This is a genomic window from Salinicola halophyticus (assembly GCF_003206695.1).
GTDB lineage: Bacteria > Pseudomonadota > Gammaproteobacteria > Pseudomonadales > Halomonadaceae > Salinicola > Salinicola halophyticus.
The window spans coordinates 1-230686 of record NZ_PZJN01000006.1; the positions used below are offsets into that span (position 1 = coordinate 1).

Consider the following 230686-nt stretch of genomic DNA (forward strand, 5'->3'; position numbering starts at 1 on the left):
CCCTTTTCTCGCAATTAAGCCCGTGTTGGCTTTCTCGGCTCGCGGCTCGCGGCTCGCGGCTTCAGGCCATCGTGTCGACGATCCCACCTTCGACCCGCATCGCCGCGCCGGTGGTGGCGCTGGCCTGAGGTGAAGCCAGGTAGACGCTGAGGTTGGCGACTTCCTCGACCTCGGCGACTCGCTGGATGATCGACGACGGCCGGTTCTCCTTGACGAAGTTGGCTTCCGCCTCGGCCTCGCTGATGCCTTGCTGCTGGGCGATGTCGGCAATCATCTTGCCCACCCCTTCGGACTTGGTCGGCCCGGGAAGCACCGCGTTGACCGTGACCTGGGTGCCCGCCAGAACCTTGGCCAGTCCGCGCGAGATCGACTGCACCGCGCTCTTGGTCATGCCGTAGTGAACCATCTCCGCCGGGATGTTGAGCGCGGACTCGCTCGACAGAAACTGGATTCGACCCCAGTCGCGCTGCTTCATGCCCTGGGCATAGTGGCGCGACAGCCGCACCGCGCTCATCACGTTGACGTCGAAGAACTGCTGCCACTCGTCATCGGGAATCTCGAAGAAGTCCTTGGGCCCGAAGATACCGACGTTGTTGATCAGAATATCGCAGTCCGGCTTCTGCTCGATCAACGCCTGGCAACCCTCGGCCGTGCCCAGATCGGCGGCCACGCCGTCGAGGGTGGCGGCCGGGAGCGCCTGCTTGAGGGTGGCGATGGCGTCGTCGACGCGCGCCTGGGTCCGGCCGGTGACGGTCACGGCGGCACCGGCGCCGGCCAGGCCCTTGGCGATGGCCAGCCCGATGCCGGCGGTGGACCCGGTGACGATGGCGGTCTTGCCTGTCAGATCGATTTTCATCAGATGTCTTCCTTAGCGGTTTTGGCTTAGCAGTTTTAACTTAGCGGTTGCGGCTTTGCTGTTTTGGCCTGCGCCTCGCCGGCCGTGAGTCTGCGGCGATGGTGATCGGCGAGGGGATGGCTCCCACGAAAGTGGCAGAGGTACACTCCGACATCGGGGCAGTCGTCGCGAACACAACCCGTGCGATGACGCTCGACGACTTTTCAGACAAACCCAAAAGCTTTTATCCGGTATCCGGTATCCGGTATCCGGTATCCGGTATCCGGTAGCCGGTCAGTGGCAGCTAGTCAGTGGCGGCACTTCAATGACAGGGTCAATGACGGCCCTCGTGGCAACGGGGCGCTTTTCGCAATTTGCCGTCCCATCGCTGAAAGCCGCGAGGCCGTCGCCTCCTTATACTCATTCGACATACTTATTCGACACCCCCTAACCTCCAGGGAGAAAGACATGGCCGCGAGCCCGACACGTGACGATTTCGACAGCTATATGACCCCCAACTATTCGCCGCAGCAGGCGATTCCGGTGCGCGGCGAAGGCAGCCGACTGTGGGATCAGGCGGAGAAGGAGTACATCGATTTCGCCGGTGGCATCGCGGTCAATGCGCTGGGGCACTGTCATCCGGCCTTGGTCAATGCGCTGACCACCCAGGCCAACAAGCTGTGGCATCTCTCCAACGTCTATACCAACGAGCCGGCGCTGGCGCTGGCCAAGCAGATGGTCGAGCGGACCTTCGCCGACAAGGCGTACTTCTGCTCTTCCGGCGGCGAAGCCAACGAAGCGGCCTTCAAGCTGGCGCGTCGCTGGGCGTTCGACAACTTCGGCGAGAAGAAGCACAAGATCATCTCGTTCAAGCAGGCGTTTCACGGCCGCACCCTGTTCACCGTCAGCGTCGGCGGTCAGCCGAAGTATTCCGAAGGTTTCGGCCCGATCCCGGGCGGCATCGTCCACGCCGAGTTCAACGATCTCGACAGCGTGCGCGCGCTGATCGACGACGAGACCTGCGCCATCGTGGTCGAGCCGATCCAGGGCGAAGGCGGCGTGACACCGGCAACGCCGGAATTCATGCAGGGCCTGCGCGAGCTGTGCGATCAGCATCAGGCGCTGCTGGTAGTCGACGAAGTGCAATCCGGCGTCGGCCGTACCGGTAAGCTCTATGCCTACATGCACTATGACGTGACGCCGGACATCCTGACCACGGCCAAGGCCCTGGGCGGCGGCTTCCCGATCGGCGCGATGCTGACCACCGATCGGGTCGCGCCGTCGCTGGCGGTGGGTACGCACGGTTCCACCTACGGCGGCAACGCGCTGGCCTGTGCCGTGGGTCTGGCGGCGCTGACCACCATCGACACGCCGGAGGTTCTGGAAGGCGTCGAACGTCGTCACGCGCTGTTCCGCGAGCATCTCGAGGTGATCAATCGCAAGTACGGCGTGTTCAAGGAGATCCGCGGCATGGGCCTGCTGATCGGCGCCGAGATGAGCGACGACTTCCACGGCAAGGCACGGGATATTCTGCCGCTGGCCCTCGAACAGGGGCTGATGATTCTGGTCGCCGGTCCCAACGTGCTGCGTATGGCGCCGTCGCTGGTGATTCCGGAAGCGGATCTTCAGGAGGGCATGGCGCGGCTCGAGATCGCCATCGGGCAGCTCGTCAACCCATCATGATCGCCTCCGATATCGTTTCCAGTGGCATGGATGATCCCGCGGCACGCAGTGTGGGTAACCTGCTGGTTCGCCCGGCGCAGTCGGGCGATCTGGCCGCGATCGAGCGGCTTGCCGGTGGCGCCACGCCCCGGCTGACCAATCTTCCCGCGCATCGTGACCGGCTCGAGGAGCGGATTGCCCGCTCCTCGCGCGCGCTGGCCCACAACGTCGACTTCCCTGGCGACGAGCTCTACACCTTCGTGCTCGAGGATCGGGACCTGGGCGAGATCGTCGGCACCGCCAGCATCCGGGCGCAGGCGGGGGCGCAGGACGCCTACTACACCTATCGTCAGGAAACCCTGATCCACGCCTCGCAGCAGCTCAATCTGCGCCACGAGGTGCAGACGCTGTCGCTCTCCCACGAGATGTCGGAAGTCTCGCTACTGTGCGCGCTGTCGCTGGATTCGCGCTACCGCGGCACCAGCGCGGCCACGTTGCTGCGCCGCGCCCGGCTGATGTTCATCGCCCAGTATCCCGAGCGCTTCGCGCAGACGCTGGGCGTCGCCTTTCCGGGCTATCTCGACGAGGAGGGCAGGTCGCCTTTCTGGGACAGTGTCGGCCATCACTTCTTCGAGCAGGGCTATCACGAGATCAACCTGCTAGCGGGTGTACGCTCGAAGAGCTTCATCGCCGAGGTGATGCCGCAGTTTCCGCTTTATCTGCCGCTGCTGACGCCCCAGGCCCGCGCGGCGATCGGACGTGAACACCCGGATCATGAACAGGCGCTGCAGGAAATGCTCGCCGAAGGTTTCGTGCGCTCGCGCCACGTCGATATCTTCGACGCCGGACCCGTGGTGAGAGGCGAGCGTCAGCGCCTGCGCACGTTGACCCACTGCGGCTGGCATCCGGTACGGATTCGCCCGGCGGCCTCGTTGCCGGATGCCGAACCGGCGATGGTCGCTAATCAGCAACTGGCCGATTTCCGCTGCACTGTTGCGCGCTATGCGCTCACGCCGACCGGTCAACTGATGCTGTCGGAAGAGCAGGCCGCGCTGCTTGGCGTCGAAGAGGGTCGTGCCGTACTGGTCGCGCCGCTGGCGCTACCCAATGTCGAAGACGCGCTGGACGAGGGAGAACTGTAATGCGCCTGCGACCCATTGGGCATCACGATATCGACGAACTGCAGGCGTTGGCGCAGGAGACCGGTGTCGGTTTCACCTCGCTGCCCAACAGCCGCGAATTTCTGAGTGCCAAGATCGACAACGCGGTGGCGGCCTTCGAAGGCCGCGTCCCCGAGCAGGAGCGGCTCTATTTCTTCGTGCTCGAGGACGAGCAGAGCGGTGAACTGGCGGGCTGCTGCGCAATCGAGGCCGAGGTCGGCCGCGAGACGCCGTTCTATCACTACCGCGTCGGCAAACTGGCGCACTCGTCGGTCCAGCTCGATCTGCACCGCACTATCGATACGCTGTTTCTGAGTTCCGACCATACCGGCGATGCCGAAGTTGCCTCGCTGTTTCTGCGTCCGGCCTATCGCCGCGATCGCAACGGCACGCTGCTCTCCAAGGCGCGCTGGCTGTTCATGGCGGAGTTCCGCGAATGTTTTCCGGCCAAGGTGCTGGCGGAGATGCGCGGCGTGTTCAGCCCCGACGGCGTCAGCCCGTTCTGGGACAGTCTCGGCAGCCACTTCTTTCCGATGGAATTCAAGCAGGCCGACCAGCTCACCGGGCTGGGTCAGAAGAGTTTCATCGGCGAGCTGATGCCGAAATACCCGATCTATACGCCGTTTCTGCCGCAGGCGGCGCGAGAGTGTATCGGCCAGGTCCACGAGCACACCCGGCCCGCGCTGGAGATGCTGAAGAAGGAAGGGCTGCGCTGGGAAGGCTATATCGACATCTTCGATGGCGGGCCCACGGTCGAGGCCTATATCGACGACGTTCGCGCGATCCGCCACTCGTCCTGCGTCACGGTCGAGGTCAGTAGCGAGCGACTGGAACAGTCCGAACGCCCCGGCTGGATGGCGGCCACCACCGGAATGAGTGATTTCCGCTGCAGCTGGATCGGCCGCGGCCCCAGCGAGGACGGAGTGATCACTCTGACCACGGCGGAAGCCGAGCGGTTGAACGTGGCCAGTGGCGATGCCTTGCGGGTGCTCGAGTCCTGAGTGCCGACGAACGGCCGACGCAATTTCCAGAACAACTAGGAGTGATGTATGCACGCCAAGCAACAACTGCTGATCGACGGTCATTGGATCGATGGCGCCGCTGCGCGGTTCGACAAGCGCGACCCCATCACGGGCGACACGTTATGGCAGGCCGCAGCGGCCTCCCCCGAGCAGGTCGACGAAGCGATCGCAGCGGCACGGCGTGCGTTCCCTAGCTGGGGGCGGCGGCCGTTCGCCGAGCGTCAGGCCGTGGTCGAACGCTTTCGGGACGAGCTGGAAGCCAATCGCGAACCGCTCGCCCTTAGTATCGCCCATGAGACCGGCAAGCCGATCTGGGAAGCGCGCACCGAAGTGGGCGCGATGATCGCCAAGGTGGCGGTCTCGCTCACCGCCTACCACGAACGCACCGGCGAGCGCGCCCGCGATGCCGGCGGCACACGGGCGGTATTACGGCACCGCCCGCATGGCGTGCTGGCGGTTTTCGGCCCCTACAACTTCCCGGGGCATCTGCCCAACGGCCATATCGTGCCGTCGCTGCTGGCCGGCAACTGCGTGGTGTTCAAGCCCAGCGAACAGACCCCGATGACCGCTGACCTGACCCTGCAGTGCTGGGAGCGGGCGGGCCTGCCTGCCGGAGTGATCAACCTGGTCCAGGGCGCGGCGGAAGTGGGGCAGGCATTGGCGGGCAACGCCGATATCGACGGCCTGCTGTTCACCGGCAGCGCCAAGGTCGGCGGGCTGCTGCATCGTCAGTTCGGCGGTCAGGTCGGCAAGATTCTGGCGCTGGAACTGGGCGGCAACAACCCGCTGGTGGTCAAGGATGTGCGCGATCTCGACGCCGCCGTGCTGACCATCATCCAGTCGGCGTTTCTCTCCGGCGGTCAGCGCTGTACCTGTGCACGTCGTCTGATCGTGCCGCAGGGAGAATCCGGCGATCGACTGCTCGAGAAGCTGGCGCGGACACTGGCCGAACTGCATGTGGCCGAGCCCTTCAGCGAACCGGCGCCGTTCTATGCCGGACTGGTCAGCCCGCAGGCGGCGGAAGGTCTGCTCGAGGCCCAGCGCGACCTCGAAGCCCGCGGTGGCAGGGTGCTGGTGCGGATGCAGTCGCTGCAGGCCGGCACGAGTCTGCTGTCGCCGGGGCTGGTCGATGTCACCGGCTGCGACGTGCCCGATGAAGAGCACTTCGGCCCGCTGCTCAAGGTCGATCGTTACCGGAGCTGGGACGAGGCGATCGAGCTGGCCAACGCTACCCGCTACGGACTTTCGGCCGGACTTATCGGCGGGGACCAGCCAGATTGGGACGACTTCCTGCTGCGGATTCGGGCCGGCATCGTCAACTGGAATCGTCAGACCACCGGGGCCTCCAGCGATGCGCCGTTTGGCGGGATCGGCGACAGCGGCAACCATCGCCCGAGCGCCTATTACGCGGCGGACTACTGCGCCTACCCGGTCGCCTCGATGGAGGCCGATACGCTGACCCTGCCTGCGGAGTTGCCGCCCGGCATTCGGCTATGAGCGATTCCGTCAGCAATCCCATTAGCCAAGACATCAGCTACGCCACCAGTCAGGCCACAAGTGGAGTCACGCGATGAGCGACACGACGAACGCTTCCGCGCCGGACGTGCGTGAAGTCAATTTCGACGGCCTGGTCGGCCCGACGCACAATTACGCCGGGCTGGCCCACGGCAACGTGGCCTCGATGCGCCACGGCGGATTGGCCTCCAACCCGCGCGAGGCGGCGCTGCAGGGCCTGGCCAAGATGAAGTCGCTGATGGACTCAGGCTACGCCCAGGGCGTATTGCCGCCGCAGCAGCGCCCGGATCTGGGTGCGCTGCGTGCCCTGGGGTTTGGCGGCAGCAACACCGAGATACTCGCGCGAGCCGCGCAGGAAGCGCCGCAGCTGCTGCGCGCGGTGTGTTCGGCCTCCTCGATGTGGACCGCCAACGCCGCCACCATCACGCCGGGTTTCGATGCTCCGGACGGTCGCGTGCACTTCACGCCGGCCAATCTGCAGTCGAGCTTCCATCGCTATCTCGAACCGGAAACCACCGGCCGCGTACTGGCGTCGATTTTCCGTGACGAGCGCCACTTCGCCCACCACAGCGTGCTGCCGGCGACGCCGGCGTTCTCCGACGAGGGTGCGGCCAATCACACCCGCCTGTGTGGCGAGTACGACGAGGCCGGCGTGCATCTGTTCGTCTACGGCCGACAGGCCTTCGGCGGTGAGCGCGCCCCCCAGCGCTATCCGGCACGACAGACGCTGGAAGCGAGCCAGGCGATCGCGCGCCAGCACGGGCTCGAGGATTCCCAGACCGTCTTTGCCCAGCAGCATCCGGATGCCATCGACGCCGGCGTCTTCCACAACGACGTGATTGCGGTGGGCAACGGGCCGGTACTGCTCTATCACGAGATGGCATTTCTCGACGAGGAGAAGACGCTGGAGGCGCTGCGCGCCCGAATGGCTTCGCCGTTGATCCCGGTGCGGGTACCGAGCGAGGCGATCAGCCTCGAGGACGCGGTCTCGACCTACCTGTTCAACTCGCAGCTGCTGTCGAATCCGGATGGCAGCATGACGCTGGTGGTGCCGGGGGAGTGTCAGGAGAACGAGGCGGTGTGGAGAACGATTCAGGATCTGCTGCTGGCGGGTTACAACCCGATCAGCGAAGTCACGGTCAAGGACGTCAAGCAGAGCATGCGCAACGGCGGCGGCCCGGCTTGCCTGCGTCTGCGGGTGGTGCTTTCGGCGGCCGAGCGCCAGGCGCTGAGCGGACGGGTGCTGCTGAACGATGCGCTATATGCCGACCTGGTGGGCTGGGTCGAGCGTCACTACCGTGACAGCCTGACCCCGGACGAGCTGGCCGATCCCCGGCTCGCCGACGAGACGCTAACCGCGCTCGACGAACTGACCCGGCTGCTGGGAATCGGCAACGTCTATCCGTTTCAGATGGGGTCGTAGACCGGCCGGTCAGCCCTGGCCGGCGGCGCCGCCGACCATGCCGCTGCGCAGGTCGGCGCCACTCGGGCGGTTTTTGACATGCTGGCCCACGACATCTTCCGGTGAACCGGCCATTTCCCGGAACATCCCCATGCTGCCCAGCAGGGCGGAAGACTCGTAAGGCACGAACACGCGCTCGCCATCCTTGGCCATGGTCGGTAGCGCCTTGATGTAGCTCTGGCCCAGCAGATAACCCACCACGGTGCGTTTGTTCTCCTCCGTCTCGCCGATGGCATTGAGCACCAGCTTGATCGATTCCTGCTCGCCCTGGGCGCGCAGGATGGCGGACTGCTTGTCGCCTTCGGCATTGAGAATCGACGATTCGCGCTGACCCTGCGCCATGGCGATGGCAGCGGATTTCTCACCCTCGGCTTCGGTCACCGTCGCGCGGCGTTTACGCTCGGCGGCCATCTGCAGGCGCATGGCGCTCTCGACCTCTTCCGGCATGGCGATGTCCTGCACCTCGACCCGGGAGATCTTCACGCCCCACTTGGACGCCGGCTCTTCCATGGCGGACTGGATCGCGTTGTTGACCTCGGCGCGGGATTCGAACAGCTTGTCGAGCTCCATCTTGCCCACCACCGAACGCAGCGTGGTCTTGGCCAGCACCTCGACGGCCTGACTCATATTGGCGACTTCATAGACCGCCCGCTTGGGATCGATGATCTGATAGTAGAGGGCGCCGTTGATGGTGACCGTCACGTTGTCGGTGGTGACCACCGGCTGTCCGGGGAAATCCATGACCGTCTCGCGGCGGTCGATACGGATCTCGTCGGTGGCGATCGGGTAGTACTCTTCGCCCTGCTTGCGATAGCGAATCATGCTGATGGCGCGGGGCTGTTCGATGAACGGAATGATGAAGTTGATCCCGCTTTCGAGCAGCCGGTTGAAAGAGCCCAGACGCTCCACGACCATCACCTCCGACTGGCGAACGATCACCAGCCCCTTGACGATGAGCAGCACGCCGATAGCGACGATGATCAGGCTGAGAATCAGCCCCGGGCTGGCAAAGAGATCCATATGCGTTACTCCGTTGGGCTTTTCAGCGTCACGATGGCCTCGGTGCCGTCGAAATGCTGAAAGATGACCGGGCTGCCCAGCGGCAGTTCGGTCGTGTCGGTGTCGGCGACTCGCAGTCGGTAGAAATCGCCGTTGATCTTGAGTCCGGTCGCGCCGTCGAAATCGCGCTTGAGGGTACGATATTCATGGCCTTTCTCGACCCCGGTGCCGGTCGTGCCGTAATCCACACCCGGTGGCGAGAACCACGGCCGGATCACCTTGATGACCAGCGGTAGCAGCACCCCGGCGACGATCCCCAGACCCAGCAGTTGCCAGGTCATCGACGCCCCCAGCCAGGCCAGCAGCGCCGCCACGGCGGCCGCGATCGCCAGCGCCAGCAGCACCAGCGCGCCGGAGGCCAGCTCCGCCAGGCCCAGCAGCAGCGCAATGCCCAGCCACACATAAGCCACGTTCCAGTCCATATCGGTCCTCGGTGATCGAGTCGGGAGGAAACTTCTCGAGGTCGGCGCTCGATGCCGGCCGGCGCCCGGGGCTCGTCAGCCTCGCTGAAAAGCAGTCCAGAACGTTGCCCGCGTCGGACAGAACAGCGTATCAGAGATCGTTACGCCAAAGAGGGTAGTGATCACCCTCGATGCGCATGCGAGAAATAATGCGAAGACCACGGCGTGCTCGGCGGGGCAATTCAGTCGTCACCCAGCTTGACCATCTTCGGCCGGCCGATCAGCACGCCGGCGACGCTCTGGGCGGCGAGCAGCACGATCAGGAAGATCAGCGACAGCTGCCAGTCGCCGCTCAGGCCGTGCAACGTGCCGAACAGCAGCGGACCGCTGGCGCCCATCAGGTAGCCGATGCTCTGGGACATGCCCGAGAGCATTGCGGCGTGCTGCGGCTGTCGGGTGCGCAGCACGATCATGGTCAGCGCGAAGGCGAAGCAGCCGCCCTGACCGGCACCCAGCAGCAGCGCCCACAGCAGCGGCGAGGCGGTCGGGGCCAGCAGCAGGCCGAACAGCGCCAGCGCCACCAGCGAACAGAGCCCGAGCACCAGCAGGCTGTGATGGGTCAGCCGCGAGGCCAGTCTGGCGACGACGTAGCTGCCCGGGATGCTGGTGAGGTTGATCAGCGACAGCATGATCCCGGCGGTCGCCACCGGAACGCCGGCCTGAATCGCCACCGCCGGTACCCATGTCTGCAGCGTATAGAAGCTCAGCGACTGAGCACCCATGAACAGCGTCAATGTCCACGCTACCGGGCTTCGGAACAGCCGCGACATCGGTGGCCGACGGCTCGATGCCTGTTCGACCGGGGCCAGCGAGAGCGCCACCCGCCACCACACGATGGCGGAGCCGATGCCGAAGGCGGCCCACAGCCAGATTGGCGTGGACCAGCTTCCCGACAGATTCATCAGCGGAATGGCGCTGCCGGCGCTGATCGTGGCGCCGACGCCCATCATCACCGTATAGAGCCCCATGGTGCGGCCGAGTCGATCACCGCGATCACGTTTGACCAGACTCGGCATGAACACGTTGCCGAAGGCGATGCCCATCCCCGCGCACAGGGTGCCCAGCAGCATGATCGTCAGACTCTCAACACCGCGCAGCACGCCGCCGATGGCGATCAGCGTGATCGCGCAGGCGATGGCCCGGTCGAGGCCGACGCGATCGGCGAAGCCCGGCGCCAGCGGTGACAGCAGTCCGAAACAGAGAATCATCCCGGTGGTGAAGAGGCTTGCCGTCCCCGCGCCGATGGAGAGCGTCGACATGATCGGATCGAGTACCGGTCCGATGACGACGATCGGCGCACGCAGATTGATCGCTGCCAGACCGAAAGCGACGAGCCATAGCCAGGCGGGTAACGGGGGACGAGAGAGCGAGGCTGACGGCACGAGCGATCACCGAGTCATGAGCGGGCCGGCATCTTATCATCGTTGATCGGCGCATCGATGCTTGTACATGTAAAGTGATCGTTTTACACTCAGTGCATGGACATTCGCACACGACTCATTTCGACCGCCGAGCAGCTCTTCGATCGCCACGGCTTTACCGCCACCGGGATGGACCGGCTGACCCAGGCCGCCGGCATCTCGAGCCGCACGCTCTACAAGCACTTCGGCAGCAAGAACGGCCTGATGGCCGCGGTCCTGAACGAGCGCGACCGTCGCTTCCATCGGCGGATCAACGCCGACAGCGTCGATGCGCTGTTCGGCGCGCTGGAGGCCTGGTTCGCCGAGGAGGGCGCGCGGGGCTGCCTATTCCTGCGGGCCTGGGGCGAGACCGGGGGCGGCGTGCCGGAGATCGCCGAGGTGATGGCCCGGCACAAGGAGCGCCTGCGGCAACGCATCGACGACATCGTCGTGGCGGAGATCGGACACCGCGACGACGAGCTGGCCGAGGCGATTCTGCTGCTGTTCGAAGGCGCGACCCACGCCGCGACCTATCGTGGCGGAGCGGCCGTGGATGGTGCTCGCCGGGCAGCACGGCGGTTGATCGCAGGCGCGCGCACTTAGGGAAGCACTGCATAAATGCCTACGCGGGCGAATCGCTGCGTTGCGCGGTGCTCGAAGGCTCTCCTGACCCTATGTTATGTCTCGTCTTCTGTGCTCCGTGCTCCGTGCTCCTTGCGCTTCATCCCGCTCGCCGATTGATTCAGCGCTTCTTTAGCGGATTCCGCTCGGGAAAGCCTTGGCAGTCTGGCTAACAATCCCTTGATGGTCTGACAACACCATGGCGCCATTCTCCGGTTCAAGGCCGGCGGATTCGTTACGACCGTAAGGAAAACGATCATTTTACATCACGACTGTCGTCTGGACGTTTCGGTAGCGTCCAGCACTTCAGCAAGGAGGATTCCGATATGAACCGCCAGGAACTTCGACTCATCGTTGCCGGCACAGCGCTGATTGGCGTGAGCTACGGTTTGGCGCGCTTTGCCTACGGGCTGTTTCTGCCCAGCATGCGCGAGGACGTCGGGCTGAGTTCGGCCATGGCCGGGGCGATCGGCAGCGGTGCCTACGTTGGCTATTGTCTCGCCATCGTGGCCAGTGCCGTGCTGGTGGAGCGTTTCGGTGCCCGGCTGATGGCCGTCGCCGCCGCCCTGATCGCGGCGGCCGGCATGGCGGTCGTTTCGATCAGCGAGAGCCCGCTGTTGCTGGCCGGTGCCATTCTGCTGGCGGGAACGAGTACCGGATTGGCCTCGCCACCCATGGCCCAGGCCGTCGCGCGCGAGATCCCGGAAGCCCGCCAGAGCCGGGCCAACACCATCATCAACGCCGGGACCAGTCTCGGCGTTGCGATCTCGGGCCCGGTGGCATTTCTCGCCACCGGCCAATGGCGAGTCGCCTACGCCGCGTTCGCGATCACCGCATTGGTGAACGCCGTGCTATTGCTCCTAAGCGTACCGCGACCCCCGGCCACCGAGACGCGTGTCAACGCCGCGCCCAAGGCAGGCAAGGATTCTTCCCAGCAAGAAGGTCGTCAGAATCGAGGCGGTTTATGGCGGGCGCCGGCGTGGCGAGTGATGTTGGCCGCGGCGGGCACGGGAATCGCCAGTGCCGCCTACTGGACGTTCTCGAGCGAAGCGGTCGTCACGCAGGGGAATTTCGACCAGACAGTGGCCAATATCGTCTGGATTCTGATCGGCGTTGCAGGTCTGGTCGGAGGGCTGGCGGGGGATCTCGTCAAACGTTTCGGCCTCGACGCCGCTAATCGCGGGTCGCTCGGCGCACTGGCGCTCTCGCTCTGCCTGCTGGCACTGATGCCTGCCAGCCTCCCAGCGATGCTCGTTTCGGCGGCGCTTTTCGGTGGCGCTTACATCATGCTTACCGGGGTCTATCTGGTCTGGGGGATCCGGCTCTACGCGGACCGGCCCGCCATTGGTCTTGGCCTGCCGTTTCTGATGATCGCCGTGGGCCAGATCGTCGGCTCGCCGCTGGCCGGCTATCTGATCGGCAGCCGGGGATACGCCTTCTGCTTTATCGTCTTTGCGCTGATTGCCGTGGCGACGATGCTGGTTGGATACCGGGCGGACGGACCGCGGAGCGACGCGGCAACGGATCGAGGCGATCGTGCCCGGCGAGATGAGCCACGAGCCCAGCAGCCTTCGATCCCTCGCTTCTACATGCCGGCCATGCCGCCGCTGGGGTTGATCGAAAAGATCGGTCGGAGGTTCAGCGGCGGGCTCGGCTCGGGCTCCGGCTCCGGTACCGACAGACCTTGAAGCCGTCGAGGGGCGGCTCCGAGCGGATCAGTCTCCCAACATCGCTTCGACGACACTCGCGTGCTGCAACAGCACCGCATCGTCGCCCTGAGGCCGCGACAGCATCAGGCCGATCGGCAGGTCGGCACCGACCGGGAAGTAGGGCAGCGAGATCGAAGCCGCGTCGAGATAGTTGAAGACGCTGGTATTACGCAGCGCCAGCCGGTTCGCCCGCTGGAACGCGGCGGCATCGTTTTCGAGTTCGGCTCGCTTTGGCGGCAACGTCGCTACCGTCGGCAGCAGTACGGCGTCGAAGCCGGCCATCTCGGCCGCAAAGCGCCGCTGCCAGCCGGCTCTCGGCCATAGACGCTGGAGGTAATCCGCGGCGCTGATATCCCGACCGCCGTTCAGACGCTCGGCGATCAGCGGATCGTAGTCCGCCTCGGCTTGCGCGAGCTGCTCACGATGCAGTGCCGCCGCTTCGGGCACCACCAGGCCGCCTTGCTGATTGATCGCCAGCGCGCCGTCGACGGCCTCGAAGCTCAGGCGTTCGATGTGACATCCCTTGGCTTCGAGCGCGGCCACGGCCGCTTCGAAGCCGTCGCGGACGGCGTCGTCCAGCTCGCTCAGCAGCCCGCCATCGGCAATCGCCAGGCGTAGCGGCCGCGGGGCCGAATCCAGCGCCGGCATCGGCCGATCGGCCAGCACCGACCACAGCCGCGCGCAGCAGTCGACACTGGGTGCGATGGGGCCGACGCAATCCAGGCTCGGCGCGAGCGGGTAGGCACCTTCGCCGGGCACGGTTTGCTGGCTGGGCTTGAAGCCGGTCAGCCCGCAGAACGCGGCCGGTATCCGCAGCGAGCCGCCGGTGTCGCTACCCAGCGTTGCCGCCGCCAGACCAAAGGCGACCGAAGCCGCGCCGCCGGAGGTCGAGCCACCGGTGATACGCTCGGCGTCGAACGGGTTGGGCGGGGTGCCGAAATTTTGATTGAGCCCGAGCCCCGAAAACGCGAACTCGCTCATGGTGGTACGTCCGGTCAACAGCGCGCCGGCGCGCCGGAGGCGGGCAACCGAGGGCGCGTCCGCCGTGGCTGGTGCGCTATTACCCAACACCCGGGAAGCCGCCTGGGTCACCTCGCCGTGGACATCGAACAGATCCTTGATGCTGATCGGAATGCCGCCCAACGACTCGTTCGGATCGATCCGCGTTAGCCGGTCACGCAGCTTGTCGGCATCGAATTCGATGAAGGCCGTGGCAATGACGTCGGGCATCGTCTTCGCCCGTTCGATCAACGCCTCGAGTGCGTCTGCCGGCGTGAAGTCGCCGGCGTCTAACGCTGCCTGCCAGTCCGCCAGCCGCCGTCGACGCGGCGGCCGAGCCCAGAACGCTGTCGCGGCATCCTGCGGCGTCTCTGATGAGCTCATTGCGCCACCTCGAGTTCGATGACGGTATAGACATGACTGAGGCGGCGATCCAGCACCGGGTCGTTGAGCGTCATCGAGAAGCAGGCGCTGGGGCGGATGCCGCCGATCGCCGGCACCGTTCCGCACAGCAGCAGCGTGTTGGGCGCGAGGAATTCGCCCTGCTTGAGGGCGGTGGGCAGTTTGGCCAGCAGCGTATCGACGTCGAGCAGCTCGGCGAGCGTGCCTTGTTGATAGGTGACGGTGTGACCGTTCTCCTCGATCTCGCTCGAAAGCTCCAGCGAGTCCCAGTGCTCGCGGATCTCTTCCAGCGCCCACGCCTGCGTGGCGACCGGCTTGGCACAGAGCTGCTTGGACTCGGCCACGCCCACGGCTTCCAGCTTGCGGTCGGTGTGATCGGAGGCCAGCGTCACCCACAGCCGACCTTCGCTATCGCTGACCAGACAGACCTCGGCTTCGCCGGAGCCTTCGCCGCCGAGCATCTCGACGTCCGGCGCCTGGGTCAGCAGCTGGGCGCTGGCACGATAGAACAGCGGCACGCTAGACGGCGGCTTGACGCCGAGCTCGGCCAGCTCCTCGATATGGTGCTGCACGCCGGCCTGATCGCGGCCGGCCCAGCCGGCGATGGCCAGGCGCTGAGGTGAGAGAGTGAAAGTGCCCTGCGGGGTTTCGAAAGTCAGCATGAGATCGTTTTCCTGTTCAAGGGTGCGTCATTGAGCGCGTCAGTCAGGGCGTCAATGAATGAGAATCATAGCGAGTCGGGTAGCCACAGCGCGATGCTCGGGAATATCACCAGCAGCGCGGCCATCAATAGCATGGCGACGATGAATGGCAGGGTGCCGACGATCACGTCCGAGAACGGCTTGCCGCGCCGGGCGGCCTGAACGATATAGAGATTGAGGCCCACCGGCGGGGTGATCAGTGCCATTTCGACGAACAGGATCATGATGATGCCGAACCACACCTTGTCGAAGCCGGCGGCCGCGATCAGCGGCGTGACGATGGGAATGGTGATCACCATCAGCGACAGCGTCTCGATGAAGAAACCCAGCACGATGAACAGCGCGATGACCGCCAGCAGCAGGCCGTAGGGCGAGAGATCGTAGGTGTTCAGCAGCGTGGTCAGTTTCTGGACCAGCCCTGACGAGGTCAGCGCGAAGTTCAGAAACGAGGCGGCCAGAATGATGAACAGCAGCATCGAGGTCGTCTTGACCGTACCGTCTAGCGCGGCCATCAGCATCGGGCGATCCAGGCGCCGATTGGCGGCGGCCAGCCCCAACGAGACGATGACGCCGACGGCGGCCGCTTCGGTGGGAGTCGCCCAGCCGAGATAGATCGAGCCGACGATTACCGCGAACAGGATCAGCAGCGGCGCGAGAAACGCCAGGCTCCGGAAACGCGCGTTCCAGCTGGCGACGTTACGCGGGCCGCCGAGGCTCGGCTTCCACCAGCACAGTACCAGCGCCACGGCCATGAACAGCAGCGACAGGCCTAGGCCGGGGATCAGCCCCGCCATGAACAGCTTGGGAATCGACGTTTCGGTCAGGAAGCCGTAGACGATCAGGTTGATCGATGGCGGAATCAGAATCCCCAGCGTACCGCCGGCCGCGATGCTGCCGCAGAACAGGCGAGGATCGTAGTTGAGCCTGTCGCCCTGAGGCAGCGCCACGGTGGAGATCGTCGCGGCGGTGGCGACCGACGAGCCCGAGGTCGCCGAGAACAGCGCCGCGGTGGTGATGTTGGCGTGAATCAGGCCGCCCGGCAGCCATGAGAGCCAGTGATCCATGGCGCGGTAGGCCTTCTCGGCGATACCGGCGCGCACAATGATCTCGCCCATCAGCACGAACAGAGGAATCGCGATCAGCAGGAACGAGTCCGCCGCCGACCACAGGTTCTGCCCGAGCGCCTTGGTCAGCGGAAAGAACGAGAAGAACTGGTCGATGCCGAAAGCGAGCAGAAACAGCGTGACCGCCACCGGAATGCCGGCCAGCAGTAACACCATGATGCCGACAGAGAGAAATCCGAGCATCAGCGTGACTCCTTCGTCAGCGGCGCTTCGGCCAGTTCGCCGTTATCCATGCCGATCAGCGCATCGAGAGTGGGCGCGTCCCGCTGGCACAGCGCGGCCAGCACCCTCAAGCCGATGACGCTGGTGGTGAAGGCGAACCAGCAGTAGCCGGCGGCCCACAGCAGTTGGGGAATCCACAGCGGCGTGGCCAGCGGTGTGTTGGCGGTCGAGCCGTTGGCGAGCGATTTGACCAGTACCGGGTAGGCGTTCAGTGCGATCGTCCACGCCACCAGATTGAGCGCCAGCAGCGACACGATATTCAGCGCGTGCTGCGACAGTGGCGGCAGGCGGCCATGGACGACGTCGATACGGATATGCGCCCGTTCGAGCAGGGTGTGGGAAATCCCCCAGGCCGATAGCACGGCGAGCACGTAGCCCGAGTATTCGTGGACACCGGAAAGCGAGTGACCGGCCAGCTTGCGCAGCAGGATCTCAACGCCGATGAAGATAACGACGGCTAGCAGGGCGAGTCCGATCACGCGCGCAGCGAGCCGGGACAGGCCGCGGGTGAAGCGCACCAGCCCGTCCAGGCTCTGGATCAATGGTGACATGAGAGGGTCCTGTCCAGCGGTGATGGGAACCGCGCGTGCCGGCCGTGGCCGACACGCGCGCGCTAACGGTGGTCAGGGCGCCTTGGCCTGCAGGTCGACGATCTTGCCGACGCCGGCGTTCCACTGCTTGAGGGTGTCGGCATCGACGCGGCCGGCCCAGGCGGGCAGCACCACGTCTTCGAGGGCCTTGTGGGCGCGATCGACATCGGCCTGGGTCGGCTTGACCAGCGTCATGCCGGCCGGCTTGCCGGCCGGACAATCACCCTTGCCCGTCAGGCAGGCGATACCGCGCTGAGTTTCGGTCTTGGCGTTCGTCCACACCGGTGCGGTGAACTGCTTGTCGACCTGTGCCTGAATCAGCTGCTGCTCGTCGGCGCTCAGGCTGCTCCACTTGTCCTGGTTGATGGCGGTAATCACGTAGTCCCAACCGCCGATGGGCAGCGGCAGCATGTGGCTTGATACGTCGTACCAGCCGGCGCTGTAGCCGGACATCGATCCGGTCACGGCGCAGTCGATCACGCCGCGCTCGAGGGATCCGGGGACCTCGTTGAAGGCGATGTTGAGGCTCTGCGCGCCGAGAGCCTCGAGGAACTCGCCGGTCGAACGGCCGCTGCCGCGAACCTTCTTGCCCTCGAGATCGGCAAGACCCGAGATTGGCGTGTTGCAGAACAGCACCTGGGCGGGGTAGGGAACGATCGCCAGCACATGGCTGTTGAAGCGCTCGTTCATGGCTTTTTCGGCGATCGGGCGGAAGGCGTCCGCCACCGCGCGGGCCTTGTCGGTATCGGTCGTCATCATCGGCAGATCGAGACCTTCAAGCTCCGGCGCATCGCTGACGGTGTAGTCGCCCACCGTCATGCCGACGTCGAACAGACCGTCGCCGAGATAGCGAAAGACGTCGCCGCTGGCGATCCCCATCTGATCGAAGCTGGTGACCTGGGTAGTGATATCGCCATCGCTGGCTTTCGGTAGCGTCTCGCCCCAGAACGGCTGCTCGAATTTCTGGTGCAGTTCGAGACTGCCCCAGCTGCCGACGACGTTAAGGGATGTCTCGGCCGATGCCGTAGTCGTGACGCCGGCACCGAGTGCGGTGGCGATCAGCGCTGCCGCGATACGGGTTCGACGGGTGGATTTTGTGTGTTTGCAGATCATGGTGGTAAGCCTCGTTGTTGGCGTTCGTTATTGATGTTGTGTCGCGCTATCCATGTTGTGTCGCTCTAACGGCGTTGCGTCGAGGATCGCCCGCTTGGCCCGGGCTATAGCCGTGCTTCTAGTTCCAGCCAGTACTTCTGGTTCCAGCCAATACTTCTGGTTCCAGCCAGTACTTCAAGTTCTAGCCGAACTTCAGTCGATGATTGGGAATATCGGTGATCAGCATGTGCCCCGGACTGTGAGTGATCGCCAAAGGCAGACCTGCGGCTTCCAGGGCGGCCTGGGGGGTCACGCCGCAGGCCCAGAAAACCGCCAGCTCGTCGTCGTGGATGACCGGCGCGTCGCCGAAATCCGGCCGGGCCAGATCGGCGATGCCCAGCGACGTCGGCAGGCCGATATGCACCGGCGCGCCGTGAACCCGTGGCATATCGGTGGTGATCTGGATGGCGCGGATGGCGTCGGCCGGCTTGAACGGACGCATCGAGACGACCAGATTGCCGCCGAACGGGCCGCTGGGTTCGAGCGGAACCTGCGTGCGGTACATCGGCACGTTGCGACCGAGCTGGATGTGGCGGACTTCGAGGCCGTCGGCGATCAGGGCGTCCTCGAACGAGAACGAGCAGCCGATCGAGAAGGTGACGAAATCGTCCTGCCACATCTCGGCGATATGGGTGGGCTCCGCGCTAGAGATGCCGTTCCGGTAGACACGGTATCGCGGCACGTCATGGCGCAGATCGATATCGGTACCCAGCGAGCGCGGATGCGGATCGCCGGGATCGGTTACGTCCAGCAACGGGCAGGCGCGGGGATTGCGCTGACAGAAACGCAGGAAGTCTTCGGCGTAGCGGACGGGGAGAATAACCAGGTTGGCCTGGGCATAGCCCGGCGCGAGTCCGCTGGTGTGTCGCTGCCATTGGCCATGGCGGATGGCCTGTCGGGCGGCGAGCGGTCGTGAGAGATCGGTCAGGGCGTCGGCGGTCATGTCGATGACTCGGTTGTGATTATCGTTCGACAATAAAAAGCCGCTGCTGATAAGGCAAATCGATTTTTCTGATATCAATCGATCGGAATAATCTTTCAGTCGCTGTTGGCTACCCCTTCCACAGCCGGCGTGTTGTGCTGCTGATCGAGTCGGGCGATCTCGATCGCCAGCTCGGTGACGCCTTCGGCCAGCGACTTGTCCAGATGCTGAGGCCAGGAAGCGGTGAACTCGAGCTCGGGCAGTTCAATTGGCAATGCGATCAGCTTGCCCTCGGCCAGCTCGTCCTGCACCAGGCGTGGAGGAATGGCGCCGAGCCCCAGGCCATCCAGCGTCATCCGCACGATCGTCCACAGCGAACTGGAGCAGTGCAGCTTGAGGTGTTCGAGTTTGTGCTGATGAAGCAGTGAGCCGAGCTCGCGGTAGGGGCGGCTATCCCGGGCAAAAGTGATCAGCGGCAGACCGCGCAGCCGGTGCAGCGAGAAATGCGCCGGGTCGAGCCCGAGTCGGGGGCTCGCGATCAGCCCCATGGTGTAGTGGCAGAGAAATCGATTGAACACTTCCTGAACGTTGACCGGCCCCATCAGAAACGCCATGTCGATATCGTGGTTGTGCAATTTGGTGGCCAGGCCGGGCGAGCTATCCACTTCGAGTTCCAGCGTCATTTCCGGAAAGCGGCGCGACAGCTCGGCCAGGAACTGGGGCAGCCAGCTATGGGCGATCGACTCGACGACGCCCAGACGCAACGTGCCCTGGAAGGGCGTTGCCAGCTCCAGCATGGCCATGGCTTCCTCGCGGGCCTCCATCAGCCGCAGTGCGTGACGGTAGAACTGACGGCCTTTCGGGGTCGGCTTGATCGGCCGCTGAGTCCGTTCCAGCAAGGATTCGCCGACGATCGATTCGAGCCTGGCGATACGGTCGGACACCGACGGCTGCGTCAGGTGCAGATGGCGCGCGGCAAGGCGAAACGACCCCAGCCGCACGATCCAGACGAAGGCTTCGATTTCCTTGAAGTCGAACATGGCAGGCTCGCTCGGGTCGCGGTGGGAGTGAAGGCTAGGCCGGATCAGGCGCCCGCCAGTATTGCATATTCGGGTTGGCTGACGGCGAGGCGCGTTTTCCGCCATGGTCGGATGTCCGCACGCGCTCCGGGCGGCTACAATGGGCCACCCTTTTTCTGCACGGGGCGTGGTTGAGCCACCTCGAAAGAGTCGCTTTACGCTTCACAAGAGCCCTCACGACCGTGCATTGTCATCTGACCGTGGCACCCATGATGCATGCCGACCGTCATCTTTTGCCGCATCACCCAGCCGGCATGTATCGCTCAAATTTTGCCCGTTGAGGCAGCCAGTTGCCCGCGGGGCGTACAGACGAAAAACAGGAGCGCTCGATGAGCCAGGATTTTCCGGACGACAATTTCCCTGCCAATACGGATCACCGCCGTCGCCATTCCGCCAAGGTGGTCGATGGTCCCGGCAAGGCCGCCAGTCGCGCGATGCTGCGTGCGGTCGGCTTCACCGACGGGGATTTCAAGAAGCCGCAGGTGGGTATCGCTTCGACTTGGAGCCGGGTGACACCCTGCAATAGCCATATCAACGTGCTGGCGGAAGCGGCCAGTGAGGGCGCCGACGCCGCCGGCGGCAAGGGCGTGATCTTCAACACCATCACCATCTCCGACGGGATCGCCAACGGCACCGAGGGCATGAAGTATTCGATGGCCTCGCGCGAGATCATCGCCGACTCCATCGAGGCCGTCTCCGGCTGCGAAGGCTTCGACGGCGTGGTCGCCATCGGCGGCTGCGACAAGAACATGCCGGGCTGCATGATCGGCCTGGCGCGCCTCGATCGTCCCAGCATCTTCGTCTACGGCGGTACCATCCAGCCCGGCGCCGGCCATACCGATATCGTTTCGGTGTTCGAGGCGATGGGGGCTTATTCCCAGGGCAACAAGTCGCTGATCGAGGTCAAGCAGATCGAGGAGACCGCGATTCCCGGGCCGGGTTCCTGCGGTGGCATGTATACCGCCAACACCATGGCCTCGGCGATCGAGGCGATGGGCATGAGTCTGCCCAACTCCTCGGCCCAGGAAGCGGTCTCGCAGACCAAGAACGACGACAGCCGCGCCGCTGGCGAAGCCGTACTCAAACTGCTGGAGCTGGACCTCAAGCCCTCCGACATCATGACCCGCAAGGCGTTCGAGAACGCCATCACCGTGGTCATCGCCCTCGGCGGCTCCACCAACGCGGTGCTGCATCTGCTGGCCATCGCCAACACCATCGGCGTGGACTTGACGCTCGACGACTTCACCGAGATCGGCAAGCGCGTACCGGTACTGGCGGACGTGCGTCCCAGCGGCCACTACATGATGAGCGAGCTGGTCGCGATCGGCGGTATTCAGCCGATGATGAAGATCCTGCTCGACGCAGGCCTGCTCCACGGCGACTGCGTCACTGTGACCGGCAAGACGCTGGCCGAGAATCTGGCTGGCGTGAAGCCGTACCCGATGGATCAGGCGATCATCAAGCCGCTGGACAATCCGATCAAGACGAGCAGTCACCTGCGCATTCTCTACGGCAACCTGGCACCGGAAGGCGCGGTGGCCAAGATCACCGGCAAGGAAGGCACGCGCTTTACCGGTCACGCGCGGGTGTTCAACTCCGAGGAAGAAGCGCAGGCGCGGATCAACGATCTCACCGTGGTCGCCGGCGACGTCGTCGTCATCCGCTACGAAGGGCCCAAGGGCGGGCCGGGCATGCGCGAGATGCTGACGCCGACCTCTGCGATCACCGGGCGCGGCCTGGGCGACAAGGTGGCGCTGATCACCGACGGGCGCTTCTCCGGCGGTAGCCACGGCTTCGTGGTCGGCCACATCACGCCGGAAGCCTTCGTCGGCGGCCCTATCGGTCTGATTGAGGATGGTGACGAGATCACCATCGACGCCGAAAATGATGTGATGACGCTGCATATCGACGACGCGGAAATGGAGCGTCGCCGTGCGGCCTGGAAGCGCCCGGCGCCGCGCTATACCCGCGGTACCCTGGCCAAGTACGCCAAGACGGTCAGTTCCGCTTCCCTGGGCGCGGTCACCGACCTGCCCAAAGCGCTGGAAGACTGATTCGACGCTGGAGGAGTGATCGACTGGTGATCGACGCCGAATGATCGAATCGTCGGTCGCTGTCAGTCACGGCGATTGAGCCCAGCGAACGCCTCGAGGCCAACACCTCGGGGCGTTTTTTATGGCATGCAGATCTCCTTCGCGGCAAACCTGAGCTCGATTCATGATCAAGCTGCATAACTTTCATGGGCTACCGGCTCCGGAGGGGGAATGCCTTGGGTATCCTTGGCGGCACCGTTTTCTGCCGGCTCGCCGCAGCCGGATCAGACCATTGCGCCGGCAAACGCGCTGGCGAACGCACCAATCACCGCCCATCCGATTCACCGAGGAAACACCATGAAGACCAGTCGCGATCGCATCATCACCACCCATACCGGCAGCCTGCCGCGAACCCTCGAGCTGTCGAAGATGCTGGTCATGCGTGAGCAGGGCAAGACGGTCGACACCGCGGTATTCGATCGCGAGGTCGCCGACTGTCTGAATGGCGTCATCGCCGCGCAGCTGGACGCCGGGCTCGACAGCATTAACAACGGCGAAGCGCCGCGGGTGGGGTTCTCGACCTACGTCACCGAGCGCATGACCGGCTTCGGTGGCGAAGGACGGCGCAAGCCGACGCTGGATATTCAGCGCTTCCCCGGCTATGCCGCACACATGGCGCGCCAGATCGGTGTTTCCGAGGATCTGGCCAAGGTCTGGAACACGCCGCTGGCCCAGCGTGCGGTGCAGTACGATCCGACCCTTTCGGGGGTGAAGGCCGAGCTCGCGTCTTTTTCCACGGCGCTCGCCCAGGGACGGGCACCGCTGGAGACCTTCATGACGGCGGCTTCTCCCGGCGTCGTGACCACCACCATGCTGCGGGCCGAGAACAATCCCGATTACCCGACCGACCGCGACTACGTGCTGGCCGTGGCGCGGGAGATGAAGCAGGAGTACGAAGCGATCGTGGCGGCCGGCCATATCCTCCAGCTCGACGCGCCGGATCTGGCCATGGAGCGAGTCATCATGTTCGGCGACGCCGACCTCGGCACGTTTCTCGAACGGGTCGAGCTGCATGTCGAGGCGATCAATCTGGCACTCGAGAACATACCGGCTGACAAGGTGCGTCTGCACGTCTGCTGGGGCAACTGGCAGGGCCCGCATCAGGACGACGTGCCCGTGGCCGATCTGCTGCCGATCCTCTACCGCGCCAAGGTCGGTGCGTTGAGCATTCCGCTGGGCAATCCGCGTCACGAGCACGAGACCGTCTCGTTCAAGACGCATCCGTTGCCGGATCACATGCTGCTGATACCCGGCGTGATCGACGTCACCACCAACTATCTGGAACACCCCGAAGTCGTCGCCAACCGAATCTGCGCCTCGGTCGATGCCATCGGTGATCGCGAGCGTGTCATCGCGGGCACCGACTGTGGCTTCGGCACCTTCGCCAGCTACGAGTTCGTCGCCCAGGACGTCGCCTGGGCCAAGCTCAAGGCGCTGAGTGACGGTGCGGCCATTGCCAGCCGTCGGCTGTGGGGCTGAGCGTTACGCCAAAGCGATTTTCGTGCAGTGATCCAGCCCTCTCCTATACTGCGAGGGCAAATGGCACAACAGGGAGAGGTGCAAATGTCGTCTAAATGGATAATGAATGCCGGTATGGGCCTGGCACTGAGCGTGATGCTGGCCTCCGGCGGAGCGATGGCTCAGGACAAGACCAGTGATGAACCGACCTTGGACAAGCAGTCCGGCGATCAGACCAACGCGCAGGAAAATGCCCACGAGACAGACGTTCAGGAGAAGGGTGCTCCCAAACTGGCCAGAGAATGCCGGGATCTCGCTGTGCAGAAGGATGACGACGGCAAGGAGTTCGACGGCAATTCCATCTATGACTCCAACGCCAAGGATTACAAGGCCAGCGAATTGGAGAAGGGCGATACCTTCGAGTTGCTGGTCGATCTGCTCGGCGAGGGTAACGCCAAGTACAACCTGACCTGCCAGGTCGATGCTCAGGGCAACTTGAGCTACGAGAGCATGGAAAAAACCTCCAAGGTCAAATCCAACCCGGGCGGCGCCTGAAGCCGAGTCTTGCATAAAGAAGACGCCCCTGTGAAAGCGGCCCCAATGGGGCCGTTTTCCGTTGGGTTCGCGCCATCGACAGCCGGAAACGGTTCGGGAGCGTGCATGACATGACGGTACTTACGGAAACGTTCGAGATCGACGCCCCCGTCGGCGTCATCTCGGACACTCACGGCCTGCTGCGCGATGAGGCACTGGCGCTGCTGACGGGCTGCCCTTTGCTGATTCATCTCGGCGACGTCGGCGATCCCGCCATTCTCGAGCGTCTGTCCGAACTCGCTCCGGTGCTCGCCGTCAGAGGCAATATCGATCGCGAGGGCGAATGCGCGGCCTTGCCTTCGCATCGCCGGCTCGTGATCAACGGCAGAGCGCTGCAGCTGGTACACGACATCTCGGATATCGATGCCGGGATGAACTGTGAGGCCATTCTCCATGGGCATTCACACAAGCCGCGTAACGAGTGGCGCGACACCGACGCCGGTCGGCAGCTGTGGTTCAATCCCGGCGCGGCGGGCAAGCGGCGCTTTCGCTTGCCGATCACGCTGGGCAAGTTATGGATCGATGCCGACGGTATCCGGAGCGCCGTCATTCATCTGCCGCTTTGAGCCGGGATCCTTCGCTTCACCTCACTCGTTCTCGGGTGTGATCCGGATCAGCGCACCGTCACGGGAATCGGTCAGCACCCACAGCGCACCGTCGGCACTCTCCGCCACGTCGCGGACCCGACCGAGAGACGATGCCAGGCGCTGCTCGCCGGTCACCCGTTCACCGTCGAGCGTCAGCCGGACCAGACCGCCGGGGGAGAGCGAGGCGATGATCAGATTGCCTTGCCAGTCGGGAAAGCGCTCTCCCCGATAAAAGGTCATGTCGCCCGGGGCGATGACCGGATCCCAGTAGTAGATCGGCTGCTCCATCCCTTCCTTGGCGGTCAGCCCATCGCCGATCGGTGCGCCGCTGTAATCCTCGCCATAGGTGATCACCGGCCAGCCGTAGTTCTTGCCGGCCTGGGGGACGTTGAGTTCGTCGCCTCCCTTGGGGCCATGTTCGATCGTCCACAGCTTGCCGCTGTTCGATTCCCACGCCGCCCCCTGAACGTTGCGATGACCGTAGGACCAGATCTCGGCCAGCCCGTCTCTTTCGACACCTGCATCGTGGCCACCGGCAAACGGGTTGTCATCGGGAATCGAACCGTCCGCGTCGATCCGCACCACCTTGCCCAGATGCGTATTTAGATCCTGGGCCAGTTGACGCGGCTCTGGCAAAGAGCGCTCTCCCAGCGTCACGTAGAGCCGGCCTTGGTCGTCCCATGCCAGGGCAGAGCCAAAATGCTTGGTGGAGTCCCACGCCGGGGTCTGACGAAAGATCACTTCGACATCGGTCAGCCGGCTGTGGTCCTGGCTGAGGACGCCGCGAGCGACGCTGGTGCCATTTTCGCCGTCGCCTCTGGGTTCGGCGTAGCTGAAGTAGATTCGACGGTTGCTGGCAAAGTCGGGGTCGAGGCTCACATCGAACAGACCGCCCTGTCCGCGGGTGTCGATCTCCGGCAGGCCCTCGATGGGCGGAGAAAGCGTACCGGCCTGCAGGTCGACGGCGCGCAGGCGCCCGGCTCGTTCGGTCACCAGCGCCATGTCGTTGTCGACAAAGGCCAGCCCCCAAGGATGCTCGAGGCCCTTGGCGATCGTCTTCACCGACAGGTCGATATCGTCCTCGAGTGCGGGAGCGCGAGTCTGTCCGTCGAACGCCGGAGTTTGATCCGGTGCATTGGGCGGGCCGCTCTGGACCGGCGCCTGGGCGAACGATTCGCCACTCAGCGATAACAGCAAGGCAGCACTGGATGAGGTCAGGAGGTTACGTAGCATGTCGGTCTCCACGGGGTGGGGATGGCATCGCGTTGCTCTCTGACTGTAGCAGCCTTCCAAGGGAGCGACGTAACGGCGGCTGATCTTCGACGAGCCGGTATCGATAGCCCAATAATGGATGCGAGGATTGTCGACAAACGCTGCCCGAATTCGTTCGAACTTGATACCATTAGCCTTTTACCGGAGTTCGACCTTGCCCGCTGATTCTCCTGCGCCTCGCTCGCATCCACCTCGCATGTCTCCTCCGACGTGGGTCCGTTGGCTGTTGCTCGTCATCGGGTGTGTCATCGCCAACCGTCTGCTCAACGCGGTACACATGCCGGCTGGCGGATTCATCGGCCCCATGGCGGTGTCGATCACCTACGGCGTGATGATCGGCGGCCTGAAACTGCCGCGCATCGGCTTCAAGCTCAGCCAGGGCGTCATCGGCGTGTTGATCGCGCAGACGCTGACGATGTCGGTGCTGTTCAAGATTCTCGATTCATGGCCGGTGATGCTGATCGCGACCGCCATCACGCTGCTGCTGAGCCTGATCGTGGGCATCGGGCTGGTGCGCTATGGCGGGTTGCCGGGCTCGACCGCTGCCTGGGGCACGACGCCTGGCGCGGCTGCCGCGATGGTGGCGATGGCGGAAGAGAGCGATGCGGATCCGCGGATCGTGGCGGCGATGCAGTACGTGCGAGTGGTCTGCGTCGTGCTGGTGGGAGCGCTGGTCAGCCACTATCTCGGGGTGACGGATAACAGTGGTGGCGGCCATGCTGCCAATCTGCCGGCCAGCCTGGGGGCGTTGGGAAGCTTTGCGGCGACGCTCGGGGTCGTGGTCATCGGCGTGTGGGTCTTCGATCGGCGACTGCCGGCCGGTGCGTTGCTGGGCCCTGTCGTGTTGGGAAGCGTCCTACACCTGACCGGTGTGATCACCATCGTGCTGCCGCAGCCGCTGCTCGAGGTGGCGTATGGCATCATCGGCACCTATGTCGGCTTGCGCTTCGATCGCGAGACCGTGCACAACATCGCGCGCGCCCTCGGCAAGATGATCTTCGCCTCGCTGGTGCTGATCGCGCTGTGCGCGCTGTCAGCCTGGCTGATGACGCTATTGATGCACACCCAGTTCATTACCGCCTATCTGGGCACCAGCCCCGGCGGTCTCGACTCGATGACGATCATTGCCATCGATACCCATGCCGACGTGGGCCTGGTGGTGGCGTTGCAGACCCTGAGGTTATTTACCGTCGTTCTGGTCGGGCCGGGCATGGCGCGGCTGGTCGCCCGTTTTGCGCGGCCGTCACCGGCCTAGATCTGACGCCAGACTCGTTTCGGGCGCAGGCGCGCAGGCGCCGACGTTGACTCGAAATCATGTCTTGAACGGGGGCTTCAGGTAAGGCTTTTCGGTTCCGGCCGCGGGGCCCATGGTGCTGCAGGCGCCACCTCGCTGTGCCGCAGCTGCCACTGCCAGCGCTTCTGGGCAGGCGGCGTCGGGGTATGGCTGCGGACTCGGCTGACCCAGGCCCGACGGGCTTCCCAGCGGATCAGATAGACGGTCTCGCCGTCGCGCAGGGGAGGGTTGGCCGGATCGATCAAGACGGCTTCGAACCAGCGCGAAAGATGGAATATCTGAAGTTTGCCACTGACCGGGTGCGCGGCTACCTGAACGGCCACCTCCGCGCCGCGGCCGCCGGGCGGCATCGAGGTGGCGAGCCAGGCCGGCAGACGCTGCTCAAGCACCATGGTGAAGACGGCCAATAGCGTGGCGAGCGTGACCGCCAGAGCAACGACCGTCGTGGTGATACCCGTCGCGGTAAACGGCCACTCGATCCACTGCGTCGACCAGATAACGAGGGTAGCGAGCACTAGGGTGCGGGAAAGATATCGATAGACCATGGCGAGCGAACACAGGCTCAGGCCCAGCGCTATCGCTTCCGGTGTTGGATTGAGCCATTGTTCCATGAGTCCCCCTGCGACGTGACGCGATAGCCTCTGCGGGCAATTCGTCTTTTTATACGATGCCTTGAAAAGCGTCTTCTGTTGCCGACCGGCTGAGCGTTGCCTGCAGAATACGGATCGCCAGATCGGCTCTCCACCTCAGAACGGTAAACAATTGCTGTCTTACGTAGCGGTCGACAGAGACAGGTAGTGCGAATTTTTGCCTCGTTCGGCGGTGTCTCCATCGCCGACGTTAACGTCGCTCTGTTCTTCGTTCTCGGGGCCGTCGGCATCAGAAAATGCCCGCGAGCCGCGCGGTTGGCACCGACATCGCCCTCTTCGAGGACGCGTTTACCACAATGTCGAAGACCTGTAGCGGCCCTGAAACGCAAAACCCCGATCCTGGGATCGGGGTTTCGAAACATCAGAACGACAGAACATCGAAGCTGTAAAACTTTGAAACTCCGAAACCTCCAGGGCGAATGAAAGCGAACCCTGGAGGCGGTTACTGCCGGGTCTTGAAGCGCTTGCTCTCAAACCGGCAGCATTTACTGCTGGGTCTTGAAGTACTTGTCGTAGATCTTGTCGTAGGTGCCGTTGTCCTTCAGCGTGGCCAGAGCATCGTCGAAACGCTGGGCGAGCTCCTTGTCGCGCGGACGGAAAGCCATCCCGAAACCTTCGCCGAAATATTTCTCCGGCTCGCTGATCATGTCGCCGACGCTGACGTAGTCGCCGTCCTTGCTGTCCAGCAGCGTGGACTTGCCGACCGGGAAGTCGAGGAAGGCGATATCGACGCGTCCGGCGTCCATGTCCAGCACCAGATCATCGGCAGTGGTGTAGCGGCTGATGTTGGCATCGTCGCCGTACATGTCGGTCACGTAGTTATCCTGCAGCGTGCCGCGCTGGACGCCGATGGTCTTGCCTTTCAACGTTTCGGGGTAGACCGAATCGATACCGCTGTCGGCGGCGGCGAACCATGCGGAGGGCGGCTTGATGTACGGATCGGAGAACAGCACCGTCTGGCGACGCTCGTCGTTGATCGTCATCGAGGACATGATGGCGTCGTACTTGCGGGCCAGCAGCCCCGGGATGATGCCGTCCCACGCTTGCACGACCCACTCGCAATCGGCCTTGATCTGTTTGCACATGGCGTTGCCGAGTTCGATATCGAAACCGGTCAGCTCGCCATCCGGGGTGCGATATTCCATCGGCTCGTAAGGCACATCGACACCGATACGTAGCTGTTCGGTATCCTGAGCCTGGGCGACACCCGCGATCAGCGCGGCGCCGAGCAGGCTGGTAGTCAGCAGTTTTTTCATGGATCGCTTCTCTGTTGGGATGCGTGTGTTGTTGTGGATTGCGACTTGGCCCCCGGTTCGTTCGCGGCTATCCCGATGGAGGAAGGCCCGCGATATCCAGTGGACGACAACCGCAGCATAACGAAAGCTTACACGGTTGAATATCATACTAGTCAACGCCTGATTCACGGCGCCAGCAGGTAGCCGCTGCGGTGACTCTGATGGCCGGCGATATCGGCGACGATCATCCCGGCGGTAGCCATGCGACGCTGGCTGCGCGCGTAGAACATGCCGGCCTGCGGCGCGTGGACCGGCTCGACGCGATCGCTGATCGGATCGATGATCTCGGCGATCAGCTGCCCGGCTTCGACCGCAGCCCCCGGCTCGGCATGAAACACCAGCAGCCCGCCGATCGGTGCATGCAGGAAGTCCATTGCCGCCAATTCGGTGGCCGGGTAGGCCAGCTCGGGCAGAGGCGGCGCCTCGCCGGCCACCAGGCCCAGATGTCGCAGCCAATCGATGATCGCCTGGGCATCGTGATCGGCAAGCTGATGATCGACGTCGCGCTGGCCGCGCAGCTCCAGCGTCACCGACTGGCAGCCGTAATCGATCGGGAAGCGCTCGCCGAAGGTCTGCTGCAGCTGTTCCCATACCAGCGTGAAGCACTCGTCGAACGACTGCCCGCCGGAATCGGTGGCCAGCATGCTGGCCTTGGAGCCGAAGTAGCGTGCCAGCGGTTCGAACACCGGCCATGCTGCCGGGGTGGTGTAAAGATGCTCCACGGCGTCGAAATCGCAGTGCAGATCGAGCACGAAATCGGCGCGACAGGCCAGGCGCTGCAGAGTCAGCCGCATCGACTCCAGCGTGGTGAGCGACCCGGTTTCGGTGAGCGCTGCGCCCAATGCGGCGTCGAAGCGGTCACGAATCACGTCACGATTGTGGGCGAGGTCGTCGTTCAGCGCCGCGTCCAGCCCCCCGGCGATCTCGGCGGCGACGTTGATGTAGCGGCGATTGAAGTTGGTGAGACTCTCGAAATCGTAGCGGCCGAGCGGTGTATCCATCAGCTGCTGATCCAGCCCCACCGGATTGGCGACCGGTACCAGTGTCACCCGGCAGGCCAGCTGGCCCAGGGTTTCTAGTTCGGCCAGACGCTGCTTCAGGGTCCAGGCGACCAGCATGCCGGGCAGTTCGTCGGCATGCAGCGCGCCTTGCACGTAGATGTGTCGCTCGGCATCCGCAGGGCCGAAATGAAAGCTGTCGATATGGCGCTCGGTGCCGGGCACCGGGCTGATCAAGGCATGCTTCTGATGTTCCACGACGCTTCCTTGGCTCGAAGATCGAAAAGCCCGGCCGCTGGCATGACGGCCTGCGTGCCGGGCGGGTGATGGTGATTTACTTGGCGCAGTCCTTCTCGCTCGGACGCACCGACAGGTCGTAGTCGAAGTACTGTTCCATCAGCTTGTCGAAAGTGCCGTCGGCATAGACTTCACAGATCGCCTTGTCGAACTTGGCCGCCAGATCCTTGTCGCGCTGGCGGAACGCCATGGCCGCGCCTTTGCCGAAGATCGACGTCGGCGTCTTGATGCTGTCGCCGAGCTGCTTGTAGGGGCTGTCGTCTTTACGGAAGTCGATGGCGTCGTTGGCGATCGGGAAGTCTTCGAAGGTCAGATCGAGGCGGCCGGACTTGAGGTCGTTGACCACGTCCTGCGAGGAGCCGTAGCGATGGATGTCGAGCACGTCGCCATACTCCTGGGTGACGTAGACGTCGCGGATGGTGCCGCGCTGCACGCCGACGGAGAGACCCTTGAGGGAATCCTTGTCGTCGATGTCGATATCGCGATCGCGAGCGGTGATCCAGACGCTCGGCGTGTTGTAGTAGGGCAGCGAGAACATCACCTGGCGTTCGCGCTCCGGCGTGATCGCCATCGACGATAGAATGGCGTCGTACTTGCGCGCCAGCAGGCCGGGGATGATGCCGTCCCAACTCTGCTCGACCCAACTGCAGTCGAGGTTGGCGCGGGCGCAGAGCTCGTTGCCGAGATCGATTTCGAAGCCTTCGAGCTGGCCGTCGGCATCGCGCATGACGAAGGGCTCGTAAGGCACGTCGATACCCAGACGAATGGCGTCATGTTTATCGCCGTCCTGGGCAACGGCCTGGCTCGAGACCTGGCTGGCGAGAAGGCCGCCGACGATCAGCGCGCTGGTGATCCACTTGTTCATGAGGAATTCTCTCTTGTGATTGGTGACTTTCGATCAGTGACTTGGGACGAATGGCAGAGCGTCGGGCGGTGACCTCTTTGAAGATCAGTCGTTCGCGGTCAGCCCCCAAGCGGGCGCAGATGCGCCAGCAGTCTTTTCTCCAGCTTGCGGAACACGAACATGATACTGAAGGTCAGGCAGAGATAGATCAGCGCGACGAAGATGAAAGCCTGAAACGGCGCGTAGAAGCGAGCGTAGACATAGTAGGCCGCGCCGGTCAGGTCCATGATCGTGACCACGCTTGCTACCGCGCTGGCATGCAGCATGAAGATCACTTCATTGCCGTAGGCCGGCAGGGCGCGCCGGAAGGCGCTGGGCAGGATGATGCGTCGCATCATCAGCTTGCGCGACATGCCGTAGGCGCGGGCCGCCTCGATCTCGCCCTTGGCGGTATTCTTGATCGCGCCGTGAAAGATCTCGGTGGTGTAGGCCGCCGTGTTGAGGGTGAACGCGATCAGCGCCGGGAAGAACGCCTGCTTGAACACCACCCAGAAGATGCTGTCCTGAATGCCGTCGAAGAAGACGACGCCGTAGTACACCAAGTAGAGCTGGATCAGCAGCGGCGTGCCACGAAAGACATAGGTGTAGGCGTAGATCGGCAACTTGATCCAGCGGCGTTTCGAACCCCGGCCGATGGCCAGCGGTACCGCCAGGACGAGACCCAGCAGCAGGCACAGAAAGACCAGCTGCACGGTGGTGACCAGGCCGTCCCAGTAGAAACTCAGCGTATTGGCCGTGAAGATCAGGTTGCCGGATAGCAGTTCGGTGAACCAGCCGCTCAATTGTTCCATTCGCTGGACTCCCCGAAGCCTGTGTTATAGCGCTTGGTCAACCTGGCGAAGCCCCACTCGGAAAGCGTGGCGATCAGCAGATAGACCATCGCGACCGGAATCATGAACATGAACGGTTCGTGGGTCGCCTTGGTCGCTTCGGCAGCGACACGGACCATGTCGGTCAGGCCGATGATCGAGACCAGTGCGGTGGTCTTGAGCAATACCATCCAGTTATTGCCGATCCCCGGCAGCGCATGGCGCATCATTAGCGGGAAGCGTACGTGTCGAAAAGCGAGCAGGGGGCTCATGCCGTAGGCGCGTGCGGCTTCCATCTGCCCCTCTTCGACCGCCTGAAAGGCGCCGCGGAAGGTCTCCCCCATGTAGGCCCCGAAGATCAGGCCGATGGTGATCACGCCCGCGACGAAGGCGTTGACGTTGATGAAGATATCGATATCGAAGGCGTAGTAGAGCTGGTCGGTGAGCATGTTGATGCCGATCTGGCCGCCGTAGAACAGCAGCATCATCAGCACCAGATCCGGCACGCCACGCACCAGCGTGGTGTAGAGCGTGCCGAGCGCGTGGATCAGTCGATTGCGCGACAGCTTGGCGCTGGCAGTCAACAGCCCCAGGATGACTGCCAGTATCAGCGATAGCACCGCCAGTTCGACGGTGACCAGAGCCCCCTCGAGCAAGCGCGGGCCGTAGCCTTGCAGGTCGATCATGATGGAATCCGCCTCAGTGCTTGGGCGCCAGGAATTGGCGCAGGCGCTCGGAGCGCGGGTTGTCGAGAACATCGGCCGGCGTGCCGGTCTCTTCCACCACGCCCTGATGCAGGTAGATCACCTGACTGGAAACGTCGCGGGCAAAGGCGATCTCGTGGGTGACCAGAATCATGGTGCGGCCCTCGTCGGCGAGATCGCGCATGACCTTGAGCACATCGCCGACCAGCTCCGGGTCGAGTGCGGAGGTCGGTTCGTCGAACAGCATCACTTCCGGATCCATCGCCAGCGCCCGGGCGATCGCGCCACGCTGCTGCTGGCCGCCGGACATCTGGGTCGGAAAGTAGTCGGCGCGATCGAGCAGGCCGACGCGATCGAGCAGAGCACGGGCCTCTTCGATCGCCTGTTTCCTGGGCTTGCCGAGCACGTGGACGGGCGCTTCGATGACGTTCTCGAGCAGCGTCATGTGCGACCAGAGATTGAAGTTCTGGAATACCATCGAGAGCTTGGCGCGGATTCGTTCTACCTGCTTCCAGTCTGTCGGTTCACGGCCCTTCTTGGTGGTACGAAAGTTGATCTTTTCGTTGTGGACGATCAATTCACCTTCGTCGGGCTGCTCCAGCAGATTCATGCAGCGAAGAAAGGTGCTCTTCCCGGAGCCGGACGCGCCGATCATCGTGATGACGTCGCCCTTGTGAGCCTGGAGAGAGATCCCCTTGAGTACCTCGACGTCGCCGAAGCGCTTCTTGATGCCCTGTGCTTCCAGGGGGATGGGGGTCGCGGCCATGATGTTGTCCACCGAGTGGGTTGGCTGGCGGGAAGCGGCGCGGCGTCTGATGGCCCGTCTTGCTGTCGAGGGTGCCATCTTTCGATGATGCTGGCGACGCCGACTCCCCGGCGAAAAATCCGGCGATTCTAGCAGTTTCGCCGTTAGGTTCCAGACAACGCCGGATTCGAGCGGCGGCGTGGTGGGACGGATGCGCGGTAATCAGACGGTAACTTATTGTTCATGTTGAGAAACTCCTGAGCGTGTTGTCGTTGTTGGAAATGTCGTGAATCGCTAGTGCGGGTCTGGCGGCGGGCATGGGCGGACCAGCAGTGCCGCCCGCGCATTCAGCTCGACGTTTGCATTGGGGAAGACCACCGAGAGCGGTGCGTCCTGCACGATGAAGGGCCCGCTTTCTTGATCGTCGGCGAGCGTTTCGCCGACGGCAAACTCGGTAAAGTTGGCGACGTCGTCGGCAAAGGCGAGGCGGAAGGTGTCGCTCGTGCGCATCAGTTCGTGAGTGACCCGGAAGAAGCGAAGATCGTCCAGCTTCTCCTCTGCGGACGGACGCCCTTCGGCGAGGGCGGCGAGCCACGTTCGCATGCCGTTCAAGGCGTCGAGATCGTTGTCACCGAAAGGCCGCACCTTGCCCAGCTCGAGAGTATAGGCTTCGGCCGCATGGTAATGGCGCGAATAGTGGGAGAAGGTCCAGCTGTGTTGATGCTGGAACAATACGGCCTGCATACCCGCGGCCGCCAGCGATTGCCAACTCGACGAAGGCTGTATCTCTGACCGCGTCTCAGCCGGTTTCTCGACACGGGGCACCGTTTCGGTAAAGGGAACGACGGCAAAGCGCGGATAACGGCTGTCACGAATGGCGGTGTGCATGTCGAGATGCAGCCGGTGATCGGGATATCTCGCAAAGAAATCGTCGACCGCCCGCATCAGCTCGCGCGCTCGTTCCGGCTCATCGCCTGTCTGATCGCCCGTTTGATCACAATCCTGCCGGAACAGACGGTTGAGGTTGGTGGTGACGAAACGGCTCTGCGCGAGGATCGAAGGGATGTTGCCGAGGATGATCAGCAGCGGCGCGCCCAGCTTGAGGCGTCCGATCTCGAGCGCCGCGAGCAGCTCGCCGACCAGCTCGATGGGGGCGGTCTCGTTGCCATGGATACCGGCGGAGATCACCACGCTACGCGCGTCTGCGGCAACGACGTCCGGCGTCAGTTCGAGGATGCCCTCGCCGTGGATCCGATAACGGCCGCCGGATAGACGACCCTCGTCTGAATTCTCCGGGCGGGAGTGGCTCGATGGATCATCGCTTGAGGCCGATGCGTCGTCCAGTGTCGCCGTGAGCCACTTATCCAGCATGGTGCGCTCGTAGCGTCGGAAACGCTCGAATGACGAACGAGGACAAGGAGAACGGTGAGTTCGACACGGTAGACTCTCGCCAGTTTTCGGCTGCTATCAAGGAGCAGCCAGCTTACCCCGTTAGCAGTCTCCGGCAAGCTGCCTCGTCGATACGCTGAAAAAAAGCGGTCCGATCTTGAAACCCAGGTGGTGAAACCCAGGTGATGAAAGCCCGGCTCTCGACATTGTGGGCTGTGAAGTCTTCGTTCTTGTCTCCCGCTACGGAAAGGCGTCTTGCGGTGTTTGATCCGACAGGCCCGCGCGTCTTGCTGGCTTGCCAGCGTCATGCACGACACGCTCAGGTGTCCGTCAGGCTTCAAGCAAGCCCGCGAGTTCCGGTATAGAGGGTGTAGATCGAACGACTGGCGGTCATCAGCAGCCGGTTGCGATGCTCGCCGACGAAACACAGGTTGGCGCACACCTCCGGCAGCAGGATGCGGCCGATGCGGTCCCCGTTCGGCGCAAAGATCGAGACGCCGTCATGACCCTCGCCGCCGGATGTCGCCGCCCATAGGTTGTCGTCCTGATCCAGGGTGATGCCGTCGTAGGTTTCGCTGTCCTGGCTCGACACCACGGTTTCGCGGTTGCTGAGTGACTGGCCGTCCTGGGAGAGCGCCCAGCGTGACACCGTGGCCGGCCGATCCGGAAAATGGGAAGGCGCGGTATCGCTGACGTAGAGCCGACGCTTGTCGCCGGACAGTGCGATGCCGTTGGGCTTGCCTAGTTCGTCGGACAGCAGCTTCGGCGCTTCCAGCGTGTCGTCGACGTAGTAGATCGCCGGCTTGACCTCCAGCGGGCGCTTCTCGCCTTCATAATCGACATGGGCGCCGTAGCCGGGATCGGTGAAGATCACGCCGTCGTTGGGCAGGATCACCAGGTCGTTGGGGGCATTCAATGGTTTGCCCTGAAAGCGACTGGCGAGAACAGTGGTGGTGCCATCCCACTCGTAGCGTACGACCCGCGCCGGTGAATGCTCGCAGGCGACCAGACGGCCATGATGGTCGAAGGCGTTGCCGTTGGAGTGTCCGATGCCTTCGCGCAGCACGCTGACCTGACCGGTCATCTCGTCCCAGCGCATCTGCCGAGCGCGGGGAATATCGCTGAACACGGCGTATCGCCCGACGGCGTTCCAGGCAGGTCCTTCCAGCCACAGCCCCTCCGACCAGTGGCGCTCGAGCGGCGTATTGAAGACATAGTAGGGTTTGAAGCGATCATCCAGCACCTGCCACGCCTCGTCCGGATAGCGAGCGGGAGGCTCGGTTGCCGTCTGGGCCAGCAGGCTGGGCGAAAAGGCGACGGAGGCGCCGATCAAGGCAGAGTTGCGCAGTAGCTGTCGACGATCGAGAGTCATTGGGCGGCTCCAGGCTCAGGGTGCTGTTTGCACTATAGAACGCCTGTCAGGGAGTGCGAGATAGGAGCCTTGAACGTCGACCAAAGCATGAGCATCGGGGCCGGGCCGCAGAGACATTCTTTGCGGCTATCGACTTCAGGTTCGGCCGGACACCTCTCCAAGATTACCGGATCGCTGGCAATCGTCCGGATCCTGGGAGACCTGAACCAGTTCATCGACCGGGAACTCGAGTTCGCGGGCCTGGGAGATCAGAGCCGCATACGTGGGTTCGTCCAACGTCGGATCACGTGACAGTATCCACAGGTAGTCTCGATCCGGCCCCGCGACGAGCGCATGCCGATAACTGTCATCCAGCGACAGCACGCTGTAGCCGGCGTAGAAAGGACCGAAGAAGCTCACCTTGAGATGGCCGACATTGGGGTCTCCGGCGAAGCTGGCGCGCCCTTCGGCGCTTTCCCAGCGCTGTTCGACCGGGTCGTAACCACGGTTGATCACGCGAATGTCGCCGTCGTCACGGCGGCTGTACTCCGCCGTGACGCACTCGAGCCCTTCCTCGAAACCGTGGTCGAGACGGGCAATCTCGTACCATTGGCCCAGATACTGATCGATCTGGAAGTCGTCGACGGGCTGCGTTCCCTCGGGAACGCCCGTGCAGCCGGCCAATAACGTGAACGGCGCGAGCCAGGTCAGACGGGGATAACGCGGGAGTTGGGTCGGCAACAGCATGAATATCTTTCCTTTTACGGCTGTTGCTGAGACTTCCGCGATGAGAAAAAGTTGCATTCGCTACCCATTCGGCAACTTCTCAGGCGTACGTGTCGTCATGCATCGTCACGCGGTGGCGTCGGCCTAATCAGGATCTCGTTGACATCGACCCGTTCCGGTTGGCTCAAGGCGTAGATCACGGCGTTGGCAATATCCTGCTCTTCGAGCGCCTGTTCGGGCGGCGAATCGAAAAACGGCGTGTCTACCATGCCGGGTTCGATCAGCGTGACGCGAATCCCCGAGCCGCGCAGCTCTTCTCTGAGATTGTGGCCGATACCGGTGACCGCCCATTTGGTGGCGCTGTACATCGAGCCCGCGATGGTGGTGCGCCCGGCGGCCGAGCCTGTCAGCAGTACGTGGCCGTGGCTCTCGCGCAGCGCCGGCAGCGCGGCCTGGATAGAAAGACCGACGCCGTAGACGTTAGTCAGGATCATCGATTTCCAAACCTCGGCATCGGCGCCGCTGAAACCGCCGGGCGTTCCGCCCATGCCGGCGTTGGCAAAAAGCCCGTCGAGACGCCCGAAACGGGAGAGAGTCTGCGCCACGACCCGGTGCTGATCCTCGGCGGAGGTCACGTCGCAACTGAGCGCCAGCGCGCGTTCTTCGCCGAGTGAAGCCACCAGGGCGTCGAGCTTGTCCGTGTTGCGAGCGGCCAGGGCAACGCGGTAGCCCGCCTCGACCGCGAGCTTTGCGGTTGCCGCGCCAATGCCGCTCGAAGCGCCCGTGATCAAAATGACCTTGTCATGGGACATCGTCGATTCCTTTCGTCGTGAGCAATAACGACCGCCCCGAGAGGGGCGGTAAGTTCATCAACTGGCTTCCCGAGCTTCCATCTCCTGCCGATAGGTCTTGGCCAGGGAGACTTTTTCCGAGTCGCTCAGGGCGCGTCCTGCCAGCTGGAAGACTTCCTGCTCTTCTTCATCGAGGTGATGATTGACCAGATCTTGAAGCTTCTTGGCACTGGCCAGCCAGCCGGGAGAGTCGTACTCGGTCTCTTCCAGCGTCTCGATCAGCTCGTCGATCTCGTGATGCTCGGCAACGCTGTGACGCGCCTTCTCCTGCGTCATGTCGTGCTCCATCATCGGAATGTACAGCGCACGCTCTTCCGCGACGGCGTGATTTTCGAGTTCGGCGCGCACACGCTTGAACAGCTCGTCACGGCCTTCGCTGTCGCCGTGGGTCTTGACCAGAAGGTCCAGCAGGCGGCGCTGCTTGTCGTGACTTTCACGCAGGTCTTCAAAAAGCGTCATCTTCTTCATCCTTGTATCGCGGTCCTGGCTGGTGTCGGCAACGGGTCAGGGCCGCTACCACAGATAAGGTTAGGTGATATGAACAGCGGCTGCTAAATCCTTCATCACTATCCTGTCGCAAGGGCAGTACGGCTTAAGTCGGATGTCCATGGCTCTCCAATTGTGTTTACTTACGTCAATAATATTATCAATAATATTGACGACGAGGATACCATGGCAGACGAGCCTAACAACGAGCAACACGGCAATCAGCACGACAAGCCGGCTGACGAGCGACAGACCGGGCTCAATCAGGGCCTGGTGAACTACGGCGACGCCGGTTTCTCGCTCTTCTTGCGCAAGGCGTTCATCAAGGGGGCGGGTTACAGCGACGATGCGCTCAACCGTACTATCGTCGGCATCGCCAACACCGGGAGCGGGTATAACCCCTGTCATGGAAACATGCCGCAACTGATCGAGGCAGTGAAACGCGGGGTGATGCTGGAGGGGGGGCTGCCGATCGAATTTCCGACCATCTCGATCGCGGAGAGCTTTTCCACGCCCACCAGCATGTACCTGCGCAACCTGATGTCGATGGATACCGAGGAGATGATCCGCGCCCAGCCGATGGACTCGGTGGTGCTGATCGGTGGCTGCGACAAGACGGTGCCCGCCCAGTTGATGGGCGCCGCTTCGGCCAATCTCCCCATGCTCGAGCTGGTGACCGGCGCCATGCTCACCAGCGGCCACCGTGGCGTCCGCGTGGGCGCGTGTACCGACTGTCGCCGCTACTGGGGCATGTATCGCGGCCAGGAGATCGACGATCAGGAGATCGAGGAGGTCAACGCCAAACTGGTCGGCAGTGTCGGCACCTGCTCGGTTATGGGGACGGCAAGCACCATGGCGTGTATCAGCGAAGCGCTGGGCATCGCATTGCCGGGCAGCGCCTCGCCGCCGGCGGTGACCGCGGATCGCATGCGCGTCGCAGAGGCGACCGGTCGACAGGCCGTGATCAACGCGCGAGCCCGTGTGACGCCGGACAAGATTCTGACCGAGAAGGCGTTCGAGAATGCGCTGCGGGTGCTGCTGGCGATCGGCGGCTCGACCAACGGCATCATTCATCTGACGGCTATCGCGGGGCGTATGGGTATCGATATCGACCTAGCGGCTTTCGATCGGATGAGCCGCGAGACGCCGGTGCTGGTCGATCTCAAGCCGTCGGGTCAGCACTACATGGAGGATCTGCATCGTGCCGGCGGGCTGCCGACCGTGCTGCGCGAACTGAAACCGCTGCTGCACCTGGATGCCATGACCGTGACCGGGCGCCCGCTGGGGGAAGAGATCGATGCCGTGCCGGCTTTCGAACAGCAGGTGGTGCATCGCTTCGACTCGCCGCTCTATCCGGCCGGCGGGATCGCCTTCGTGCGCGGCAACCTGGCGCCCGATGGCGCGATCATCAAGCAGTCGGCCGCCGATGCCAGACTGATGGAGCACGAAGGGCGAGCGGTGGTGTTCGAAGACGCCGAGGACATGGCGGCGCGAATCGACGACCCGGAGCTGGACGTGACGGCGGAGGACGTTCTCGTGCTCAAGCGGATCGGGCCCGTTGGGGCACCGGGGATGCCCGAAGCGGGTTATCTGCCGATCCCGCGCAAGCTGGCCCGGCAAGGCGTGCGCGACATGCTGCGAATCTCAGACGGCCGCATGAGCGGCACGGCGGCGGGGTCGATCGTGCTGCACGTGACGCCCGAAGCCGCCCTGGGCGGGCCGTTGGCGCTGGTCGAGAACGGTGACAGGATTCGTCTGAGCGTGAGCGAAAGACGACTGGAGCTGCTGGTCGATGACGCGGAACTCGCCCGGCGCCGGGAAGGCTGGCGGCCGATTGCCCTGACCGCCGAGCGAGGGTATCGCAAGCTGTTTCTCGAGCAGATAACTCAGGCGGATCAAGGCTGCGATTTTACCTTCCTGCGCCCGCCGAACATCCAGCGTCGAGTACCGAAGTGACGGCGGGCCTCGAGGCCGATTATTCGTATCAGCCGCCTTCCCGGAGCCGGTAGAGATGCAGATAACGCTCTTTCGAGGGCTGAAGATGCTGGTAACAGAGGCGGTGTAGCTCGGCGCGATCCTGCTGCTTGAGCGCGTCGATCATGGCGAGGTGCTCATCGCGAGCCAGCAGGATGGCCTGGCGATCGGTGGTACCGATGAAACGAATGGCGTGGGCCTTCTGCGCGAACTCATTGACCGTATCCGCAAGGTAGTCGTTGCCGCAGGCTGCAAACAGCGTGCGATGGAAGGCGATGTTGTGATGGAACACCGCGCGCAGGTCGCCGCTCTCCACGGCCGTACTGTGCTGGGACTGGATGGCGGTCAGCGCATCGATCAACGCGGGCGGGGCCGGCATCGGGATGCGATCCGCGGCGGCCTCTTCCAGCAGCTCACGCATGACATAGATCCCCTCCACCTCTTCCGGGGTATAGGATTTGACGAAGGCGCCACGATTCTTGATCCGTTCTACAAGACCGGCGTTCTCGAGCTGAAACAGCGCCTGGCGCACCACATGGCGCTTGCCGGCGAAGCGCTGCATCAGGTCCTCCTCGACCAGTCTCTCCTTCGGGTGCACTCGATTCAGCACGATATCCTCTTCGATGGCCGAGACGATATCGGCGACGCTGACCGATTCGGCGGTCGCCTGTGCACGCTCGTCGGCGAGCCGCCGACCGCTAGCGGGGATGGTCGATTTAGCGATGTCTCGCGTTGGCATGAGCGTTTCCCATCATGATGAAGTTCCCGTCGATCGGTCGGCCATTGTCTGCAGCCGACTGGAGTGAGGCAAGTGGCGCTTCGACATGACTCCACCCGAATCACGAGCGAAACGTTCGGAATCGATTTTGCTGCGCCAATCTCCCCGTATAACGCCAATTTTTCAGCTTTCAACACCGGTTTGTAGGACGTTAGTGCTTTAGTCTCTATTGGCGTCAATATTATTGACAATCTAATCGATAAATTAATACGTTCTTCTAGTCGCGGCAAGAACCGGCACGACAAGAACCGGCACGACAAGGACAGGTACGACAACGAATAAGCACGATAACGATAACCAGACTCCGTCAGAGAGGAATCGATCATGCACGCCAAAGCCCTTCGCCACTGGCTGACGATCACCGCCGTGGCCATCAGCCTGTCTCCCCTGGCGCAAGCCGCCGATTACGTGGGAGGCGATGAAGTCACCGTACTGCAGGGATTCAAACCGGGGGGCGGCAGTGACGCCCTGGCGCAACTGGTGCAGCCGCGCCTGAGCGAGATCCTCGGCGTCGATTTCGTCAACGAATACATGCCCGGCGCAACCGGCGCCATTGCCTGGACACGACTGGCCAAGCAGTCGCCCAAGGATGGCGGCACCATCAGCATTACCAATACGCCGATGCTGATGACCAACTACATCATGAACGACGCCATTACTTACAAGACCGACGAGTTGACCCCGATCGCCAATGTGGTCACCGACCCGGGCATCGTCGTGGTCAATGCCGACAGTCCTTATCAGACCATCGAGGACCTGCTCGAGGACGCCGAGAAGAACCCGGGCACGGTTACCATTGGCAATTCCGGCGTGGGGGGAGACGATTTTTTCACCACCATTTTGCTCGAGCAGGCCAAGGGTCTGTCGTTCAAGAAGGTTCCGTTCCAGGGTGACGGCCCCTCCGCGACGGCGGCCATGGGCGGCAAAATCGATGCCAGCTTCAACAACGTGGGCAACGTCTACGGCCAGATCGAGTCCGGCAATCTCAGGGCATTGGCGGTGTTTGCCGAGAAGCGGCTGACCAGCCTGCCGGACGTGCCCACCATGAAAGAGAAGGGCGTCGACGTGGTGGCCGGTTCCTCGCGCGGTTACAGCGCACCGGCGGGTATCCCCGACGAGGCTCGTCAGCAGTTGATCGAAGCGTTCCAGACCCTGGCCAAGGATCCCGATTTCCAGGCCCAGGCGGAAAAACGGGCCATGAATCTCGACGTCGTTACCGGCGATGACTACCGCGCCATGATCGACAAGATGGAGAGCGACTACCGCGACATTTGGGAATCGGTCAAGGACGAGGTCGGCCGCTGAGCGGCTGACGAACCATCGAGGAGGAGGGCGTCATGAATGTCAGTCGTTTGCTGCTGGGTCTGTTCGGCATCGTCGTGGCCGGCGTCTTCTTCTTCGATGCCAGCCAATATCCTCGAGCCGCCGCCCAGATGCCGATGATCTATTCGGTGGCCGTGGCGCTTCTGTCGTTGGCGATGGTCGCCAGCGAGCTGCGTCTGCAGCGCCGTGCCTCGGCTTTTCGCGAGACAGAAGGCACCAAGGCGTATCAATCCGTAGCGACGGACGAAGCGAACGAAGTGCCGCCGGCGCCCAAGCGCTGGACGGCAGTCGCTGCCATTTTTCTGCTGGCGGTAGGGTACGTCGCGGTGATGACGACACTCGGCTACGTGCTGGCCACGGCGCTGTTCATGGCCTTGGCGCTGGCGATTCTGCGCACGGTGAAGTGGACCTTCGCGTTGATCGCGGGCGCGGTGCTGATCGCGATGATCTGTCTGGTGTTCGTGCAGTTCCTGGGCTTGCCGATTCCACTGCTGCCAAGCTTTTTATAAGCGCTTATCAAAGACAGCTTGTAAGCACTCGTCACAACCGGCGGCCCACCTTGCTCAAATCGAGCGCAGGAGAGTAGACGCGCATGGATTCCTCTTTGGTGATGATCGGGCTGACTAACGTGCTCAGCTTCAACAACATAGCCTGCATCCTTGGCGGAACGCTGCTGGGATTGTTCGTCGGGGCGATGCCGGGGCTGTCGGCAACGATGGCGTTGGCCTTGCTGCTGCCGCTGACATTCAGCTTCGACCCGGCGACCGGGCTGAGCATGCTGGCTTCGCTTTATGTGGGGGCGTCCTATGGCGGTTCCATCGCCGCGATTCTATTGCGCACGCCCGGTACACCGTCGGCGGCTGCCACCGTTCTCGACGGCTTTCCGCTCTCGCAGCAGGGCCGTGCCGGCGAAGCGCTGGGGGTGTCGCTGTTCGCCTCCTTCTTCGGCGGGTTGCTGAGTGGCATCGCGCTGCTGACGGCGGCGCCGCTCCTCGGCACGCTGGTGCTCGAGTTCGGCCCGGTCGAGCTGTTCGCGATCGCCGTGCTGGGCATCACGATCATCGGCTCGCTGGCCCAGGGCTCGGTCATCAGCGGTCTGCTCTCCGGCGGGTTGGGGCTGCTGCTCAGTACCGTCGGGATGGATCTGACGACGGGCACGCCACGGATGACGTTCGATCAGATCAATCTGTTCGGCGGGATCGATTTTACGGTGGCGCTGATCGGCTTGTTCTCGGTGCCCCAGGCGCTGACCCTGATCGAGAATTCGCACCAGGGTGGCAAGGTGGCGAGCCGCATCACCGATCGCTTGATGCCGCGGTGGAGCACCATCAAGCAGCTGATGCCCAATATCCTGCGCTCCAGCGGCATTGGCATCATCGTGGGGCTGATTCCAGGTACCGGTGGCGATACGGCCAGCTGGTTTGCCTATAACGAGGCCAAGCGCTTCGCCAAGGACAAGAGCCGGTTCGGCAAGGGAGAGATCGCCGGGGTCGCCGCGCCGGAGGCCGCCAACAATGCCGTGGTCGGTGGCGCATTGATTCCCACTATCGCACTCGGAATCCCGGGGAGCTCTTCCACTGCGATTCTGCTGGGGGCGTTGATGGTGCAGGGCATTCTGCCGGGTCCCAACCTGCTCACCGATTACGGCGATGTCACCTATACCCTGATCTGGGCAGTGATTCTCGCCAATATCGCGCTACTGGTGGTGGGGCTGGCGTTCACCAAGATGAGCGTGTCGGTCACCAAGATTCCCGACGGCTTCATTGCCTGCGCGATTCTTACGCTCTGCATCGTCGGCGCGTTTGCCATCAACAACAGCCTGTTCGATGTCGGACTGATGCTGGGTTTCGGTCTGTTCGGTTATTGGATGAGCAAGGCGGGCGTCTCGCCGGCGCCGATGGTGATCGGTCTGATCCTGGGGCCGGTGATGGAAACCAGCTTCCAGCAGTCGATGCTGATCGGCAATGACAGCTTCGGCGTGTTTCTGGAGAGCCCAATTGCCACCGTTCTGCTGATCCTCGCGCTGCTGTCGATCTTGCAGGCGACACCGTTCTTTCGCTGGCTGCGCGTGCCGTTCAAGCGTCGCCTGAAACACGACTGATGCCTCGGCATGCCAATCACCCGGAGAGATGACCGATGACTCGAATTACCGATGTACAGGCGCGTACGGTCAATGTCGCGCTGGACAACCCGACCAGCTTTTCCAATCGACAGGTATTCAAGCGCGACTACGCGCTGGTCAAGGTGACCGGCGACGACGGCGTCAGCGGTATCGGCTTCTGCTATGGCGGCAACAACGCCGGCCATCTGGTGACGCAGGCGGTACGCGATCTGCTCAAGCCGGTTCTGATGGGGCAGGACACCCATCGCGTCGAAGGCCTGTGGCAGGAGATGTATCAGGAAAGCTTGCTCCATGGGCGCACCGGCTCGGTGATGCGGGCGCTAAGCATCCTCGACGTGGCGCTGTGGGACCGCAATGCTCGCGCTGCCAACCTGCCGCTTTACAAGTTCCTCGGCGCCAGCGACGAAGAGAGCGTGGCGGCTTACGCAAGCGGCGGCTATTACCTCGACGGCAAGACGCCGGCCAAGCTGGCGGAGGAAATGACCGGCTATGTCGACAAGGGCTTCAAGGCGGTCAAAATGAAAGTGGGGCGCGAAGATCTGGCCGGCGAAGAGGCGCGCCTGGCGGCCGTTCGTGAGGCAATTGGCCCTGACGTGCTGTTGATGATGGACGCCAACAACGCCTGGCACGATCTGCCTTCGGCCCTGGCCTTCGCGCGGATGGCCGAGCCCTATTCGCCCTATTGGATCGAGGAGCCGTTCAGTCCCGACGACATCGACAACCATCGCCGTCTGGCCGAGCGCACGCCGATCCCGGTGGCGACGGGCGAGATTGAAGCCGGTCGCTGGCGCTTCAAGGAGCTGCTGGACAAGGAGGCGGCGATGATCCTGCAGACTGATGCGGCGGTCTGTGGCGGGATCACCGAATTCCGGCGTATCGCGGCCACGGCGGCGAGTTACGGCGTGGAAATCTGTCCGCACTGGTTTCATGATCTTCACGTGCATCTGGTCGGCTCGACGCCGAATGCGCCTTTCGTCGAATTCTTTGCCGACGATCAAGTGCTTAACTTCCGTAGACTAATCGATACGCAGCTGACCTTCAGCGACGGACGCCTGCAGCTGCCGCAGACGCCGGGGCTGGGGTTCAATTTCGACGAGGAAGCGCTGGCGCGCTATGCCGCCGAGCCGTGGTCTTGAATCAATCGATAACCTGAATCGATCGATAACCTGAATCGAGCAATAACCTGAGTCGGCCGCCAACCTGCGGCGATCGATAGTGACAACGGCGGGCCTTGGCCCGCCGTTCTGACTACCTGCCACATGTCTATTTCATTTGCCCAACTTGAGGTCTGCGCCCATGTCGCCGAATGCGCCCTGCGGTACCGTATTGTCACCGGTCATCACGCCGTTTCGCGATGATCTCTCCCCGGATGCCGCGCGCTTCGTGGATCATTGCCGCTGGCTGATGGCCAACGATGTCGGTCTGGCAATCTTCGGCACCAACTCCGAGGCCAACTCGCTGTCGGTGCCGGAGCGCCGCGAGCTGCTCGATCACCTGGTCGCGGCGGGGCTCGACACGAGCCGTTTGATGCCGGGGACCGGCTGCTGCTCGATACCCGACAGCGTGGCGCTGACAAGTCATGCCGTGGCGCAGGGCGTCGGTGGCGTGCTGATGCTGCCGCCGTTCTATTACAAGGGCGTCTCGGAGGAGGGGCTGTTCCGGTTCTACTGCGAGGTGATCGAGCGGGTCGGCGACGAGCGGCTGCGGCTCTACCTCTATCACATTCCGCCAGTCGCCCAGGTGCCCATCGGCCTGGGTCTTATCGAGCGCTTGCTGAAGCGCTATCCGGAGGTCGTGGCGGGAATCAAGGACAGCTCCGGCGACTGGGCCAATACTCAGGCCGTCATCGATGCCTTCGGATCACAAGGATTCAAGGTCTATGCCGGTAGCGAACGCTTCCTGCTGCCGACGTTGCGAGCCGGCGGCGCCGGTTGCATCAGTGCCACGGCCAACGTCAATCCCCGCGCGATCTCGGCGTTGGGCGCCAGTTGGCAGGATGAAGACGCCGATGCGCGGCAGCAGGCACTCAATGAGATTCGCGATATCTTCGAAAGCGTGCCGATGATCCCGGCGCTCAAGGCCGCCACCGCGCATTTCAGCGGTGATTCCATCTGGGACCGCTTGCGGCCGCCGCTGGTATCGCTCGATGACAGCCAGCGCGACAAATTGCTGGCCGCGTTGACGCAGCGCGGTTTCGCGATGCCAGGAGTCGCAGGGTAATCATCGCTTTCGTATCCTCGATGTCTCTCTCCTGCGATAAGGATCACCCGTGACGCGCCAACAACGCCGCTTGTCTCGCATACGTAATTTCCTGGATCTCGAGCGCGCCGGTAAGCGCCATCTTCCGCGGCCGATTTACGGATACGTCGCCAACGCAGCGGAAGATGGCAAAAGCCTGGCTGCCAACCGTGCGGCCTTCGACGACTACAGTTTCCTGCCGCGGGCGCTGACCGATGTCTCCCGCATTTCGCTTGAAACAGAACTGCTGGGCAAACGCTATGCTGCCCCGTTCGGTATCGCCCCCATGGGCATCAGTGCACTGTCCGCCTATCGGGGGGATCTGGCGCTGGCGCAAGCAGCGGCTCGGGCCAATGTGGCAATGATCATGAGCGGCTCGTCGCTGATCCCGATGGAAGAGGTGGCCGGAACCGAGGGCACTGACTGGTTCCAGGCCTATCTGCCGGGAGACAGGCCGGGCATCGAAGCGTTGATCACCCGTGTCGAGCGAGCCGGCTTCCGCAACCTCGTCATCACCGTCGACTATCCCGTTCCCCCCAACCCCGACAACAATCGGCGCAGCGGATTTTCATCGCCGATTCGTCCCAGTCTTCGCCTGGCGCTGGATGGCCTGGTCAAGCCGCGCTGGCTCTATGGCACGTTCTACAGAACGCTTCGCCACCATGGCATTCCGCATTTCGAGAATAATCACGCGACTCGGGGTATCCCGGTCATCTCTCGTCACGTCAATCGCGACTTCTCCGGCCGTACGCACCTCGACTGGGATTATCTCGCGCTGGTGCGGGAACGCTGGCCGGGTAACCTGATCGTCAAAGGCATTTTGCATCCAGAGGATGCCAGACGGGCCAAGGCGCAAGGTGCTGATGCGATCATCGTCTCCAACCATGGTGGCAGGCAGCTGGACGGTACGGTTGCTCCATTACGAATGCTTCCGGAGGTGATCGATGCGGTCGGCGATTTCCCCGTCATGATCGATAGCGGCTTCCGACGCGGCACCGATGTACTGAAGGCCCTCGCGCTGGGCGCTCGCTTCGTCTTCTTCGGCCGCCCCTTCAATTACGCGGCCGCCTACGCTGGCGAGGCCGGCGTCAGCCACGCGATTCGCTTGATGCAGGACGAGATCACGCGGGACATGGCCCTTCTCGGTATCACGGAAGTCCGGCAAATGGATATGAGTCGGCTTCGGAGAGCGCGTGACTGACCCGTTTCGCGACACGCTGCCTCCTCGACTGTCGCCAAAAGGCATCAATGACTAATATGACTGGTGGGCGAACTGCAAAGACATGAGTATGCTGTGAAATCAGCGGCCTAAAGATATCGGGTGAGCTCTGGATTGCGGGACCCAGGCAGGGTAGTAAATGGAAAAGTAGCGGTCGGGAAAAGATGTGTTACTGGAGGTTAACGCTTGCAGCTTGCGCAGCGAGATAATAGCCGTTGCTGCCTCCATTCCTGACCCGGTCGGCGTCCTGATCTGCCACCTTGCGCGATGAATTGAAGCGTCGTCGTTCGGTGTTTTCTGGGTTGAATCGATTTCGGATCGGGGTTTGTCTTTGACAATGGCAATGACAAAAGCACGCGGGTCGGGGAGTCATGACGCATGCGGCGGATGCTGACCGGGGGGCTGCTGCTGCTCGCGCTTTTTTCGTTCGGCAGTCGCGGAGACGAGCTGGCGGTCATCGTCATTGCCAATCGCACTGTGCAGCAGTCGTCTCTACCCCTGGAAACGCTCAGAGCCATCTTCGCGATGCGTCAGAGGACGCTGCCGCACGGACAGGCGGTGCACGTCTTTGTCCTGCCAGATGACCATCCGGTTCATGAAGAATTTTCCAAGAAGATTCTCGGAGTTTATCCGCATCAACTACGATTAGCCTGGGATCGCGCGGTATTTTCCGGGACGGGCCAGGCACCCAATGAGGTGGAGAACGAGGCGGAGATGCTTGAATCCGTGGCGTCCACACCAGGCAGTATCGGGTATATCAAACAATCTAGCTTGAATGATCAGGTCCGGGTGCTCGACATTGAATAGACTGAAACCTTTACTGATCGCGACTCATGCCGTGGTGCCGCTACTATGGGCTGCTAATGCCTACCCCATTGAAAGGTCGGATACCTTTCAGATTCATGGGTTCTTGAGCCAGGCACTCATCGTGACCGACGACAATAATTTTTTCGGCTCTAGCAGTGACGATAATGGTAGCCTCGAGTATACCGAGCTGGGTTTGAATGCGTCGCTCCGCCCTTACAATCATTTGCTGGTCGCGGGACAGATACTCAGCCGAAAGGCGGGAAACTACAGTGACGGCTGGCAGCCCAAGCTCGATTACGGTGTCGTCGATTACCAGCTGATCGCGGATGAAAGAAGGGTGCTTGGAGTACAGCTGGGGCGATTCAAGAACCCGTTCGGATTTTATAACCAGACGCGTGATGCACCATCCACCCGGCCCGGCATCCTGCTTCCTCAGTCCATTTATTTCGATAGAAGCCGTTCTCTAGGGCTCGCGTCCGATGGGCTAAGTCTCTATGACGAGGAACGACTTTCCAACGGCACCATCTATTTACAGGGTGGCGTGGGAATACCTCAGATCAATAGCGATGCCGAGATTTCACTTTCCCCCAGTAATCCGTCACTAGAGGGTAAGCTTTCTACCATCGGGCAGATTCTCTATTCTCACGATGGCGGTCGAATCAACGCAGCGCTGAGCATGGCCCAGGTGAGATCCGACTACCAGTCCAGACAGAATCATCAGGTGAAAGGGGAATTTGTCTTTCAGCCAATCATATTGTCTCTCCAATATAATGCCGAAAACTGGACCTTGACGACGGAATATGAATATCAAAAAAGAGAGCTGAAAGATTTCCAGGTATCCCCCTATAACGGAAAGGCAAATGGAGAGAGCCTATATGTCCAGTATCAATATCGGTTCTCCAGTCGCTGGCAAGGACTGCTGAGGTATGACTATACCGTCACCGATAGAAGTGATCCAAACGGAAGACGCTACGCGGCTGCCGGCCAAGGGGAGGATTATTCACGATTTGCCAAGGATATGACGGTGGGTGTGCAATGGAAGGCAACGCCAAACTGGAGATTCCAGGCCGAGCTCCACAATGTCAATGGCACCGCCTGGTTACCGAGACAGGATAATGAAGCTAAAGATACAGACCAGTATTGGAACATGCTGCTGTTACAGACCTCATTTAGCTTCTGATGAAAAAATCCAGCCCTCGTCCTTACCGTCTCAGCCTGAAATGGCGCGCATTTGCCTTGACCAGTTTGGTGCTGCTGGGCTTGGCTGTGCTGATTACCTGGATCAGCTACAAGAGTCTGATGGATCAGTTTCAGAATGATCAGCAGGCTAGTCAGCGGGATCAGCGTCATCAAATAGAAACTTCCTTGCAGAGTGCCTCCAACGGGTTGAAGGAACTGGCGGCTGTAGCCGCTGCCTCAGGGTCGCTCAACTTGGCTTTGTCATCGCTGGACCCGGATCAAATAGCAAAGTCGCTTCAGAATCAGTGGCCGACGCTGCAGCTGGACGCCGGTATCAACGAATTGGCTATTTTTGATCTGCAAGGTAAACCTTTGGCTTTTTACGGCGAAAGAATGAAGGGTGCCGATAGAACACCTCCTATCAGTTGGTTATTACAAGTCGTCGAGTCTGAAAAGCCGAACGATCTCCTGCTGTGTGCAACCTCCTGTCTGCAATTTGCCGCGGTTCCTATCCTGGTGCAGGGGGAAAATGCCGGAATCCTGATGGTATCTCGATCGCTAGTGGATGTGATGAGCTATTTTCAGCGGAGTTCCGGAGGGGATATCGCGCTGCTCACCCGGCGCAAAGGATCTGAGGAGCGCAACGACTCGGAACGCGAAATACATGCCTGGAACTCCTACTCTCTGGCATTGACGCACCAGAATGTCGTATTGCCTGTGATCAAGAAAATTTCTCAAAAGGTCTCGGTTGATGAATTGGCTGTCAATCCGGAGAACGTCGAATACCAGGGGCGCCAATACGAGGCAAGCATCATTCCGTTGAAGACGGGGCGTGAGAATCAAGCCAGTAGCTCGGGGTATTTCCTGTCGATTGAGGACGTGACCCAACAACTGGAAGATATTCAATCAATGACCAGGGTGGTTTTTTTGGTGGCCTTGCTGGGTTGGTTGTGTTCGGAAGTTTTCCTTCTTTTCATTCTCTGGAAACCCATTGTCCGGATTCGATTGTTAAGTCAGCACTTGCCTGGACTGGCTCGAGGTGAGTTCGAGGAGCTGAGGGCTCAGGTAGCGCGTCACTCGGAGAGCCGGGCTCAAGACGAAATCGATGTGTTGGCGGATACCGCTATTGAGCTTTCCTATCAATTGGAACGTCTGGAGAATGAAGTAAGCGCGCGTGGGCAGATGCTGAGAAAGCAGGTAGGCGAACTCGAGCGGGAAAGAGACCTGGTTAGTGGGCTGATGAATACGGCTCAGGTTCTTGTCGTCGTGCATGGTGGTGAAGACGAAATATTGATGACGAATCACTACGCCATGGAACTGCTCGACGCCTCCGAGTCGAAGCTGTTGGGTGGTGCTTTTACGGGCCACTTCCTGCCCTTTGCAAGAGAGTTCACTGACGGTCAGCAGGAGAGCGACCTGATGACTCCGAATGGGGAACGTCGAACGATTGCCTGGCATCACACGCCACTGAGTACCTGGGCTCATGGCAAGACGGCAACGATATCGGTTGGCCTGGACATCACTGATCGGAAAATCGCGGAAGTGAGGCTGGCGTGGCTGGCAAATCGGGATCCGCTGACGGCACTATATAATCGGAGATATTTTGAAGAAGTACTAACTCATGCGGTCGTCTCTGATATGCACGGTGCCATGCTTTACATGGATCTGGATCGTTTCAAAGAGGTCAACGAGTTGGGTGGTCACCAGGCCGGGGATCAATTATTGGTCATGATTTCCGAACTGTTTCAGAAGCAGTTGACCCATTCCGGTACGATCGCCAGATTGGGTGGCGATGAATTTGCCATTCTGATGGAAAATGCCTCTCCCGAACAAGCCGTCCTTCTGGCTAAAACCATTACCCAGAGTCTGGAGAAAATCAGCCTGAATGTGGATGGACAGCGACATAGAGCCATTGCGAGTATAGGGATAGCCCTTTATCCGGATCATGGCGCCACTCCCAAGGAGCTGATGGCCAGTGCTGATTTTGCCATGTATCGCGCCAAAGAGGACCCGGTGCAGCGTTGGCATCTATTGTCATCACAAACCGATAAAGGGGCGTTACAGGAACGGGTCTACTGGGAAGAGCGCATCCGACATGCGCTGGAGCACAATGGCTTTGAACTGTGGGGTCAGCCTATTGCGAACGTTGAAGGGCTCGAAGTGACGCATCATGAAGTTCTGCTACGAATGCGGCCCTCCGAGGGGGAAGGGATCATTTCGCCAGGCTCATTCATACCGGTTGCCGAGCGAAGCGGTCAAATCGTTACTATCGACCGCTGGGTTATTTCGGAAAGTCTGAAAATGATGAAATCCTGGGGCAGTACGGATCGGCGACTGGCGATTAATGTGTCAGGCCAGTCATTGCATGATGAAACGCTGACGGATTTCTTGAAAGCCTCGCTTGAAGCGAATGACGTCGCCGCGCAACGGCTCATCATCGAGGTGACGGAAACGACCGCGGTTACCGATTTTTCCACGGCACGCTGCATCCTTCAGGATATCCGGGATATGGGATGTGCGATTGCTCTGGACGATTTCGGCGTTGGTTTCAGCAGCTTTTACTATCTCGATCAATTGCCGGTGGATTACATCAAGATTGATGGCTCCTTTATTCAGGATCTGCCAGAAAACAGGCGCAGCCAGATGATCGTGAGGGCTATCGTCGAAATCGCGAAAGGCTTTGGCAAGCAGACGGTGGCCGAGTTTGTCGACCGCGAAGCAGTTTATGTTATCTTGAAAGAGTATGGTGTGAATTATATTCAAGGTTACTGGTTGGGAAAGCCGCAACCTTTTTAAACAATTTCATAATAATTGATTGTGCTGTTTTAATCATGGGGCGATTGGATGAGTCTGTACGAGCAGTTTCATCAGCAGTTCGAATTTGTGTTGGCAACGACCGAGGCTGACAGGCAGTCCGTCTATCGCCTTCGCTACCAGGTCTATACATTGGAGTTCGGCCACGCCATGCCGGGAGAACCGGTGCGGCAACTGGAATATGACGAGTTCGATCGATCTTCACTTCATTGTTTCATTCGTCATCGAAAGTCACAGGAGGCCGTCGCCTGTATCCGAGTGGTTTACCCCGGTCGTGATCTGGGTGAGTTGCCTATCGAATCGAATTCCCGTGATGAATTCTGTCATCAGGAGCTCACGCCCGATGTGCTGCCTCGGGAATTGATCTGCGAAGTATCACGCGCTGCCATTCTAGGCCGCTACCGGAAGCGGCATGCCGGGCCGGAAAGTGAAGAACTGATTTATCCGATCACGGACCATGATTACAAGGTCTCCTCGCTATTAGGCGTTTCCGTCTATTTGGCCTCGACTGTCATGATTGCATTGATACAACGCCGCCACGCGTTGGCGCTCATGGAGCCGCGGCTGGCACGGTTGCTCGGGCGGTTCGGGCTGACGTTTCTGCGTGTCGGGAATATTCAGCAGTTCAATGGAGTTCGGGCAGCCTATTATATCGATCAGCATCGAGCAGAAGAGGCGCTCAAGCCGGAGCTGAAATCGTTCTACCGCGACATTATCCGATCGCTCTCCTCGCAGTTCGAGGAATCCGTCAAGGACGCGGTTCCGCCTCGCGCGTTGGCGACCGAGTATGCCGATTCCTGAGCCTGTATCGAGAGCCTGAGCCTCTATCGAGAGCCTGATCTCTGATAGCGAAAGCATGATTCCCGCGCCCAGACATTGTAGGCCTGGTCACCCGAGACAGGCGTGAGATAGCAGGCGGCGGCGATCCAGATCGCCGCCGCCGTTCCGTCAACCGATCGCTCTGGCAATCTGCTCGCCCAGACTCCGGGTCGTGCCTTTTCCCTTCAGATCCGGCGTCAGCGCGGACTTGTCATCGCTTGCCAGCACTTCCTCGATCGCGCTGACCATCGCGTCACCGGCTTCCTTGAAGCCAAGATGCTCAAGCATCATCGCGCCGCACCAGATCTGGCCGATGGGATTGGCGATACCCTTGCCGGCAATGTCCGGGGCGCTGCCGTGGACCGGTTCGAACAGGCTGGGGAACTTGCCTTCCGGGTTGATGTTGGCCGAGGGCGCCACGCCAATGGTGCCGGTACAGGCGGGGCCCAGGTCGGAGAGAATGTCGCCGAACAGATTGCTGGCGACGACGACGTCGAACCAGTCCGGATGCAGCACGAAGTTGGCGGTCAGGATATCGATATGGAACTGGTCGACGCTGACGTCCGGGTAGTTCTTGGCCATCGCTTTTACCCGTTCATCCCAGTACGGCATGGTGATCGAGATGCCGTTGGACTTGGTCGCGGAGGTCAACTTCCGGCGCGGCCGGCTCTGGGCCAGCTCGAAGGCGTATTTCAGCACCCGATCGACGCCGGTTCGGGTCATCACGGTCTCCTGCATCACCGTTTCCCGCTCGGTGCCCTCGAAGATCTTGCCGCCGATGCTCGAGTATTCCCCTTCGGTATTTTCGCGGACCACGTAGAAATCGATGTCGCCCGGCTCACGGTCTGCCAGCGGGCTCTTGATGCCCGGCATCAGGCGACAGGGCCGCAGGTTGATGTACTGATCGAAGTGGCGCCGGAACTGCAGCAGCGAACCCCACAGCGAGATGTGGTCCGGCACCTTGTCCGGCCAGCCCACCGCGCCGTAGAAGATGGCATCGAAGCGCGAGAGGATCTCGAACCAGTCATCCGGCAGCATCTTGCCGTGTTCGAGATAGTAGTCGCAGCTGCCGAACTCGAAATGCTCGAACTCCAGCTCGATATCGAAGCGCCTGGCGGCCGCCTCCAGCGCGCGCAGACCTTCCGGAACCACCTCGATACCGATGCCGTCGCCGGCGATGACGGCAATCTTGTGGGCCTTTTTCTGGGCTTTCTGTTGAGCCATGGTCAAGTTACCTCATGAAGTCGATGAGCTGTTGGAAGACCGCATCCGGCGCTTCCTCGGGAAGATAGTGGCCGCAGGGCAGGGCACCGCCCTCGACGCTCTCACTGGAGACTGCCCGCCACTCGGCGAGCGCGTCGAAGCAGCGTTCGATGGTGCCGAATTCACCCCACCGCACGTCCAGTGGGACCGTCAGATGTCGGCCGGCATCGCGATCGGCGCGATCGTGTTCCAGGTCGATGGTGCGGGAGGCGCGATAGTCTTCACACAGGCCATGGGCCGCACCGGGAAGCGCCAGGCAACGCTGGTACTCGGCGATCGCTCTCGGATCGAACGGCGCCAGGCCGGCATGACGGCCGCCCATGATCCGGGTGACGTAATCGCCGGGCGCCGCCTCGATCCAGGATTCCGGCAGCGGCGCGGGCTGAATCAGAAAGAACCAGTGCCAGTAGGCAGTGGCGAAAGTCAGATCGGTGGCCTCGTACATCGCCAACGTCGGCGCGATATCCAGCACCATTAGTTTGATTACCCGATCGGCGTGATCCAGCGCCAGCCGATGCGCGACCCGACCGCCACGATCGTGGCCGCAGAGAAAGAATTGCTCGAACCCCAACGCCTGCATGACCGCGATCTGATCCAGCGCCATCCGACGCTTGCTGTAGGTGGAATGATGTTCTTCACCCGCTGGCTTACCAGAATCACCATAGCCGCGCAGATCGGTCGCGATCACGGTGTAGTGTTCGGCGAGCCTGAGGGCGAGAAGATGCCAGATGACATGGGTTTGCGGGTGACCGTGGAGCAGCAATAGCGGCGGGCCTTCGCCGCCGATCACGCCATGAATGGCGACGTTGTCTTCCACCTCGATATCGAATTCGCGAAATCCCTCGAACATCGGCTTGGCCTCGGCTTGGGTTTCTTTCTGCGCTGACTGCAGTGTAGCCACTGAACGGCTCGGGATAATCGGGCTAGAATCGAAGCGACTGTTTCGTTCAAGTGGAGAATCTCATGTCGGCGGTCGATGATCTGGCCTTCTTTCAGCGGGTCGCCCAGGCAGGCAGTTTGACCGGTGCGGCCCGGGAGCTGGGTCTCTCCCTGTCCGCCGTCAGCAAGCGTTTGCAGCAGCTCGAGACGCGGCTGGGCGTATCACTGGCCGCGAGGACGACGCGGCGACTGGCGCTGACGGCGGAAGGGGAGCGCTACCTCAAACGCGGCGCAATGATTCTCGATGACCTCGGCGATCTGGAAAACTCGTTGAGAGATCAGAGCGCAGCGTTGTCGGGTCGGCTGAGAATCAACGCAACGTTCGGCTTCGGCCGGCGCCACGTGGCCCCGCTGATCTCGCGTTTTGCCGCGCTTCATCCCCAACTGGAGCTGCTGCTGGAGTTGACCAGCTTCCCCGCGGGGCTCGACGAGCAGGGGTTCGATATCAACATCCGTGTCGGTGAACCGCCGGAATCGCGCTGGATAGCCAGACGCCTGCTCGCCAACCGCCGCGTTCTCTGCGCGGCGCCCAGCTATCTGGCGCAGGCGCCGAAGCTCGAGCGGCTGGAGGATCTGGCACGGCATCGCTGTCTGATCGTGCGCGAAATCGATAGTGACTATTCTTTGTGGCGGTTCGAGGCTGCCGACGAGGCGCGCACCCCGCGCACCCCGCGCGCCATTCGCGTTCAAGGCCGGCTTGCCAGCAACGATGCCGAAGCCATGACCCGGATGGCGCTGGACGGGCATGGCGTGTTGCTGCGGTCCTGGTGGGACGTTCACGAGCATCTGGAGAGGGGCGAGCTGGTGGCATTGCTGCCCCAATGGAAAGGGATCCGCGCCGACTTCCACCTGCTCTACGCCGAACGCGCAAGGGACAGCGCCCGAATCCGGCAGTTCGTCGACTTCATGGTGAACGAAATGACAGGGCGCGTGCCGCCACTGCCTTGATGGCCGAGGGCCAGCAGCGCGGAATGCCAGACCACCGGACAAAAACTTCCGGGAGAAATTTTTGAGACGTCGCGCCAGCGACGGCCCGAAGGGTGACCGCCAGGGATACGCCAGGGATAGTAGGGCACAAAAAAATGCCTACCAGGGGATGGTAGGCAAGTAAGGGATCATTCAAGGGAACACTGACTCAGAGTGCGGCCTGCTCCCTTTAGTTCCACGAGGTTTCAAAAAAATCGCCATCAATTTGTAACGGTTTTTTGCTGTCACCGTTGACGCTTCGGGCGTCGATCCTTCCGCCTCGACGTTACAGCGAGAACGCCGATTTCACCGCCGGCCATGCGGGCTGGCCATCCTGCGTCTTCACACCCTTCATCATGGCTTCGATGCGATCCGGATGGTCTTCGATCCAGGTCTTGGCGACCTCCTCCATCGATTTTTCTTCCTGGCCGTACTGCTTGATCATCCAGCTCTGTTCTTCGGCAGAGAACGAGAACTGATTGAAGAAGGTCACCAGATTCGGATTGGCATCGGCGTAGTCGCTGGCCATCAGCGTGCGCACGTCGCTGGCGCCGTTGCCCTCGCCGAACAGATTCTTGGAGTCGCTGAGATACTGCATCGGCAGTTCGAGGTTCATCCAGTGCGGCGTCCAGCCGACCCAAATGATGGGCTCCTCGTTGGCGATGTGGCTCTTGGCCGCGCTCAGCATGCCCACCGTGCTGGTATCGATCAGCGTCCAGTCGCCCAGGCCCCAGGTATCCTCATCGATCGCCTTGTTGAGAATCTCGCTGGCAGCAGAGCCGGCGCCGAAGCTATAGATTTCGCCGTTGAACTCGTCGCGATGCGCATCGAGATCGGCGAACGACTTGATGCCGCTGTCGTAGACGTAGTCGGGCACGGCCAGCGTCATCTGCGCCCCGGTCACGTTGGTCGCCAGCCGGGTGATGCTGCCGTCGTCTTCCAGCGGTTCCAGCATCGGATTCTGCGCCGGCAGCCACGCGCCCAGGAAGACATCGACATCGCCCGTGTCGAGACCCTGGTAGATCACCTGCAGGCCGATGTCCTGGGCCTTGCTCTGGTAGCCCAGCGGCGCCAGCAGCTGATGGGCAATTTCAGTCTTCACGGTAATGCCGGGCCAGGCCGGCACACCGAAGTTGATCTGCTTGTCAGCCGCCATCGCCGAGCTGGCGGTGGTCAGTGCGAAGCCGGTTCCAAGCAGCAGTCCGGTGGTCAGCGTCAGGGCGGAAATCGTCGTCGGTCGTTTCATTTATTGTCTCCTGTCGTTCCCTCAATTGGCGTATCCCATGGCGAGCGCCTGCTTTCCAGCCAACGAGCGCTGTCCGGCCTCGACGCGTGGGGGATACACGCAGAAAAGCCGCCCGGCCATGAATTCATGGCGTGGGCGGCTTGTATCAACGCCGTGCTGATCGTCGGCTCACCGAGACAGCACCCGTAGATGTGATTGCAGCATGTCCAGGTCCAGATAGGTACCCTGGAGATGACGCTTGCCGGTATTGGGGTCGAAGGCGTTGCGGCCGTGCAGTACGCGGCGATTGTCGAAGGCGATCATCTGGCCCGGCTCGAGCGTCAGTTCGACCCGACGTTCGGGGCGGCGCAGAATCTGCCAGAAGGCTCGATAGGCCTCGTACCACGCTTCGATCCGATCCGCTGGCAGGCTCAGCGTGTCGCGAATCCAGTTGTTGAACCGGATCTCGCGCGGGCGGCCGTCGCCGTCCAGGTCGATCACCGGTTCGCGCACGGCGATGTCATCGCCATCGTCCTGGAAGCGGAAGTCGATCGGCGTTTCCGACAGCACCCGGAAGGCCTCGGGGTTTTCCTCGCGCAGAATCTCGGCGACCGCGAAGCCGTCGGCAAAGCTGGACTCACCGCCTTCGGCATCGTTCTCCAGGCAGTAGAGCAGCTGGATGTCCGGCGGCTGGCGCCAGTTGGGCAGGTCGGTGTGCAGCTCGAGACCGATCGCCGTATAGGCCGCGTTGTTGGGGTTGGGAACCGAGCGCACGTCGAAGCGACCGCCGAAGTTGGTCGAACGCATCGGCCCGATGCTTTCGGCGATGCGCGATACCTCTTCCAGCTCGCAGGGGCCCTGATCGAGCATGACCAGGCCGTCGCGCAGCAGGGCGCTGGCCCAGCGGCTGCGGCCGTCGCCGTTACCGACGAAATCGGCATGGTTGATATGCGCCGGCGTGAATGCCTCGACCCATGGCGTCGCCGTGGGTAGCAAGGTCGTCAGCTCGTGACCCGGGCAGCGTTGATGCAGCCAGCCGGCGTCGAAGCGCGACACGTGGCCATCCTGCCAGGTCAGCGTCAGCGAGCGGTCATCGAACTCGAAGGATGCCAGCGCCTCGTCAGTGGCGAAGCGCTCCCAGAGAGGGTCGTCGAGTAGCTTGTAGAGACGCTCACGGGTCAACGGGTGGCGGCACTGGTCGCAGGCGCAGTGGTCGCGGAGCCACATCAACGGGAATTGACCGGTGCGGCCATCGGACCAGGCCAGCGTCAGACGTCGAACTTCCTGGACGGCGCTTTCCAGCGCAGCGTCCGTGGCGCCGTTGCCCTGGCGGTAGCGGCGCAGTTCCGCCATGTCGATGGGCGTCTCGCCATGATGATCGGTCAAAGCGTCGTTGAAGGCGTTAGCGGATGACAAAAGGGCACTTCCTCGATGGCGGGAATTACCATCTCTGTTAGTAACGTGTGTTATTGCGTGTCACTAGGATGCGGATTGCGTCGGAACATGACAAACGATTAATCTGGCTGCTAAGACCAAGCTTGGCTAATGAGCGGCTTTGTCTCTTGGACCAACGGATGATTTTGGGAGCGTCATGTCGGACTTACCGCCGGTGCTGTGGCTGCAGGCGTTCGAAGCCGCGGCGCGAACCTTGAGCTTCACCGAGGCCGGGCGCGAACTCGGCGTCACCCAGTCGGCGATCAGCCAGCGAATCCGGCTACTCGAGGATCGCGTCGGCCAGTCGCTGTTCGTGCGTTACCCACGCAGCCTGGCGCTGACGCCGGCCGGGCAGGCGTGGTTGCCCAGCGTCCAGGGCGCGTTCACCCGTCTCGCCGAGGGCACCTCGGAAGTCTTCGGCCCCAGCCCCGGCGCCCCGGTGACGTTACGCGCCACGCCGGCGATGCAGCAGACCTGGCTGGCGCCGAGGCTGATTCATTTCCAGCAGATGCACCCCGACATTACGCTACGGCTGGTCAGCGCGATCTGGGCGGACGATTTCGGCGCCGAGGGTGCCGACCTGGAAATTCGCTATGGTCATGGCGACTGGAACGACGTGACGGCGGAATGCCTGGGCGAAGAGCGACTGCTGCCGGTCTGTTCCCGAGCGCTGGCGGCGGAGCTCCACACGCCCGAGGATCTTGCCGGCAAGACGCTGCTGCATGCCGCCGGATTCGCCGCGGGCTGGCCCCGCTGGCTGGTGGAAGCGGGATTCGCCGGACTCGAGCATCGTTGCCAGGCGATGATTTGCGATACGCACGTGACCACACTGGCACTGGCTTCCTACGGTGGCGGCGTCGCGCTGTCGCATCGGCGCCTGCTCGAGGCCAGCCGAGATCTGGTCGCGCCGTTCGATCTGGATATGGCGACGGATGAAGCGTTCTGGCTGGTCCGCCCCAGCCGGCGCCAGCTGCGGCCTGCGGCGACGGCACTGTGGGATTGGCTGTCCCAGACCAGTGAATCCCCGCCGTAAGTCTCTCGAATCCCTCGCTTTTAGCCTGATTCAAGCCCTGACTCTAGCGCGCGCCCGGCGCTGCGCTACGCTGAGATGAGATATCGCCACCGGAGGTGGACCATGCAAACACGCTCTACGCGCGCCCGGCGCGGCAACCGGCTGGCAACGACCGGCTTCGCGCTGATGCTGGCCGGTTCGGTGCTGACCGGAGCGACGCTGATCAGTTTTCCTGCCGCGGCGGATGGCGTCTCGGTCGTCGATCCCCAGACGGGTCATCGCATCAGGCTGCCGGATAACGACCGCGATGGCCGCGCCGACTACGTGCCCAAGCGGTTGGATGTCCATGTCGTTCCCGGTTTGAGCTACCCGCGGGAAACGCGGCAGCAGCGGCCCAGCGGTGGCGGCTCGATCTGCCATGGCAGCGATGGCGGCTCGACCGTCTCCACCGCACGACGTGTCTGCGATCCCGGGGCAACTGCCGGGGATGGCGGCGCCGAGCGAGCACCCGGGACTTCCTCGAACTCGCGCTCGACGCCGACTCGTCCCAGCACGTCCTCTTCGACTCGGGTCGAGTGAGCCTGGCCGTCAGCGCTGGAAATACTCGCCAACGACGTCGACGACGCGGTCGATATCGGCCATCGAGACATCGCGATGGGTGACGAAGCGCGGGGCGTAGAGCGCACCGACCAGAATGTCGCGCGTCTTCAGCCAGGCATGGAGATGGTCGGGATCGAGTTCCGGCCGGGTGAATTCGACGAACACCATGTTGGTCGCCTGCGCCGTCACCGTGATGCCGTCGATATCGGCGAGCCCGGCCGCCAGGCGCTCCGCCTTGGCATGGTCGTCGACCAGCGGCGCCAGCTGATGCTCCAGCGCATATTCGCATGCCGCCGCCAGCATGCCGACCTGACGCATGCCGCCACCCACCACCTTGCGCCAGCGCCGCGCCGTCTCGATGAAATCCGCCGCCCCGACCAACACCGAACCCGCCGGCGCGCCCAATCCTTTCGAACAGCAGATCGAGACGGTATCGAACGGCTTGCACAGCGCCTTGAGGTTGGCGCCGGTCGCGGCCGCCGCATTACCGATCCGCGCGCCATCCAGATGGGTGGCCAAGCCGAAGCGCCGCGCCAGCGTCGTGGCCTCTTCGACATAACCGGCATCCAGCACCTGGCCGTGGAACGTGTTCTCCAGCGTCAGCAGTCGCGTGCGCGCAAAGTGCGGATCGATCGGTTTGACCGCCGCCTTGATCTTGTGCAGCGGCAGCGTGCCGTCCGCCTCGTTCTCGATCGGCTGCGGCTGAATTCCGCCCAGCACCGCCGCGCCGCCGCCCTCCATTCGATAGGTATGTGCCTGTTGGCCGACGATGTACTCGTCGCCGCGCTGGCAGTGGCTCAACAGCGCCACCAGATTGCTCTGGGTGCCGGAAGGGAAGAACAGCGCCGCCGCCTTGCCGGTACGTTCGGCGATATAGGCTTCCAGGTGCGCAACGCTAGGGTCGTCGCCCCAGACGTCATCGCCCAGCGGTGCATCGAACATCACCTGACGCATCGCCTCGCTGGGGCGGGTGACGGTATCGCTGCGAAGATCGATCATGGAATTTGACCTTTTCTACGTGGTGTTGGATTTGATCAGAGATTGTAGCGGCAATGGTGGCGTGTCGCGGAACAAAGGGATTGCATGGCCAATGCCGATTTGTCTCGTCGAAAGGGCTGACGCATGATGCGAATCATCTTCGAAAACGTCTGAACGACAGGAGAAGCGCATGAAACAGTACGCCGTGGTGGCTTACGACTACACCGACGACGAGGCACTCGACCGTCGACTGGCCAATCGCGATGCGCATCTGGCGGGCGTTCGTAATCTTGCCAGCCAGGGGAAATTTCTCACTGGCGGAGCGATCCTCAACGATGACGGCAAGATGATCGGCTCCAATGCTCATTTTCGATTCAGCGACCGGCAGGAGCTGGACGCCTGGCTCGAGACCGAGCCCTACATGACCGGGCGGGTCTGGGAGCGCGTCGACATTCGTGAAGTGAAGCTCTTCGACCCCAACGCCTGAGGCCCTCATGACCGATAGCGTCTCGCTACCTGCGCAGGTCCGTCAGCTTCTCGAAACAGCGCCACGGGAAAGCCTGCCACTGACCTATCAGCAACTCGCCGAGGCGTTGGGGTTACAGCCGCCGCGCACCATCCAGCGTGTCGCCCAGGCGCTGGAAACCCTGATGCGTGAAGACGCCCAGCACAACCGACCCTTCATCGCGGCACTCGTCGTCAGCCGCCGCGGGGAAGGGCTGCCAGCGCAGGGTTTCTTCGATCTGGCGGCAGAACTGGGGCAATTTTCCGCTGACCCGGCGCAGCACGCCGAGGCCTGGCGGCAGGAGTTCGAGCGCGTGGTGACAGCGATAAAGTAGGCCTTCGCGGCCAATTTCCAGCCTAAGCCGAAGCGAGGCTCATGTGCCCTTGGCGCCGATCGCCGACAGTTCCATCAGCAGTGGTCCGCCGGCCAGGGCTTGGCGCAGGCGAGTGGCGAGGAGTTCCAGGATGGCGTCGTTCTCGCTCACCAGTCGAGTCGTCACGACGTTCAGGCCGGGAGAGCTCGACATCGCTTGGGTGCAGATCTCCGCGATATCGCCGCCTTCGCCAGCGTGACGGCCCGGAGAAAGAAACAGCATGGACAGGATCACGTCACTTTCGGCCAGGGGCGGCGAGGCCAGCAATGTCTCCAGCAGTGGCTCGTTGAAGCGGTAGGCGTCGCCGTCACGGCGTTCCATGGAAGCGAAGGTGACGCAGTCGACCTCATCGGCCAGCAGCGCACTCAGTTGCCCGGCGAGATAGTTGCGCACCGCCGTGACCTCCGGGATCGGGCTGCCGTGATCGACCAGCACGACCTTGGGCCGCGATAGGCCGGCCATTCGCTCGCGCACGTTCTCGGCCAGCAGCCGGGCCAGGCGCAAGTCCGGCGGAAGCCGGCTGTCGACCAGCGGCGGGGCGACCTTCACCGAGAGCTGCGGGTAGTTGGCCTGTACCTCGGCCAACCGCTCCGGCAGGTAACGGGTCAGCGCCTGACTGGGCCCGAAGAAGAAGGGCAGGATCAGCAGCTCCGTCACGCCGTCGGCCGCATATCGTTCGACCAGTGGCCCCACGGATACAGCCTTCCGCCCGCCGAGCTGCTCGGGCGGAATCTTGAACGAGTGCAGCAGCGATGCGGCCTCGACCGCCTCGCCCGTGGCCTGGCTCAAAGCCTCGGCAAGACGACGCAGGTTGAGCGTTGCCTGAGGGCGCAGGGAGCCGTTGTCGACGAGCAGAATCTTTCGCATGGGGCCTCAAAGCTGGCGCAGATGGGTGTCAAATCAAGCCTTTCGCGGCAAAACGAGCCGACACGAAACCAGCATAACCGGGTTTCCCGATAGGGAANNTTCCCTATCGGGAAAGTGGGTAGCCTTTTGAATGATTTGATCGGGTGAAATAGCTAGTTGGTCCGCTTTCGGCCAAGAGCGGGCGTTCAGCCAAAAGTGGATATAACGTCTTGGTAAACGGTGCCATTGCGAGAGTGAAAGTGGGTGCAATGATGGCCGAAGGCCAGCACTCGTTTGAACGAAGCAATGAGCATCCGTTTTGACCAATTGTTAGGGCCATACTGCCCTGGCACCGAAATCGCGCATGTGAAAAAGCACATCGGGACCTCCAATGTCCTCATACTCAAAATGCTTTGTACTTACATTTGAAAGATCAACTCGTATGCCACCAAACTCATACACACGAGCAAAGCGTTGCTGAGTGATATTCCAACGTGGCTCTGATATATCGTGAGCAAATGCATTGCGAATTTGATAGGCCAACCCAGAAAACTGCCCAATTTCGCTTTGAATCGGGTTCTCTAAGGTTAACCCGGTTTCTTCTCTGCATCGATTTAACGTTATTGCAGCAGCACCGAACGCTATACCCAAGTTATTCTGCAGAGCCAGAATCAGATCGTCGTCTGAGTCCAGAACTTTATCCGGTAGAACAAATACCATCCTTTCTTCTTGGAAGGTGATGGGCTTATCTAGATCGGATAGATCGATTTTTCCTTCTAAACCATAGTTATAAAGCTTCCAGGCGAAGGCAAGTTGCCCAAATGCAGTATCGATATAGTTCATAGTTAACTCGTGGCCCTAACGCCCGCCATAAACGGCCGAGTGAAACGAAGTCCGACGACCGAAGGGAGCGAATTTAATGGTTTGGTTTTGCATTAGAACTCGCTAATATTATTGAAAGCAACAGACCGCAACTCTGTAATTTCATCTATCAAACGATCTGCAGACGGAAAAGTTTCACTGCGATTCTGTCTGTACTCTGACTTTTTAGCCTTGTAGATCGGAGAAAGATCTCGGATAGATGTATAGTCGTTGAGGCCAAACTCAATTCCTTTGTCAATTGATGAGCTTAGATCGTGACCAATCTGTCTCAGCTCTTGAATGCTAACTCCCTGGTTGAATAGATAGCTCTTTAGCGAGAGTTCGGCGGCATGGCCGAGAAGATAATACGTAACAATTTCATAATTCACTTTAGTTGGAGGAACGCTTTTCAGTGTCTTAGCGGCTTCCAGATACTCGCCAGATAAAGAGAATAACGTTGCTTCGTCCTCCGACCCATCCCCTTCATAGTCAAATATACTCACAAAGGTCTCCCTAATGCATAACGCCCACAGCATGGGCAAATTTGGAGCGCAGCGGAAAATTTGTCCCAATGCCTGTGCTTGTTAGCTGCGCTGGACATGTTTCGAAAGATTCGAGACAATTACTTTTAGGTAGCTTATCAACGACACAACATCATTTTCAGTGATCGACACCTTCTTCCCCAACTGTTCTGGATGGCTGCCCGTTTTCTTTATATATTCTTCATCAACTACGCCCATTTTATGCGCGAGAAGATGACGCTTTTGAAACTGATTTACGACGAACTCCCATTCGGAGCTATCGAGACCTTCAGCGATGTTAATTCCGGATTCTTCGAGTTTGTTCTTGGCTACGTAAATATTTTGAAAGGACAGCTTAGCGTATCGGTCGCGACAACGCTCTCGTGCAAACCCATCAAATGCCGAAATGCAGTCCTCCAGCCCGTTTTCAATTAGCTTGCTTTTTATATCTGCTGGTGATTCTTTAGCCAGATCGAGTATTTTATTTACCAGATCAAAGTTTGCCTCGGCTATCTGTTGGGAGTTGTGCTCAGCACAATCAGGGCAGTACCCGAATGCACCATAGATAGCGTACTGCAAGGTGCAGTTTTTGCATTCGACTTTTTCTTCAAGTTCTATTTTAGAGTAGTAGGTAATGGGAGCTGGCTTTCCCTTTACGGTTATTCCAATAGAAACAAACTGATTTCTTTTCGGTTTTCTCTCCATCTTCTTCATCGTTTTGAGAAGATCGCCAGAAACCTTGTTTAGAACAACTGACTGCGCATACTCAATCTGCTGTTTTGTCCAAAAATGGTCTTGCGGCCCAAGATGCTGGCAATAGGGGCAATAACAATCGGAGAAATCAGGGATACCAGTACCCGACTTTATCTTGAAATACTTTTCGCACTCGGGGCACTCTCTACCCAAGTAGCCTTCTTCATCTTTTTTAATATCCACAGAGTAGGTTTCCACTACTGATTCCTTTTTTCAGCTAACGCAGAGCGAAGCGGTGGCTGAAAGCCGTCCGCCTTACGCGCTTGGTTATGTGGTTTGTTCGATTAACCATCTAAGCAACGCCGATGAGCATTCAAAATTTTGCTGCTGCCCACGCAACCCATACCGCCACTTTTCGCCATGGAATAAGTTATTCCGATACCTAAAAATAACTCCCAAGCATCCAATCAACTTGACCGATTTAGAGGTGGCTTAACGAAGGAGCATATCAGTGACCTCTGGGGGATTTCCGCTTCGTTCGAGATATAGATAATCGTAATGATGAGTAAAGGTAGTTCCAGCTGTATACCTAGACCGGAAGTACTCAACAACCTTCCCATCGTTGAAGCTTTCGACAACGTCGTCGGTTAGATTGCCGACGTATTGGCGTATCTGCCTCATGTTTGCATTGTTTTCGAGGCAATTTCCCTCGAAAAAGCTCCATATCATAGAAAAATCGACAATTACTACCTTTTCATCAGCCGATAACTCGCCAAACTCTGGCACTTTCGTAGATAGCCAATTAATCGCAATCGATTCCATTTCAGTAAGTCACCATTCCACATAACGCCCGGCTCACGCGCCGGTTTGGAGCCGCGAAGCGGCGGAAAATCGGTCGCTGTGCAGCCGATTGTTAAGCATCACTCTCTAACTCATCCAGCATTTCTTGTTGAAACTCAATGTATTCTCTCCATGCATCCTTACTTAGCAAGTCAATATCAATTTCAATATACTCATCCCTTATCACGTTAAGAAGTTCGTGAAATTTGACTGCCATCAGCGATCTCGCCTTGTTTATCTCATTCCAATCCAGCTCTTGCCCTTCATTTAACGGCGCATCACCAGGGTTAGCGAATACATGGATATTTCCACCTGGAGCCGAGTGATATCTACCAGGGAAAGAAAGACAAGTTTCCCATGAGTCACAAATCGAAACGAGCAGCTCTTCTATTCTTTTGTCATAGACATGGAATAAAGGATTTCTTACGACCCCCTTAAAACTTTCCCAAAAATGAAAGACTCTATCATGCAGGTAACGTGGTAGATCTTGGATAAACTCGTTCACAGTCGGTATATGTAGGGCAGCCATAGCCCATCTTATATTTTTAACGTCCCGTTCTTTCTTTATTTCCAAAGAGGACTTGGCTTTGAGATCCGCAGGTTTTGCGGGGTTGCTGGAAATAACCGAGTTGACAGCGTCGAACACCAGGCTCTCTAGGTTTTTCACATTAGACTTATCTTGTGGCTTTTCTTTACTGATCTTATATGGCGATGCTCTATGTCTATCAATATCAAACGGCAGGTCGTTCGGGAAGTTGCCAAACTCCTGATTGAATAACATTACAACTCTCGACCATCCAACTTGGCTAACAGCATACCCAAGCTCGAAAAGTACATTAGGGTTAGGTGTTCGTCTTAAGCTCTCACCACAATCAGAGTTGATCGTCGTCAGGTCACAAACAAACAAATCGCATGTTTCTATTTTTGCAATTATTGATGCGGGAATGTTCGGGCTACCGCTTAGGTCTCTGGTTGCTTCATCCATGACAACTCTAACTTTAGATGCTTCCTCGGCTTTAGAGCTAGCAACTCTAATGGCTGACCTGATCGCTCTTCTATTTGTGGAGTCAGGCAGGTCACTTTGCCAGGAGTAAAAGATCACAAAATCTATTTCTTTCTCTTCTTGGTTCATCTAACTTTCCTAGCCAGAATGCTTAACAGGTATTAGACAGCGCGCTCGTTTATTGACTTGAACGCGCACGCGAGTTCAATAATGTTATACTGCGCACTGTTTACTCCATAACATACTGAAAAATCGACATATTAAGTATAGCTTGGCCATATAACACCAATCATAGTGCCAGCTGCATAACACCGATGAGCGTGCAGGCAGCCTTTCCAACATGGCTGCTTTGGGTCGCAAGCCGCCTTGATCTTCTGATGCCAATCCCCTAGCCGCGTTTTCTCGCCGCACCGCCTGATTGGTATCTGCGCCAATGTAAACCAATGTTTTCTCCGAGTAACGCCTCTGAGACCAATTCTCTAGTCAGGGTTGGCTTGAGCGTCAAGATCGGCAGGGCGGGATGATGGCGGGTGCTTCGCAAGGGAGGTCGAAGTTAGACCCTATGGTTGATCGACCCCAGATGGCTGACGCTGCTCAAACCGCGCCAGCGGTTCCTGGCGGAAGTAGCGGTTCAGCAGGTCGAGCAGGTCGGGGTAGGTCGCGGCGAGTTGATCCGGCGCGCTAAAGAAGAGTTCACAGCAGACGGTGAAGCATTCGCCGGGGTGGGTGGCGGCGTAGTCGTCGATGGGGGTGTCTTCACCACGTTCGATGTGGGCTTGCAGGTCGTCCCACACGGCGGTGAAAACGCGGTGCCACTCTTTCGAGGTGACGTCGCTCGCGGCGGCGAGCGGGGGGAAACCGTCGATATCCTGCGAATTGCCCAGGTCGAGCTTGTGGGCAAATTCGTGAATGATGACGTTGAAGCCGGTGTAGTCGCCGCTTTCGGCGACATCGGGAACTGCCAGCACCACCGGGCCGCGCCAGGAGGTTTCTCCGGCGCGCTCGTCGACGTATTCGTGCATCACGCCGAAGTCGTCCATCTCTTCGACGTGGCGGTGAAAGCTGTCCGGCAGCAGGATGATCTCGGTGACGTTGTCGAAGGCGGCGCTGGCGTCGCGATCCGACCAGCCGAGCGTCAGCAGCTCGGCTTGGGCGGCAATCGCCAGCATGCCGGGTTGATCGAGCTCTACATCGTCACCGGCCACCCAGCGCTTGCGCTGCAGCAGTTGCCAAGCCCGTGGGCCAAGGCGTTCGGCATCGGCGTCATCGAGATCGGCCAGCAGCGGCAGGCCGTGGCGGATTGCCCGCCACGCCTCGGGATCGAATGGCGGGCGCGAGCGTTGCCGGGCCTCGCGCCGACTATCCTTCCAATCCTGTCGCCGGGCTTTCCACCAGCCCCGCCACCCGCTCTTTTCCCCGTCTCTCCAGGCACTCATGTCACGCTCAGCTCTCTTCCTGCCGGCCCCCGGACTTCCACGACCAGTCGCGCAGGCGCAGGTCGAACAGGTCGAGACGGCGGTCCTTGAGGTTGGTCACCGCGCCTTCGGAGCGCACCAGCTTGAGCTTGGTCAGGTCGAGATCCGAGAACATCACCATTTCGGTATTGGGCGTGGTTTCCGACAGCACCGCGTCGTGGGGGAAGGCGAAGTCCGACGGCGAGAACACCGATGACTGGGCGTACTGGATGTCCAGGTTCTCGATCGAGGGCACGTTGCCCACGCTGCCGCAGACGACCACGTAGCATTCGTTTTCGATCGCGCGGGCCTGGGCGCAGTGGCGCACGCGCAGGTAGCTGTTCTTGGTGTCGGTCCAGAACGGCACGATCAGAATGTCCATGTCCTGCTCGGCCAGCAGCCGCGGCAGTTCGGGGAATTCGACGTCGTAGCAGATCAGCATGCCGACGCGCCCGGCATCGGTCTCGAACACCTGCAGCTCGTCGCCACCTTCGACTACCCAGTCACGCCGCTCCTGCGGGGTGATGTGCAGCTTGGCCTGACGGTCGATCTCGCCATCGCGGTGGCAAAGATAGGCGACGTTGTAGAGCTTGCCGTCTTCGCCCAGCTCGACCATCGAGCCGGCCACGATGTTGATGTTGTAGGAAATCGCCATGCGCGAAATTTCGGTCTTGAAGCGCTCGGTGAACCCGGCCAGGAAGTGAATCGCGGCGACCTGATCGGTCTGGTCGGTCAGCCCCATCAGCGGCGTGTTGAATAGCTCCGGGAAGACGGCGAAGTCGCTCTGGTAGTCGGAGATCGCGTCGACGTAGAACTCGACCTGCTGCAACACGGCTTCGACCGAGTCGAATTCGCGCATCTGCCACTGCACCGCGCCCACGCGAACCTGGGTGCGGCGGGTCTCGATAATCCGGCTGGCCGGCTCATAGAGGATGTTGTTCCACTCGAGCAGAGTGGCGTAGCCCATCGACTTTTCGTCTTCGGGCAGGTACTTGGTCAGCAGGCGCTTGACCAGGAAGTCGTTGGCCAGCTGGAACGACAGGATCGGGTCGTAGAATTCCTTGCGCGCCACCCGGTCGATGTACTCGGCGGCTTTCATCTCGTCGGCGTGCTGGTGATAGTTCGGGATCCGGCCGCCGGCGAGAATCGCGCGCAGGTTCATCGAGCGGCACAGATCCTTGCGCGCTTCGTAGAGACGCCGGCCGAGCCGGTAGCCGCGATAGGCCGGATCGATCAGCACGTCGAGGCCGTAGAGCGCATCGCCGTTGGCCTCGTTGAGAATGATCTCGCGATGGCCGATCAGTTCGTCGTACTTGTGCGGATTCGAAAAGCGGTCGTAGTCGACCAGCACGGTCAGCGCGACGCCGACGATCTTGCCGTCGTCCTCGATGATGATCTGGCCGTCGGCGAACTCGCCGATCAGCTTGTCGATCGTGAGTTTCGACCAGGCGCCGCCGATGTCGTCGTAGACGGCATCCATCAGTCGCTTGAGCTGCGGGTAATCCTCGGGCGTGAGGTTGCGCAGGTTAAGGTGCAGTTCTTCCAAAGACATTGAGCGCCTGACTCCATCCGATAAACAGGGAAGGGATATAGGGACAAAGTCTAACACGCCGCGGCGCTACGCCCTTGTGCCAAAAAGGGTCTGGATAACCCAACGGCTGTCGATCGACCCTTCAGAATGGAAGCGATCTGCCGACAATATCTCTGGTTATCCTAATTTTCCTTTGCGACGGCGAAGTTTCAGGGCTCCCGTCGGAGATGCGGCATGAAACGATTACTACCGGTCTGTGCGGGGCTGGCCATGGCAGTGCTGGCCTGCTCCGCCGAGGCCCGACCGCTGACGGACGACGGACGGCTGACGTTCAGCGGATTTGGTACGCTGGGGTTGATCCACAACAACCTCGACGAGGCGGATTTCACCCGCGATATCAGCCAGCCCAAGGGCGCCGGCGAAGGCTGGAGCGCGCGCACCGATTCGATGTTGGGCGCCCAAGTCGGCTACCGCTTCACCGACGAGCTGGATACGGTGGTGCAGGGGATCAGCCGCTACCATGACAGCGGCGATTTCAGTCCCGAAGTGAGCTGGGCGTATCTGCGCTATCGGCCGGACCCGGGCGTGCAGCTGCGCGTCGGCCGGCTGGGCTGGGACGTCTATCAGCTCTCCGATTCGCGCTACGTCGGCTATGCCTATCCCTGGGTGCGGCCGCCGGTGGACCATTTCGGCACCCTCCAGCTCACCTATATTGATGGCGTCGACGTCACTTTCAAGCAACCGGTCGGCAGTGATCTGGTGCTGTTGAAGCTCTATACTGGGCGCTCCGATGGCCATGTCTTCATCGGCGAGGGAATAGAAGCCGACTTCGACGTCGACAAGGTCTACGGCGGGCATGTCGATTACGAGACGGGACCCTGGCGATTCCGAGCGGGTTACACCGAAGTCGAGTCCGGTATCACGTTTTCCGGCGACGTGCCGGATCAGCTCGATGCTCAGTTCGATCAGATCCGTGCGTTCAACCCCTTCTTCGACCTGACCGCTGACGGCGTTCTCGGTGATGCGTTCGGCTTCGATCGGCTCAAGCTCTACTCGCTGGGGGCGGTCTACGATCAGGGACCCTTTCAGCTGCAGGCAATGTGGAATCGGAGCAAGACCAGCGCAGATGGTGCCGTCGATTCGGGGTTCGTCTCCGCGGGCTATCGCATCGATCGTGTCACGCCCTATCTGGTCTATTCACAGGTCGAGACGACGTCTGATGGCGAGGGCGGCAGTGAAGGGGATTTCAAGCAGAAGACCTATTCGGTGGGCGCGCGCTACGACGTCACGGCCAACATGGCCTTGAAGGCGCAGCTGGATCGCGTTCACATTCAGCGCCCGGGATTTCTGTGGCGAGACATCGACAGTGACTGGAACGGGGGTTGGGGATCGATCTTCAGCCTCGGTCTGGACTTCATTTTCTAGGGGAATGTCCATGAACCGAGTCCAAAGGCTTCTCATCGCCTCCACCCTGTCCGCGACCCTGGTCGCCGCCGTTCCTGCCAGCGCCGACATTGCGGTGGTGGTCAACGCCAATAGCGGCATCGATCATCTGACTCGCAGCGACGCGGTCAATATCTTCATGGGCCGCTACCGCAAGCTGCCCACGGGTAACGTCGCGCTGCCGGTGGATTCTGCCTCGCTCAAGGCACGCTTCTACCGCGCGCTGGTCAACAAGGATCTGGCGGAGATCAACTCCTACTGGGCCAGGCTGGTGTTTTCCGGCGAGGCGTCGCCGCCACAGCAGATCGCCTCGAGCGATGACGTGCATCAGCTCGTGCTCCAGAACATGAACGCTCTGAGTTATGTCGACAGCGCCCATGTGCCCGACGATATGCATGTCGTGCTGACGTTGGGCGAGTAAGCCATGCCTCGTTTACTGCTGCTGCTGCATACCCGACTGGCACTACGCACGACGGCGATCATCCTGCTCATCGTCACGTTGCTGGGCGTGGTCTTCCTGGCGCTGGCGGTTTATCTGCGTGCCGAGAGTGTCCAGCGGGAGCAGCAGTCGCGAATCCAGGAGCTGCTGACCACGGTCGAGCGTACCGCGCAGATCGGCTGTTTTCTGGGCGATCGTCATCTGGCCCAGGAGGTCACCGACGGTCTGCTCAGCAATAACATCGTCAGAGCCGCAAGGATCGAAGCTGCCGATGGCACGACACTCGCCAGCGGTCGAACGAATTCGGGTGACCCCGATGCCGCCACTGTCACTCGGGACGTTTTCTCGCCGTTCGAGCCGGGCACCTCGGTCTGTGAGATCACGGTCGAGCCTGATCAGGACTATATCGACGAGCTGGTGGCGCAGGCCTCGAATTTCATCGGCGGCGCGTTGCTACTGCAGCTGGTGGGGATCGGGCTCTGCGTCATACTGGTCGTGGTGAGATTCGTCACCCGTCCGATTACCGGGCTGTCGCATCGCCTGAGCGAGCTGGAAGCGGAAACCGGTCAGCAGCTGCAGGCGCCCAAGGGCAACCGCGATGACGAGATCGGCCAGCTGGTCATCAGCGTCAACGCGATGATCGACAATCTGGTCCAGAGTCTGAGCGAAGAGCGCCGGCTGCGGCTCGAGCGGGAAGTCGAGGAGCGCCGCTACCGGGCGATCTTCGATAACGTCGAAGCCGGTATCTTCGAACTCGACGGTGGCGGTTTCATTCGGTCCGCCAACCCGGCATTTCGGCGCCTGTTCGGCATGCCCGGCGAGACCAATCTGGAGCGCCATCCGGTCGCGTTCGCTTCGCTGGTCAACGAGGGTGACGGCGAGACGCAATCCTTCGTCATCGGCGATGATCAGGGCGGACATGATCGACAGTGGGAGGTGGCGCTGGAGGATGGCGACCGGAAGCGCTGGGTCAGCCTGATTCTGAGCCCGCTCGAGACGGGGCGCCTGCAAGGGGTGGCGCACGATATCACCGAGCGCAAGGAGGCAGCGGACGCGGCCGAGCGGATGGCCATGACCGATCCGTTGACCGGGCTCGGCAACCGCCGCGGCTTCGATCATCGGCTGGCGGTGATGGCGCGCCATCATCGGCTGTATCCCGAACGCTGCCACGCGTTGATTACGCTGGATTTCGATCACTTCAAGCGGATCAACGACACCTACGGCCATCAGGTTGGGGATCGTGCCTTGAACCATGTCGGGGCCATTCTGGCGGACCTGGTGCGGCAGCGCGACTACGTGGCCCGTCTCGGCGGCGACGAGTTCGTCGTGCTGCTGGAAGGGTGCAGCGAGCGTGACGAGATCGAATCGATCCTGACGCGTTTCCTCGAGCGTCTCCGCACGCCGCTGCAGGCGGACGACGGCGTCGAAGTGACCGTCGGAGTCAGTATCGGTATCGCGCTGCTGGGGGTGGATGCCGACGACCCCCAGCAGACGGTGCAGTTCTCGGATATGGCGATGTACGCTGCCAAACGCGCCGGGCGCAATACCTGGCGGTTCTACGGCGATGCCAGCGTCGCCAACGCCGACTGACGCGGGTTTCCGGAGAGCCCGGCTCCTGGCGAGATCCGGCTCCTGGTCGAGATCCGGTTCCTGGCAAAATACCGCTAGCCGGGACGGGACATCTTGAAGTTTTGATCCGGGCTGATCTCGAAGTAATCGGCAGGGCCGCCGCCGCGCAGAATCGGCCGAGCGGCGGCAGTCTGGTAGACGCCGTCGCTCAACAGCGTCGGATCGATATGCACGCCGACCACTTCCCCCAGCACCAGCCAGTTGTCGATCGTCTTGCCGTTGGCCGCTTCGAGGCGGATCGATTGCGTCAGCCGGCATTCGAAAACGACCTGCGCTTCCCCGACATGCGGTACGTCGACGACCCGAGATGGACGGGGCGTCAGGCCCGCCAGTTCGAACTCATTCACCTCCGGTTCCACTGACGCCGAGCTCTGATTCATTGCCTCGGCAAGCGCCTGTGTGGAGAGCTGCCAGCAGAACTCGCCGGTCGCTTCGATATTGCGCACGCTGTCCTTATAACCCGCGCTAGAGAAGCCGATGATCGGTGGCGTGTCGGCGAAAGCATTGAAAAAACTATAGGGCGCCAGATTCAGCCGGCCATCGCGATCCTGCGACGAGATCCAGCCGATCGGTCGGGGGCCGACGATCGCTTTGAACGGATTGTGGGGTAGCCCGTGGCCGAGGCTCGGTTCGTAGAAGTGTGCATTGTTGGGCATGCCGAAGAATTCCTGAAAGACGTGACAGAAGTCGAGACGTTATCGCGTGGAGGTTTATACGGGGTGCCTGTTTACCCAGAGCTATGTCATGCAGAGCTAGGTCATGCAGAGCTTTGTCGTGCAGGGTTTCGTCAAACAGGGCCTGCCATAGAGGACTTTGCCTTACAGAGCTTGCCATACAGGGCTTTGCCTAAGAAGGCGACGTGCAGACAGATACCAGCGAGCGACGAGGGGTGTGTCAACTGACCAGCGACAGCGAAAGAGCTGCTGGGCCATGGGAAAATCGAGAAATCAGGATGGAAAAGCGTCAGGCTCGACGGCCGGAGCCGTCGAGCCCGATAAACGCAGCGATCGTTATTTGCGAACGACGCGATAGATCACCAGCAGCACGATCGCACCGATAACCGCGATCACGAAGCTGCCGAGATTGAAACCGGACACGTCACCGAAGCCCAGCGCGGTACCGATCCAGCCGCCAATAACGGCACCCAGGATACCGATGATGATGGTGACGATGATGCCACCCGGATCTTTACCCGGCATGATCAGCTTGGCAATGGCGCCAGCGATCAGACCAAAGATGATCCATGCAAGAATTCCCATGGCGTCTGTCCCTATTTAATTCGTGGTTTGAGCATGCCTTCCTGACATGCCCTTTGGAAGTTAGTCGTAGATGGTGGAAACGACAAGCACCGAATTGGCGCTATCATCGTCTTCTCAGCCTGATATCGCCGATGACGACAGCGAGTCCCGGTCTATCATTCGACCCATGAAGGAGGGTTCATGTCATCCAGCGATGCCGAAAACAGAATCGTCGGGCGCGTATTCAGCTCGAACCGGCTGTCGATCGGATTGGCGTTGCCGGTAATGGCGAACGATCAGGCGGTGGTCGACGTCAGCGAGCAGAGACGCCTGGCAGGACTCGCCGACGCCGCCGGATTTCGCGCCTTGTGGATTCGCGACGTGCCGCTCAACAGCCGCGACTATCCCGATCCGACTGGCCATCTGGATCCGTGGAGCTGGCTGGGCGCACTGGCGGTGGAAACGCGCCAGATCGCGCTGATCAGCGGCGCCATCGTGCTGACGCTGCGGCATCCGTTGCATATCGCCAAGGCGGCGGCATCGATCGCCACGCTGTCGGAAGGTCGCTTCATTCTCGGCCTGGGCGCCGGCGATCGGCCGCCGGAATTCGCCGCCTTCGGTGAGGATGTCACCGAGCGGCGGCGACTGTTCGCGGATCACTGGCAGGTAGTGGCACAGGCGCTGAGTACGCCACAGGAGGTCGTGCCGGATCGGCGTGATACAAATTCGCCGGATTTCCAGCTGCGGCCGTTGCCGCCGGAACCGGTGCCGCTGCTGGCGGTTGGCTCGGGCGGTCAGAGCGTCAACTGGATCGCCCGCAACGCCATCGGCTGGATGACCTATCATCGCGAGCCTGCGCAGCAGCTCGATCGCTATCGGATGTGGCGCGCCGCCGTCGAACAGAGCGCGCCCGGCGAGTTCCGCGGGTTCGGCGAGGCGATTCGCCTCGATCTGGCCGCCGATGCTGGCGCACCGGCGACGCCGATCGATCTGGGTTACCGGACTGGCCGTGATGCGCTCATCCAAAGACTCGAAGCACTCAGAGAGATGGGCGTTCACCACGTCTCTCTGAATCTACGTCTCGAGGAGCGGCCAGCCGATGCCATCATCGAGGAACTGGCCGCCCACGTTCTGCCGCACTTTCACGGCTCCTGAACCCTTTCGGACTCGCGCTGAAACGATGTCACCCGTGGCGTAAAGGTCTTACTGGGCGTGGCTGGCCAGGAACGTCAGCGTGCGGCCGTGTGCCAGTGCCGAGGCGTGCTGGTTGTAGCTTGCCCGTGCCCAGCAGTTGAAGCCGTGTTCCGCACCGTCGTAGAGGTGGACTTCGATATCGTCATTGCCGGCGAAGGCCTGACGGGTCTGCTCGACGTGCTCGAGCGGAATGTGGTCGTCCTCGGCGCCAAAGTGGAACTGGGCCGGCACCTCGAGTTCATCGGCGCGCGGCAGATATTCGGTGATACCACCGGCGTAGTAGCAGATCGCCGCGTCGACGCCGGCGTCCAGGCCGCAGAGGTAGGAGAGCACGCCACCCATGCAATAGCCCACGGACGCTACCGGGCCATCGCAGACGGGGCTTGCGCGTAGCGCCTTGGTCGCCGCACGCAGATCGCTGATCGCCGTGGGGTAGTCCAGCGCCTGCTTGTGAGCCACGGCTTCTTTCCAGTCGTCACCGTCGTAGCCGAGCTCCACGCCGGGCTCATCGCGCCAGAACATGTCGGGCACGATGACGCTATAGCCATCCATCGCATACTGTTCGGCGACGCCACGCATGTGGCCGTTGACACCGAATATTTCCTGAATCAGCACGATACCGGGGCCTTTGCCCTTGTGCGGCAGCGCCTGATACGCCTTGAACGTCTTGCCGTCTTCGGCAGTGATCTCGATCCATTCGGTCTTGATATGGGTCTGGGAATCGCTATGAGACATGATTTCTCCTTGTGGGCGGTCAACGGAACTTTGAGATGTGGAAATGAAGCCCGAGACAGGAGTTTAGCAGGCAATGTAAAAGACGAGGGCGATGCCTTTCATCGATACAGCGTCAGGCGGCTTTGCTGGCGGCTGACGAAGGCTCGGTCCCTGGGGCGGCAGTCATGAGCCCGGCCCTCGAGAGCCTTCAGCGACATGTCGAGAGCCTTCAGCGAGATGTCGAGAGCCGTCAGCCGAGATCATGAACGTCGCCATGAGATCGGCGGTCTCCTCCGGGCGTTCCACCGGAAAGGCATGGCCCGCGCCTTCTATCAGCGCCGTGCGGCCGGCCTCGGGTAAACGTTCGGCAATGGCCTGACGCGCCGCTGCCGGCACCAGGGCGTCGCTGTCACCGAAAAGATGCAACTGCGGGATCTTCAGCGCCCCCAGCACTTCGCGAAGATCCAGCGCTGACAACACGCCCAGCCCGGCCAGCGCCTGGTCCAGCGGCATCGCGGCCAAGGCTTCCATCAATTGGCGACCCAACCGATGCGTATCCCGACCGCCTTGGGCGCTCAACTCGGCAAATCGTCGGAACGTCCGGGTAGGCGATGCTCGCAGGCCGCGCTGGAACTCTCCCACGGATTCCGCCGTCATCGCCTGGGGCCAGCCCGAACGCGTGACGAAACTGCCGTTGGCCCCCAGCGTGATCAAGCCTCGCGCGCGCCGGCCACGCCATTGGGCCAGCGAGGTGGCCAGCATGCCGCCGAGAGACCAGCCGGCCAGCCAGGCGTCTTGAGGTAATTGATGATCCAGCGCCGCGACCCAACTTTCGGGCCGGTGGCTGGTCAGGGCGGGATAGCGCACACACTCGACGTGATAGTCCGGTAACCGCTGGCGCAAGGCGTCTGCCAGCGGTTCCAGCGGTGCGGGCCCGAGGGCCCAGCCGGGTAACAGCAGCAGTCTTTGGGGGCTCATGCCAATATTCTCCTGGCGGACGATAGCCGACGCGCGGTCTTGAACAGCGCTCTCAACAGCCGGTCGATCTCTTCATGAGTATGGGCCTGCGAGAGCGTGAAGCGCAGTCTCGATGTCGCGGCGGGGGCGCTGGGCGGGCGTATGGCGCTACATCAGAGCCTGGCGCCTTCGAGCGCGGCGGAAAGTGTGAGCGCCGCGGCTTCCTTGCCGCCCTGCCGACTCTTCAGCCGACCGGCCTGTCTCGCGCGCCAACTCGGCCCGATCGCCAGCACGGTATCCAGCGAGTCGGCAGATGCTGCGCTCATGCCCGCGCCGTCGCGTCCGAGACCATGGCATCGATCCGAGCCCGGGTCACGCGCTGCTGGAGGGCGGCTTCGTGGGCGTCGTCGTCTACGTCTTCACGGGTCTCAGGGTGAAGGCCGAGACGCTCGAAAAGTCGTCGATCGTGCGTTGCCTGCGGGTTCTGCGCGGTCAACAGTCTCTCGCCGTAGAAGATCGAATTGGCCCCGGCAAAAAACGCCAGCGCCTGGGTTTCGTCGCTCATCAGCTCGCGCCCGGCGGCCAGACGCACGTGAGAATGTGGCATCAGAATTCGAGCGACGGCGATGGTGCGAATGAACTCGATCGGGTCGAGATCCTCGACGTGTTCGAGCGGCGTGCCCTGAATCCGGATCAGCATGTTGATCGGCACGCTTTCGGGGTGCACTGGCAGATTGGCAAGCTGCTGCAGCAAACCGGCGCGATCGTTGACGCTTTCGCCCATGCCGAGAATGCCGCCGCTGCAGATCTTCATGCCGGACTGACGCACGTGGTCGAGGGTTTCCAGGCGGTCGGCGTAGGTGCGCGTGGTGATGATCTCGCCGTAGTACTCCGGCGAGGTATCCAGGTTGTGGTTGTAGTAATCGAGCCCGGCCTCTCCCAGCTGTTCGGCCTGGTCACGACTCAGCATCCCCAGCGTCATGCAGGTTTCTAGCCCCATGGCACGCACGCTGCGGACCATCTCCAGCACCAGCGGCATGTCTTTCGCGCTCGGGTGTTTCCATGCCGCGCCCATGCAGAAACGGCTGGCACCGATGGCCTTGGCCTTGCGCGCTTCTTCGAGTACGGCTTCGAGCTGCAACAGCTTCTCGCGCTGAAGGCCGGTGTTGTAGTGGCCGGACTGCGGACAGTACTTGCAGTCCTCCGGACAGGCGCCGGTCTTGATCGAGAGCAGCGTGGAGATCTGCACCGCATTGGGATCGAAATGCTGGCGATGAACGCCTTGCGCTTCGAATAGCAGCTCGTTGAACGGACGTTCCAGCAGCGTCTGGATCTCGTCTCGCTGCCAGTCATGACGCGGCGATGCGCTAAAGGTTCGAGAAGGTCTCATGTCATGAGTCAACTTTGGCTTAAATATTGGTTGACTGGATGTTGTCACGATGGCCTGTGAACTTCAAATAAGCTTTACGTTGACAGGTCCATCGTGACCGAGACGACATCGAGATAAGGGAACGGCTTGGGCTCGTCCCGGGCTCGTTCCGGGCTCGGAATAGGCGCTGGCAGTCGATGGCATTTGTAAAACGAGATGATGCGGAGGCATTGTTCACGGCCCTAATCGTCTAAGCTTGGGGACTTTCGCGCCAATCCTGGCTGGACATGAGGAGCCGCATGGACGCTTACAGCCCGACCTGGATCGCCGCTCAACTGGGTGGGTTCGTCGCTCTCGGTTTCATCATCGCGGCATTTGCCAGCCGTCAGGACGACCGGCTGCTGCTTTATCTGATATTCGCCAATGTGGCCTTCGCGGTGCATTTCCTGCTGTTCGGCGAGGCGGTCGCGGCCGGCATGTCGGGCCTGGTGGTCGTCCGGATCTGGCTGGCGCGGCGCTTTCCGCGGCGCCAGGGGATCATGTGGCTGGTGCTGGCGGCAACGGCGGCGGTCGCCATCGCGACCTGGCAGTCCTGGTACGATATTTTCCCGCTGCTTGCCGCCGTGTTCGGCACGCTGGCGATGTTTCTGTTGCGGGGCCTGCCTATGCGGGCGCTACTGGCGGGCGTCGCGCTAAGCTGGCTCGCCAACGCGCTGATCATCGGTTCGATCGGCGGCGCCATTGCCGAACTCATCGCGCTCGGCACCAATCTGATCACGATGTGGCGTATTTACCGCGCGAAGCGCCAGCTTCAGACTAGCTGACGGCGATTCTCGAATCATCTGCCTCGATGATCCTCCCTGCCGACACAAGGTAATGTATCCATGTCCACTGTTGCTCGCCGCCGTTGGGTCGGCGTATTCGCTCTGATTGTCGTATTGCTGTTGCTGGTCTTCCTCGCCGGGCCATGGGCGCTCACGAAGTGGGCGGAAAATCGTTTCACCGACTCGCTGGGGACGCCGGTCAAGATCGAGCGCGTGACTTTCAACCCGTTCACGGTCACCGCTCGATTCTCGACGCTGCGGGTCGGCGACGGCGAGACGCCCATGATCGAGATAGCCTCCGGTGAGGTCGCGTTCGAATGGTCGACGTTGTGGCAATCCGGCATTCATATCTCGGAAGTACACCTCGACTCGCCAAACCTGCATCTGGTATCGCCGCAATCCGGGCCGCTCAATCTGGCCACACTGGGCGCGGACTCGTCCTCGGGCGACGCTTCGTCCGATGACGGTTCATCGCTAACTATCGAGCGTATCGACGCGAGCGACGGCCAGATCGACTGGCAGGATCGGGGGACTGGCGAGGACGCTTCCATCGCTGAGACTGGCGTGAGCCTGACGCTGCACGATTATCAGCGCGATGGCGACTCGCCGATGCAGGGGCAAGCCTCTGGCACGGTCGGCGGTGGGAAGATCGATCTCGAGGGGCGTTTCGGGGTGATGCCGTTGACCGGCGATCTCGCGATCACGACGCAGCAGGTAGCGGCCTCCGCTATTGACCCCTGGTTGACCGCGGGGATGCCGGCGCGAATTGATCAAGGTCGGGTCGATCTCGACGGTCAGCTTCGCTTCGGTACCGCGGCGAACGCCTTGATCGCCTATCAAGGGAAGGTGTCACTCGACGATCTGGCAACGGTCGACTCACAGGATCAGCCGTTGCTTTCTCTGGATCGTGGCGTGTTCGAGGGCGTCGATTTTGCCCTCGACGACCACCTGAAGATCGATTCGTCGGTGCTCACCGCACCCAGATTGACGGCCCTGATCGATGACGACGGGCAGTTCAATCTCATGACCGCCTTTGCCCCTCAAGAGGAGGGCAATGATTTGAAAGACGCCAACCGAAACGGCGCCTCTCAAAACCGCAACGACGACGCCGGCATGGCGCTCGCTTTGAAGCGTCTCGAGGTCAAGCAAGGGAGGTTCGATTTCGAGGATCGGCACATGTCGCCGACCGTTGCGCTCGACGTCGATGGGCTGAACGGTCAGCTTTCCCAGTTGAATACGCGCAGCGATCAACCCGCGCACTATCGCTTCGATGGCATGGAGAGCGAAGGCACACCGGTGATGGTCGAGGGGAGTATCAATCTCGGCGAGCCGCTCGACGCGCGCATGCGGCTGACGACCAAACAACTCGAGCTGTCCCAGTTCGCGCCCTATATCCGGCGCTTCGGCGGCTACCGCATCGACCATGGCACCGCCGATCTTGAGCTCAACTATCATTTGCAAGGCAGCCGCTTGGACGCGCAGAACCACATCATTCTCAAGCATTTGAACCTGGGCAAGGAGATTGACCAGGACGAGACGTCGTTACCGTTGAAGCGTCTGATCGGGCTGCTGCAGGCCAAGTCAGGGGTGATCAACCTGGATATCCCCATCGAGACCACCGTTGAGGGGAACACCCAGGTGGATACGAGCGAGGTGGTGTGGCAGGCGGTCACGGAGTCATTAGGCAATATCCTGACATCGCCGGTCGACTCCCTCCAGGCGCTGATGGGCGATCACGATGGAAGCGGTGATGGGGCTAGCCGTTGATGGGGGCTAGCCGGCGATGGCTGCTCGAAGGCGTCTTCGCCGGCGGTCGTCCCCGAGCAGAACCTACGCGCGGCGATCCTCGATGACCCGCCGACCCCGAATGCAGTCGGCTTCATGCGGCTCGTCGATCCACGGCTCGGCGACGCCCTGTTCAACCCATTCGGTCACCGCGGGGTGGGTGAGCAGGCGCTCGGCGTAGGCCATGGCATCGGGGCCGAGCTCGATGCCGTAGCCGCGGATACGCACCGCCACCGGGGCGAACATGGCATCCACGGCGGTGAACGCCTCGCCGGCGAGCCAGGGCCCACCGAAAGCCTCCAATCCTTCCTGCCACAACGCTTCGAGCCGGGTTAGATCCTTCTCGAGCGCTTCGCTCGGCGTATCCAGGTCTATGGTCAACGAGCAGTTCATCGAGCACTCGTCGCGTATCGCCGCAAAGCCCGAGTGCATCTCGGCGCTGGCGCAGCGCGCCCAGGCGCGGGCGGCAAGGTTACCGGGCCACGCGGCCGGGTGATCCTCGGCAACATATTCCACAATCGCCAGTGAGTCCCACACTACCTGATCGCCATCGTGCAGGCAGGGCACCTTGGCCGTGGGTGAAAAACGCGTGAACGCCTGCTGCTTGCCGGCGCCTTCGAATGGCGTCAGCACCTCCTCGAACGGGATCTCCAGCGCGCGCAGCAGTACCCAGGGTCGCATCGACCAGGAAGAGTAGTTCTTGTTGGCGATGAAAAGTCGATAGGCCATGGTTGCCTCCGCGTCAGGAAAAATTCGAGTATGCGATGTCGGGGCGACTCCGCAAAGTTTCGCTCGACGGAAAGAACAGCGGCTGATCGTTCGATGGAATAAGGACAGCGCCGATCGGACTTTTTGATTCTGTCACCCCGCCCCAACACTCATCCGTTAACCGACTAGGCTTTAGCCAATCGATTTCGTTCAACTACGTTCAATTGCCGGTTTATCGGTTACCGGATGTGCCGAGAGGTCATGGATGGCTCCCAACTCGCTGACCGACACCAATAGCCCCCTGAGTGCCGATCAGGCCAGGCGCGTGCAGCAGGCGCTGGCGGATCTGGATGCCTCCCAGTGTCAGTGGCTGAGCGGTTATCTGGCCGGGCTCAACGCCCAGGCCGCCGGATCGCCGCAGATCGAGGATGCGCCGGAGCCGGCGGCATCTGCCCCGTTGACCGTGCTCTACGGCAGTCAGACCGGCAATGCCGAAGGGGTGGCCGAGCTGGCCGCCGAGCGTGCCCGCGCCCAGGGCTTCGACGTCACGCTGGCGAGCATGGCCGATGCCGGCAAGAAGACGTTAAAGGCGGTCGAGCGATTGCTGGTCGTCGTCAGTACCCAGGGCGACGGCGATCCGCCCGACCCGGCGCTTGAATTCCACGAGCTGATGATGGGCCGCAAGGCGCCGAAGCTCGCGGGGCTGCGCTTCGCCGTGCTGGGCCTGGGCGATGCCAGCTACGAACACTTCTGCCAGACCGGCAAGCAGTTCGACGCCCGGCTGGCCGAGCTCGGTGGCGAAGCGATCCACGAGCGGACGGATTGCGACGTGGACTATGAAGAGACGGCCGAAGCCTGGATCGACGAGGTGCTCGAATCGCTGTCCGGCGATCTCGCCACGCCGCCACCGGCTGAGGCCGTCGAAACCGACGCGTCGCAAGGCGGTCAGCCGCGCTACTCCAAGAAGCATCCGTTCCTGGCCGAGGTGCTGACCAGCCAGCCGCTCAACGGGCGCGATTCGGACAAGCAGACCCTGCATCTCGAGCTGTCGCTGGAAGATTCCGGGCTGGACTATCTGCCGGGCGATGCCGTCGGCGTGGTGCCGCAGAACGACCCTGGCCACGTCGATGAGCTGATCGAGATGCTCAAGTTCGATGCCGAATCGCCGCTGGAGGAGGGGCGCGTGCTGCGCGACGCGCTGCTGACGGATTTCGAGGTGACCACGCTGACGCGGCCGTTTTTGAAACAGTGGGCGGAGTGGTCTCGAGCGCCGGAGCTCCAGCGTCTGCTGGGTGAAGAAGCCCGGGACGAGCTGCGCGACTGGCTGCAGGGACGCCATATCGTCGACGTGGTCGAGCAGTTCCCGGTCGAGGGGATCGATGCCGCTCAGTTTTCGGCGGCGCTGCGCAAGCTGCCGCCACGGCTCTACTCGATCGCCTCGAGCCAGTCCGCGGCGTCCGACGAAGTGCATCTCACCGTCGCCGTGGTGCGTTACGAAACCCACGGCCGGGCCCGCAACGGCGTGACCACGAGTTATCTGGCGGACCGCATCGAGCCCGGCGACCGAGTGCCGATCTACATTGACCGCAACAAGCAGTTCAAGCTGCCGGACGATGACGAGGCGCCGCTGATCATGATCGGTCCCGGCACCGGCGTTGCCCCGTTTCGCGCTTTCCTGCAGGAGCGCGAGGAGCGAGGCGCTGGCGGCGACAACTGGCTGTTCTTCGGCGATCGACGCTTCCGTAGCGATTTCCTGTATCAGACGGAGTGGCTCAAGTGGCGTCAGCGGGGCTTGCTCACGCGACTCGACGTCGCGTTCTCCCGCGATCAGGCTGACAAGGTCTACGTTCAGGACCGGCTGCGCGAACAGGCCGAAACGCTTTACGCCTGGCTGGAAGCGGGGGCGTATGTCTATGTCTGTGGCGATGCCGAATTCATGGCGCCGGACGTGCATCAGGCCTTGCGCGACGTGATCCGCGAACAGGGCGGGCACGGTGAAGCCGGCGCCGACGATTATCTGCGCCAGATGCAGCAGGAGAAGCGGTATCAGCGCGACATCTATTAGGAGCCGACATGGACATCATCGCCAAACTGCGTGACGTACCCCTGGATGAGCTGCATCCCAACGAGCGGCTCAAGGTGGAGAGCGACTATCTGCGGGGGGCGCTGGAAGCGGGTCTGGCCGACCGCGCGACCGGCGCCGTCGCCGAGGACGATACCCAGCTGACCAAGTTTCACGGCTTCTATCAGCAGGACGACCGCGACCTGCGCGACGAGCGCCGGCATCAGAAGCTCGAACCGCTCTACAGCTTCATGGTGCGCTTGCGCCTGCCCGGCGGTCTGGTCACGCCGGCCCAGTGGCAGACGCTCGACGACGTCTCCTCGCGTTACGCCAACGGCACGCTGCGCATCACCACACGGCAGACTTTCCAGTATCACGGCGTGCTCAAGGAGAACCTGCGACCGCACCTGCAGACGATCCACCAGGCGATGGTGGATACCATCGCTGCCTGCGGCGACGTCAATCGCAACGTGATCTGCACCGCCAACCCGCATCGCTCCGCTGTTCATCGCCAGGTCTACGAACTGAGTCATCAAATCAGCACCCGGTTGCTGCCCAGCACCCGCGCCTATCACGAGATCTTTCTGGGTGAGGAGCGTGTCGCCGGCGGCGCCGAGGAACGCACGGATGCGCCGGCGGAAAGTGATTCGCCGGCACTCGATCCCCAGGAGCCGCTTTACACGCGCCATTATCTGCCGCGCAAGTTCAAGGTGGCGCTGGCGATTCCGCCGGAGAACGATGTCGACCTGTTTGCCCACGACGTCGGTTTCATTGCCGATGTTCAGCAGGGGGAAAATGGCGAGCCCGGCGAGCTCCGCGGCTTCACCGTCTGCATCGGCGGCGGCATGGGCATGACCCACGGCGAACCGACGACCTTCCCGCGCCTTTCCGATCCTATCGGCTACTGCACGCCGGAAGCCGTGCCCGCCGTGGCGGAAGCGATCATGCTGGTGCAGCGCGACAACGGCAATCGTCGCGACCGCAAGCAGGCACGACTGAAATATACCGTCGAGGAGATGGGGCTCGACGCGTTCAAGGCCGAGGTCGAAGGGCACCTCGGCGAAGCGCTGGCACCGGCGCGCGATTATCACTTCGACAACAACGGCGATCGGCTGGGCTGGATTCAGGGCGACGACGGCCTTTGGCACTATGGGCTGTTCGTCCAGAACGGACGCATCGCCGACTTTCCCGATGGCCCGCAGTTACGCACCGGCCTGCGCGAGATCGCCGAGCAGCACGACGGCGATCTGGTGCTCACCACCAATCAGAACGTGATCATTACCCAGGTCGACGAGTCCCGGCGCGAGGCGATCGACGCGCTGCTGGACCGTCATCGGCTGGTCGCGGAAACGTCTCCGTTGCGGCGTAACGCCATGGCCTGCGTGGCATTCCCGACCTGCGGGCTGGCCATGGCGGAAAGCGAGCGCTATCTGCCGTCGCTGATCGACAAGCTCGACGCTGTGATGCGCGAGGCAGGGCTCGCCGACGACGCCATCATCATGCGCATGACCGGCTGCCCCAACGGCTGCGCGCGGCCGTACCTGGCCGAGATCGGCTTCGTCGGCAAGGCGCCGGGGCATTACAACCTCTATCTCGGCGGCGGTTTCAGCGGCCAACGGCTGAACAAGCTCCACCGCGAGAATATCGATGAAGCGACAATCCTCGAGACACTAACGCCGTTGATCCAGCGCTACGCCGCCGAGCGCGAAGCCGACGAACCCTTCGGCGACTTCGTCATTCGCATCGGCGTGATCAACGCGACCACAGCAGGGCGGGAGTTTCACGAGGTCTGATCAAGCCGCGATTTCGTGGTTTCAGGGCCGGCCTCTTTCCGGCACCGGTCGCTTGGCCGGACCGCCGTAGGGCCACAGCCAGCCCTTGGGCATCGGGCCCTTGTTGCGCCCGCCTTGACACTGTTGCTCCCAGGCGTGGGCGAGGATGCCCACCGAGCGCGACAGGCAGAACAGGCCGCGGGCCAGCGGGGCGGGGAAGCCCAGTTCGGCGTAGATGACGGCGGTGGCACCGTCGATGTTGAGCGGAATCGGTTTGCCCTTCATGGCGATCAACTGGCGTTCGACCTCACGGGCGATGGCGACGAAATTGCCATCCACCTCGCCACGAGCGGCGGCCTCCTCGACCAGCTGCAGGAGCCTCGGCGCGCGCGGATCGACGGGATGGAAGCGGTGACCGAAGCCGGGAATGATTTTGGTTCGCTCGCGCTGCCAGGTGGCGATACCTTCCTCGACGGCGGCTTCCAGTTTGCGTCCGCCGATCTGGTTTTCGAGTATCGACTGATACAGCTCGACGGCCTGTTCGCCGGCGCCGCCGTGAACGTCATCGAGCACGTTGACGGCGGAGGCCATGGCGTTGTTGAGACTGCTGCCGCAGGTGACCGCCATCCGCGCGATGGCGATGCTGGGGGCCTGCGGGCCATGATCGACGGCGCTCATCAATGCCGCTTCCAGCAGCGCGGCCTGCGCTCGGCCAGGCAGTTCACCTCGGGTCATCAACCACACCATGTCGGTGAACCCGACGTTGCCGATCAACTCCTCGATCGGGTAGCCGCGATAGCGAATCTCGCCGGGGCGCATATCGATGATGTCGGTTTTCCACCACTGCTGGGCTTGGTATTCGGGCGTGTGAGCGTCGGTCATGAGATATCTCCGGTTCTATTCGTCGTTGGCGGCGTGAGCGGGAAGGAGGGTGGCGTTGTCCTGACCCAGGCGCGGCGGGGGGGAAGCAACACGCGGTGGCTGTTCATCGAAGCGAAAACCGCCGCTGACCACTTCCAGCGGCCGGCCGATCGAGGTGTCGTCGAATCGCTCGATCAGACCGCGGTCGCGAACCTGGGGGTGGGCCAAGGCTTCCGCGACGCTGTAGACGGGGCCGGCTGGCACGCCGGCTTCGACCAGGCGTGGCCACCAGTACTCGGTCGTTTGCTGTTTCAGCACCACCTCGATGCAGTCGCTCAGCGCCTGGCGGTTGTCCAGTCGTGCCTGGCGCTGGGCAAAGCGCGTATCCGTCAACCATTCGGGACGTTCCAGCAAATGGCAGATCGCCTCGAACTGCTCCTGCTTGTTGGCGGCGATGTTGATCAGCCCGTCAGCGGTGGCGAACGTGCCGGAAGGGCTGGCCGTGACGTTGTCGTTGCCCATCGGCTGGGGTGGCTTGCCGGCGATCAGCAGGTTGGAAACGGCCCAGCCCATGGTGGCGAGCACGGATTCGAGCATCGAGATGTCGATGAAATGCGCCTTGCGGGGGCGCTCGGCCAGCGCTGCATTGATCGCCATTGCCGCCGTCAGCCCGCCAACGGTATCCGCCAGCGGATAGCCGACCCGGTAGGGCGCGTTCTCCGGCGTGCCGGTAATGCTCATCACGCCCGCCATGCCCTGGATGATCTGGTCGTAGGCCGGGTAGTTGGCCAGAGGACCTTCCTGGCCGAAGCCAGAAATCGCGCAGTAAACCAGCTCGGGGTTGGTCTGACGCAGGGTTTCGTAGCCCAGGCCGAGGCGTTGCATGACGCCGGGACGGAAATTCTCGACCACGACATCGGCGCTCGCCACCAGCTCGAGGAAGGCTTCGCGATCGTCAGCCTGCTTGAAATCCAGAGTCACCGAACGCTTGCCGGCATTCTGGGCGAGAAAAGAGACGCCCATCAGATCGCGGTTGAGCGCCGGATCCGCGCCGAGCTGACGGGCGAGATCGCCCCCCTGGGGTCGCTCGACCTTGATCACCTCGGCACCGAGATGGGCCAGCTGATGACAGCAGAACGGGCCGGCCAGCACATTGGTCAGATCGAGTACCCGGTAACCGGTTAACGGCGATGACATCATTCCTCCTGATGAAACGAATTCTTTCAGAGAGAATATGGTTGCGCGGAGTCGGTTGCAATAGCGTTTTGCCTGTCGCAACATTCGCCATTAGTCCAAGTCAGAATTTGCATTATCGGAATGTCCATTATCGAAAGGAGCGTCATATGGCCCAACGGCGCGTCGAGGCCGTCGAGCGAGCACTGACTCTGCTCGAGGCGTTCTCCCAGGAGCGGCGAGAGTTTTCACTGACCGAGCTGGCCAATGCCACGGGTTTCTACAAGAGCACTATCCTGCGGCTGATGTCGTCGCTGGAGCATTTCGGCTATGTCACTCGTGACGAGCGCGGCATCTATCGGGTCGGTCCGGCGGTGTCGCGCCTGGCCCCGCTGGCGGGGGATGGGCCACAGCTCGAGAACCTGGTGCGGCCGATTCTGGAATCGTTGCGTGATGCCAGCGAGGAGACCGCCTCCTTCTATGTGCGTGACGGCGATAACCGCATCTGTCGGCTGCGCGAAAACGGTCGGCTGGAGGTGCGCCACCATCTCGAGGAAGGCGTAAGACTGCCGCTGGGGCGCGGCGCGGCAGGTCGTGTGCTCAATTACGAGACCCCGCGGGGTCAGGTCGCGGTATCGAGCGGCGAGCGCCAGGCCGGCCTGTCGGCGGCGGCGATCGGTATCTACAACGGCGAGGGCGAGTTGATGGGTGCACTAGCGCTGTCCGGTCCCAGCGAGCGGTTCACGACGGCGGTCAAGGATCGCCATACGCCTTTGCTGATCCAGTACGCACCCCGTCTCGAGCGGCAATGGCCTCGTGCACTACGTGCCAGCTGACGCTCGCTGCATCGCCAGTCCGTGAGGAAAGCCCACAAGGCTCGACAGGAGCCGGCGGTGGATCGAGAGAGCGCCAGAACAACGGCCGGCTCGCTGGCGAGCCGGCCGTTTTCGATCGCCGACCTTACTGGATCAGGCCGACCTCTCTGGAGATCGTTTCGATATCGGCGATCTGCTGGTGGACATAATCCTTGAAGGCATCACCACTGCGATCGAACGGAATCAACCCGTTCTGCTTCATGACATCCTTCCATTCCTGACTTTCATAGACCTTGTGCAGGGCATCTTCCCACCAGGCAACGTCTTCGTCGGAGAGCTTCGGTGGCAGGTAGAATCCGCGCCAGTTGATGCCCTCGACATCCACGCCCTGTTCCTTGGCAGTGGGGAATTCGCTGAGGGCGCCGGGCAGGCGGCCATCGGCGAGAACCGCCAGGACGCGTAGATCGCCGGATTCGACGAAACCGAGAATCTCCGAGGCGTCGCCGGAGAAGGCGTCTATATGGCCGCCGACGACCTGCGTCATCGCCTCGCCGCCGCCGTCGAACGGCAGATACTTGATCTTGTTCAACGGTTTGATGCCGTCGGCGCGAGCCATCATCAAAACCTTGAGATGGTCCCATCCGCCGCTGGCGCTGCCGCCGGCGAAACTGACGCTGGAAGGCTTCTTCTCCATCGCGTCCAGCAGGTCCTCGAGGGTCTGGTAGGGTGAGTCCTTGCTTACCGCGATCACGCCGTAGTCGGCGCCGACGGTGCCGGCCCAGTTGACCATGTCGGCGTTCATGCCGGGGAACTGATGCTGGGCCAGGCGAGTGGTGGTCGAGGTAGACGCCGAAACGATGACGTCGTTCTGGCCGGCGCGCTTGGTCACCACGTGGGAGAACGCGACCCCACCGCTGGCCCCCGGCATGTTGGTGGTCTGGACGCTGCCGTCGATGGCGCCGATTTCACTCAGCACCTGCCCCACGCTGCGACAGGTGAAATCCCAGCCGCCGCCGGGATTGGCGGGTGCGATACAGTCGATCTTCCCGCTCGGACCGGCCGCCTGGGCCGACAGGGACAGCGTTGCCAACGCGAGCGCGGCGCAGAGTGCGGATGGCTTCAAGGACAGCAATTTCATGGCGTCTCCATTATTCTCTTTTGTAGAACCTGTTTCGACAGTGAAAATTATTCCGGCGCGGGAACGGGGTCAATCTCGAAGCCCTGAATTGCGACTAAAGAATACTGTTAGAAGCTATAATGTTCTTTCAGGTAGAACTTTCTGGCTCCAGAGATGTCCGTCTGTCACGGAAGCGGCGAAGCGGGACAGGCGATAGTCGACGACGATAAAGGCGAGCCCAGGTTTTATCTCCGCGAAGGAAGCGTCAAACTAGCCTGGCGTGTAGCTGTGGTCGGAAGAGCTGGCGCTCGCTCGGTGTTTTGATAAGAACGCTGGGTCATCCCTTTTTCAGCGAGACGGTGTTTTATGGCGTTACGACAATCGACCCGTATCAACAAGTACATCAGCGAAAGCGGGATGTGCTCTCGTCGTGAAGCCGATCGCTTCGTGGAGCAGGGCAATGTGTGGATCAACGGTCGCCGAGCGACGACCGGTGACCAGGTAGTGGCGGGGGATCGGGTCAAGGTCAACGGCCAGGATATCGAGCCTCAGGAAGAGGAGGATCTGATCCTGATCGCACTGAACAAGCCGGTGGGCATCGTCAGCACCACCGAGTCCAGCGAGAAGGACAATATCGTCGAGTTCGTCAAGCATGGCGCGCGTATCTTCCCCATCGGGCGGCTCGACAAGGACTCCCAGGGGCTGATCTTCCTGACCAACAACGGCGATCTGGTCAACAAGATCCTGCGCGCCAACAATCATCACGAGAAAGAGTATCAGGTGACGGTCAACAAGCCGGTCACCGATGAATTCGTCGACGGCATGCAACGGGGCGTACCGATTCTGGGCAAGGTGACGAAGCGTTGTCAGGTACAGAAAGAATCGACGTTCGTGTTCACCATCACGCTGGTCCAGGGTCTCAACCGCCAGATACGCAGGATGTGTGAATACTTCGGCTACGAAGTCACTCAGTTGGTGCGTACCCGGATCATGAATGTCTCGCTCAAGGGCTTGGCGCTAGGGGACTGGCGGGATCTCACCCCGAAAGAGATCGACACCATTGTTGCGTTGACGGAAAGTTCTGACGCCTCACCGGAGAAGAGGCGGCCCGCCAAGCCCGACGCCGGCTCTCGCTCGGGTGCCGGCAAGACAAAGTCGCCGGCATCCAAAACCCGTCAGAAATCGGCGCAACCTGGTGCCAGAACCGGTGCAAAAGCGAATTCAGGGGCAGGGGCCAAAACCGGCGGCAAAGCCGCCGCATCCAAGCCCAATTCCAGAGGCAAGAACGCCGCCAACGGCAAAGGTCGGCCCGGCCCCAAGAACGGTGCTGCGGGCAAGCCACATCCCAAAGTCAAAGCGTCCAGCGCGGGGAAACCTGGCGCGAAAGGCAAAGCGAGCGCCAAACCCGCCGGCAAGAACCGTTCAGGCAAGCCGGGCCCCGGCAGTCGTGCCAGGAACGCGCCTTCCAAGAAGCGTTAGGAAACGATTCCGTCAGTACGCGCCAGGCGATGGTTTTAACTAATGGCTTTCACCCCAGCCTTGGCGACCTGGACGTCCTGATCCGGCTTGACCCCGGAAACGCCGACACTGCCGATCACGTGGCCATCGTGAATCACCGGAACCCCACCAGCCAACAGCGCCGTCATCGGGGCGGTCACGAAGGCGGTGCGCCCATTGTTGATCATATCCTCGAAGACCTGGGTTTCCTTGCGCCCGGTCGCCGCGTTGCGTGCCTTTTCGGTCGCCACGCCGGCGCTGAACGGCGCGGCGCCATTCATGCGGCGCAGGCCGAGCAGATGGCCGCCGTCATCGGCGACGGCGATGGTGACCGCCCAGCCCTGAGCTTCGGCTTCGGTCTGCGCGGCATCCAGAATGGCATTGACGTCGTTGAGTTCGAGTGCGGATTTAGTGAGCATCGGTCGTCCTTTCGAGAGAGTGCGTAGAGAGAGTACGCAGAGAGCGTACGTAGAAAGAGTACGCGTTGCGGGCTACCGAAAGCCGGTCGCCCTTGAGTCAGCTTGGTCTTAGGTCAGTCCGTCCTTGAATCACTGGTCTCCAGGCATTCATCCACCAGTTCGATCCAGTGACGGACCGGTGTCCGACCGGCGCCGTTGAGATGGCTCTGGCAGCCGATATTGGCGGTGACGATGGTGTCCGGCGCCTGCGCTTCCAGTGCGTCCATCTTGTTGTCGCGCAGCCGCTTGGCCAACGTCGGTTGGGTGATCGAATAGGTCCCGGCGGAACCGCAGCAGAGATGACCATCCTGCACCGGCGCCAGCGCGAATCCCAGCCGCGTGAGTACGGTTTCGACGGCACCGCCCAGTTTCTGCGCATGCTGAAGCGTGCACGGGCAGTGAAACGCCAGCCGCGCTGCCGGATGCCGTTCTCCCAGCGCTTCCAGATCCTCTTCCCGCAGGATCTCGACTAGATCCTTGGCCAGCTCGCTGACACGTTTGGCCTTGGTGGCGTACTCGGGGTCGTCGGCCAGCATTTCGCCATACTCCTTGACGAAGGCGCCACAGCCGCTGGCGGTCTGGACGATCGCTTCCACGCTGGCGGTACCCGCTTCACCCGTGCTCTTGATCAGCGGCCACCAGGCATCGATATTGGCGCGCATGCGCTCGCGCCCGGCGTCCTGGGCATTGAGATGAAAATCGATGGCGCCACAGCAGCCGGCTTCCCGGGCCGGCTTGACGCCGATACCCAGCCGGTCGAGCACCCGCGCCGTGGCGTCGTTGGTGTTCGGCGCCAGTCCCGGCTGCACGCAGCCTTCCAGGATCAGCATCTGGCGGGCGTGGCGGGCAGGGTCGGGGCGTTGGTGGCGAAGAGGTTGCCGCGGCGGCTGGCGGGCCGGAATCTTGTCGCGCAGATCGTGCGGCGCCAGCGGGCGAAACGTCTGGCCCAGGGCCAGCAGGGCCTGGAAGCGTTTGGGTTCGACCAGCGCCGTGCGAAGGCCCAGGCGCAGGGCGCGCTCGCCGGGCCGGCGGCCGACCCGGCGGTCGATTTCGGCACGCCCGATATCCAGCAGCTTATGATATTCGACGCCTGAAGGGCAGGTGGTCTCGCAGCTGCGACAGCTCAGGCAGCGGTCCAGGTGCAACTGCGTCTCCTGGGTGACCTGTTCGTCGCCGTCTTCGCTCTCCAGCAGCTCCTTGATCAGGTAGATGCGCCCGCGCGGGCCGTCGCGCTCGTCACCCAGCAGTTGGTAAGTCGGGCAGGTCGCGTTGCAGAAGCCACAGTGCACGCAGGTGCGCAGAATGCGATCGGCCTCGACGATATGCGGCTTCGCGCGGGCGGCTTCGGAGAAATGGGTCTGCATGGGATGGAAGTCTCCTCACCACTCGGCGTAAAGCCGACCGGGGTTGAAAATCGCCTGGGGGTCGAGTCGGTTCTTGAGCTGGCGGTGATATTTGGCCAGGACCGGTGCCAGCGGCGTGAAAGGCGAATCGCCGCTGGCGCCGGGGGTGTATCGTGTGGCGTGACCGCCGGCGGCGATGGCGGCCTCGTGGATGTGGATGTCGGCCCGCGGGTCGTCCTCGAAACCGCCTCCCTCGGCACTTTTCAGCCAGCGTTGGGCACCGGCCCAATCGACGAGCCAGTCGCCCTCGAGCGAAGGCGTACGGGCCAGCGCCGGCAGCGACAGACGCCACAGGGTACGCTCGGCAACGGTATCGACAGCGCCATCGAGAGCGTCATCGAAGAAAGGCAGCCGCTGCTCGCGTAGCTGCTCCCAGAACAGCGGCTCTTCCGGTTCACCGCCAAGGCGCTGACGCGTGGCCGATACCGAGCCTTCACCGCCTTCGAGGCGCACGTGCAGTGCCGTTCCATCGTGGGCGGCGCCGGTGATCGGCAAGGGTTTTCGACCCCAGGCCGTCAACCGATCGAGCGCTTCGGCCAGCGGCAGTTCGAGTCGCAGACAGGCGTGCGCCTGGGGGATGGGCAGCACCTTGAACGAGATCTCGGTCAGCACGCCGAGCGTGCCCTGGGCGCCGACCATCAACCGCGAGAGATCGTAGCCGGCAACGTTCTTCATCACCTCGCCGCCGAATCGCAGCAGCTTGCCATCAAAGGTAATGACGCGAACGCCGAGCACGAAATCGCGCACGGCACCGACCCACGGGCGACGGGGGCCGGAAAGTCCGGCGGCGACCATGCCGCCCACGGTGGCGTTGTCACCGAAGTGCGGTGGTTCGAAGGCGAGGCGCTGGCCGTTGTCGGCGAGCACCCGTTCGAGATCGCGAAGCCGAGTGCCGGCGCGCACGGTCGCCACCAGCTCCACCGGATCGTAATGCACGATGCCGTGGTGGCCGGTGGTGGAGAGCGACTGCGCGGCATCGACCTGGCGACCGTAGAACGCCTTGGTGTCACCGCCGACGATTCGCAGCGTGGCTCGCTCGGCCTGGGCGCGCGCGACCTGCTCGCAGAGCGCTTCGCTGTCGTCGTTGCCCGCCAGCGCATCCGGCCCGGGTTCGTCCGCCGAGGTGTATTCCGGCCGCTGATCCTGCAGATGAGTCATGGGCGTGATTCCTGTTTCTGAAGCGGCGTGGCGCTATGCCTCGTATCAGAGCTTAAAATCTGGGCAGCTCGGGATGCGGCAGCTCACCGTGATGCACGTGCATGGCACCGAATTCGGCGCAGCGGGCCAGCGTCGGGATATTCTTGCCGGGATTGAGCAGCCGGCGCTCGTCGAAGGCGGACTTCACCGCATGAAACAGGGTGATCTCGTCGGCGGCGAACTGGGTGCACATCTGGTTGAGCTTTTCGCGGCCGACGCCGTGCTCGCCGGTAATGGTGCCGCCCGCCTCGACGCACAGCTCGAGAATCTTGCCGCCGAATGCCTCCGTGGTCTCGAGCTCGCCTGGCTGGTTGGCGTCGAACAGGATCAGCGGGTGAAGATTGCCATCGCCGGCGTGGAAGACGTTGGCGACCCGCAGTCCGTAATGCGCGGACAGTTCGTTGATGCCCTTGAGCACGCGCGGCAGTTCACGCCGCGGAATGGTGCCGTCGATGCAGTAATAGTCCGGCGACATCCGGCCCACGGCGGGGAAGGCGGCCTTGCGTCCGGCCCAGAACAGCTGGCGTTCGGCATCGTCGCGGGCGAGCTGGATCTTAGTCGCGCCCGCGGCGTTGAGCAGCTCGCGAACCCGCTCGCAGTCGGCCTGCACGTCGACTTCGACGCCGTCCAGTTCGCACAGCAGAATCGCCTGGGCGTCGACCGGGTAGCCGGCGTGAACGAAATCTTCGGCGGCGCGAATTGCCAGGTTGTCCATCATCTCGAGTCCACCGGGAATGCAGCCGGCGGCGATGATGTCCCCGACTGCTCTGGCGGCGAGCTCGACGTCGTCGAAGCAGGCCATCAGCACTTTGGCCACTTCCGGCTTGGGCAGCAGCCGCACCGTGACCTCGGTGATTACCCCGAGCATCCCCTCCGAGCCCATGAACAGCGCCAGCAGGTCGAAGCCGGGAGTATCCAGCGACTCGCCGCCGAGGGTCATGCGTTCGCCCTCGATGGTGACGATATCCACGCTCAGCACATTGTGAACGGTGAGCCCGTATTTCAGGCAGTGCACGCCGCCGGCGTTCTCGGCGACGTTGCCGCCGATCGAGCAGGCGATCTGCGAAGAGGGATCGGGGGCGTAGTAGAGCCCGTAGGGGGCGGCCGCCTCGCTGATCGCCAGGTTGCGCACGCCGGGCTGAACGCGGGCGATGCGGGCATCGGCATCGACGCTCAGGATCTTGTTGAAGCGAGACATCACCAGCAGCACGCCTTTTTCCAGCGGCAGTGCACCGCCGGAGAGGCCGGTACCGGCGCCGCGCGTCACCACCGGCACGTGATGTTCGTAGCAGACCCGCATCAACGCCTCGACCTCGGCCAGCGTCGTGGGCATGGCCACCAGCATGGGCAGCACTCGATAGGCCGACAGTCCGTCGCATTCGAACGGGCGCAGATCTTCCTCGCGATCGAGCAGTGTCAACTGGGGGGCGACTGCCAGGATGGCCGCCATCAGCGCCGACTTGTCGACGTCGGCGATATCGCCATCGATGCGTTCGTCGTAAAGCAGTTCCATGACTTCTCCTGGAGCCGGTCGGCGGCAGGTACGGTTCGAAAGAATGGCGTTTGTGGAAGGGCTTTCCACATTGGCGATGCGATCATTCTGTGGAAGGCCGTCGTCGGGGGCTATTAGCCAAAAGCCCAACGAACGGATAAAGGGTCAGATCACGGGGCGATAAAGGTGTCGCGACGAGAGAGCGACTCCCGGCGGTGCCGGGAGTCGTGGGGAGCGGCGAGTCGGTGGCGATTCGCCGCCTTGTTCATTTTGGTTCTATCTGTACGCGGTCAGCCGCCCATGAGGGGGTCTTCAAAGCCGAACACGTAGAACGCCAGCAGCCCGATGGTCCCCGCGAACAGGCAGTAGTAGATCGTCGGCAGGATCGTCTTGCGCAGCGTCGTACCCTCGCGACCCAGCAGCCCGACGGTGGCCGAGGCCGCCACCACGTTGTGGATCGCGATCATGTTGCCGGCGGCGGCGCCCACCGCCTGCAGCGAGATCATCATCGCGGTGGAGACGCCGAGCACTTCGGCGACATTGAACTGGAACGCCGCCAGCATCAGATTGGAGACGGTGTTGGAGCCGGCAATGAACGCACCGAGCGCGCCGACTGCCGGGGCGAACAGCGGGTAGATCTGGCCCACACCATCGGCGACCAGCTGGGCCATGGCGACAGGCATCGAGACTAGATCGGACTCGTTGACACCGGAGTTGATCAGGATCCGCACCATCGGAATCGTGAACAGCAGCACGAAACCGGCGCCGAAGATGGTCTTGGAGGACTCGGCAAAAGCGGCCTTGACCTGCGGGGCGCGCATGCGATGCAGGAAGATCGTGCAGATGACGGCGATCAGGATGATGCCGCCGGGCAGATACAGCCATTCGACGCTACCGGAGACGCCCTGTTCGCCCAGAATGTTGCTCCAGCCGGTACTGATCGACGACAGCCCCGCCTTGACCGAGGGGATGGTGCGCGAGATCACCAGCAGGATGGCGACGATGACGTAGGGCATCCAGCCGCGAAGAGTCGACATCGGCGCGCGCCCGGCGACGTCATCGACCTTGATCTCGATGGTGCCGATCCACTCTGCAGGCCATTTCGAGCGCTCCGGGAAGTCCCAGGTATCCTTGGGCAGCAGGAAGCCCTTGCGCGCCGCCGGGACCACGATCGCCAGCCCTATCAGGCCGCCCAGCAGCGACGGGAATTCAGGTCCCAGGAAGACGCCGACCAGCATCGAGGGGACCACGAAGCTGACGCCGACGAACAGCGCGAACGGTGTGATCGACAAGCCTTCGGTCCAGGATCGGTTTTCGCCGAAGAAACGCACCATCACGATGACCAGGATCAGCGGCATGAAGACACCGATGATCCCGTGGGTGACGACCACCTCCGAAGTGATCAGGCGGAAATAGGTCTCCCAGGTCGAGCCGTTGGTGGTGAGCTGATCGGCGATCGCTACCTGATTCACGCCACCGGTGACGCCCACCACGATCGGGGTGCCCACGGCGCCGAACGACACCGGCGTCGACTGCAGCATCATGCCGACGACCACGGCAGCCAACGCCGGAAATCCCAGCGCCACCATCAGCGGGGCGGCTACGGCGGCCGGCGTGCCGAAGCCGGAAGCGCCCTCGATGAAGCAGCCGAACAGCCAGGCGACGATCAGCGCCTGGACGCGTCGATCAGGGCTGATCCCGGAGAAACCGTTGCGGATCGCCATGATGCCGCCCGAGTGTTTCAGCGTGTTGAGCAGCAGGATCGCGCCGAAGATGATCCACAGCAGCGATACGGTCATGATCAGCCCCTGCAGCGTCGAGGCCAGCACGCGAGTCCCGGTCATGTCCCAGGCCAGCAGGGCGATCAGTACCGCGACGACGAACACGATCGGCATCGCCGTACGCGCCGCCATGCGGAAGCCGATCAGCAGAACCCCCGCCAGCACCAGCGGCAGGAAGGCGAGCAGAGAGAGCAGCGTTTGATCCATATCGAAAGCCCCTGTGTCGTTATTATCAGCTTCGTTTATCGCCAGGATGGCATCGCCGAGAAGCGACGAAGCGCTCGATCCGCTCCGGTAGCCGGCGCAGCGATTGCCTCGGAAGATAACCACAGGCGGTCTCCCTGCCAATCGTGGTCATCGGGTCTGACCTTTAGGCGGAGAGACCTGCAAGCGCTTTCCAAGTCATTGATCGGTAAAGGGTTGGAAGCCTGTTGCAGGGGTGGAAACGGGAGCGGTTGGCGTTGGCGTTGCGACTAATGGACATCGCCGCCTCACCGGGAGGGTGAGGCGGCGATGATGTCGAGGCAGGAAAGGGCTGGCGACGGGTTCCGGGGAAACAGCCCGGCGCCAGAGCCGTCAGCCGGTGGCGAGCACGCCGGTCTCGGCTTCGACCTGCTCGGTGGACATCAACTCGAGCGTCACCGGAATCGACTTGCCGGCGATAGTGTTGCTCTGCCGATCCCGATTGGCCAGCGGAATCAGATCGTTGACTTCAGGGTAGTAGGCGCCGAGACAGTTCTCCGGCAGGTCGTAGGCGATGATCTTGAAGCCCGAGACCTGGCGTTCGATACCGTCGTCGCTCACCGCTCTCAAGGTGACCCAGTTGCCGGCTTGGAAACCGTGCTTTTCGATGTCGGCGGGGTTCATCATCAGCACCATGCGGGTGCCGTAGATATCCCGATAGCGGTCGTCATAGGAGTAGACCGTGGTATTGAACTGATCGTGCCCGCGGATCGACAGCAGCTGAAAATGGGCTGCGCCCGGTTCGGACGCATCTTCGGTGAGATGGTCGTCGGGAAACAGGAAGTTGGCCTTGCCGGAGTCGGTGTTCCAGATCCGATCGCGGGCGGCGATATCGAGATGAAATACACCCTTCGCTGCCAGACGCTGATTGAAATCGTAAAAGGTGTCCGGCTGCGTCGCCTCGATCTTGTCGCGGATGCGCGCGTAATCCTCGGCGAGCCACTCCCAGTCGACCTTGGCGTTGGGCGCCAACGTCGCCTTGCCGAGCCCGGCGACGATGGCGATCTCCGAGCGCAGATGCTCTGACGCCGGCTCCAGCGCGCCCTTGGAGCCCTGCACGTTGCACATGCCGTCTTCGATGGTGATGGTCTGCTCGACACCGGCCTGAACGTCCTTCTCGGTACGCGCCAGCGCCGGCAGCAGATAGGCCGCCTTGCCGTGAATCAGATGGCTGCGATTGAGCTTGGTGGCGATCTGGACGGTGAGCGGTATGTCGCCGACGTGGGCGGCGACGCGGGCCTGATCGGCGATCGCGCGGAAGAAGTTTCCGCCCATGCCGAGAAACGCATCGACTTCGTCACGCAGGATCGCCTCGCAGCAGAGCGACACGTCGTGACCGTGCTCGCGCAGACATTCGATCCCGAACACCTCGTCCATCTTCGACAGGAACGCCTCGCCGGACTTGTGGAAGATCCCCACGGTGCGATCGCCCTGGACGTTGGAGTGGCCGCGAACCGGGCAGGCGCCGGCGCCACGCCGACCGATATGACCGCCCATCAGCAGCAGATTGAGAATCTGGTGGACGTTGTCGCCGCCGCGAATGTGCTGGGTGATGCCCATGCCCCAGCAGCAGATCACGCGCTCGGCCCGCATCCAGGCGCGGGCGGCTTCCTCGATCGCCGCCCGTTCGAGACCGCTGTGACGCTCGATGCGCTCCCAGGGCAGGCTACGGCAATGGTCGGCAAACGCGCTGAAGCCGTCGGTATGCATCGCGATGAAGTCGTGATCGATGACACCCTTGGCGGCGCTGGCTAGCGCCTCGTCATCGACCTCGACGATGTGCTTGCACATACCCTGGATCGCGGCGATATCGCCGCCGATGCGCACCTGATGATACTGCGAGCTGATCGGCACGCCGTGGTTGGTCAGCATGTCCTTGGGCGTCTGCGGATTGGCGAATTTGACCAGCGCCCGTTCGCGCAGCGGGTTGAAGGTGATGACCTCGGCGCCGCGCAGTCGTGCCTCGTGCAGCAGCCCCATCATCCGCGGGCTGTTGGTGCCGGCATTCTGGCCGAACAGGAAGATGCAGTCGGTATGTTCGAAATCGTCCAGCACCGTGGTCGCCTTACCGACGCCAATGCTCTGGGGCAGTGCCACCGTGGTGGTCTCGTGGCACATGTTGGAGCAGTCGGGAAAGTTGTGCGTGCCGAGCATGCGACCGTACAGCTGCCACAGGAACGCCGCCTCGTTGGAGGTGCGACCCGAGGTGTAGAGTTCGACGCGTTGGGGGTCGAAGGACTTCACCCGCTCGCCGATCTCGCGAAAGGCGGTCTCCCAGTCGATCGGATCGTACTTGTCGGTCGCCGGGTTGTAGCGCAGCGGATGCGTCAGCCGGCCCTGTTTCTCCAGGGCGTGATCCGACCAGCCGTGCAGCTCGGAAACGGTGTGCTTGGCGAAGAATTCCGGCGTGGTCCGCGCAGCCGTTGCCTCCCAGGCGACCGCCTTGGCGCCGTTTTCGCAGAACTCCGCCGGGCCGGGTTTTTCCGGGTTGGGCCAGGCGCAGCTGGGGCATTCGAAGCCACCCTCGGGGTGGTTGATCTTGAACATCAGGCCGTTGCCCTTGAACGGCACCTTCTCGCGCAGGAAATGCGATTCGGTGGCCTGAATCGACTGCCAGCCGCCGCCCGGCGCATCGTGTTTGCCCTGCTTGCCATGCAACTCGTCGTCCTTGAGTCGGCGTACCATGATCTACTCCTTCGTGACCGATCTGAGGTGGTAAACCCGCCGTGCTCCCGTCTGAAAGTCCTGCCTGAAAAGGTGACTCGCAGGCTCACGGTATGACTGCTATCCGTAACAGTATGGCAACGATTTCCGATCTTCGCCGACGCGATGTGGATCGTCAGCGCGTGTTCCGGGTTTGACGGCTTACTCTCCCTTGGACATGCTGCGACCACTGCAGCGTGATAACTGTATCTGACGAGGAGTGTGACATGGGCCGCAAGATGTTCGATCTGTGCGGGCGCGACGAGCGTCTGCGATTCTCTCCCTACTGCTGGCGGGTCAAGTTTGCGCTGGCGCATAAAGGGCTCGATTGCGAATTCGTCCCGTGGAAGTTCACCGACAAGGAGGCGATCGCCTTCTCCGACCAGTCCAAAGTGCCGGTACTGGTCGATGGCGACCAGACCGTCGTCGACAGCTACGAGATATTTCGCTATCTCGATCGCGTCTATCCCGACAAGCCGCTGCTGGGCGACGAGACGGCCGAGGCACGCGCGCGGTTCTTCAAGTTCTACGCCGAGCGTTCGCTGGCGCCGGGCGTGATGCGCACCATTCTGATGGACGTCTTCAACGCCGTGCATCCCGACGACCGCGAGTATTTCCGCACCACGCGTGAAAAGGCGTTCGGGCGCACGCTCGAGGAGATGCATTCGCCGAGTCAGGGACTGTCGATGCTCGACAAGGCCCTGGAGCCGATGCGTGGCCGGCTGGAGGAATCGCCGTTCCTGGAGGGCGACGAGGCCGGCGCATCGGATTACCTGGTGGTGGGCGCGTTCATGTGGGCCCGGGTCGCCTCCGCTGCCGACCTGATCTCCAACGCCGACCCGGTCTACGCCTGGTTCCAGCGGATGCTGGATCTGCATGGCGGCACCGGCCGTAACGCCACGCGGATCGTCGATATCGACGGCGGCTATGCCAACTGATCGCGAGCTTTAGCCGGTCGCGCAGGGTTTTTTGGCCCGGCGGGCAGGGGAGGGTTGGACTCACAGCGAAGAGGCTTTTGAACGGCGCGGGGCGATGTCGGAAGACGCCGCCTCGCGCAAAGCCTATCCTGACAGCATCCGGCTTATCGCCGGGCGTCACGACAGGAGCCTGTGATGATCGATCTCTACTACTGGACGACCCCCAACGGTCACAAGATCACGCTTTTTCTCGAGGAAGCGGGTCTCGATTACCGTATTCATCCGGTCAATATCGGCAAGGGTGAGCAGTTCGCGCCTGAGTTTCTCGAGATCGCCCCCAACAACCGCATTCCCGCCATCGTCGATCGTGCACCGGCCGACGGTGGTCAGCCGCTATCGCTGTTCGAGTCCGGCGCGATACTCGAATATCTGGCCGACAAGAGCGGCAAGTTTCTGCCCAAGAGCGGGCGCCAGCGTTATCGCGTGCTGCAGTGGCTCAACTGGCAGATGGGCGGGCTGGGGCCGATGGCGGGCCAGAACCATCACTTCCGTCACTACGCACCGAAGAAGATCGATTACGCCATCGAGCGGTACATGAACGAGACCTCGCGGCTCTACCGCGTCCTCGACAAGCAGCTCGACGCCAACGATTACGTTGCCGGCGACGACTACTCCATCGCCGATATGGCGATCTGGCCGTGGATCAAGCCGTTCGAGAAGCAGGGGCAGGATCTGGAGGATTACCCCAGCCTGCAGCGCTGGTTCGAGCAGGTCGGCAACCGCGAGGCTGTCAGGACCGCCTACGCCAAGGCGGAAGAGATCAACCCGCAGAACAATGTGGAAATGACCGACGAGGCGCGCAAGCACCTGTTCGGGCGCCAGTAGCGCCGACGCCAGATTTGGCAACGTCGACGACAACCCCGGCTTCGGCCGGGGTTGTCGTTTTGCGGTCTAGCCGGCAAAAAACTCCCGGACCTGTCGAAACGCGGTCGAGAAATAGAGCTCGTAGGTGTCCTTCTCGACGAAGCCGATATGCGGTGTGGCCAGCACGCGGGGGTGGGCCTGGTAAGCGTTGGCACCCTCGGGCTCGTTCTCGTAGACATCCAGCGCCGCCGCACCCGGGCGGCCGGCGTCGAGGGCATCGAGCAGCGCACTGGGTCGGATCAGCTCGGCCCGGCTGGTATTGACCAGCAGCGCGTCGGCGCGCATGGCGGCAAGGTCCGCCGGCGTGATCATGCCGCGAGTGTCATCGCTGAGCTTGAGATGCAGGGTGATCACATCGCAGCGGGCAAGGAACGCGTGACGATCGGGCTCGAATTCGACCCCCAGTTCGAAGGCGCGCCCGGCGCTGCTTTCCCGACCATGCGCGACGATGTTCATGCCGAAAGCCTGGGCGTAACCGGCGACCAGACTGCCGATCTTGCCCAGGCCCCAGATACCCAGCGTGCGCCCATGCACGGCATGGCCCAGCGACTCCGCCTCGAGACGCTCGTTGGTGCGCTGCCAGTCGCCCTCGGCCTGTCGGGTGAGATAGCCGCCCAGCCGCCGACAGCCGGCCATGATCAGCAGCCAGCTGAGCTCCGCCGGGGCGATCGGCGAACCGCCGCCGTCGCGAACGGCGATGCCCAGTTCCTCGCAGGCCTCGACGTCGATGGCCGAGGAGAGACGCCCGGTCTGGACCACCAGCTTGAGGTTCGGCAGCTGCGCCAGCAGTTCGCGGGTCAGCGAGGTGCGTTCGCGGATCAGGATGATGGCGTCGCTCTCCGCCAGGCGCGCGGGCAGCGCCTCGTCTTCGAGATGTCGATGCTCGATGTCCAGGCGCACATCGCTGCCGTCGAGCTCGTGAGCGGCGTCGAGAAAGGCACAGCATCCCTGATAGTCGTCCAAGACCGTAACCGTTATCGACATGACAGCTCCTCGAGATGATGGCGTTTGCGCATTGTTGGCACTTTCGTCATCGGCTGTCGAGTCGCTTTCACCGTCTTCGATTGCCGGTTTTCGGTTCAGCTCTCTTCCCGCTCCAGGAACTTGCGTACCCGCTCGGTACTGGGGTTGGTGAAGAACGTCTCCGGGTCGGCCTGTTCGATGATCAGCCCCTTGTCCAGAAACACGACCTTGTCGGAAACCGCGCGGGAGAACGCCATCTCGTGGGTGACGACGATCATGGTGTATCCCTCGGCGGAGAGATCCTTGATCACCGCCAGCACCTCGCCGACCAGTTCCGGATCGAGTGCCGACGTCGGCTCGTCGAACAGCATCACTTCCGGCTGCATCGCCAGCGCCCGGGCGATCGCCACGCGCTGCTTCTGGCCGCCGGAGAGGGTGCCGGGATAGGCATCGGCCTTGGCCGACATGCCGACCTTTTCCAGCAGTTCGCGAGCGTGAGCTTCGGCCTCGGCTTTCGATTTACCCAGCACGTGGATGGGCGCTTCGGTGACGTTGTGCAGCACGTTGAGATGCGGCCAAAGGTTGAAGCTCTGGAAGACCATGCCGGTACGGGCGCGAACCCTGGCCAGCTCGCGTACCGGCATGGGACGCCCGGCATCGTTGACGCCGATGCGCTGGCCGCCGATGTGGATGCTGCCGCGGTCGGGCTGCTCCAGCCAGTTGATGCAGCGTAACAGCGTCGATTTACCGGAGCCGGAGGAGCCCAGGATCGTCACCACGTCGCCCTCGCGAACCTCCAGATCCACGTCGCGCAGGACCTCGACGCCGTCGAAACTCTTCGAGAGATGGCGGATCGAGACTGCGGCTCTCTCGCTGCGGGCTGCGCCGGTCGCGGTTTGTTCAGACCTGACTCTTTCGGATGTGTTCTTCTCAAACATTATCGAATCCCCGTTTGGCGCTGAAACGGCCGCACTGTTTGACGATGATCTCCATGACCACACTGACCGCCCAGTAGAAGCCGATGACCACGATGAAGGCCTCGGTGGGAATGAAATAGGTTCCCGACAGGCTGTTGGCGGCGGCGGTGAGCTCTCGCACGGTGATGATCACCAGAAAGGCGGTGTCCTTGAGCGCGTAGATCAGCTGGTTGCCCAGCAGCGGCCGGGTCTGCATCACGATCTGGGGCAGAATCAGGCGGAAGAACATCTTGCCCTTGGTGAAGCCGTGGGCCTTGGCGGCTTCGACCTGACCGGGCGGAAAGGTCAGCCGCGCGCCGCGGAATATCTCGGCGAAGTAGCAGCCGTGGTAGACCGCCAGTGCCCCGACGCCGGACCACCAAGCATCGAGACGAATATCGATCGCCGGCAGGCCGTAGTAGAGCAGATAGGCCAGGATCAGAAACGGCAGCATCCGCATGCCGTCGATGAACACCCGCAGCGGCACGGTCAGGCGAGGGCGGCTGCCCTCCAGCAGATAGAGCATGCCGCAGCCGATCGCGAAGGCGGCGCTGATCGACAGGCCGAAGATCTCCATCGTGCTGAAGAATCCGCTCCAGAACTGATCACGAGCGCTCCACAGAATTTCCCAGTTACTCATGGCGCCTCCGCAGCGTTTCGTTCCACCGCTTCTGTCGTCGTGGTCTCATCACACCGCCAGCCGATTGGCGCGACGTTCGGCAATTCGCTGCAACCAGACCAGACAGCCGATCGCGGCCATGTAGAGCGCACAGGCGACCAGAATCGGTGGCAGAGGTTCGTAGGTGACGGCCGAGATGCGATTGGTGACCCGGGTCAGGTCGACGATCCCGATCACCGCGATCGCCGGGCTGCCCTTGATCAGAAAGGACATCTCGTTGATCAACCCGGGGAGGCTGGTGATCATCATCTGCGGCAGCATGATGCGGCGGAACGTGACCCACGGCGTCATGCCGGCGGCCATGGCCGCCTCGCGCTGATCGCGGGAGAAGTTGCGAAAGGCGCTACGCCAGATTTCGGCGTTGAACGCCGTGGTGTTGAGCGTCAACGCCAGGATGCCGGCCACGTTGCGGTCGAGATTGATGCCGAAGGTCGGGGCGCTGAGAAAGATGAACAGCGCCAGCGTGACCAGCGGCGTGGCGCGCGCCAGGCTGATGTAGAGCACCAGGATCTGGTCGACGACGGGAATGCGGGCGAGGCGTATCAGGGCCAGCATCAGGCCGGCCGTCACCCCGATGACGATGGAGACGCCGGAAATCCAGACGGTCGTCCAGGCGCCTTCCATCAGCATGTGCCAGGCACTGGCATTCATGGGCGGCTCCCGAGGGCTTGAGAACGGGGGAGGCGCCGTGCGAACCCGCGGCGCCAAGGATGTTACGTGTCAGGCGCTGTGACGTGTCAGGCGATGCGGTATGTCGTGCGACCTGACGGTCAGGCGACCTGGATCAGTCGTCCAGCCCCGCCAGCTCGTGGAACTGCTCGACGCTTTCCAGCGGCTCGTCCGGGAGGTCGGGGAAGCTCTCGCCGAACCATTTCTCCTGCAGTTCGGCCAGACGGCCGGTCTCCTTCATGTGATCCAGGAACTTCGTCATGTAGGCGAGCAGTTCCGGGCTCGACTTGGGGATCGGCCAGGAGACGTAGCCGGCACCGGAAACCGCCGGGCCCTTGGCAAAGACATCCGGCTTGGAAGCCACCAGCGTGTTGACCGGCACCGCCGAATCAATCACGAAATCGAGACGGCCGTTGGCCAGGTCGGCGAAGGCTTCGGGGTAGGACTCGTACTGCACCACTTCACCCAGCTCGCCGCCGTCGTCCTCGAGCATCTTCTTCAGCTCCGGCAGTCGCGACAGCAGCACGCTGCCCGCCTGAACGCCCACTTTCTTGCCGCTAAGATCGTCGACGTTGTTGATGCTGTCGTCATCGGCGCGCTTGATCGCGAAGTGCTGGGCAGAGGCATAGGGCGGGGTGTAGTTGAACACCCGCAGGCGTTCATCGGAGACCGACGCGCCGGTCAGCGCCATGTCGTACTGGCCGGTGGAGACGGCCGCCAGCAGGCCGGTCCAGGGCAGGATGTCCTGGCGGATCTCGAAGTCGGCGTAATTACGCAGCTCCTCGAGCATGTCGGTGTTGAAACCCTTGGCGTTGCCATCCTCGATGAAGTTGAACGGCGCGTAGTTGTCCTCCGTCGCTACGCTCAGATAGCCGCGGCTTTCGATTTCCGGCAGGTCGGCGGCGAAGGCCGTCAGCGACAGGGTCGACAGAGAAAGTGCCATCAGCGTACCGGCCATGGCCTTGGCAGCGAGACGTGGCAGCGGGAATCTGGCGGTGGGTTTGCGGTTCGGGAAGCGCATCATGAAGTACACCCTCTCATTGTTGTTGGTGTCGGTGATTGATCGTGATGATTGGTCGTGACGATTGCGTACCGGTGATCCCACCCTAAAGAATCCGGGAGCGGTTGCTGTAGAGCCAGTTGATGAGCATCGGCTGGCCAGATCGGCGTTGCCGCCGGCAAATCAGGCGAGAGCTTTCAGCGCCGAGATCAGCGCATTGAAGGAATCGCCAGCGAGGCCGATCCCCACCAGTTGGCTGGCACCCGGGCGTGGCGCAGAAGGCGTCCATTCGGCTCTCCCGCCGCTCCACTGGAACACGTAGTTCCGGCCGTCGGCCTGAAGGAAGCCCTTGGCTCGCGCCAGGCCATCGGCATGCTCGGTGAGCAGAGACTCCAGCGTTTGCCGTGACAGCGAGGAGGGAAGCGCGATCGCGAAGCGCTGCCAGTCGGGGTCGCGATCATCGGCGGCGGGGCGAAATGTCGGCGGTCGCACGGGCGCGGGTTTCGGTGGCCTCTCGGCGCTGGAATCCACGCTGGCATCGGCGTGGGCGACCTGGGCATGGAGGTTGAGCGACTGCAGCCGACGCATTAGCCCTTCGCGTTCGGCATCGTCGAGATCGTCGCCGCGATTGAGCGAGAGCGTGTCGGCGCTGGCAATTTGGTCGGCCACCAGCTCGCCGACGCGACTGTCACCGAGGCGCTGCGCGAAACTGGCCAGATCGACCAGGGTGACGATGCGAGCCAGCCGGAAGCGGCGTGCCACGCGGATCATGTCGGCGATGCGGCGGGGCCGGGCCACGCCGCTGGTTTCGATGATCAGCGCCGCCGGTGGCTCCGGCCAACGGCCGATACGCGAGAGCTGGGTGCCCAGCTCGTCGCTCAGCGAGCAGCACAGGCAGCCGCTGCTGAGTTTGAGCAGGCGCTCCCCGGCGTAGTCGATCAGCTCGGCATCGATATTGATGGTGCCGAAGTCGTTGACCAGCACCAGCGTATCCGGCGCCACGCCGTCTCGCAGATGGGCGTTGACCCAGGTCGTCTTGCCGGCGCCGAGATAGCCGGCAATCAGTATCACCGGGATCGGATCGGCGTCGGGCTCAGCCATTGTCGAAGACGCGACCACCGACGACCGTCGCGGCGACGCCGATCGAGGCCAGCCGCGCCAGCGGCACCTCGCGCGGGTCCTCGTCGAGCACCGCCATGTCGGCGAACTTGCCCACCTCCAGGCTGCCGACGCGGTCGTCCAGCTTGAGGGTGTAGGCCGCGTCCAGCGTGATCAGGCGCAGCGCGCGTTCCACGCTCAGCGCCTCGTTGGGCCCCAGCACCTCGCCGCTGGCGGTCTGACGGGCGACGGCGCACCACGCCGTGAACAGCGGCGCCAGCGGGGTGACCGGGGCATCGCAATGCGCCGCGATGGGGATGCCCAGGCGATCCGCCGAGGCCAGCGGTTCGAGGCGCTGGCAGCGCTCGAAACCCAGCGTGCGCGAGCGATGGATGTCGCCCCAGTAGTAGAGGTGGTTGGCGAACATGTTGAGGCACACCCCCAGTCGTGCCGCGCGTTTCAACTGGGCGTGGCTGATGATCTGGCAGTGCTGCAGGGTGTGGCGATGATCGGCCCGCGGCCACAGTTCCAGCGCCGATTCGATGGCGTCCAGCATCAGCTCGACGGCCTCGTCGCCGTTGGTGTGGATATGCAGCTGCAGCCCGGCCTGATGATAGCGCTGCACGATCTCGGTCAGGCGTTCCGGCTCGGCGTTCCACATGCCGTTGGGCGAGCCGTCGTGGTAGCCCGGCCACATGAGGCGTGCGGTATAGCCCTGGATGGAGCCGTCGGTCATCAGCTTGACCAGTCCGAAATGCAGCTTGTCGCTGCTCTTGTCGCGGCAGCCCAGCACCCGCTCGATACCGTCTTCGGGCGTGTAGGTCAGCGCGCTCATCGCCGGCGCCAGCCGCATCGGCACGTCGTCCCGGTTGCAGGTGCGCTGCATGCTCTCGACGCCGGCCTCGCTCAGCGGATTGTAGAGGTCGGTCAGCGTGGTCACCCCGTGGCGCTGGCTGATGCGCGCGTAGCGCTCGAGTGTCGCTTCTTCGCTGCCGCGATCGAAGAGGTCGAGGTCGAGCGTGTCGAAGATCGCGAACATCGCTGCCATCTCGCGCAGCTCGCCGTTGGGGCGGCCGTCGTCGAAGGTCACCACGCCCTCGATATCGGCGTGAGACTCGAGTCCGGAAAGGCGCAGCATGGCGCTGTTGACGGTCATCATGTGCAGGTTGGCATGGATGACGACGATCGGCCGTTCGGCGTCGACGGCGTCGAGGTCGTTGCGATCCAGCCGGCGATCCGGGAAGTAGATCGGATCGAAGCCCCAGGCGATTAGCGGGGTTTCCGACGGGAGCTTGCCAACCTGTTCGCCGAGATGGCGCTGTAGCGCGGCGATGTCGGTCAGCCCTGGCCAGGTACGGCCGTCGGGGTCCTGTCGGGGAAAGAAGCCGGCGTAGGGATACTCCCACAGCACGCCTTCCAGCGCGTGGCTGTGGCCCTCGACGAAGCCGGGCAGAATCACCTTGTCGGCGAAGCGCTCGTCGAGTTCGAAGTCACCCAGATCCGTCAGCGTTTCCAGCGAGCCGACCCCCAGAATCCGGCCATCGCGCACCGCGATATGGGTGGCTTCCGGCTGCGAAGGGTTCATGGTCACAATGCGCCGGGCGGCGAAGATACGATGGCTCATGAGGGATTGGGCTCCTGAATCGGTGCGGTGCGGTTGCCCCGGCTGCGCTGCCATTTGAGCAGCAGCGGAATGCAGAACAGCATCAGTATCACGTAGCCGCCGAAGATCGCCAGATAGCTCCAGGCGCCGAGTGAGGGCGCAATCGGGGCGACGAAGAACAGCGTGGGAATATTGACCACGATGATCGCGATGTTGAAGAACGCCAGTTCCTTGGGCACCGAGGTGCTGAAGTCGGCATCCAGCATGCGCAGCAACAAAAGCCCAGTGCCGGTGGAGCCACAGCAGCAGCCGAAGGCGGTGACGGCGCGTTCCGGACCCAACCGACCGCTGAGCCGACCGATCGCCATCGCGCCCAGGAAGGTCACCAGCGTCACCGCGATCGCGATGAGCAGAATCGGCACCAGCAGGGCGGAGAGCACGGCGATCTGGATGCTCATCAGGGTGGCGACGACCATGAAGTCCACCGACCCGCTGGTGATGCGCTTGAGCGTGTCGTCGTCGACCTTGTGGGTCCAGCCAAAGCGGTCGATCGCCATGCGCATCAGCACGCAGACCGTCAGGCCGTGGATGAAGAACAGGTTGTAGCTGAAGAACACCGATAGCACCTGACTGCCTGCCACCAGCGGCTGCATTGCGCTCAGCCATACATAGGTAATGACATACGCCACGCCCAGCAGGCCCAGATGCCAGGCCAGCGAGTCGACGGTGCCGGAGTGCGAGACCTGCTTGCCGGCCGAAGGCTGGGTCTCGGGCGTGTGAAAGCCGCGAACGAAATCGTCGTCGAGCGTCGAATTGCGGTTGGCGTTGAGCCCCCGCTTGAGAAAGTAGCGTGCGGCCGGCACGCCGACGACGAAAGCGGCCACGAAGCCCAGCGACGCGAAGATCACGCCGACCTGCGCGGCGTTGGCGATGCCGTAATCGTTCTCCCAGATCGTGCCGTAGGTCAGTGCTTGGCCCGGCCCCTGGGTAAATCCATGGGTGACGATGGCGCCGAGCAGCGGGCTGAGATCGCTGCCAGTGACGAGGTCGTAGCCCGCCATCAGGCCGTAGCCGATCACCGCCTGAGCGCCGAGACTGGCGGTCCAGATCAGGGTCAACCACAGCCCGCCACCGACGATACCCTGACGCTGTTCACCCGCGGCCGGCTTGGGGCTACCGGTCAGACACAGCGACATGAAGCTCAGGGTGAAGAAGTGGAAGGCCAGCGCGGTGAAATCCGAAGGGCCATAGCCGGGAATCAGCCCCGCAGAGAGCCCGACGAAACCGATGATGCCCGCCACGATACTGCCGGGAATCAGGCTGGCACGCAGCCAGGGGAGGCGGCTTCGCAGCAGGCTGCCGACAACCAGCAGGGCGGCGATCAGCGCAAAGGCGATGACGCCATGGAAAGTGCTGCCCATGATGTAGTCCTCGTGATTGACGTTGTTATGGTCGGGTCATGCGAAATCGTCGAGTCATACTAAAGTTCGGGTGCGTGGCACTACAGGACAGATTTCCGATCTCGTCGAGACAGGCCTTGAGGCCGATTTTTCGGGACCTTGCCACAGACACAGACTCAGGTCTCGAACTGCGGCACCGAGAATAGCGTAGCGAGTCGGTGAAGTGGCTGGTCGACGAAAAAGGAACTGGCGCAAATCTTGCAGCGTATGGAGTTCAGCCACGGGGCGGGACTCGGCATGCTCGATCACTACTTTCATCTCGATTTCGATATTCAGCGTGGCCTGCAGGAACAGCTGCGCGAGGCGCTGCTGGATGCCATTCATACCGGAACGATTCCCGCCGAGGAGGCGCTGCCCTCGTGCCGCAAGCTGTCGCTGCAGCTGGGGATTTCGCGCAATACGGTGGCGCTCGTCTACGAAGGGCTGGTGGAAGATGGCTATCTGATCAGCCGGCCGCGCAGCGGCTACTACCTGCACGATACCTATCAGGAATCCGGCGCCTGCCACGAGTCCGATGCCCTCGAATCGGGCCGAAGAATGGGCGACGAAGTCGTGGATGCACCAAGCTGGGGCGGCCGGTTCACCCATCGGCCCAGCCATCTGCAGGGTGTCCTGCGCCCCGGCAACTGGATGAACTACGAATTTCCCTTCGTTTACGGCCAGCTCGATACCCGGCTGTTTCCCCTGGAGCAGTGGCGCGAGACATCGCGACGGCTGCTGGGCGGACGGCGCGAGCGCCATTGGCTGAGCGATCGCTACGATCAGGACGATCCCATGCTGGTCGAGCAGCTGCGAACCCGAGTGCTGCCCAAGCGCGGCATCCATGCGCGCAGCGACGAGATCCTGATCACCCTCGGCTCCCAGAACGCGCTGTTTCTGATCGCCCAGCTGCTGTTCGATGCGCGGACGCGGGTGGCGATGGAGAACCCCGGCTATCGCGAAGCCGCCAACGTCTTCCTGCGCCAGGGGGCTCAGCTCAGTTATCAGTCGATCGACGGCGAGGGCATGTGCCTGGACGCCGCGGCCGCGAAGAGCGATTACCTCTACGTCACGCCCAGCCATCAGGGACCCACCGGGGTGACCATGAGCCGGCGGCGGCGCGAGGCGTTGATCGAGCAGATCCAGCGTCGCGATCAGATTGTGCTGGAGGACGACTACGATGCCGAAGTCAATTTCGATCGCCACGCCCAGCCGGCATTGAAGGCGAGCCGGGCCGGCTCCCGCGTGATCTACATGAGTAGTCTGTCGAAGCCGCTATCGCCAGGCCTGCGGCTGGGCTACGTGGTGGCCGACGCCGAACTGATCGAGGAGCTTCGCGCACTGCGCCGGCTGATGTATCGCCACCCGCCGACCGGGCTGCAGCAGCAGCTGGCGCAGTTTCTGTCCCAGGGGCATTACGATCGCTATCTCAGGCTGTTCGCCGACGAGATGCGTCATCGCTGGGAGATCATGGATGCCGCCATCGGGCAGGATCTACCCACCTGCCGTCGAGTCGGCGGCGACCATGCCAGCGTGTTCTGGCTGGAAGCCCCCCAGTCGGTCGATACCCAACGGCTGGCGTGGCAGGCCGCGCAGCATGGCGTCCTGATCGAGCCCGGTTTCCAGCACTTCTTCGATCAGGCCCCGCCGCGTAACTTCATGCGCCTGGGGTTCGGCGCCATTGATGCCGAGCGCATTGCGCCGGGCATCAGCCGATTGGCCCGCGCTTTCGGCTAGGCAAGCCTCTTGGGCGCATTCAAGCGCCTGCGTTCATCCAGATGACGGCGACCGGCATGTCGCCGGTCGCGTGTCTGTGTCTGGTCTTATGAGACCGATCAGCCAGCCGCAAACTCGCCCAGCACCTGATCGAGAATGCCCAGACCCTCGGCGACTTCCGCTTCGCTGACGATGCACGGCGGTACGACGTGGATCCGATTCTCGACCACGAACGGCAGCAGGCCCTTGGCGATCAGCGCGTTCTTGATCGCCCCCATCTCCTTGGCCGGTAGCGGCGTGCGGGTGTGGCGATCGCTGACCAGCTCGAGGGCGTGGAAGACACCGAGGCCGCGGGTTTCGCCGACGATGGCGTGATCTTTCACGAGTTGCTGGAGCCCGGCGGCCAGCGGTCCGTTGCCAACACGGTCGGCATTTTCCACGATGCCTTCGTCGCTCATGGCATCCAGCGTGGCGACGATCGAAGCCATCGCCAGCGGATGGCCCGAATAGGTCAGGCCGCCGAAGAACATGAGATCGTCGAAATGGCGGCAGATCGCGTCGGAAATGATCACCCCGCCGGCCGGCACGTAGCCGGAATTGACGCCCTTGGCGAACACGATCAGATCCGGCTTGGCGCCGAAATGCTCGAGGGCGAACCAGCGTCCGGTGCGGCCGAAGCCGGCCATGACCTCATCGAAGATCACCAGAATGCCGTATTGATCGGCGAGCTTACGCACGCCTTCGAGGTAGCCCTTGGGCGGAATCAGCACACCGGCGGTGCCGGGAATCGACTCCAGCAGGATCGCGGCGATGGCGGTCGGCCCCTCGCACTCGATCACCCGCTTCAGATGCTGCAGCGCGCGCTGGCACTCCTCTTCTTCGTTGCCGGCCCAGAAGTCGCTGCGGTAGAGGAACGGGTTGAAGAAGTGAGCGTGTCCGCGGGCGAATTCGTTGGGAACGCGGCGCGGGTCGCCGGTGGCGACGATCGCCGCGCCGGTATTGCCATGATAGGAGCGATAGGCCGACAGGATCTTGTCGCGGCCGGTCACGCTGCGCGCCATGCGCATGGCGTTCTCGTTGGCATCCGCGCCGGCGTTGGTGAAGAACACCTTGCCGAAGCCGGAAGGCGCCCGTTCGAGAATGCGCCTGGCCGCTTCGCCGCGGGCCAGGTTGGCGTGGGCCGGGGCGACGGTGGTCAACGTCTCGGCCTGGGCCTGGATGGCGGCGATCACTTTGGGATGCTGGTGACCGATGTTGGTATTGACCAGCTGGCTGCTGAAATCCAGATACTCCTTGCCGGCGTAATCCCATAGCCGGCAACCCTTGCCCCCCGCAATCACCATCGGCGACAAATTGCCCTGCGTCGACCACGAGTGGAACACGTGCTGGCGATCGAGCTGGTGGACGTACTCATTGGACACGTCTTTGCGGGTGATGGTGTCGGTCATGGCGGAGTTCCTGCTGTTGAGGGTGGCTGACTAATATCCGGTTGCCGAAGCGTGTCGGGTTGCTGGAGTAGGTCGACGGCTAGACGACAAACAGATCAGGCGACAAGCAGATAAGGAAAAAAGGGCCGACGCCTCCGGTCGAACGCGACAGCTCTGGCGATGATTTCGATATCCTGATTCAAGACTAGGGGGCGAGGATCGAATCGCGTAGAGCCAGAATTCAGCGGCGGTCGTGACAGTCGCGTCCTGAGTCGCTCACCAGGCTATGTCGTAAGGGCGGCGCGGCGATGTCCCGCTGCGGGGAGGAAACTGGCTCTACCCCGGCGCCGGGTGGCTGGTTAGGGTTACGGCTCGCGGCGTGAAGCGCCGTGGACGCTCGAAACCCACAGACCAGCGGAGGAGTCAGCAGTATGATGTCATCGATGCCCCAGCTGTGGCCGGCCATCGGTCTGGCGTGCTTTGCCGGACTGGTCAGAGGATACTGCGGGTTCGGCTTTGCCATGCTGCTGGCTCTGGGGCTGATGTTGTTTTTGCCGCCGATCGAAGCCGTGCCGTTGGCGTTGCTGCTGGATTTGGTCACCAGTGCCGGGCTGTGGCGCCGCGCCTTTCGGCTGGCCGACTGGCGACGCCTTCAACGGCTACTTTGTGGCATGGTAGTGGCGACCGGGGTCGGCGTGAGCCTGATTGCGACGCTGCCGGCCGCGCCGATGCGGATTGCGGTCGCCCTGCTGGCGCTGGCCGGTGCGTCGGCCCTGCTGCTGCGGCGTGAACCACGCCCGGACATGGGCGAGATCGAATCGGGCCCGACCGGACGCGAAGCGAAGGGAGGCGGCTGGCCGAGCGTGATGGCCGGCGGCGTTTCCGGGCTGTGCATGACGTTGGCCTCGTCCGGCGGGCCACCGTTGATGCTCTACCTGCTGCATCAGCGCCTGCCGCCGGTGGGCCTGCGAGCCACGGCGATCCTGTTCTTCGCCGCCAGCAGCAGTGCGTCGCTGGTCGGATTGGGCCTGGCCGGCGAGTTGAGCCGTGAAACGCTGGCACGGGCTGCATGGCTCCTGATACCGGCACTGATCGGCAATCTGCTGGGGCAATGGGTGTTCGAGCGCTCGAAGCCACGCTCGCTGAAAGTGACCGTGGCGCCGCTGCTGATAGCGCTATCGGTCTGGGTGCTGGTTCGGGAAGCGCTTGCTGGTTGAAGGCGCCCGGAATCAACGCCGACGATAAATGACGGGTGCGGATAAGCACCCGTTCCATCGAAGTCTGACGAGGAGAATATCGTGAACGATGTCGTTTTCATTACCGGGGCCACCTCCGGATTCGGTCGCGCCGCTGCCCATCGGTTTGCTCGTGCCGGCTGGTCGCTGGTGCTGTCCGGGCGTCGCGGCGAGCGGCTCGATGCGCTCAAGGCCGAGCTGTCCGACAAGGTAGACGTGCACACCGTGGTGCTGGACGTGCGCGACGACGAGGCCGTGCAGCGGGCTGTCGATGCGCTGCCGGAAGCGTTCAAGCGCGTGCGTACGCTGATCAATAACGCGGGGCTGGCGCTGGCGCCGCAGCCGGCACAGAAGGTGGCGCTGAAGGACTGGCATACGATGATCGATACCAACGTCACCGGGTTGGTCAACGTCACCCATGCGCTGCTGCCGACGCTGATCGAGGTCGGTGAAGGATCGACGATCGTCAACGTCGGCTCCATCGCCGGCCAGTGGCCCTATCCGGGCAGCCATGTCTACGGCGCGTCCAAAGCGTTCGTCCAGCAGTTCAGCTACAACCTGCGCTGCGATCTGCAAGGGACCGGCGTGCGGGTAACCGATCTGGCACCGGGCATGGCCGAGACCGAGTTCACGCTGGTTCGCACCGGCGGCGATCAGACGGCTTCCGACAAGCTGTATAACGGCACCACCGCACTGACCGCCGAGGATATCGCCGAGCAGATGTTCTATATCTCGACCTTGCCGGCGCACATCAACTTCAATCGTCTGGAAGTGATGCCGACGCGTCAGGCCTGGTCGGCTTTCGCGGTCGATCGCGACGACTGATGGTGGTCCGGGAGCCGGCGCGGTAACGTGCCGGAGAGCGGGCCGGCGAGCGTGCCGGCGAGAGAACATACGCAAGAGGCCCGAGCCTNNAGGCTCGGGCCTCTTTTTTAGGCGCTTATTCCAATCGCTCTGGCATCACGGCTGGCCGAATGCCAGGCGATGAAGCTAGACGCTGGGGTTCTGCTCGATGCCCTGAACGTACCAGGGAGAGCCATCGCGCAGCGCGCGCTTCAGATGCCAGGTCTCGTTGAACTCGGTCTCTTCACCGTTCTCCTCGAGTACGCCATGGAACAGTACGGTCGCTTCGGCTTCGTCCTTGATCTCCTGCACGCTGCCCAGTTCCGCGAACAGACGCACGATCTCGGTGCGATTGTTGGCCGGCTGCGCCATGCGTTCCGCCTTCAGCAGGTTGTAGAGCTCGGGGGTCACATACTCCTGGATCTGGCTCAGATCGTTGTTGTCCCAGGCGCGCTGCAGGGTAGTGAAATGCTCCTTGGCACCGGTCAGGAAGCGTTCGCGGTCGAACCACTGCGGCTCGGTGGCGATGCCGCCGGTGCTCGTTCCGGTGGCGTTGTCGCCCATGAACGCGGACGGCTGCGACCGGGTCTCTTGCGACTGAGCTTCCTGCGACGCGTCACGCGGCTGACCGCCGTCGCGATGGCCGGCCGGGGCATGGCGTCGACGCCCCGCAATGAGCCGGAAGGCGATGAATGCCACCAGCGCGATCAGCAGCATGTCCATCATCCGTAAGCCGTCGAAGGCGCCGCCGAAGAACAGCGATGCCAGCAGGCCGCCCGCCAGCATGCCGGCCAGCGGCCCGGCGAAGCGCGACAGGCCGGCGCTCGGCTGACGCGGCGGCGCGGCAGCGTTGCTGCGGGTCGTGGTTGGCTGCTGTACCGAGCGCGAGTAGGAGCCGAAGCTCTTGCCGCCGCCCATTCGGCGGGCTTCGGCGTGATCGACCGCGGCACCGAAGCCGAGCAGGCCGACCATCAACATGACGAGCAGATGCCGCATGGCGTTCTCCTGAAAATCATCGTTATCCGGGACGAGTGCCAGCTTCTCGATTGGTATCGATCAGATGCACTCGTTACTGCGAGCATTATCGCAGACCCTCATGAATGGAAGCTGAACGAATCGGCGTCGGATCGGATTCTTTAGTCGGGGTCGTTCAGCCCCGGCCATTCAACCTCGGCCATTCAGTCACGGCTGTTTAGTCACGGCTGTTCAGTCACGGTCCTGCTCGCGCCGACGGAAGACGGGTTTGCCCGGTTTCGATTGGTCCGGCGCGTAGCGATATCCGGCGACGTCGAACCCGGTCAGTGCCGCGGGCTTGTCGATCCGTTCACGGATCAGCCAGGCCGCCATCAGCCCGCGGGCCTTCTTGGCATAGAAGCTGATGATCTTGAACTGGCCGTTCTTCTCGTCCTGGAATACCGGGGAGACGACTTCGGCCTCGAGCGTCTTGAAGTCGATCGCCTTGCTGTACTCGTTGGAGGCGAGATTGACCAGCGTTGAACTGCCGCTGGCGGCGACTGCCTTGTCCAGATCCTGGGTCAAGCGATCCTGCCAGTAGGCATACAGGTCCTTGCCGGCGGCATTCTCCAGACGGATCCCCATTTCCAGCCGGTAGGGCTGGATCAGATCCAGCGGTCGCAGCATGCCGTAGAGCCCGGACAGGATCCGCAGGTGGTCCTGAGCGAAGGCGTTGTCAGCCTTGCCGAAGCTGGCCGCTTCCAGGCCGACGTAGACGTCGCCCTGGAAGGCCTGCGCCGCGGGCTTGGCATTGTCGAGCGAAAACGGCGTCTTCCAGTCGGCATAGCGGGCGGCGTTGAGCCCGGCGAGCTTGTCGCTGATGCCCATCAGTTCCGACAGCTGCTGGGGAGAGTATCCACGCAGGATGTCGATCAGTTCCCGGCTCAGATCGAGATAGTCGGGCTGGGTGACGGCGGATGTCGTCGAGGGTGTCTCGAAGTCCAGCGTCTTGGCCGGAGAGAGGATACTGAGCATGGCGTTGCCTACCGTAGCGTGTGGAAGTCGGGAAACAGGTCTTCGGCGGATATCAGGGGCAGGGGTTGGAGATCCGCCGGTGCACGCCCTCGATCGCTTCCAGCACCTCGTCGGAGAGCTCGAGCGAGTCACTGCCGATATTGGTCTCGAGCTGCTCGAGCGTGGTCGCGCCGATGATGTTGCTGGTGACGAACGGCCGCGACGTGACGTAGGCCAGCGCCATCTGAGCCGGATCGAGGCCGTGCTCGCGGGCGATGTCGACGTACGCCTGGGTCGCCTCGTTCGCCAGTTCGGAGGTGTAGCGGGAGAAGCGTTCGAACAGCGTCAGCCTGCCCTTGGCTGGCTTCTGGCCGTCGAGATACTTGCCCGAGAGCACGCCGAACGCCAGCGGAGAGTAGGCCAGCAGGCCGACGGACTCGCGATGAGCGATTTCGGACAGGCCGATCTCGAAGCTGCGGTTGAGCAGATTGTATGGATTCTGGACGCTGGCGACCCGCGGCAGGCCTTGGGTTTCGGCCAGATGCAGGCAGCGCATGACGCCCCAGGGGGTGTCGTTGGAAAGCCCCACGGCGCGGATCTTGCCGGCATCCATGGCCTCTTTCAGCGCGCCCAGGGTCTCTTCCAGCGGTGTGGCATCGCTGTCGTCGCCGGGCAGATAGCCCAGCTGGCCGAAGCAGTTGACGTGCCGGTCCGGCCAGTGGAGCTGATAGAGATCGAGATAGTCGGTCTGCAGGCGCTTCAGACTCGCGTCCAGTGCCTGGTGGATCTGCTCGCGGGTATGGCGCGGGCCACCACGCAGATGCTCCATGCCCCGGCCGGCCCCTGCTGCCTTGCTGGCGATGATCAGATCGTCGCGCTTGCCACGTTTCTGTAGCCAGCTGCCGATATAGGCTTCGGTGCGTCCCTGAGTCTCGGGCTTCGGCGGCACCGGGTACATCTCGGCAGCGTCGATGAAATTGATGTCGGCGGCGATGGCGCGGTCGAGTTGCTCATGGGCTTCGGCTTCGGTGTTCTGCTCGCCGAAGGTCATCGTGCCGAGGCACAGGCGCGAGACCTGCATGTCGGTGTTGCCGAGAGGGCGTCGCTGCATGTTGCGCTCCAGAGGGTAAAAACGCCGGGTCGAGAGGAACCGGACCGTGACGAAAAAGGCGGTGAAAATCGTATGTTACTGGCGCCGCTGTGAGGCGGCAAACCCGGCCCGGGCGTCAGGGGTTGAGTCGCTGCCCGGGCAGGCGTATTCTTGCGGCCTTTCGCCGCTCGGCCCCGGTCGAGCGCGCCTGTGTAGAGTCGATTCCGACGCGCCATAGATTGTAAGAAGCGGCACGCTGTCCAGGCAGCGTGCGCTCATAGAGAACAAGAGGCGTCCAGATCGACACGGTAGTTCGGACCGTTAACGGATCCCAGTCTCCAGGGTCACTGTCAGTTATGCCACAGACGTTTTCTTTCTTTACGCGCTTCGAGTTTCAGCTGGCCACGCAGCTTAGCCATACGCGCTGGATGACGGGCTCGCCGGGCAAGCAGCGCTTCATGCTGCGCTGGTTCAAGCGTTGCGCCGACGCCGGTCACGTACCGGCGCGTTCGCTCTACGGTCGCGTCCTGATGCATCGCGGGATCTCGCCGCGGGACAAGTCGACCGGTGCTCGCTATGTGCTGCAGGCGGCCCAGCAGGGCGATAGTCACGCTCAGTATCAGGCCGGACGCATCTATGAGCTTGGCTGCTCGCAGTATCAGCCCAACGTGCATCACGCGGTGACCTGGTATGCGCGGTCCGGCGAGAATGGCCATCTCCAGGCGGCTCAGCGGCTGGCCGATGCGTATCGCCGCGGTGAGCTGGGCTTGCCCCATGACCCTGCGCGCGCGGACGAATGGCAACGCTGGGCGCTCAATCTCGCTGCAGACGGACCCAACGGCGAGACGCCTGCCGCGCTCGCCACGCACTGACCGCCCGCAACCGTCGGAGCACTCCGCTTGCATCCCGTCACCCTCCGGTGGCGGGATGAAGTCACGCCCCAACGCTGTCATGATGATGCCTCATCGGCGTCGCAAGATGAGACGGCATCATGGAGAGGGAGCCCGCAACGTGTTGCTGCCCACCCTGCTAGACATCGAAGCTTCCGGTTTTGGCCGTGGCAGTTATCCCATCGAGATCGGCTTGGCCCGGCCCGATGGGAGCCGCTGCGCGTTTCTGATTCAACCCGGCGAAGAGTGGACGCACTGGGATCCCAAGGCAGAGCTGCTGCATGGCATATCTCGGTCGCGACTGATGCGTGAAGGCCACCCGCCGATCGAAGTCGCTCGCTGGCTCAACGACGAACTCGCCTCCATCGGCATTGCCTACAGCGATAGCTGGGGCTACGACAACACCTGGCTGTCGCTGCTGTTCGACCAGGCCGGGATGCTGCCGCGATTTCGCCTGGAGGCGTTGCGGCGGTTGCTGAGCGAAGCGCAGACCGAGGGCTGGGCCGCGGCCAAGGAGCGGGTCATCGAAGCCCACGGCATCCGTCGCCACCGGGCCGGCGACGACGCCCGCCTGCTGCAGCTGACCTACAAGGCGACGCTGAATCTCGAATAGCACTTTTCTCGAATAACCACCTGCCTCGAACAGCGCGTCCTCGAACAGCGCCTTTCTCGAATAGCGCCTTTCTCGAATAGCGCCTCCTCGAACGGCCACTCATCGAACAGCGTGCAGGGCGGGCGGAACGTCCCGCGTCGATTGCCGCGCGCCAGGTCGCCCCATGTTCATGACCCAGGCTCATGAAGGCGCGGCGACGACTCAACCCTTGCCGCTGACGCTCAACAGGATCTTGCCGATATTGGCGTTGTCCGACAGGTGCTGCATCGCGGTTTCCGCTTCCTGCACCGGCCAGGTGCCGGCGATCAACGGTTTGATCTCGCCGCGGCTCAGTCGGGGCCAGACGTGCGCGTACAGCGCATCGAGAATCGCGCCTTTGGCCTTCGCCGAACGAGAGCGCAGGGTCGATCCGATCAGCCGTTGACGCTTCATCAACATCCGGCCCAGGTTGACCTGCGCTTCCAGTCCGCCCATCAGACCGATCAGCACCAGTCGGCCATCGGCGTTCAGAACCGCCAGATCCTGGGCGATATAGTCGCCACCCACCGGATCGAGAATCATGTCGGCACCACCCCAGTCCTTCACCGCGTCGACGAAGCTGCCGTCATGGCGATTCCAGCCGGCGTCCGCGCCCAGCCGATAGCAGGCTTCCAGCTTGTCGGCGCTGCCCGCGGTGACGAAACAGGGGTTGCCGAACGCGCGGCAGAGCTGAATCGCGGCCGTCCCGACGCCGCTGGCGGCGGCGTGCAGCAGTACGCGCTGGCCCGTCTGAACCGCCCCTTCCATGTAGAGGTTGAGCCAGGCGGTCGCGAAGACTTCGGGTAGCGCGGCGGCCTCGCGCAGCCCCAGCTCCTGAGGAATCGGCAGTACCTGCGCTTCGTTGACCACCACCTGCTCGGCGTAGCCGCCGCCGGCGAGCAGGGCGCAGACCCGGTCGCCGTGGCGAAAGCGTTCAACGTCACGGCCGGTCTCGGTAATCGTTCCGCTCACTTCCAGTCCGGGAATCTCGGACTCACCCGGCGGCGGCGGATAATTGCCGCCGCGCTGCATCAGATCGGCGCGATTGATGCCTGCCCAGGCGACATCGATGCGCACGTCGTTGGCGCCGAGCGGGCCCGGATCCTCGTGGTCGCGCCAGATCAGCCGCTGGTCGTCGATGGCAATGGCTTGCATGCGAAATCCTCCTTGATGGATACGGTGGCGTCGATGAGGTGACGGTCGCGTCACGGGCTTGGTGCTTGTCGAACCGGCGCTATCGAGAATCGACACTTTCGGCGACCGTCGCTTTCGCTAATTGTCGCTTTCGCTGACCGTCTCTTTTGAACGGCGCTCGGTTTGAACGTGGCCTTTCGATACGCCGCCGATACTAGACATTGGCACCGTCAAGTTTGGCACTTTCGGCCAGACGGTCCAGCAGGGTTTCGATATCCCCCTCGGCCAGCAGCGTGCGGCGGGTCGAAACGTTGAGGAAGCCGTGTTCGACCGTGGTGTCGAGGAAGGTCAGCAGCGGCGAGTAGAACTCGGCGACATTGAGCACGCCGAGCGGTTTGGGGTGGAGGTCCAGATAGCGCCAGGTCCAGATCTCGAACAGCTCCTCGAGCGTGCCGATACCGCCGGGCAGGGCGATGAATGCGTCGGCATGTGCCGCCATCGCGGCCTTGCGCTCGTGCATGTTGTCGACCCGGATGAGCCGGCTCAGGCCGTGATGCGAGACTTCGCGCTGCACCAGGTGCTCGGGCATCACGCCGATCACTTCACCGCCTTCGGCGAGACAGGCGTTGGCCAGTCTGCCCATCAGACCGTTGCGGGCGCCACCGTAGACCAGGCCCCAGCCGCGCCTGGCAATTGCTGCGCCTAGAGCTTCCGTCGCCTCGGCGAAACGTGGATCGTTGCCTTCGCGTGACCCCAGATAAACACAGATTTGCACGCTGTCACTCCTGAACGAAGAAAGAGGATGGGAACGGTGGCGATCAGGGAATGCTGGCAGCGACGTCGTACTCTGCGTCGAGCCAGCGACCGATGGCGTTGTCGCCGCAGAGATGATGGGCGTACTGCGTATGCAGGCAGCGCACCTGATCCCAGTTGGTGATTCCGCCGACGCCGCGTTCACGCATCAATTGCGAGTAACCGCGCTGTTCGACCGCCTCGCGTTGCGCGTCGGTCATGAAATTCCAGCGCTGGCGGACATAATCGGCGTGGCTTTGGTGATAGCTGGCGAGCCATTCGGGCTCCTGCTGCAGCCGGGCTTCCAGCTCCTTGATCACGCCGCTGGCCTCGAGCCGCGACAGCACGACCTTGAGCCGCTCGCAGGAGAGCCAGTAAAGGGTCGGGAAGGGCGCGTCATCGACGATCGGTGCCATGCGCAGCACCAGCGGGCGGCCGAGGCCATCGGTGGCGGCGACTGCCTCCAGGCCCCGGGGCGGGCGACCCAACTGCTCGGCGATCGTGGCCAGTTGCGCTTCGGTCGGTGCCTGATCAGGGTGAATCACCATGGGAAGAATCCCGTATGGCTAGATCCGTTATGGCTAGATCCGTTATGGCTAGGTCCGTTATGGCTAGGTCCGGTATGGCTAGGTCCGGTATGACTTAGTCCGTTATGGCTTGGTCCAGTATGAATTAGTCCAGCATGACCTCGGTCCAGCATGATTTCAGTCCAGTATGATCTTGTGGGAGCGAGCCACGGCGCGGTAGAAGGCCTGGCTCAGCTGCATCGGCGTGGGCGAATAGAGGTAGTCGCGCAGCAGATGATCGCGGGCACGCTCGACCAGCACGGTATGCAGCCGATTGAACGGCGCATCATAGTCGTAGGGATCCGGGCCCGGCAAACGCAGGTGCGGATAGTCGGCCAGACGCTCCAGGAAATAGTGCTCCAGCACACGCTCGATCGCACGATGGCGTTCATGATCGTCGGGATCGATCCACAGGTCGAAGTCGATCGACATGCGAGGGTTATCCGCGTCGCGCCAGATCCGCAGTACGAGCTGCGGTCAGGGCGATCAGGTCGGTGGGTGCCAGCGACAGCTCCAGGCCGCGACGACCGCCGCTGACATGGACCGTTTCCAGGTTGATGGCGCTCTCATCGATGAAGGTCGGCAGCGACTTCTTCTGGCCCAGCGGGCTGATGCCGCCGACCAGATAGCCGGTGCTGCGTTCGGCCGTGGCGATCTCGGCCATGCGCGCCTTGCGCGTGCCGGTGGCCTTGGCCAGCGCCTTGAGATCCAGCGAGGCATCGACGGGCACCAGCGCGACCACCAGACGACCATCGTCGAGCTGAGCGAGCAGCGTCTTGAACACACTGGCGGGAGTTAGCGCGAGCGCCCGAGCGGCGTCCAATCCGTAGGATTCCGAGTCATTCTCCAGCTCGTAGCTGGTGACCTGGTGGGCAATGCCGTGGGACTCCAGTAGCCGTATCGCGGGTGTCATGAGCCAACTCCTGGGCCTCGACGGCGGGCGGGAAGCCCGGACATGTTGCCAAGCTGATCACGCGATGGCGACGCCTTTGTCGTCGACGCTGCCATGGCGATGAATGGACGATGTGCCCTGGCCGATCATTATGCAAGCCGCGAGACGTGACTGTCGCATGCCGAGTTGCGGGTTCTCTCGACGATGGCCGGCTCGACGATGGCCGGCCCGATGATTGGCTGGCCCGACGATTGCCTGGCCCGAGGATTAATTGGCTTAGAGTCGGTCCGGATCCCGGGCTCGTCGCTACACCAGGCGTTGGCCGCGATAGTCCTGCCATGCTTCGGCCAACGGTGCCGCGAGACACTCTCGCAGATGGGCGGGCAGTGAATCGCGCGCCGTCTCGAACGCCTCGAATTGGCGATTGTGCAACCAGCAGTAGGCCCAGGCACAGGCCTCGTCGTCGTCCCGGGGGCGGGGCTTTCCCGGCATCTGCACCAGCAGGAACAGCGACGTTCTCGCGGCCCAGCGCGGCGGGGTAGCGTCGCCGCTCCAGTGCGTCAGCGTGGCACCGTCCGGCGTCGATTCGGGCTCCCCCAGCTTGGCGATGCGCGCCGTATCGGCCAGAATCATGGCCAGACGGTCGGGATCGGCCTGTCCCAGCAGGAGCCAGTGTCCGACCAGTTTCGAGTTGCCGGCCAACACCCGAGCGTAGAAGGGTCGAGGGGAAGCATTGTCCGCAAGGTCAGGCCGCTCGCACATGTTCGTCAATCCATTTCGATGATGAGATCACTATCGTGAACTTCGATTTTGCCACGCGTATCGATCGCCGCCAGCACCCTACCAAGAAGTGGCAGCAGTACGATGAAGATGTCCTGCCGCTGTGGGTCGCCGACATGGACTTCCGCTCACCACCGGCCGTGCTCGACGCGCTCGAGTCGCGTGTCGAGCACGGCGTATTCGGCTACGGCGGGGTGCCGGAGAGTTTAAAGCAAGCGCTGAACGACTGGAGCCGACACCATTACGACTGGACGATCGACACCGCGTGGCAGCTGTGGGTGCCCGGTGTGGTTCCGGCGCTCAATCTGGCGGCGATGGCGTTCAGCGAGCCGGGCCAGGGCGTGCTCACCGCGACTCCGATCTATCCGCCGTTTCTGAGCGTGGCCGACAATGTCGGTCGCGAGGCGCAGACATTCGAACTGGCCGAACCCGTGACAGCCGGCGGGCCCTGGCGGCTCGATCTCGAGGCGCTGGAGGCGGCGATCCAGCCCAATACTCGCGTGTTGCTATGGTGCCATCCGCATAACCCTACCGGGCGCGTGTGGAGTGCCGATGAGCTCGAGGGGCTCGCTAGACTGGCGGTGCGCCACGATCTGATCGTCGTTTCCGACGAGCTGCACTGCGATCTGATTCTCGACCCTTCGCAGCCGCACCGTCCGCTCGGCCAGCTGTGCCCCGAGCTGGCGGATCGGCTGATCACGCTATGGGCACCGTCCAAGACGTTCAATATTGCCGGGCTGTCGGCCGCCTGCGCGATCATTGCCGACGATGACCTGCGGCGGCGGTTCCAGGTCGCGGCTGCCGGCCTCATGCCCGGCGTCAACGTGCTCGGCTTGAGCGCATCGCTGGCGGCTTATACCGACTGCGAGGCGTGGCGTCAGGCGTTGCTGGGCGAGCTGCGAGACAACCTGGCCATGGTGGAAGCACATGTTTCGCGCTGGCCGGGCGTCACGATGTCGACACCGGAGGCGACCTATCTGGCATGGCTGGACTTTCGTCACAGCGCGTTGGCCGATTCGCCGCAGCAGCACCTGCTCGAGGAAGCACGGGTAGCGCTCTCCGACGGTGCCGATTTTGGCTGGCCCGGATTCGTTAGGCTCAACTTCGGCATGCCGCGGAGTTGGCTGGAGGAAGCACTGCTACGGCTGGATCGCCTGCTTTCCGATTGAGACCCAAAAGATATCCGGCGCCGAGAACGTTCGGCGCCGGCTATCGTCGGGCGTGTTCAGTAATCGGGCATGTTCAGTAAAGCATGGCGAACAGTCGGCGGCGGTAGGTGACCGTCAGCGGATGCTCGGCACCCAGGGCGTCGAAAACCCGCAGTAATGTCTTGCGGGCGGCGTCTTCGCCATAGGCGCGGTCGCGCTTCATCACCGTCAGTAGCGCCTCGAGTCCGGTCTCGTACTGGCCGTCGGCGATCTGGCGCATGGCACGCTGATACTGGGCTTCGCTGTCGTCGCGTTCACCCAGCGCATCGATCTCGGCCTGACTCAAGGCCTCCTCGCCAAATTCGATACGCGCTCGCACGCCGCGTGCCTTCGCCGCATCGCGGTGTTCCGGCGGCAGATTATCGAGAATCTGCTTGGCCTCGTCGGTCCGGCCAGCGGCCACTCGTACGCCAGCGAGATCGATCTGGTAATCGTAATGTTCCGGATACTGCTGGATCAGTTCCTGATAGATCGCCTCGGCGGTGTCGGTGTCGCCAGAGGCCAGTGCCGCTTCGGCCATCTCTTCAGGGCTCTGCGACGCTTCGGCCGGCGCCTCGAGATACTTGCCCAGCCATTCACGTATCTGCTTCTCGGGTAGCGCGCCCTGAAACTGGTCGTAGAGCTGGCCCTGGGAAATCAATTTGACGTCCGGCACCGAGCGCACGCCCAGCTGCGAGGCGATCTGGGGGAAGGCCTCGGTATCGAGGCGCGCCAGCACGAAGGCCCCGGCATACTCTTTGGCGAGTTTCTCCAGCACCGGTTTCAGCGTCTGGCACGACTCGCTCGAATTGGCCCAGCTCTGCAGCAGCACCGGATGTTGCATCGAACCATCGAGCACGACCTGCTGAAAGTTTTCCAGCGTGACGTCGACGATGACGTCTTCCGCGGCAACGGTGTTGCCGGCGCCATTCTGACGGCTTTCTTCGGGGCCGGTCAGCGGCTGTCCGGTACGTGGATCGACGATAGCCATGTGAAAAACCCTTGAAGTTCGATTCGAGATTGATGAGTGTTATGTGGGTCATGAGACGCCGATTCAACCCCCGACGTTCGACTCACCCTTTGGAATCCGCTATCTCGATGGATTTATCTCGCCTACTCAAGCGCACGCTGGTCTTCGTGCTGGCGCTCTTGCTCTTCATCGTCGTGCTGCTGTTGGGACCTGGCTACATGCTGGCTTCCCAGCAGGTACCGATGCATGCCGACTGGCAGGGCGCCGATCGTTCTTCGAGCGGATTGGCGCCGGATCCGGGAGAGGCTCGCGAGGCAGTCGTTCAGGTCTATGCGGCGCGCACCTTCGAGTGGCGCGGCGCATTCGGCGTGCATACCTGGATCGCGACCAAGGCCGAGGGTGCCAGCCGCTATCGCGTCTATCAGGTACTGAGCTGGCGTCGGCCCACGGTGGAAACGGGCTATGCGCAGCCGGATCGCCAATGGTACGGCAATCCACCGACGCTGCTGGCGGATATCCGAGGAGACCAGGCGGCGAGGGCGATCGACGGGATCGAGCGTGTGGTACCCGACTATCCTGATCCTGATCGTTACCGGATCTGGCCCGGACCCAATAGCAACACTTTCATCGCCTGGGTAGTGCGGCAGGTGCCCGAACTGTCGGTGGACTTTCCGCCCAACGCGATCGGCAAGGATTATCTCCCCGGACAGCTCGTGGCGCGAACGCCCACCGACACCGGCTACCAGCTATCGCTGGGCGGTCTGTTCGGCGTCATGCTGGCCTGGGACGAGGGCTTAGAGCTGGACCTGCTGGGGCTGACGGTCGGCGTCGACTGGCAGTCACCGGCGCTCAAGCTGCCCGGTATCGGCCGCGTTGGCATGGCGCAGCCTACCGGCAGTACCGGAGCGCGCGAAGTCGAGCAGGAGGTGCCGTAGCGCCATGTCACCGCGTTTCCGGCTCCCCTCTTTTGCCGATCATCTCTTGTTCGTCGCGCCGTGGCGCTCGTGGTCGCCGGGTCATTCGGTCGCGGCGGCCTGAGGAATCTCGTCGACCCCGGCACGGGCTTCGGCCTCGACGAAGACTCGCTTGACGCTCTCGTTTTTTTGCTTGATCTCGCTATCCAGCTTGGCAATGGTGCTTTCGATCCGCTCGGCGGGCGTGCCGCGGGCGAAACGCACGCTGAGATTGACCAGGATGAAGTTCGGACCCATGTGCATGGTCAGCACCTCATTGACCCCTTCGACACCGTCGGCTTCGGCGGCAAGCTGGCGAATGCTCTCGACGACGTGCGGATTGGCACTCTCGCCGATCAGCAGGCCTTTGGTCTCCATCGCCAGCCAGATCGCAGTACCGCCAAGGATCAGGCCGATGATCACCGAGGCGATACCGTCGAACAGCAGAATGCCCGTCCACTGGGACAACGCCACGCCAGCCAGTGCCACCAGCAGGCCGAGCAGGGCGGCGGAGTCCTCGAAGATGACCACGAACATCGAGGGATCCTTGCCCCGGTGCACGGCCTCTACGTAGCTCCACTTGCCCTTGGTCTTGCGGAATTCATTGAGTGCGAAGGCCCAGGAGGCGCCCTCGAACAGAATGCCCAGCCCGAGCACGATATAGTTGACCAGTGGCGACTCGATCGGCTCGGGGTGGAGAATATGCATCACCCCCTCGTAGAGTGAGACGCCGGAGCCGACCGCAAAGATCAGCAGGGCGACCACGAAGCTCCAGAAATAGACTTCCTTGCCATGACCGAAGGGAAATTGCGGGCTGGGTGGCTGTTTGGCCCGTTTCATCCCGAACAGCAGCAAAACCTGATTGCCGGTGTCCACCACCGAGTGGATGCCTTCGGAAAGCATGGCCGAGCTGCCGGTGATGGTGGCTGCGACGAACTTGCTGATCGCGATGAGCAAGTTGCCGCCCATGGCGGCGTAGATGACTGGTTTGGATTCCGCCATGTCATTGACTCCCTGTCAGATGGTTTGCAGTTCGGTAGGTACGCTGTGATCAGCGACCCGAATCCGGCCAGTCGATGGTGTTTTCGCGGCCGTCCGGCAGAACCTGCCAGAAGCGGTCGGGGTCGTCACCGGGTTGCCAGCCGCCGAGAGAGCAGCGTGCCTCGCAGCCCAGTTCACGCGCGGCGTCGCGGGCGCAGTCGGTATCTCGCGGCCACGGCGTGGCGTCGCAATCGAACCACAGGCTGGCATAGCGGTCTGCCGCGCGCTCGACGAGCATGACGCCGATGGCGCGTTCGGCGCCCGCTGCCCTGCCGCGCCAGATTCCCTTGCCGGCGCGGTCGAGGGTCATCTCGCCATCGCCGAGCGCCTCGCGCAGCCACCGGGTGATGGCGTCGATATCGGCGACCGCCAGGTAGATTTCGATATCAGGAAAACGCTCCATGGGTTCCTCAGGCAAATAGCCGCTCGAGTGTGGCTTCGTAGATGCGGCTCAGGGTATCGAGGTCGTCGGCACGGATGCGTTCGTTGACCTGGTGGATAGTGGCATTGACGGGACCCAACTCGATCACCTGTGTGCCCAGTGTAGCAATGAAGCGACCGTCGGACGTGCCGCCGGAAGTCGAGAGCGCCGGGCGGTGCCCGGTGATCGTCTCGCAGGCGTCCTGCGCGGCCTCGAGCAGCTCGCCCGCCGCGGTCAGGAAAGGCTCGCCGTTGAGCGTCCAGTCGAGCTGGTAGTCGAGTCCATGCGCGGCGAGCTTGTGCTCGACCCGCTCGCGCAGCTGATCCTGGGTGACTTCGCTTGAGTAGCGGAAGTTGAACGTCACTTCCAGCTCGCCGGGAACGACATTGGTGGCGCCGGTCCCCGCATAGAGGTTGGAAATCTGGAAGCTGGTCGCCGGGAAGAAGTCGTTGCCGGCATCCCACGGTTCGTTGACCAGCTCGGACAGCACTGGCAGCGCCTGGTGAATCGGATTGCGCGCCAGATGCGGATAGGCGACGTGGCCCTGAATGCCGCGCACGCGCAGCACGCCGCCCAGCGACCCGCGGCGGCCGTTCTTGATCACGTCGCCGAGCTGTCGGGTCGAGGAGGGCTCGCCGACGATGCAGTAGTCCAACGGCTCGTGGCGCTCGCGCAGACGCTCGACGACCGCGCGGGTACCATGGATCGCGGGCCCTTCCTCGTCGGCCGTGATCAGGAAGGCGATCCGGCCGTGATGATCGGGATGGGCGGCAACGAAGCGCTCGGCTGCCGTCACCATGGCCGCCAGACTGCCTTTCATGTCGGCGGCGCCGCGACCGCAGAGAAAGCCGGCGTCATCGATGACCGGCTCGAACGGCGGATGATCCCATTCGCGCTCCGGGCCGCTGGGCACCACGTCGGTATGGCCGGCGAAGGCCAGCAGCGGGCCGTGCTGGCCGCGCGTCGCCCAGAAGTTTTCGATGCCGCCGATCGTCATCCGCTCGACCTGAAAGCCGATGCGCTCCAAACGTTCGATCATCAGTGTCTGACAGCCGTGATCGTCCGGGGTCACCGACGGTCGCTCGAGCAGTTCGAGCGCCAGCGCCAGCGTGGCCGAGCGGGCGGTAGACGGTGACGCTATCGTCCGTGACGCTTGAGACATGCCTTTCTCCAGGGCGGCCGACCGGCAGGGCCGGATCAATTGTGAGCGTGAAGGGATTCGTTGAGAGCGACTGCACTCTTGTTGGTGCGGCACTCCAGGCGACCGGTCACCGAGTGTCGCATGAACAGCAGATCGTCCTGGCCCGCGAGTTCCCGGGCAGCGACCGTTTGGACCGCCTCGCCCCGATCGTCGAGCACGGTGACCTTGGCGCCGGCCGTGACGTACAGCCCGGCTTCGACGGTGCAGCGGTCGCCCAGCGGGATGCCGAGGCCGGCGTTGGCGCCGACCAGGCAGTTTTCGCCGATCTTGATCACCACGTTGCCGCCGCCCGAGAGCGTTCCCATCGTCGAGCAGCCGGCGCCCAGATCCGAGCCCTTACCGACGAACACGCCAGCGGAGATACGGCCTTCGACCATGCCCGGGCCTTCGGTGCCGGCATTGAAGTTGCAGAAACCCTCATGCATGACCGTGGTGCCTTCGCCCAGGTGCGCGCCGAGACGCACGCGGGCGGTATCGCCGATGCGGATCCCTTTGGGCACGACGTAGTCGGTCATCTTGGGGAACTTGTCGACACAGTCCACGGAGAGCGGACGTCCGGCGAGACGGGCCTTGAGACGACGTGCCGGCAGCTCTTCGACATCGATGGCGCCTTCGTTGGTCCAGGCGATGTTCTTGAGCAGACCGAACATGCCGTCGAGCTTGACGCCATGGGGCTTGACCAGTCGATGAGAGAGCAGATGCAGCTTGAGATAGACCTCCGGCACGCTGGTCGGCGCGCGATCCTCATCCAGAAAGACCGCAACCAGCGGGCGCTGCGCGTCGGCAAAGGCCTCGGCGATGTCGGCCTGATCGTCGTCACCGGCGTCGCGCAACGCCGTCGCGAGCTTGGCGGTGTGTTCCGGCAGAAAGCTGACGACGTCGGCGGCTTCGTCGGCGCCCAGCGCCTGGCGTGCGGCCGTTACGAGGTTGTCGTCGGGCTGGTGCAGCGGTGCCGGATAGTAGATTTCGAGCCAGTCGCCCTGGCTGTTCTGGGTGCCGATTCCTAGCGCGAAGCTCAGCATCGCAGGTTCCTCATGATGGTCGAAAAGTCGTCGAGATCGTCAGTGCGGGCGGCATCGCTCGGGTCTCTCTCAAGAGACCAGCATGCTCAAGAGACCAGCGCGGCGTAGCGGTCGGCGTCGAATCCGACGATCAAGGTGTCTTCGCTGCCGCTCTCGGTATGCTGCCGGTCCGTTCGTTGCAGGATCGGGCGCTTGATCAGGGTCGGGTTGGCGAGCATCAGCTCACGGGCCCGCTCGGCGTCGAGTGGCTGCTTGTCCGCGGGGTCGAGCTGGCGCCAGGTGGTGCTGCGAGTATTGAGCAGCGTCTGCCAGTCGGCGCCGGCGAGGAAGGCATCCAGTTGCCGTGGATCGAGGCCATCCTCGCGCAGATCGTGAAATCGATACGCCACGTCCATCGCATCGAGTTGGCGCCGGGCCTTGCGGCAGGTATCGCAGGTCTTGATGCCGTAAACGGTGATGGTCATGTCACGAGCCCGTTGTGCGCTTCTCAGAAAGCGGCCGATTATAGGCGCCCGCGGACGGGAGCTCAAAAAATCGTCAGAAACGACGGTTGATATGACAGCAGACGGCCCGAAGAAACGCTGCCAAGAACAGCGCCCGCCCATGGCGGCGAACAGACGGCTTCGCTGCCGCGACGGCATGCTACACGTCGAGCACCTCGTACAGGCGCGCCCGCAGACGCGCCTGGGCTTCCGGGTCGGTCAGCGGTTGCCCGCGCTTGTCGGTGATGAAGAAGACGTCTTCGACTCGCTCACCGAGGGTGGCGATCTTCGCCGTCGACAGGGCGATGTCCTGCTCCATGAAGATGCGGCCGACGCGAGCCAGCAAGCCGGGGCGGTCGGGCGCGATCAGCTCCAGCGAGGTGCGGGCGTTGGCCGGGTCCTGCTCGATGATGACTTCGACCGGGACCCGAAAATGCTTCAGCTGGCGCGGGGTGTGGCGGCTGACGATCTGGGGATAGTCGTCGGGATCGTCCAGCTCTTCCACCAGATGGCGACGAATCGTTTCCAGGCGCGCGGGATCGCGGATGGCGTCGTCGTCGTCATCCAGCAGGATGAAGGTGTTGAGCGTCCAGTCGTCGCTGGAGGTGGCGATGCGGGCATCGTGGATCGACAGGCCCAGCTGCTCGATGGCGGCAGCGGTGGCGGCAAACAGGTCGTCCGCCGAGCGGGTGTGGATGAAGAGTTTGGTGCCGCCTTCGGTCATGTCCTCGCTGGGGGCGCTGACCAGGATCAACGGCAGATGATCGTCGTGATGGGCGAGGATGCCCTGTGTCTGCCAGGCGACTTCGCTGGAGGTGTACTGCAGGAAGTAGTCTTCGCCGAAGGTTTGCCACAGCCGGGTGACGCGTGCCACGTCGGCGCCGACTGCCCGCAGCAGCCCCAGTGCTTCCTCGCGGGTTTCGCTGACCCAGCCCTGGCGATCGACGGTGTTATCGAGGCCGCGGCGCAGCACGCGGCGGGTCTCGGTGTAGAGCTGGCGCATCAGCGACGCACGCCAGCCGTTCCAGAGCGTCGGATTGGTGGCGCTGATGTCGGCGACGGTGAGTACGTAGAGGTAGTCGAGATGAGTTTCGTCGCGCACGGTGCGAGCGAAGCCATGAATCACGTCCGGGTCGGAAATGTCCCGCTTCTGGGCCGTCTTCGACATCAGCAGGTGATGTTCGACCAGCCAGGCGACCAGCCGGGTGTCCCAGTTCGATAGCGCATGACGGCGGCAGAACTCGGCGGCATCGACCGCGCCAAGCTCCGAATGGTCGCCGCCACGGCCCTTGCCAATATCGTGATAGAGCCCGGCGATCCACAGCAGCTCGAGCTTGGGCAGCTTTTGGATGACATCGATGGCAACGGTGTATTCGTCGGTGTCGCGCTCCTCGCGAAACCGTTGCAGGAAGCTGAGCAGGCGCAGGGTGTGCGCATCGACGGTGTAGATGTGAAAAAGGTCGTGCTGCATCAACCCGATCGCCTCGCCGAACTCCGGGAGGTACTTGCCCAGCACCCCGTAGCGGTTCATGCGCGTGAGCTGAGTCGGGACGTCGCCGCCGCTGCGCAGCAGTTCCATGAACAGGCTTTGGTGGCGCAGGTCATCGCGGAATGTATCGTCGATCAGATGGCGGTGATCGCGGATCTTGCGAATGGTGTCGGCGCGCACGCCCTCGATTTCCGGATGCTGGGCCATCAACAGGAACAACTCGAGCAGCGCGTCGGGCCGATGCACGAAGACGTTGGGGTGGCGATGCTGGATGTAGCCGCCTCGAATCTCGAAGCGAGCGTTGATCGGCTTGATCGCCAGTGATTCGCCGGCGTGGAGAATCACTTCGTCGAAATGCTGCAGCAGCATGTCGTTGAGGCCGGCCAGGGCGGTGACGTGCCGGTAGTAGGCTTTCATGAACTGCTCGACGGCCAGTCGCTGGGGCGTGTCGACATAGCCGAATAGCTTGGCCAGGGAACGCTGATGATCGAACAGCAGTCGATCTTCGGCACGGCCGGCGATCATGTGCAGGCCGTAGCGAACCTGCCATAGAAAGGCCTGACCCTGGCTCAGAATTCTGAGTTCGGCATCGTTCATGAAGCCCTGGGCGACTACGTCCTCGTAGCGCAGCGGCCCGAAGTGGCGCTTGGCGACCCAGCCGATCATCTGGATGTCGCGAAGTCCTCCCGGCGCGCTCTTGAGATTGGGCTCCAGGTGATACTCGGAATTGTTGTGCTTGTAGTGGCGAGTGATCTGCTCTTGCCATTTGCCTTCGAAAAACGCCGCCGACGACCACATCTGCTGGGTCGACAGGCGTGCTCTCATGGCTTCGCGCAGACTTTCCGGTCCCGCCAGGGTCCGGGTTTCCAGTAGATTGGTGATGACGGTGATGTCGCCGCGGGCCTCGCGTTCGCAGTCGGCGAGCGAGCGCACGCTCTGTCCGACCTCGAGACCGATATCCCACAGGAAGGTGATGAAGCCGGTCAGCGATTCGCGGTAGGGCGTGTCATCGTCGTGTCTCAGCAGCAACAGCAGGTCAATGTCAGAGTGGGGGTGGAGCTCGCCGCGGCCGTAACCGCCCACCGCGAGCAGGGCGACGTTGGCATCCGGCCAGTCGAAACGCTCCCAGGCGACCTGCAGCAGCCGGTCCAGGCACCAGGCGCGGCCGTAGACCAGGTCGCGCACATCGGCGCCTTTGCGGAAGCGTTCGTCCAGGCGATCGCGGATCGTCTGCAGTGCCTGCTTGAACAGCGGGATCGGGTGCCGTTCCAGCGCCAGCGCCTCGCGAAAGGCCGCTGCATCGAAAAGGGTCGTGTCCGGATGAAAGCGGTAGTGATGCAGCAGCATGCGGCGGGCGTCTCCCAGGGTGAAACGGTAGCGGGACGAAGCGGTGGCGGGGCGATCAAGCCTTCAGAAAGCTGAAGTCTTCATCGGAACGGGCGGTCAGGACTTCCACCCCGGACGCGGTCACCAGCAGGGTGTGTTCCCACTGAGCCGACAGGCTCTTGTCCTTGGTGACCGCGGTCCAGCCATCCTTCAACACCTTGGTGCGATAGCCGCCGGCGTTGAGCATCGGCTCGATGGTCAGGCACATGCCTTCGGCGAGTTCGGCATCGGCCTCTTCCGCGTAACCGTCGTAGTGCAGCACCTGGGGTTCTTCGTGAAATCCGGCGCCGATGCCATGGCCGCAGAAATCCCGGACCACCGAATAGCCGGCTTTCTCGGCATGGTCCTGGATGACTCGGGCGATGGCCGACAGCTTGGCCCCCGGGCGAACCTCGGCGATACCTTTATACAGGCTCTCCCGAGTGACACGGCAAAGGCGCTCGCCCTGGATGGTATCGCCGATCACGAACATCATGCTGCTGTCGCCGTGGTAGCCGTCCGGCGTCTTCACGGTGATGTCGATATTCATGATGTCGCCGTTCTTGAGCTTCTTGTCGGCATCGGGGATGCCGTGGCAGACGACGTGATTGATCGAGGTGCAGATCGACTTCGGAAAGCCGTGGTAATCGAGGCAGGCGGAGACCGAGCCGAGCTCCTGAACGATGAAGTCGTCGCAGAGTCTGTCCAATTCTTCGGTGGAAACGCCGGCGCGCACATGGGGCGTGATCATTTCCAGTACCGCGGCGGCCTGACGGCCGGCTTCGCGCATCTTTTCGATCTCTTCAGGCGTCTTGCGTGGAATGTTCATGCGTTCTCGCAATGGGGGGCGATGGGGAAGATGAAGAGTCGCGAAACAGGGTGGACGTCCACCGGGATGCCGGGGTTAAGACGTCTGTCGGCTTCATCTTGCGTGCGTTCTATGGTATAAATCCGCGCGCTTGACTGCAATTGCCCGTCTATCAGTCCCGAAGACTGCCTGTCTGTCAGTCCTCGAGATGAGACGGTCAGGATGGCCTGCGACAGCATTCCATCGGCACGAGCGAGTAGCGACGACGGCATTCGAGTGAGTGCTGCGTCATAAAAAACACACACGCACCGGCACATGGTCCCGGGTGCCGCGTTGGCTTAGCCAAGCGGTCGGATCCATGGGGTGTGTGGAAGCCTAACCCGATTCTTCAGGAGTCATCATGGCACAAGTCAATATGCGTGACCTGCTCAAGGCAGGCGCACACTTCGGTCACCAGACCCGTTACTGGAACCCGAAGATGGGTCAGTACATCTTCGGCGCACGTAACAAGATCCACATCATCAACCTCGAGCACACGCTGCCGGCTCTGCTGGAAGCGACCAGTGTCGTCGAGAAGATGGCGTCTTCCAGCAACAAGATCCTGTTCGTCGGCACCAAGCGTTCCGCCAGCAAGATCATCAAGCAGGAAGCCAATCGTGTGGGTCAGCCGTTCGTCAACCATCGCTGGTTGGGCGGCATGTTGACCAACTTCAAGACCATTCGTCAGTCGATCAAGCGTCTGCGCGAACTCGAAAGCATGCGCGAAGATGGCACGTTCGAGAAGCTGACCAAGAAAGAAGTTCTGATGGCGACCCGCGAGCAGGACAAGCTCGAGCGCTCCATCGGCGGTATCAAGGACATGGGCGGCCTTCCGGACGCGCTGTTCGTGATCGACGTCGACCATGAGCGCATCGCGATCAACGAAGCCAACAAGCTGGGCATCCCGGTTATCGGTGTCGTCGATACCAACTCCAATCCGGATGGCGTCGATTACGTCATCCCGGGTAACGATGACTCCATTCGCGCCATCCAGATCTACGTTCAGGCCATCGCCGATGCCTGCGGCAAGGCGAAGGAAGGCAACCCCGACGAATTCGTCGAGGTGAGCGAGACTGACGAGACCAGCGAAACCAGCGACGCCGCCGCCCAGTAAACGAGTTGGAAAACGGCGTCGAGTCTGCGCTGGGCGTGCCCTTTAAGGGTGGCAATCGTCTGGCCGATATTGGCCAGATCAACAGCGCAGACTAAAAGGGGGCCCGAGAGCCCCCTTTTTACACCCGCGACGACGCACAGCTAGCGCCGTCGCTAGATGAAACCGCGATTCTCAGGGGTAGAACATGGCAGCTATCAGCGCTTCTCTAGTCAAGGAACTGCGCGAGCGTACCGGTCTCGGCATGATGGAGTGCAAGAAAGCACTGACCGAAGCCGATGGCGACATCGAGCGTGCGATCGAAGATCTGCGCAAGAACTCCGGCCTGAAGGCCGCCAAGAAGGCAGGCCGTATCGCCGCCGAAGGCGCGATCCTGACCCAGGTTGCCGAAGACGGCAGCTACGCCGCGATGCTGGAAGTCAACTCGGAAACTGACTTCGTGTCCCGCGACGACAACTTCCGGGGCTTTGCCAACAAGGTGCTGGCCAAGGTTTTCGAGACCAAGTCCGAAGACATTGCCGCGATCATGGATGGTGAGCTGGAAGACGCTCGCAACCAGCTGGTGCAGAAGATCGGTGAAAACATCTCCGTCCGTCGTGCGGTTGTCGTCGATGCGCCGGAAGGCGGTGTCGTCGGTGCCTACGTCCATGGTGATCGTATCGGCGTTCTGACCGTGCTCACGGGCGGCAACGCGGAAGTGGCCAAGGACATCTCCATGCACGTGGCCGCGATCAACCCGGTCGTCGCGCGTCCGGACGATATGCCGCAGTCACAGCTCGACAGCGAAAAGGCGATCATCCTGGCCCAGCCGGACATGGCGGGCAAGCCAGAGCAGATCGCCGAGAAGATGGTCCAGGGCCGTCTCAAGAAATACCTGGCGGAAAACAGCCTGACCGAGCAGCCGTTCGTCAAGGATCCGAACCAGACCGTTGCCGAGTATGCCAAGACAGCGGGCGGTGAAGTGGTCGGTTTCACACGCTTCGAAGTGGGTGAAGGTATCGAGAAGGAAGAAGTCGACTTCGCCAAGGAAGTGAGGGAACAGGCTCGCCGCAGCTAAGTCCGACAGGCTGCGTCTTGCAGGGCCAAGTTTCAAGCAGTGCCCGGAGCGGGGGCGTCAGGTATCATCGCCTGGCCTCGGCTCCATCACATGGCGTGCGCGAAAGCGCACGCCATTGCGTATCCGGTAGATGAGAAGCCATCTAGCCGATTGCCGAACCGACTCGCCATCTCCAGGAGAGAGTGACATGACCGACGTCATCGACCGAACCGCCAAGCCCAGTGAGCGTGGCGATAAATCCGAGCGCGGTGATAAATCCAAGTACAAGCGCATATTGCTGAAGCTGTCGGGCGAGGCGCTGACCGGCGAGCAGGAGTTCGGTATCGATCCCAAGGTGCTCGATCGCATGGCATTGGAAATCGGGCAGCTGGTGGGTATCGGTGTCCAGGTCGGTATCGTGGTCGGTGGTGGCAATCTGTTCCGCGGCGCTGCACTGCACGCGGCGGGCATGGATCGAGTCACCGGCGATCATATGGGCATGTTGGCCACGGTGATGAACGCGCTGGCGATGCGTGACGCTCTCGAGCGCTCCAACATCCGCTCGCGGGTGATGTCGGCGATTCCCATGAGCGGTGTCGTCGAGCATTATGACCGCCGTTCCGCGATTCGCTATCTGACGTCCGGGGACGTGGTCATCTTTTCGGCGGGTACGGGTAATCCGTTTTTCACCACCGACTCGGCGGCTTGCCTGCGCGGTATCGAGATCGATGCCAACGTGGTGGTCAAGGCCACCAAGGTCGACGGTGTCTACGACAAGGATCCGGTCAAGCATCCGGATGCCGTGAAATATGAGCAACTCAGCTACGATGACGTACTGGACCAGAAGCTGGGAGTGATGGATTTGACCGCCATCTGTCTGGTGCGTGACCATGATATGCCGGTTCGTGTCTTCGACATGACCAAACCTGGCGCCCTGTTGAATCTGGTGGTCGGTGGGCGAGAAGGCACGCTGATTGATTGAGGTTTAGGACATGATCGACGATATCAAGAAAGACGCTGGCGCGCGGATGCAGAAGAGTCTGGAAGCGCTCCAGAGCAATTTCCACAAGATCCGCACGGGGCGAGCACATCCGAGCATCCTCGACGCGGTGATGGTGGAGTACTACGGCAGTCACATGCCGATCAACCAGGTCGCCAACATCATCATCGAAGACGCCCGTACTCTGGCGGTGACGCCCTGGGAACGCTCGATGGTGGGCAAGGTCGAGAAGGCGATCATGACGGCGGATCTGGGGCTGAATCCGGCCACCGCCGGCACCGTGATTCGCGTGCCGATGCCGCCACTGACCGAGGAGACTCGCCGCCACTATATCAAGCAGGCGCGTGGCGAGGCCGAGAATGCGCGAGTGGCGATTCGCAACGTTCGGCGTGACGCCAATGGCGATCTCAAGACGCTGCTCAAGGATAAAGAGATCACCGAGGACGATCAGCGTCACGGCGAAGAGGAGATCCAGAAGTTGACCGACAAGCACGTCAGCGAAATCGATCGCCTTCTGGAAACCAAGGAACACGACCTGATGCAGGTATAAGGGTCGGGGCGCCCAGGTTCGTCCGCGGGCGCCACCAACCACCTGTCTTGCGAGCTATCATGACAGACATGCAGTCGCGTGACGCTCAGGCGCTGCCGTCGATTCCACGTCACGTGGCGATCATCATGGACGGCAATAACCGCTGGGCGCGCGCTCGGGGTCTCTCCAGCGCACAGGGGCATCGTGCTGGTGTGGAATCGCTGCGCGCGGTCATCCGGCGCGCGGCGGAGCGGCGTATCGAGACCCTTACGCTATTCGCCTTTTCCAGCGAAAACTGGCGCCGACCGTCGGCCGAGGTCAGTGCGCTGATGGAGCTTTTCATGCTGGTGCTTAAGCGTGAGGTCAGAAAGCTCCACGAAAACGGCATTCGACTCACCATCATCGGCGATCGTCAGCGCTTCTCGTCATCCTTGCGAAAGCATATGGAGCGTGCCGAAGCGCTGACGCGCGACAATTTCGGGATGCACCTCGTGGTGGCCGCCAACTACGGCGGTCGATGGGATATCGCCTCTGCAGCCCAGCGCCTGGCGCGCAAGGTCGCCGATGGCACGATGAGCGCCGAAGCGATCGACGAGGCGGCGCTGGATCGGGAGATATGTCTGAGCCAGGAACCGCCGATCGACCTCTGCATTCGTACCAGTGGGGAACAACGAATCTCAAATTTCCTGTTATGGCAGCTGGCCTACGCGGAGCTCGTCTTCGCCCCTGAGCTGTGGCCCGACTTCGATGGATCGAGGTTCGACGCGGCGCTGGAGACGTACCAGCAACGTCAGCGCCGATTCGGCATGAGCCAACAGCAAGCCGAGGTTCAAGGTGCTTAGACAGCGCATACTCACGGCGCTGGTTTTGGCGCCGCTGGCTCTGGCCGGCCTGTTCGGGCTCTCGGGCGGCAGCTTCGCCGCATTTACGGCATTGGTGCTGCTGCTCGGTGCCTGGGAGTGGGCTCGGCTGGCTGGCTTCGACGAACTCAAGCCTCGGCTGATCTATACCGTGGTGCTGGGGCTGGTACTGCTGATGGCCTGGTGGGCGGACTGGGTATCGGCGCAGTGGCCACTCTGGATTGCCGCTGCCGGCTGGCTGGCCAACGCCTGGTGGGTCTCGCGTTATCCCCAGGCGAGCGATCAGTGGCAGCCGCCGTGGCGTCGTCTCGCCATGGGTGGCTGGGTGCTGGTTCCTTGCTGGGTAGGGCTCTACCAGTTGCGCCAGGACGGCAGCGAGTGGTTGCTGTTCGTGCTGCTGCTGGTCTGGGTCGCCGACATCGGCGCGTACTTTTCCGGGCGCCGCTTCGGGCGTCGCAAGCTGGCGCCGCACGTCAGCCCCGGCAAGTCCTGGGAAGGGGTCTACGGCGGCTGGGTCGCGGTTGCCGTCCTGGTTTTCCTTTATGCGCTGTGGCTTTCGCTCGATCTTCATCAGACGCTGGCGCTGCTGGTCGTTGCGTTGGTCGTGGCTTTCGTCTCCGTCATCGGCGATCTGCTCGAAAGCATGCTCAAGCGCTTTCGCGGCCTGAAAGACTCCAGTCAGCTGCTGCCGGGGCACGGCGGCATTCTTGATCGTATCGATAGCCTGACCGCTGCCGTTCCGCTCTTCGCTCTGATTCGCCCCTGGCTGGGATAGCGCACCGATGCCTTCATCTTCTACCCGCAAGGTCACCCTGCTGGGGGCGACCGGTTCCATCGGTCGCAGCACCCTGGACGTGATCGCGCAGCAACCCGATGCCTATGAGCTTTATGCGGTCACGGCCCATCGCTCGCGCGAGGCGCTGCTCGATATCTGCCTGCGCTTTGCACCGACCCGGGCGGTGATCGGCACCGAGTCCGATGCCGAGTGGCTTCGAATGCAGTTGCGCGAGGGCGGGCGCGGCGATGTTGACGTCAGTCATGGCGAGGCGGGGCTGCTGGAGGTCTCGCGCGCCGCCGAGGTCGACACCGTGATGGCGGCGATCATCGGCGCGGCAGGGCTGCTGCCGACGCTGGCGGCAGTGGAGTCGGGCAAGCGCGTGCTGCTGGCCAACAAAGAGGCGCTGGTGATGTCCGGCGGACTGTTCATGGACGCCGTGTCCCGCCATGGCGCGACACTTTTGCCCATCGATTCGGAACATAATGCCATCTACCAGTGTCTTCCTATGCAGCATCGCGGCGGGCTGTCGCGACATGGGGTGTCGCGGCTGCTGCTGACCGCGTCGGGCGGGCCGTTCTGGAAATGGCCGTTGGCGGAGCTCGAAGCCGTCACGCCGGATCAGGCGTGCGCGCATCCCAATTGGTCGATGGGCCGCAAGATTTCGGTCGACAGCGCCACGATGATGAACAAGGGCCTCGAGCTGATCGAGGCGTGCTGGCTGTTCGATGCGACGCCTGCACAGATCGAGGTGGTGGTGCATCCGCAGAGCATCGTCCACTCGATGGTCGGCTATGCCGATGGATCGGTGCTGGCGCAGATGGGCAATCCCGACATGCGCACGCCGATCGCCTACGGGCTGTCCTGGCCGTCGAGGATCGAAGCTGGCGTCGAGCCGCTCGATCTGTTCGCGATTTCGCGGCTCGATTTCGAAGCGCCGGACGAATCACGGTTCCCGTGCCTGCGGCTCGCCCGTGAAGCCATGCAGGCGGGCGGCACTGCGCCAGCGACGCTCAATGCGGCAAACGAGATCGCGGTACAGGCGTTTCTCGACGAGAAGCTCTCTTTCCTCGATATCGCCCGGCTGGTGGACGCGACGCTGGCGGCGACCGAGGTGCGCGCGGCGGATTCGCTCGACGTGGTATTGTGCGAGGATGCTCGGGCGCGACAACTGGCCGAGCGCCTGTTGCATCAACGGTCTTTCTAGAGGGGGCAGGCGTGATGGATGCGATCCAGAACGTACTGGCGGTCATTGTCGTACTCGGCCTGCTGATCACGTTTCATGAGTTCGGGCACTTCTGGGTGGCGCGGCGCTGTGGCGTCAAGGTGCTGCGGTTCTCGGTCGGGTTCGGCAAACCGCTGTGGTCGCGATTCGATCGCCAGGGTACGGAGTATGTCATCGCCGCGATTCCCCTCGGCGGCTACGTCAAGATGCTCGACGAGCGGGAAGGGCCGGTCGCGCCGCAGGAGCTGGATCGCGCGTTCAATCGCAAGAGCGTCTGGGCCCGGATCGCGATCGTGGCAGCCGGGCCCATCGCCAATCTGCTGCTGGCGCTGGTCGCCTACTGGGCGCTGTTCGTTTACGGCTCGACCACGGTGGCACCGGTCATCGGTGACGTGGCGACGGACTCGCTCGCGGCCCAGGGCGGTTTGCGCAGTGGCCAGGAGATCGTCAGCATCGACGGCCGCGAGACGCCGTCGTGGAACGAGGTCAATCTGCAGCTGATCTCGAAGATCGGTGCCGATGGCGAGCTGCAGTTCACCACGCGAGACCCTTCGGGCGGCGCGACCCGGACACACGACGTATCGGTGCACCAGTGGCTGGTGCGCCAGGATCCGCCGCAGCCGATGTCCTCGCTGGGTATCACGCCATGGCGTCCCGAGGTGCCGGCGATACTAGGCCAGGTGCTCGAGGATGGCCCGGCGAGCCGGGCCGGGCTGGAGGCGGGGGACAGGATCGTCAGCGTCGACGGCAAGCCGGTCGGCGACTGGGTCGCCTTCGTCGATGTCGTGCGCAGCCATCCCGGTGCCGATCTCTCGCTTTCGGTCGAGCGGGACGGTGCGGCTCGCAGCGTGTCGCTCACGCCGGAATCGAGGAAGGCCGAAGACGGCGAGAGCATCGGCTACGTCGGCGCAGCGTCGCAGACGGTCGAATGGCCGGAGTCCTATCGCCGCGAGATCCGCTACGGACCGGTCGCGGCGATCGGTCAGGCGCTGAGCAAGACCGGTGAAATGACCTGGCTGACCGCCGACTCGATTCGCAAGATGATCGTTGGCTGGATATCGCCCTCGAATCTGTCGGGGCCGATCACTATCGCTCGCATTGCCGGTGACTCGGCGCGTAGCGGGGTCGAGACCTTCGTCGGATTTCTGGCCTATTTGTCGATCAGTCTCGGCGTGCTCAACCTGCTGCCGATCCCGGTGCTCGACGGTGGCCACCTGGTCTATTATCTGATCGAGCTGATTCGGGGTAAGCCGGTGTCGGAAACGGCGCAAGCCATGGGGCTGCGCGTCGGGGTCGCCCTGGTGGGGTGCCTGATGGTGATGGCGCTCTACTTTGATTTGATGCGGCTGTAGTTATTGGGATGACGTGAGTGACAGCAGTGTAATGCGACGTTGGCGCAGCGGTTCGTCAGCGGTCGCCGCCGCAGTGGTGGCGCATGGAAAGACCCCGGGCATGGCGAGCAATGCGCTTGTCAGTCGTAGGGAGAAATGTATAAGGTGCCTGTTCGATACGCGGGCAGACCCCACAGAAGCGACTGATTGAATGAAACTCAAGACCATCGGATTGGCAGGACTACTGCTGGCCAGCTCTCCCGTTGCGCTGGCAGCACCTTTTGAGATTTCGGATATTCGTGTAGAGGGGCTGCAGCGCGTCTCGGCCGCATCCGTTTTCAACGCTTTCCCCGTCAGTGCCGACCAGTCGGTAGACGATCAGCAATTGGGCCAGGCGGCTCAGAAACTGTTCGATACCGGATTGTTCGATGACATTCGGCTCTCCCGTGACGGTGACGTGCTGATCGTCAACGTGGTCGAGCGGCCGTCCATCGCCGAGATCAACATCGACGGCAACTCCCAGATTTCCGATGACGATCTGCGCAAGGGTCTGACCGATGCCGGCCTCGCCGAGGGGCAGGTTCTGCAGCGCTCGACGCTCGAAGAGATGCAGCGCGAGCTGGAGCGTCTCTATCAGTCCCAGGGGCGTTACAGCTCGAACATCAAGACCTCCGTCGAGCAGCTCGAGCGCAACCGTGTCCGCGTCAATATCAATATCAACGAAGGTGAAGTCGCCAAGATTCGCCAGATCAACGTCGTCGGCAACGAGGCCTACGACGATGGCACCCTGAGCGACCTGTTCCAGCTCGAGGACAAGCCCGGCTGGTTCTTCGGCTGGTTCTCCGACGACGAATACTCCCGCGAGGCGCTTTCCGGCGATCTGGAAACGCTGCGCTCCTGGTATCTCGACCGGGGCTACGTCAACTTCGCCATCACCTCGACCCAGGTGTCGATCAGCCCGGACAAGTCACGAATCTTCGTCACCATCAACGTCGACGAGGGCAAGCGTTACAAGCTCGACAAGATCAACTTCGATGGCGATCTGAAAATCGACGAGTCGACCGCACGCTCGTTGGTGACCGCCAAGCCGGGTGAGTATTTCTCCCAGAGCAAGCTGACCGAATCCTCGGAAGCGTTGCGCCAGAAACTGGGTGCAGAGGGTTTTGCCTTCGCCGACATCAAGGCGGTGCCTACCGTCGATGACGCGGGCGATACCGTCGATATCACTTTCCGCGTCGATCCGGGTCGTCGCGCCTACGTGCGCCGGATCAACTTCGAAGGCAATACCACGACCCAGGATGAAGTGCTGCGCCGCGAAATGGTGCAGATGGAGGGCGCGCCGGCCTCTACCGACCAGATCTCCCAGTCGCGGCAGCGGCTCGAACGTCTCGGCTTCTTCAAGCAGGTCGATGTCGACACCCGCCCGGTCGCCGGTGAGCCCGACCAACTGGACGTGACCTACAACGTTCAGGAGCAGCCGTCGGGTTCGATCTCGGCCAGCGTCGGTTTCTCGCAGACCGCTGGTGTGATCTACGGGGCGGCGCTGTCCCAGAGCAACTTCCTGGGCACGGGCAACCGCGTCAATATCGGCGCGCAGCGAAGCGATACGTTCACCAATATCAACTTCGGCTTCACCGACCCGTACTGGACGCTCGACGGCATCTCGCGTGGCTACAACGTCTTCTATCGCGAGACCGATTACGAAGACTCCGATATCTCGACCTACTCGACCGATTCCTACGGCGGCAACATCAACTTCGGTTATCCGATCAACGATCTGTCACGGCTGAACTTCGGTGTCGGGCTCGAGAATCTGTCGCTCGATACCTACGACGACACGCCTTCCGAAATCGTCAAGTACACCGACGACCAGGGCGAAGACTTCTTCAACTACAAGCTGACGGCGAGCTGGACCCGCAACAACCTGAATCGCGGAATCATGCCGACGTCCGGTAGCTACCAGCGGGTCTCGCTGGAAGCGGCGCTGCCGGGGTCGGACGCGGAGTACTACAAGCTGCGCTACCGCGGTCAGAAGCTGTTCGAGCTCAACCCGGACTGGTCGCTCAAGTTCGGCAGCAATCTCGGCTATGCCGATACCCTGGGGTCCAACGATCCTTATCCGTTCTACGAGAACTTCTACTCCGGCGGTCTGGGCTCGGTGCGCGGCTACACCGGTAACACGCTGGGGCCGAAGACCACCAAGCGCGGCGATGGCGACGACGATACCCTGGGTGGCAACATCCTGGTCGAAGGATCCGCGGAGCTGATCTATCCGTTCCCGTGGATCGAGGATCGCCGTTCGCTGCAGACCAGCATTTTCCTCGACGGGGGTAATACCTTCCTCTCCGACTGCTACGAAGTGGTGCCCGGGGATGGCCCGTCCAGCTGTAACAGCGGTGTCAGTCTCGACGACCTGCGCTACAGCGTGGGCCTGGGGCTCTCCTGGCTGACGCCGGTGGGGCCGCTGACCTTCAGCGTGGCCAAGCCGTTGAACGAGGAAGATGGCGACGATCCCCAGGTGTTCCAGTTCTCGCTGGGACAGACCTTCTAGCATCAATGAATCACGGCACCTCGACGGTGCCGTGAGTTCGATCAGACGATTTCCAGACAGTCATTCAGATTCATTCCAAGGAGATGTCGCATGCGCAAGATCGCAGGAGTTCTCGGACTCGGTTTGTTGACCATGGTCTCCGTGCCAGCCATGGCCACGGAAGTGGGCGTGCTCGACTGGCGTGAAGCCTTGATGTCATCCGATTCCGCTCAGGCGTCGATGAATCAGCTGAAGAATCGTATCGGTGCGCAGCAGCAGCAGGCGCAATCGCTGAGCCAGGAGCTGCAGAAGCTTCAACAGCGGCTGCAGAAGGACGGCGACGTGATGTCCGAATCCGAGCGCAATTCGGTAACGCAGCAGTTGCGCGAAAAGGGCGGCAAGTTCCAGGAGCTGCGGGGCCAGATATCCCAGGCGCAGAAGCAGGCCGAACAGCAGTATCTGAAAGGCGCCAAGCCCCAGCTCGATCAGGCGATTCAACGCGTCGTCGACGAGCATGACCTGGACATGGTGATCGACCGTGATGCCGTGGTCTATTCCGGCGATGGCCTCGATATCACCGATGAAGTGACGAAGATATTCAACTCGCTCAAATAATGGTTCAACCCGGCGCCCGTTCATGAACAGAGATGCTGCTACCTCCTACACGCTCGGCGAGCTTGCCGAGCGTCTAGATGCGCGCGTGGTCGGTGACGCCAATGTGCGTGTCAGCGGGCTGTCTACGCTGACCGACGCCGGTTCGACGGACCTGGCGTTTCTCGCCAACCGGGCTTACCTCAAGTATCTGGCAGAAACGCACGCGGGCGCCGTACTGGTCCACCCCGCGCACGGCGAGAGCTGCCCCTGTCCGCGGCTGGAACTGGACAATCCTTACCTGGGTTACGCCAAGCTGTCGCGGCTGTTCGATCCGCTGGTCAATCAGCCCTCTCGCGGAGTGCACTCGACGGCGTCGATATCGCCGACAGCAACCCTCGGTGAGCGAGTCGAGATCGGCGCCTACTGTGTCATCGAAGACGGCGCCGAGATTGCCGACGACTGCGTCGTTGGCGCCGGCTCCTTCATCGGTGCCGATACTCGCATCGGCACGGGCTCCCGACTGCATGCCAACGTCACGCTCTATCATGGCGTGTTGGTCGGCGAGCGTGCCATTCTCCACAGTGGCTGCGTCATCGGCGGCGACGGCTTCGGCTTCGCCCATGATGGCAAGCAGTGGGAGAAGATCGCGCAGCTGGGGGGTGTCATTCTGGGCGACGATGTCGAAGTTGGCAGCTGCTCCAGCATCGACCGTGGCGCCCTGGGCGATACGTTGATCGGCAATGGCGTCAAGATCGATTCTCAGGTTCAGATTGCCCATAACGTGCAGATCGGTGATCACAGTGCGTTGGCGGGTTGCGTGGGTATCGCGGGGTCCACCAAGGTCGGCCGCCACTGCCTGCTGGGCGGCGGCGTCGGGCTTTCCGGACATCTGACCCTGACCGACGGCGTGCAGGTTACCGGCATGAGCCTGGTCACGAACTCGATTCTCGAACCCGGTATTTATTCCTCGGGGACTGGCTCGATGTCGAATAGTCAGTGGCGAAGAAACGCCGTGCGCTTCAAGCAACTCGACGAGATCGCCAAGCGTCTGACGCGTCTCGAACGCGATATTCGCGACACTTGACGGCCCTGGACGCCGTTCCCGGGCAATCTCGGTCGTGTGTCCGCAAGGCTGGCAGTCGTCAGGTGCGCCTGTATAATGCCCGCCCACACGGGTAACCCGCTTTTTCTGCCCGGTGCCTGCCCTCGGTCAGAGTCCTGCCCTTGGTCACAGTCCTGTTTTTGGCCGAGGCCCAGGGCAGGCATTTCGTTATTCTAGAGGTCGTATTGATGATAATGGACATCAACCAGGTTCGTGAGTATCTACCCCATCGTTATCCGTTTTTACTGGTAGATCGCGTGATGGAAATCACGCAGGGCGAGTCGATCGTTGCACTCAAGAACGTCAGCATCAATGAGCCTTTTTTCGATGGACACTTTCCGCACCATCCGATCATGCCCGGTGTGCTGATCATCGAAGCCCTGGCCCAGGCCTGCGGTATTTTAGGCTTCAAGACCGTCAACAAGATGCCCGCCGATGGCTACGTCTACTATCTCGTCGGCAGTGATAACGTGCGTTTCAAGCGTCCGGTCATGCCGGGCGATCAGCTGCGACTCGAAGCCAATGTCATCAAGGGCAAGCGGGGCATCTGGAAGTTTGCCTGCCGTGCCACGGTCGGCGGTGAGCTCGCCTGCGAAGCCGAAATCATCTGTGCCGAGAGGAAAATCGCTTGATTCATCCCTCCGCCATCGTCGATCCCACCGCCCGTCTGGCCGATGACGTCGAAGTCGGTCCCTTCTGCGTGATCGGCCCCGACGTCGAGATCGACACCGGCTGCGTGATCGGGCCGCACGTGGTGATCAAGGGTCCGACGCGTCTCGGCAAGCGTAACCGGATCTTCCAGTTCGCGTCGGTCGGCGAAGACTGCCAGGACAAGAAGTACGCCGGAGAGTCGACCCGGCTCGAAATGGGCGACGACAATGTCGTGCGCGAAAGCGTGACGATCCACCGCGGCACGATTCAGGATCGCGGCGTCACCACGATCGGACACCGTAATCTGTTCATGGCCTATTCTCACGTCGGCCACGACTGTCTGATCGGCAACGACTGCATTCTCGCCAACCAGGCCACCCTGGCCGGTCACGTGACGCTGGGTGATTTCGCGATCATGGGCGGGCTTTCGGCCATTCATCAGTTCGCCCACATGGGGGAACATTCCATGGCGGGCGGCGGTTCGATCATCTCGAAGGACATTCCCGCTTTCATCATGATCAACGGCAACCCGGCCGCTGCCCATGGCCTGAATTCGACCGGGCTGAGGCGCCGGGGCTTCTCGGAGGAAGCCGTGCGTGCGCTGAGCGAGAGCTATCGACTGGTCTATCGCAAGGGGCTGACGCTCGAGCAGGCCATCAACGAAATCGAGAGTCGCTTCTCGCTCGACGAAACACGTCGCTTCGTTGACTCGCTGAGATCCTCCAAGCGCGGTATCACGCGCTAGACCTCATCTGGCCGGGCCTGGCTATTATTGGCTACTAACGACTACTAGTCAGGCCTTGTCTGCGAGGTTTCGGGCCGCCGGTTATCCAATCTGACCTTTTTCACAGGAGCCGGCGTATGCGCGTCTATCTGGTGGCGGGCGAGCTCTCCGGGGACATCCTCGGTGCCGGTTTGATGCAGGCACTGAAACGGCGCCACCCGCGGATCGAGTTTCGAGGCATCGGCGGACCGCGCATGCAGGCGCAGGGGCTCGAGTCGCTCTACCCGTTGGAGACCCTGTCGGTCATGGGGTTGGTCGAGGTGCTGAAGCATCTCCCGGGACTGATCAAGATTCGCCGTCATCTCAAGCGTGACGCGCTGGCCTGGCGGCCCGATATCATGGTGGGCATCGACGCGCCGGACTTCAATCTTGGCCTCGAGCGTCAACTGCACGGTCACGGCATTCGCACCGCGCACTATGTCAGCCCGTCGGTCTGGGCCTGGCGGCAGGGCAGGGTCAAGACGATCGCCAAGGCGGTCGACGGGATGCTGACCTTCCTGCCGTTCGAAGCCGATTTCTATGCCGAGCACCGGGTGCCGGTCGCCTACGTCGGCCATCCGCTGGCCGACGAGATGCCGCTGGTCAACGATCGAGCGGCGGCCCGCGACGCGCTCGGACTTGCCCCAGAGGTGCCGACGTTGGCCGTGCTGCCGGGTTCGCGCAGCAACGAAATTCGGTTTCAGGGGGAGATGTTCCTGCGCGCGGCATCCGCGCTGCGCCAGCGTCTCGGCGCGCTGCAGGTGGCGATCCCGGCGGCATCGCCGGAACGGCACCGCGAGCTCGAGGCGTTGCTCGAACAGTTTCCGGATCTCGCTGCCGAGACGCTGATCGTCGAGGGGCGCTCGCGTGAGGTGATGACCGCCGCCGATGCGGTGCTGCTGACCTCCGGCACCGCCGCCCTGGAGACCATGCTCTGCCATCGGCCGATGGTGGTCGCCTACCGCATGTCGCCGGCGACCTACTGGCTGGCGCAGCGGCTGGTCAAGACGCGCTGGATCTCGCTGCCCAATCTGATCGCCCAGGAGACCCTGGTGCCGGAGTTGATTCAGGAGGCAGCGACTCCCGAGTCGCTGGTCGAGACACTGCTGCCCTGGTTCGAGGACGAATCTCGACGCCTGGACCTGGAGCGTCGTTTCGCGGGCCTGCACGCCGAGCTGCAGCGCGGCGCCAGCGAGCGGGCCGCGACAGCCGTTACCTCGCTGGCCGAGCACGGGACGCTGGACGTCCAACCCGAAAGCGTTTGACGAGGGAAGCCATGCCATCGAAGTCTTCGACAACCGTCTGGCCGGAGATCATCATCGAGTACGATGGACACCTGATCGCCGGTGTCGACGAGGTCGGTCGAGGGCCGCTGGTGGGATCGGTGGTAGCCGCCGCCGTGATCCTGGACCCGGCCCGCCCGATCGAGGGTCTGACCGACTCCAAATGTCTGAGTGCCGCTCGCCGCGAGGCTTTCGATCTGCAGATCCGCGAGCGCTCGCTGGCGTTCGCGATTGGCGAGGCGTCTCCGCAGGAGATCGATTCGCTCAACATCTATCACGCCACGCACCTGGCGATGCGGCGGGCGATCGACGCGCTGCCGATCCCGGCCGAATATCTGCTGATCGATGGCAATCGGTTGCCCGGCCATGGCTGTCCGGGGCAGGCCGTGATCAAGGGCGATCTGCGCCATCCGGCGATCAGTGCGGCGTCGATCGTGGCCAAGGTAGCCCGCGACGCGCAGATGATGGCGCTGGATGCGCGTCATCCGGATTATGGTTTCTGCCGCCACAAGGGCTACTCGACGCCGGAGCATCTCGATGCGCTGGCGCGGCTCGGCCCGCTGACGGAACATCGCTGCTCCTTCGCGCCGGTTCGCGAATGGCTGATGCCGGTGTAGCCGGCGGGCCTGTTAGAATCGAGCTGAGCGATTCGGCCGGTCGGCTCGCGCCGGCCGGTTCTGGCGGTCAGTCGCCCATTGTGGCCGGTGGGACGTTTAGGCATGCTGATCGTCTCGCATCGCCGGACGCTGTCGTCGTCTGTCATCCGGTGCCCGCCAGCACGCCGGAATCCTGTACCCAACGTCTGAATTCATTCGCCGCCTGACTCGAGTTCGTCATGACAACACCTTTCGTTCACCTTCGTGTCCACAGCGAATACTCCCTGGTCGATGGCCTGGTCCGCCTCAAGCCGCTGATCAAGGCCACGGCCGAGACCGGCATGCCGGCGGTGGCCGTGACCGACGACACCAACCTGTTCGGCCTGGTCAAGGTCTACAAGGCCGCCCAGGGCGCCGGGCTCAAGCCGATCATCGGTGCCGACCTGTGGCTGCACAACGCCCACGACGAGAGCCATCCCTATCGGCTGACCCTGCTGGCGATGAACGATACCGGCTACCGCAATCTGACCGAGCTGATCTCGCGCGCCTGGACCGAGGGCCAGCGCCAGAACATGGCGATCCTCGACAAGTCCTGGGTGTTCGAGCAGAGCGAAGGGCTGATTGCCCTTTCCGGCGCCCGCGAAGGCGAGATCGGACGCTTTCTGATCGCCGAGCATATCGACACCGCGCGCCAGCTGCTGGAGGAGTGGTGCCGGCACTTTCCCGGCCGTTTCTACCTGGAGCTGCAGCGCACCGGTCGCCAGTACGACGAGGAGTGCGTGCACCATTCGGTCAGGCTGGCAGGCGAGAGCGGTACGCCGGTGGTGGCGACCAACGACGTGCGCTTTCTCCAGCGTGAGGACTACTGGGCCCACGAGACGCGCGTCTCGATCGGCGAGGGCAAGGCGCTGGAAGATCCTCGGCGCGAACGACGCTACAGCGAAGAGCAGTATCTCAAGACCCCGGAAGAGATGGCCGAGCTTTTCGCCGACGTGCCCGAGGCGCTGGAAAACAGCGTCATGATCGCGGCGCGCTGCAGCGCCAGCGTGCGCCTGGGCGAGATATTCCTGCCCGAATATCCGATCCCCGAGGGGCTGACCCAGGACGAATTCTTCCGCAAGATTTCCCATGACGGCCTCACCGACCGCCTGAACACGTTGTTCGCGGGCGACACGCCGATCTATCCGGGCCGGTCGCTGGCCGAGCACGAGCCCGCCTACCGCGAGCGGCTCGACTTCGAGCTCGATATCATCCTCAAGATGGGGTTCCCCGGTTACTTCCTGATCGTGATGGACTTCATCCAGTGGGCCAAGGACAACGACATCCCGGTGGGGCCGGGACGCGGCTCCGGGGCGGGCTCGCTGGTCGCCTACGTGCTCAAGATCACCGATCTCGACCCGCTGGAATACGATCTGCTGTTCGAACGCTTCCTCAACCCCGAGCGGGTATCGATGCCCGACTTCGACGTCGATTTCTGCATGGAGAAACGCGATCGGGTCATCGACTACGTGGCCAATCGCTACGGCCGTGATGCGGTCTCGCAGATCGTCACCTTCGGTACCATGGCCGCCAAGGCGGTGGTGCGTGACGTGGCGCGTGCCCAGGGCAAGCCCTACTCGATGGGCGACAAGCTCTCCAAGTTGATCCCGTTCGAGGTCGGCATGACCCTGGCCAAGGCGATCGAACAGGAGCCGCAGCTCAAGGAGTATCTCGAGTACGACGAGGAAGCCGCCGAAATCTGGGAGATGGCACTCAAGCTCGAGGGGATCACGCGCGGCACCGGCAAGCACGCCGGCGGCGTGGTGATCGCGCCGACCAAGCTGACCGACTTCTCGCCGCTGCTGTGCGACCCGGATGGCTCCGGCCTGATGGTGCAGTTCGACAAGAACGACGTCGAGGACGCCGGGCTGGTCAAGTTCGACTTTCTCGGCCTGCGTACGCTGACGATCATCGACTGGGCGCTGGAAATGGTCGATGTAGTGCGCGCCCGCGACGATGTGGGTCCGCTCGATATCAGCACCATCCCGCTGGACGACAAGCCGACCTTCGACATGCTCAAGAAGGCCGAGACCACCGCGGTCTTCCAGCTCGAATCCCGCGGCATGAAAGAGCTGATCAAACGTCTGCAGCCGGATTCGCTGGAGGACATGATCGCGCTGGTGGCGCTGTTCCGTCCCGGTCCGCTGCAGTCGGGCATGGTGGACGACTTCATCAACCGCAAGCATGGCCGCGCCGAGCTCGCCTATCCCAGCGCCGATTATCAGCACGAACTGCTCAAGCCGGTGCTGGAGCCGACCTACGGCATCATCCTGTATCAGGAACAGGTGATGCAGATCGCCCAGGTGCTGGCCGGCTACACGCTCGGCCAGGCCGACATGCTGCGCCGCGCCATGGGCAAGAAGAAGCCGGAGGAGATGGCCAAGCAGCGCCAGGGCTTCATGGACGGCTGTGCCGACAACGGCATCGACAAGAATCTGGCCGGCAACCTGTTCGACCTGGTGGAAAAGTTCGCCGGTTACGGCTTCAACAAGTCGCACTCGGCGGCCTATGGCCTGGTGTCGTACCAGACCGCCTGGCTCAAGGCGCATTATCCCGGCCCGTTCATGGCCGCGGTGCTCTCCACCGAGATGGACAACCTCGACAAGGTCGTGCCGCTGATCGAGGAGTGCCGGCATCTCGGGCTGACGGTGACGCCGCCGAACGTCAATGTCGGTGCCTACAAATTCACCGTCGACGAGAGCGGTCAGGTCGTTTACGGGCTCGGCGCGATTCGCGGCGTCGGCGAGGGGCCGATCGGCGCTATCGTCGAAGCGCGCGAGGCGGGCGGCGAGTTCACGGACCTGTTCGACTTCTGTCGTCGCATCGACGGCAAGCGCATGAACAAGCGCACCCTCGAAGCGCTGATTCGCTCTGGCGCGGTGGATACGCTGGGCCCGTCGCGTGCGGTGCTGGCGGCTTCTCTGGAGGCCGCGATCAAGGCCGCATCGCAGAACCAGACCAACCAGAACCTGGGCATGATCGACATGTTTGGCGAGGCTTTCGCCGAGCCCGTCGACGATGGCGACATCTACGCTGACTATCGCCATGCCCGCGACTGGAGCGACAAGGAGCGTCTGGCCGGGGAGAAGGATACCCTTGGCCTCTATCTCACCGGCCACCCGATCGACGAGTACGAACACGAGCTGAAGCGCTTCGTGGCGACCCGGATCGTCGATCTCAAGCCCTCCCGCGAGCCGCAGCGCGTGGCCGGGCTGGTGGTGGCAATGCGCACCATGAAATCGAAGCGTGGCGATACCATGGCTTTCCTCACGCTGGATGACCGCACCGGGCGGATCGAGGCCTCGCTGTTCGGCGAGATGTACGATCAGGTCCGCGGGCAGCTGACGGCCGAGCAGGTGCTGATCGTTGAGGGGGAAGTGTCCAGCGACGACTACTCCGGTGGCCTGCGTCTTCGCAGCAAGGACATCACGCTGATGGCCGACGCCCGTGCCCGCTTCGGTGAAGCGGTCGAGCTCTGCGTCGACGGTGCTCAGCTCAACGGCCGGTTCTCTCGATCCCTGCACGATAGCCTCTCGCCATGGTTGAGCGACTCCGGTCTGCCGGTGCGGGTGCGCTACCGTAATGCCGAGGCCAGCGGCTGTTTCGAGCTGGCGCCGAACTGGAAGGTCTCCCCCAGCGATGAACTGATGACCGCGCTTCGCGGCGTCGAAGGTTACGAAAAAGTCGCGCTTCGCTATCGGGGTGGCTAACGTGTGGCGGTAGGGTGCCTCCTTGCGAACACGCATGAAGGTGCGATAATAGTTCGTTTCGCGGCACGCCAGTCGCCCGTGTTTCAGAAATCCGCTCTGTTTCAGAAATCGAAGCCTGCCAGGATCACAGTAGAAGCTCTATGAATCCCAACTATCTAGACTTTGAACAACCGATTGCCGAACTCCAGGCCAAGATCGAAGAACTGCGTCTGGTCGGTAACGATAGCCGCATCAGCCTGAGTGACGAGATCGGCAAGCTCGAAGAGAAGAGCCGTAAACTCACCGAGCAGATCTTTCGCGATCTGACCGCCTGGCAGGTGACGCAGCTGTCGCGGCATCCTCAGCGCCCCTATACGCTCGACTATCTCGCCAGCGTCTTTACCGATTTCGACGAGATGCATGGCGATCGTCATTTCTCCGACGACGCCGCTCTGGTCGGTGGCGTGGCACGTCTCGACGACAAGCCAGTGATGGTCATCGGCCACCAGAAGGGGCGTGACGTCAAAGAGAAAGTGCGGCGCAACTTCGGCATGCCACGGCCTGAAGGGTATCGCAAGGCGTGCCGACTGATGGAGACGGCCGAGCGCTTCAAGATGCCGGTACTGACGTTCATCGACACGCCCGGCGCCTATCCCGGTATCGATGCCGAGGAGCGGGGGCAATCCGAAGCGATCGCCTACAATCTGGCAGTGATGTCGCGGCTGAAAACGCCGATCATTGCCACCGTGATCGGCGAGGGCGGCTCCGGCGGGGCGCTTGCCATCGGCGTCTGCGACGAGCTGCAGATGCTGCAATACTCCACCTATTCGGTGATCTCGCCGGAGGGTTGCGCCTCGATCCTGTGGAAGAGCGCCGACAAGGCCTCTGAAGCGGCTCACGCGATGGGTATCACCGCCTCGCGTCTGAAAGAGCTCGGATTCGTGGATTCGCTGATCGACGAGCCGCTGGGCGGCGCGCATCGCAATCCGCGCAAGACGGCCGATCGGGTCAAGGACGCGTTGACGGGCAGTCTCGATCGGTTGCGGGCGATGGATACCGAGACGCTGCTGGAGCGCCGGTATCAGCGCCTGATGAGTTACGGCGCTCCAGCCGCTTGACGGCTCTTCCTGCGCTCGCCCACACGGCGTTGAGTCGGAGCGCAGCAAAGACAGCGGCCGAAGGCCGGCCCGGCGGGCGAGCGTAGCGAGTCATACCGGCTCGGCATGCTCATTGACACCCACGTCAACTCCGCTGCCTCGCCGGTTTTCGTCTTGTGGGGCTTCGCTTGGGGCGAGCCCTCTAGATCGTCAAGTTCCCAAGAGAATCTCGCTCTATTTTCGAGGCCTAGCATCATTGCCGCAGCACGTAGGAGTCCGCCGTGCGACCTTCCCTCGAAGATCTCATTGATAGCGCCCTGGCACGTCATGTGTCGGGGCGTGTCGTCTGGGTGGCACTCTCCGGTGGTCTCGACTCTTCTCTGCTGCTGAGCGTGGCGGCACCGCTGGCGCGCCAGCGCGGCGTCGATCTGCGGGCGATTCACGTCAATCACGATCTGCAGGCGGCGGCGGGCGACTTCGAAAGCCACTGTCGCGAGCTGTGCGATTCGCTGGCCGTATCACTGGTCGTTGCCTCGGTTACCGTCAGCCCGGCGGGGCAAGGAATCGAGGCCGCCGCCCGCGACGCGCGTTATCAGGCATTTTCCCGTCATCTCTCTACCGGTGACCGCCTCTGGCTGGCGCAGCATGCCGACGACCAGGCCGAAACGCTCCTGCTGGCGACGCTTCGTGGCAGCGGCGTACGTGGCCTGGCGGGCATGCCTGTAGTGCGTCAGTGGCGAGGCCTCGCCGTCGAGCGTCCCTGGCTGGGTCTGGCGCGATCCGAGCTGGCACGGGAGGCGGCACGCCGTGGCGTGGCATGGTGCGAAGATCCCACCAACGCCGAGGTAAGGTTCGATCGCAACTATCTGCGTCACCGCGTGCTGGCACCGTTGCGACAACGCTGGCCAGGCGCTGCCGAGGCACTGGCACGAAGCGCCGGTCATCTGCAGGAGACCGACGAGCTGCTGGGACAGCTGGCCGAGATCGACCTGGCTGAGGCGGGGGGCGATCCCGGCTGCCTGCGGCTGTCGACGCTGCGCGGGCTTGTCTCTTCGCGTCGACGCCTGCTGATTCGTCACGCGCTCAAGCGCCTGGATTTGCCGGCGCCGCCGGCGGCACGCCTGGTCGAGCTCGAACGTCAGCTGACCACGGCAGCGGCAGATCGTCTGCCATCGCTTGTCTGGGCCGGGGGCGAAGCCCGGCTGTGGCGGAATCATCTCTACTTGCTGGCGCCCCAGTCACCGATCGATCTGTCCTGGCAGACGACCTGGGATGGCGTCTCGCCGCTGGAAACCCCCTGGGGGCAATACTATTGGGTGCTACAGCCGGCTCGAGGTGGCACGACAACGTCGCTGCGGGTCGGCCTGCGCCAGGGCGGCGAACGTCTCTGTCTGGCCGGGCGTGGCAGGCGCGATCTCAAGCGCCTGCTGCAGGAAGCCGGCGTCCCGCCGTGGCAGCGGGATCGCCTGCCACTGGTGTGGTTTGGCGACGAACTGGTAGCGGCGCTCGGCGTTGCGTCAGCGCAAGGCTGGTGTCAGACGCGCTAGATCGACGTCACGGGCTGTATGTCAGCGTCAGTCCGGCACTCTGTTGAAAGGCGGCTTCCTGTTCGAGATCGTTGAGCAGCAGTGCTTGAGGTTTGGCGTCGGGCAGCCGCAAATGCAGATTGTCGCCGTCGCAGATCAGTTGGAAGTCGACGGGGGCCTGTTCCGGGCGAGCGTGATTGAGCATCACGGCCAGCCGCAAGAGCCGCGCCAGCCGCTGGTAGGTGAGCTGTACGGCATCGGGCAGCGCTTCGAGCTCCTTCTGCGCGAATTTACGCCGATGAGCGCGAACCAGAAACGCCAGCGCCTGCTGTTCGGGGCGGGAGAAACCGGTCAAATCGGAATATTCGAGCAGGTAGGCGCCATGGCGGTGGAACTGGCTATGGGAGATTGCCAGACCAATTTCGTGTACTTGGGCCGCCCAGAACAGGAACAGACGCTGCTCTTCACTCAGCGACCAGCCATCGCGGACCTGATCGAAAGCCGCCATGGCGCTCTGCGCCACGTGGTCGGCGTGGGCCGTCTCGACGCTGTAGCGTCGCATCAGGGATTCGATGCTATGGCGCCGGGAATCCTCGGGCGTGCTACGGCCGATCAGATCGAACAGCACGCCTTCGCGCAGCGCGCCATCGGAGTAGCGCATGCGCTTGAGGTCGAAGGCCTCGAATACGGCACACAGAATCGCGATGCCGGCGGGGAACACCCGCGCGCGATCTTCCTTCAGGCCGTCCATCGCGACCTTGTCCAGATTGCCGAAACCGATCAGGGTCTTGCGCAGCTTCATCAGTGCGTCGCGCTCGATCAGCGTGGCATCGCCATCGCCCCTGGCGCCGATGACGGCGGCCGCCGCCTTGATCGTACCGCTGGAACCGATCGGATCCTGCCAGCCCAGCTGGCAGTAATGTCGCTGGATATTGGCCAGTTCGGACATCGCCGCCATCTCGGCGCGCCGAAAGCGCTTCTCGCTGAGTTCGCCGTTGGCGAAAAACGTGCCGGTATAAGCGACACAGCCCATGTGAAGACTTTCCAGCGCCTGGGGCTCGAAGTCCTCGCCGATGATGAATTCGGTGGAACCGCCACCGATATCGACGATCAGGCGTCGGCCGTGAACCTCGGCCAGCGCGTGCGCCGCGCCCAGATAGATCAGGCGCGCTTCTTCACGCCCGCCGATGATCTCGATCGGATGGCCGATCAGCGCCTCGGCGCGATCGATCAGCTGGCGGGCGTTGTAGGCCGCACGCAGGGCGTTGGTACCGACGATTCGCAGGTTGGCGGCAGGGACGCCGTCGAGAAAAGGCGCGAAACGCTCCAGGCAGGCCAGGGCCCGCGCCATGGCTGCGTCGGTGAAGTTCTCGTCCGCGTCGAGGCCGGCGGCGAGCTGGACTTTCTCACCCATCTTGGCGACGACCTGAAGCTGGCCGTCCTGATAGTTGGCGACCAACAGGTGAAAGCTGTTGGAGCCGAGATCGATCGCGGCCAGGCGCCGCGTCTCGTCGTTGGCGGTCGACTTCCCGCTCATGGCGTGGCGTCCTCGAAAACGGTCATGAAATGGGTGGCTGCGGCGTGTCGTCCGATTGTGCAGCGTTCTCGGCGAACGCTGCGACAGCGCTGGATGAGCCAAGATTGCGGGGGGCGTCCGGCCTTGTCAATCGCCCGCGCGGCGGGCATGCTGGCGACAGAGGGATGTCCATCGATAGAGACACGAGTTCATGCAGCCACAGCGACGCCATCTGGATAACGAGGCTTTCGAGCGTCAACGCGAGGAACGGGCCATACCGTGGCTTGCGGTTTTCGTCGCCGACTGGTGTCAGCCCTGCGAGACCTTGCTGTCCCGCCTCTCCTCCGCGCCAGCAGGGCCGATTCGTGATCTGGCGGTGGGCGTGGTCGATGTCGATCGTGAACCGGCACTGGCCGAGCGATACGGGATCAAGGGGACGCCGACGCTGATCCTGTTCATCGAGGGCGAGCCCCGGCTCACACGGGTTGGTGCACTGTCGGAAGCACAGCTGTTGCAAATCGGCGAAGAAAGTACGCGCAATTGATCGAACCCGCTGGCGATGGCCGTGCACGGTCGCTATTGGGGGGCTTGCTTTCGGCAGATAGCTTGTCTACCATCTGGACGTTCACCTGTTCCGAATGCTTCTCGACCGCCTCGCGGTCCCCCAAGTCGTCAGTCAATCCCAGTCCCAATCATCGGCCAGTTTCGATCTTTGGACAGTGACAACGCTCCCGGATGACTCTTTCCGTGAGATTGCAGGCGAATCAAATCGCTCTCCCGGCATCCTCGCGACATGGCAAGTCGGTACCCGGCCTGTTTCGACGTAGCGCCGAGAGGCCATGCGAAATGTATGACCCCTGGGACGACTGAACGCGCCGCGCGGCGTCTGAATCGACCGCCTCTTGTCCTCCTTTTCTATCTCGGCAAAAGTCATTGCCTGCGACACGAGCCATCTTTGACGAACTCATGAATCTAACCGAACTCAAGCAAAAATCCGTTCCTGAACTGCTGGATATCGCCCGTGAAATGGGTATCGATAATCTGGCTCGCTCGCGCAAGCAGGATATCATCTTCGCCATCCTGAAGAAGCACGCCAAGAGCGGCGAAGACATCTACGGCGATGGCGTCCTGGAGATTCTGCAGGACGGTTTCGGTTTCCTGCGTAGCGCGGATTCTTCCTATCTGGCTGGCCCCGACGACATCTATGTCTCGCCGTCGCAGATTCGTCGTTTCAATCTGCGCAAGGGCGACTCGATATCCGGCAAGATCCGTCCGCCGAAAGAAGGCGAGCGCTACTTCGCGCTGTTGAAAGTCAACGAGATCAACTTCGACAAGCCGGAAAACGCCAAGCACAAGATCCTGTTCGAGAACCTGACGCCGTTGTTCCCGCAGGAACGTCTGCCGATGGAGATCGGCAATGGCTCCACCGAGGACATCACCGCCCGCGTGATCGACCTCACGTCACCGATCGGCAAGGGCCAGCGCGGCCTGATCGTGTCGCCGCCCAAGGCCGGCAAGACCTTGATGCTGCAGAACATCGCGGCCTCGATCACGCGCAACAATCCCGAATGTCACATGATCGTGCTGTTGATCGACGAGCGCCCCGAGGAAGTGACGGAAATGTCACGGACGGTGCGTGGTGAAGTCGTGGCCTCGACCTTCGACGAGCCGCCGGCACGCCACGTTCAGGTCGCCGAGATGGTCATCGAGAAGGCCAAGCGTCTGGTCGAGCACAAGAAGGACGTGGTCATTCTGCTCGACTCCATCACTCGTCTGGCGCGTGCCTACAACACCGTGGTGCCGTCTTCCGGCAAGGTGCTGACCGGTGGTGTCGACGCCCATGCGCTCGAGAAGCCCAAGCGCTTTTTCGGTGCGGCGCGTAACATCGAAGAGGGCGGCAGTCTGACCATCATCGCCACGGCGTTGGTCGATACCGGCTCGAAGATGGACGAAGTGATCTTCGAGGAGTTCAAGGGTACCGGCAACATGGAAGCCCACCTCGACCGCAAGCTGGCCGAGCGCCGCGTCTACCCGGCCTTCAACATTCGTCGTTCCGGTACGCGTCGCGAGGATCTGATCGCCTCCGAGGAAGAGATGCAGCGGATGTGGATCCTGCGCAAGCTGCTCAATCCGATGGACGATGTGGCGGCGACGGAATTCCTGATCGATCGTCTCAAGGATACCAAGACGAACTTGGAATTCTTCGAAGCCATGAAAAGACGTTGATTCTGGCTGGCTGCACTCGATGACACTGCGTTGGAAAATCGCTCAAGCTGCTCATTTACTCCAGTAAATTCAGCACTTTCGCGATTTTCCGCCTTGTCTCATCTTCGTTCGCTCAGCCAACTTTCAACGCTTCGTGAGATATTCGGGGCAAAGCAGAAAATGGAGGGCAGCATGTTATGCTGCCCTTTTTGCGTTCTTGGACAGTGGATACGGGCAACGTCATGAAATATCACGATTTGCGGGATTTCATCGCGGCGCTGGAGCAGCGTGGTGAGTTGAAGCGGGTCAGTGTCGAGGTGGACCCGTATCTGGAGATCACCGAGATCTGTGATCGCACGCTGCGCGCCGGCGGTCCCGCACTGCTGTTCGAGAACGTCAAGGGCAGCGAGATGCCGGTGCTGGGTAACCTGTTCGGGACTCCCGAACGCGTCGCTTTGGGCATGGGGCAGGAGAGCGTCGAGGCGCTGCAGGAGGTCGGCAAGCTGCTGGCTTTCCTGAAGGAGCCGGACCCGCCCAAGGGGCTCAAGGATGCCTGGGACAAGCTGCCGATCTTCAAGCAGGTCATGAGCATGGGGCCGAAGACGGTGCGTTCGGCGCCCTGCCAGCAGGTCGTGTTCGAGGGCGAGGACGTCGACCTGGATCGCCTGCCGATTCAGCACTGCTGGCCGGGCGATGTGGCACCGCTGGTGACCTGGGCGCTGGTCGTGACCAAGGGGCCGCACAAGACGCGCCAGAACCTGGGCATCTATCGCCAGCAGAAGCTCTCCCGGAATCGGCTGATCATGCGCTGGTTGAGCCACCGCGGTGGCGCGCTCGATTTCCGCGAGTGGCAGCAGGCCCACCCGGGGGAGCCGTTTCCCGTGGCGGTGGCGCTGGGCGCCGATCCGGCAACGATTCTCGGGGCGGTGACGCCGGTACCGGATACGCTTTCCGAATACGCGTTCGCCGGGCTGCTGCGCGGCTCGCGCACCGAGCTGGTCAAGTGCGGTCACGCCGATCTGGAAGTGCCGGCATCGAGCGAGATCGTGCTGGAAGGCTTCATTTATCCGGATGACATGGCGCCCGAAGGGCCCTATGGCGATCACACCGGGTATTACAATGAAGTCGAGAACTTCCCCGTGTTCACCGTCGAGCGCATCACCCATCGTCGCGATCCGATCTATCATTCGACCTACACCGGTCGCCCGCCGGATGAGCCCGCCGTGCTGGGGTTGGCGCTCAATGAAGTGTTCGTGCCGATTCTGCGCAAGCAGTTTCCCGAGATCGTCGATTTCTATCTGCCGCCGGAGGGCTGTTCCTATCGGATGGCGGTCGTGACCATGAAGAAGCAGTATCCCGGTCACGCCAAGCGAGTGATGATGGGGGTCTGGAGTTTTCTACGCCAGTTCATGTACACCAAGTTCGTGATCGTGCTGGATGACGATGTCGATGCGCGCAACTGGGAAGACGTGATCTGGGCCATCACCACGCGCATGGATCCGGCCCGCGACACGGTCTTGGTCGAGAATACGCCCATCGACTATCTTGATTTTGCCTCGCCGACCGCGGGGTTGGGCTCCAAGATGGGTCTGGATGCCACCAACAAGTGGCCGGGCGAGACCACTCGCGAGTGGGGCGAGCCCATCGTCATGGACCCGGCAGTCAAGTCGCGCGTCGATGAGCGGTGGGAGAGCTACGGTATCGATATCGCGGCGCCGTCGGCGCGAACGGGAACCTCGAGCAAAGATGGGGCGGCATGACGGCAAGTAGTGAAGTGGACATGACGATCAGGACATTGACCTGCCAGGTGGAAACGGTCGAAGACCTGACCCCCGATGTATTTCGGGTCGTACTCGAGGGGCGGGTCGAGGCGATCAGCCATGCGCCGGGCCAATATCTGGAACTAGAGTTGCATGAAGGCACCTGGGTGCCTTTTTCGATTGCCTGCGCCGACAATGGTGAGGGTCAGTTGGAACTGCATATCCAGCACTGGCCGGAGCGCACTCACTCGGCGAGACTGCGTGAGCTGCTGACCCATCGCAATCGATTGTCGGTGCGGCTGCCCAGTGGCGACTGTTTTCTGCCGGCGGGAGGCGTGCAGCCGTTGTTGCTGATCGCGGCCGGCACCGGCTTTGCCCAGCTCAAGGCGATCGTCGAAGCGGCATTGGCCGAGAACCCCGAGAGAGACATCTCGATCTGGTGGGCAGTGCGCGAGCGGCGCGACCTGTATGCCGAGTCCCTGGCGCGGCAATGGGCTCGGACGTATTCGCACGTCCATTTTCATGCGGTGGTTGAGGCGGCGGAGACCGAGTTCGAAGCGCTGCCGGGCATTCACTGGCATCGCGGGCGTATTGACGAGGCGCTGGCGGCAGCGTTCGAGACACTCACGGGCCTCGAGATCTACATCGCCGGTTCACCGGGCATGGTCTATGCCTGCGTCGACACCCTGGCGCCATTGGGTCTCGCGGAACATCAGGTGCATTCGGACGTCTTCAGCTATGCCCCACGGGTGCCCTTTCTGCCGCTGCCCGAGGGGGACCCGGCCCAGGCGCCACTGACGCCGGGCGAGGCGCACGCGACATCGGAACAGGGCGCAGCATCGAACAAGGGCACAGCATCGAACAAGGGCGCGGCATCGAAGAAGGGTGAAGCATTCAGGAAGAGAGAGCCATGAGCCAGTCCCCGATCCTGATTACCGGTGGCGCTCAGCGTTTGGGGCGTCACTGTGCCGAGCGCCTGCTCGACGACGGTCACCCGGTCATCGTCACCTATCGCCGCGAGCGCGATACGCTGGAGGCGTTACGCCAGCGAGGGGCTGTGACGCTGGCGGCGGATTTCGCCAGCGAAGCGGGTATACACGATTTTATCGCCCGGCTGCGCGAGACTACCGCCAGCCTGCGCGCCATCATTCACAATGCGAGTGAGTGGCTGTCGGATCCCGAGCCGGCGGCGGCGGGGGAGACGCTGGAGCGACTGTTTCGGGTCCACATGCAGGCGCCGTATCTGATCAACCTGCACGCCAGAGATCTGCTGGAAGCGTGTCAGGAGCCTCAGTGCGACATCGTGCATATCACCGACAGCATCGTTCGGCATGGGGCGGCGCGTGGTGCGGCGGGACAGGCGGCGTATGCTGCCACCAAGGCGGGGCTCGAGAGTCTGACCCGGTCGTTTGCGGTACAGTTTGCGCCCCGAATTCAGGTCAATGCGATAGCGCCGGGCCTGGTCATGCTCAATGGCGATGAAGGCATCGACAGCGATCAGCGGGTACCGGGGCCAGGGGTCGTTTATCAGACGCTGCGCTATCTCCTCGACAACGATTTCGTCACCGGCACCACCGTCGCGGTGGATGGCGGCCGCCACCTCGGCTGACGAGCGCGTCTCGCTGCGTCGAGATCGCGGCGGCCGTCCCGTCCCTTCACCAGACGGCCAAGGCGACCGTGCCGCTCCGCTACAGCGACACGGTGTTGCTGCGGATCTGAATCAGCTTGCCTTCGTCGATCACCGGCCCTGACGGCTTGCCGCCCGGCGCCCCGGCGCTGGGCTCCATGCTGACGGCGAAATCGGCGGTTTTCATCAAGCCCAGCATCTTGGTGGGCAGCTGCATGGTCGCTTCGCCCTGACTCGGCAGCATGCCCAGCGAAACCGGCGTGCCATTTTCCATCATCCACAGCTCGCCACCCTTGCCTTCGGGCATCGGATCCGGCGATACCGCCTGCACCATCATCTTGCCGTCGAAGGTGGCGTTGAGAATCCACGCCGTCTGGCCGCTGGGCTGATTGATCACGAACACGTACTCGCCCGGCATCATGCCCGACTCCTTCGGCGCCAATGTCAGTAAGGCCAGCGCCAGCGCCGCGGCAGTCGCGAGACCGCTGAATGCGCGCCAGAACCCGAGCCGTTGCAGCAGGCCGGTCTTGAGTCCCAGCCGCGTGGCGATACCGGACCACAGCTGCGAAGGTGGTTTGACGGGCTCCAGCTGCTGGTTGAGCAGCTGCAAGTGCTCGCGCCACGCATCCACGCTGTGCTGTAGCCCCGGGCTGACCGCCAGCAGCGCTTCGAATTCGGCGCGCTGGTCGCGATCCAGCGTGCCGAGAACGTATTCTCCGGCTGCCATCTCGCGCTCGTCGGGATCGTTCAAGCCAAACGTGTCATGCATTCCTTCAACCTCTCGAGGCCTCTCCGGACCCAGCTCTTGACGGTTCCCAGCGGTTTGGTCAGATGTGACGCCAGATCGTGGTGGGTCAGTCCTTCGAAAAACGCCAGTTCCAGCGCCTGCCGCTGTTGCGTGGTCAATTCGGTCAGGCACTGCTGCAGGGTTTCTGCCTGCTGATTGATATCGCTCTCGCTCTCGACGTCGGAGTCGCCCGGCAAGGTATCGATGATGGCGTCGCCGTCCGCCTCCTGCGGGCGCTGGCGTCTGAGCCAGTCGATTCCGATATTACGCGTGAGCGTCGATAGCCAGGTCATCGGTCGCGCCCGCGAGGCGTCATACTGCCCCGCCACCTGCCAGACACGCAGATAGACCAGTTGCAGACAGTCCTGGGCGGCGGCTTCCTGACGTACGATACGCAGCAGCTGCGCGTATAGATGCGGACTGGTCGCGCGATAGAGTTTCTCGAAAGCAAGACCATCGCCGCGGGCGCTGGCGTGGAGATTGTCGATCAGCACTTCATGAGGCGGGTAGGCCATGGAGTTCCTTGAAAGGCTTTCTTTTTCTTGTCCACCAGTCTCGCCAACGGGGTCGAACAAGTAAAGCCTGGATGGCGTTGGGATAGCCCGTCGCTTCAAAAGACTTGTCAAAACGCGTCGGAACGTTAGGATAGAGCCACGACTTACTTGAAGACTCTCTGCGAGAGAAAGTCATGACCGAACGCCACGACTCACGTTTCATCGACACCGCCCAGGCTTGCGGCGGTGCGATGGCGTTCGCGTTCTCTGGTTATGGCTATTGGTTTAGGACTGGCGTGCCCGCCGGTTGGTCACACTGACCTGAACCTGCGAGGCACGCCCGGAACCGGGCTGCCTCCTCGCAACAAGAACCCCCGGATGGCTGCCCACCCGGGGGTTCTCGCGTTTCGGGTCTGATTCTTGAACTCTATTTTGGAATGAGATCGTTATGGACGCTGCCACATCAGAACTGAAACCGGCCCCATCGACACCGGAGACATCTCCCATCGTCAGCTCGCGAGAGTTGCCGACGGCCGCCGAGCTGCGCCGACGCCTGCCGCTGAGTGCGGCGCTGGAAGCGCGGATCGGCGCGCAACGTCGCGCCATACAGGCGATTCTGGACGGTGAAGACGATCGCCTGTTGGTGGTGACCGGGCCCTGCTCGGTGCATGATCCCGTCGCGGCGCTGGAGTATGCCGAACGGCTGGCGGCGCTCAATGCGGTGGTCGGGGACCGGCTGTTGCTGGTGATGCGAGTCTACGTCGAGAAGCCACGCACGACCGTGGGCTGGAAGGGCATGGCCTACGACCCCCACCTCGACGGCAGTGACGACATGGCCGCGGGGCTGGCCATGGCACGACACCTGATGCGCGACATCGCCGAGCTGGGCCTGCCGGTGGCCACCGAGCTACTGCAGCCGATGGCCGGCGCCTATTTCGAGGATCTGCTGAGCTGGGTGGCGATTGGCGCGCGTACCACGGAATCGCAGATTCATCGCGAGCTGGCCAGCGGGCTGGCGGCGGCGGTCGGCTTCAAGAACGGGACCCAGGGCAATGTCGATGTCGCCATTGCCGCGATGCAGTCTGCCGCGCACCCGCATCGCCATTTCGGTGTCACCGCGGCCGGCAGTCCGGCGATGATCGAGACGTCGGGCAACCCCGCCACCCACCTGGTGCTGCGCGGCGGCCACGACGGCCCCAATCACGATGCCGCCAGCGTGGCTGCCAGCCGTCGCGCCATGGAGCAGGCCGGGCTCAAAGCCAATGTGATGGTGGACTGCAGCCACGCCAACTCGCGCAAGGATCATCGACGGCAGACGGAAGTGCTGTTCGATGTGCTGGAACAGCGGCTGGCGGGGGATCGGAGCCTGATCGGCGTGATGCTCGAAAGCCATCTGTTCGAAGGCAAGCAGGCGCTCAATCCATCGACGCTACGCTACGGCGTCTCGATCACCGATGCCTGCCTGGGCTGGGAAGCGACCGACAATCTGCTGACACGAGTGGCGGAGCGACTTCGCCAGGCCTGATCCGGTGGCTCTTGCAGCGTTACGTCATCGACATCATCCCGTCATATCTTCGGCTTAGCCTCGTCACGACGATCCATCCGTGATGAGTGAGAGGATATGACATGAGTCGGGAAGTCGAAGATCATCGCATTCACAACGAAAGTCATAACACGCCATTCGCAGACATTGTCGAGCGCCACCTTTCGCGCCGTCAGATCCTGCAGGGTGGCCTAGGAGTGGCAGCCGTTTCCATGATGGGGGGATTCGGCCTGGGCGGTAGCCTGCGTGCCTGGGCTCAGGACAAGTCGCCGTTGGCGCTAGGGTTCGAGTCCGTCCGCGGTTCCCGTACCGATGCCATCGTGGTCCCCGCCGGCTATCGCGCCCAGGTGCTGATTCCATGGGGAACGCCGCTCAATGGCAATGCGACCGAGTGGCAAAAGAGTCTCGCCATGACGCCGCAGCAGCAGGCGAACAGCGTGGGTATGCACCACGATGGCATGCACGCTTTTCCGCTGGATTCGAAGACCGGCTCGCGCCGCTTCCTGCTCGCGCTCAATAACGAATACATCGATCAGGATGCGCTATGGGCACCGCAAGGTGGCCCGACCCGGCCTGACGGCGTTCGACCGGCCGATGAAGTGCGCACCGAGATCAACGCCCACGGCGTCACCATCGTCGAGATCCAGCGCCAGGATGACGGCGGCTGGGCGCACGTGGTCGATTCCCCCTACAACCGCCGAATCACCACCGCCACACCGATGCCTCTGTCCGGGCCGGTGGCGGGCAGCGACTATGTCAGGACACGCTACTCCGCCGACGGGACTCGAACGCGCGGCACCAACAACAACTGCGCCAACGGCTATACCCCCTGGGGCACCTATCTGACCTGCGAGGAGAACTGGCCGGAAGTGTTCGTCAACACCGGCGAGCGTTTCAGCGACGACGCCCGGCTGGGGCTGCCGACCGACCGCGGACGCTATGGCTGGGAGACGGCGGCCGGCGACGGCGAGCAGGACGACGAATTTGCGCGATTCGACATCACGCCCGGCTCGGGGGAGGCGACCGAAGACTACCGCAACGAGGCGCGGACCTTCGGCTACGTGGTCGAGATCGATCCCTATACCCAGGCCACGGCGATGAAACGCACGGCGTTGGGGCGTTTTCGCCACGAGGGCTGCTGGCCGGGGCCGGTGCGCGCCGGAGAGCCGCTGACGTTCTACACCGGTCATGACTCGCGCAACGAGTACATCTACAAGTTCGTCAGCGCCGCCAAGTGGGACCCCGCCGATGGTCCCGAGCCGGGCAGCGAGACGGATCGTCTGACGATTGGCAGCAAGTACCTCGACGAGGGCACGCTCTATGTGGCGCGCTTCGACGAGGATGGGCGGGGCGAGTGGCTGGCGCTGACGCCAGATGCCCTGACACCTTCAGGGCGCACACTGGCCGCGGCATTGGGGCTGGAGGCGGACGACGCTGCCGGGATCATCATTCATACTTGCGACGCCGCCGATCTGATGGGGGCGACACCGATGGATCGACCGGAGTGGTCGAGTGTCGATCCCGTGTCCGGCGAGGTCTATTTCACGCTGACCAACAACTCGAAACGCACCGCGGACGGCACCGAGCCCACTTTCACCAACGACGGCGAGGCGCTCGAGGCCTCAGGGGTGGGTTATGCGACGGCGCCGACCAACGCTGCCAACCCGCGGGCCAGCAACGAGAGCGGCCATATCATTCGCTGGCGCGAGCAGCCGGACAACCGCTTTGCCTGGGAGATATTCCTGTTCGGCAGCGATGCTGATGCCCAGACGAATCGGTCCGGCCTGACACAAAGTAATCAGTTCGCGAGCCCCGATGGCCTATGGTACGACGAGCGTGGCGACGGCCAGGGCATCCTGTGGTTCCAGACCGACAACAGCGACAACGCGGTCGCCGAATACACCAACGATCAGCTGCTGGCGGTCGTGCCAGGAGCGCTGGCTATCGGTGATGGATCGGGCTCGGTCCTCGATGCGGGCAACCAGAACCAGCTCAAGCGTTTTGCCGTGGGTCCGAATGGCTGCGAGGTGACAGGCATCTTCGCCACGCCGGACCGCACCGCGTTGTTCATCAACATCCAGCATCCCGGCAACTGGCCGGCAGATGGCGACGCGCTGAGTCAGGATGCGACGAAGATTGCCGACGGCAAGGTCCGCCCGCGCGCGGCGACGGTGGCGATCTGGAAAGAGGATGGCGGCCAGGTCGGGGTCTGAGTCGGGCTGGCCCGCAAGCGACAGCCAAGAGAAGGCCGGAGGCGCTAGCCTCCGGCCTTCTCATGTCGGTTGAACACTACCCGCCAACCACCACTACCGGTCGATGACCGGGGATGCGCTCAGGTCTGGCTGGCGTAGGCGTAAAGCAGCGTCTCCTGCGCGCTGATCGGTTCGGCCTCGCCCGGATCGCGGAGATGGTACTGCCCCTCGGTGTCGAGCTCCCAGCTCTGGCAGTTGTCGAGCAGATAGGTGTCGAGATCCTTGCGTACCTGCTGCGCGACCTTCTTGTCCAGCAGCGGGAAGCAGGTCTCCACGCGATGGAACATGTTGCGTTCCATGGCGTCGGCACTGGAGCACCACACTTCGTGCTTGCCGTCGTTATTGAAATAGTAGACGCGGGTATGCTCGAGGAAGCGACCGATGATCGAGCGCACCCGGATATTGTCGGAAATACCCGGTATGCCGGGGCGCAGGCAGCACATCCCGCGAATGATCAGATCGCAGGTCACGCCTGCCTGCGAAGCGCGATAGAGCGCACGAATCAGCTTGGGCTCGGTGATCGCGTTGCACTTGATGACGAGTCTGGCCTTCTTGCCGCTCTGGGCCAGCTTGGCCTCACGATCGATCATCTCGACCAACGTCTTGTGCAGCGTGAAGGGGGCGTGCAGCAGCGTATGTATCTTGCGTGGCTTGCCCATGCCGGAGAGCTGCTGAAATACCTTATGGACGTCGTCGCATATCTCGTCGTTGGCAGTCATCAGGCTGTAGTCGGTATACAGCTTGGCGGTCTTGGCGTGGTAGTTGCCGGTGCCGAGATGGACGTAATGGCTGAGCGCGCCTTTCTCGCGGCGCACGATATGCATCATCTTGGCATGGGTCTTGTAGGCCATCACCCCGTAGATGACGATGGCGCCCGCTTCCTGCAGGCGGGAGGCCAGCGCCAGGTTGTCGGCCTCGTCGAAGCGCGCCCGCAGCTCGATGACCACGGTCACTTCCTTGCCGCCACGTGCGGCTTCCACCAGGGCGCCCACGATCGAGGAGTCAGCTCCGGTGCGATAGAGCGTCTGCTTGATCGCCATCACGTCAGGGTCGCGCGCGGCCTGACGCAGCAGATCCTCTACCGGGCTGAATGACTGAAACGGGTGATGCAGCAGGATATCGCCCTGGCGAATGGCGGTGAACAGATTGACCTCGCCGCGCACCGGCCTGGGCAGGCCAGCCGTGAACGGCCGGTAGCGAAGATCGGGGCGCTGGACATCTCCCAGCACCGCCATCATTCGTGTCAGGTTGACCGGACCATTGACCCGATAGAGATCGTCTTCGCCCAGTTCGAACTGCTTGAGCAGAAAATCGATCAGGCTGTCGGGGCAGTTGTCGGCGACCTCGAGCCGAACCCCGCTACCGTAGCGCCTCGCCAGCAGTTCGCCGCGCAGCGCCGAGGCCAGATCGGAGACCTCCTCGGGATCGACCGACAGATCGGCATTGCGGGTCAGCCGGAACTGATAGCAGCCCTCCACCTCCATGCCGGGGAAGACCTCGTGCGCGTGGGCGTGGATCATCGATGACAGGAACACGTAATCGGTGAAGCCATCTTCACATAGCGTCTCCGGCAGGCGGATCAGCCGGGGCAATGAACGCGGTGCCGGCAGGATCGCCATGCCGCCCTCGCGACCGAAGGCATCGGTGCCATCGAGCTCGACGATGAAGTTGAGGCTCTTGTTGACCAGTCGCGGAAACGGATGCGAGGGGTCGAGCCCGATCGGACTGATGACCGGCGCGATCTCCTCCTCGAAATAGTCGGCCACCCACGAGGCCTGCTCGGGAGTCCATTGAGCACGCCGGCGAAACCGGATCTTCTGCTCTTCCAGCGCGGGCACCAGCACATCGTTGAGGATCCGATACTGACGCTCGACCTGTTCGTGACCGATGCGCGAGACCTCCGCCAGCACCCGTGCGGGCGTCATGCCGTCGGCGCCGGTTTCGTCATGGAACAATGCCAGCTGATGTTTGAGCCCGGCAACCCGGATCTCGAAGAACTCATCGAGATTGGAAGAGACGATCAGCAGGAACATCAACCTGTCGAGCAGCGGATGCGACGGATCCAGGGACTGTTCGAGCACGCGAATGTTGAACTGCAGATGCGACAGTTCGCGGTTGAAGTAGAGCGTAGGGTCGTCGAGATCCGCCTGAGAGGAGGGCGTCGCCTTGGCATGAATGCCCTTGCGCGTACGATTGACGCGCAACGGCGCGGCGTTGATCTCTTCACCGCTGACCGACAGCAGCGTGTCGGCAGAAGCGTTGGGCGTGTCTGGCGTGCCTGAGTCTGTCATCACGAATCTCCGGTACCGGGGCAGACACGCCCGGCACCTCAGGTTTTGAGCAATTGCGCGGCGCGTTTGGCGAAATAGGTTAGGATGCCGTCGGCGCCGGCGCGTTTGAAGCAGGTCAGCGATTCCAGAATCACGCTGTCCGCATCCAGCCAGCCTTTCTCGAAGGCGGCCATGTGCATGGCGTACTCACCGCTGACCTGATAGGCGAAGGTGGGCACCCCGAACGACTCCTTCACCCGCTGGATCACGTCCAGATACGGCATGCCCGGCTTGACCATCACCATGTCGGCGCCTTCCTGAATGTCCAGGGCGGTTTCGTGCAGCGCCTCGTCGGTGTTGGCCGGATCCATCTGGTAGCTGAACTTGTCGGCCTTGCCCAGATTGCCGCTGGACCCGATGGCATCGCGAAACGGGCCGTAATATTTCGAGGCGTACTTGGCCGAATAGGCCATGATCTGCGTCTCGTGCAGCCCCTCGCGCTCGAAGGTGTCGCGAATCAGACCGATCCGGCCATCCATCATGTCGGAAGGCGAGATCACGTCCGCGCCGGCCTCGGCGTGGGAGAGCGCCTGCTTGATCAGCGCTTCGATGGTGCGGTCGTTGATCAGGTAGCCGTTCTCGTCGGGTACCCCGTCCTGGCCGTGGGTGGTGTAGGGGTCGAGTGCCACGTCGGTGATGATGCCGAGATCCGGGAAGCGCTCGCGCAGCGCCCGAATCGCACGCTGAATCACGCCATCCGGATTCCAGGCTTCGGCGCCATCGACGGTCTTCTTTTCCGGCGGGATGAACGGGAACAGGTCGATCGCCGGGATGCCGAGCGCGACCAGCTCTTCGGTCTCGCGCAGCAGTTCGTCGATGGACAGGCGTTCGACGCCGGGCATGGAAGCGACCGGCTCGCGCCGGTTCTCCCCCTCGAGCACGAAGACGGGAAGAATCAGATCGTCCGTCGTCAGTGCCGTTTCTCGGGCCAGACGGCGGGAAAAGTCGTTCTTGCGCAGGCGCCTCAGGCGGGTGGCCGGGTACTGACGTGACAGGGAATAACGCATGAATCTCTCCACAAAAGCGGCGAACGCGCCTTTCGACACGCTCGCGGCGCCGACAGCTACGCTATCAGCGACGAATGACAAGACGATGACAGTGGGTTTGAAGCCCCAGTATAGCAACCGCCATGGCGGGTCGTGTGGGGGCGATTGTCGCAGCGGCTGGCATGGAAATGCCGCGCAGAGGCGTCAATCCGCGGGATCGGGCTCGTCGTGCCGGCGGCGCTGGACGATGCGCCCGAAGATGATCCCGACTTCGAACAGCAGCCACATGGGCACGGCCAGCAAGCTCTGCGAAATGATGTCCGGCGGGGTGAGCAGCATGCCGATGATGAAGCAGATCAGGATCACGTAGGGCCGTTTCTTGCTCAGGCTCGCGACATCGGTGATCCCGGTCCAGATGACCAGGAAAGTGGCGATGGGAATTTCGAACGCCACGCCGAAGGCGAAGAACATCTTCAACACGAAATTGAGATAGGCGTTGATATCGGTCATCACCGTGACGTCCTGCGGCCCGGTATGCACGAAGAAGCTGAACAGCAGCGGGAACACCACGTAGTAGGCGAATGCCGCTCCGCCGTAGAACAGCAGGATACTCGAGGCGAGTAGCGGAAACGCCAACGCTTTCTCGTGCTTGTAGAGCCCCGGCGCGATGAACGCCCAGGCCTGGTAGAGAATGAACGGAATTGCCGCGAAGACGGCAACCACCATGGTCAACTTGAACGGCGCCAGAAAGGGCGAGGTGACCTCGGTGGCGATCATCTTCGACCCCACCGGCAGCAGAGCCACCAGCGGGTCGGCAACGAAACGGTAGATGTCGTTGGAAAAGGCGTAGAGACCGATGAAGATCACCACGACGATGATCACCGCCTTGAGCAGGCGCGAGCGCAACTCGATCAGATGCTCGATCAAGGGGGCCTGCGACTGCTGTTCTTCTGGCGGTGGTGTGGAGGCGTCGCTCATCGAGAAGCCGAATCCTTGTCCGCGGGAGAAGAGGTGGCGTCGTCGGGCCGGGTTTCCGGCGCCGCTGGGCGATCGTCACGCGAAGACGATGCGGCGGAATCGGGTTCCGTGCCCCGGTCATGACTATCGGGAGTGGCGGACGGCGGCGTCGAAACGGACGGCGGCGTCGAAGCGGGCGGCGGCGTCGAAGTGCGGGAATCACCGGGCTTCACGGTATCTCCAAGGCTCGCTTCGAAGCCGCGGCGTGCCTGATTGACGCCTTCGTCGAGCTTCTTCTGCTGCTCGGCCAGCTTCTGGCGCAGCTCCTCGGCTTCGAGCTGGGAGGTGATTTCCCGCTGCATTGTCGAGACGCTGCGCTTGATGCGGCCGACCCACAGGCCGGCCGTGCGTGCAGCCTTAGGAAGGCGCTCGGGTCCGAGTACCAGCAGGCCGACGATGCCGATCAGTAACAGCTCGAAGAAACCGATATCGAACATAGGGGTTACTGGCGCCCGGCCTTGTCGCTGGACGACGATTTGGTCTCGCCGGGGCGATTATCGAAGTTGACGTCGTGAGTCGTTTTCGAGTTCTCGTCCTCGGCATGGTTGATGCTGTGCTGCGTCGTGCTCTCTTTCTTGTCGTCGTCATCGATGGCTTTCTTGAAGCCTTTGACGGCGCCGCCCAGATCGCTGCCGACGTTGCGCAGTTTCTTGGTACCGAAAATCAGGATGATGATCCCGAGAACGATCAACAACTGCCAGATACTGATCCCACCCAGCATGACTTTCTCCTTACCGGTGCGCCGTGGCGCGATGTTGATTCAGGCATCCTGCCGACGCGAGGCTTTTTCGTCCAGTCCCGAAACATTGAACCGTCGCGCCAGCTCCGCGAGCACCTCGCGATGATCGATGTCGAGATGCGACAGCATGACCAGACTATGAAACCACAGATCGGCGACCTCACCGACCAGATCCTGGCGACTCCGAGCATCATCTACCTCGACATCCTTGGCGGCAAGCAGCGTTTCCGTGGCTTCTTCGCCAATCTTTTCCAGAATCTTGTTGAGGCCACGCTGATGCAGCTGCGCGACGTAGGAGCTGTCCGGGTCCGCGCTGCGACGGGCGTCGAGCACCGCCGCCAGTTGCTCGAGAGTATCACTCATCAGATGACATTCCTGCTTTAGGGCAAGTTCAACCGGGCGTAGGGCGCCCGGTGCTCATTCGGCGCCCCGGTGCTCGACGATTTCGGACATCGGGTCATGATCATACACTCAGCGCCAGGCCAGCAGCACTATCCCCAGGCCGGCCGCGACCAGTACCGGCCACGGCTGCTGTTCCGCCCACGTCAGCATCGGCTGCCACGCCAGCGCCACGGCCAGCAGAACGGCGCCGAGGCGCAGGCGTCTGGCGCGAGGCGCGGCTCGCTGGAAACGGGCTTCGAGGCCCGTCAGCGCCTCGGTCTGCTGGCGGTTGAGCCGACGCTGCTGTTCGCGATCGGAGAGCGCCTGATAAGCGAGCACCGGCAGCTCCGGAATCTGGTGAGCCAGCTCGGGGGCGTGTTTCTGCAGGGCTTTCCAGAATCCCTTGGGTCCGGCGCGCTCGCGCATCCAGCGTTCGAGATAGGGTCTGGCGGTGCTCCACAGATCCAGGTCCGGATAGAGCTGACGACCCAGGCCCTCGATATTGAGCAGCGTCTTCTGCAGCAGGACCAGCTGCGGCTGGACCTCCATGTTGAAGCGGCGAGCCGTCTGGAACAGGCCCAGCAGCACCTGGCCGAAAGAGATGTCCTTGAGCGGCTTCTCCAGAATCGGCTCGCAGACGGCACGAATCGCCGAGGCGAACTCGTTGGCGCGGGTGCCTTCGCCGACCCAGCCGGATTCGATGTGCAGCACCGCGACCTCGTAATAGTCCTGACGGAAGAAGGCCAGCAGGTTCCGCGCCAGATAGTCCTGATCCTCGCGGGTCAGGCTGCCGACGATGCCGCAGTCGATGGCGATGTAGCGGGGCTCGGTGGGGTTTTCCCGCGAGACGAAGATATTGCCGGGGTGCATGTCGGCATGGAAGAAGTTGTCGCGGAAGACCTGGGTGAAGAAGATCTCCACGCCGCGCTCGGCCAGCTTCTTGAGATCGGTACCCTGGGCGCGCAGGGCGTCGATATCGGCCACGGGAATGCCGTTGATGCGCTCCTGGACCATCACCTGACGGTGGGTCAGCGACCAGTGAATGGCCGGCACGTAGAGCAGCGGCGAACTCAGGAAGTTGCGCTTGAGCTGCGAGGTGTTGGCGGCTTCCTTGTTGAGATCGAGCTCGTCGAACAGGGTCGCCTCGTAGTCCTTGATCACCTCGACCGGACGCAGGCGGCGCGCCTCGGGGATTCTGCGCATCAGACGCGCGAAGGTGTACAGCAGCCCGATGTCTTCGCGCATGATGCGGTCGATGCCGGGGCGGATGATCTTGACCACCACCTGCTCGCCGCTATGCAGCTCGGCGGCGTGGACCTGGGCGATCGATGCCGAAGCCATGGGCTCGGTCTCGAACGCGGCGAAGGCTTCTTCGACGGTCTTGCCGAGCTCGACCTCGACCATGGCGCGGGCGGTCTCGCCGGGGAAAGGCGGCACCTGATCCTGAAGCCGCTTGAGTTCGTCGGCGATATCCGGTGGCAGCAGATCGCGGCGGGTCGACAGCATCTGGCCGAACTTGACGAAGATAGGCCCGAGTGACTCCAGTGCCAGGCGCAATCGCTTGCCACGGGAGTGGTCGCCGATCGGAATCAGACGGACGGGCGCGAAGCGCCATAGCCAGCGGATGACAGGCGGCAGCTTCTCCTGGGGAACCAGACTGTCGAGACGATAGCGCGAGATGGTCCAGGCAATGCGAAATAGCCGCAGGCTCATGAACGAGACTCCTGGCGGCGTTGCAATCGAGCGATTCGGGCGCCGAGGCGATCGACGTTCTGCTGGAGCTCGGTCAAGTGGTCGCGGGCAACGGCGAGCTGGTCGCGCCCGGTCAGCCAGCGCCGCTCCTCGAACAGATAGTCGCGCATGTCCTGGTGCCACTCGCTGGCCATGAAGCGGGTCTGCCGATCCAGATGATGAATGCCCGCGGCGACACCGTGTGCGGTATGGCTACCCAGCCCCTTGGCCAGCGCACCTTCCCAGTCGAGATCGAGATCCATGAACAGGGCCTGGATGGTCGGGAGGAGCGCTGTCTGGCCGGTGACCGGCAGCTGCCCGCTGAACAGTAGGCGCTCGAGCGAGTCGCCCGCCATCAGGCGCGTCATGGCGTGTCGGTTCAGGGTAATCTCGAGATCGTCCGTGTCCTGCCACTGCTGTGCCCGGCTCAAGGTGAGGCCCTCGGCATGGAATCCCACCCGCAACCCGAGGCGAGCGTCGGCAAGATTCAGCCGCAGGGTTTTACCGGCCAGCGCCGCCAGTCGTGCGGGTGCCGCCGGGTCGCGGCGTAACAACGTCGTCAGCGAACGCTCGAGGGCGACCAGGGCAAAGGTATCCAACATATGACGCCAGCCCTCAGAGCTTGATGCCGCGATGCAGCGCGACGATGCCGCCGGTCATGTTGGTATATTCGACACGTTCCAGCCCGGCCGCCTGCATCATGCCTTTCAGGGTTTCCTGATCGGGATGCATGCGGATCGATTCGGCCAGATAGCGGTAGCTGTCGGCGTCGTTGGCCACCAGCCGACCCATCTGCGGCAGCAGTCGAAACGAATACTGATCGTAGGCTTTCGACAGCAGGCCGTTGACCGGCTTGGAGAATTCCAGCACCAGCAGGCGTCCGCCCGGCTTGAGGACGCGAGTCATCGAGCGCAGCGCAGCGTCCTTGTCGGTGACATTGCGCAAACCGAAGGCGATGGTGATGCAGTGGAAGCTGTTATCGGGGAACGGCAGGCTTTCCGCATTGGCCTGCACGTATTTGACGTTGTCACCGACGCCGTGGTCGATCAGCTTGTCGCGGCCCACACGCAGCATCGACTCATTGATATCGGCCAGGACGACACGGCCCTGCGGTCCGACACGCTTGGCGAACTGACGCGTCAGGTCGCCGGTGCCGCCGGCGATATCGAGCACGCTGTGGCCGGGACGGACACCGCTGCGCTCGAGCGCGAGCTGTTTCCAGAAGCGATGGATGCCGAATGACATCAGGTCGTTCATGACGTCGTAGCGCGCGGCCACCGAATGAAAGACGTCGGCCACGCGGGCGGCCTTCTCGTCGACCGCGACCTTCTCATAGCCAAAGTCGGTCGTGCGCTTGTCCATGTGCTTTTCTCCGAGATGACGCGAGCGGCGATCGTTGCGCTTTATAAGCAATCGCTACGCTGTCGAGAGGATGTGCCGAGCGGTTCGAGTCGAGACCACTGTCGTCGATACCACTGCCGAACGGTTCGAGCCAGTGCCTAGCGATTCAAACCAGTGCCGCGCTCGAGACCGAAAAAACGATATGAGTCGACCGAGCCGAGCATCTTGGCGTCTGGCATTGTAGCGTCTGGTCGCAAACTTGTCTTTGCACATCACTGCCGGTCGTCGCGGAGAGCCAGCCGAGGCTCGACGATCCTAGAGCTCGCTTCAGACCTGATGAATCTGGATCACGCTGGCATCGCGCGAGGCGCCGGCGCGCTCCAGTCGGGCGAGATAATCGTCCCACCAGGCCTGGCGGTGAATTGCCATGTCGTAGAGATATTCCCAGGTGTAGAGCCCGGTATCGTGACCGTCGTCGAAGTGCAGCTTCAGCGCATAACGGCCGGTCTGAGAAATGTCGAGCAGCCCCACATGGCGCTTGCCGGTCTGCAGCACGGCTTCGCTGGGATGATGGCCCTGGACTTCCGCCGACGGCGAGTAGACGCGCAACAGCTCGATCGGCAGACGATAGGTCTGGCCGTCGGGATAGCCCAGTTCGAGCTCGCGCTCGCCCTTGTGATAGTGGACTCGGTTGGGAGTCGGCGCGGGCATGGAGAATTCTCCTGGATTCGACCGCGCCGGAGTCGGGGCGCGATAGAGAGCGGCTTCGAGCGCCACTTGCACTAGCAGCAAGTGGCGATCATCGTTGGCTCGCGGCTTAAAGAATATACCGCGACAGATCTTCGTCCACGGCCAGCTCGCCCAGTTTGTCGTTGACGTAGTCCGCATCGACGACCAGCGGGCTCTCGAAATCGCCACCCTGGAAGGAGGCTTCCTCGAGCAGGCGCTCCATCACCGTATGCAGACGGCGGGCGCCGATGTTCTCGGTGCCGTCGTTGACCTGCCAGGCGATCTCGGCGATCCGCGAGATACCGTCTTCGGTGAACTGCACCTCCAGCCCTTCGGTGCCGAGCAGCGCCTGATACTGCTTAGTCAGCGCCGCCGACGGCTCGGTCAGGATACGCTTGAAATCGTCCGGGCTTAGTGCGGTCAGCTCGACCCGGATCGGCAGGCGGCCCTGCAGTTCCGGAATCAGATCCGACGGCTTGGCGAGGTGGAAGGCGCCGGAGGCGATGAACAGGATGTGATCGGTACGCACCATGCCGTGCTTGGTGGAGACGGTGGAGCCCTCGATCAGCGGCAGCAGGTCGCGCTGCACGCCTTCGCGGGAGACGTCGCCACCGCTGCCGGACTCACCGCGCTTGGCGACCTTGTCGATCTCGTCGAGGAACACGATACCGTTCTGCTCGACCGCTTCCAGCGCGCGCTGCTTGATCTCTTCCTCGTTGACCAGCTTGGCGGCTTCCTCGTCCTGCAAGAGCTTCCAGGCATCCTTGACCGTCACGCGGCGGTTTTCGGACTTCTGCTTGCCCATGTTGGCGAACAGGCTCTGGAGCTGGTTGGTCATCTCCTCCATGCCCGGCGGGGTCATGATGTCGACGCCCTGGCTGGCCGGCGTCACCTCGATGTCGATCTCCTTGTCATCGAGCTGGCCTTCGCGCAGCTTCTTGCGAAACACCTGACGCGCCGATGAATCATCGCGGCCGGCGTCATATTCGCTGCCTCGAGGACGCGGCAGCAGCGCATCGAGGATTCGATCCTCGGCAGCGTCCTCGGCCTTGTGACGAACTTCGACCTTGGCCTGCTCGCGGACCATCTTGATCGCCATTTCCATCAGATCGCGAATGATCGATTCGACGTCGCGGCCGACGTAGCCCACCTCGGTGAACTTGGTAGCTTCGACCTTGAGGAACGGCGCGCCGGCGAGCTTGGCCAGACGCCGCGCGATCTCGGTCTTGCCGACGCCGGTCGGGCCGATCATCAGGATGTTCTTGGGCACGATCTCGCCGCGCATGTCCTCGTCGAGGCGCATCCGGCGCCAGCGGTTGCGCAGCGCCACGGCCACGGCACGCTTGGCATCGTGCTGGCCGATGATGTACTGGTCGAGCGAATGCACGATCTCGCGTGGGGTCATCGAAGACTGGGTCAGTGCCGGTGCGGCGCCGGCGCTTTCCTGACCGGCACCGTTCTGAGAAGGACTCTGGGACGGGGTGTTCGCAGATGTAGTGTTCGCAGACATGGAATCGGCCTCTTTACAGCTCTTCGAGCGTGATCTGGTGATTGGTGAAGACGCAGATGTCGGCGGCGATAGCGAGCGACTTCTCGGTGATCTCGCGGGCGCCGAGCTCGGTGTTCTCGAGCAGTGCCCGCGCCGAGGCCTGGGCGAAGTGACCGCCGGAGCCGATGGCGATGATGCCGCGCTCGGGTTCGACCACGTCGCCGTTACCGGTAATGATCAGCGACGCCGTCTTGTCGGCCACGGCCAGCATGGCTTCGAGACGACGCAGGGCACGGTCGGTGCGCCACTCTTTCGCCAGTTCGACAGCGGCCTTGGTCAGATGGCCCTGGTATTTTTCCAGCTGCGCTTCGAAGCGTTCGAACAGGGTAAAGGCATCGGCGGTACCTCCAGCGAAACCGGCCAGAACCTGACCGCGGTAGAGGCGGCGGACCTTGCTGGCGTTGCCTTTCATCACCGTGTTGCCCAGCGATACCTGGCCATCGCCAGCCAGGGCGACCTGATCGCCACGGCGCACGGATACGATTGTGGTCATGCAATTCACTCCCAATGGCGCGCCGCCAAACCTCATTGGCGGCGCCGAAAACGGGTGCGATCGCGGCGGCCGACAGGCTCTGGAGAGCGTGATCGGGACGAGGCGATGCAGCATGAACCATCAAGTGTGGGCGAGATGCGGGGAAATCAAGCCGATGACGAACGCCGACGGCCTCGAATGGGCGGCCGGCAAGGCGTGCCGGCCGTCGTGGTGTCCTGTGGCCACGCCTGATGGCGGGCCCGTCGGCCGAGCGAGCTATCGGCCAACGAGGCTGCAGGTATCGATGTTACCGCTGCCGTGCGGCAGGCGGATTTTTTGCCGACGTCGTGCTGAAGCGTCATCCCTGCAGGCGTTGAGTTTTGCAGGCGTGAGCTTTGCGGGCTTCAGTTCTGCAGGCGCAGCAGTAGCGGCTCGATGCCCTGGGTCACCATCAGGTCCTGAGCGCGTGACAGTTCGCGCTTGTCTTCGTAGGGGCCGACCTGAACACGGTGCCATAGCTGATCGCCATTGGCGCGCACGTCGGTGATCTTGGCCAGCAGGCCGAAGTCCTTGAGCCGGTTGGCAAGGCGTTCGGCATCGCCGAGATCGCGGAACGAGGCCGCCTGCAGGACGTAGCGGCCGCCGCTGGGCGTCGGCTGCTTGGTCTGATTCGCGGCATCGTCGGCCGCGGCTTCCTGGGTCGCCTTGGCCGATGGCTCCGGAGAGGCACTATCGCTGTTGGGGGCGATGACCTCGGTTTCCGGCAGCAGGGTGTAGAACTCGAACGTGGGCGTCGCCGGCTGCTGGGCGCCGCCGTCACCACTGTCAGTACCACCGCCTTCGGCGCTACCGGCGTTCTGGTCGCCACCACTGCTGGCTGTCTGATTGGACGTGGGCCGAGGCACGACCGCGGCCACCGGTTCGGGCGAAGAGCGATCCAGATACTGCGACAGGACGAAACCGGCGATCAGGCCGACAATGGCCCATAGCCACCCCGGGATTCCTCCGAGGCCACCGCCGCTTGACGGGCGTGATCGAGATTTCGTCGTCGCGCCTTTGGGGGGCGGACGGCTGGCGGTCGAGCGGCTGTTCTGAGCGGGTCGGCGTGCCATGTTCTACATCTCCTCCGGGGCGCTGACGCCGAGCAGCGCCAATCCATTACCGATGACCTGGCGAGTCGCCAGACCCAGGGCCAGGCGGGCGTTGCGCAGCTCGCCATCATCGACCATGACTTTCTGGGCGTTGTAGCAGGTGTGGAAATCGCTGGCGAGATCGGTCAGATACTGCGCGATCTGGTGCGGTTCGCGAGCGCGGGCGGCACGCTCGACAGTCTCCGGGTAGCGTGCCAGCCGGTTCATCAGCGCCTTCTCCTGGGGGGCGTCAAGACGCTCCAGATTGGCCATGGCGATCGCATGATCGAACGCCAGGCTGTCGCTTTCGGCCTTGCGCAGCACGCTGCAGACGCGGGCATGGGCGTACTGGATGTAGTAGACCGGGTTGTCGTTGGTCTGCGAACGCGCCAGATCGATATCGAACGTCATCTGGGAATCGGCGCGACGGGCGGCCAGAAAATAGCGCGTGGCGTCGCGGCCGACTTCGTCGATCAGATCACGCAGGGTGACGTAGCTGCCGGCGCGTTTGGAGAGCTTGACCTCGACGCCAGAGCGGGTCACCAGCACCATCTGGTGCAGCACGTAGTCCGGCCAGCCCTGGGGAATCCCGACTTCGAGGGCCTGCAGACCGGCCCGAACACGGGTTACGGTCGAATGGTGATCGGCCCCCTGTTCGTCGATGACGGTGGTGAAGCCGCGTTGCCACTTGTTGAAATGGTAGGCGACGTCGGGCACGAAATAGGTGTAGTCGCCGTCGCTCTTGCGCATCACGCGGTCTTTGTCGTCGCCGAAATCGGTGGTGCGAAGCCACAGTGCGCCGTCCGATTCGTAGGTGTGTCCGCCGGCGATGAGCGCCTCGACGGTCTCTTCGACCCGGCCCTCGGCATACAGCGAGGATTCGAGGAAGTAGACGTGGAATTCGACTCCGAATGCCTTGAGGTCGAGATCCTGCTCGCGACGCAGATAGGCCACGGCGAAGGCGCGAATGGCGTCGCCATCCTCCGGGTCGGCCTTGGCAGTGACCTCGCGGTCGTCGGCGGTAACGGTCTCTCCGGCCAGATAGGCCTTGGCGACATCGCCGATGTAGTCGCCACGATAGCCGTTCTCCGGCCAGCCTGCGTCGTCCGGCGTCAGACCCTGGACTCGAGCCTGGACCGAAAGCATCAGGTTGTTGATCTGGGCGCCGGCATCGTTGTAGTAGAACTCGCTGGTGACATCAAAGCCGGTCGCTTCCAGCAGGCGGCAGAGGCAGTCGCCGATGGCGGCGCCGCGGCCATGGCCGACATGGAGCGGCCCGGTGGGGTTGGCGGAGACGAACTCGACCTGAACTTTCTCCCCGGCGCCGATCATGCTGCGGCCGAAGGTGTCGCCCGCATCCAGGATCTGGCTGACGATGCCGGCGATGGCATCGGTGGCGGCGAAGAAATTGATGAACCCCGGGCCGGCGATTTCGGTCCGGCGGATGACGTCGTTGGCGGGCAGCGCCGCGACCAGCTTGTCGGCCAGGTCGCGGGGCTTGCCGCCGGCCGGCTTGGCGAGGACCAGTGCCAGATTGGTGGCGTAGTCGCCGTGGGCCTTGTCGCGGGTCGGGTCGACCTTGATCGAGGGACGCACGTCCGCCGGAAGATCGCCGGCCTGTTGCAGGGTGGCGACGGCGGCGTCGAGCAGTTGGGTAATCGTCTCTTTCATGGGCTACTTCGTCGTCGTGGGGCCAGGCGTGGGGCTCGCAGCCCGACCCGGCGCGGGGTTCCGCGGATCTGAACGCCGTGAACCTGCCGCCACGACGCTGGAAAAAGGCGGCCATTATCAGTGATTGCGCCAACGCTTTAAACCCTAACCAGCGAGCTTCGAGCTTCCAGCGTCGAGGTTGCAGAAAGAGATTGCGAACTTTCTGAGTTGGCGAGGATTGCTTTTGCGGCTGCGGCGTCAGCTCAAGGTCATCGGATCGATATCCAGCGACCAGCGAACCTTGCGTGATTTGCTGCTCTCCAGCCAGCCGACCAGCCAGGCGCCGGCTTCATGCAGGGCGCTGCGTTTTTCCGACGACAGCATCAGCTGCAGATGGTAACGGTTCTGACGTCGCTCCATCGGAGCGGGTACCGGGCCCAGGCAGTGTACGGAAGACCGTCGTTCGCCGAGCCACTCCCGCAGCGCCTCGCCGGCGGCCTCCGCGGCTTCGAGGGCGTCCTCCTCGCGGGTCGCCTCGAAGCGCGTCAGCGCCAAGTAACGGTAGGGCGGCAGGCCGGCCAGGCGTCGCTCCTCCAGCATCTGGTAGGCCAGGGCGTCGTAACCGCTATCGGCCAGCAGGCGCAGATTCGGATCATCGGGATGCAGCGTCTGAACCAGCACGCGGCCCGCGCGATCGGCGCGTCCGGCGCGTCCGGCGACCTGGACCAGCAACTGGGCGCTCTGCTCGAGGGCGCGAAAGTCGCTGGCGTAGAGGCCTGCATCGGCATTGACCACGACGACCAGCGTCACATGAGGTAGATGGTGGCCCTTGGCCAGCATCTGGGTGCCCACCAGTAGGCTCGGTTCGCCGCGCCGAATCTCGGTCAGAATCTGGTCGAACGCTTCCTTGCGCCGCGTGCTGTCGCGATCGATACGGTAGACCGGAATATCGGGGAACAGCGTGGTCAGGGTCTCTTCGCTGCGCTCGGTGCCGGCGCCGAGTGGCCTCAGGTCGGCACTGCCGCAGCCGGGGCAGGCGTCCGGCTGCGGGGTCTGGTGTTCGCAGTGATGACAGACCAGACGCGGGGGCTGGCGGTGCAGCGTCATGCGCGAATCGCAGTGGCGGCATTCGGCGATCCAGCCGCACTGGTGGCAGGCGAGCGAAGGCGAAAAACCGCGCCGGTTGATGAATACCAGCACCTGGCCTTCGGCTTTCAGCGCCTGGCGAATGGCATCGATAGCCGGTGGAACCAGGCCGCCCTGACGCAGGCGTCCGCGCAGGTCCACCAGCTCCAGTTTGGCCGGCGCGTGGCGGCTAGGGCGCTGGGTCAGTCGCAGGTGCCGATAGCGGCCGCTGCGGGCCTGGGCCAGCGTTTCGAGCGACGGTGTGGCGCTGCCCAGCAGAATCGGTACGCCATCGTGATGGGCCCTTGCGATGGCCAGGTCGCGGGCGTGATAGCGCAGCCCATCCTGCTGCTTGAACGAGCCGTCATGTTCCTCGTCGACGATGATCGCGCCGGGGCGCGCCAGCGGCGTGAAAATGGCCGAACGCGTACCGATGACGATCGGCGCGCGGCCGCTGCGGGCGGCTTCCCAGGCGTCGAGGCGTTCCATGTCGGTCAAGCCGGAGTGGAGCGCCACCACCGGCGCCCGAAAGCGCTTGCGGAAGCGCGACAGCGTCTGCGGCGTCAGGCCGATCTCCGGGACCAGAACCAGGGCCTGACGCCCTTGGCCGAGTACGCCCTCGATCAGTTGCAGGTAGACCTCCGTCTTGCCGCTGCCGGTAACCCCATGTAGCAGGCACGGATGAAAGCGGTCCAGACCTTCGTGCAGGGCGGCCAGCGCTGTGGCCTGTTCCCGGTTGAGCGGCAGCGACGGTTCGGCCAGCAGCGCGCCGGACCAGCCCTCGCTGGCGGTCAGGGGTTCCTCCGTGCGGATGATCAGTGCCTTGTCGAGCAGGCCTTGCAACTGAGCGCGCGTGTACCCCTGAGCCATGATGGCAGCGCTGACCATGCCGTGGCGATGCTGGGCCAGCAGCTGGATCAGTTCACGCTGGCGCGGTGCGCGTGCCAGCGCGTCCAGAGCGCTGGATTCGGTGGTGTTCAATTGCCAGCGCTCGCGAATTCTGGCTTCGCGTGGCCGCCCCTGGCGCAGCGGTCCGGGGAGCGCGTGATGCAGCGTATCGCCCAGCGAGTGCTGATAGTAGCGGGCGGTGAACTGGCACAGCCATAGCCAGTCCGAGGGTAGCGGCTCGTCGTCGAGGCGAGCGCTGATCGGTTTCAGCTGGTGTGCGGGCAGCTCGCTGTGCGCCGCGCACTCCATCACGATGCCGACCAGATGGCGTCGGCCAAACGGCACCTTGACGCGAATGCCGGCTCGCCAGCCCCCCGCGGGCGGCTGACCGGCGGGGCGATAGTCGAACAGGCGCCGAAGCGGAGTGGGAACGGCAACGCGAAGCACTTTGGGCGCCGGTGGCGGTGCTGTGCGGTCATCGGCGGGCATCGGGGAAGGGGCGGTCTGGGAAGAGCCTGCCTTGGAATCAGCCAATTGGCCTCCATGAAGAGTTCTGCTAAAATACGCCGCCTTCCGACGTAGGGCGCGTCTTTTATCCGGGGTGTCATCGTCTTCGAACGGTGTACTTCGGGATTCCAGGCGTTCCGGTCGCGCGGGAGTGAACCGCGATTCCCTATCCGTGTACGGTGCCTGGCGAGAGATCAGGTGGCGGTACACCGCAAAGCGAGGCTTCACGATGAAACAGTCTATTCATCCCGAATACAAGACAGTCACGGCGACCTGTTCCTGTGGCGCGACCCATTCGATCGGCACGACAGCGAGTGAAGATTTTCACGTCGACGTCTGCTCCGAGTGCCACCCGTTCTACACCGGCAAGCAGAAGCAGGCGACGACCGGTGGCCGCGTCGAGCGTTTCAACAAGCGCTTCGGTGCTGCTGTGCGACCGACCAAGAGCTCGTAATATCGGCATCGATCGGTTATCGGAAAGGCTCGCCATTATGGCGGGCTTTTTTGTGCCTGCTCGGCGGTTTTTAGCGTTAAAAGAAGTGGGGCGCATGACTTGGGTCGCTCCGGCCGCAGTGAGCGATAAGCAATGTTTTATGGCTGAAGGCTTAGGTATAAGTGTCGGCAAATGCATCGAAGTGGTTCAAACAGGCGCTTAAAATTCGTGAAAGTTTAAAAAGTGGTATAAGTTGTGTGGCCGATTGTTTTTCGATAATCTGATCCGACTTCGCGGCGAACGATGCCGAAAATACCCTCATTGCCTTTGGATAAGCCTTCATGAATGACGAGAAGAGACAGGCAGCGCTCGATTATCACGCCAAGCCCATTCCGGGCAAGTTGTCGGTCGAACTGACCAAGCCCACCGAGACTGCCAAGCATCTGGCCCTGGCCTACAGTCCCGGCGTAGCGGAACCGTGCCGGGAGATCGCTCGGGATCCCGAAAATGCCTATCTCTATACCGGCAAGGGCAATCTGGTGGCAGTGATTTCCGATGGCAGTGCCATTCTCGGCCTGGGTAACCTGGGGCCTTTGGCCAGCAAGCCGGTCATGGAAGGCAAGGGCGTGCTGTTCAAGCGTTTTGCCGGCATCAACTCCGTCGATATCGAAGTCGAGGCTGACTCTGCCCAGGCGTTCATCGATACCGTGGCCAGCATTGCCAACACCTGGGGCGGTATCAATCTGGAGGATATCAAGGCGCCGGAGTGCTTCGAGATCGAGGCCGCCCTCAAGACGCGTTGCAACATTCCGGTGTTCCATGACGATCAGCATGGCACGGCGATCGTGACCGCGGCCGGTCTGCTCAACGCGCTGGAGATCGCCGGCAAGACGTTGGAAAGCGCACGCATCGTCTGTCTTGGCGCCGGATCCGCCGCCATCGCCTGCATGAAACTGCTGATCGAATGCGGAGCCAGGGCCGAAAACGTCTTCATGCTGGATCGTAACGGCGTGATTCATAGCGGTCGCAGCGACCTCAACCCGTACAAGGCGCAGTTCGCCACCGAAACGCCGTTGCGTACGCTGGACGACGCGATCGAAGGCGCCGACGTTTTCGTGGGACTGTCCGGGCCGGATCTGTTCAAGCCCGAACAGCTCATGAAGATGGCCGCCAATCCGGTGGTCTTCGCCTGCTCCAATCCGGATCCGGAGATTCATCCCGACCTGGCGCGGGAAACCCGTAGCGACGTGATCATGGGAACGGGGCGTTCCGATTACCCCAACCAGGTCAACAACGTGCTCGGCTTCCCGTTCATCTTTCGCGGTGCCCTCGATGTCCGGGCCACGGCCATCAACGAGCGGATGAAAATCGCCGCCGTTCACGCGTTGAAGGATCTGGCCCGTGAGCCGGTGACGAAAGAGGTGCTGGATGCCTACGAGATCGATTCGCTGACGTTCGGCCGCGATTACATCCTTCCGACCCCGGTGGATTCGCGCCTGCTCGACAGGATTCCGGCGGCGGTGGCGCAGGCTGCGGTGGAGTCCGGGGTGGCCGGGAAGCCGTATCCCGCGCACTACCCGCTGAAGAGCGTCAAGGAGATCTACGGCAAGTAATCGCCGGTCTGACGGGTCAAGACGATGCTGCCCTCGGGGCGGCATCGTGCTTTTCAGCGGGCGTTATGTGGCGACCCGAAGCCGGCTTTTTACAGCGACCCGAAGCCGTCTTTTTATAGCGACCCGAAGCCGTCGCCCGATAGTCTTTTACCGCGACCCGAAGCCGGCTCTTTACAGCGACCCGAAGCCGTCGCCCGATAGTCTTTTACCGCGACCCCGGCCCGTCTCTTTACCGCGACCCGAAGCCGTCGCTCGATAGTCTTTTATAGCGACCCGGGGCCGGCTTCTTGCAGCGACTCGAGGTCGTCGCCGGGGCTACCAGCCGTAGAGAATCGAGACCGAGGTCGTGGTGTCGGTGCGTGCTTCTGCGCCCGGCGGCGGATGGGTGTTGCTTCTGACGTCGTAGGAGACGCGCAGAGCAAGGTGCGAGTTCAGCTGCGACGTGATCGACGAGAGTGAACGGGTGGTGACACTGATGTGAGTCGCTTCCGCCGACAGCTCCTGATCGAAGGAGATGTCGTCGCTGAAGTTGTAGGTGTAGTCCAGCGCCGCGTAGGCCAGCGCCAGATCGTCGCTGCTGCCGCCTTCGTAAGCGTCGTCATCGTCATCGTCACTGTCGTCGGCATAGACGTCATGACGATAGCCGGGGCCGGTTTCGGCCGAGAGCGTATGCGTCGGTCCGGTCAGGATCTGGCGGCCGTAACCCGCGATGGTGGTGAACTGCGAGTCATAGCCGCTGAAACGGTCGCGTTCCCAGCGCGCGAATCCGAACAGATAGTTGTTGTCCGCGAGCTCATAGCGTTCACGAGCGCCGATCAAGTAGCGTTCCGAGGTGGTGTTGTCATTGTCCTGGACACTGCGGGTCTCGGCCCGAAACGTATGCGTATTGCGCCCGGTCAGCCAGGTCAGCCGAGCCTTGGCGAGCAGGGTCTGGGTATTGGTGTTGCCGGTCAGCTTGGTATAGCCCAGCTCGACGTTGCCGCTGAAATTGGGCGCGTTTGCATCCGGCGCCGGTGGCGCATAGAAAAGCTCCGCGTGGGACGGTGACGCCATCAGGCAGGTGGTCAGTAGCCACCATCGGCAACTGGGCAGGGGCATGACTTTTCTCTCAGCGTCGCTGCGACGTCCTGTTGCGGTGAAGAGTGGATCCGAAGCCTCAAAGCCCTTGAATGAGCCCTGGCGCGAGTCCTGGGACGAAACAGTCGGGGCACGAACCCCGACTGGCTAGGTCTCGATCAACCAGATTTCGACCAATGTATCAGAAGATGGCTTCGTAGGTACCGGTGCCCTGAGACCCACTCTCGTCCTCGAGTTCCTGTTTGACGCCGCGCGGCTGATATTCGGGCAGATGATCCTTGCGGAAGATCTCGCTGATACCGCCGGACTGGTCGTCGTGTAGCCGTTTACCGGTATCCGGATCGATACGTACGGTCACGATGTCGTCCGGCGCTTCCGGAATCACTTCCGGTGTCCCTTTCAGGGCCGGACCCATGAACGCCTTCCAGATCGGCAGTGCCGCCTGGGCGCCGTATTCGGCCGTGGTGGTGTTGTCGTCCTTGCCGACCCACACGGTGGTCACGATCGAGTTGTTGAAGCCCGAGAACCAGGCATCGCGCTGATCGTTGGTGGTACCGGTCTTGCCGACGATGTCGCTGCGGTTGAGCGATAGCGCCCCGCGCCCGGTGCCATGCTCGATGACATCACGCAGGATGCTGCGCAGGATGTACAGCGCATCCGGTTCCACCACGCGAGGCGCGATGCGCCGCGGTTCGCCGTCGACTTCGGTCTGGGTGGCCCCGGGCGCGCAGTCGCGGCAGGCCACCAGCGGGTTGGCTTCCTCTACGACGGTGTTGTGGCTGCCCTGAGTGACCTTTTCGATATACCAGGGCGAGACCTGGAAGCCGCCGTTCGCCAGCACCGCGTAGGCATTGGCGATCTCCAGCGGTGTCAGCGAGGCGCTGCCCAGTGCCAACGAGAGGCCGTGGGGCAGGCGATCCCGCGAGAACCCGAAACGCTCGAGGAAGTTGAGCGCGTTGTCGAGCCCGAGTGATTGCAGCACGCGAATAGTCACAAGGTTACGCGAGGTGTAGAGCCCGACGCGGAGGCGAGTCGGCCCCTGGAACTGGCGCTCGGCGTTTTCCGGGCGCCAGTCGTCGCCGCTGAACTGCGACATCACCACCGGGGCGTCGTTGATGACGGTCGCCGCGGTCATGTCGCCTTCCTGGAGCGCCGCCAGATAGATGAAGGGCTTGAAGTTGGAGCCGACCTGGCGCTGGGCCTGGATCGCCCGATTGAACTTGCTGGCGGCGAAGCTGAACCCGCCCTGCAGCGCGTCGATCGCGCCGGTCTGCGGGTCGAGCACGACGATTGCCCCTTCCGCGCCAGGGCGTTGCGACAGACGCCAGTGGTCACCGTCTTTCATGATACGGACCAGATCGCCGCGGTCGGCGATGGCGGCGGCATTGGCGGGTTCGCCGCCGCGCCACTTCGCGCTCTTGTACTCGCGTGCCCATTTCAGGCCGTCCCATTCGAGGTCGATGATCTTGCCATCGGCGTCGAGCACCTGCATCTGCTTGCCATCAGTAGCGGTGACGATGGCGGGTTTGAGCGGGCCGTAGGCTGGCGTACGTTCGAGAACCTTGAGCCAGTTGCTGACATCGCCGTCGACGCCATCGATCTTGGCCTCGCTGCTCTGGGCTGCCTGACGGGCGGTCTCGATGACTTCGGGAGACTCAGACAGCTCCTCTTCCAGGCCTTGGCGTTCGGTACGATCCTGCGCCTCGACGAGACTTGGCGGAACGTCCTTCTCTTCCGGTCCGCGCCAGCCGTGACGGGTGTCATAGTCGATCAGCCCGTCGACCAGGGCGTCGCGCGCCTCGGCCTGCAGGCGGCTGTCGAGCGAAGTGGTGATGCGGATATTGTCGGTATAGGCCTTGTCGCCGAAGCGCTCGACCGCATAGGCGCGTGCCATCTCCGCGACATAGGGCGCATCGACTTCCGCCTGGGCGATGTGTCGGCTGGCGGTGATCGGCGCCTTGACGGCCTCATCGTAGGCGGCCTGATCGATCGAGCCGAGCTGGCGCATCCGGTAGAGAATCCAGTTGCGGCGGATCAGCGCCCGTTCCGGATTGGCCAGCGGGTTGAAGCTCGAAGGTGCCTTGGGTAGACCGGCGATCATCGCGTACTGGGGCAGGGTCAGGTCGGCCAGCGGCTTGCCATAATAGGTGTTGGCCGCGGCGGCGATGCCGTAGGAGCGATGACCCAGATAGATCTTGTTGACGTAGAGCTCGAGAATCTCTGGTTTGCTCAGAATCTGTTCCATCTGCAACGCCAGCAGAATTTCACGGATCTTGCGGGTGAAGGTCTGATCCAGTGTCAGCAGATAGTTCCTGGCAACCTGCATGGTGATCGTGCTGCCCCCGGACTGGATGTCGCCCGAAGAGGCGAGCTCGACCGCGGCGCGTAGAAGGCCTTTGGGATCGACGCCCGGGTGGTTGTAGAAATTGGCATCCTCGGCGGCCAGTAGCGCGTCGATCAGGGGCTTGGGAATTTCGTCGTAGCTGACCGGCATGCGGCGTTCCTCGCCGTACTCGCCGATCAGCTTGTCGTCTTTGGTATAGATGCGCAGCGGCGTCTGAAGCTCGTAGTTCTGGAGCTGACGCACGTCCGGCAGACCGGGGGCAAAGTAGAGCCCCGCGCCGACGACTGCCATTACCACGCTGGCGCAGACCGCCAGCAGTAGCCAGAACGCGGACGTCAGTAGGCGAGTAAAGAGCTTCATATAAAGGGATGATCCTTGACTGGTGGCGGTCCGGCCGCGTGCGTGCTCGCTATCCCTAGCGTCGGACATGATTCAGCATCGGGGCATTATATGGATGCGACAGAGCCGGGGCCAGTTTCGTCCGCGTCACTTCCTGCAAGCAAGACGAATTAGTGTAACGAAATGTCTCAAGTTGGTCGTCGGGCCGCCGTTAACTTCGATTAGGATTTTCGAGTTCCGGCGAGGTGAGACAGTGTTGCGCTTGAAAAGATCCTCTCAAGGATTGGTGGGAGTGGACATCACGTCCGCCACCGTCAAGTTGCTGGAGTTGGGGCGTCACGCCGGCGGCTTGAGAATCGACAGCTATGCGGTACGGCCGCTACGCGAAGGGGCTGTCGTCGAGCGGCGGATCCGCGACAAGAGCGAAGTCGTCGACGCATTGCAGCGGGCGGTAGAGCACGCGCAGCTGCGGTCTCGGCGTGCGGTGGTGGCCGTGCCCAACTCGGCCGCCATCACTCGGGTCGTGTCGTTTCCGGCATCGCTCAGTGACGATGACATCGAAGCGCGGATTCAGATGGAGTCCGACAAGCATATCCCGTTTCCGCTTAATGAAGTCGCCTTCGACTTTCAGCGCCTGGGGCGCCACCCTCGTTACGACGATCAGCAGGAGATCATGCTGGTCGCCTGCCGCCTGCAGGATATCGACACCCTGACCTCGACGCTGGACGCCGTGGGCCTAGAGGTGGTGGCGGTGGATGTCGAGGGTTTCGCGCTGGAGCGGGTCTGTCGGGCGCTGCAGGCTTCCCAGGACGACGAGGACGGCGGCAGTACCGCGCTGGTCGACATCGGCGCCAATCTTTGCGCGTTTCACGTGCTCAAGGGCGGACGGATCGTCTATAGCCGCGACAGTCTCTGCGGTGGGCGCCAGCTCACCGACGCCATCAGCCGGCACTACGACATGAGTTTCGATGAAGCCGGCCGAGCCAAGCGGCGCGGCGGGCTGCCCGACGACTATCGCCAGGCCGTGCTGTTGCCGTTCGTCGATACCCTGATCCAGCATATCGGCCGCTCGCTGCAGCTCTATTACACCTCGGCAGGCCAGCAGCAGGTCCGGCGGCTGATCCTGGCCGGCGGGTCGAGCGCATTGCCGGGCTTTGCCGAACGGCTGCGTGCTCAGAGTGGCCTGGAAGCCACGCTGGCCAACCCCTTTACTCATATGCGAATCGATTCCCGGTTGAACGTCGGTGCACTGGCCGCTGATGCGCCGGCGATGCTCACGGCCTGCGGCCTGGCGATGCGGGCGCTGTCATGACGATCGAGATCAACCTGCTGCCATGGCGAGAGCAGCGTCGTTTCCGCAGTACTCGGCGTTTCAAGCAGGGCCTGCTGCTGACGTTGCTGGTGGGGCTATTGGTCGGGTGGGGCATCGCCGAGTACGAGAAGTCTCAGGTGCGGGCGGGGCAGGCGCGTCTGGCGATGATCCAGCGCGACACGGAATCGCTGACCCGCGACATCCAGGCGATGCGCAATTATCGCGAGCTGCGAGAGCGGATGCTGAAACAGATCGATGTGATCGGCGAGCTGCAGTCGAGCCGTCCCTTGACCATCCGCGTTCTCGATCAGCTGACGGCGACCCTGGTCGATGGCGTTCACTACACCGAGCTGGACCGCAAGGGGAATCGGCTCGAGCTGAGTGGCATTGCGGCCTCGAATCGGCAGGTGTCCGATCAGATGCGAGCGCTGGACAACAGTGCCTCGTTCGAGGTCCCGCTGCTCTCGGACGTCCAGTCCGCCGAAGGGGGCGTCGTCGCCAAGCGCTTCCATCTGAGCGTCGACGAGCATCCGCTCGACCCGCCGAAGCCGGAGGCCGGGACATGAGCCGCCCGGTGCAGGCCCGCCTGCGTCCGAGCAACGTTCGAAACGCTGCCAGGGATCAATGGCGTCAGCTGCGCGAGCTGCAGTGGCGGGAACTCGACGTCAGGGAAGCGGGTACCTGGCCGGTCGGTCTGCAGGTGGTGATTGCCCTGCTGGTGCTGGTGGTATCGATCTGGATCGCGCAATGGCTGTTGGCGTCCACGCCACGGGAGACCCATCAGCGCTTGGCGGTGCAGGAGCAGCAAGCGCTGCAGCGCTACGAGACGCTGTCCTATCAGGCCGTCAATCTGCCGGCGATGAAAGCGCAGATGGGGGAGCTTCAGGCACGCATGCAGAGCGCACTCGAAATGTTGCCGAGCGATGCCGAAGTGCCGGCACTGCTGGACGCCATCAGCGACGCCGCGCGGGAGCAGCAGCTCGATATCGACAGCATCACTCTGCGTCCGGCAGTGACGCAGGATTTCTACATCGAACAGCCCTTCGATATTCAGGTGCGGGGTGATTTCCATCGGATCGCCGCGTTCCTGGCACGCGTGGCCGCGATGCCTCGCATCGTCACGCTCCACGATTTCACGTTGACGCCGGTGGAGGATCATCTTCGCCTGGCCATGCTGGCCAAGACCTATCGCTACCGTGAGGAATCCGATCCGGAAGGCGATCCCAAGAAGGGAGGGGGCAAACCGTGAGATCGAAATATTCGCGTCTCGCCGGCCTGATGGTCGGATTGTTCATCGGCGGTGGTCTGGCCGGTTGCGAGAGTGCCGATCTGGCGTCGCTGCAGGCCCATCTCGATACGCTGCGCCACAAGCCGCAGGGGCAGATTGCCTCGCTACCGGAAATGCCGGGGTATCTGAGCGCAAGCTACGACCAGGGCAGTCAACGGAGTCCGTTCGTGGCCGAGCAGGTCGCCGAGCCCGGGCCCGAGGAGACCGCGCCGCTGCCGGATGCCGAGCGTCCCCGCCAGCCGCTGGAAGCCTTCGAGCTCGACAGCCTGAGCCTGGTCGGCACGCTCACCGTGGGCAAGACCCCCTCGGCTCTGGTTGCCGCGCCGGATGGGCGAGTTCATCGGCTCTTCCGGGGAAATTATCTGGGTCGCGACTACGGCCGCATCGTCAGCGTCGAGCCACGGGGTCTGACTCTGGTCGAGACCGTGCGCGATTCCGCAGGAGGCTGGACCGAACGTCGCCAGCAGCTGGAAATGGCCAAACAGGAATCCGACGGTGCCAGCCGACGGCAAAGTAACAGGGGAACATGATGACTCGTCGAGGGCGTTTCGCCGCGTGCGTGGCACTACTGACATTGTGGGGGCTGGCGCTCTCTGCCGGGGCGGCACTGGCGCAGACGCAAGCATTGGCGACGCCGACGCTGACGGCGATGACGTTTACCGACCGCGGCGCCGGACGTCTGGATGTCGGGCTGAATTTCGTCGGGGGGTTGCCGGAGATTCGCGGTTATCGCACCGACTCCCCGCCGCGATTGGCGCTGGATCTGCTGCAGGCTCAGAGTGGTCTGTCGCAGTCGACGTTTGCCGTCGGCAGTGGTGGCGTCGATTCCGTGCGAGTGCTGGGCGCGGGCGGGCGCACACGGCTGGTGTTCGATCTGACCTCGCCCACCGGCTATCGGCTCGAGCAGCGCGACGGCAAGATCGTCGTCCATCTGGGCGATGACGCCGACATCGCCACGGGTACCGTCGGTGAGACGCGCCCGGACGGCGCGGCCAACGGGGGAGCTTCGGCGACGAGCGCTGCCGAACCCGAAGTGACCTCGATCGACTTCCGTCGGGGCACGAATGGCGGCGGGCAGTTGCAGCTGGCGCTCAATCGCGCCGGCGTGGCGGCCGAAGTCTCAGGCCAGGGGCGTCAGGTGTCGGTCACGCTGCCCGGTGTTTCGTTGCCCGACGATCAATATCAGACGCTGGATGTCGGCGATTTCGGTACCGCCGTGCAGCGCATCGTGCCTCGTCGCGGGTCGGATGGCATCACCTTCGATATCACCGCCTCCGAGGCGGTGGAACCGCTGGTGACCCAGAATGGACGCCGTTTCACCGTCGAGTTGGCTCCCGCCGGCAGCCTCGAGCGGCCCGAGACGGAGCAGCGACCCAGTTATAATGGCCACCGCATCTCCCTCGATTTCCAGGACATTCCGGTTCGCGACGTGCTGTCGATCATTGCCGAGGAGTCCGGGCTCAACGTGGTCGCCAGCGACGGCGTGCAGGGCAACGTGACCCTCAACCTGACCGACGTGCCCTGGGACCAGGCGCTCGATCTGGTGCTGCGCAACCACGGCCTGTCGTCGCGACGGGAAGGCAACGTGATGATGGTGGCACCGACCGGTGAACTGGCCAGTCTGCAGCGTCAGACGCTGGAGACCCGCGAGCAGTCGCAACAGCTGGCCCCGCTGACCACCGAGTTTCTGCAGATCCGTTACGCCAAGGCCGATACGCTGGCGGCCTTGCTGCAAGGCGGCGAGGGCGCCGGGATGATGTCCGAGCGTGGTCGCGTCAGCGTCGACCCGCGCACCAATACGCTGATTCTGCAGGACACCCGTGACCAGCTCGACGCCATCCGCCGGACCGTCGATCACCTCGACGTGCCGGTGCGTCAGGTCCAGATCGAAGCCCGAATCGTGATCGCGAGAGACAGCGCGACCCGCGAGCTCGGCGTCAACTGGGGGTTGTCAGGCAATGGCGGGCGCCACTTCGATCTCGGTGGCGCGGCCGATGGCAATGCCTCGACGGTGCCCACGACGTCGGACGATCCGGCCTCCTATGGCGGCGGGCTGGCGGTCGATCTGGGCAATGCGACCAATCCCGCCAGTGCGTTCAGCTTCGGCTATCTTTCCGGCGACGTGTTGATCGACCTGGAGCTTCGGGCGCTGGAGAGCGAGGGCAAGAGCCAGACGATCTCCCAGCCCAAGGTAATCACCGCCAATCAGCGCACCGCGGTGATCAAGCAGGGCCAGGAGGTGCCGTATCAGGAGGCGTCGTCCAGCGGGGCGACCACCACCGAGTTCAAGGAGGCGGTACTGTCGCTGGAGGTGACGCCGCAGATCACGCCGGACGACCGCATCATCATGGATCTGCGGGTCAATAACGATGATATTTCCGATACGCGTTACGATGGCGCGCCGGCCATCGACACCAACGAGATCCAGACTCAGGTGCTGGTCAACAACGGTGAGACCGTGGTGCTGGGCGGCATTCTGACCTCCGAGCAGTTGCGTACGCTGTTCAAGACGCCGTTCCTGGGTGACATCCCGGTGCTCGGCAATCTGTTCCGCTATACCCAGGAAAGCAACGAGAAGGTAGAATTGCTGGTATTCATTACGCCCAAGATCATCGAGGACGGACTGGCCATTCGCTGATGCGGTCGCTTCCCAATCTTTTCCTGGTCGGCCCCATGGGGGCCGGCAAGAGTACAATCGGCCGCCTCCTGGCGGCCGAATTGCAGCGCGAATTCCTCGATAGCGACCATCAGATTGAAGGCCGCTGCGGGGCGAATATCCCGTGGATTTTCGATGTCGAGGGCGAGCAGGGCTTTCGCGATCGCGAGACCGCGATGATCGACGAGATCAGCCAGCGCAGCGAGATCGTCCTGGCGACGGGTGGCGGTGCGATCATGCGCGAGGTCAACCGTCAGCTGCTGCGCGAGCGGGGCACGGTGATCTATCTGGCCACGACCGTCGAGCAGCAGATTCGGCGCACCTCGCGGGATCGCAACCGGCCGTTGCTGCAGACCGCCAATCCCGAGCAGGTATTGCGCGATCTGTTCGCGATCCGCGATCCGCTCTATCGTGCCACCGCCGATATCATCGTACGTACCGATCGGCGAGGACCCCGCAGCGTGGTGGGGGATATCCTGCGCCGGGTCTCGCGGCTGGCGGAACCGCTTGGCGCTTCGGTCTCGCTTTCGCAACACAGGTAATGTCTCTCTCATATCGAAGGTAACGTCTCATGTCGTCAGTCTCGTCGCTTCCCGTGGAATCGCTGAACGTCTCGCTGGGCGAGCGTAGCTATCCGATCCATGTCGGTGCGGGGCTGCTGACGAGCCGAGAGCACCTGCTGCCTTACCTGGCCGGACGTCAGGTCATGATCGTGACCAACGAGGTGATCGCGCCGCACTATCTTCATGCGCTCAAAGAAACGCTAGCGGGCGCCCTCGATGCGCCCAAGGAAGAGACGCTTACCGGCGCCGAGCTGGAAATCCGGGAAGTCATCCTGCCCGACGGCGAGGCGACCAAGACGTTGTCCTCGGTCGAGAGGATCTGGGATGCGCTGCTGGCCGCCGGGTTCAATCGTCGCTGCACGCTGATCGCGCTCGGCGGCGGGGTCATCGGTGACATGACCGGCTACGCGGCCGCGAGCTACCAGCGCGGCGTCGCTTTCATTCAGATTCCCACCACGCTGCTGGCCCAGGTCGACTCTTCCGTGGGCGGCAAGACCGGGGTCAACCATCCGCGCGGCAAGAACATGATCGGCGCGTTCTGGCAGCCGCGGGCAGTGCTGGTCGATACCGACACGCTGACCACGTTGCCGCCCCGCGAGCTTTCCGCCGGGCTGGCGGAAGTGATCAAGTACGGCCTGATCTGGGATCTGGAATTTCTTGCCTGGCTGGAGGCCAATCTCGGCGCGCTGCGTGGCATCGAGGAAGGCGCGATCCGTTATGCCATCCGTCGTAGCTGCGAGATCAAGGCCGAGGTGGTGGCCGAGGATGAGACCGAGCAGGGCGTGCGAGCGCTGCTCAATCTGGGCCACACCTTCGGGCATGCGATCGAGGCGCACCAGGGCTACGGCAACTGGCTCCACGGCGAGGCGGTGAGCGCCGGCATGATGATGGCGGCTCGGCTATCCGCCCAGCGCGGCTGGCTGAACGAGGCTGATGTCGAACGTGTCGCTGCGATTCTTTGCGCGGCGGACCTTCCGGTGACGGCACCGGCCAGCATGCAAGCCGAGGATTTTCTCTCTCGAATGCGGCTCGACAAGAAGAATGTCGACAGTCGCCTGCGTTTGATCCTGCTCGAGACGTTGGGGCGGGCCTGCATTCGAGACGATACCGACCCCGAGCAGCTCGAGCGTCTGCTGACGGATTTCCCCCGAACCTGATTTCTGATCGGGCCTCGTCTCCCTTTCCCGGGATACCGCCTCTAGCCCACACGATTCCGGCCGCTGTCGCCGGCTGTCTTCTCCGGCGGCGTCAGTTGCCGGCGGCTCTCTTTCGTCGTGGCTCGCCTCTCCTTCATTCTGGCCAGCCTGTTTCGCAGCGACTTGGCTTGATCGCCGCCACCGACCCGGGCGATCACGTCCGGTTCGCAGGTCCAGAAGCTTGTCGCGTTCTGAGGCATCCGGCATCGACGATCTTGCTGAAGGGTTCGTTTGAGGGAACGTTATCCCTATAATTGGTATGCTCCATGCCGTATCGGTATGGCCTCCGGGCGTCGATTTCAGCATGATCCAGCGATGGCGGCAGTTGATAAGACTTTCGTCTAAATAAGGCTCTAAGCCTTTGTGTTAGCAGCGTATTTTTATAAATTTAAAGCTAAGTCTCGGATTTTCAATGCGTTTGTGGGTTGCTCGGTGGGGCATCGGATTGCGCTGGGGCAGGTAACTGGCTATTCTGACCGGCCTTTTGGCGACCGTCAGCGGTAAGATTTGGGTGCGCTGAGACGCAAAATAATCCGCTCGTTCAACGTTGAATGCGGCTATAAAAATTACAAAACATGTAATTATCTCTTTTTACTAGACCGGATACAAGACCCTGTATTCTGACACTGCTTTGTGAGGCACGCCCATGATGAGAGGTCTTCACCAGCCTGGCGAATTCCGCGACAACTGCGGATTCGGCCTGATTGCTCATATGGAAGGGCAGGCCAGTCATGATCTGCTCAAGACGGCGATCGAGTCCCTGACCTGCATGACCCATCGCGGCGGTATCGCGGCGGATGGCAAGACCGGTGACGGCTGCGGTCTGCTGCTCAAGATGCCGATGGGCTTCATGCGAGCGCTGGCCGAGGATCAGCTCGGCGTGACGCTGGGCGAGCGCTTCGCGGTTGGCATGGTGTTCTTCCCCGACGACGACGCCCGCGAACAGCGCGCTCGGGAAACGCTGGAAGGCGAGCTGGCCGAACGCGGTCTGAGCGTCAAGGGCTGGCGCGACGTGCCCACGGACCCGAGTGTCTGCGGGCCGATGGCGCTCGAGTGCCTGCCACGCATTCGTCAGGTGTTCGTCGAAGGGGATAGGTCCCAGTCCGACGCCGCTTTCAATGTCGAGCTGTTCATGGCTCGTCGTCTTGCCGAGCAGAAGCTCAGCCGGGAAGAAGAGTTCTACGTCTGTTCGCTGTCGTCCAAGGTGGTTTCCTACAAGGGCCTGATGATGCCCGCGGACCTGCCTACCTTCTATCAGGATCTGGGCGACGAGCGTCTCGAGACCGCCGTCTGCGTCTTCCATCAGCGTTTCTCGACCAACACGGCGCCGCGCTGGCCGCTGGCGCAGCCGTTTCGCTTCATGGCGCACAACGGCGAGATCAATACCATCGAGGCCAACCGCAGCTGGGCCAATGCGCGCAAGGCCAACTTCGTCAACGAGCTGTTGCCGGATATCGAAGGTCTCGACGAGATCGTCAACACCACCGGCTCCGATTCCTCGAGCATGGACAATATGCTCGAAGTGCTGCTGACCGGTGGCATGGATCTCTACAACGCGGTGCGGATGATGGTGCCGCCGGCGTGGCAGAACGTCGAGACCATGGACGGCGATCTGCGCGCCTTCTATGAATACAACTCCATGCACATGGAAGCGTGGGACGGCCCCGCCGGCATCGTGATGACCGACGGCCGTCACGCCGTGTGCATGCTCGATCGTAACGGCCTGCGCCCGGCGCGCTGGGTGATTACCGATAACGGCTACATCACGCTCTCTTCCGAGATCGGGGTGTGGAACTATCAGCCGGAATCCGTGGTGGCCAAGGGTCGCGTCGGGCCGGGTCAGATTCTCGCCGTCGATACCCAGACCGGCGAAGTGCTGCACACCGACGACATCGATCAGCGGCTCAAGTCCGCTTATCCCTATCGTCGCTGGCTCAAGGAGCACGCCCATTATCTGGAGTCGGCGCTGACCGAGCTGGCGCGCTTCCAGCCGTTCGAGACCGACGAACTCAACGTCTATCAGAAGATGTTCTCGGTGACGTTCGAGGAGCGCGATCAGCTGCTGCGTCCGCTGGCCGAGAGCGGCCAGGAGGCGGTGGGTTCGATGGGCGACGACACGCCGATGGCGGTGCTGTCGCGCCAGAATCGTCTGCTCACCGATTTCTTCCGCCAGAAATTCGCCCAGGTCACCAATCCGCCGATCGACCCGCTGCGCGAAGCGATCGTGATGTCGCTAGAGACCTGCTGCGGGGCCGAGCTGAACGTGTTCGAGGCGACGCCCGAACATGCGCACCGCCTGATCCTGACCACCCCGGTGCTGTCGCCGCGCAAGTTCACCGCGCTGGTGACTCAGGAAGATCCGGCATTCGCCTCGATCACCCTGCCGCTGCAGTACGATCCCGAGACGACCTCGCTGCGTCAGGCGCTGATGGCCCTTTGTCAGCAGGCCGAACAGGCCGCCCACGACGGCAAGGTGATCCTGGTGCTGTCGGATGCCGAGCTCGAAAAAGGCAAACAGCCGATCCAGGCGCTGCTGGCCACCGGCGCGGTGCATCATCATCTGGCCAGGCTGGCGCTGCGTCCGCGGGTCAATATCGTGGTCGAGACCGGCTACGCCCGCGACGCGCATCAGATGGCGGTGTTCTTCGGCGTCGGCGCCACCGCGGTCTACCCATATCTGGCTTACCAGGTGATGGCGGACATGCACCGTACCGGCGAGCTGGTCGGCAACCCGGCGGATGCCCGCGAGAACTATCGCAAGGGCATGCAGAAGGGGCTTTACAAGATCCTGTCGAAGATGGGCATTTCGCAGATCTCCTCCTACCGTGGCTCGCAGCTGTTCGAAGCCGTGGGGCTGGGGTCCGAAGTCATGGAGATGTGCTTCGACGGCATGATGTCGCGTATCGAAGGCACCGGATTCAGCGAGCTGCAAATGCAGCAGGAGCTGGCCGCACGCGATGCCTGGATTCCGCGCAAGACCATGCGTCAGGGCGGGCTGGTCAAGTTCGTTCACGGCCACGAATATCACGCCTACAATCCCGATGTGGTGATGACGCTGCAGCAGGCGGTCCAGCAGGGCGACTACGCCAAGTGGAAGGCGTTCGCGCGGCTGGTCAACGAGCGCCCGGTGGCCACGATCCGCGATCTGCTGAGGCTCAAGCCGGCGGCCGAACCGTTGCCGCTGGACGAGATCGAACCGGTCGAGGATCTGCTGCTGCGTTTCGACAGCGCCGGGATGTCGCTGGGCGCGCTGTCGCCCGAAGCGCACGAGGCGCTGGCCCAGGCGATGAACGAAACCGGCGGGCGCTCCAACTCCGGCGAGGGCGGCGAAGATCCGGCCCGCTACGGCACCATTCGCTCGTCGAAGATCAAGCAGATCGCCTCCGGACGCTTCGGGGTGACGCCGGCGTATCTGGTCAACGCTGAAGTGCTGCAGATCAAGGTCGCCCAGGGCGCCAAGCCCGGCGAAGGCGGCCAGCTGCCGGGCGGCAAGGTCAACGAGATGATCGCGCGGCTGCGCTATGCCGTGCCCGGCGTGACGCTGATCTCGCCGCCGCCGCACCACGACATCTATTCGATCGAGGACCTGGCCCAGCTGATCTTCGATCTCAAGCAGGTCAATCCGAGCGCTCAGGTCTCGGTCAAGCTGGTCTCCGAGCCGGGTATCGGCACCATTGCCACCGGTGTCGCCAAGGCCTACGCGGATCTGATCACCGTCTCCGGTTACGACGGCGGCACCGCGGCGAGCCCGATCACCTCGATCCGTCATGCCGGCAGCCCGTGGGAGCTGGGTCTCCCGGAAGTCCATCAGGCGCTGCGCATCAACGGTCTGCGCGACAAGATCCGGCTGCAGACCGACGGCGGCCTCAAGACCGGTCTCGACGTGGTCAAGGCGGCGATCCTCGGCGCCGAGAGTTTCGGCTTCGGCACCGCGCCGATGGTGGCGCTGGGCTGCAAGTATCTGAAGATCTGCCACCTCAACAACTGCGCCACCGGCGTCGCCACTCAGCACCAGGAGCTTCGCGACGAGCATTTCCGCGGCACGGTGGACATGGTCAAGCACTACTTCCGCTTCATCGCCGAAGAAGTGCGTGAGCTGATGGCGCTGCTCGGCGTGCGCCAGTTGACCGACCTGATCGGGCGTACCGATCTGCTCGAAGCGCTCGAAGGTGAAACGCCCGCGCAGCGCAAGCTCGACCTGAGCCCGCTGCTGGCCAACGACTTCGTGCCCAAGGACGCGCCGCAGTTCTGTCAGGTCAGCCGCAACGTGCCGCACGATCCGGGCGCCAAGAACCAGGAAGTGTTCGACGCACTGCTGCCGGCGATCGAGTCGAAGTCCGGCGGCGAGTTCTCGTTCAAGATCACCAACTGCGATCGTTCGGTAGCCGCAAGGGTCTCCGGCGAGATCGCCAAACGCTACGGCGAGGCGGGGCTCGAGGATGCGCCGATCACGGCGCGCTTCACCGGCGTTGCGGGCCAGAGCTTCGGGGTGTGGAACGCGCGCGGGCTCAATTTGTATCTGGAAGGCGATGCCAACGACTACGTCGGCAAGGGCATGAACGGTGGCAAGGTGGTGATCGTGCCGCCCAAGGCCAGCCGCTTCCTGAGCCACGAGACCGCGATCATCGGCAACACCTGCCTGTATGGCGCCACCGACGGCAAGCTGTTCGCCGCGGGGATGGCCGGCGAGCGCTTCGGCGTGCGCAACTCCGGCACCCACGCGGTGATCGAAGGCGCCGGGGACCACTGCTGCGAATACATGACCGGCGGGCTGGTCTGCGTGCTCGGCAAGACCGGGATCAACTTCGGTGCGGGCATGACCGGCGGCTTCGCCTACGTGCTCGACGAGGATCGGGGTTTCGTCGATCGCTACAACCATGAACTGGTCGAGATCCACCGGATCAATACCGAATCGATGGAAGCCTATCGCCGTCACCTGCGCGAGGTGATCACCGAGTATGTGGAAGAGACCGATTCGCCACGCGGGCATGCGATTCTCGAGGATTTCTCCGACTTCATCCGCCATTTCTGGCTGGTGAAGCCCAAGGCCGCAAGTCTCAACGGTTTGCTGGCCCAATCCAGGCGACAGCCTGAATGAGGCATGACGGCAACTTGAGTAAGCATAGTGGCAGTCAGAGTCAGCGAGCGTCGTCGGCCCAGTGAGGAGATAAGACATGGCAAACCGTTTGAGTAACGATTTTCAGTTCATCGATGTGGGTCGCCGCGACCCGCAGAAGAAGGATGCGCGTAGCCGCTCGCGGGAATTCGCCGAGATCTACGAGCCGTACAAGCCCAGCGAGGCGGCCAGCCAGGCCCACCGCTGCCTGCATTGCGGCAATCCGTACTGCGAGTGGAAATGCCCGGTCCACAACTACATTCCCAACTGGCTCAAGCTGGTCAGCGAGGGCAACATCCTCGAAGCCGCGGAGATGTCGCACCGGACCAACTCGCTGCCCGAAGTCTGCGGTCGCGTCTGTCCGCAGGATCGGCTGTGCGAAGGCGACTGCACCCTGAACGACGGTTTCGGTGCCGTCACCATCGGCTCGGTGGAGAAGTACATTACCGATACCGCGTTCGCCATGGGCTGGCGCCCGGACATGTCGCAAGTGGTGATGACCGACAAGCGTGTGGCCGTGATCGGCGCGGGGCCGGCCGGGCTGGGCTGTGCCGATGTGCTGGTGAGGAACGGCGTCAAGCCGGTGGTGTTCGACCGCTACCCGGAAGTCGGCGGGCTGCTGACGTTCGGGATTCCCGAGTTCAAGCTCGAGAAGTCGGTGATGGAGCGTCGACGGTCGGTGTTCGAGGAGATGGGCGTCGAATTCCGGCTCAATACCGAAATTGGCCGCGATATTACCTTCGAACAGCTCTCTGATGAGTTCGACGCGGTATTTCTCGGCATGGGCGCCTACAAGTACATGGTCGGCGGTTTCCCCGGTGAGGAGACGGACGGCGTCTACAAGGCGCTCGACTTCCTGATCGCCAACGCCAACCACCATCTCGGCTTCGAGCAGGCCTCCTCCGACTATGTATCGATGGCCGGCAAGCGTGTAGTGGTGTTGGGTGGCGGCGATACCGCGATGGACTGCAACCGCACCTCGATCCGTCAGGGCGCGGCCAGCGTGACCTGCGCCTACCGCCGCGACGAAGAGAACATGCCCGGTTCCAAGCGGGAGGTGACCAACGCCCGCGAAGAGGGCGTCGATTTCCTGTTCAACCGCCAGCCGGTGGCGATCGTCGGCGAAGACAAGGTCGAAGGCGTCAAGCTGGTGCGCACCCGCATGGGCGAACCGGACGACAAGGGCCGGCGCAGTGCGGAAGTGGTGCCGGGCTCCGAGGAAATCCTGGCTTGCGACGCGGTGGTCATCGCCTTCGGCTTCCAGCCCAGCGAGATCGAGTGGTTCGATACCCACCAGATCCAAGTGGACGAACGCGGCCGGGTGCTGGCGCCGGAAATTCCGGCACAGATGGAGCGCTTCGCCTATCAGACCAGTAACGAGAAAGTGTTCGCCGGGGGCGACATGGTGCGCGGCTCAGATCTGGTGGTGACCGCGGTCTATGAGGGTCGTCAGGCAGCGGAAGGCATTCTCGATTATCTCAAGGTCTGATCGCCACGCTGTGGGTGAGTGAACCGCTGTGAGTGAGTGAACGGTTGACTGAACGGTCGCGTAAAATCGGTCGATGGCTGGCACGATCGATCGTGATCAGCGATGGTATATAGATCAGGGAGCCTTTACAGTGGCGCGCTCGAATCGAACCGCAATCTTTGGAAGGTCAAACCATGATCAGGCTTGAACGCAACATCCTCGACCAGGCAAACACCCAACTGCGAGCGCTGGAAGATCATGTGCTGGATCAGGAAGGTGGTGATCAGGCGATCATGATCAGTGGCCAGCTGAAGGCGCTTTTCTCGCTGGCCAAGCTGCACGACAGCGGGATGTCGGACGAATGTGCCGGTATGCTCGAGGAGATCGAACGGCGCTCGAATATCCTCACGTCGCGCCTGCCGGAGCGTGGCTGAGGCATCTCGGCGACGCCTGGTGTCTCCGTTGCCCTTTGCTGGTCTCTCGCTCCCGGCGATGATGGCAGCCTTCCGGTCGATGACCGTGAGATAGCGAAAAAGCGCCAACGTCGCCGTTGGCGCTTTTTTATTGGCCGATTTTTCGATCGGACAGCCATTCGGCGTAACGCTAGAATGCGCGCCGAAACGCCAGCGGCGCCGCGATCATCCCTCGGCAACGCCGGCTGCCCGTGCCCTCGTTCGGGGCACCTCATTGTGGAGAACGTTACCCATGTCATCCTGGTTTCCCCGTTGGCAACGCGTCGATGCCAGCCACGGTGGTCTGGTCGCGCCTGACCAGACGCTGCCGCCAGCGCAAACACTGTTGATGGGCGTTCAGCACGCCGTCGCGATGTTCGGTTCCACCGTGCTGGCGCCGCTGTTGATGGGGTTCGATCCCAATCTGGCCATCCTGATGTCTGGAATCGGCACGCTGCTGTTCTTTTTGGTCGTCGGCGGCCGCGTGCCCAGCTACCTGGGTTCGAGTTTCGCCTTCATCGGCGTGGTCATAGCGGCGACTGGCTACGGCGGTGGCGGCGGTAACTCCTCGATCGGGCTGGCGCTGGGCGGCATCATCGCCTGCGGGGCGATCTACGCGGTCATCGGTCTCATCGTCATGGCTTCGGGCACGCGCTGGATCGAGTTCCTGCTGCCACCGGTGGTGACCGGAGCCATCGTCATGACCATCGGTCTCAATCTGGCGCCGGTGGCGGTCTCCAGCGTCAAGGGGTCCAATTTCGACGCCGCGATGGCGCTGGTGACTATTCTCTGCATCGGTCTGGCGGCCGTGCTGACCCGCGGCATGCTGCAGCGGCTGTTGATTCTGGTGGGGCTGGTCGTGGCCTACGCGATCTATGCGCTGGTCACCAACGGCCTGGGCTGGGGCGCGCCCATCGATTTCTCGATCATCGCCAACGCGGCCTGGTTCGGAATGCCGGCGTTCACCGCCCCCGAGTTCAGCCCTCACGCGATGGTGCTGATCGCGCCGGTCGCGGTGATTCTGGTGGCGGAAAATCTGGGGCATATCAAGGCAGTGGGCGCGATGACCGGGCGTGATCTCGACCCCTACATCGGCCGGGCCTTTCTGGGTGACGGGCTGGCGACGATGGTCTCCGGGGCCGCCGGCGGTACCGGCGTGACGACCTATGCCGAAAATATCGGCGTGATGGCGGTGACACGGGTCTATTCGACGCTGATCTTCGTCGCGGCCGCTGGCTTCGCCATTCTGCTCGGGTTCTCGCCGCGCTTCGGGGCGCTGATCCAGACGATTCCCGGTCCGGTGCTGGCCGGCGCCTCGATCGTGGTGTTCGGCCTGATCGCCGTTGCCGGCGCACGCATCTGGATCCAGAACCAAGTCGATTTGGGTGACAACACCAACCTGATCGTCGTGGCCGTGACGCTGGTGCTGGGAGCAGGCAACTTCTCGATCGACGTCGGCGGATTCACCCTCGACGGCATCGGAACGGCCACCTTCGGGGCGATCCTGCTGCATCTCGTTCTGCGCCATGGCGCCAATCTGGGCCGGGGCGTTTCAGACTGAAGTCTAACTCGCGCTTCGCTTTGCGCGTCGTGGGCGTTAGGCTGTAGCGACGGTATCGGCCGCGTCGATGCCGCTACCGTCGCATCCTCGAATCCCAGCGTCAGCGTCCCTGAATAGCGTCAGCGTCCCTGAATAGAGCCCCCAATGAGTGACCCGCAGTCCGGCCATATCAGCGCCGATGAAGACACGTCCGCCGAGAAGTCGATCGCCATGACCCGCGAGGTTCTGGAGCAGGATCTGATTCGTCGTCACTTCGAACAGGTCTACCCCGAGGTGGCCTTGAAGAGTCATCACGACCTGCATGGTTCCATTCAGCACATTCTGGATACGGCGCCGCCCGAGGCCCGGACCATCGACGGCGTCTATCTGTTTGCCTACGGCTCGCTGATCTGGAACCCGTGTGTCGAGGTTGCCGAGCGCCATACCTGCCGGCTGTACGGTTATCATCGCGATTTCTGCCTAAAGCTCGATCACGGTCGCGGTACGCCGGAGACGCCGGGACTGATGCTGGCGCTGGCGCCGGGCGGATCGTGTCATGGCGTCGCGCTTCGCGTACCCGGCGACAATCTCGAGCGCGAGCTGACCCTGGTGTGGCGACGCGAGATGCTGACCGGCGCCTATCAGCCGCGCTGGATCAAGCTGAAGACGGACGTCGGCCCGATCTGGGGCGTCGCCTTCGTGATCAATCCGCATCACGACCGCTATATCGGCCGTCAGCCGGACGAGACCGTGGTGCATCTGTTGCGCACGGGCCGCGGCGTGCTGGGCTCGTGTCGCGAATATCTCGACAACACGGTGGGCGATCTCCATGCGCTCGGCATTCGGGATCGACGTCTGGAATCGCTGCAGCGCGCCGTCGCCAGCTGATTCGCGGCCCCGCCAGGGCGGTCGCGCGATCCAAAATTGAGCCTTCCGAGCGAGTCTGGTAATCTGACGTCCCATCCTGGCCCGACTTTCTCCCCCGGGTCTCTTTTCACGGCTACGACCACGATTCGACAGGTTTTCCATGACACGATATATCTTCGTGACCGGCGGCGTTGTGTCCTCACTGGGCAAGGGTATTGCATCCGCCTCGCTGGCGGCGATCCTCGAGGCCCGCGGCCTCAAGGTCACCATCCTCAAGCTGGATCCGTACATCAACGTCGATCCGGGCACCATGAGTCCGTTTCAGCATGGCGAGGTATTCGTCACCGAGGATGGCGCGGAAACCGATCTCGATCTGGGGCATTACGAGCGCTTCATCCGCACCAAGATGACCCAGAGCAACAACTTCACCACCGGTCGGGTCTACGAGCACGTGCTGCGCAAGGAGCGCCGTGGTGACTATCTCGGCGGCACGGTGCAGGTGATTCCGCATATCACCGACGAGATCAAGCACCGTGTGATCAAGGGGGGAGAGGGGTACGACGTGGCGCTGGTGGAGATCGGCGGCACCGTGGGCGATATCGAATCGCTGCCGTTTCTGGAATCCATCCGTCAGCTGCGCAGCGAAGTGGGCGCCAACCGCGCCCTGTTCATGCATCTGACGCTGGTGCCCTACATCAAGACCGCGGGCGAGACCAAGACCAAGCCGACCCAGCACAGCGTCAAGGAGCTGCGCTCGATCGGTATTCAGCCGGATATCCTGATCTGTCGCAGCGAAGTCGAGCTCGAGGAGAGCGAGCGTCGCAAGATCGCGCTGTTCACCAACGTCGAGGAGCGCGCGGTCATCCCGCTGCAGGATGCCGACACCATCTATCGCATTCCGCTGATGCTGCACGAGCAGGGTCTCGATGAGATCGTCTGCGACAAGTTCCGTCTCGAAGCGCCCCAGGCCGACCTCGCCGAGTGGATCCATGTTCTCGACGCCAAGCTCAACCCGCTCAAGACGATCAACATCGCCATGGTCGGCAAGTACATGGAGTTGCTCGACGCCTACAAGTCGCTCAACGAGGCGCTGATCCACGCCGGCATTCAGACCCGCGTGAAGGTCAACGTCGAGTATATCGACGCCGAAGTGATCGAACGTCACGGCACCGAGCGCCTGGCCGGCAAGGACGCGATCCTGGTCCCCGGCGGTTTCGGTGAGCGGGGCGTGGAAGGCAAGATCCAGGCTGCGCGTTTTGCTCGCGAGAACCATGTGCCCTACCTGGGCATCTGTCTCGGCATGCAGGTGGCGGTGATCGAGTTCGCACGCCACGTGGCGGGATGGGAAGATGCCAATTCCACCGAGTTCACCCGCGAGACCCGGCATCCGGTGGTTGGCCTGATCACCGAGTGGATCAACCCGGAAGGGCAGATCGAACTGCGCGACGAGGCTTCCGATCTGGGCGGCACCATGCGCCTCGGCGGCCAGGAGTGCCGCCTCAAGCCGGGCTCCAGGGCGCAAGAGGTCTATGGGCTGGACACCATCACCGAACGTCACCGTCATCGCTTCGAGGTCAACGAGCAGTTCGTCGAACAGCTCGAAGCCGCCGGTCTGATCGTATCGGGCAAGAGTGGCGATCAGTCGCTGGTCGAAATGATCGAACTGCCGGACCACCCCTGGTTCGTGGCGTGCCAGTTCCACCCCGAGTTCACCTCGACGCCCCGCGACGGGCATCCGCTGTTTACCGGCTTCGTCAATGCGGCGCTGGAGCACAAGGCAAGCCGCCAGCGCCAGCATGGCATGGCGCATCAGGAGTGATCGGCTGATCACGGCGGGGGATGAAGCGATTCATCCCCCGCCGTCGTTGGGGGGCTGGACCCGGCCTGCCAACACTGGCAAAACTGCTAACATGATCGAATCATCGCGTCCGCGGCGAGCAAGCCAAGGTCCGGACGCTTCACGCTCGATGTGGTGAGTGATTCAACCGCTCGAGTTTTCAACCGACAGGACGACGTAACATGGCTGAGATCGTTGATATCCGTGCCCTCGAAGTGCTCGATTCCCGCGGCAACCCGACCGTTCAGGCCCAGGTCACGCTGAGCAACGGCATTACCGGCAGCGCCTGCGCCCCCAGCGGCGCTTCCACCGGTTCTCGTGAAGCGCTGGAACTGCGAGACGGTGACAAGTCACGCTATCTGGGCAAGGGCGTATTGAAGGCCGTCGACGCCGTCAACGGCAAGATTCGCGAGCGTTTGATGGGCATGGATGCCAGCGATCAGCGCGCTCTCGATGACGCCATGCTGGCGCTGGACGGCACCGACAACAAGGCGAGCCTCGGTGCCAACGCGATTCTCGCGGTATCGCTGGCTGCGGCCAAGGCCGCGGCGACCGAGAAAGGCGTGCCGCTCTACGCGCATATCGCCGAGCTCTACGGCCAGCCGGGCCAGTACACCATGCCGGTGCCGATGATGAATATCATCAACGGCGGCGAGCACGCCGACAACAACGTCGATATTCAGGAGTTCATGGTCCAGCCGGTGGGCGCGCCCAACTTCCGTGAAGCATTGCGCATGGGTGCCGAGATATTCCACGCGCTGAAGAAAGTGCTGACGGCCAAGGGGCTTTCCACCTCGGTCGGCGACGAGGGCGGCTTTGCGCCCAACCTGTCTTCCAACGCCGAAGCGCTGGCGGTGATCAAGCAGGCGGTCGACGACGCTGGCTACGTCCTGGGCAAGGACGTCACGCTGGCGCTGGACTGTGCGGCCAGCGAGTTCTTCAAGGACGGAGTCTACGATCTCGCCGGGGAGGGCAAGCAGTACGACGCCGCCGGCTTCACCGACTACCTGGCCGATCTCTGCGACCAGTATCCGATCGTCTCGATCGAAGATGCCATGGACGAGTCGGACTGGGACGGCTGGAAGGCGCTGACCGACAAGCTGGGCGACAAGATCCAGCTGGTCGGCGACGATCTGTTCGTCACCAACACCCGGATATTGAAGCGCGGCATCGACGAGAAGATCGGCAACTCGATTCTGATCAAGTTCAACCAGATCGGCTCGCTGTCCGAGACCCTGGACGCGATCAAGATGGCACAGGACGCCGGCTTCACCGCGGTCATTTCGCACCGCAGCGGCGAAACCGAAGACACCACCATCGCCGATCTCGCCGTGGGCACCGCCGCCGGTCAGATCAAGACCGGTTCGCTGTGCCGCTCCGACCGTGTCTCCAAGTACAACCGCCTGCTGGTGATCGAGCAGGAGCTGGGTGACAAGGTTGCCTACCCGGGCCTGAAGGCGATCAAGGGGCAGTAAAATCGCTGTAGACCGATAAACCAAGAAGGCCGCTCATCGAGCGGCCTTCTTGTGTTATTCGGCAGCGAGCGTCCGATTTGCGTAATGAGCGCAGGCCAGACAAGGCGAAATCAATCGAAAAAGCGGAGTTTACGAGGTGTAAATGAGCACTTTGAGATTGATTTCAACACAGTATGGCCAAGCGTAATAGCAAATCAGCGTTCCAGCAGTTCGATCTTGTTGGGCTTGCCATCCCACGCCTTGGCGTCTTCCGGCGGATCCTTCTGCTCGGCGATGTTCGGCCACACCTCGGCGAGTTCGGCGTTGAGCTCGATGAACTGCTGCTGACCTTCGGGCAGCTCGTCTTCCGAAAAGATCGCCTCGGCGGGGCACTCAGGTTCGCATAGCGCGCAGTCGATGCACTCGTCGGGATGGATGACGAGGAAGTTGGGGCCCTCGTAGAAACAGTCCACCGGGCAGACTTCGACGCAGTCGGTGTATTTGCACTTGATGCAGTTCTCGGTGACGACGAACGTCATGGGTGTTCTCTCCTGATTGACGGCCCGGTCGTGGCCCCTGTCTCGGTCTCTCGCTATCACGATCTCGGCGGATAGGATTTTTCGTGTTCACCGCACGCGCAGTGCCGCCGACACTATTCGAATGGCGCCATATTCTAGGCGGCCGGCGCCAGGCCGGGCAAGCGGGCGTTGTGAACATCGAGGAATGGCCTTATAGCTACCCATCCCTCGGCGTGATTCGCGCCAGACTTGGAGTTAGATGAAAACTCGGCTGGCGCAGGCAGTTTTCGTACCCATCCTAGTGTTGCTCGCGCCAGGCATAGAGAAGCTCCAGCGCCGCCCGCGGCGTTAGCGAATCGATGTCCAACGATTCCAGCGCCTCGAGAACCGGATGCGGGGTCGCGGCAAACAGATCCGCCTGCTGTGGTCCGCCGGCCGTGGGGCGACTGTCGGACGCCGGCGGCAGCGTTGTCGGCTGCTCGAGGCTGGCCAACTTGTCGCGGGCGCGGGCGATGACGTTTTGCGGAACGCCGGCGAGCTGGGCGACCTGCAGGCCATAGCTCTGGCTGGCCGGGCCTTCCTCGACGCGGTGCATGAAGACGATGCCGTCCTTGTGCTCGGCGGCGGTCAGGTGAACGTTGGCCACCGTTTCCTGCTGCTCGGCCAGCGCGGTCATCTCGAAATAGTGGGTTGCGAACAGCGTGAACGCGCGCTGCGCGGCCAGGTGCTCGGCGCTCGCCCAGGCCAGCGACAGGCCGTCGAAAGTGCTGGTGCCACGGCCGATCTCGTCCATCAGCACCAGGCTTTCGGCCGTGGCGTTGTGCAGGATGCTGGCGGTCTCGGTCATCTCCACCATGAAGGTGGAACGTCCGCCGGCCAGATCGTCGCTGGAACCGATCCGGGTGAAGATACGATCCACCGGGCCGATCTCGGCGCTGTCGGCGGGCACGAAACTCCCGGTGTGGGCGAGCAGGGCGATCAATGCCGCCTGGCGCATGTAGGTCGACTTGCCGCCCATGTTGGGGCCGGTGATGACCAGCATGCGGCGGTCATCGTCGAGAATCAGGTCGTTGGGCACGAACGGATGCTGGCTGACGTGTTCCACCACCGGATGGCGGCCGCCCCGAATGTCGAAGCCTGGCGTTTCCAGCAGATGCGGGCGCACGAATTCCAGATGCTGGGCGCGCTCGGCAAAGGCGCAGAGCACGTCCAGTGAGGCCAACGCGCGTCCGGTGGCCTGCAACGCATCGAGATCGGCGTTGAGCGTGTCGATCAGGCTTTCGTAGAGCAGCTTTTCCCGTGCCAGTGCGCGTGACTTCGCCGAAAGCGCCTTGTCCTCGAACTCCTTGAGTTCGGGGATGATGAAACGCTCCGCGTTCTTCAGCGTCTGGCGCCGAATGTAATCGGCCGGCACGTCGCGGGCCTGGGCACGAGGAATCTCGATGTAGTAGCCGTGGACGCGGTTGTAGCCGACCTTGAGGCCGGGCAGGCCGGAGCGCTCGCGCTCGCGCAGCTCGAGCTGGATCAGGTAGTCGCCGGCGTGTTCGGCGAGGCCACGGTACTCGTCGAGCTCGGCATCGAAGCCTTCGCGAATGACACCGCCTTCGCGGAGCACGACCGGCGGATTGTCCATCAACGCCCGGGTCAGGGTGTCGGCCAGCTCGGGGTAGGGACGAATGTGGCGGCCGAGATCGTTCAGCGCGCTCTCGCCCTCGACTCGTCCTAGATCCTGCTGCAGCGTCGGCAGTACCTCGAGCGCGTCGCGCAGCCGGGCCAGATCCCGGGGGCGGGCGCTGCGCAAGGCCACGCGAGCCAGAATGCGTTCGACATCGCCCACGGCGTTGAGCGGCTCGCGAAGCAGCAGATACTGATCGTCGTCGAGCAGCAGTTGCACGGCGGCCTGACGCGCGCCGATCTGGGCGCGATCGCGCAGCGGCCGATTGAGCCAGCGCTTGAGCAGCCGTGACCCCATGGGCGTGACGCTGGTGTCGAGCACGCTGGCCAGGGTGTTGTCGCCGGTGCCGCCGAGATTGATGTCGATCTCGAGATTGCGCCGGCTGGCGGCGTCGATCACCACCGCTTCGTCGCGGCTCTCCACCCCCAGCGCGGTGACGTGGGGCAAGCGGGAGCGCTGGGTATCGCGGGCGTAGTCGATCAGCACGCCAGCGGCGACCAGGGCGGTCTCGAGGTGCGTGCAGCCAAAACCGCGCAGATCGGCGACCTCGAACTGATCGCACAGCAGCCGGTTGGCGGTCTCCAGATCGAAGTGCCAGTCGTTCTGACGCCGCAGCCCGGACCGCTCGGCAAGTGTCGGCGGCAGATCGAGACTTTCGGCAGCCAGCAGCTCCGCCGGTTGCAGGCGGTGGATCTCGGCCAGCATGTCGGCCTCGCCGTCGACTTCCAGCACGCTGAAGCGGCCGCTGGAGAGTTCGAGCCAGGCGATGCCCCAGCGTTCGCCGGCACTGTGCAGCGATACCAGGAGGTTGTCGCGGCTAGCATCCAGCAGCGCTTCGTCGAGCAGCGTGCCCGGCGTGACGATCCGTACGACGCGACGTTCCACCGGGCCCTTGGAGGTAGCGGGATCGCCGATCTGCTCGCAGATGGCCACCGACTGGCCGGATTTGACCAGCCGAGCCAGATAGGACTCGGCACTGTGGTAGGGGATACCGGCCATGGGAATCGGCTTGCCCGCCGACTGCCCGCGTGCCGTCAGCGTGATATCCAGCAGCTGCGAGGCGCGCTTGGCATCCTCGAAGAACAGCTCGTAGAAGTCGCCCATGCGGTAGAAGAGCAATACGTCAGGATGCTCGCGTTTGATCTTGAGGTATTGCGCCATCATCGGCGTATGCTGGGTGCTCTTGCTGGCGGCCGCGTCCTGCATGGTATCTCGGTAAGCTCCGTCGATTCCGGGGGCCGATGAGACATCGGCGTGCCGGGTGCTGAGAGGAACGCCAAGGTTACCACGGCGCTACTGGGTCCAACACGGCGTGCCGCGATGGCCGAGCTTGTTTCGGTGATCGGTGAAGATCATGATTGGCTTGTCGACTCTACACGCTCATGGCTGCCTTAGAGGGGATCAGGCATCAGGTCTAGTGATTTCAACCTGAGTGCCTGCCGATAACTCGTTACAGTGTTGAAAACCGGCTACCGAGGACCCCCATATGGCCCGGTTGGTGCTCAACCATCTCAGCGACTCCACCTATCGGTTACTGGCGATCGAGGCCAGTCAACGCAACGTCAATCTCAGTGAGCTGGCCGTCGTGCTGCTGGAAATTGCGGTGGCCGAGCTGGCCGCGCGTCATCCGGCCGTGCTGCCGCCGCCGAACGAGGGCTCCCACGGTTCGCGTTGAAGCGGCCGCTATCGTCTCGTTGCCGATCTCAACGTTATTGCCACCACGTCACTATCGACAAGGTCACTATCGCCAAGGTCGCTGTCGTGGAATTCACGGCCGCCATCGATGACTGCGGTTTCCCGAGCCTGTTTTCCGAACCCTTGGTCGATACGGTCGAGCGCTGCGTTGCATCAATGCCGATTCCCCGCATACTGGGATGCAGCCGGTTTCCATCGGCGTGAAGGTCGCGGTTAGCGCGCGGACCGTTGCCGGACGTGAGTCCCAATTTTCACGTCTCGCTGGCACACGCCATTTGCACACGCGCGATTTGCCCAGGAGGAAAGCCACGCATGCCGCAATCCGGATTGCCTGTCGATATCGAGCTGGGCGCCGACGAGCTGTCGCGGCGCCTGGGCGAAGCCTGTCTGGCGCGAGGTATTCGAGTGACGACGGCGGAATCCTGTACCGGCGGCGGCGTTGCCAGTGCGATCACCTCGATTGCTGGTAGCTCGGCATATTTCGAAACCGGTTACGTCACCTACGCCAACGTCGCCAAGCAACGGCTGCTGGGCGTTTCGCCCGATACGCTGGACGTTCATGGCGCCGTCAGCGAGGAGACAGTGCGGGAAATGGTGGCCGGCGCCTGCCGCGGTAGCGGGGCGGAGCTGGGCGTGGCGATCAGTGGCGTTGCCGGCCCCGGTGGCGGGACTCTCGACAAGCCCGTGGGCACGGTGTGGTTTGCCTGGGGTGACGAACGTCGCCAGCGCGTGAAATGTCATCATCTGCCCGGTGACCGACGAGGCGTGCGCGATCTGGCCGTTGCGGTGGCGCTGGCCGGGTTGCTCGAGTCGCTGCTGGAGAACGGCACCGTTGCCTAGTCCGCATGGCAGAGGCCCTGCCCATGGCTTTCCGTGAAGACATGGTCGAAAATCTTGGGTCGGGGATAGGCGCGCAAGGTTTTTTTCGCCATACTACTGTCTAACCATACAGTGCATGATAAACAGTGCACGACAAATCAGTACGTGAGCCGATCGCCGTGAACGGCGTTACTCCGACTCACCCTGCGCATTCATAGGAGACGTTCATGGCACAGGACGAAAACCGCAGCAAGGCACTCAATGCGGCTCTGTCACAGATCGATCGCCAATTCGGCAAGGGCACCGTGATGCGTCTGGGTGATACCCCGCGTACCGCGATTCCGGTCGTGTCGACGGGGTCTCTGGGGCTGGATATCGCGCTGGGTGTCGGCGGGCTGCCGTACGGCCGTGTCGTCGAGATCTTCGGGCCCGAATCCTCGGGCAAGACCACGCTGACGCTATCGGTCATTGCTCAGGCCCAGAGAGACGGCAAGACCTGCGCTTTCATCGATGCCGAGCACGCACTCGATCCCAGCTACGCCGAGAAGCTGGGCGTCAATCTCGACGATCTGCTGGTCTCGCAGCCGGACACCGGCGAGCAGGCGCTGGAGATCTGCGACATGCTGGTGCGCTCGGGGGGTGTCGATGCCATCATCATCGACTCCGTTGCGGCGCTGACGCCACGTGCCGAAATCGAAGGCGAGATGGGCGACTCCCACGTCGGCCTGCAGGCGCGTCTGATGTCGCAGGCACTGCGCAAGATCACCGGCAATATCAAGAACGCCAACTGCATGGTGGTGTTCATCAACCAGATCCGCATGAAGATCGGCGTGATGTTCGGTAGCCCCGAAACCACCACCGGTGGTAATGCGCTGAAGTTCTATTCCAGTGTTCGCCTCGACATTCGACGTATCGGTGCGGTCAAGCAGGGCGACGAGGTCACCGGTAACGAAACCCGGGTCAAGGTGGTCAAGAACAAGGTGGCGCCACCGTTCCGCCAGGCGGAGTTCCAGATTCTGTACGGAAAGGGCATCTACCACGCGGGTGAGGTGATCGATCTGGGCGTGCAGTGCAACCTGGTCGACAAGGCTGGTGCCTGGTACAGCTACAACGGCAGCAAGATCGGTCAGGGCAAGGCCAACGCCGCGCAGTATCTCGAGGAGCATCCCGAGATCATGACCGAAATCGAGACCCAGATCCGGGCCCAGCTATTGGCTACACCGGAACCCAAGGAAAAAGCGCCCGAAGCTGCCGTCGCCGAAAGCAACGACGCCAGCGATACGCTGCTGTAAGCCAACGGGCGGTTGTCTTCGATGTTCGATCGTGACGATGGAGATTTCCCCCGGGGCGCTTCTTCCGGGGACGGTTCTTCCAGAGACGCCTCCCCTCGAGATGTGGCCATTCGATTTCTGGCTCGGCGTGAATACTCTCGCGTCGAGCTGGAAAACCGGCTGCATGCCAAAGGGGTGGAAAGCGAAGAGATTCGTACGACGCTGGATGACCTGGTTCGCGACGGGCTTCAATCCGATACGCGCTTCGCCGAGGTGTTCGTGCGCTCGCGTGTCGCGCGGGGTCAGGGGCCGGTCAGGATCCGAGTCGATCTGGGACAGCGCGGAATCTCCGAACCGCTGATGACGTTGGCTTTTGAGACGGAATCGCCTGATTGGCAAGCATTGGCCTGCCAGGCGCTGGCCAAGCGGTTCGACGACCCTGGCGCCACGCCTCGCGAACGGGCCAAGCGCGAGCGCTTCCTTGCGGGGCGCGGGTTCGAGTTCGACCACGTTCGTCATGCCATGGCTTGTGCCTGGCAGGACGATGCGTGATATCGAGATGCTGATACGCGAGTCGCGTGTCGCTCGATTCTCTTCCTCTTCCTTCTCCTTCCTGTAACTTCTCCTTTCTCTTCCTGCCTTATCTCTAGTCGCACACGATCGCCGGGAGCGCCAAATTTCGGCGACAGCGGTGTCGCACTCGACAGACTATCGGCCGACCACGTTATACTAATGCGCTTTGCGATGGCCGGAGAGGTGCTCATGGCGCCTTTTCGATGCCGGATTTTGCGTTGCCACGTGGTCTGCTAGCCGCCGTGGGCGCGCCTATCGCCACGGATTGTTTATGAAAAGTGCAGAAATCAGACAGGCTTTCCTGAGCTACTTCGAGGAGCGCGGACACACCATCGTGCCTTCCGCCTCTCTGGTGCCGGAAAACGACCCGACGCTCCTCTTCACCAACGCCGGCATGGTGCCGTTCAAGGATGCGTTTCTCGGCCGGGATCAACGCCCGTACGTGCGCGCCACCTCGGCGCAGCGTTGTGTGCGTGCCGGCGGCAAGCATAACGACCTGGACAACGTCGGCTACACCGCCCGTCACCACACGTTTTTCGAGATGATGGGCAACTTCAGCTTCGGCGACTACTTCAAGGCCGACGCGATTCGCTATGCCTGGTCCTTCATTACCGACGTGCTGGGATTGCCCAAGGACAAGCTCTGGGTGACCGTCCATATCAGCGACGATGAAGCCGCCAGGATCTGGATCGACGACATCGGCGTCGATCCGGCGCGGCTGTCGCGGCTGGACGAAGACAACTTTTGGCAGATGGGCGATACCGGCCCCTGTGGCCCGTGTTCGGAAATCTTCTACGACCACGGTCCCGAGGTCTGGGGTGGCCCGCCGGGGAGTCCGGAAGAGGACGGCGATCGCTACATCGAGGTCTGGAACCTCGTCTTCATGCAGTTCGATCGTGACGCTTCCGGCAACATGAACCCGCTGCCCAAGCCGTCGATCGATACCGGCATGGGGCTGGAGCGCATGGCTGCGGTGATGCAGGGCGTGCACTCCAACTACGAGATCGATCTGTTCCAGAACCTATTGCTGGCGGCGGCCGAGGTAACCGGTCACGACGATATCAAGACGCCGTCGCTACGCGTCATCGCCGATCATATCCGCTCCTGTGCCTTTCTGATCGTCGATGGCGTGCTGCCGTCCAACGAAGGCCGGGGTTACGTGCTGCGGCGGATCATTCGTCGCGCCGTGCGCCATGGTCACAAGCTCGGGGCCAGCGAGCCGTTCTTTCACAAGCTGGTGGCGGCACTGGATGCGGAGATGGGCGAAGCCTATCCCGAACTGCACCAGGCGCGCGATCAGATCGAGCGCGTACTGTTGAAGGAAGAGCAGCAGTTCGCGCGCACGCTGGATCACGGCATGGGCCTGCTCGAAGAGGCGCTTTCGGCGCTCGAGGGTGAGGTTCTGCCTGGCGAGACGATCTTCAAACTCTACGATACCTACGGCTTCCCCTATGATCTGACCGCGGACGTCTGTCGCGAGCGTGGCGTCACGCTCGACGAAACCGGGTTCGAACGCGAGCTCGAAGCTCAGCGGCAGCGGGCGCGCGCCGCCAGCCAGTTCGGCGGTGACTACGGCGCTGCGCTCGAGCTCGAGGGCAGCACCGAGTTCACCGGTTACGACCGTCTCGAGGATTCGTCGATGGTACAGGCGATCGTCGACAGCGAGGGCAATGCGCTGGAGGCTCTCGAGGAGGGCCAGAAAGGCGTCGTGGTGCTGGATCGCACGCCGTTCTATGCTGAATCGGGCGGCCAGGTGGGCGACACAGGCTATCTGCAGGCGAACGATGGCCGCTTTCAGGTGACCAATACGCGCAAGCAGGCCGGGCATCATCTGCATGAAGGGCTGATGGTCGGTGGTCGCCTGGCCGTCGGCGAGCATCTCGCGCCGCAGGTGGATCCTTCACTGCGCCAGGCAACGATGCGCAACCACTCGGCAACGCATTTGATGCACGAGGCGCTACGTCTGACCCTCGGCGATCACGTACAGCAGAAGGGATCGCTGGTCAGCGCCGAGCGTCTGCGTTTCGACTTCAGCCATTTCGAGCCGGTCACCCCGGATCAGCTGGCGCAGGTCGAGCGGATCGTCAATGCTCAGATCATGGCCAACGCGCCGACCCGGACCGAGTTGATGACGCTCGACGAGGCGAAGGCCAAGGGCGCGCGTGCGCTGTTCGAAGCTAAATACGCCGATAGCGTTCGCGTGCTGACCATCGGCAGCGACGACTTCTCGATCGAGCTTTGCGGGGGCACTCACGTGGCGCGCAGTGGCGATATCGGCCCGTTCCATATCGTCGCCGAGTCGGGTACCGCAGCGGGTGTGCGTCGTATCGAGGCGGTCAGCGGAGAAGGGGCCCTGGCGTGGTTCGATGCCCAGGAGCGTGAACTGAACGCCGTCGGCGAGCGACTCAAGGCCAAGCCCGAGCAAGTCGTCGAGCGCCTGGACGCCGTTCTCGAGCGTCAGCGATCGCTGGAGAAAGAGCTCGAACGGCTCAAGGCCAAGCTGGCGAGCGCAACCGGTAATGACCTGTTGGAGGAAGCCCGGGACGTGGCCGGCATCAAGGTGCTGGCGACCCAGCTCGAGGGCATCTCGGGCAAGGAGCTGCGGGGCCTGCACGATCAGCTCAAACAGAAGCTGGGCTCGGGTGTGCTGGTACTGGCGACATCCCAGGATGGCAAGGTCAGCCTGATCGCCGGTGTCACCGACGATCTGACCGCCAGGGTCAAGGCGGGCGAGCTGGTCAATCACGTCGCCGCGCAGGTGGGCGGCAAGGGCGGTGGGCGCCCGGACATGGCCCAGGCGGGCGGTAGCGATCCGTCACAGCTGCCGGCGGCGCTGGAAAGCGTGCCGGCCTGGGTCGCGCAGAAGCTGAGCTAGGACTGAGAGGCTCGGCTAAATGCATTCACGTCCGGCGTTCGCGCCGGACGTCAACGCTAAGGAGCGATAAGCAGACTCATGGCGCTATACGTACAGAAGTTCGGAGGCACATCGGTCGGCTCGGTCGAGCGGATCAAGGCGGTGGCCGAGAAGGTCAAGCGCGATCGGGATGCAGGTCACCAGGTGGTAGTGGTGGTCTCGGCGATGAGCGGCGAAACCAATCGGCTCATCGGCCTGGCCAGTCAGATCAACGAGGATCCGACGCCGCGCGAGATGGATATGCTGGTTTCGACCGGCGAACAGGTCACCATTTCTCTGCTGGCCATGGCCCTGCACCAGCTGGGCGTGCCGGCGACGTCGTATACCGGCGCCCAGGTAGGCATTCGCACCGACAGCGCGCACACCAAGGCGCGGATTCAGCGGATCGAGACCGATGAGATCCAGGAGGATCTGGACGACGGCCAGGTCGTGGTCGTGGCGGGTTTCCAGGGTGTCGATGAAGAAGGCAACATCACCACCCTCGGACGTGGCGGTTCGGATACCACTGGTGTCGCCCTGGCCGCGGCCCTGAAAGCCGACGAGTGCCAGATTTATACTGACGTCGACGGTGTCTACACCACCGACCCACGAGTCTGTTCCAAGGCGCAGCGCCTTGAGAAGGTCACTGTCGAAGAGATGTTGGAACTGGCGAGTCTCGGCTCCAAGGTATTGCAGATCCGCGCCGTGGAGTTCGCCGGCAAATACAACGTACCGTTACGCGTGCTCTCGAGCTTCGAGGAAGGGCCTGGCACGCTGATCGTCGCAGACGAGGAATTCGAATCGATGGAAGAACCGCTGATCTCCGGTATCGCCTTCACGGCGAATGAAGCCAAGCTGACCCTGCTCAACACGCCCGACGTGCCCGGTGTCGCCTCGCGGATTCTGGGGCCAATCGCCGATGCCAACATCGAAGTCGACATGATCGTGCAGAACGTGGCGCCGGCTGGTGACTACACCGACTTCACCTTCACGGTGGCCAAGGGCGATTACAAGCAGACCATGCGCATTCTGCAGAACGATGTCATTCCGGCACTGGGCGGGGGCGATCTGCGCGGTGACGAGAACATCGCCAAGGTTTCGCTGGTCGGTGTCGGCATGCGTTCCCACGCGGGTGTGGCCTCCAAGATGTTCCGCGTGCTAGCCGAAGAGAATATCAACATCCGCATGGTCTCCACGTCCGAGATCAAGATCTCCGTGGTGATCGACGAAAAGGCGATGGAGCTTGCCGTACGCGCATTGCACACCGCGTTTGGGCTCGATAAAGACAGTATTCAGAGCGAATAGACGAATAACCCCTTCAACAATGCCTCAAGCGTTCTACGCTTAGGGGGAGTTGGAAGACGGTGAAGGAAAACACACGTTCTTTCAACGACGCCGCGGGTTTTCATGGAAGGCGTCATTGGCCTGATGGTCCGTATGACGCATAATCGCTGCTCGGGTAGGAAATCTGCTCTGCAGGCGGCCCGAGAGCGTGACCCGAGAATGGAAGAAGGCCCTGAGAAGGAGATCAGATAATGCTCATCCTGACCCGACGAGTGGGAGAGACTCTCATGATCGGTGACGACATTACCGTCACGGTTCTGGGAGTGAAAGGGAATCAGGTGCGTATCGGCGTGAACGCGCCCAAGGATGTGGCCGTCCATCGTGAAGAGATCTATCAGCGTATTCAGCGCGAGAAATCCGAAGATGAAGACGGCGGTCCTGGCGCATGAGTGCTGGATAGGCGCTTTGGTACCGTCTGAGCTGGTGAAGTCGTCCCCTTTATCGGCTCGGGCTATTACTGAACCCCCTTTCATCCTCATGACTTCGCCTTCTGACCTTGTCTCGCGGTAACTTATTCATCCTCTGAGGTTTTTCACGAAAAAAGTTTGGCCTTCGGCTGGACAATGCTCAGCAGAATCGGTAATCTACGCGCCGTGCTGATCGGGGAGAGGTGGCCGAGTGGCTGAAGGCGCTCCCCTGCTAAGGGAGTATAGGGTTTATAGCCCTATCGAGGGTTCGAATCCCTCCCTCTCCGCCATTTTCGAACAATCGAAAATCTCGATCACACCGTGTGAAAATTTGTGGATCAAGCGCCCGTAGCTCAGCTGGATAGAGTACCTGACTACGAATCAGGGGGTCGGAGGTTCGAATCCTCCCGGGCGCACCACCCACGCTGACGCATCGATTCATAGCGTCGTTTCACCAGAATTCGCGCCCGTAGCTCAGCTGGATAGAGTACCTGACTACGAATCAGGGGGTCGGAGGTTCGAATCCTCCCGGGCGCACCATCCAGTCGAAAACCCCCGCATCTCTGATGCGGGGGTTTTTGTTTGTCTGGCTTTTGTTTGTCTGGCCCTCGGCGATGAGAAAGTGACGACCGCCTAGACGGCTGTCGAGACGTCGTGAGACGAGACGCCCGGCTCGGAAGCGTGCAAGCCCGCCAGGAAGGGCGTCAGGGCGGTTTCCCGGCGCAGCGCCATGAAGCGCGTAGCCGCCTCTGCATCGCGTCCTCGCATGTGGTTCAGCCACTGCTTCAGCAGCGATACGATCACTTTCTCCGCCATGCCCGCACGGCGCTTGGCGTCGGCGTAACGGCACAGCATGTCGCTGCGTGCCGACCATGGTGTGGCCAACAGGCGCTCGCCGCCCGACACCTGCCAATGACGAATGCGCCGTGCCAGCCAAGGGTCTGCCAGCATGCCGCGGCCGAGCATGACATCGCGGCAGCCCGAGAGAGTGCGCGCCTTCCAGTAATCCTCCAACGACCAGATATCCCCGTTGGCGACCACCGGCACGCTCACGGCGGTGCGAATATGAGCAATCCATTCCCAGTGGGCGGGAGGACGGTAGCCTTCGCGCCGCGTTCGGGCGTGAACGACCAGCTCGTCGGCACCGCCGGCTTCGGCGGCCTGCGCACAGGCCAGTGCCAGCCGCTTGTCATCGAAGCCCAGCCGCAGCTTGGCGTTGACCGTGACGCCGAAACGCTGACCCACCTCGGCGACGGACGCGACAACGGCGTGCACGCGTGCCGGCGTCCGCAGCAGCGAGGCACCGCCGTCGTGGCGATTGACGGTTTTGGCAGGGCAGCCGAAGTTGAGGTCGAGGCGCGTCGCGCCCAGGGCGATCGCCTGCTCGGCGTTGGCCGCCAATGCCTCTGGGTCGGAGCCAAGCAGCTGCAACGTGACGGGCGTGGACGACGGCGTGACCGGCCCCGAGCTGCCTGCCGTCGCCAACTCTGGACAGTGGCGCAGGAACACTCTCGGGGGCAATTTTGCATCGACGACCCGCACGAACTCGGTGACACACCAGTCCAGCGCGCCATCCTCGCTCAGCAGCGCTCGAGTATCGGCATCGATGACGCCTTCCATCGGCGCCAGACCGAGTCGGCCCGGTACCGCCGGAGTCGCTCGAGAGAAGGACGCGCCAGGGTTGCACGTATCGGGAGTGCACGCATCGGGACTGCACGTATCGAGATTGGAAAAGGGATGTGCCATACGACCTCCGGATGATCGGCGGCCACGCTAGCACACCTCTCGTCGGGGGCGAATGAAAAGATGAGCGGCGCCCGCGTGGGTCGACCGCTCGCTAGAATCAGGCTTGCACGGCAGCCCGCTGGCGGAGAATGCGTCGAACGGTGAACGCGACCGACAGCACGGCCAGAATCAGCAGTCCGGCCGAGATCGGCCGCGTTAGAAACAGCGTCCAGTCTTCGTCGGCCATCAACGCCCGGCGCAGGTTGGTCTCGGCGATGGGCCCCAGAATCACGCCGAGTACCAGCGGCGCCAGCGGGTAGTCGAGCTTGGCCAGCAGATAGCCCACCAGGCCGACGCCGATCAGCAGATAGAGATCGGTGACCCGGTTGTTGAGCGCCAGTGCGCCGACCGCACAGCAGACCAGGACCACCGGTACGATGATCGATTTGGGGATCTCGGTAATCCGCAGAAACCAGCGCATGCTGACCAGGCAGAAGGCCAGCACCATGACCGCGGCCAGGAACATCGCCAGAAACATGCCGTAAGCCAGGTCGGCGTTGTCCATGATCAGGCGCGGCCCGACGCTGATGCCCTGGACCATCAACGCCGCCATCAGCACCGCGTCGACCGCGCTTCCGGGAATGCCGAGCGCGATCATCGGGATCAGCCCGCCGCCGGCGGTCGCCGAATTGCCCGATTCCGAGGCCACCACGCCATCGGCAATACCGGTCCCGAAGCGTTCCGGGGTCTTCGAGGCGCGTTTGGCCTGGTCGTAAGCGATCAGGTTGGCGATGCTGCCACCGGCGCCGGGCACGGCACCGATGACCACGCCGATCATCGACGAACGCAGCAGATTGCCTGGGTGGCTCAGCACTTCACGCATCACCGCGAACGGACGGAACTGTATCTCGCCGCTCACCAGCGGTTTCCCCTGCTGGAGCTCCGTCGGATTCTCGACCTCGCTGGCCAGCTGGCTGACCGCAAAGATGCCGATCAATACCACCAGAAACGGGATGCCGGCTGCCAGCACGTCGACACCGAAGGTGAAGCGGGGCACGCCCATCATCGGGTCCTGGCCTACCGTTGCGATGAAAAGCCCCAACAGGCTCATCATCAGGCCCTTGAGGATCGACTTGCCGACCAGGCTTGCCACCACGGTGACGGCGAACAGGATCAGCGAAAAATACTCCCAGGGGCCGAGCTTGACCGCGATCATCGCCAGCGGCGGCGCGGCGACGATCAGCACCACCGCGCTGACCAGGGCGCCGAAGAACGAAGCCCAGATACCCAGCGCCAGCGCCCGTCCCGGTTCACCCTTGCGCGCCATGGGATAGGCGTCGAAGGTGGTCGCCACCGCGGAAGGGGTACCGGGAATGCCGAGCAGGGCGGCGCTGATCAGCCCGCCGGAGCCGCCGCCGACATAGACGGCGAGCATCGTCGCCACGCCTTGCAGTGGCGGCATGGTAAAGGTCACCGGCAGCGTCAGCACGATCGCCATGGTGATCGTGAAGCCGGGGATGGCGGCAGCCACGACGCCTGCCACGACCCCAATCATCATGCTGACGAGCGTCGCCAGCGAAAACAGTTGTTCGACGCTGCTGAGCAGCGCATCGGTCATCGGCATGGGGAATTCTCTCGTCCCGTTGATCTTGTTTGAGCGAGGCTATCGATTTCGCGCTTTTAGCGTCGGGCTACCAAAGGCGCCCCGATGGCAGCGAAATCAGAAACACATGGCTGAACAGGGCATAGAGACCGAGGCCGAAGATGGCGGCGATGATCGCGGCAATCAGCAGCCGACGGCCGCGTCGGGCGCCCAGAATGAACTGGACGGCGAGCAGGAACAGCAGCGACGCCATGGCAAACCCGATCCACGGCATGCTCAGCGCATAGATGGCGAAGGACGCCAGCGTGGCGAAAGCCAGACGACGCTGGAGGAACCACCGTCGCGCACCGACACTGGCGGCGCGGTCGGTGCCACGTAACGCCGCCATCGACTGCACCATGATCGCCAGATTGAAGATCACCAGCGCGCCCAGGATCAGGCGCGGAAACGAGCCCGCGCCCAGTGGTTCCCACATCGACGACGGCAAATCGCCGGCCTGAATGAACAGGCCGACGAACAGCGCGGCCAGCCCGGCATTGAAAATGACGTTGGCGAGCGCCTTGCCGCGCTCGCTGCTGGTCTCCCGCTCGGGTCGGGAGACCGTCTGGGTAGCGTCGTTCATCGCGCCAACTTGCCGGAGAGGCGCTTGATCGTGGCATCGATGTCAGCCAGATAGTCGGCATAGGTCTGGGGGCCCATGAAGTCGACCTCGGCACCGGCGTTGTTGACCCGTTTGATGAACTCGGGATCTTTGGACATGGCTTCGAAACCCTTGGCCAGCGTCTCGACCTTGGCCGGATCGATCCCCTTGGGGGCGACGATGCCGCGGTTGATGCTCAGGTTGAGATTGTCGTAGCCGAGTTCCTTGAAGGTCGGCACGTCGGGCGTCTGCTCGAGGCGCTCCTTGCTGCCTACGGCGAGGAAGCGCAGATCCCCGTTCTTGACGAACTCCAGGCTCGACGAGATATCGCCGATGGAGGCATCGATGTGGCCGCCGACCAGGCCGCGGATGCGAGCGCCGGTGCCTTCGTAGCCGACATACCGGAACTGGGCACCGATGGCGTCCTCGATCATTGCCGCGTGGACATGGGGAATGCCCCCGAGCGTGGCACCGACACGAATCTCGCCCGGATGCGCCTTGGCGTATTCGGCGAAATCCTCGAAGGTTTTCCAGTCGCTGTCGGCGTTGACCACCAGGAACTGCGGAGAGGAGGCCAACGAGGCGATCGGCTGGAAATCGTCCCAGTTGAGCTGGGTCAGGCCGGTGGCATTGGAGGCCATCAGGCCCTCGTGAATCTGGCCCACGGTGTAGCCGTCGGGATCCTTCTGGGCGAGCTCCTTGAGGCCGATAGTCCCGCTGACGCCGGGCATGTTCATTACCGGCATCGGCTGGCCAATGTGTTTCTCGGCCGAGTTGGAGATGATACGCATCAGCGCGTCGCTGCCGCCGCCCGGCGACCACGGCACGATGAACTCGATGGCGTGATCGGGATAGTCGTCGGCTTGCGCGCTCTGGCTGAGCGCCAGGCCGGCAGCTCCCAGCCCCAGGGTCAAGGAGGCGATCGCGCCGCTGGAGGCGAGCATTCGGCCCAGTTTTCCGTGGGCGGCATGGTGGAGTACGTCGTAGAACATGAGTTGTCCTTATTGATTTGTTGGTTTGACGTCGTGTCGTCTTGCTTCGAATCGTTATCTTTTTTCGGGTTGCTGCTTTTTCGAGGTGCTGCTTTCTTCGGCTCGGGCGGTCTCCCCACCGCTTATCCGAGCAGAAATCCGCCATAGACCAGCCCTAGAAGGACGGCCCACACCGGGTGGAGCTTGAGTCGCCATAGCATCACGCAGGCTATCGCGCCGATGATCAGGGTATGGATCCAGCCGGCACCACTGACGCCTTCGCTAAAAAACGACCAGGTGAGATAGCCCATCAGCACCATGATCACCGGTCTGACCCACTGGCTCATCGACTTGACCTTGATCGAGTCCCGGTAGCGGTACAGCGCCCCCAGCGCGACCAGCATCAGAATCAGCGAGGGAGCGACGGTGGCAAACGTCGCGATCAGGCCGCCGCCGATGCCGGCGACGTCGTAGCCGATGTAGCCGGCCATCTTGGTGGCGATAGGGCTAGGCAGGGTATTGCCCAGCGCCAGGGTCTCGGCGAACTGCTGGGAGGTCATCCAGCCGTAGCGGCCGACCACCTCGTTCTCGACCAGCGGAATGATGGCCGGTCCGCCGCCGTAACCGATGATGTTGGGGATGAAGAACGCCAGGAACAGATCCCAGTAGATCATGACTTGACCTCCCCGCTGCGTTTGCGCCGCTCGGGGCGCAGCAGTGCGGCGACCAGGATTGCCGCGATCACCAGGCCCGGATGGATGCCCAGTCCGTAGATCAGGCCGCCAGCGACCGCGCCCATGATCAGAGTCGCGATCCAGCCCAGCGCGGCGCGGGATTTCTGGAAGAAGTCCCAGGTGAGCTGCGCCATCATCACCATCACCACCGGCACGACACCTTCGCTCATGCCCTGAATCCAGCGTTGATCGCGGTAGCGGGTGAACAATCCCAACAACACTACCATCGCTACGATGCACGGCACGATGACCGCCAGCACCGCATTGAGGCAGCCCGCTACGCCGCCGACCCGGTAGCCGATGGTGCCGGCCATCTTGGTCGCGATAGGGCCGGGCAGGGTATTGCCGATGGCAAGGATGTCGCCGAAATCATCATCGTTCATCCACTGATAGCGGGTGACCGCCTCGGCGCGCACCAGAGGGATCATCGACGGGCCGCCGCCGAATCCGAGCAGGCCGATGCGCAAAAACGCCATGAACAGTTGGCCCTGAACGGCCAGTGAGGACGAAGCCATGGGTCAGAGCACCGCAATGCTGGAGTCGGTGCGCGGCTCGGTGCCACCGCAATACACGCCGCTTTGCGGATCGCGAAGGATGATCTGGCCACGACCGTAGGCGGTACTGTCCACGGCCATGACGATCTGATGGCCGCGCTCCGCCATGTCGCGAATCACGTGCATCGGATAGCCCGGCTCGATGCCGATCTTGCGTCCGCCCATCCACTGCCAGCGCGGGGCATCGAGCGCCGCCTGCGGGTTGAGGCCGAAGTCGATCAGGTTCATCGCC

The 230686-nt window shown here is 62.7% G+C and carries 203 protein-coding genes and 3 tRNA genes (1 of these 206 cut by a window edge); 98 read left to right on the forward strand and 108 right to left on the reverse strand.

Annotated elements, in window-relative coordinates; genetic code table 11:
- Nucleotides 1-61: 61 nt before the first annotated feature.
- Nucleotides 62-856 (reverse strand): SDR family NAD(P)-dependent oxidoreductase, encoded by a 795-nt coding sequence (locus DOM58_RS07870; RefSeq protein ID WP_110692410.1) that lies wholly within the window; start codon nucleotides 854-856, stop codon nucleotides 62-64.
- A gap of 447 nt (nucleotides 857-1303) precedes the next feature.
- Here DOM58_RS07870 and DOM58_RS07875 point away from each other — a divergent pair, with 447 nt between their 5' ends.
- The 5 genes from DOM58_RS07875 (at nucleotide 1304) to astB (ending at nucleotide 7617) form a co-directional block, all read left to right on the forward strand.
- Nucleotides 1304-2518 carry an aspartate aminotransferase family protein gene (locus tag DOM58_RS07875; RefSeq protein ID WP_110692411.1) on the forward strand — a complete coding sequence of 405 codons (1215 nt, stop codon included), beginning with the start codon at nucleotides 1304-1306 and terminating at the stop codon, nucleotides 2516-2518.
- 26 nt (nucleotides 2519-2544) lie between these two features.
- On the forward strand, nucleotides 2545-3639 hold the full coding sequence (locus tag DOM58_RS07880) for an arginine N-succinyltransferase (protein ID WP_075561145.1): 1095 nt from the start codon (nucleotides 2545-2547) through the stop codon (nucleotides 3637-3639).
- Nucleotides 3639-4658, forward strand: coding sequence for an arginine N-succinyltransferase (gene astA / locus DOM58_RS07885; protein ID WP_110692412.1), 1020 nt, complete (start codon nucleotides 3639-3641; stop codon nucleotides 4656-4658). The genes DOM58_RS07880 and astA overlap by 1 nt, the downstream gene beginning before the upstream one ends.
- A gap of 48 nt (nucleotides 4659-4706) precedes the next feature.
- On the forward strand, nucleotides 4707-6176 hold the full coding sequence (gene astD, locus DOM58_RS07890) for a succinylglutamate-semialdehyde dehydrogenase (RefSeq protein ID WP_110692413.1): 1470 nt from the start codon (nucleotides 4707-4709) through the stop codon (nucleotides 6174-6176).
- Nucleotides 6177-6249: 73 nt separating this feature from the next.
- Nucleotides 6250-7617: an N-succinylarginine dihydrolase gene (astB, locus tag DOM58_RS07895; protein ID WP_110692414.1), complete on the forward strand. Its 1368-nt coding sequence runs from the start codon at nucleotides 6250-6252 to the stop codon at nucleotides 7615-7617.
- Nucleotides 7618-7626: 9 nt separating this feature from the next.
- On the opposite strand, the gene DOM58_RS07900 is transcribed toward astB, so the two are convergent.
- The 3 genes from DOM58_RS07900 to DOM58_RS07910 all read right to left on the reverse strand — a co-directional run bounded on the left by DOM58_RS07900 (nucleotide 7627) and on the right by DOM58_RS07910 (nucleotide 10558).
- On the reverse strand, nucleotides 7627-8676 hold the full coding sequence (locus tag DOM58_RS07900) for an SPFH domain-containing protein (RefSeq protein WP_110692415.1): 1050 nt from the start codon (nucleotides 8674-8676) through the stop codon (nucleotides 7627-7629).
- A gap of 5 nt (nucleotides 8677-8681) precedes the next feature.
- Nucleotides 8682-9137, reverse strand: coding sequence for a nodulation efficiency, NfeD-like protein (locus DOM58_RS07905; RefSeq protein WP_110692416.1), 456 nt, complete (start codon nucleotides 9135-9137; stop codon nucleotides 8682-8684).
- A 221-nt stretch (nucleotides 9138-9358) separates the two neighbouring features.
- Entirely contained in the window at nucleotides 9359-10558 is a 1200-nt protein-coding gene (locus DOM58_RS07910; RefSeq protein WP_110692417.1) for an MFS transporter, read from the reverse strand.
- A gap of 96 nt (nucleotides 10559-10654) precedes the next feature.
- Between DOM58_RS07910 and DOM58_RS07915 the strand changes: the two genes are divergently transcribed.
- Nucleotides 10655-11179 carry a TetR/AcrR family transcriptional regulator gene (locus tag DOM58_RS07915; protein ID WP_110692418.1) on the forward strand — a complete coding sequence of 175 codons (525 nt, stop codon included), beginning with the start codon at nucleotides 10655-10657 and terminating at the stop codon, nucleotides 11177-11179.
- Nucleotides 11180-11523: 344 nt separating this feature from the next.
- The gene (locus DOM58_RS07920) at nucleotides 11524-12885 is read left to right on the forward strand and encodes an MFS transporter (protein ID WP_110692419.1); all 1362 of its coding nucleotides are present in this window, start codon (nucleotides 11524-11526) and stop codon (nucleotides 12883-12885) included.
- Between the two features lie 27 nt (nucleotides 12886-12912).
- On the opposite strand, the gene DOM58_RS07925 is transcribed toward DOM58_RS07920, so the two are convergent.
- The 7 genes from DOM58_RS07925 to DOM58_RS07955 form a co-directional block, all read right to left on the reverse strand.
- The gene (locus DOM58_RS07925; protein WP_110692420.1) at nucleotides 12913-14289 is read right to left on the reverse strand and encodes an amidase; all 1377 of its coding nucleotides are present in this window, start codon (nucleotides 14287-14289) and stop codon (nucleotides 12913-12915) included.
- Nucleotides 14286-14969, reverse strand: a complete 684-nt coding sequence (locus DOM58_RS07930) for a DUF2848 domain-containing protein (protein ID WP_110692421.1) — start codon at nucleotides 14967-14969, stop codon at nucleotides 14286-14288. The genes DOM58_RS07925 and DOM58_RS07930 overlap by 4 nt, the downstream gene beginning before the upstream one ends.
- 65 nt (nucleotides 14970-15034) lie before the next feature.
- Entirely contained in the window at nucleotides 15035-16315 is a 1281-nt protein-coding gene (locus tag DOM58_RS07935) for a TRAP transporter large permease (protein ID WP_110692422.1), read from the reverse strand.
- The gene (locus DOM58_RS07940) at nucleotides 16315-16905 is read right to left on the reverse strand and encodes a TRAP transporter small permease subunit (protein WP_110692423.1); all 591 of its coding nucleotides are present in this window, start codon (nucleotides 16903-16905) and stop codon (nucleotides 16315-16317) included. The genes DOM58_RS07935 and DOM58_RS07940 overlap by 1 nt, the downstream gene beginning before the upstream one ends.
- A 72-nt stretch (nucleotides 16906-16977) precedes the next feature.
- Nucleotides 16978-18057 carry a TRAP transporter substrate-binding protein gene (locus DOM58_RS07945; protein WP_110692424.1) on the reverse strand — a complete coding sequence of 360 codons (1080 nt, stop codon included), beginning with the start codon at nucleotides 18055-18057 and terminating at the stop codon, nucleotides 16978-16980.
- 181 nt (nucleotides 18058-18238) lie between these two features.
- Nucleotides 18239-19039, reverse strand: coding sequence for a putative hydro-lyase (locus tag DOM58_RS07950; protein ID WP_110692425.1), 801 nt, complete (start codon nucleotides 19037-19039; stop codon nucleotides 18239-18241).
- Between the two features lie 95 nt (nucleotides 19040-19134).
- The gene (locus DOM58_RS07955) at nucleotides 19135-20058 is read right to left on the reverse strand and encodes a LysR family transcriptional regulator (protein WP_188113799.1); all 924 of its coding nucleotides are present in this window, start codon (nucleotides 20056-20058) and stop codon (nucleotides 19135-19137) included.
- Nucleotides 20059-20426: 368 nt separating this feature from the next.
- Between DOM58_RS07955 and ilvD the strand changes: the two genes are divergently transcribed.
- The 4 genes from ilvD to DOM58_RS07975 all read left to right on the forward strand — a co-directional run bounded on the left by ilvD (nucleotide 20427) and on the right by DOM58_RS07975 (nucleotide 24808).
- On the forward strand, nucleotides 20427-22151 hold the full coding sequence (gene ilvD, locus DOM58_RS07960; protein WP_110692427.1) for a dihydroxy-acid dehydratase: 1725 nt from the start codon (nucleotides 20427-20429) through the stop codon (nucleotides 22149-22151).
- 336 nt (nucleotides 22152-22487) lie between these two features.
- On the forward strand, nucleotides 22488-23669 hold the full coding sequence (locus DOM58_RS07965; protein ID WP_110692902.1) for a uroporphyrinogen decarboxylase/cobalamine-independent methonine synthase family protein: 1182 nt from the start codon (nucleotides 22488-22490) through the stop codon (nucleotides 23667-23669).
- An 84-nt stretch (nucleotides 23670-23753) separates the two neighbouring features.
- Nucleotides 23754-24203: a hypothetical protein gene (locus DOM58_RS07970; protein ID WP_157957514.1), complete on the forward strand. Its 450-nt coding sequence runs from the start codon at nucleotides 23754-23756 to the stop codon at nucleotides 24201-24203.
- A 110-nt stretch (nucleotides 24204-24313) separates the two neighbouring features.
- Nucleotides 24314-24808 (forward strand): metallophosphoesterase family protein, encoded by a 495-nt coding sequence (locus tag DOM58_RS07975; RefSeq protein WP_110692428.1) that lies wholly within the window; start codon nucleotides 24314-24316, stop codon nucleotides 24806-24808.
- Nucleotides 24809-24829: 21 nt separating this feature from the next.
- On the opposite strand, the gene DOM58_RS07980 is transcribed toward DOM58_RS07975, so the two are convergent.
- The gene (locus DOM58_RS07980) at nucleotides 24830-26062 is read right to left on the reverse strand and encodes a PQQ-dependent sugar dehydrogenase (protein ID WP_110692429.1); all 1233 of its coding nucleotides are present in this window, start codon (nucleotides 26060-26062) and stop codon (nucleotides 24830-24832) included.
- A gap of 235 nt (nucleotides 26063-26297) precedes the next feature.
- Here DOM58_RS07980 and DOM58_RS07985 point away from each other — a divergent pair, with 235 nt between their 5' ends.
- A complete protein-coding gene (locus DOM58_RS07985; RefSeq protein ID WP_110692430.1) occupies nucleotides 26298-27356 on the forward strand; it encodes an AbrB family transcriptional regulator in 1059 nt (352 codons plus the stop codon).
- Nucleotides 27357-27433: 77 nt separating this feature from the next.
- Here DOM58_RS07985 and DOM58_RS07990 read toward each other — a convergent pair whose 3' ends face one another.
- The 12 genes from DOM58_RS07990 to DOM58_RS08045 form a co-directional block, all read right to left on the reverse strand.
- Nucleotides 27434-28006, reverse strand: a complete 573-nt coding sequence (locus DOM58_RS07990) for a hypothetical protein (protein ID WP_110692431.1) — start codon at nucleotides 28004-28006, stop codon at nucleotides 27434-27436.
- Nucleotides 28007-28530: 524 nt separating this feature from the next.
- Complete coding sequence (locus DOM58_RS07995) at nucleotides 28531-29301, reverse strand: transporter substrate-binding domain-containing protein (RefSeq protein ID WP_075560985.1); 771 nt, start codon at nucleotides 29299-29301, stop codon at nucleotides 28531-28533.
- Nucleotides 29302-29465: 164 nt separating this feature from the next.
- Entirely contained in the window at nucleotides 29466-30596 is a 1131-nt protein-coding gene (locus tag DOM58_RS08000; RefSeq protein WP_110692432.1) for a succinylglutamate desuccinylase/aspartoacylase family protein, read from the reverse strand.
- A gap of 76 nt (nucleotides 30597-30672) precedes the next feature.
- Complete coding sequence (locus DOM58_RS08005; protein WP_110692433.1) at nucleotides 30673-31500, reverse strand: transporter substrate-binding domain-containing protein; 828 nt, start codon at nucleotides 31498-31500, stop codon at nucleotides 30673-30675.
- A 98-nt stretch (nucleotides 31501-31598) separates the two neighbouring features.
- Nucleotides 31599-32330, reverse strand: a complete 732-nt coding sequence (locus DOM58_RS08010) for an ABC transporter permease (protein WP_110692434.1) — start codon at nucleotides 32328-32330, stop codon at nucleotides 31599-31601.
- Nucleotides 32318-33034, reverse strand: coding sequence for an ABC transporter permease (locus tag DOM58_RS08015; RefSeq protein ID WP_075560989.1), 717 nt, complete (start codon nucleotides 33032-33034; stop codon nucleotides 32318-32320). Before DOM58_RS08015 ends, DOM58_RS08010 begins: the two co-directional genes overlap by 13 nt.
- 13 nt (nucleotides 33035-33047) lie before the next feature.
- Nucleotides 33048-33818, reverse strand: coding sequence for an ABC transporter ATP-binding protein (locus DOM58_RS08020; RefSeq protein WP_075560990.1), 771 nt, complete (start codon nucleotides 33816-33818; stop codon nucleotides 33048-33050).
- 273 nt (nucleotides 33819-34091) lie between these two features.
- A complete protein-coding gene (locus tag DOM58_RS08025; RefSeq protein ID WP_110692435.1) occupies nucleotides 34092-35168 on the reverse strand; it encodes a succinylglutamate desuccinylase in 1077 nt (358 codons plus the stop codon).
- Nucleotides 35169-35523: 355 nt separating this feature from the next.
- On the reverse strand, nucleotides 35524-36558 hold the full coding sequence (locus tag DOM58_RS08030) for an SMP-30/gluconolactonase/LRE family protein (RefSeq protein ID WP_075560992.1): 1035 nt from the start codon (nucleotides 36556-36558) through the stop codon (nucleotides 35524-35526).
- 135 nt (nucleotides 36559-36693) lie between these two features.
- On the reverse strand, nucleotides 36694-37284 hold the full coding sequence (locus tag DOM58_RS08035; RefSeq protein WP_110692436.1) for a lipocalin family protein: 591 nt from the start codon (nucleotides 37282-37284) through the stop codon (nucleotides 36694-36696).
- A gap of 95 nt (nucleotides 37285-37379) precedes the next feature.
- On the reverse strand, nucleotides 37380-38075 hold the full coding sequence (locus DOM58_RS08040; protein ID WP_110692437.1) for an SDR family oxidoreductase: 696 nt from the start codon (nucleotides 38073-38075) through the stop codon (nucleotides 37380-37382).
- Nucleotides 38076-38132: 57 nt separating this feature from the next.
- Nucleotides 38133-38573 carry a hemerythrin domain-containing protein gene (locus tag DOM58_RS08045; protein WP_110692438.1) on the reverse strand — a complete coding sequence of 147 codons (441 nt, stop codon included), beginning with the start codon at nucleotides 38571-38573 and terminating at the stop codon, nucleotides 38133-38135.
- Nucleotides 38574-38786: 213 nt separating this feature from the next.
- Here DOM58_RS08045 and DOM58_RS08050 point away from each other — a divergent pair, with 213 nt between their 5' ends.
- Nucleotides 38787-40556, forward strand: a complete 1770-nt coding sequence (locus DOM58_RS08050) for an IlvD/Edd family dehydratase (RefSeq protein ID WP_110692439.1) — start codon at nucleotides 38787-38789, stop codon at nucleotides 40554-40556.
- A 28-nt stretch (nucleotides 40557-40584) separates the two neighbouring features.
- Here DOM58_RS08050 and DOM58_RS08055 read toward each other — a convergent pair whose 3' ends face one another.
- The gene (locus DOM58_RS08055) at nucleotides 40585-41313 is read right to left on the reverse strand and encodes a GntR family transcriptional regulator (protein ID WP_110692440.1); all 729 of its coding nucleotides are present in this window, start codon (nucleotides 41311-41313) and stop codon (nucleotides 40585-40587) included.
- Between the two features lie 363 nt (nucleotides 41314-41676).
- Here DOM58_RS08055 and DOM58_RS08060 point away from each other — a divergent pair, with 363 nt between their 5' ends.
- From DOM58_RS08060 to DOM58_RS08105, 10 genes are all read left to right on the forward strand, one after another.
- Complete coding sequence (locus tag DOM58_RS08060) at nucleotides 41677-42657, forward strand: tripartite tricarboxylate transporter substrate binding protein (protein WP_083627647.1); 981 nt, start codon at nucleotides 41677-41679, stop codon at nucleotides 42655-42657.
- Between the two features lie 32 nt (nucleotides 42658-42689).
- A complete protein-coding gene (locus DOM58_RS08065) occupies nucleotides 42690-43184 on the forward strand; it encodes a tripartite tricarboxylate transporter TctB family protein (protein WP_110692441.1) in 495 nt (164 codons plus the stop codon).
- Nucleotides 43185-43267: 83 nt separating this feature from the next.
- Nucleotides 43268-44776 (forward strand): tripartite tricarboxylate transporter permease, encoded by a 1509-nt coding sequence (locus DOM58_RS08070; protein ID WP_075560998.1) that lies wholly within the window; start codon nucleotides 43268-43270, stop codon nucleotides 44774-44776.
- Nucleotides 44777-44811: 35 nt separating this feature from the next.
- Nucleotides 44812-45933, forward strand: coding sequence for a mandelate racemase/muconate lactonizing enzyme family protein (locus tag DOM58_RS08075; protein ID WP_075560999.1), 1122 nt, complete (start codon nucleotides 44812-44814; stop codon nucleotides 45931-45933).
- Between the two features lie 160 nt (nucleotides 45934-46093).
- Nucleotides 46094-47017 carry a dihydrodipicolinate synthase family protein gene (locus DOM58_RS08080; RefSeq protein WP_110692442.1) on the forward strand — a complete coding sequence of 308 codons (924 nt, stop codon included), beginning with the start codon at nucleotides 46094-46096 and terminating at the stop codon, nucleotides 47015-47017.
- 49 nt (nucleotides 47018-47066) lie between these two features.
- Nucleotides 47067-48236 carry an alpha-hydroxy acid oxidase gene (locus DOM58_RS08085; RefSeq protein ID WP_110692443.1) on the forward strand — a complete coding sequence of 390 codons (1170 nt, stop codon included), beginning with the start codon at nucleotides 47067-47069 and terminating at the stop codon, nucleotides 48234-48236.
- A gap of 396 nt (nucleotides 48237-48632) precedes the next feature.
- Nucleotides 48633-49061, forward strand: a complete 429-nt coding sequence (locus DOM58_RS08090; protein WP_245392196.1) for a type 2 periplasmic-binding domain-containing protein — start codon at nucleotides 48633-48635, stop codon at nucleotides 49059-49061.
- Nucleotides 49054-50241, forward strand: coding sequence for a porin family protein (locus DOM58_RS08095; protein WP_245392197.1), 1188 nt, complete (start codon nucleotides 49054-49056; stop codon nucleotides 50239-50241). Before DOM58_RS08090 ends, DOM58_RS08095 begins: the two co-directional genes overlap by 8 nt.
- On the forward strand, nucleotides 50241-53036 hold the full coding sequence (locus DOM58_RS08100) for a bifunctional diguanylate cyclase/phosphodiesterase (protein WP_110692444.1): 2796 nt from the start codon (nucleotides 50241-50243) through the stop codon (nucleotides 53034-53036). Before DOM58_RS08095 ends, DOM58_RS08100 begins: the two co-directional genes overlap by 1 nt.
- A gap of 48 nt (nucleotides 53037-53084) precedes the next feature.
- A complete protein-coding gene (locus tag DOM58_RS08105; RefSeq protein WP_110692445.1) occupies nucleotides 53085-53855 on the forward strand; it encodes a PEP-CTERM/exosortase system-associated acyltransferase in 771 nt (256 codons plus the stop codon).
- 147 nt (nucleotides 53856-54002) lie between these two features.
- Here the strand turns inward: DOM58_RS08105 and DOM58_RS08110 are convergent, their stop codons facing one another.
- Nucleotides 54003-55097 carry a tartrate dehydrogenase gene (locus tag DOM58_RS08110; protein WP_110692905.1) on the reverse strand — a complete coding sequence of 365 codons (1095 nt, stop codon included), beginning with the start codon at nucleotides 55095-55097 and terminating at the stop codon, nucleotides 54003-54005.
- A gap of 7 nt (nucleotides 55098-55104) precedes the next feature.
- Nucleotides 55105-55986, reverse strand: a complete 882-nt coding sequence (locus tag DOM58_RS08115) for an alpha/beta fold hydrolase (protein ID WP_110692906.1) — start codon at nucleotides 55984-55986, stop codon at nucleotides 55105-55107.
- A gap of 113 nt (nucleotides 55987-56099) precedes the next feature.
- Here DOM58_RS08115 and DOM58_RS08120 point away from each other — a divergent pair, with 113 nt between their 5' ends.
- Nucleotides 56100-57023, forward strand: coding sequence for a LysR family transcriptional regulator (locus tag DOM58_RS08120; RefSeq protein WP_110692446.1), 924 nt, complete (start codon nucleotides 56100-56102; stop codon nucleotides 57021-57023).
- Nucleotides 57024-57327: 304 nt separating this feature from the next.
- Here DOM58_RS08120 and DOM58_RS08125 read toward each other — a convergent pair whose 3' ends face one another.
- Together DOM58_RS08125 and DOM58_RS08130 are read right to left on the reverse strand one after the other, a co-directional pair.
- Nucleotides 57328-58287: an ABC transporter substrate-binding protein gene (locus DOM58_RS08125; protein WP_110692447.1), complete on the reverse strand. Its 960-nt coding sequence runs from the start codon at nucleotides 58285-58287 to the stop codon at nucleotides 57328-57330.
- Between the two features lie 168 nt (nucleotides 58288-58455).
- Nucleotides 58456-59682 (reverse strand): TauD/TfdA family dioxygenase, encoded by a 1227-nt coding sequence (locus tag DOM58_RS08130; protein ID WP_245392198.1) that lies wholly within the window; start codon nucleotides 59680-59682, stop codon nucleotides 58456-58458.
- 175 nt (nucleotides 59683-59857) lie between these two features.
- Between DOM58_RS08130 and DOM58_RS08135 the strand changes: the two genes are divergently transcribed.
- Together DOM58_RS08135 and DOM58_RS08140 are read left to right on the forward strand one after the other, a co-directional pair.
- Nucleotides 59858-60733, forward strand: coding sequence for a LysR substrate-binding domain-containing protein (locus tag DOM58_RS08135; RefSeq protein ID WP_110692448.1), 876 nt, complete (start codon nucleotides 59858-59860; stop codon nucleotides 60731-60733).
- Nucleotides 60734-60835: 102 nt separating this feature from the next.
- Nucleotides 60836-61291: a hypothetical protein gene (locus tag DOM58_RS08140; RefSeq protein WP_110692449.1), complete on the forward strand. Its 456-nt coding sequence runs from the start codon at nucleotides 60836-60838 to the stop codon at nucleotides 61289-61291.
- Nucleotides 61292-61300: 9 nt separating this feature from the next.
- On the opposite strand, the gene ltaE is transcribed toward DOM58_RS08140, so the two are convergent.
- The gene (ltaE, locus tag DOM58_RS08145) at nucleotides 61301-62311 is read right to left on the reverse strand and encodes a low-specificity L-threonine aldolase (RefSeq protein WP_110692450.1); all 1011 of its coding nucleotides are present in this window, start codon (nucleotides 62309-62311) and stop codon (nucleotides 61301-61303) included.
- Between the two features lie 169 nt (nucleotides 62312-62480).
- Here ltaE and DOM58_RS08150 point away from each other — a divergent pair, with 169 nt between their 5' ends.
- Together DOM58_RS08150 and DOM58_RS08155 are read left to right on the forward strand one after the other, a co-directional pair.
- Nucleotides 62481-62777 (forward strand): YciI family protein, encoded by a 297-nt coding sequence (locus DOM58_RS08150; RefSeq protein WP_110692451.1) that lies wholly within the window; start codon nucleotides 62481-62483, stop codon nucleotides 62775-62777.
- Between the two features lie 7 nt (nucleotides 62778-62784).
- Complete coding sequence (locus DOM58_RS08155) at nucleotides 62785-63129, forward strand: MoaD/ThiS family protein (protein ID WP_110692452.1); 345 nt, start codon at nucleotides 62785-62787, stop codon at nucleotides 63127-63129.
- A 39-nt stretch (nucleotides 63130-63168) separates the two neighbouring features.
- On the opposite strand, the gene DOM58_RS08160 is transcribed toward DOM58_RS08155, so the two are convergent.
- The 7 genes from DOM58_RS08160 to DOM58_RS08195 form a co-directional block, all read right to left on the reverse strand.
- Nucleotides 63169-64035 (reverse strand): sirohydrochlorin chelatase, encoded by an 867-nt coding sequence (locus tag DOM58_RS08160; protein ID WP_110692453.1) that lies wholly within the window; start codon nucleotides 64033-64035, stop codon nucleotides 63169-63171.
- Nucleotides 64036-64344: 309 nt separating this feature from the next.
- On the reverse strand, nucleotides 64345-64857 hold the full coding sequence (locus DOM58_RS08165) for a hypothetical protein (protein WP_110692454.1): 513 nt from the start codon (nucleotides 64855-64857) through the stop codon (nucleotides 64345-64347).
- Between the two features lie 92 nt (nucleotides 64858-64949).
- Nucleotides 64950-65378, reverse strand: a complete 429-nt coding sequence (locus DOM58_RS08170) for a hypothetical protein (RefSeq protein ID WP_110692455.1) — start codon at nucleotides 65376-65378, stop codon at nucleotides 64950-64952.
- An 81-nt stretch (nucleotides 65379-65459) separates the two neighbouring features.
- Nucleotides 65460-66347, reverse strand: coding sequence for a hypothetical protein (locus tag DOM58_RS08175; RefSeq protein WP_110692456.1), 888 nt, complete (start codon nucleotides 66345-66347; stop codon nucleotides 65460-65462).
- 655 nt (nucleotides 66348-67002) lie between these two features.
- Nucleotides 67003-68061, reverse strand: a complete 1059-nt coding sequence (locus DOM58_RS08185) for a hypothetical protein (RefSeq protein ID WP_157957515.1) — start codon at nucleotides 68059-68061, stop codon at nucleotides 67003-67005.
- A 431-nt stretch (nucleotides 68062-68492) separates the two neighbouring features.
- Nucleotides 68493-69368, reverse strand: a complete 876-nt coding sequence (locus tag DOM58_RS08190) for a M90 family metallopeptidase (protein ID WP_110692459.1) — start codon at nucleotides 69366-69368, stop codon at nucleotides 68493-68495.
- A gap of 7 nt (nucleotides 69369-69375) precedes the next feature.
- Nucleotides 69376-70938: a bifunctional GNAT family N-acetyltransferase/carbon-nitrogen hydrolase family protein gene (locus DOM58_RS08195; RefSeq protein ID WP_110692460.1), complete on the reverse strand. Its 1563-nt coding sequence runs from the start codon at nucleotides 70936-70938 to the stop codon at nucleotides 69376-69378.
- 213 nt (nucleotides 70939-71151) lie between these two features.
- Between DOM58_RS08195 and DOM58_RS08200 the strand changes: the two genes are divergently transcribed.
- The 3 genes from DOM58_RS08200 to DOM58_RS08210 are packed head-to-tail and all read left to right on the forward strand — an operon-like array spanning nucleotide 71152 to nucleotide 74389.
- Entirely contained in the window at nucleotides 71152-72342 is a 1191-nt protein-coding gene (locus DOM58_RS08200; RefSeq protein WP_110692461.1) for a porin, read from the forward strand.
- Between the two features lie 10 nt (nucleotides 72343-72352).
- On the forward strand, nucleotides 72353-72781 hold the full coding sequence (locus tag DOM58_RS08205; protein ID WP_110692462.1) for a hypothetical protein: 429 nt from the start codon (nucleotides 72353-72355) through the stop codon (nucleotides 72779-72781).
- A 3-nt stretch (nucleotides 72782-72784) separates the two neighbouring features.
- Entirely contained in the window at nucleotides 72785-74389 is a 1605-nt protein-coding gene (locus tag DOM58_RS08210) for a diguanylate cyclase domain-containing protein (RefSeq protein WP_110692463.1), read from the forward strand.
- Nucleotides 74390-74463: 74 nt separating this feature from the next.
- Here the strand turns inward: DOM58_RS08210 and DOM58_RS08215 are convergent, their stop codons facing one another.
- Nucleotides 74464-75084, reverse strand: a complete 621-nt coding sequence (locus DOM58_RS08215; protein ID WP_110692464.1) for a flavin reductase family protein — start codon at nucleotides 75082-75084, stop codon at nucleotides 74464-74466.
- Between the two features lie 354 nt (nucleotides 75085-75438).
- Nucleotides 75439-75687, reverse strand: coding sequence for a GlsB/YeaQ/YmgE family stress response membrane protein (locus DOM58_RS08220; RefSeq protein ID WP_110692465.1), 249 nt, complete (start codon nucleotides 75685-75687; stop codon nucleotides 75439-75441).
- Nucleotides 75688-75867: 180 nt separating this feature from the next.
- Here DOM58_RS08220 and DOM58_RS08225 point away from each other — a divergent pair, with 180 nt between their 5' ends.
- Complete coding sequence (locus tag DOM58_RS08225) at nucleotides 75868-76821, forward strand: TIGR03571 family LLM class oxidoreductase (RefSeq protein ID WP_110692466.1); 954 nt, start codon at nucleotides 75868-75870, stop codon at nucleotides 76819-76821.
- A gap of 48 nt (nucleotides 76822-76869) precedes the next feature.
- On the opposite strand, the gene DOM58_RS08230 is transcribed toward DOM58_RS08225, so the two are convergent.
- From DOM58_RS08230 to bioB, 4 genes are all read right to left on the reverse strand, one after another.
- Nucleotides 76870-77595, reverse strand: a complete 726-nt coding sequence (locus tag DOM58_RS08230; RefSeq protein ID WP_110692467.1) for a dienelactone hydrolase family protein — start codon at nucleotides 77593-77595, stop codon at nucleotides 76870-76872.
- Nucleotides 77596-77757: 162 nt separating this feature from the next.
- Nucleotides 77758-78552, reverse strand: coding sequence for an alpha/beta fold hydrolase (locus tag DOM58_RS08235; RefSeq protein ID WP_110692468.1), 795 nt, complete (start codon nucleotides 78550-78552; stop codon nucleotides 77758-77760).
- Between the two features lie 152 nt (nucleotides 78553-78704).
- Nucleotides 78705-78857: a hypothetical protein gene (locus DOM58_RS17465; protein ID WP_157957516.1), complete on the reverse strand. Its 153-nt coding sequence runs from the start codon at nucleotides 78855-78857 to the stop codon at nucleotides 78705-78707.
- Entirely contained in the window at nucleotides 78854-79921 is a 1068-nt protein-coding gene (gene bioB / locus DOM58_RS08240; protein ID WP_110692469.1) for a biotin synthase BioB, read from the reverse strand. Before bioB ends, DOM58_RS17465 begins: the two co-directional genes overlap by 4 nt.
- A 278-nt stretch (nucleotides 79922-80199) precedes the next feature.
- Here bioB and DOM58_RS08245 point away from each other — a divergent pair, with 278 nt between their 5' ends.
- Both DOM58_RS08245 and DOM58_RS08250 read left to right on the forward strand, forming a co-directional pair.
- Nucleotides 80200-80724, forward strand: a complete 525-nt coding sequence (locus tag DOM58_RS08245; protein WP_075561031.1) for a YgjV family protein — start codon at nucleotides 80200-80202, stop codon at nucleotides 80722-80724.
- Nucleotides 80725-80784: 60 nt separating this feature from the next.
- Complete coding sequence (locus DOM58_RS08250) at nucleotides 80785-82491, forward strand: DUF748 domain-containing protein (protein WP_110692471.1); 1707 nt, start codon at nucleotides 80785-80787, stop codon at nucleotides 82489-82491.
- Nucleotides 82492-82554: 63 nt separating this feature from the next.
- Here DOM58_RS08250 and DOM58_RS08255 read toward each other — a convergent pair whose 3' ends face one another.
- The gene (locus DOM58_RS08255) at nucleotides 82555-83238 is read right to left on the reverse strand and encodes a glutathione S-transferase family protein (protein ID WP_110692472.1); all 684 of its coding nucleotides are present in this window, start codon (nucleotides 83236-83238) and stop codon (nucleotides 82555-82557) included.
- 244 nt (nucleotides 83239-83482) lie between these two features.
- Here DOM58_RS08255 and DOM58_RS08260 point away from each other — a divergent pair, with 244 nt between their 5' ends.
- Both DOM58_RS08260 and DOM58_RS08265 read left to right on the forward strand, forming a co-directional pair.
- Nucleotides 83483-85282, forward strand: a complete 1800-nt coding sequence (locus tag DOM58_RS08260; protein ID WP_110692473.1) for an assimilatory sulfite reductase (NADPH) flavoprotein subunit — start codon at nucleotides 83483-83485, stop codon at nucleotides 85280-85282.
- A gap of 8 nt (nucleotides 85283-85290) precedes the next feature.
- A complete protein-coding gene (locus tag DOM58_RS08265; protein ID WP_110692474.1) occupies nucleotides 85291-87072 on the forward strand; it encodes an NADPH-dependent assimilatory sulfite reductase hemoprotein subunit in 1782 nt (593 codons plus the stop codon).
- A gap of 21 nt (nucleotides 87073-87093) precedes the next feature.
- On the opposite strand, the gene DOM58_RS08270 is transcribed toward DOM58_RS08265, so the two are convergent.
- The gene (locus DOM58_RS08270; RefSeq protein ID WP_110692475.1) at nucleotides 87094-87933 is read right to left on the reverse strand and encodes a citryl-CoA lyase; all 840 of its coding nucleotides are present in this window, start codon (nucleotides 87931-87933) and stop codon (nucleotides 87094-87096) included.
- Between the two features lie 15 nt (nucleotides 87934-87948).
- Entirely contained in the window at nucleotides 87949-89109 is a 1161-nt protein-coding gene (locus tag DOM58_RS08275; RefSeq protein WP_223162148.1) for a CaiB/BaiF CoA transferase family protein, read from the reverse strand.
- A 146-nt stretch (nucleotides 89110-89255) separates the two neighbouring features.
- Here DOM58_RS08275 and DOM58_RS08280 point away from each other — a divergent pair, with 146 nt between their 5' ends.
- Nucleotides 89256-89921, forward strand: coding sequence for an IclR family transcriptional regulator (locus DOM58_RS08280; protein ID WP_188113800.1), 666 nt, complete (start codon nucleotides 89256-89258; stop codon nucleotides 89919-89921).
- Between the two features lie 124 nt (nucleotides 89922-90045).
- Here the strand turns inward: DOM58_RS08280 and DOM58_RS08285 are convergent, their stop codons facing one another.
- Nucleotides 90046-91038: a Bug family tripartite tricarboxylate transporter substrate binding protein gene (locus DOM58_RS08285; RefSeq protein WP_075561042.1), complete on the reverse strand. Its 993-nt coding sequence runs from the start codon at nucleotides 91036-91038 to the stop codon at nucleotides 90046-90048.
- A 345-nt stretch (nucleotides 91039-91383) separates the two neighbouring features.
- On the opposite strand from DOM58_RS08285, the gene rluF reads away from it, so the two are divergent.
- Nucleotides 91384-92496, forward strand: a complete 1113-nt coding sequence (gene rluF / locus DOM58_RS08290) for a 23S rRNA pseudouridine(2604) synthase RluF (protein WP_110692478.1) — start codon at nucleotides 91384-91386, stop codon at nucleotides 92494-92496.
- A gap of 35 nt (nucleotides 92497-92531) precedes the next feature.
- Here rluF and DOM58_RS08295 read toward each other — a convergent pair whose 3' ends face one another.
- The 6 genes from DOM58_RS08295 to DOM58_RS08320 all read right to left on the reverse strand — a co-directional run bounded on the left by DOM58_RS08295 (nucleotide 92532) and on the right by DOM58_RS08320 (nucleotide 101773).
- Nucleotides 92532-92933 carry a GlcG/HbpS family heme-binding protein gene (locus DOM58_RS08295; RefSeq protein WP_110692479.1) on the reverse strand — a complete coding sequence of 134 codons (402 nt, stop codon included), beginning with the start codon at nucleotides 92931-92933 and terminating at the stop codon, nucleotides 92532-92534.
- 113 nt (nucleotides 92934-93046) lie between these two features.
- Complete coding sequence (gene glcF, locus DOM58_RS08300; RefSeq protein WP_110692480.1) at nucleotides 93047-94336, reverse strand: glycolate oxidase subunit GlcF; 1290 nt, start codon at nucleotides 94334-94336, stop codon at nucleotides 93047-93049.
- 15 nt (nucleotides 94337-94351) lie between these two features.
- Nucleotides 94352-95533, reverse strand: coding sequence for a glycolate oxidase subunit GlcE (gene glcE, locus DOM58_RS08305; protein ID WP_110692481.1), 1182 nt, complete (start codon nucleotides 95531-95533; stop codon nucleotides 94352-94354).
- A 52-nt stretch (nucleotides 95534-95585) separates the two neighbouring features.
- Nucleotides 95586-97085 (reverse strand): glycolate oxidase subunit GlcD, encoded by a 1500-nt coding sequence (gene glcD, locus DOM58_RS08310; protein ID WP_110692482.1) that lies wholly within the window; start codon nucleotides 97083-97085, stop codon nucleotides 95586-95588.
- A gap of 269 nt (nucleotides 97086-97354) precedes the next feature.
- A complete protein-coding gene (locus DOM58_RS08315; RefSeq protein WP_110692908.1) occupies nucleotides 97355-99052 on the reverse strand; it encodes an L-lactate permease in 1698 nt (565 codons plus the stop codon).
- A 369-nt stretch (nucleotides 99053-99421) separates the two neighbouring features.
- The gene (locus DOM58_RS08320; RefSeq protein ID WP_110692483.1) at nucleotides 99422-101773 is read right to left on the reverse strand and encodes an FdhF/YdeP family oxidoreductase; all 2352 of its coding nucleotides are present in this window, start codon (nucleotides 101771-101773) and stop codon (nucleotides 99422-99424) included.
- A gap of 245 nt (nucleotides 101774-102018) precedes the next feature.
- Between DOM58_RS08320 and DOM58_RS08325 the strand changes: the two genes are divergently transcribed.
- Together DOM58_RS08325 and DOM58_RS08330 are read left to right on the forward strand one after the other, a co-directional pair.
- Nucleotides 102019-102729 carry a glutathione S-transferase N-terminal domain-containing protein gene (locus DOM58_RS08325; RefSeq protein ID WP_110692484.1) on the forward strand — a complete coding sequence of 237 codons (711 nt, stop codon included), beginning with the start codon at nucleotides 102019-102021 and terminating at the stop codon, nucleotides 102727-102729.
- A 174-nt stretch (nucleotides 102730-102903) separates the two neighbouring features.
- Nucleotides 102904-103593: a glutathione binding-like protein gene (locus DOM58_RS08330; RefSeq protein WP_110692485.1), complete on the forward strand. Its 690-nt coding sequence runs from the start codon at nucleotides 102904-102906 to the stop codon at nucleotides 103591-103593.
- Between the two features lie 66 nt (nucleotides 103594-103659).
- On the opposite strand, the gene DOM58_RS08335 is transcribed toward DOM58_RS08330, so the two are convergent.
- The 8 genes from DOM58_RS08335 to DOM58_RS08370 form a co-directional block, all read right to left on the reverse strand.
- Nucleotides 103660-104616 (reverse strand): D-2-hydroxyacid dehydrogenase family protein, encoded by a 957-nt coding sequence (locus DOM58_RS08335; RefSeq protein WP_245392199.1) that lies wholly within the window; start codon nucleotides 104614-104616, stop codon nucleotides 103660-103662.
- A 95-nt stretch (nucleotides 104617-104711) separates the two neighbouring features.
- Nucleotides 104712-105533 carry an amino acid ABC transporter ATP-binding protein gene (locus tag DOM58_RS08340; protein WP_083627652.1) on the reverse strand — a complete coding sequence of 274 codons (822 nt, stop codon included), beginning with the start codon at nucleotides 105531-105533 and terminating at the stop codon, nucleotides 104712-104714.
- Entirely contained in the window at nucleotides 105526-106191 is a 666-nt protein-coding gene (locus DOM58_RS08345) for an amino acid ABC transporter permease (RefSeq protein WP_110692486.1), read from the reverse strand. The genes DOM58_RS08340 and DOM58_RS08345 overlap by 8 nt, the downstream gene beginning before the upstream one ends.
- 48 nt (nucleotides 106192-106239) lie before the next feature.
- The gene (locus DOM58_RS08350; RefSeq protein ID WP_075561052.1) at nucleotides 106240-106881 is read right to left on the reverse strand and encodes an amino acid ABC transporter permease; all 642 of its coding nucleotides are present in this window, start codon (nucleotides 106879-106881) and stop codon (nucleotides 106240-106242) included.
- 133 nt (nucleotides 106882-107014) lie between these two features.
- Nucleotides 107015-107923, reverse strand: coding sequence for a transporter substrate-binding domain-containing protein (locus tag DOM58_RS08355; RefSeq protein WP_245392200.1), 909 nt, complete (start codon nucleotides 107921-107923; stop codon nucleotides 107015-107017).
- Between the two features lie 159 nt (nucleotides 107924-108082).
- On the reverse strand, nucleotides 108083-109000 hold the full coding sequence (locus DOM58_RS08360; protein ID WP_110692487.1) for a CobW family GTP-binding protein: 918 nt from the start codon (nucleotides 108998-109000) through the stop codon (nucleotides 108083-108085).
- Nucleotides 108993-110621: an amidohydrolase gene (locus DOM58_RS08365; RefSeq protein WP_110692488.1), complete on the reverse strand. Its 1629-nt coding sequence runs from the start codon at nucleotides 110619-110621 to the stop codon at nucleotides 108993-108995. Before DOM58_RS08365 ends, DOM58_RS08360 begins: the two co-directional genes overlap by 8 nt.
- A complete protein-coding gene (locus tag DOM58_RS08370) occupies nucleotides 110618-112021 on the reverse strand; it encodes a sodium/glutamate symporter (protein ID WP_075561055.1) in 1404 nt (467 codons plus the stop codon). The genes DOM58_RS08365 and DOM58_RS08370 overlap by 4 nt, the downstream gene beginning before the upstream one ends.
- 246 nt (nucleotides 112022-112267) lie before the next feature.
- Here DOM58_RS08370 and DOM58_RS08375 point away from each other — a divergent pair, with 246 nt between their 5' ends.
- On the forward strand, nucleotides 112268-113776 hold the full coding sequence (locus DOM58_RS08375) for an aminotransferase-like domain-containing protein (protein ID WP_245392240.1): 1509 nt from the start codon (nucleotides 112268-112270) through the stop codon (nucleotides 113774-113776).
- 98 nt (nucleotides 113777-113874) lie between these two features.
- Here the strand turns inward: DOM58_RS08375 and DOM58_RS08380 are convergent, their stop codons facing one another.
- Nucleotides 113875-115203 (reverse strand): aspartate aminotransferase family protein, encoded by a 1329-nt coding sequence (locus DOM58_RS08380; RefSeq protein WP_110692489.1) that lies wholly within the window; start codon nucleotides 115201-115203, stop codon nucleotides 113875-113877.
- A 413-nt stretch (nucleotides 115204-115616) separates the two neighbouring features.
- Between DOM58_RS08380 and DOM58_RS08385 the strand changes: the two genes are divergently transcribed.
- Nucleotides 115617-116399, forward strand: coding sequence for a sulfite exporter TauE/SafE family protein (locus tag DOM58_RS08385; protein ID WP_223162149.1), 783 nt, complete (start codon nucleotides 115617-115619; stop codon nucleotides 116397-116399).
- 81 nt (nucleotides 116400-116480) lie between these two features.
- Nucleotides 116481-117242, forward strand: a complete 762-nt coding sequence (locus tag DOM58_RS08390; RefSeq protein WP_110692490.1) for an SDR family NAD(P)-dependent oxidoreductase — start codon at nucleotides 116481-116483, stop codon at nucleotides 117240-117242.
- Nucleotides 117243-117407: 165 nt separating this feature from the next.
- Here DOM58_RS08390 and DOM58_RS08395 read toward each other — a convergent pair whose 3' ends face one another.
- From DOM58_RS08395 to DOM58_RS08405, 3 genes are all read right to left on the reverse strand, one after another.
- Nucleotides 117408-118256 (reverse strand): Tim44 domain-containing protein, encoded by an 849-nt coding sequence (locus DOM58_RS08395; RefSeq protein WP_110692491.1) that lies wholly within the window; start codon nucleotides 118254-118256, stop codon nucleotides 117408-117410.
- 210 nt (nucleotides 118257-118466) lie between these two features.
- Nucleotides 118467-119249, reverse strand: coding sequence for a peroxide stress protein YaaA (gene yaaA / locus DOM58_RS08400; protein WP_075561059.1), 783 nt, complete (start codon nucleotides 119247-119249; stop codon nucleotides 118467-118469).
- A gap of 52 nt (nucleotides 119250-119301) precedes the next feature.
- A complete protein-coding gene (locus tag DOM58_RS08405; RefSeq protein ID WP_075561060.1) occupies nucleotides 119302-120339 on the reverse strand; it encodes an NADP(H)-dependent aldo-keto reductase in 1038 nt (345 codons plus the stop codon).
- Between the two features lie 335 nt (nucleotides 120340-120674).
- Between DOM58_RS08405 and DOM58_RS08410 the strand changes: the two genes are divergently transcribed.
- Nucleotides 120675-121190, forward strand: coding sequence for a tetratricopeptide repeat protein (locus DOM58_RS08410; protein ID WP_075561061.1), 516 nt, complete (start codon nucleotides 120675-120677; stop codon nucleotides 121188-121190).
- A gap of 139 nt (nucleotides 121191-121329) precedes the next feature.
- Nucleotides 121330-121821, forward strand: coding sequence for a 3'-5' exonuclease (locus DOM58_RS08415; protein ID WP_245392201.1), 492 nt, complete (start codon nucleotides 121330-121332; stop codon nucleotides 121819-121821).
- Nucleotides 121822-122022: 201 nt separating this feature from the next.
- On the opposite strand, the gene DOM58_RS08420 is transcribed toward DOM58_RS08415, so the two are convergent.
- The 6 genes from DOM58_RS08420 to DOM58_RS08445 all read right to left on the reverse strand — a co-directional run bounded on the left by DOM58_RS08420 (nucleotide 122023) and on the right by DOM58_RS08445 (nucleotide 125985).
- Nucleotides 122023-122994, reverse strand: coding sequence for an NAD(P)H-quinone oxidoreductase (locus DOM58_RS08420; protein WP_075561062.1), 972 nt, complete (start codon nucleotides 122992-122994; stop codon nucleotides 122023-122025).
- 193 nt (nucleotides 122995-123187) lie between these two features.
- Nucleotides 123188-123748, reverse strand: a complete 561-nt coding sequence (locus tag DOM58_RS08425) for an LOG family protein (protein ID WP_157957517.1) — start codon at nucleotides 123746-123748, stop codon at nucleotides 123188-123190.
- Nucleotides 123749-123791: 43 nt separating this feature from the next.
- Complete coding sequence (locus tag DOM58_RS08430) at nucleotides 123792-124313, reverse strand: DUF501 domain-containing protein (RefSeq protein WP_075561064.1); 522 nt, start codon at nucleotides 124311-124313, stop codon at nucleotides 123792-123794.
- Nucleotides 124314-124469: 156 nt separating this feature from the next.
- Nucleotides 124470-124763: a hypothetical protein gene (locus DOM58_RS08435; RefSeq protein WP_110692492.1), complete on the reverse strand. Its 294-nt coding sequence runs from the start codon at nucleotides 124761-124763 to the stop codon at nucleotides 124470-124472.
- 7 nt (nucleotides 124764-124770) lie between these two features.
- Nucleotides 124771-125244: a Cys-tRNA(Pro) deacylase gene (gene ybaK / locus DOM58_RS08440; RefSeq protein ID WP_110692493.1), complete on the reverse strand. Its 474-nt coding sequence runs from the start codon at nucleotides 125242-125244 to the stop codon at nucleotides 124771-124773.
- A gap of 285 nt (nucleotides 125245-125529) precedes the next feature.
- Nucleotides 125530-125985: a hypothetical protein gene (locus DOM58_RS08445; RefSeq protein WP_110692494.1), complete on the reverse strand. Its 456-nt coding sequence runs from the start codon at nucleotides 125983-125985 to the stop codon at nucleotides 125530-125532.
- Between the two features lie 35 nt (nucleotides 125986-126020).
- Here DOM58_RS08445 and DOM58_RS08450 point away from each other — a divergent pair, with 35 nt between their 5' ends.
- Nucleotides 126021-127172 (forward strand): MalY/PatB family protein, encoded by a 1152-nt coding sequence (locus tag DOM58_RS08450; RefSeq protein ID WP_110692495.1) that lies wholly within the window; start codon nucleotides 126021-126023, stop codon nucleotides 127170-127172.
- A 73-nt stretch (nucleotides 127173-127245) separates the two neighbouring features.
- On the opposite strand, the gene DOM58_RS08455 is transcribed toward DOM58_RS08450, so the two are convergent.
- On the reverse strand, nucleotides 127246-128181 hold the full coding sequence (locus tag DOM58_RS08455) for a tetratricopeptide repeat protein (protein ID WP_075561069.1): 936 nt from the start codon (nucleotides 128179-128181) through the stop codon (nucleotides 127246-127248).
- A gap of 107 nt (nucleotides 128182-128288) precedes the next feature.
- On the opposite strand from DOM58_RS08455, the gene DOM58_RS08460 reads away from it, so the two are divergent.
- A complete protein-coding gene (locus DOM58_RS08460; RefSeq protein ID WP_110692496.1) occupies nucleotides 128289-129095 on the forward strand; it encodes a DUF3750 domain-containing protein in 807 nt (268 codons plus the stop codon).
- An 81-nt stretch (nucleotides 129096-129176) separates the two neighbouring features.
- On the opposite strand, the gene DOM58_RS08465 is transcribed toward DOM58_RS08460, so the two are convergent.
- The 7 genes from DOM58_RS08465 to map all read right to left on the reverse strand — a co-directional run bounded on the left by DOM58_RS08465 (nucleotide 129177) and on the right by map (nucleotide 136963).
- On the reverse strand, nucleotides 129177-130115 hold the full coding sequence (locus DOM58_RS08465; RefSeq protein ID WP_075561071.1) for a cation diffusion facilitator family transporter: 939 nt from the start codon (nucleotides 130113-130115) through the stop codon (nucleotides 129177-129179).
- Nucleotides 130116-130164: 49 nt separating this feature from the next.
- Complete coding sequence (locus DOM58_RS08470) at nucleotides 130165-130557, reverse strand: hypothetical protein (protein ID WP_075561072.1); 393 nt, start codon at nucleotides 130555-130557, stop codon at nucleotides 130165-130167.
- A 7-nt stretch (nucleotides 130558-130564) separates the two neighbouring features.
- Nucleotides 130565-131737 (reverse strand): succinyl-diaminopimelate desuccinylase, encoded by a 1173-nt coding sequence (gene dapE / locus DOM58_RS08475; RefSeq protein WP_110692497.1) that lies wholly within the window; start codon nucleotides 131735-131737, stop codon nucleotides 130565-130567.
- Nucleotides 131738-131772: 35 nt separating this feature from the next.
- Nucleotides 131773-132798: a 2,3,4,5-tetrahydropyridine-2,6-dicarboxylate N-succinyltransferase gene (gene dapD, locus DOM58_RS08480; protein ID WP_110692498.1), complete on the reverse strand. Its 1026-nt coding sequence runs from the start codon at nucleotides 132796-132798 to the stop codon at nucleotides 131773-131775.
- Between the two features lie 86 nt (nucleotides 132799-132884).
- Nucleotides 132885-133262, reverse strand: a complete 378-nt coding sequence (locus DOM58_RS08485; RefSeq protein ID WP_075561075.1) for an ArsC family reductase — start codon at nucleotides 133260-133262, stop codon at nucleotides 132885-132887.
- A 178-nt stretch (nucleotides 133263-133440) separates the two neighbouring features.
- Nucleotides 133441-136116, reverse strand: coding sequence for a [protein-PII] uridylyltransferase (locus DOM58_RS08490; RefSeq protein WP_110692499.1), 2676 nt, complete (start codon nucleotides 136114-136116; stop codon nucleotides 133441-133443).
- Between the two features lie 55 nt (nucleotides 136117-136171).
- Nucleotides 136172-136963 (reverse strand): type I methionyl aminopeptidase, encoded by a 792-nt coding sequence (map, locus tag DOM58_RS08495; protein WP_110692500.1) that lies wholly within the window; start codon nucleotides 136961-136963, stop codon nucleotides 136172-136174.
- Nucleotides 136964-137342: 379 nt separating this feature from the next.
- On the opposite strand from map, the gene rpsB reads away from it, so the two are divergent.
- The 18 genes from rpsB (at nucleotide 137343) to tilS (ending at nucleotide 158739) form a co-directional block, all read left to right on the forward strand.
- The gene (rpsB, locus tag DOM58_RS08500; RefSeq protein ID WP_110692501.1) at nucleotides 137343-138095 is read left to right on the forward strand and encodes a 30S ribosomal protein S2; all 753 of its coding nucleotides are present in this window, start codon (nucleotides 137343-137345) and stop codon (nucleotides 138093-138095) included.
- A gap of 184 nt (nucleotides 138096-138279) precedes the next feature.
- On the forward strand, nucleotides 138280-139149 hold the full coding sequence (gene tsf / locus DOM58_RS08505; protein WP_075561079.1) for a translation elongation factor Ts: 870 nt from the start codon (nucleotides 138280-138282) through the stop codon (nucleotides 139147-139149).
- A gap of 187 nt (nucleotides 139150-139336) precedes the next feature.
- Nucleotides 139337-140110 carry a UMP kinase gene (gene pyrH, locus DOM58_RS08510; protein ID WP_075561080.1) on the forward strand — a complete coding sequence of 258 codons (774 nt, stop codon included), beginning with the start codon at nucleotides 139337-139339 and terminating at the stop codon, nucleotides 140108-140110.
- A 10-nt stretch (nucleotides 140111-140120) separates the two neighbouring features.
- Nucleotides 140121-140678, forward strand: coding sequence for a ribosome recycling factor (gene frr / locus DOM58_RS08515; RefSeq protein WP_110692502.1), 558 nt, complete (start codon nucleotides 140121-140123; stop codon nucleotides 140676-140678).
- Between the two features lie 59 nt (nucleotides 140679-140737).
- A complete protein-coding gene (gene uppS, locus DOM58_RS08520) occupies nucleotides 140738-141499 on the forward strand; it encodes a polyprenyl diphosphate synthase (protein WP_075561082.1) in 762 nt (253 codons plus the stop codon).
- Nucleotides 141492-142292 carry a phosphatidate cytidylyltransferase gene (locus DOM58_RS08525; RefSeq protein ID WP_110692503.1) on the forward strand — a complete coding sequence of 267 codons (801 nt, stop codon included), beginning with the start codon at nucleotides 141492-141494 and terminating at the stop codon, nucleotides 142290-142292. The genes uppS and DOM58_RS08525 overlap by 8 nt, the downstream gene beginning before the upstream one ends.
- A gap of 7 nt (nucleotides 142293-142299) precedes the next feature.
- Nucleotides 142300-143499, forward strand: coding sequence for a 1-deoxy-D-xylulose-5-phosphate reductoisomerase (gene ispC / locus DOM58_RS08530; protein ID WP_110692504.1), 1200 nt, complete (start codon nucleotides 142300-142302; stop codon nucleotides 143497-143499).
- Nucleotides 143500-143513: 14 nt separating this feature from the next.
- Entirely contained in the window at nucleotides 143514-144869 is a 1356-nt protein-coding gene (gene rseP, locus DOM58_RS08535) for a sigma E protease regulator RseP (RefSeq protein ID WP_110692505.1), read from the forward strand.
- A 190-nt stretch (nucleotides 144870-145059) separates the two neighbouring features.
- The gene (gene bamA / locus DOM58_RS08540) at nucleotides 145060-147399 is read left to right on the forward strand and encodes an outer membrane protein assembly factor BamA (protein WP_245392202.1); all 2340 of its coding nucleotides are present in this window, start codon (nucleotides 145060-145062) and stop codon (nucleotides 147397-147399) included.
- A gap of 90 nt (nucleotides 147400-147489) precedes the next feature.
- The gene (locus DOM58_RS08545) at nucleotides 147490-147993 is read left to right on the forward strand and encodes an OmpH/Skp family outer membrane protein (protein ID WP_075561086.1); all 504 of its coding nucleotides are present in this window, start codon (nucleotides 147490-147492) and stop codon (nucleotides 147991-147993) included.
- Between the two features lie 22 nt (nucleotides 147994-148015).
- Nucleotides 148016-149056: a UDP-3-O-(3-hydroxymyristoyl)glucosamine N-acyltransferase gene (lpxD, locus tag DOM58_RS08550; protein ID WP_110692506.1), complete on the forward strand. Its 1041-nt coding sequence runs from the start codon at nucleotides 148016-148018 to the stop codon at nucleotides 149054-149056.
- A 206-nt stretch (nucleotides 149057-149262) separates the two neighbouring features.
- Entirely contained in the window at nucleotides 149263-149706 is a 444-nt protein-coding gene (fabZ, locus tag DOM58_RS08555) for a 3-hydroxyacyl-ACP dehydratase FabZ (RefSeq protein ID WP_075561088.1), read from the forward strand.
- Entirely contained in the window at nucleotides 149703-150470 is a 768-nt protein-coding gene (gene lpxA, locus DOM58_RS08560) for an acyl-ACP--UDP-N-acetylglucosamine O-acyltransferase (protein WP_110692507.1), read from the forward strand. The genes fabZ and lpxA overlap by 4 nt, the downstream gene beginning before the upstream one ends.
- 116 nt (nucleotides 150471-150586) lie before the next feature.
- Nucleotides 150587-151753 (forward strand): lipid-A-disaccharide synthase, encoded by a 1167-nt coding sequence (gene lpxB / locus DOM58_RS08565; protein WP_110692508.1) that lies wholly within the window; start codon nucleotides 150587-150589, stop codon nucleotides 151751-151753.
- Nucleotides 151754-151764: 11 nt separating this feature from the next.
- A complete protein-coding gene (gene rnhB / locus DOM58_RS08570) occupies nucleotides 151765-152388 on the forward strand; it encodes a ribonuclease HII (RefSeq protein WP_110692509.1) in 624 nt (207 codons plus the stop codon).
- 218 nt (nucleotides 152389-152606) lie between these two features.
- Nucleotides 152607-156116: a DNA polymerase III subunit alpha gene (gene dnaE / locus DOM58_RS08575; protein WP_075561092.1), complete on the forward strand. Its 3510-nt coding sequence runs from the start codon at nucleotides 152607-152609 to the stop codon at nucleotides 156114-156116.
- 140 nt (nucleotides 156117-156256) lie between these two features.
- Complete coding sequence (locus tag DOM58_RS08580; protein ID WP_075561093.1) at nucleotides 156257-157213, forward strand: acetyl-CoA carboxylase carboxyltransferase subunit alpha; 957 nt, start codon at nucleotides 156257-156259, stop codon at nucleotides 157211-157213.
- Between the two features lie 260 nt (nucleotides 157214-157473).
- A complete protein-coding gene (gene tilS / locus DOM58_RS08585; protein WP_110692510.1) occupies nucleotides 157474-158739 on the forward strand; it encodes a tRNA lysidine(34) synthetase TilS in 1266 nt (421 codons plus the stop codon).
- Nucleotides 158740-158746: 7 nt separating this feature from the next.
- On the opposite strand, the gene DOM58_RS08590 is transcribed toward tilS, so the two are convergent.
- Nucleotides 158747-160255, reverse strand: coding sequence for a Ppx/GppA phosphatase family protein (locus DOM58_RS08590; protein ID WP_110692511.1), 1509 nt, complete (start codon nucleotides 160253-160255; stop codon nucleotides 158747-158749).
- Nucleotides 160256-160445: 190 nt separating this feature from the next.
- Here DOM58_RS08590 and DOM58_RS08595 point away from each other — a divergent pair, with 190 nt between their 5' ends.
- The 5 genes from DOM58_RS08595 to folM all read left to right on the forward strand — a co-directional run bounded on the left by DOM58_RS08595 (nucleotide 160446) and on the right by folM (nucleotide 165808).
- Nucleotides 160446-160778 carry a thioredoxin family protein gene (locus DOM58_RS08595; RefSeq protein ID WP_110692512.1) on the forward strand — a complete coding sequence of 111 codons (333 nt, stop codon included), beginning with the start codon at nucleotides 160446-160448 and terminating at the stop codon, nucleotides 160776-160778.
- A 422-nt stretch (nucleotides 160779-161200) separates the two neighbouring features.
- A complete protein-coding gene (gene rho, locus DOM58_RS08600; RefSeq protein ID WP_075561097.1) occupies nucleotides 161201-162460 on the forward strand; it encodes a transcription termination factor Rho in 1260 nt (419 codons plus the stop codon).
- Between the two features lie 221 nt (nucleotides 162461-162681).
- On the forward strand, nucleotides 162682-164199 hold the full coding sequence (gene ubiD, locus DOM58_RS08610; RefSeq protein ID WP_075561159.1) for a 4-hydroxy-3-polyprenylbenzoate decarboxylase: 1518 nt from the start codon (nucleotides 162682-162684) through the stop codon (nucleotides 164197-164199).
- Entirely contained in the window at nucleotides 164196-165113 is a 918-nt protein-coding gene (locus DOM58_RS08615) for an NAD(P)H-flavin reductase (protein WP_342588586.1), read from the forward strand. Before ubiD ends, DOM58_RS08615 begins: the two co-directional genes overlap by 4 nt.
- On the forward strand, nucleotides 165110-165808 hold the full coding sequence (gene folM, locus DOM58_RS08620; RefSeq protein ID WP_075561099.1) for a dihydromonapterin reductase: 699 nt from the start codon (nucleotides 165110-165112) through the stop codon (nucleotides 165806-165808). The genes DOM58_RS08615 and folM overlap by 4 nt, the downstream gene beginning before the upstream one ends.
- Before the next feature lie 79 nt (nucleotides 165809-165887).
- Here the strand turns inward: folM and DOM58_RS08625 are convergent, their stop codons facing one another.
- Together DOM58_RS08625 and DOM58_RS08630 are read right to left on the reverse strand one after the other, a co-directional pair.
- Nucleotides 165888-166595 (reverse strand): anti-sigma factor, encoded by a 708-nt coding sequence (locus DOM58_RS08625; RefSeq protein WP_110692515.1) that lies wholly within the window; start codon nucleotides 166593-166595, stop codon nucleotides 165888-165890.
- Nucleotides 166574-167128, reverse strand: coding sequence for a sigma-70 family RNA polymerase sigma factor (locus DOM58_RS08630; RefSeq protein ID WP_075561101.1), 555 nt, complete (start codon nucleotides 167126-167128; stop codon nucleotides 166574-166576). Before DOM58_RS08630 ends, DOM58_RS08625 begins: the two co-directional genes overlap by 22 nt.
- 427 nt (nucleotides 167129-167555) lie before the next feature.
- Between DOM58_RS08630 and DOM58_RS08635 the strand changes: the two genes are divergently transcribed.
- Both DOM58_RS08635 and DOM58_RS08640 read left to right on the forward strand, forming a co-directional pair.
- Nucleotides 167556-168632 carry a 3-deoxy-7-phosphoheptulonate synthase gene (locus DOM58_RS08635; RefSeq protein ID WP_110692516.1) on the forward strand — a complete coding sequence of 359 codons (1077 nt, stop codon included), beginning with the start codon at nucleotides 167556-167558 and terminating at the stop codon, nucleotides 168630-168632.
- A gap of 101 nt (nucleotides 168633-168733) precedes the next feature.
- Nucleotides 168734-170863: a PhoX family protein gene (locus DOM58_RS08640; protein ID WP_110692517.1), complete on the forward strand. Its 2130-nt coding sequence runs from the start codon at nucleotides 168734-168736 to the stop codon at nucleotides 170861-170863.
- A 119-nt stretch (nucleotides 170864-170982) separates the two neighbouring features.
- Here the strand turns inward: DOM58_RS08640 and ppk1 are convergent, their stop codons facing one another.
- The 15 genes from ppk1 to DOM58_RS08715 all read right to left on the reverse strand — a co-directional run bounded on the left by ppk1 (nucleotide 170983) and on the right by DOM58_RS08715 (nucleotide 187459).
- Nucleotides 170983-173193 (reverse strand): polyphosphate kinase 1, encoded by a 2211-nt coding sequence (gene ppk1 / locus DOM58_RS08645; RefSeq protein WP_110692518.1) that lies wholly within the window; start codon nucleotides 173191-173193, stop codon nucleotides 170983-170985.
- 38 nt (nucleotides 173194-173231) lie between these two features.
- Entirely contained in the window at nucleotides 173232-174239 is a 1008-nt protein-coding gene (gene hemB, locus DOM58_RS08650) for a porphobilinogen synthase (protein ID WP_075561105.1), read from the reverse strand.
- Between the two features lie 183 nt (nucleotides 174240-174422).
- Entirely contained in the window at nucleotides 174423-175196 is a 774-nt protein-coding gene (gene tatC / locus DOM58_RS08655) for a twin-arginine translocase subunit TatC (protein WP_075561106.1), read from the reverse strand.
- Nucleotides 175193-175672: a Sec-independent protein translocase protein TatB gene (tatB, locus tag DOM58_RS08660; protein ID WP_075561107.1), complete on the reverse strand. Its 480-nt coding sequence runs from the start codon at nucleotides 175670-175672 to the stop codon at nucleotides 175193-175195. Before tatB ends, tatC begins: the two co-directional genes overlap by 4 nt.
- Nucleotides 175673-175677: 5 nt before the next feature.
- Nucleotides 175678-175956: a Sec-independent protein translocase subunit TatA gene (gene tatA / locus DOM58_RS08665; RefSeq protein WP_075561108.1), complete on the reverse strand. Its 279-nt coding sequence runs from the start codon at nucleotides 175954-175956 to the stop codon at nucleotides 175678-175680.
- Nucleotides 175957-175995: 39 nt separating this feature from the next.
- The gene (locus DOM58_RS08670; protein ID WP_075561109.1) at nucleotides 175996-176337 is read right to left on the reverse strand and encodes a phosphoribosyl-ATP diphosphatase; all 342 of its coding nucleotides are present in this window, start codon (nucleotides 176335-176337) and stop codon (nucleotides 175996-175998) included.
- Nucleotides 176338-176445: 108 nt separating this feature from the next.
- Nucleotides 176446-178068 (reverse strand): ubiquinone biosynthesis regulatory protein kinase UbiB, encoded by a 1623-nt coding sequence (gene ubiB / locus DOM58_RS08675; RefSeq protein ID WP_075561110.1) that lies wholly within the window; start codon nucleotides 178066-178068, stop codon nucleotides 176446-176448.
- The gene (locus DOM58_RS08680; RefSeq protein WP_110692519.1) at nucleotides 178065-178688 is read right to left on the reverse strand and encodes a ubiquinone biosynthesis accessory factor UbiJ; all 624 of its coding nucleotides are present in this window, start codon (nucleotides 178686-178688) and stop codon (nucleotides 178065-178067) included. The genes ubiB and DOM58_RS08680 overlap by 4 nt, the downstream gene beginning before the upstream one ends.
- A 13-nt stretch (nucleotides 178689-178701) precedes the next feature.
- The gene (ubiE, locus tag DOM58_RS08685; RefSeq protein WP_110657012.1) at nucleotides 178702-179448 is read right to left on the reverse strand and encodes a bifunctional demethylmenaquinone methyltransferase/2-methoxy-6-polyprenyl-1,4-benzoquinol methylase UbiE; all 747 of its coding nucleotides are present in this window, start codon (nucleotides 179446-179448) and stop codon (nucleotides 178702-178704) included.
- A 306-nt stretch (nucleotides 179449-179754) separates the two neighbouring features.
- On the reverse strand, nucleotides 179755-180138 hold the full coding sequence (locus tag DOM58_RS08690) for a gamma-butyrobetaine hydroxylase family protein (RefSeq protein WP_110692520.1): 384 nt from the start codon (nucleotides 180136-180138) through the stop codon (nucleotides 179755-179757).
- Nucleotides 180139-180244: 106 nt separating this feature from the next.
- Nucleotides 180245-181561: an ATP-dependent protease ATPase subunit HslU gene (gene hslU, locus DOM58_RS08695; protein ID WP_075561160.1), complete on the reverse strand. Its 1317-nt coding sequence runs from the start codon at nucleotides 181559-181561 to the stop codon at nucleotides 180245-180247.
- A gap of 118 nt (nucleotides 181562-181679) precedes the next feature.
- Nucleotides 181680-182198, reverse strand: a complete 519-nt coding sequence (hslV, locus tag DOM58_RS08700) for an ATP-dependent protease subunit HslV (RefSeq protein WP_075561114.1) — start codon at nucleotides 182196-182198, stop codon at nucleotides 181680-181682.
- 383 nt (nucleotides 182199-182581) lie between these two features.
- Nucleotides 182582-183289, reverse strand: a complete 708-nt coding sequence (locus DOM58_RS08705) for an SPOR domain-containing protein (protein WP_075561116.1) — start codon at nucleotides 183287-183289, stop codon at nucleotides 182582-182584.
- Between the two features lie 3 nt (nucleotides 183290-183292).
- Nucleotides 183293-184978 carry an arginine--tRNA ligase gene (argS, locus tag DOM58_RS08710; RefSeq protein ID WP_110692521.1) on the reverse strand — a complete coding sequence of 562 codons (1686 nt, stop codon included), beginning with the start codon at nucleotides 184976-184978 and terminating at the stop codon, nucleotides 183293-183295.
- A gap of 237 nt (nucleotides 184979-185215) precedes the next feature.
- Complete coding sequence (locus tag DOM58_RS08715) at nucleotides 185216-187459, reverse strand: primosomal protein N' (protein ID WP_188113811.1); 2244 nt, start codon at nucleotides 187457-187459, stop codon at nucleotides 185216-185218.
- Between the two features lie 247 nt (nucleotides 187460-187706).
- Here DOM58_RS08715 and rpmE point away from each other — a divergent pair, with 247 nt between their 5' ends.
- Both rpmE and DOM58_RS08725 read left to right on the forward strand, forming a co-directional pair.
- On the forward strand, nucleotides 187707-187931 hold the full coding sequence (rpmE, locus tag DOM58_RS08720; protein ID WP_075561118.1) for a 50S ribosomal protein L31: 225 nt from the start codon (nucleotides 187707-187709) through the stop codon (nucleotides 187929-187931).
- A 320-nt stretch (nucleotides 187932-188251) separates the two neighbouring features.
- Nucleotides 188252-189523 carry a malic enzyme-like NAD(P)-binding protein gene (locus DOM58_RS08725; protein WP_110692522.1) on the forward strand — a complete coding sequence of 424 codons (1272 nt, stop codon included), beginning with the start codon at nucleotides 188252-188254 and terminating at the stop codon, nucleotides 189521-189523.
- 315 nt (nucleotides 189524-189838) lie between these two features.
- Here DOM58_RS08725 and DOM58_RS08730 read toward each other — a convergent pair whose 3' ends face one another.
- Nucleotides 189839-190621, reverse strand: a complete 783-nt coding sequence (locus tag DOM58_RS08730) for a DUF481 domain-containing protein (protein WP_075561120.1) — start codon at nucleotides 190619-190621, stop codon at nucleotides 189839-189841.
- Between the two features lie 160 nt (nucleotides 190622-190781).
- Nucleotides 190782-193304: a penicillin-binding protein 1A gene (locus tag DOM58_RS08735; RefSeq protein ID WP_110692523.1), complete on the reverse strand. Its 2523-nt coding sequence runs from the start codon at nucleotides 193302-193304 to the stop codon at nucleotides 190782-190784.
- Nucleotides 193305-193539: 235 nt separating this feature from the next.
- On the opposite strand from DOM58_RS08735, the gene pilM reads away from it, so the two are divergent.
- The 14 genes from pilM to eno all read left to right on the forward strand — a co-directional run bounded on the left by pilM (nucleotide 193540) and on the right by eno (nucleotide 213053).
- A complete protein-coding gene (gene pilM / locus DOM58_RS08740) occupies nucleotides 193540-194595 on the forward strand; it encodes a type IV pilus assembly protein PilM (RefSeq protein ID WP_425353391.1) in 1056 nt (351 codons plus the stop codon).
- Nucleotides 194592-195161, forward strand: coding sequence for a PilN domain-containing protein (locus tag DOM58_RS08745; RefSeq protein ID WP_110692525.1), 570 nt, complete (start codon nucleotides 194592-194594; stop codon nucleotides 195159-195161). The genes pilM and DOM58_RS08745 overlap by 4 nt, the downstream gene beginning before the upstream one ends.
- On the forward strand, nucleotides 195158-195844 hold the full coding sequence (locus DOM58_RS08750) for a type IV pilus inner membrane component PilO (protein ID WP_110692526.1): 687 nt from the start codon (nucleotides 195158-195160) through the stop codon (nucleotides 195842-195844). The genes DOM58_RS08745 and DOM58_RS08750 overlap by 4 nt, the downstream gene beginning before the upstream one ends.
- On the forward strand, nucleotides 195841-196413 hold the full coding sequence (locus DOM58_RS08755; protein ID WP_110692527.1) for a pilus assembly protein PilP: 573 nt from the start codon (nucleotides 195841-195843) through the stop codon (nucleotides 196411-196413). The genes DOM58_RS08750 and DOM58_RS08755 overlap by 4 nt, the downstream gene beginning before the upstream one ends.
- Complete coding sequence (locus DOM58_RS08760) at nucleotides 196410-198521, forward strand: type IV pilus secretin PilQ (protein ID WP_342588587.1); 2112 nt, start codon at nucleotides 196410-196412, stop codon at nucleotides 198519-198521. The genes DOM58_RS08755 and DOM58_RS08760 overlap by 4 nt, the downstream gene beginning before the upstream one ends.
- Nucleotides 198521-199081 carry a shikimate kinase AroK gene (gene aroK, locus DOM58_RS08765; RefSeq protein WP_075561127.1) on the forward strand — a complete coding sequence of 187 codons (561 nt, stop codon included), beginning with the start codon at nucleotides 198521-198523 and terminating at the stop codon, nucleotides 199079-199081. Before DOM58_RS08760 ends, aroK begins: the two co-directional genes overlap by 1 nt.
- A gap of 29 nt (nucleotides 199082-199110) precedes the next feature.
- On the forward strand, nucleotides 199111-200259 hold the full coding sequence (gene aroB, locus DOM58_RS08770) for a 3-dehydroquinate synthase (RefSeq protein WP_110692529.1): 1149 nt from the start codon (nucleotides 199111-199113) through the stop codon (nucleotides 200257-200259).
- A 685-nt stretch (nucleotides 200260-200944) separates the two neighbouring features.
- Entirely contained in the window at nucleotides 200945-205396 is a 4452-nt protein-coding gene (gltB, locus tag DOM58_RS08780) for a glutamate synthase large subunit (protein WP_110692531.1), read from the forward strand.
- A gap of 76 nt (nucleotides 205397-205472) precedes the next feature.
- On the forward strand, nucleotides 205473-206903 hold the full coding sequence (locus tag DOM58_RS08785; RefSeq protein ID WP_110692532.1) for an FAD-dependent oxidoreductase: 1431 nt from the start codon (nucleotides 205473-205475) through the stop codon (nucleotides 206901-206903).
- 173 nt (nucleotides 206904-207076) lie between these two features.
- Nucleotides 207077-207316, forward strand: coding sequence for a hypothetical protein (locus DOM58_RS08790; protein ID WP_075561132.1), 240 nt, complete (start codon nucleotides 207077-207079; stop codon nucleotides 207314-207316).
- Nucleotides 207317-207587: 271 nt separating this feature from the next.
- Nucleotides 207588-208895, forward strand: coding sequence for a solute carrier family 23 protein (locus DOM58_RS08795; RefSeq protein WP_110692533.1), 1308 nt, complete (start codon nucleotides 207588-207590; stop codon nucleotides 208893-208895).
- Nucleotides 208896-209039: 144 nt separating this feature from the next.
- On the forward strand, nucleotides 209040-209762 hold the full coding sequence (locus tag DOM58_RS08800) for a gamma-glutamylcyclotransferase (RefSeq protein WP_110692534.1): 723 nt from the start codon (nucleotides 209040-209042) through the stop codon (nucleotides 209760-209762).
- Between the two features lie 139 nt (nucleotides 209763-209901).
- Entirely contained in the window at nucleotides 209902-211560 is a 1659-nt protein-coding gene (locus DOM58_RS08805) for a CTP synthase (protein WP_110692535.1), read from the forward strand.
- A gap of 200 nt (nucleotides 211561-211760) precedes the next feature.
- Nucleotides 211761-213053: a phosphopyruvate hydratase gene (gene eno, locus DOM58_RS08810; RefSeq protein WP_110692536.1), complete on the forward strand. Its 1293-nt coding sequence runs from the start codon at nucleotides 211761-211763 to the stop codon at nucleotides 213051-213053.
- Nucleotides 213054-213247: 194 nt separating this feature from the next.
- Here eno and fdxA read toward each other — a convergent pair whose 3' ends face one another.
- Entirely contained in the window at nucleotides 213248-213571 is a 324-nt protein-coding gene (gene fdxA, locus DOM58_RS08820; protein ID WP_075561136.1) for a ferredoxin FdxA, read from the reverse strand.
- A gap of 277 nt (nucleotides 213572-213848) precedes the next feature.
- A complete protein-coding gene (mutS, locus tag DOM58_RS08825) occupies nucleotides 213849-216431 on the reverse strand; it encodes a DNA mismatch repair protein MutS (protein ID WP_110692537.1) in 2583 nt (860 codons plus the stop codon).
- A 280-nt stretch (nucleotides 216432-216711) separates the two neighbouring features.
- Here mutS and DOM58_RS08830 point away from each other — a divergent pair, with 280 nt between their 5' ends.
- From DOM58_RS08830 to DOM58_RS08875, 10 genes are all read left to right on the forward strand, one after another.
- Nucleotides 216712-216900, forward strand: coding sequence for a hypothetical protein (locus tag DOM58_RS08830; RefSeq protein WP_075561138.1), 189 nt, complete (start codon nucleotides 216712-216714; stop codon nucleotides 216898-216900).
- A 332-nt stretch (nucleotides 216901-217232) separates the two neighbouring features.
- Nucleotides 217233-217760, forward strand: a complete 528-nt coding sequence (locus DOM58_RS08835) for a CinA family protein (protein WP_110692538.1) — start codon at nucleotides 217233-217235, stop codon at nucleotides 217758-217760.
- A 206-nt stretch (nucleotides 217761-217966) separates the two neighbouring features.
- Nucleotides 217967-219031, forward strand: coding sequence for a recombinase RecA (recA, locus tag DOM58_RS08840; protein WP_110692539.1), 1065 nt, complete (start codon nucleotides 217967-217969; stop codon nucleotides 219029-219031).
- Nucleotides 219032-219052: 21 nt separating this feature from the next.
- Nucleotides 219053-219562, forward strand: a complete 510-nt coding sequence (locus DOM58_RS08845; RefSeq protein ID WP_110692540.1) for a regulatory protein RecX — start codon at nucleotides 219053-219055, stop codon at nucleotides 219560-219562.
- A 292-nt stretch (nucleotides 219563-219854) separates the two neighbouring features.
- A complete protein-coding gene (gene alaS / locus DOM58_RS08850; RefSeq protein ID WP_110692541.1) occupies nucleotides 219855-222458 on the forward strand; it encodes an alanine--tRNA ligase in 2604 nt (867 codons plus the stop codon).
- 78 nt (nucleotides 222459-222536) lie between these two features.
- Nucleotides 222537-223781: an aspartate kinase gene (locus DOM58_RS08855; RefSeq protein ID WP_075561143.1), complete on the forward strand. Its 1245-nt coding sequence runs from the start codon at nucleotides 222537-222539 to the stop codon at nucleotides 223779-223781.
- Between the two features lie 230 nt (nucleotides 223782-224011).
- The gene (gene csrA, locus DOM58_RS08860; protein ID WP_075561144.1) at nucleotides 224012-224209 is read left to right on the forward strand and encodes a carbon storage regulator CsrA; all 198 of its coding nucleotides are present in this window, start codon (nucleotides 224012-224014) and stop codon (nucleotides 224207-224209) included.
- A gap of 215 nt (nucleotides 224210-224424) precedes the next feature.
- Nucleotides 224425-224517 (forward strand) — tRNA-Ser (locus DOM58_RS08865).
- A 52-nt stretch (nucleotides 224518-224569) separates the two neighbouring features.
- Nucleotides 224570-224646 (forward strand) — tRNA-Arg (locus tag DOM58_RS08870).
- Between the two features lie 44 nt (nucleotides 224647-224690).
- Nucleotides 224691-224767, forward strand: a tRNA-Arg gene (locus DOM58_RS08875).
- A gap of 93 nt (nucleotides 224768-224860) precedes the next feature.
- Here the strand turns inward: DOM58_RS08875 and DOM58_RS08880 are convergent.
- The 7 genes from DOM58_RS08880 to DOM58_RS08910 form a co-directional block, all read right to left on the reverse strand.
- Nucleotides 224861-225847 carry a tRNA dihydrouridine synthase gene (locus DOM58_RS08880; protein WP_110692542.1) on the reverse strand — a complete coding sequence of 329 codons (987 nt, stop codon included), beginning with the start codon at nucleotides 225845-225847 and terminating at the stop codon, nucleotides 224861-224863.
- A 223-nt stretch (nucleotides 225848-226070) separates the two neighbouring features.
- Nucleotides 226071-227576, reverse strand: a complete 1506-nt coding sequence (locus tag DOM58_RS08885; RefSeq protein ID WP_245392204.1) for a tripartite tricarboxylate transporter permease — start codon at nucleotides 227574-227576, stop codon at nucleotides 226071-226073.
- Between the two features lie 67 nt (nucleotides 227577-227643).
- Nucleotides 227644-228177: a tripartite tricarboxylate transporter TctB family protein gene (locus DOM58_RS08890; protein ID WP_110692543.1), complete on the reverse strand. Its 534-nt coding sequence runs from the start codon at nucleotides 228175-228177 to the stop codon at nucleotides 227644-227646.
- On the reverse strand, nucleotides 228174-229187 hold the full coding sequence (locus DOM58_RS08895) for a Bug family tripartite tricarboxylate transporter substrate binding protein (protein WP_223162150.1): 1014 nt from the start codon (nucleotides 229185-229187) through the stop codon (nucleotides 228174-228176). Before DOM58_RS08895 ends, DOM58_RS08890 begins: the two co-directional genes overlap by 4 nt.
- A 122-nt stretch (nucleotides 229188-229309) precedes the next feature.
- Complete coding sequence (locus tag DOM58_RS08900; protein ID WP_110692544.1) at nucleotides 229310-229840, reverse strand: chromate transporter; 531 nt, start codon at nucleotides 229838-229840, stop codon at nucleotides 229310-229312.
- On the reverse strand, nucleotides 229837-230415 hold the full coding sequence (locus DOM58_RS08905) for a chromate transporter (RefSeq protein ID WP_110692545.1): 579 nt from the start codon (nucleotides 230413-230415) through the stop codon (nucleotides 229837-229839). Before DOM58_RS08905 ends, DOM58_RS08900 begins: the two co-directional genes overlap by 4 nt.
- 3 nt (nucleotides 230416-230418) lie before the next feature.
- Nucleotides 230419-230686, reverse strand: the final stretch of a protein-coding gene (locus tag DOM58_RS08910; RefSeq protein WP_110692546.1) for a gamma-glutamyltransferase family protein. Its footprint extends 1364 nt past the window's final position; only the last 268 of its 1632 coding nucleotides appear in the window; its start codon lies off the right edge, out of view; it ends in the stop codon at nucleotides 230419-230421.

Coding starts and splice junctions, on each gene's coding strand:
- DOM58_RS08405 (WP_075561060.1), bottom strand. CDS start 120,339: ATGCAGCGACGCCCTCTCGGCAACACCGACATGCAGGTCTCGCGCCTG.
- DOM58_RS08075 (WP_075560999.1), top strand. CDS start 44,812: ATGACTCGAATTACCGATGTACAGGCGCGTACGGTCAATGTCGCGCTG.
- DOM58_RS08430 (WP_075561064.1), bottom strand. CDS start 124,313: ATGGTGATTCACCCTGATCAGGCACCGACCGAAGCGCAACTGGCCACG.
- DOM58_RS08135 (WP_110692448.1), top strand. CDS start 59,858: ATGTCGGACTTACCGCCGGTGCTGTGGCTGCAGGCGTTCGAAGCCGCG.
- DOM58_RS07975 (WP_110692428.1), top strand. CDS start 24,314: ATGACGGTACTTACGGAAACGTTCGAGATCGACGCCCCCGTCGGCGTC.
- DOM58_RS08830 (WP_075561138.1), top strand. CDS start 216,712: ATGGCCCGGTTGGTGCTCAACCATCTCAGCGACTCCACCTATCGGTTA.
- rpsB (WP_110692501.1), top strand. CDS start 137,343: ATGGCACAAGTCAATATGCGTGACCTGCTCAAGGCAGGCGCACACTTC.
- DOM58_RS08015 (WP_075560989.1), bottom strand. CDS start 33,034: ATGATCGACCTGCAAGGCTACGGCCCGCGCTTGCTCGAGGGGGCTCTG.
- DOM58_RS08460 (WP_110692496.1), top strand. CDS start 128,289: ATGGATTTATCTCGCCTACTCAAGCGCACGCTGGTCTTCGTGCTGGCG.
- lpxB (WP_110692508.1), top strand. CDS start 150,587: ATGCGCGTCTATCTGGTGGCGGGCGAGCTCTCCGGGGACATCCTCGGT.
- DOM58_RS07925 (WP_110692420.1), bottom strand. CDS start 14,289: ATGAGCTCATCAGAGACGCCGCAGGATGCCGCGACAGCGTTCTGGGCT.
- ubiB (WP_075561110.1), bottom strand. CDS start 178,068: ATGAGCCTGCGGCTATTTCGCATTGCCTGGACCATCTCGCGCTATCGT.
- gltB (WP_110692531.1), top strand. CDS start 200,945: ATGATGAGAGGTCTTCACCAGCCTGGCGAATTCCGCGACAACTGCGGA.
- DOM58_RS08340 (WP_083627652.1), bottom strand. CDS start 105,533: ATGTTTGAGAAGAACACATCCGAAAGAGTCAGGTCTGAACAAACCGCG.
- rho (WP_075561097.1), top strand. CDS start 161,201: ATGAATCTAACCGAACTCAAGCAAAAATCCGTTCCTGAACTGCTGGAT.
- DOM58_RS08270 (WP_110692475.1), bottom strand. CDS start 87,933: ATGACCGACGCTCACACGCCCGAATACCAAGCCCAGCAGTGGTGGAAA.
- rluF (WP_110692478.1), top strand. CDS start 91,384: ATGGCGTTACGACAATCGACCCGTATCAACAAGTACATCAGCGAAAGC.
- DOM58_RS08245 (WP_075561031.1), top strand. CDS start 80,200: ATGGACGCTTACAGCCCGACCTGGATCGCCGCTCAACTGGGTGGGTTC.
- DOM58_RS08595 (WP_110692512.1), top strand. CDS start 160,446: ATGCAGCCACAGCGACGCCATCTGGATAACGAGGCTTTCGAGCGTCAA.
- alaS (WP_110692541.1), top strand. CDS start 219,855: ATGAAAAGTGCAGAAATCAGACAGGCTTTCCTGAGCTACTTCGAGGAG.
- DOM58_RS08100 (WP_110692444.1), top strand. CDS start 50,241: ATGAAAAAATCCAGCCCTCGTCCTTACCGTCTCAGCCTGAAATGGCGC.
- rpmE (WP_075561118.1), top strand. CDS start 187,707: ATGAAACAGTCTATTCATCCCGAATACAAGACAGTCACGGCGACCTGT.
- DOM58_RS07995 (WP_075560985.1), bottom strand. CDS start 29,301: ATGAAAAAACTGCTGACTACCAGCCTGCTCGGCGCCGCGCTGATCGCG.
- DOM58_RS08635 (WP_110692516.1), top strand. CDS start 167,556: ATGGACGCTGCCACATCAGAACTGAAACCGGCCCCATCGACACCGGAG.
- DOM58_RS08080 (WP_110692442.1), top strand. CDS start 46,094: ATGTCGCCGAATGCGCCCTGCGGTACCGTATTGTCACCGGTCATCACG.
- DOM58_RS08800 (WP_110692534.1), top strand. CDS start 209,040: ATGAGTGACCCGCAGTCCGGCCATATCAGCGCCGATGAAGACACGTCC.
- DOM58_RS07945 (WP_110692424.1), bottom strand. CDS start 18,057: ATGATCTGCAAACACACAAAATCCACCCGTCGAACCCGTATCGCGGCA.
- DOM58_RS08805 (WP_110692535.1), top strand. CDS start 209,902: ATGACACGATATATCTTCGTGACCGGCGGCGTTGTGTCCTCACTGGGC.
- dapE (WP_110692497.1), bottom strand. CDS start 131,737: ATGTCTCAAGCGTCACGGACGATAGCGTCACCGTCTACCGCCCGCTCG.
- DOM58_RS08845 (WP_110692540.1), top strand. CDS start 219,053: ATGTTCGATCGTGACGATGGAGATTTCCCCCGGGGCGCTTCTTCCGGG.
- DOM58_RS08185 (WP_157957515.1), bottom strand. CDS start 68,061: ATGAACCAAGAAGAGAAAGAAATAGATTTTGTGATCTTTTACTCCTGG.
- DOM58_RS08465 (WP_075561071.1), bottom strand. CDS start 130,115: ATGGCGGAATCCAAACCAGTCATCTACGCCGCCATGGGCGGCAACTTG.
- bamA (WP_245392202.1), top strand. CDS start 145,060: ATGAAACTCAAGACCATCGGATTGGCAGGACTACTGCTGGCCAGCTCT.
- DOM58_RS08285 (WP_075561042.1), bottom strand. CDS start 91,038: ATGAAATTGCTGTCCTTGAAGCCATCCGCACTCTGCGCCGCGCTCGCG.
- DOM58_RS08110 (WP_110692905.1), bottom strand. CDS start 55,097: ATGGCTCAACAGAAAGCCCAGAAAAAGGCCCACAAGATTGCCGTCATC.
- DOM58_RS08335 (WP_245392199.1), bottom strand. CDS start 104,616: ATGTCGATAACGGTTACGGTCTTGGACGACTATCAGGGATGCTGTGCC.
- DOM58_RS08420 (WP_075561062.1), bottom strand. CDS start 122,994: ATGCAAGCCATTGCCATCGACGACCAGCGGCTGATCTGGCGCGACCAC.
- DOM58_RS08670 (WP_075561109.1), bottom strand. CDS start 176,337: ATGAGTGATACTCTCGAGCAACTGGCGGCGGTGCTCGACGCCCGTCGC.
- DOM58_RS08545 (WP_075561086.1), top strand. CDS start 147,490: ATGCGCAAGATCGCAGGAGTTCTCGGACTCGGTTTGTTGACCATGGTC.
- hslV (WP_075561114.1), bottom strand. CDS start 182,198: ATGACCACAATCGTATCCGTGCGCCGTGGCGATCAGGTCGCCCTGGCT.
- fdxA (WP_075561136.1), bottom strand. CDS start 213,571: ATGACGTTCGTCGTCACCGAGAACTGCATCAAGTGCAAATACACCGAC.
- DOM58_RS08355 (WP_245392200.1), bottom strand. CDS start 107,923: ATGATGCGCTTCCCGAACCGCAAACCCACCGCCAGATTCCCGCTGCCA.
- hemB (WP_075561105.1), bottom strand. CDS start 174,239: ATGCGTTATTCCCTGTCACGTCAGTACCCGGCCACCCGCCTGAGGCGC.
- DOM58_RS07950 (WP_110692425.1), bottom strand. CDS start 19,039: ATGACCGCCGACGCCCTGACCGATCTCTCACGACCGCTCGCCGCCCGA.
- ubiE (WP_110657012.1), bottom strand. CDS start 179,448: ATGGACAAGCGCACGACCGACTTTGGCTATGAGAAGGTCGCGGTCGAC.
- fabZ (WP_075561088.1), top strand. CDS start 149,263: ATGATAATGGACATCAACCAGGTTCGTGAGTATCTACCCCATCGTTAT.
- DOM58_RS08485 (WP_075561075.1), bottom strand. CDS start 133,262: ATGACCATCACCGTTTACGGCATCAAGACCTGCGATACCTGCCGCAAG.
- ppk1 (WP_110692518.1), bottom strand. CDS start 173,193: ATGACAGACTCAGGCACGCCAGACACGCCCAACGCTTCTGCCGACACG.
- DOM58_RS08795 (WP_110692533.1), top strand. CDS start 207,588: ATGTCATCCTGGTTTCCCCGTTGGCAACGCGTCGATGCCAGCCACGGT.
- DOM58_RS08330 (WP_110692485.1), top strand. CDS start 102,904: ATGATCGATCTCTACTACTGGACGACCCCCAACGGTCACAAGATCACG.
- DOM58_RS08880 (WP_110692542.1), bottom strand. CDS start 225,847: ATGGAAGGCGTCATCGATGCCGATACTCGAGCGCTGCTGAGCGAGGAT.
- DOM58_RS08395 (WP_110692491.1), bottom strand. CDS start 118,256: ATGCGGCATCTGCTCGTCATGTTGATGGTCGGCCTGCTCGGCTTCGGT.
- DOM58_RS08890 (WP_110692543.1), bottom strand. CDS start 228,177: ATGAACGACGCTACCCAGACGGTCTCCCGACCCGAGCGGGAGACCAGC.
- glcD (WP_110692482.1), bottom strand. CDS start 97,085: ATGGAACTGCTTTACGACGAACGCATCGATGGCGATATCGCCGACGTC.
- tsf (WP_075561079.1), top strand. CDS start 138,280: ATGGCAGCTATCAGCGCTTCTCTAGTCAAGGAACTGCGCGAGCGTACC.
- DOM58_RS08490 (WP_110692499.1), bottom strand. CDS start 136,116: ATGCTGCTGCATCACTACCGCTTTCATCCGGACACGACCCTTTTCGAT.
- DOM58_RS08265 (WP_110692474.1), top strand. CDS start 85,291: ATGGACATCATCGCCAAACTGCGTGACGTACCCCTGGATGAGCTGCAT.
- DOM58_RS07985 (WP_110692430.1), top strand. CDS start 26,298: ATGTCTCCTCCGACGTGGGTCCGTTGGCTGTTGCTCGTCATCGGGTGT.
- DOM58_RS07880 (WP_075561145.1), top strand. CDS start 2,545: ATGGATGATCCCGCGGCACGCAGTGTGGGTAACCTGCTGGTTCGCCCG.
- DOM58_RS08195 (WP_110692460.1), bottom strand. CDS start 70,938: ATGTCTTTGGAAGAACTGCACCTTAACCTGCGCAACCTCACGCCCGAG.
- DOM58_RS08200 (WP_110692461.1), top strand. CDS start 71,152: ATGAAACGATTACTACCGGTCTGTGCGGGGCTGGCCATGGCAGTGCTG.
- DOM58_RS08730 (WP_075561120.1), bottom strand. CDS start 190,621: ATGCCCCTGCCCAGTTGCCGATGGTGGCTACTGACCACCTGCCTGATG.
- rseP (WP_110692505.1), top strand. CDS start 143,514: ATGGATGCGATCCAGAACGTACTGGCGGTCATTGTCGTACTCGGCCTG.
- DOM58_RS08640 (WP_110692517.1), top strand. CDS start 168,734: ATGAGTCGGGAAGTCGAAGATCATCGCATTCACAACGAAAGTCATAAC.
- DOM58_RS07915 (WP_110692418.1), top strand. CDS start 10,655: ATGGACATTCGCACACGACTCATTTCGACCGCCGAGCAGCTCTTCGAT.
- lpxD (WP_110692506.1), top strand. CDS start 148,016: ATGAACAGAGATGCTGCTACCTCCTACACGCTCGGCGAGCTTGCCGAG.
- DOM58_RS08835 (WP_110692538.1), top strand. CDS start 217,233: ATGCCGCAATCCGGATTGCCTGTCGATATCGAGCTGGGCGCCGACGAG.
- DOM58_RS07970 (WP_157957514.1), top strand. CDS start 23,754: ATGTCGTCTAAATGGATAATGAATGCCGGTATGGGCCTGGCACTGAGC.
- DOM58_RS08105 (WP_110692445.1), top strand. CDS start 53,085: ATGAGTCTGTACGAGCAGTTTCATCAGCAGTTCGAATTTGTGTTGGCA.
- DOM58_RS07870 (WP_110692410.1), bottom strand. CDS start 856: ATGAAAATCGATCTGACAGGCAAGACCGCCATCGTCACCGGGTCCACC.
- DOM58_RS08590 (WP_110692511.1), bottom strand. CDS start 160,255: ATGAGCGGGAAGTCGACCGCCAACGACGAGACGCGGCGCCTGGCCGCG.
- DOM58_RS08580 (WP_075561093.1), top strand. CDS start 156,257: ATGAATCCCAACTATCTAGACTTTGAACAACCGATTGCCGAACTCCAG.
- DOM58_RS08900 (WP_110692544.1), bottom strand. CDS start 229,840: ATGATCTACTGGGATCTGTTCCTGGCGTTCTTCATCCCCAACATCATC.
- glcF (WP_110692480.1), bottom strand. CDS start 94,336: ATGCAGACCCATTTCTCCGAAGCCGCCCGCGCGAAGCCGCATATCGTC.
- tatA (WP_075561108.1), bottom strand. CDS start 175,956: ATGCTGGGTGGGATCAGTATCTGGCAGTTGTTGATCGTTCTCGGGATC.
- DOM58_RS08235 (WP_110692468.1), bottom strand. CDS start 78,552: ATGAGCCCCCAAAGACTGCTGCTGTTACCCGGCTGGGCCCTCGGGCCC.
- eno (WP_110692536.1), top strand. CDS start 211,761: ATGGCTGAGATCGTTGATATCCGTGCCCTCGAAGTGCTCGATTCCCGC.
- DOM58_RS08060 (WP_083627647.1), top strand. CDS start 41,677: ATGCACGCCAAAGCCCTTCGCCACTGGCTGACGATCACCGCCGTGGCC.
- DOM58_RS08160 (WP_110692453.1), bottom strand. CDS start 64,035: ATGCGAAAGATTCTGCTCGTCGACAACGGCTCCCTGCGCCCTCAGGCA.
- DOM58_RS08035 (WP_110692436.1), bottom strand. CDS start 37,284: ATGCTGTTGCCGACCCAACTCCCGCGTTATCCCCGTCTGACCTGGCTC.
- bioB (WP_110692469.1), bottom strand. CDS start 79,921: ATGAGACCTTCTCGAACCTTTAGCGCATCGCCGCGTCATGACTGGCAG.
- DOM58_RS08315 (WP_110692908.1), bottom strand. CDS start 99,052: ATGGATCAAACGCTGCTCTCTCTGCTCGCCTTCCTGCCGCTGGTGCTG.
- astB (WP_110692414.1), top strand. CDS start 6,250: ATGAGCGACACGACGAACGCTTCCGCGCCGGACGTGCGTGAAGTCAAT.
- DOM58_RS08260 (WP_110692473.1), top strand. CDS start 83,483: ATGGCTCCCAACTCGCTGACCGACACCAATAGCCCCCTGAGTGCCGAT.
- DOM58_RS08690 (WP_110692520.1), bottom strand. CDS start 180,138: ATGCCCGCGCCGACTCCCAACCGAGTCCACTATCACAAGGGCGAGCGC.
- DOM58_RS08280 (WP_188113800.1), top strand. CDS start 89,256: ATGGCCCAACGGCGCGTCGAGGCCGTCGAGCGAGCACTGACTCTGCTC.
- DOM58_RS08155 (WP_110692452.1), top strand. CDS start 62,785: ATGACCGATAGCGTCTCGCTACCTGCGCAGGTCCGTCAGCTTCTCGAA.
- DOM58_RS07965 (WP_110692902.1), top strand. CDS start 22,488: ATGAAGACCAGTCGCGATCGCATCATCACCACCCATACCGGCAGCCTG.
- DOM58_RS08375 (WP_245392240.1), top strand. CDS start 112,268: ATGGAGTTCAGCCACGGGGCGGGACTCGGCATGCTCGATCACTACTTT.
- DOM58_RS07920 (WP_110692419.1), top strand. CDS start 11,524: ATGAACCGCCAGGAACTTCGACTCATCGTTGCCGGCACAGCGCTGATT.
- DOM58_RS08455 (WP_075561069.1), bottom strand. CDS start 128,181: ATGGCTATCGTCGATCCACGTACCGGACAGCCGCTGACCGGCCCCGAA.
- DOM58_RS08030 (WP_075560992.1), bottom strand. CDS start 36,558: ATGACTCTCGATCGTCGACAGCTACTGCGCAACTCTGCCTTGATCGGC.
- DOM58_RS07930 (WP_110692421.1), bottom strand. CDS start 14,969: ATGCTGACTTTCGAAACCCCGCAGGGCACTTTCACTCTCTCACCTCAG.
- DOM58_RS08215 (WP_110692464.1), bottom strand. CDS start 75,084: ATGCCCAACAATGCACACTTCTACGAACCGAGCCTCGGCCACGGGCTA.
- frr (WP_110692502.1), top strand. CDS start 140,121: ATGATCGACGATATCAAGAAAGACGCTGGCGCGCGGATGCAGAAGAGT.
- DOM58_RS07980 (WP_110692429.1), bottom strand. CDS start 26,062: ATGCTACGTAACCTCCTGACCTCATCCAGTGCTGCCTTGCTGTTATCG.
- DOM58_RS07955 (WP_188113799.1), bottom strand. CDS start 20,058: ATGTTCGACTTCAAGGAAATCGAAGCCTTCGTCTGGATCGTGCGGCTG.
- ybaK (WP_110692493.1), bottom strand. CDS start 125,244: ATGACACCCGCGATACGGCTACTGGAGTCCCACGGCATTGCCCACCAG.
- DOM58_RS08435 (WP_110692492.1), bottom strand. CDS start 124,763: ATGTCGATCGACTTCGACCTGTGGATCGATCCCGACGATCATGAACGC.
- astA (WP_110692412.1), top strand. CDS start 3,639: ATGCGCCTGCGACCCATTGGGCATCACGATATCGACGAACTGCAGGCG.
- rnhB (WP_110692509.1), top strand. CDS start 151,765: ATGCCATCGAAGTCTTCGACAACCGTCTGGCCGGAGATCATCATCGAG.
- DOM58_RS08250 (WP_110692471.1), top strand. CDS start 80,785: ATGTCCACTGTTGCTCGCCGCCGTTGGGTCGGCGTATTCGCTCTGATT.
- DOM58_RS08325 (WP_110692484.1), top strand. CDS start 102,019: ATGGGCCGCAAGATGTTCGATCTGTGCGGGCGCGACGAGCGTCTGCGA.
- astD (WP_110692413.1), top strand. CDS start 4,707: ATGCACGCCAAGCAACAACTGCTGATCGACGGTCATTGGATCGATGGC.
- glcE (WP_110692481.1), bottom strand. CDS start 95,533: ATGACTCATCTGCAGGATCAGCGGCCGGAATACACCTCGGCGGACGAA.
- DOM58_RS08380 (WP_110692489.1), bottom strand. CDS start 115,203: ATGACCGACACCATCACCCGCAAAGACGTGTCCAATGAGTACGTCCAC.
- DOM58_RS08410 (WP_075561061.1), top strand. CDS start 120,675: ATGCCACAGACGTTTTCTTTCTTTACGCGCTTCGAGTTTCAGCTGGCC.
- DOM58_RS08065 (WP_110692441.1), top strand. CDS start 42,690: ATGAATGTCAGTCGTTTGCTGCTGGGTCTGTTCGGCATCGTCGTGGCC.
- DOM58_RS08360 (WP_110692487.1), bottom strand. CDS start 109,000: ATGGCTGAGCCCGACGCCGATCCGATCCCGGTGATACTGATTGCCGGC.
- csrA (WP_075561144.1), top strand. CDS start 224,012: ATGCTCATCCTGACCCGACGAGTGGGAGAGACTCTCATGATCGGTGAC.
- DOM58_RS08790 (WP_075561132.1), top strand. CDS start 207,077: ATGATCAGGCTTGAACGCAACATCCTCGACCAGGCAAACACCCAACTG.
- DOM58_RS08785 (WP_110692532.1), top strand. CDS start 205,473: ATGGCAAACCGTTTGAGTAACGATTTTCAGTTCATCGATGTGGGTCGC.
- dapD (WP_110692498.1), bottom strand. CDS start 132,798: ATGCTGAGCTTCGCGCTAGGAATCGGCACCCAGAACAGCCAGGGCGAC.
- DOM58_RS07990 (WP_110692431.1), bottom strand. CDS start 28,006: ATGGAACAATGGCTCAATCCAACACCGGAAGCGATAGCGCTGGGCCTG.
- DOM58_RS08715 (WP_188113811.1), bottom strand. CDS start 187,459: ATGCCCGCCGATGACCGCACAGCACCGCCACCGGCGCCCAAAGTGCTT.
- DOM58_RS08680 (WP_110692519.1), bottom strand. CDS start 178,688: ATGTTGGATACCTTTGCCCTGGTCGCCCTCGAGCGTTCGCTGACGACG.
- ilvD (WP_110692427.1), top strand. CDS start 20,427: ATGAGCCAGGATTTTCCGGACGACAATTTCCCTGCCAATACGGATCAC.
- DOM58_RS07940 (WP_110692423.1), bottom strand. CDS start 16,905: ATGTCACCATTGATCCAGAGCCTGGACGGGCTGGTGCGCTTCACCCGC.
- recA (WP_110692539.1), top strand. CDS start 217,967: ATGGCACAGGACGAAAACCGCAGCAAGGCACTCAATGCGGCTCTGTCA.
- DOM58_RS07875 (WP_110692411.1), top strand. CDS start 1,304: ATGGCCGCGAGCCCGACACGTGACGATTTCGACAGCTATATGACCCCC.
- DOM58_RS08905 (WP_110692545.1), bottom strand. CDS start 230,415: ATGGCTTCGTCCTCACTGGCCGTTCAGGGCCAACTGTTCATGGCGTTT.
- DOM58_RS07935 (WP_110692422.1), bottom strand. CDS start 16,315: ATGCTCGGATTTCTCTCTGTCGGCATCATGGTGTTACTGCTGGCCGGC.
- DOM58_RS08025 (WP_110692435.1), bottom strand. CDS start 35,168: ATGCTGGATAAGTGGCTCACGGCGACACTGGACGACGCATCGGCCTCA.
- DOM58_RS08470 (WP_075561072.1), bottom strand. CDS start 130,557: ATGGAGCGTTTTCCTGATATCGAAATCTACCTGGCGGTCGCCGATATC.
- DOM58_RS08345 (WP_110692486.1), bottom strand. CDS start 106,191: ATGAGTAACTGGGAAATTCTGTGGAGCGCTCGTGATCAGTTCTGGAGC.
- DOM58_RS08190 (WP_110692459.1), bottom strand. CDS start 69,368: ATGAGTGCCTGGAGAGACGGGGAAAAGAGCGGGTGGCGGGGCTGGTGG.
- DOM58_RS08040 (WP_110692437.1), bottom strand. CDS start 38,075: ATGTCCCATGACAAGGTCATTTTGATCACGGGCGCTTCGAGCGGCATT.
- DOM58_RS08020 (WP_075560990.1), bottom strand. CDS start 33,818: ATGGCCGCGACCCCCATCCCCCTGGAAGCACAGGGCATCAAGAAGCGC.
- aroK (WP_075561127.1), top strand. CDS start 198,521: ATGCGGTCGCTTCCCAATCTTTTCCTGGTCGGCCCCATGGGGGCCGGC.
- yaaA (WP_075561059.1), bottom strand. CDS start 119,249: ATGCTCAGTATCCTCTCTCCGGCCAAGACGCTGGACTTCGAGACACCC.
- DOM58_RS08760 (WP_342588587.1), top strand. CDS start 196,410: ATGATGACTCGTCGAGGGCGTTTCGCCGCGTGCGTGGCACTACTGACA.
- DOM58_RS08885 (WP_245392204.1), bottom strand. CDS start 227,576: ATGCCGATGACCGATGCGCTGCTCAGCAGCGTCGAACAACTGTTTTCG.
- DOM58_RS07900 (WP_110692415.1), bottom strand. CDS start 8,676: ATGGATCTCTTTGCCAGCCCGGGGCTGATTCTCAGCCTGATCATCGTC.
- dnaE (WP_075561092.1), top strand. CDS start 152,607: ATGACAACACCTTTCGTTCACCTTCGTGTCCACAGCGAATACTCCCTG.
- DOM58_RS08275 (WP_223162148.1), bottom strand. CDS start 89,109: ATGTCATCGCCGTTAACCGGTTACCGGGTACTCGATCTGACCAATGTG.
- DOM58_RS07905 (WP_110692416.1), bottom strand. CDS start 9,137: ATGGACTGGAACGTGGCTTATGTGTGGCTGGGCATTGCGCTGCTGCTG.
- DOM58_RS08140 (WP_110692449.1), top strand. CDS start 60,836: ATGCAAACACGCTCTACGCGCGCCCGGCGCGGCAACCGGCTGGCAACG.
- DOM58_RS08255 (WP_110692472.1), bottom strand. CDS start 83,238: ATGGCCTATCGACTTTTCATCGCCAACAAGAACTACTCTTCCTGGTCG.
- DOM58_RS08120 (WP_110692446.1), top strand. CDS start 56,100: ATGTCGGCGGTCGATGATCTGGCCTTCTTTCAGCGGGTCGCCCAGGCA.
- hslU (WP_075561160.1), bottom strand. CDS start 181,561: ATGACCCCACGCGAGATCGTGCATTCGCTCGACCAGTACATCATCGGC.
- DOM58_RS08705 (WP_075561116.1), bottom strand. CDS start 183,289: ATGGCACGCCGACCCGCTCAGAACAGCCGCTCGACCGCCAGCCGTCCG.
- DOM58_RS08005 (WP_110692433.1), bottom strand. CDS start 31,500: ATGAACAAGTGGATCACCAGCGCGCTGATCGTCGGCGGCCTTCTCGCC.
- DOM58_RS08070 (WP_075560998.1), top strand. CDS start 43,268: ATGGATTCCTCTTTGGTGATGATCGGGCTGACTAACGTGCTCAGCTTC.
- mutS (WP_110692537.1), bottom strand. CDS start 216,431: ATGCAGGACGCGGCCGCCAGCAAGAGCACCCAGCATACGCCGATGATG.
- DOM58_RS08220 (WP_110692465.1), bottom strand. CDS start 75,687: ATGGGAATTCTTGCATGGATCATCTTTGGTCTGATCGCTGGCGCCATT.
- DOM58_RS08225 (WP_110692466.1), top strand. CDS start 75,868: ATGTCATCCAGCGATGCCGAAAACAGAATCGTCGGGCGCGTATTCAGC.
- DOM58_RS08205 (WP_110692462.1), top strand. CDS start 72,353: ATGAACCGAGTCCAAAGGCTTCTCATCGCCTCCACCCTGTCCGCGACC.
- DOM58_RS08230 (WP_110692467.1), bottom strand. CDS start 77,595: ATGTCTCATAGCGATTCCCAGACCCATATCAAGACCGAATGGATCGAG.
- DOM58_RS17465 (WP_157957516.1), bottom strand. CDS start 78,857: ATGAGCGCAGCATCTGCCGACTCGCTGGATACCGTGCTGGCGATCGGG.
- tatB (WP_075561107.1), bottom strand. CDS start 175,672: ATGTTCGATATCGGTTTCTTCGAGCTGTTACTGATCGGCATCGTCGGC.
- DOM58_RS08165 (WP_110692454.1), bottom strand. CDS start 64,857: ATGAACTATATCGATACTGCATTTGGGCAACTTGCCTTCGCCTGGAAG.
- DOM58_RS08895 (WP_223162150.1), bottom strand. CDS start 229,187: ATGTTCTACGACGTACTCCACCATGCCGCCCACGGAAAACTGGGCCGA.
- DOM58_RS08090 (WP_245392196.1), top strand. CDS start 48,633: ATGCGGCGGATGCTGACCGGGGGGCTGCTGCTGCTCGCGCTTTTTTCG.
- tatC (WP_075561106.1), bottom strand. CDS start 175,196: ATGAGCGACGCCTCCACACCACCGCCAGAAGAACAGCAGTCGCAGGCC.
- ispC (WP_110692504.1), top strand. CDS start 142,300: ATGCCTTCATCTTCTACCCGCAAGGTCACCCTGCTGGGGGCGACCGGT.
- map (WP_110692500.1), bottom strand. CDS start 136,963: ATGAACATTCCACGCAAGACGCCTGAAGAGATCGAAAAGATGCGCGAA.
- DOM58_RS08320 (WP_110692483.1), bottom strand. CDS start 101,773: ATGGTACGCCGACTCAAGGACGACGAGTTGCATGGCAAGCAGGGCAAA.
- DOM58_RS08050 (WP_110692439.1), top strand. CDS start 38,787: ATGGCAGACGAGCCTAACAACGAGCAACACGGCAATCAGCACGACAAG.
- DOM58_RS08370 (WP_075561055.1), bottom strand. CDS start 112,021: ATGGGCAGCACTTTCCATGGCGTCATCGCCTTTGCGCTGATCGCCGCC.
- DOM58_RS08210 (WP_110692463.1), top strand. CDS start 72,785: ATGCCTCGTTTACTGCTGCTGCTGCATACCCGACTGGCACTACGCACG.
- DOM58_RS08725 (WP_110692522.1), top strand. CDS start 188,252: ATGAATGACGAGAAGAGACAGGCAGCGCTCGATTATCACGCCAAGCCC.
- DOM58_RS08445 (WP_110692494.1), bottom strand. CDS start 125,985: ATGTGCGAGCGGCCTGACCTTGCGGACAATGCTTCCCCTCGACCCTTC.
- DOM58_RS08735 (WP_110692523.1), bottom strand. CDS start 193,304: ATGAAGCTCTTTACTCGCCTACTGACGTCCGCGTTCTGGCTACTGCTG.
- aroB (WP_110692529.1), top strand. CDS start 199,111: ATGTCGTCAGTCTCGTCGCTTCCCGTGGAATCGCTGAACGTCTCGCTG.
- ubiD (WP_075561159.1), top strand. CDS start 162,682: ATGAAATATCACGATTTGCGGGATTTCATCGCGGCGCTGGAGCAGCGT.
- DOM58_RS08125 (WP_110692447.1), bottom strand. CDS start 58,287: ATGAAACGACCGACGACGATTTCCGCCCTGACGCTGACCACCGGACTG.
- DOM58_RS08045 (WP_110692438.1), bottom strand. CDS start 38,573: ATGACGCTTTTTGAAGACCTGCGTGAAAGTCACGACAAGCAGCGCCGC.
- DOM58_RS08295 (WP_110692479.1), bottom strand. CDS start 92,933: ATGCTCACTAAATCCGCACTCGAACTCAACGACGTCAATGCCATTCTG.
- DOM58_RS08115 (WP_110692906.1), bottom strand. CDS start 55,986: ATGTTCGAGGGATTTCGCGAATTCGATATCGAGGTGGAAGACAACGTC.
- DOM58_RS08855 (WP_075561143.1), top strand. CDS start 222,537: ATGGCGCTATACGTACAGAAGTTCGGAGGCACATCGGTCGGCTCGGTC.
- DOM58_RS08055 (WP_110692440.1), bottom strand. CDS start 41,313: ATGCCAACGCGAGACATCGCTAAATCGACCATCCCCGCTAGCGGTCGG.
- DOM58_RS08630 (WP_075561101.1), bottom strand. CDS start 167,128: ATGGCCTACCCGCCTCATGAAGTGCTGATCGACAATCTCCACGCCAGC.
- DOM58_RS08385 (WP_223162149.1), top strand. CDS start 115,617: ATGTCATCGATGCCCCAGCTGTGGCCGGCCATCGGTCTGGCGTGCTTT.
- DOM58_RS08745 (WP_110692525.1), top strand. CDS start 194,592: ATGACGATCGAGATCAACCTGCTGCCATGGCGAGAGCAGCGTCGTTTC.
- DOM58_RS08010 (WP_110692434.1), bottom strand. CDS start 32,330: ATGGAACAATTGAGCGGCTGGTTCACCGAACTGCTATCCGGCAACCTG.
- argS (WP_110692521.1), bottom strand. CDS start 184,978: ATGAAAGAGACGATTACCCAACTGCTCGACGCCGCCGTCGCCACCCTG.
- ltaE (WP_110692450.1), bottom strand. CDS start 62,311: ATGATCGATCTTCGCAGCGATACCGTCACCCGCCCCAGCGAGGCGATG.
- folM (WP_075561099.1), top strand. CDS start 165,110: ATGAGCCAGTCCCCGATCCTGATTACCGGTGGCGCTCAGCGTTTGGGG.
- DOM58_RS08625 (WP_110692515.1), bottom strand. CDS start 166,595: ATGCATGACACGTTTGGCTTGAACGATCCCGACGAGCGCGAGATGGCA.
- DOM58_RS08365 (WP_110692488.1), bottom strand. CDS start 110,621: ATGAGCCATCGTATCTTCGCCGCCCGGCGCATTGTGACCATGAACCCT.
- DOM58_RS08615 (WP_342588586.1), top strand. CDS start 164,196: ATGACGGCAAGTAGTGAAGTGGACATGACGATCAGGACATTGACCTGC.
- DOM58_RS08150 (WP_110692451.1), top strand. CDS start 62,481: ATGAAACAGTACGCCGTGGTGGCTTACGACTACACCGACGACGAGGCA.
- DOM58_RS08750 (WP_110692526.1), top strand. CDS start 195,158: ATGAGCCGCCCGGTGCAGGCCCGCCTGCGTCCGAGCAACGTTCGAAAC.
- DOM58_RS08350 (WP_075561052.1), bottom strand. CDS start 106,881: ATGAATGCCAGTGCCTGGCACATGCTGATGGAAGGCGCCTGGACGACC.
- pyrH (WP_075561080.1), top strand. CDS start 139,337: ATGACCGACGTCATCGACCGAACCGCCAAGCCCAGTGAGCGTGGCGAT.
- uppS (WP_075561082.1), top strand. CDS start 140,738: ATGACAGACATGCAGTCGCGTGACGCTCAGGCGCTGCCGTCGATTCCA.